162 protein-coding genes, 1 other RNA gene and 3 pseudogenes (1 of these 166 running past the window's edge) are annotated in these 205,906 nt (G+C 73.0%); 72 read left to right on the top strand and 94 right to left on the bottom strand.

Annotated features, from left to right (window positions below):
- Window positions 1–373: 373 nt before the first annotated feature.
- Entirely contained in the window at window positions 374–1,375 is a 1,002-nt protein-coding gene (hpnH, locus tag FRADC12_RS18900) for an adenosyl-hopene transferase HpnH (RefSeq protein WP_045877636.1), read from the bottom strand.
- 436 nt (window positions 1,376–1,811) lie between these two features.
- Here hpnH and FRADC12_RS18895 point away from each other — a divergent pair, with 436 nt between their 5' ends.
- Window positions 1,812–2,378: a winged helix-turn-helix transcriptional regulator gene (locus tag FRADC12_RS18895; protein WP_232303890.1), complete on the top strand. Its 567-nt coding sequence runs from the start codon at window positions 1,812–1,814 to the stop codon at window positions 2,376–2,378.
- 67 nt (window positions 2,379–2,445) lie between these two features.
- Here FRADC12_RS18895 and ispH read toward each other — a convergent pair whose 3' ends face one another.
- From ispH to FRADC12_RS18805, 17 genes are all read right to left on the bottom strand, one after another.
- The gene (gene ispH, locus FRADC12_RS18890; RefSeq protein ID WP_045877635.1) at window positions 2,446–4,161 is read right to left on the bottom strand and encodes a 4-hydroxy-3-methylbut-2-enyl diphosphate reductase; all 1,716 of its coding nucleotides are present in this window, start codon (window positions 4,159–4,161) and stop codon (window positions 2,446–2,448) included.
- Entirely contained in the window at window positions 4,158–6,443 is a 2,286-nt protein-coding gene (gene shc / locus FRADC12_RS18885) for a squalene--hopene cyclase (RefSeq protein ID WP_052711003.1), read from the bottom strand. The genes ispH and shc overlap by 4 nt, the downstream gene beginning before the upstream one ends.
- Before the next feature lie 79 nt (window positions 6,444–6,522).
- Window positions 6,523–7,539 (bottom strand): polyprenyl synthetase family protein, encoded by a 1,017-nt coding sequence (locus tag FRADC12_RS18875; RefSeq protein ID WP_045877633.1) that lies wholly within the window; start codon window positions 7,537–7,539, stop codon window positions 6,523–6,525.
- On the bottom strand, window positions 7,536–9,173 hold the full coding sequence (gene hpnE / locus FRADC12_RS18870; protein WP_045877632.1) for a hydroxysqualene dehydroxylase HpnE: 1,638 nt from the start codon (window positions 9,171–9,173) through the stop codon (window positions 7,536–7,538). Before hpnE ends, FRADC12_RS18875 begins: the two co-directional genes overlap by 4 nt.
- A 14-nt stretch (window positions 9,174–9,187) precedes the next feature.
- Complete coding sequence (hpnD, locus tag FRADC12_RS18865) at window positions 9,188–10,117, bottom strand: presqualene diphosphate synthase HpnD (protein WP_045877631.1); 930 nt, start codon at window positions 10,115–10,117, stop codon at window positions 9,188–9,190.
- Window positions 10,114–11,346, bottom strand: a complete 1,233-nt coding sequence (gene hpnC, locus FRADC12_RS18860; protein ID WP_045877630.1) for a squalene synthase HpnC — start codon at window positions 11,344–11,346, stop codon at window positions 10,114–10,116. Before hpnC ends, hpnD begins: the two co-directional genes overlap by 4 nt.
- Before the next feature lie 175 nt (window positions 11,347–11,521).
- The gene (locus FRADC12_RS18855; protein ID WP_045877629.1) at window positions 11,522–12,352 is read right to left on the bottom strand and encodes an SDR family NAD(P)-dependent oxidoreductase; all 831 of its coding nucleotides are present in this window, start codon (window positions 12,350–12,352) and stop codon (window positions 11,522–11,524) included.
- 990 nt (window positions 12,353–13,342) lie between these two features.
- A complete protein-coding gene (locus FRADC12_RS18850; RefSeq protein ID WP_045877628.1) occupies window positions 13,343–13,807 on the bottom strand; it encodes an SAM-dependent methyltransferase in 465 nt (154 codons plus the stop codon).
- A gap of 90 nt (window positions 13,808–13,897) precedes the next feature.
- A complete protein-coding gene (locus tag FRADC12_RS18845) occupies window positions 13,898–15,232 on the bottom strand; it encodes an aspartate aminotransferase family protein (RefSeq protein WP_045877627.1) in 1,335 nt (444 codons plus the stop codon).
- A gap of 271 nt (window positions 15,233–15,503) precedes the next feature.
- Window positions 15,504–16,649, bottom strand: coding sequence for an ABC transporter substrate-binding protein (locus FRADC12_RS18840; protein WP_045877626.1), 1,146 nt, complete (start codon window positions 16,647–16,649; stop codon window positions 15,504–15,506).
- A 202-nt stretch (window positions 16,650–16,851) separates the two neighbouring features.
- Window positions 16,852–17,856 carry an ABC transporter permease gene (locus FRADC12_RS18835; protein ID WP_232303889.1) on the bottom strand — a complete coding sequence of 335 codons (1,005 nt, stop codon included), beginning with the start codon at window positions 17,854–17,856 and terminating at the stop codon, window positions 16,852–16,854.
- Window positions 17,853–18,827: an ABC transporter ATP-binding protein gene (locus FRADC12_RS18830; RefSeq protein WP_084010982.1), complete on the bottom strand. Its 975-nt coding sequence runs from the start codon at window positions 18,825–18,827 to the stop codon at window positions 17,853–17,855. Before FRADC12_RS18830 ends, FRADC12_RS18835 begins: the two co-directional genes overlap by 4 nt.
- Entirely contained in the window at window positions 18,824–19,846 is a 1,023-nt protein-coding gene (locus FRADC12_RS18825; RefSeq protein WP_084010980.1) for an ABC transporter permease, read from the bottom strand. The genes FRADC12_RS18830 and FRADC12_RS18825 overlap by 4 nt, the downstream gene beginning before the upstream one ends.
- Window positions 19,843–20,895 (bottom strand): TIGR03842 family LLM class F420-dependent oxidoreductase, encoded by a 1,053-nt coding sequence (locus FRADC12_RS18820; RefSeq protein ID WP_045877625.1) that lies wholly within the window; start codon window positions 20,893–20,895, stop codon window positions 19,843–19,845. The genes FRADC12_RS18825 and FRADC12_RS18820 overlap by 4 nt, the downstream gene beginning before the upstream one ends.
- A gap of 575 nt (window positions 20,896–21,470) precedes the next feature.
- On the bottom strand, window positions 21,471–22,961 hold the full coding sequence (locus tag FRADC12_RS18815; protein WP_045877624.1) for a CoA-acylating methylmalonate-semialdehyde dehydrogenase: 1,491 nt from the start codon (window positions 22,959–22,961) through the stop codon (window positions 21,471–21,473).
- Between the two features lie 273 nt (window positions 22,962–23,234).
- Complete coding sequence (gene hydA, locus FRADC12_RS18810; RefSeq protein ID WP_045877623.1) at window positions 23,235–24,656, bottom strand: dihydropyrimidinase; 1,422 nt, start codon at window positions 24,654–24,656, stop codon at window positions 23,235–23,237.
- Window positions 24,657–24,904: 248 nt separating this feature from the next.
- Window positions 24,905–25,744, bottom strand: a complete 840-nt coding sequence (locus tag FRADC12_RS18805) for a nitrilase-related carbon-nitrogen hydrolase (RefSeq protein WP_045877622.1) — start codon at window positions 25,742–25,744, stop codon at window positions 24,905–24,907.
- A gap of 285 nt (window positions 25,745–26,029) precedes the next feature.
- Here FRADC12_RS18805 and FRADC12_RS18800 point away from each other — a divergent pair, with 285 nt between their 5' ends.
- From FRADC12_RS18800 to FRADC12_RS18790, 3 genes are all read left to right on the top strand, one after another.
- Window positions 26,030–27,370 carry an aminotransferase-like domain-containing protein gene (locus FRADC12_RS18800; protein ID WP_045877621.1) on the top strand — a complete coding sequence of 447 codons (1,341 nt, stop codon included), beginning with the start codon at window positions 26,030–26,032 and terminating at the stop codon, window positions 27,368–27,370.
- Between the two features lie 190 nt (window positions 27,371–27,560).
- Window positions 27,561–29,345 (top strand): ATP-binding protein, encoded by a 1,785-nt coding sequence (locus FRADC12_RS18795; RefSeq protein ID WP_045877620.1) that lies wholly within the window; start codon window positions 27,561–27,563, stop codon window positions 29,343–29,345.
- A gap of 82 nt (window positions 29,346–29,427) precedes the next feature.
- Window positions 29,428–29,889 (top strand): nitroreductase family deazaflavin-dependent oxidoreductase, encoded by a 462-nt coding sequence (locus FRADC12_RS18790; protein ID WP_045879844.1) that lies wholly within the window; start codon window positions 29,428–29,430, stop codon window positions 29,887–29,889.
- Between the two features lie 182 nt (window positions 29,890–30,071).
- Here FRADC12_RS18790 and FRADC12_RS18785 read toward each other — a convergent pair whose 3' ends face one another.
- The gene (locus tag FRADC12_RS18785; protein ID WP_232303888.1) at window positions 30,072–31,532 is read right to left on the bottom strand and encodes an ATP-binding protein; all 1,461 of its coding nucleotides are present in this window, start codon (window positions 31,530–31,532) and stop codon (window positions 30,072–30,074) included.
- Window positions 31,533–31,618: 86 nt separating this feature from the next.
- On the bottom strand, window positions 31,619–33,568 hold the full coding sequence (locus FRADC12_RS18780; protein ID WP_084010978.1) for an FAD-dependent oxidoreductase: 1,950 nt from the start codon (window positions 33,566–33,568) through the stop codon (window positions 31,619–31,621).
- Window positions 33,569–34,031: 463 nt separating this feature from the next.
- Here FRADC12_RS18780 and aqpZ point away from each other — a divergent pair, with 463 nt between their 5' ends.
- A complete protein-coding gene (gene aqpZ, locus FRADC12_RS18775) occupies window positions 34,032–35,051 on the top strand; it encodes an aquaporin Z (protein WP_045877619.1) in 1,020 nt (339 codons plus the stop codon).
- 98 nt (window positions 35,052–35,149) lie between these two features.
- Here the strand turns inward: aqpZ and FRADC12_RS18770 are convergent, their stop codons facing one another.
- Window positions 35,150–36,007, bottom strand: a complete 858-nt coding sequence (locus FRADC12_RS18770; protein ID WP_045877618.1) for a metallophosphoesterase — start codon at window positions 36,005–36,007, stop codon at window positions 35,150–35,152.
- Between the two features lie 195 nt (window positions 36,008–36,202).
- On the opposite strand from FRADC12_RS18770, the gene FRADC12_RS18765 reads away from it, so the two are divergent.
- Window positions 36,203–36,976 (top strand): hypothetical protein, encoded by a 774-nt coding sequence (locus FRADC12_RS18765; RefSeq protein WP_045877617.1) that lies wholly within the window; start codon window positions 36,203–36,205, stop codon window positions 36,974–36,976.
- Window positions 36,977–37,015: 39 nt separating this feature from the next.
- Here FRADC12_RS18765 and FRADC12_RS28565 read toward each other — a convergent pair whose 3' ends face one another.
- Window positions 37,016–39,208: a WD40 repeat domain-containing serine/threonine-protein kinase gene (locus FRADC12_RS28565; RefSeq protein ID WP_052711002.1), complete on the bottom strand. Its 2,193-nt coding sequence runs from the start codon at window positions 39,206–39,208 to the stop codon at window positions 37,016–37,018.
- Between the two features lie 352 nt (window positions 39,209–39,560).
- Between FRADC12_RS28565 and FRADC12_RS18755 the strand changes: the two genes are divergently transcribed.
- Window positions 39,561–39,842 carry a DUF397 domain-containing protein gene (locus FRADC12_RS18755; protein WP_084010974.1) on the top strand — a complete coding sequence of 94 codons (282 nt, stop codon included), beginning with the start codon at window positions 39,561–39,563 and terminating at the stop codon, window positions 39,840–39,842.
- A gap of 32 nt (window positions 39,843–39,874) precedes the next feature.
- Here the strand turns inward: FRADC12_RS18755 and FRADC12_RS18750 are convergent, their stop codons facing one another.
- Window positions 39,875–41,065 (bottom strand): protein kinase family protein, encoded by a 1,191-nt coding sequence (locus FRADC12_RS18750; RefSeq protein WP_045877616.1) that lies wholly within the window; start codon window positions 41,063–41,065, stop codon window positions 39,875–39,877.
- Window positions 41,066–41,482: 417 nt separating this feature from the next.
- Here FRADC12_RS18750 and FRADC12_RS18745 point away from each other — a divergent pair, with 417 nt between their 5' ends.
- A complete protein-coding gene (locus FRADC12_RS18745) occupies window positions 41,483–41,770 on the top strand; it encodes a DUF397 domain-containing protein (protein ID WP_084010972.1) in 288 nt (95 codons plus the stop codon).
- Between the two features lie 32 nt (window positions 41,771–41,802).
- Here FRADC12_RS18745 and FRADC12_RS18740 read toward each other — a convergent pair whose 3' ends face one another.
- Window positions 41,803–42,687 carry a helix-turn-helix domain-containing protein gene (locus tag FRADC12_RS18740; protein ID WP_045879838.1) on the bottom strand — a complete coding sequence of 295 codons (885 nt, stop codon included), beginning with the start codon at window positions 42,685–42,687 and terminating at the stop codon, window positions 41,803–41,805.
- A 448-nt stretch (window positions 42,688–43,135) separates the two neighbouring features.
- On the opposite strand from FRADC12_RS18740, the gene FRADC12_RS18735 reads away from it, so the two are divergent.
- Together FRADC12_RS18735 and recQ are read left to right on the top strand one after the other, a co-directional pair.
- Complete coding sequence (locus tag FRADC12_RS18735; RefSeq protein WP_045877615.1) at window positions 43,136–43,900, top strand: hypothetical protein; 765 nt, start codon at window positions 43,136–43,138, stop codon at window positions 43,898–43,900.
- Between the two features lie 280 nt (window positions 43,901–44,180).
- Entirely contained in the window at window positions 44,181–46,076 is a 1,896-nt protein-coding gene (gene recQ / locus FRADC12_RS18730; RefSeq protein WP_084010970.1) for a DNA helicase RecQ, read from the top strand.
- Window positions 46,077–46,268: 192 nt separating this feature from the next.
- On the opposite strand, the gene FRADC12_RS18725 is transcribed toward recQ, so the two are convergent.
- From FRADC12_RS18725 to FRADC12_RS18705, 5 genes are all read right to left on the bottom strand, one after another.
- Window positions 46,269–47,552, bottom strand: a complete 1,284-nt coding sequence (locus FRADC12_RS18725) for an ABC transporter ATP-binding protein (protein ID WP_232303887.1) — start codon at window positions 47,550–47,552, stop codon at window positions 46,269–46,271.
- A gap of 2 nt (window positions 47,553–47,554) precedes the next feature.
- Window positions 47,555–48,430: an ABC transporter permease gene (locus FRADC12_RS18720; RefSeq protein ID WP_052711001.1), complete on the bottom strand. Its 876-nt coding sequence runs from the start codon at window positions 48,428–48,430 to the stop codon at window positions 47,555–47,557.
- Window positions 48,418–49,482, bottom strand: a complete 1,065-nt coding sequence (locus FRADC12_RS18715) for an ABC transporter permease (RefSeq protein ID WP_052711000.1) — start codon at window positions 49,480–49,482, stop codon at window positions 48,418–48,420. The genes FRADC12_RS18720 and FRADC12_RS18715 overlap by 13 nt, the downstream gene beginning before the upstream one ends.
- A gap of 1 nt (window position 49,483) precedes the next feature.
- Window positions 49,484–50,665 carry an ABC transporter substrate-binding protein gene (locus tag FRADC12_RS18710; protein WP_084010968.1) on the bottom strand — a complete coding sequence of 394 codons (1,182 nt, stop codon included), beginning with the start codon at window positions 50,663–50,665 and terminating at the stop codon, window positions 49,484–49,486.
- A gap of 395 nt (window positions 50,666–51,060) precedes the next feature.
- Entirely contained in the window at window positions 51,061–52,200 is a 1,140-nt protein-coding gene (locus FRADC12_RS18705; protein WP_045877613.1) for a TIGR03364 family FAD-dependent oxidoreductase, read from the bottom strand.
- A gap of 167 nt (window positions 52,201–52,367) precedes the next feature.
- On the opposite strand from FRADC12_RS18705, the gene FRADC12_RS18700 reads away from it, so the two are divergent.
- The 7 genes from FRADC12_RS18700 (at window position 52,368) to FRADC12_RS18680 (ending at window position 56,758) form a co-directional block, all read left to right on the top strand.
- Window positions 52,368–53,153 carry a phosphonatase-like hydrolase gene (locus FRADC12_RS18700; RefSeq protein ID WP_084010964.1) on the top strand — a complete coding sequence of 262 codons (786 nt, stop codon included), beginning with the start codon at window positions 52,368–52,370 and terminating at the stop codon, window positions 53,151–53,153.
- Window positions 53,154–53,245: 92 nt separating this feature from the next.
- Window positions 53,246–53,701 (top strand): MFS transporter, encoded by a 456-nt coding sequence (locus FRADC12_RS28560; RefSeq protein WP_052710999.1) that lies wholly within the window; start codon window positions 53,246–53,248, stop codon window positions 53,699–53,701.
- A complete protein-coding gene (locus tag FRADC12_RS32430; protein WP_052710998.1) occupies window positions 53,662–54,033 on the top strand; it encodes an AMP-binding protein in 372 nt (123 codons plus the stop codon). Before FRADC12_RS28560 ends, FRADC12_RS32430 begins: the two co-directional genes overlap by 40 nt.
- Window positions 53,985–54,284, top strand: a complete 300-nt coding sequence (locus tag FRADC12_RS32425; RefSeq protein ID WP_052710997.1) for an AMP-binding protein — start codon at window positions 53,985–53,987, stop codon at window positions 54,282–54,284. Before FRADC12_RS32430 ends, FRADC12_RS32425 begins: the two co-directional genes overlap by 49 nt.
- 158 nt (window positions 54,285–54,442) lie before the next feature.
- On the top strand, window positions 54,443–55,357 hold the full coding sequence (locus FRADC12_RS18690; protein WP_045877612.1) for an SDR family NAD(P)-dependent oxidoreductase: 915 nt from the start codon (window positions 54,443–54,445) through the stop codon (window positions 55,355–55,357).
- A 25-nt stretch (window positions 55,358–55,382) separates the two neighbouring features.
- Window positions 55,383–56,078, top strand: coding sequence for a 2'-5' RNA ligase family protein (locus FRADC12_RS18685; RefSeq protein ID WP_045877611.1), 696 nt, complete (start codon window positions 55,383–55,385; stop codon window positions 56,076–56,078).
- A gap of 191 nt (window positions 56,079–56,269) precedes the next feature.
- The gene (locus tag FRADC12_RS18680) at window positions 56,270–56,758 is read left to right on the top strand and encodes a transposase (protein WP_084010960.1); all 489 of its coding nucleotides are present in this window, start codon (window positions 56,270–56,272) and stop codon (window positions 56,756–56,758) included.
- Between the two features lie 471 nt (window positions 56,759–57,229).
- Here the strand turns inward: FRADC12_RS18680 and FRADC12_RS18675 are convergent, their stop codons facing one another.
- The 6 genes from FRADC12_RS18675 to FRADC12_RS18650 form a co-directional block, all read right to left on the bottom strand.
- Window positions 57,230–57,733, bottom strand: a complete 504-nt coding sequence (locus FRADC12_RS18675; RefSeq protein WP_045877610.1) for a tetratricopeptide repeat protein — start codon at window positions 57,731–57,733, stop codon at window positions 57,230–57,232.
- Window positions 57,734–57,758: 25 nt separating this feature from the next.
- Window positions 57,759–58,349 (bottom strand): AAA family ATPase, encoded by a 591-nt coding sequence (locus tag FRADC12_RS18670; RefSeq protein ID WP_157488922.1) that lies wholly within the window; start codon window positions 58,347–58,349, stop codon window positions 57,759–57,761.
- A 313-nt stretch (window positions 58,350–58,662) separates the two neighbouring features.
- Window positions 58,663–59,439 carry a response regulator gene (locus tag FRADC12_RS18665; protein WP_255355206.1) on the bottom strand — a complete coding sequence of 259 codons (777 nt, stop codon included), beginning with the start codon at window positions 59,437–59,439 and terminating at the stop codon, window positions 58,663–58,665.
- Entirely contained in the window at window positions 59,439–60,899 is a 1,461-nt protein-coding gene (locus FRADC12_RS18660; RefSeq protein ID WP_157488921.1) for a sensor histidine kinase, read from the bottom strand. The genes FRADC12_RS18665 and FRADC12_RS18660 overlap by 1 nt, the downstream gene beginning before the upstream one ends.
- Before the next feature lie 46 nt (window positions 60,900–60,945).
- Window positions 60,946–61,776, bottom strand: a complete 831-nt coding sequence (locus FRADC12_RS18655; protein ID WP_045877608.1) for an ABC-2 transporter permease — start codon at window positions 61,774–61,776, stop codon at window positions 60,946–60,948.
- A complete protein-coding gene (locus FRADC12_RS18650) occupies window positions 61,773–62,735 on the bottom strand; it encodes an ABC transporter ATP-binding protein (protein WP_045877607.1) in 963 nt (320 codons plus the stop codon). Before FRADC12_RS18650 ends, FRADC12_RS18655 begins: the two co-directional genes overlap by 4 nt.
- A 428-nt stretch (window positions 62,736–63,163) precedes the next feature.
- Between FRADC12_RS18650 and FRADC12_RS18645 the strand changes: the two genes are divergently transcribed.
- The 3 genes from FRADC12_RS18645 (at window position 63,164) to FRADC12_RS18635 (ending at window position 66,086) form a co-directional block, all read left to right on the top strand.
- Window positions 63,164–63,874: a TetR/AcrR family transcriptional regulator gene (locus tag FRADC12_RS18645; RefSeq protein WP_084010956.1), complete on the top strand. Its 711-nt coding sequence runs from the start codon at window positions 63,164–63,166 to the stop codon at window positions 63,872–63,874.
- 79 nt (window positions 63,875–63,953) lie between these two features.
- Complete coding sequence (locus FRADC12_RS18640) at window positions 63,954–64,688, top strand: TetR/AcrR family transcriptional regulator (RefSeq protein WP_232303886.1); 735 nt, start codon at window positions 63,954–63,956, stop codon at window positions 64,686–64,688.
- 126 nt (window positions 64,689–64,814) lie between these two features.
- On the top strand, window positions 64,815–66,086 hold the full coding sequence (locus FRADC12_RS18635; RefSeq protein WP_045877606.1) for an FAD-binding protein: 1,272 nt from the start codon (window positions 64,815–64,817) through the stop codon (window positions 66,084–66,086).
- A 163-nt stretch (window positions 66,087–66,249) separates the two neighbouring features.
- On the opposite strand, the gene FRADC12_RS18630 is transcribed toward FRADC12_RS18635, so the two are convergent.
- Together FRADC12_RS18630 and FRADC12_RS18625 are read right to left on the bottom strand one after the other, a co-directional pair.
- On the bottom strand, window positions 66,250–66,912 hold the full coding sequence (locus tag FRADC12_RS18630) for a response regulator transcription factor (RefSeq protein ID WP_198152963.1): 663 nt from the start codon (window positions 66,910–66,912) through the stop codon (window positions 66,250–66,252).
- Window positions 66,909–68,066, bottom strand: coding sequence for a sensor histidine kinase (locus tag FRADC12_RS18625; RefSeq protein ID WP_198152962.1), 1,158 nt, complete (start codon window positions 68,064–68,066; stop codon window positions 66,909–66,911). The genes FRADC12_RS18630 and FRADC12_RS18625 overlap by 4 nt, the downstream gene beginning before the upstream one ends.
- Window positions 68,067–68,215: 149 nt before the next feature.
- Here FRADC12_RS18625 and FRADC12_RS18620 point away from each other — a divergent pair, with 149 nt between their 5' ends.
- Window positions 68,216–69,112 (top strand): ATP-binding cassette domain-containing protein, encoded by an 897-nt coding sequence (locus tag FRADC12_RS18620; RefSeq protein WP_232303885.1) that lies wholly within the window; start codon window positions 68,216–68,218, stop codon window positions 69,110–69,112.
- Between the two features lie 630 nt (window positions 69,113–69,742).
- On the opposite strand, the gene FRADC12_RS18615 is transcribed toward FRADC12_RS18620, so the two are convergent.
- Together FRADC12_RS18615 and FRADC12_RS18610 are read right to left on the bottom strand one after the other, a co-directional pair.
- Window positions 69,743–70,609: a molybdenum cofactor guanylyltransferase gene (locus tag FRADC12_RS18615; protein WP_045879824.1), complete on the bottom strand. Its 867-nt coding sequence runs from the start codon at window positions 70,607–70,609 to the stop codon at window positions 69,743–69,745.
- A gap of 112 nt (window positions 70,610–70,721) precedes the next feature.
- Window positions 70,722–72,629, bottom strand: a complete 1,908-nt coding sequence (locus tag FRADC12_RS18610) for an alkyl/aryl-sulfatase (RefSeq protein ID WP_045877605.1) — start codon at window positions 72,627–72,629, stop codon at window positions 70,722–70,724.
- A gap of 287 nt (window positions 72,630–72,916) precedes the next feature.
- On the opposite strand from FRADC12_RS18610, the gene FRADC12_RS18605 reads away from it, so the two are divergent.
- Window positions 72,917–74,173 carry a sensor domain-containing phosphodiesterase gene (locus FRADC12_RS18605; protein WP_045877604.1) on the top strand — a complete coding sequence of 419 codons (1,257 nt, stop codon included), beginning with the start codon at window positions 72,917–72,919 and terminating at the stop codon, window positions 74,171–74,173.
- 33 nt (window positions 74,174–74,206) lie between these two features.
- On the opposite strand, the gene FRADC12_RS18600 is transcribed toward FRADC12_RS18605, so the two are convergent.
- Entirely contained in the window at window positions 74,207–75,754 is a 1,548-nt protein-coding gene (locus tag FRADC12_RS18600; RefSeq protein ID WP_045877603.1) for a Na+/H+ antiporter, read from the bottom strand.
- A 383-nt stretch (window positions 75,755–76,137) separates the two neighbouring features.
- Here FRADC12_RS18600 and FRADC12_RS35010 point away from each other — a divergent pair, with 383 nt between their 5' ends.
- Together FRADC12_RS35010 and FRADC12_RS35005 are read left to right on the top strand one after the other, a co-directional pair.
- Window positions 76,138–76,227: an alkyl sulfatase dimerization domain-containing protein gene (locus FRADC12_RS35010; protein WP_502685314.1), complete on the top strand. Its 90-nt coding sequence runs from the start codon at window positions 76,138–76,140 to the stop codon at window positions 76,225–76,227.
- Window positions 76,224–76,292, top strand: a pseudogene (locus tag FRADC12_RS35005) (hypothetical protein); the annotation flags it as partial. The gene FRADC12_RS35010 and the pseudogene FRADC12_RS35005, both read left to right, overlap by 4 nt.
- Here the strand turns inward: FRADC12_RS35005 and FRADC12_RS18590 are convergent.
- The 3 genes from FRADC12_RS18590 to FRADC12_RS18580 all read right to left on the bottom strand — a co-directional run bounded on the left by FRADC12_RS18590 (window position 76,291) and on the right by FRADC12_RS18580 (window position 80,330).
- The gene (locus FRADC12_RS18590; protein ID WP_045879823.1) at window positions 76,291–76,923 is read right to left on the bottom strand and encodes a TetR family transcriptional regulator; all 633 of its coding nucleotides are present in this window, start codon (window positions 76,921–76,923) and stop codon (window positions 76,291–76,293) included. The pseudogene FRADC12_RS35005 and the gene FRADC12_RS18590 overlap by 2 nt on opposite strands.
- A 53-nt stretch (window positions 76,924–76,976) precedes the next feature.
- Window positions 76,977–78,395: an MFS transporter gene (locus FRADC12_RS18585; RefSeq protein ID WP_045877601.1), complete on the bottom strand. Its 1,419-nt coding sequence runs from the start codon at window positions 78,393–78,395 to the stop codon at window positions 76,977–76,979.
- A 99-nt stretch (window positions 78,396–78,494) separates the two neighbouring features.
- Window positions 78,495–80,330, bottom strand: coding sequence for a glycoside hydrolase family 15 protein (locus FRADC12_RS18580; RefSeq protein ID WP_045877600.1), 1,836 nt, complete (start codon window positions 80,328–80,330; stop codon window positions 78,495–78,497).
- 303 nt (window positions 80,331–80,633) lie between these two features.
- On the opposite strand from FRADC12_RS18580, the gene FRADC12_RS18575 reads away from it, so the two are divergent.
- The 8 genes from FRADC12_RS18575 (at window position 80,634) to FRADC12_RS18540 (ending at window position 87,324) form a co-directional block, all read left to right on the top strand.
- Window positions 80,634–81,044 (top strand): SHOCT domain-containing protein, encoded by a 411-nt coding sequence (locus FRADC12_RS18575; protein ID WP_198152960.1) that lies wholly within the window; start codon window positions 80,634–80,636, stop codon window positions 81,042–81,044.
- Between the two features lie 438 nt (window positions 81,045–81,482).
- Window positions 81,483–82,751, top strand: a complete 1,269-nt coding sequence (locus tag FRADC12_RS18570; protein WP_283215141.1) for a DUF2252 domain-containing protein — start codon at window positions 81,483–81,485, stop codon at window positions 82,749–82,751.
- 552 nt (window positions 82,752–83,303) lie between these two features.
- Window positions 83,304–83,831: a DUF2231 domain-containing protein gene (locus FRADC12_RS18565; RefSeq protein ID WP_045877599.1), complete on the top strand. Its 528-nt coding sequence runs from the start codon at window positions 83,304–83,306 to the stop codon at window positions 83,829–83,831.
- A gap of 43 nt (window positions 83,832–83,874) precedes the next feature.
- Entirely contained in the window at window positions 83,875–84,630 is a 756-nt protein-coding gene (locus FRADC12_RS18560; protein WP_232303882.1) for a response regulator transcription factor, read from the top strand.
- Window positions 84,631–84,767: 137 nt separating this feature from the next.
- Window positions 84,768–85,631 (top strand): histidine kinase dimerization/phospho-acceptor domain-containing protein, encoded by an 864-nt coding sequence (locus FRADC12_RS18555; RefSeq protein WP_045877598.1) that lies wholly within the window; start codon window positions 84,768–84,770, stop codon window positions 85,629–85,631.
- A gap of 287 nt (window positions 85,632–85,918) precedes the next feature.
- Complete coding sequence (locus FRADC12_RS18550; RefSeq protein ID WP_232303881.1) at window positions 85,919–86,320, top strand: hypothetical protein; 402 nt, start codon at window positions 85,919–85,921, stop codon at window positions 86,318–86,320.
- 39 nt (window positions 86,321–86,359) lie between these two features.
- Window positions 86,360–86,911, top strand: a complete 552-nt coding sequence (locus FRADC12_RS35000; RefSeq protein WP_157488918.1) for a DUF4389 domain-containing protein — start codon at window positions 86,360–86,362, stop codon at window positions 86,909–86,911.
- A 2-nt stretch (window positions 86,912–86,913) separates the two neighbouring features.
- Window positions 86,914–87,324, top strand: coding sequence for an MFS transporter (locus FRADC12_RS18540; RefSeq protein ID WP_045877595.1), 411 nt, complete (start codon window positions 86,914–86,916; stop codon window positions 87,322–87,324).
- Window positions 87,325–87,644: 320 nt separating this feature from the next.
- Here FRADC12_RS18540 and ssrA read toward each other — a convergent pair.
- The 6 genes from ssrA to ftsE all read right to left on the bottom strand — a co-directional run bounded on the left by ssrA (window position 87,645) and on the right by ftsE (window position 92,693).
- Window positions 87,645–88,017: a transfer-messenger RNA gene (gene ssrA / locus FRADC12_RS30080) on the bottom strand.
- Window positions 88,018–88,364: 347 nt separating this feature from the next.
- A complete protein-coding gene (locus tag FRADC12_RS18535) occupies window positions 88,365–88,832 on the bottom strand; it encodes a VOC family protein (RefSeq protein WP_045877594.1) in 468 nt (155 codons plus the stop codon).
- 142 nt (window positions 88,833–88,974) lie between these two features.
- Window positions 88,975–90,162 carry a THUMP-like domain-containing protein gene (locus FRADC12_RS18530; RefSeq protein WP_232303880.1) on the bottom strand — a complete coding sequence of 396 codons (1,188 nt, stop codon included), beginning with the start codon at window positions 90,160–90,162 and terminating at the stop codon, window positions 88,975–88,977.
- Window positions 90,163–90,350: 188 nt separating this feature from the next.
- Complete coding sequence (gene smpB / locus FRADC12_RS18525) at window positions 90,351–90,830, bottom strand: SsrA-binding protein SmpB (RefSeq protein ID WP_045879819.1); 480 nt, start codon at window positions 90,828–90,830, stop codon at window positions 90,351–90,353.
- Between the two features lie 220 nt (window positions 90,831–91,050).
- Window positions 91,051–91,923, bottom strand: coding sequence for a permease-like cell division protein FtsX (gene ftsX / locus FRADC12_RS18520; RefSeq protein WP_045877592.1), 873 nt, complete (start codon window positions 91,921–91,923; stop codon window positions 91,051–91,053).
- Complete coding sequence (gene ftsE / locus FRADC12_RS18515) at window positions 91,923–92,693, bottom strand: cell division ATP-binding protein FtsE (protein WP_045877591.1); 771 nt, start codon at window positions 92,691–92,693, stop codon at window positions 91,923–91,925. Before ftsE ends, ftsX begins: the two co-directional genes overlap by 1 nt.
- A 236-nt stretch (window positions 92,694–92,929) precedes the next feature.
- Here ftsE and FRADC12_RS18510 point away from each other — a divergent pair, with 236 nt between their 5' ends.
- Together FRADC12_RS18510 and FRADC12_RS34995 are read left to right on the top strand one after the other, a co-directional pair.
- On the top strand, window positions 92,930–93,121 hold the full coding sequence (locus FRADC12_RS18510) for a hypothetical protein (protein ID WP_045877590.1): 192 nt from the start codon (window positions 92,930–92,932) through the stop codon (window positions 93,119–93,121).
- A gap of 65 nt (window positions 93,122–93,186) precedes the next feature.
- Window positions 93,187–93,420 (top strand): PQQ-dependent sugar dehydrogenase, encoded by a 234-nt coding sequence (locus FRADC12_RS34995; protein ID WP_232303879.1) that lies wholly within the window; start codon window positions 93,187–93,189, stop codon window positions 93,418–93,420.
- Between the two features lie 39 nt (window positions 93,421–93,459).
- On the opposite strand, the gene cobA is transcribed toward FRADC12_RS34995, so the two are convergent.
- Entirely contained in the window at window positions 93,460–94,242 is a 783-nt protein-coding gene (gene cobA, locus FRADC12_RS18505; protein ID WP_045877589.1) for a uroporphyrinogen-III C-methyltransferase, read from the bottom strand.
- A gap of 282 nt (window positions 94,243–94,524) precedes the next feature.
- Window positions 94,525–95,628 (bottom strand): peptide chain release factor 2, encoded by a 1,104-nt coding sequence (gene prfB, locus FRADC12_RS18500; protein ID WP_045879818.1) that lies wholly within the window; start codon window positions 95,626–95,628, stop codon window positions 94,525–94,527.
- Between the two features lie 607 nt (window positions 95,629–96,235).
- On the opposite strand from prfB, the gene FRADC12_RS18495 reads away from it, so the two are divergent.
- On the top strand, window positions 96,236–97,231 hold the full coding sequence (locus FRADC12_RS18495; protein ID WP_045877588.1) for a hypothetical protein: 996 nt from the start codon (window positions 96,236–96,238) through the stop codon (window positions 97,229–97,231).
- 55 nt (window positions 97,232–97,286) lie between these two features.
- On the opposite strand, the gene FRADC12_RS18490 is transcribed toward FRADC12_RS18495, so the two are convergent.
- Complete coding sequence (locus FRADC12_RS18490) at window positions 97,287–97,682, bottom strand: pilus assembly protein TadG-related protein (RefSeq protein ID WP_232303878.1); 396 nt, start codon at window positions 97,680–97,682, stop codon at window positions 97,287–97,289.
- Between the two features lie 548 nt (window positions 97,683–98,230).
- Between FRADC12_RS18490 and FRADC12_RS18485 the strand changes: the two genes are divergently transcribed.
- Together FRADC12_RS18485 and FRADC12_RS18480 are read left to right on the top strand one after the other, a co-directional pair.
- A complete protein-coding gene (locus FRADC12_RS18485) occupies window positions 98,231–99,052 on the top strand; it encodes a hypothetical protein (protein WP_157488917.1) in 822 nt (273 codons plus the stop codon).
- Between the two features lie 110 nt (window positions 99,053–99,162).
- Window positions 99,163–100,278, top strand: a complete 1,116-nt coding sequence (locus tag FRADC12_RS18480) for a hypothetical protein (RefSeq protein ID WP_045877586.1) — start codon at window positions 99,163–99,165, stop codon at window positions 100,276–100,278.
- A gap of 42 nt (window positions 100,279–100,320) precedes the next feature.
- Here FRADC12_RS18480 and FRADC12_RS18475 read toward each other — a convergent pair whose 3' ends face one another.
- The 6 genes and pseudogenes from FRADC12_RS18475 to FRADC12_RS18450 form a co-directional block, all read right to left on the bottom strand.
- Window positions 100,321–100,803, bottom strand: coding sequence for a hypothetical protein (locus tag FRADC12_RS18475; RefSeq protein WP_045877585.1), 483 nt, complete (start codon window positions 100,801–100,803; stop codon window positions 100,321–100,323).
- A gap of 233 nt (window positions 100,804–101,036) precedes the next feature.
- Window positions 101,037–101,504: a TadE family protein gene (locus FRADC12_RS18470; RefSeq protein WP_502685268.1), complete on the bottom strand. Its 468-nt coding sequence runs from the start codon at window positions 101,502–101,504 to the stop codon at window positions 101,037–101,039.
- Window positions 101,494–101,742: a hypothetical protein gene (locus tag FRADC12_RS18465; RefSeq protein ID WP_045879815.1), complete on the bottom strand. Its 249-nt coding sequence runs from the start codon at window positions 101,740–101,742 to the stop codon at window positions 101,494–101,496. The genes FRADC12_RS18470 and FRADC12_RS18465 overlap by 11 nt, the downstream gene beginning before the upstream one ends.
- Window positions 101,743–101,920: 178 nt before the next feature.
- Entirely contained in the window at window positions 101,921–102,892 is a 972-nt protein-coding gene (locus FRADC12_RS18460; RefSeq protein ID WP_045877584.1) for a type II secretion system F family protein, read from the bottom strand.
- A 7-nt stretch (window positions 102,893–102,899) separates the two neighbouring features.
- Window positions 102,900–103,412, bottom strand: a pseudogene (locus FRADC12_RS18455) (type II secretion system F family protein); the annotation flags it as partial.
- Window positions 103,413–103,460: 48 nt separating this feature from the next.
- Window positions 103,461–104,594 carry an IS630 family transposase gene (locus FRADC12_RS18450; protein WP_045878932.1) on the bottom strand — a complete coding sequence of 378 codons (1,134 nt, stop codon included), beginning with the start codon at window positions 104,592–104,594 and terminating at the stop codon, window positions 103,461–103,463.
- A gap of 146 nt (window positions 104,595–104,740) precedes the next feature.
- On the opposite strand from FRADC12_RS18450, the gene FRADC12_RS18445 reads away from it, so the two are divergent.
- Window positions 104,741–105,076: a hypothetical protein gene (locus tag FRADC12_RS18445; protein ID WP_045875263.1), complete on the top strand. Its 336-nt coding sequence runs from the start codon at window positions 104,741–104,743 to the stop codon at window positions 105,074–105,076.
- A gap of 41 nt (window positions 105,077–105,117) precedes the next feature.
- On the opposite strand, the pseudogene FRADC12_RS18440 reads toward FRADC12_RS18445, so the two are convergent.
- Window positions 105,118–105,471, bottom strand: a pseudogene (locus tag FRADC12_RS18440) (type II secretion system F family protein); the annotation flags it as partial.
- 49 nt (window positions 105,472–105,520) lie between these two features.
- Window positions 105,521–106,759 carry a TadA family conjugal transfer-associated ATPase gene (locus FRADC12_RS18435; RefSeq protein WP_045879812.1) on the bottom strand — a complete coding sequence of 413 codons (1,239 nt, stop codon included), beginning with the start codon at window positions 106,757–106,759 and terminating at the stop codon, window positions 105,521–105,523.
- A 904-nt stretch (window positions 106,760–107,663) separates the two neighbouring features.
- Between FRADC12_RS18435 and FRADC12_RS18425 the strand changes: the two genes are divergently transcribed.
- Entirely contained in the window at window positions 107,664–109,607 is a 1,944-nt protein-coding gene (locus tag FRADC12_RS18425) for a PAS domain-containing protein (protein WP_045877582.1), read from the top strand.
- A gap of 123 nt (window positions 109,608–109,730) precedes the next feature.
- Here FRADC12_RS18425 and FRADC12_RS18420 read toward each other — a convergent pair whose 3' ends face one another.
- On the bottom strand, window positions 109,731–111,560 hold the full coding sequence (locus tag FRADC12_RS18420) for a helix-hairpin-helix domain-containing protein (protein ID WP_045877581.1): 1,830 nt from the start codon (window positions 111,558–111,560) through the stop codon (window positions 109,731–109,733).
- A gap of 596 nt (window positions 111,561–112,156) precedes the next feature.
- On the bottom strand, window positions 112,157–112,639 hold the full coding sequence (locus FRADC12_RS18415) for a DUF6912 family protein (RefSeq protein ID WP_045877580.1): 483 nt from the start codon (window positions 112,637–112,639) through the stop codon (window positions 112,157–112,159).
- Window positions 112,640–113,050: 411 nt separating this feature from the next.
- Here FRADC12_RS18415 and FRADC12_RS18410 point away from each other — a divergent pair, with 411 nt between their 5' ends.
- Complete coding sequence (locus FRADC12_RS18410; protein WP_041259740.1) at window positions 113,051–113,554, top strand: transcriptional regulator; 504 nt, start codon at window positions 113,051–113,053, stop codon at window positions 113,552–113,554.
- Window positions 113,555–113,729: 175 nt separating this feature from the next.
- A complete protein-coding gene (locus tag FRADC12_RS18405; RefSeq protein WP_045879811.1) occupies window positions 113,730–114,935 on the top strand; it encodes a patatin-like phospholipase family protein in 1,206 nt (401 codons plus the stop codon).
- Between the two features lie 84 nt (window positions 114,936–115,019).
- Here FRADC12_RS18405 and FRADC12_RS18400 read toward each other — a convergent pair whose 3' ends face one another.
- Together FRADC12_RS18400 and FRADC12_RS18395 are read right to left on the bottom strand one after the other, a co-directional pair.
- Complete coding sequence (locus tag FRADC12_RS18400; protein WP_045877579.1) at window positions 115,020–116,375, bottom strand: CpaE/TadZ family protein; 1,356 nt, start codon at window positions 116,373–116,375, stop codon at window positions 115,020–115,022.
- Window positions 116,372–117,217, bottom strand: coding sequence for an SAF domain-containing protein (locus tag FRADC12_RS18395; protein ID WP_084010948.1), 846 nt, complete (start codon window positions 117,215–117,217; stop codon window positions 116,372–116,374). The genes FRADC12_RS18400 and FRADC12_RS18395 overlap by 4 nt, the downstream gene beginning before the upstream one ends.
- 556 nt (window positions 117,218–117,773) lie before the next feature.
- Here FRADC12_RS18395 and FRADC12_RS18390 point away from each other — a divergent pair.
- Entirely contained in the window at window positions 117,774–118,010 is a 237-nt protein-coding gene (locus tag FRADC12_RS18390) for a helix-turn-helix domain-containing protein (RefSeq protein WP_045877578.1), read from the top strand.
- 140 nt (window positions 118,011–118,150) lie between these two features.
- On the opposite strand, the gene FRADC12_RS18385 is transcribed toward FRADC12_RS18390, so the two are convergent.
- Entirely contained in the window at window positions 118,151–118,720 is a 570-nt protein-coding gene (locus FRADC12_RS18385; protein WP_045877577.1) for a hypothetical protein, read from the bottom strand.
- A 715-nt stretch (window positions 118,721–119,435) separates the two neighbouring features.
- Here FRADC12_RS18385 and FRADC12_RS18380 point away from each other — a divergent pair.
- Together FRADC12_RS18380 and FRADC12_RS18375 are read left to right on the top strand one after the other, a co-directional pair.
- On the top strand, window positions 119,436–120,980 hold the full coding sequence (locus FRADC12_RS18380) for a LysM peptidoglycan-binding domain-containing protein (RefSeq protein WP_045877576.1): 1,545 nt from the start codon (window positions 119,436–119,438) through the stop codon (window positions 120,978–120,980).
- Window positions 120,981–121,009: 29 nt separating this feature from the next.
- A complete protein-coding gene (locus tag FRADC12_RS18375; protein ID WP_045877575.1) occupies window positions 121,010–121,822 on the top strand; it encodes an Rv3235 family protein in 813 nt (270 codons plus the stop codon).
- A 167-nt stretch (window positions 121,823–121,989) separates the two neighbouring features.
- Here the strand turns inward: FRADC12_RS18375 and secA are convergent, their stop codons facing one another.
- Window positions 121,990–124,947 carry a preprotein translocase subunit SecA gene (secA, locus tag FRADC12_RS18370; protein ID WP_045877574.1) on the bottom strand — a complete coding sequence of 986 codons (2,958 nt, stop codon included), beginning with the start codon at window positions 124,945–124,947 and terminating at the stop codon, window positions 121,990–121,992.
- A 226-nt stretch (window positions 124,948–125,173) separates the two neighbouring features.
- On the opposite strand from secA, the gene FRADC12_RS18365 reads away from it, so the two are divergent.
- A complete protein-coding gene (locus FRADC12_RS18365) occupies window positions 125,174–125,740 on the top strand; it encodes a GNAT family N-acetyltransferase (RefSeq protein WP_045877573.1) in 567 nt (188 codons plus the stop codon).
- Window positions 125,741–125,777: 37 nt separating this feature from the next.
- Here FRADC12_RS18365 and FRADC12_RS18360 read toward each other — a convergent pair whose 3' ends face one another.
- The 3 genes from FRADC12_RS18360 to FRADC12_RS32415 form a co-directional block, all read right to left on the bottom strand.
- Window positions 125,778–126,491, bottom strand: a complete 714-nt coding sequence (locus FRADC12_RS18360; RefSeq protein ID WP_045877572.1) for a response regulator — start codon at window positions 126,489–126,491, stop codon at window positions 125,778–125,780.
- A gap of 474 nt (window positions 126,492–126,965) precedes the next feature.
- Window positions 126,966–127,817: a ribosome hibernation-promoting factor, HPF/YfiA family gene (gene hpf, locus FRADC12_RS18355; protein ID WP_045877571.1), complete on the bottom strand. Its 852-nt coding sequence runs from the start codon at window positions 127,815–127,817 to the stop codon at window positions 126,966–126,968.
- Window positions 127,818–128,215: 398 nt separating this feature from the next.
- Window positions 128,216–129,205, bottom strand: a complete 990-nt coding sequence (locus FRADC12_RS32415; RefSeq protein ID WP_052710992.1) for a ComF family protein — start codon at window positions 129,203–129,205, stop codon at window positions 128,216–128,218.
- 251 nt (window positions 129,206–129,456) lie between these two features.
- On the opposite strand from FRADC12_RS32415, the gene FRADC12_RS18345 reads away from it, so the two are divergent.
- The 5 genes from FRADC12_RS18345 (at window position 129,457) to FRADC12_RS18325 (ending at window position 135,201) form a co-directional block, all read left to right on the top strand.
- Window positions 129,457–130,563, top strand: coding sequence for a hypothetical protein (locus FRADC12_RS18345; protein ID WP_198152958.1), 1,107 nt, complete (start codon window positions 129,457–129,459; stop codon window positions 130,561–130,563).
- The gene (locus FRADC12_RS18340; RefSeq protein ID WP_045879807.1) at window positions 130,563–131,240 is read left to right on the top strand and encodes a DUF4129 domain-containing protein; all 678 of its coding nucleotides are present in this window, start codon (window positions 130,563–130,565) and stop codon (window positions 131,238–131,240) included. The genes FRADC12_RS18345 and FRADC12_RS18340 overlap by 1 nt, the downstream gene beginning before the upstream one ends.
- Complete coding sequence (locus FRADC12_RS18335; protein WP_052710990.1) at window positions 131,237–132,622, top strand: DUF4350 domain-containing protein; 1,386 nt, start codon at window positions 131,237–131,239, stop codon at window positions 132,620–132,622. The genes FRADC12_RS18340 and FRADC12_RS18335 overlap by 4 nt, the downstream gene beginning before the upstream one ends.
- A 194-nt stretch (window positions 132,623–132,816) precedes the next feature.
- Window positions 132,817–133,866: an AAA family ATPase gene (locus FRADC12_RS18330; protein WP_045879805.1), complete on the top strand. Its 1,050-nt coding sequence runs from the start codon at window positions 132,817–132,819 to the stop codon at window positions 133,864–133,866.
- Between the two features lie 6 nt (window positions 133,867–133,872).
- Entirely contained in the window at window positions 133,873–135,201 is a 1,329-nt protein-coding gene (locus tag FRADC12_RS18325; RefSeq protein WP_045877570.1) for a DUF58 domain-containing protein, read from the top strand.
- Window positions 135,202–135,251: 50 nt separating this feature from the next.
- Here the strand turns inward: FRADC12_RS18325 and FRADC12_RS18320 are convergent, their stop codons facing one another.
- Entirely contained in the window at window positions 135,252–135,707 is a 456-nt protein-coding gene (locus FRADC12_RS18320; protein WP_045877569.1) for an SRPBCC family protein, read from the bottom strand.
- 161 nt (window positions 135,708–135,868) lie between these two features.
- On the opposite strand from FRADC12_RS18320, the gene FRADC12_RS18315 reads away from it, so the two are divergent.
- From FRADC12_RS18315 to FRADC12_RS18305, 3 genes are all read left to right on the top strand, one after another.
- Window positions 135,869–138,298, top strand: coding sequence for an alpha-amylase family glycosyl hydrolase (locus FRADC12_RS18315; RefSeq protein WP_045877568.1), 2,430 nt, complete (start codon window positions 135,869–135,871; stop codon window positions 138,296–138,298).
- A 146-nt stretch (window positions 138,299–138,444) separates the two neighbouring features.
- Entirely contained in the window at window positions 138,445–139,467 is a 1,023-nt protein-coding gene (locus tag FRADC12_RS18310) for a stage II sporulation protein M (RefSeq protein WP_045877567.1), read from the top strand.
- On the top strand, window positions 139,464–140,396 hold the full coding sequence (locus FRADC12_RS18305) for an RDD family protein (RefSeq protein ID WP_045877566.1): 933 nt from the start codon (window positions 139,464–139,466) through the stop codon (window positions 140,394–140,396). Before FRADC12_RS18310 ends, FRADC12_RS18305 begins: the two co-directional genes overlap by 4 nt.
- Before the next feature lie 148 nt (window positions 140,397–140,544).
- On the opposite strand, the gene ahcY is transcribed toward FRADC12_RS18305, so the two are convergent.
- Window positions 140,545–141,846 (bottom strand): adenosylhomocysteinase, encoded by a 1,302-nt coding sequence (gene ahcY / locus FRADC12_RS18300; protein WP_084010946.1) that lies wholly within the window; start codon window positions 141,844–141,846, stop codon window positions 140,545–140,547.
- Window positions 141,847–142,015: 169 nt separating this feature from the next.
- On the opposite strand from ahcY, the gene FRADC12_RS18295 reads away from it, so the two are divergent.
- Together FRADC12_RS18295 and FRADC12_RS18290 are read left to right on the top strand one after the other, a co-directional pair.
- Entirely contained in the window at window positions 142,016–142,561 is a 546-nt protein-coding gene (locus tag FRADC12_RS18295; RefSeq protein ID WP_232303877.1) for a MerR family transcriptional regulator, read from the top strand.
- 413 nt (window positions 142,562–142,974) lie between these two features.
- Complete coding sequence (locus FRADC12_RS18290) at window positions 142,975–145,302, top strand: transglycosylase domain-containing protein (protein WP_052711289.1); 2,328 nt, start codon at window positions 142,975–142,977, stop codon at window positions 145,300–145,302.
- Between the two features lie 312 nt (window positions 145,303–145,614).
- Here the strand turns inward: FRADC12_RS18290 and FRADC12_RS18285 are convergent, their stop codons facing one another.
- The 4 genes from FRADC12_RS18285 to FRADC12_RS18270 form a co-directional block, all read right to left on the bottom strand.
- On the bottom strand, window positions 145,615–146,766 hold the full coding sequence (locus FRADC12_RS18285) for an SIS domain-containing protein (protein ID WP_045877565.1): 1,152 nt from the start codon (window positions 146,764–146,766) through the stop codon (window positions 145,615–145,617).
- Window positions 146,767–146,873: 107 nt separating this feature from the next.
- The gene (locus FRADC12_RS18280; protein WP_045877564.1) at window positions 146,874–147,077 is read right to left on the bottom strand and encodes a Trm112 family protein; all 204 of its coding nucleotides are present in this window, start codon (window positions 147,075–147,077) and stop codon (window positions 146,874–146,876) included.
- Between the two features lie 7 nt (window positions 147,078–147,084).
- Window positions 147,085–148,443: a phosphomannomutase/phosphoglucomutase gene (locus FRADC12_RS18275; RefSeq protein ID WP_045877563.1), complete on the bottom strand. Its 1,359-nt coding sequence runs from the start codon at window positions 148,441–148,443 to the stop codon at window positions 147,085–147,087.
- Between the two features lie 230 nt (window positions 148,444–148,673).
- The gene (locus FRADC12_RS18270) at window positions 148,674–149,096 is read right to left on the bottom strand and encodes a DUF3499 domain-containing protein (protein ID WP_045877562.1); all 423 of its coding nucleotides are present in this window, start codon (window positions 149,094–149,096) and stop codon (window positions 148,674–148,676) included.
- Window positions 149,097–149,615: 519 nt separating this feature from the next.
- On the opposite strand from FRADC12_RS18270, the gene FRADC12_RS18265 reads away from it, so the two are divergent.
- A complete protein-coding gene (locus tag FRADC12_RS18265) occupies window positions 149,616–150,008 on the top strand; it encodes a metallopeptidase family protein (RefSeq protein WP_045879801.1) in 393 nt (130 codons plus the stop codon).
- A gap of 92 nt (window positions 150,009–150,100) precedes the next feature.
- The gene (gene manA / locus FRADC12_RS18260) at window positions 150,101–151,486 is read left to right on the top strand and encodes a mannose-6-phosphate isomerase, class I (protein WP_045877561.1); all 1,386 of its coding nucleotides are present in this window, start codon (window positions 150,101–150,103) and stop codon (window positions 151,484–151,486) included.
- A gap of 8 nt (window positions 151,487–151,494) precedes the next feature.
- On the opposite strand, the gene FRADC12_RS18255 is transcribed toward manA, so the two are convergent.
- The 5 genes from FRADC12_RS18255 to FRADC12_RS18235 form a co-directional block, all read right to left on the bottom strand.
- Window positions 151,495–153,312, bottom strand: a complete 1,818-nt coding sequence (locus FRADC12_RS18255; protein ID WP_232303876.1) for a DUF5719 family protein — start codon at window positions 153,310–153,312, stop codon at window positions 151,495–151,497.
- Between the two features lie 47 nt (window positions 153,313–153,359).
- On the bottom strand, window positions 153,360–156,521 hold the full coding sequence (locus FRADC12_RS18250) for a glycosyltransferase family 2 protein (RefSeq protein ID WP_045877559.1): 3,162 nt from the start codon (window positions 156,519–156,521) through the stop codon (window positions 153,360–153,362).
- Window positions 156,522–156,656: 135 nt separating this feature from the next.
- Window positions 156,657–156,923, bottom strand: a complete 267-nt coding sequence (locus FRADC12_RS32410; protein WP_198153144.1) for a WhiB family transcriptional regulator — start codon at window positions 156,921–156,923, stop codon at window positions 156,657–156,659.
- A 989-nt stretch (window positions 156,924–157,912) separates the two neighbouring features.
- On the bottom strand, window positions 157,913–160,654 hold the full coding sequence (locus tag FRADC12_RS18240; protein ID WP_045877558.1) for a bifunctional FO biosynthesis protein CofGH: 2,742 nt from the start codon (window positions 160,652–160,654) through the stop codon (window positions 157,913–157,915).
- Between the two features lie 227 nt (window positions 160,655–160,881).
- A complete protein-coding gene (locus FRADC12_RS18235; RefSeq protein ID WP_198152957.1) occupies window positions 160,882–161,169 on the bottom strand; it encodes a hypothetical protein in 288 nt (95 codons plus the stop codon).
- 769 nt (window positions 161,170–161,938) lie between these two features.
- On the opposite strand from FRADC12_RS18235, the gene FRADC12_RS18230 reads away from it, so the two are divergent.
- The 5 genes from FRADC12_RS18230 to FRADC12_RS18210 all read left to right on the top strand — a co-directional run bounded on the left by FRADC12_RS18230 (window position 161,939) and on the right by FRADC12_RS18210 (window position 167,069).
- Complete coding sequence (locus tag FRADC12_RS18230; RefSeq protein ID WP_045877557.1) at window positions 161,939–162,475, top strand: TetR/AcrR family transcriptional regulator; 537 nt, start codon at window positions 161,939–161,941, stop codon at window positions 162,473–162,475.
- Between the two features lie 756 nt (window positions 162,476–163,231).
- Window positions 163,232–164,191, top strand: coding sequence for a 2-phospho-L-lactate transferase (cofD, locus tag FRADC12_RS18225; protein ID WP_045877556.1), 960 nt, complete (start codon window positions 163,232–163,234; stop codon window positions 164,189–164,191).
- Window positions 164,192–164,243: 52 nt separating this feature from the next.
- Window positions 164,244–165,596 carry a coenzyme F420-0:L-glutamate ligase gene (locus FRADC12_RS18220; RefSeq protein ID WP_045879798.1) on the top strand — a complete coding sequence of 451 codons (1,353 nt, stop codon included), beginning with the start codon at window positions 164,244–164,246 and terminating at the stop codon, window positions 165,594–165,596.
- 43 nt (window positions 165,597–165,639) lie between these two features.
- Window positions 165,640–166,443, top strand: a complete 804-nt coding sequence (locus FRADC12_RS18215; protein WP_045879797.1) for a thioredoxin-like domain-containing protein — start codon at window positions 165,640–165,642, stop codon at window positions 166,441–166,443.
- Between the two features lie 119 nt (window positions 166,444–166,562).
- A complete protein-coding gene (locus FRADC12_RS18210) occupies window positions 166,563–167,069 on the top strand; it encodes a nitroreductase family deazaflavin-dependent oxidoreductase (RefSeq protein ID WP_232303875.1) in 507 nt (168 codons plus the stop codon).
- 103 nt (window positions 167,070–167,172) lie between these two features.
- Here FRADC12_RS18210 and manB read toward each other — a convergent pair whose 3' ends face one another.
- The 9 genes from manB to FRADC12_RS18165 form a co-directional block, all read right to left on the bottom strand.
- Window positions 167,173–168,246: a mannose-1-phosphate guanylyltransferase gene (gene manB, locus FRADC12_RS18205; RefSeq protein WP_045877555.1), complete on the bottom strand. Its 1,074-nt coding sequence runs from the start codon at window positions 168,244–168,246 to the stop codon at window positions 167,173–167,175.
- 372 nt (window positions 168,247–168,618) lie between these two features.
- Window positions 168,619–169,533 (bottom strand): glycosyltransferase, encoded by a 915-nt coding sequence (locus tag FRADC12_RS18200; RefSeq protein WP_045879795.1) that lies wholly within the window; start codon window positions 169,531–169,533, stop codon window positions 168,619–168,621.
- Window positions 169,534–169,966: 433 nt separating this feature from the next.
- A complete protein-coding gene (locus tag FRADC12_RS18195; protein ID WP_045877554.1) occupies window positions 169,967–171,097 on the bottom strand; it encodes a glycosyltransferase family 4 protein in 1,131 nt (376 codons plus the stop codon).
- Window positions 171,098–171,376: 279 nt separating this feature from the next.
- Window positions 171,377–172,615, bottom strand: a complete 1,239-nt coding sequence (locus tag FRADC12_RS18190) for a glycosyltransferase family 4 protein (RefSeq protein WP_045879794.1) — start codon at window positions 172,613–172,615, stop codon at window positions 171,377–171,379.
- Window positions 172,616–172,628: 13 nt separating this feature from the next.
- On the bottom strand, window positions 172,629–172,967 hold the full coding sequence (locus FRADC12_RS18185; protein ID WP_045877553.1) for a hypothetical protein: 339 nt from the start codon (window positions 172,965–172,967) through the stop codon (window positions 172,629–172,631).
- A 1-nt stretch (window position 172,968) separates the two neighbouring features.
- Complete coding sequence (locus tag FRADC12_RS18180; RefSeq protein ID WP_045877552.1) at window positions 172,969–173,679, bottom strand: class I SAM-dependent methyltransferase; 711 nt, start codon at window positions 173,677–173,679, stop codon at window positions 172,969–172,971.
- A gap of 116 nt (window positions 173,680–173,795) precedes the next feature.
- Window positions 173,796–174,779 (bottom strand): class I SAM-dependent methyltransferase, encoded by a 984-nt coding sequence (locus tag FRADC12_RS18175; RefSeq protein WP_084010943.1) that lies wholly within the window; start codon window positions 174,777–174,779, stop codon window positions 173,796–173,798.
- Window positions 174,780–174,815: 36 nt separating this feature from the next.
- Complete coding sequence (locus FRADC12_RS18170; RefSeq protein ID WP_045879792.1) at window positions 174,816–175,946, bottom strand: glycosyltransferase family 4 protein; 1,131 nt, start codon at window positions 175,944–175,946, stop codon at window positions 174,816–174,818.
- Between the two features lie 58 nt (window positions 175,947–176,004).
- Window positions 176,005–176,946, bottom strand: a complete 942-nt coding sequence (locus FRADC12_RS18165; protein ID WP_045877551.1) for a glycosyltransferase family 2 protein — start codon at window positions 176,944–176,946, stop codon at window positions 176,005–176,007.
- 404 nt (window positions 176,947–177,350) lie between these two features.
- Here FRADC12_RS18165 and FRADC12_RS18160 point away from each other — a divergent pair, with 404 nt between their 5' ends.
- The 4 genes from FRADC12_RS18160 to FRADC12_RS34990 all read left to right on the top strand — a co-directional run bounded on the left by FRADC12_RS18160 (window position 177,351) and on the right by FRADC12_RS34990 (window position 184,350).
- On the top strand, window positions 177,351–178,028 hold the full coding sequence (locus FRADC12_RS18160; protein ID WP_045877550.1) for an acyltransferase: 678 nt from the start codon (window positions 177,351–177,353) through the stop codon (window positions 178,026–178,028).
- A 125-nt stretch (window positions 178,029–178,153) separates the two neighbouring features.
- Window positions 178,154–180,232, top strand: coding sequence for an ArnT family glycosyltransferase (locus tag FRADC12_RS18155; protein ID WP_045877549.1), 2,079 nt, complete (start codon window positions 178,154–178,156; stop codon window positions 180,230–180,232).
- Between the two features lie 361 nt (window positions 180,233–180,593).
- Complete coding sequence (locus FRADC12_RS18150; RefSeq protein ID WP_084010941.1) at window positions 180,594–183,431, top strand: WD40 repeat domain-containing serine/threonine protein kinase; 2,838 nt, start codon at window positions 180,594–180,596, stop codon at window positions 183,429–183,431.
- Between the two features lie 154 nt (window positions 183,432–183,585).
- Window positions 183,586–184,350 (top strand): MmcQ/YjbR family DNA-binding protein, encoded by a 765-nt coding sequence (locus FRADC12_RS34990; protein WP_232303874.1) that lies wholly within the window; start codon window positions 183,586–183,588, stop codon window positions 184,348–184,350.
- Window positions 184,351–184,589: 239 nt separating this feature from the next.
- On the opposite strand, the gene FRADC12_RS32400 is transcribed toward FRADC12_RS34990, so the two are convergent.
- A complete protein-coding gene (locus FRADC12_RS32400; RefSeq protein WP_052710988.1) occupies window positions 184,590–187,238 on the bottom strand; it encodes a class I SAM-dependent methyltransferase in 2,649 nt (882 codons plus the stop codon).
- On the bottom strand, window positions 187,235–190,213 hold the full coding sequence (locus tag FRADC12_RS18135) for a hypothetical protein (protein WP_045877548.1): 2,979 nt from the start codon (window positions 190,211–190,213) through the stop codon (window positions 187,235–187,237). The genes FRADC12_RS32400 and FRADC12_RS18135 overlap by 4 nt, the downstream gene beginning before the upstream one ends.
- 848 nt (window positions 190,214–191,061) lie before the next feature.
- On the opposite strand from FRADC12_RS18135, the gene FRADC12_RS18130 reads away from it, so the two are divergent.
- The 5 genes from FRADC12_RS18130 to FRADC12_RS18110 all read left to right on the top strand — a co-directional run bounded on the left by FRADC12_RS18130 (window position 191,062) and on the right by FRADC12_RS18110 (window position 200,377).
- The gene (locus FRADC12_RS18130) at window positions 191,062–192,000 is read left to right on the top strand and encodes an ABC transporter permease (RefSeq protein WP_232303873.1); all 939 of its coding nucleotides are present in this window, start codon (window positions 191,062–191,064) and stop codon (window positions 191,998–192,000) included.
- Window positions 192,000–193,316 (top strand): ABC transporter ATP-binding protein, encoded by a 1,317-nt coding sequence (locus FRADC12_RS18125; protein ID WP_157488914.1) that lies wholly within the window; start codon window positions 192,000–192,002, stop codon window positions 193,314–193,316. The genes FRADC12_RS18130 and FRADC12_RS18125 overlap by 1 nt, the downstream gene beginning before the upstream one ends.
- Window positions 193,313–194,836: a glycosyltransferase family 2 protein gene (locus FRADC12_RS18120; protein WP_045877547.1), complete on the top strand. Its 1,524-nt coding sequence runs from the start codon at window positions 193,313–193,315 to the stop codon at window positions 194,834–194,836. The genes FRADC12_RS18125 and FRADC12_RS18120 overlap by 4 nt, the downstream gene beginning before the upstream one ends.
- A 2,585-nt stretch (window positions 194,837–197,421) precedes the next feature.
- Window positions 197,422–198,990, top strand: coding sequence for a glycosyltransferase (locus FRADC12_RS18115; RefSeq protein ID WP_045879786.1), 1,569 nt, complete (start codon window positions 197,422–197,424; stop codon window positions 198,988–198,990).
- A gap of 4 nt (window positions 198,991–198,994) precedes the next feature.
- Entirely contained in the window at window positions 198,995–200,377 is a 1,383-nt protein-coding gene (locus FRADC12_RS18110; protein ID WP_045877546.1) for a glycosyltransferase family 4 protein, read from the top strand.
- A 6-nt stretch (window positions 200,378–200,383) separates the two neighbouring features.
- Here the strand turns inward: FRADC12_RS18110 and FRADC12_RS18105 are convergent, their stop codons facing one another.
- Window positions 200,384–202,210, bottom strand: a complete 1,827-nt coding sequence (locus FRADC12_RS18105; RefSeq protein WP_045877545.1) for an MFS transporter — start codon at window positions 202,208–202,210, stop codon at window positions 200,384–200,386.
- Window positions 202,211–202,646: 436 nt separating this feature from the next.
- On the opposite strand from FRADC12_RS18105, the gene FRADC12_RS18100 reads away from it, so the two are divergent.
- Entirely contained in the window at window positions 202,647–203,429 is a 783-nt protein-coding gene (locus FRADC12_RS18100) for an SDR family NAD(P)-dependent oxidoreductase (RefSeq protein WP_045877544.1), read from the top strand.
- A 12-nt stretch (window positions 203,430–203,441) separates the two neighbouring features.
- Here FRADC12_RS18100 and FRADC12_RS18095 read toward each other — a convergent pair whose 3' ends face one another.
- Entirely contained in the window at window positions 203,442–205,475 is a 2,034-nt protein-coding gene (locus FRADC12_RS18095) for a hypothetical protein (RefSeq protein WP_045877543.1), read from the bottom strand.
- A 180-nt stretch (window positions 205,476–205,655) separates the two neighbouring features.
- Window positions 205,656–205,906, bottom strand: partial view of an NAD(P)-dependent oxidoreductase gene (locus tag FRADC12_RS18090; RefSeq protein ID WP_045877542.1) — the 3' portion only. Its footprint extends 670 nt past the window's final position; 251 of the gene's 921 nt are visible here — the last part of the coding sequence; its start codon lies beyond the right edge, outside the window — the gene reads right to left on this strand; it ends in the stop codon at window positions 205,656–205,658.

The raw sequence follows: 205,906 nt of genomic DNA, 5'->3' as shown, positions 1-205,906 counted from the left end.
CGGGTTACCCGGGCCGCCACCAGCCGCAGAAACAACAGCAGGCCCGCCCCCACGGGACGGGCCTGCTGTAATTCACACCCCGGGCGCGCCGCAATTCAGCCCGCCCCCGGCAAAAACGCGACCCAGAATCCAACCGGTCGGCGCGCAGCGCCCGACAAGCCCATCCGACCAAAACCGCCAGCCGGCGCGCAGCGCCCGACAGACCCAGCCCAGCCACCGGACGACCCGTCGGGCGCGAAGCGTCCGACAAACGCAACCCAGCCAGGATCCCGACACTGGACAGCGGCCAGCCCCCGATGTCCCGCCCCAGCCGACAACCAAGGCTGGGGCGGGCGCGAAGCGTCCGCACCGGTGAAGCGCTCCGCGCCCCACCTCACATGCGGACGGCGCGGATCTGCTCCTTCAGCGAGCCCATGGTGGCCAGCACGGCGGAGGTCTCGTACCCGCAGTGCGCCATGCAGTTGGCGCAGCGCGGGTCCTTGCCACGGCCGTACTTGTCCCAGTCGGTGGTCTCGGTGAGCTCCTTGTAGGAGCCGACATAGCCGTCACTCATGAGGTAGCACGGCTTCTGCCAGCCGAACAGGGAGTAGCTCGGAATACCCCAGGCGGTGCAGGCCAGCTCACGCTTGCCTTCCAGGAAGTCCAGGAAGACCGGCGAGTGGTTCAGCCGCCACTTCTTGCGCCGGCCCTCGGCGAAGACCTTGGAGAACATCTCCCGCGTCTCCTGGACGCCGAGGAAGTGCTCCTGGTCCGGCGCCTTCTCGTACGCGTAGCCCGGTGAGAGCTGGATCGCGTCGACCTTGAGATCGTCGTTCAGGAAGGTCAGGATGTCGATGACGTCCTGCGGGCTGTCGTTGTTGAAGAACGTCGAGTTGGTGCCGACCCGGAAGCCCGCGGCCTTCGCCTCCTTGAAGGCCTCGACGCACTCGTCGAAGGTGCCTTCCTTCTCGACGATCGCGTCGTGCCGGTCACGCAGTCCGTCCACGTGCAGCATGAACGTGAAGTAAGGGCTCGGAGTGAAGTTCTTCAGCTTCTTGCGCAGCAGCAGGCCGTTCGAGCAGAGAATGACGAACTTCTTGCGCTTGGTGAGCTCATTGACGATCTCGTGGATCTGAGGGTGCATGAGCGGCTCGCCGCCAGCGATCGCGACCACCGGGGCACCGCACTCTTCGACGGCAGCCAGAGCGTCTTCGACGCTCATCCGCTGTTTGAGTACGGATGCGGGATGTTGGATCTTCCCGCATCCGGTGCAGGACAGGTTGCAGGCGAAGAGCGGTTCCAGCTCAAGCACGAGCGGGAAGTACTTCTTTCGCAACAGCTTCTGCTTGACCAGGTAGGACCCGACACGCACCTGGTAGCGCCACTGAACCGCCACGGCGGATGTCCCCCTCTCGTCAGGCCGCCCGGTGGTGACCTGGGGTCGTTGGGGATCACCATACAGCGAGTACGTACAGGCTGTATGTCGACCCCAGGGGCAACATACAAGCTGTATGTCGAACGCGCATGTCGATCAGGTAAATCCACGACGACGATCTCGCCCCGACTGCGGCTGGCTACCGTCCGCGCCCAATTGAGGGATTCGGGGAGCGAGCCATCCGCACAAGACGTACCACTTTCACGGACAGCGATGCAGAAGCAGTCTGCGTCACGGCCGGTAAACCTGCCACCGGACGGGACCACGCTCCTGCCACCCACCGGAGCATCTACTTCCCCACATCGCCCAGCCGGACACCTGCCGGTCGAAGCGACTTGCGCGGGACCTAGGTTCGATCTCTGAACCGAGGCCGCCGGGGCCACTAGGCTGGGGCGTCATGGAGGCACCCGCTACCCCACCGCGCCGCGCGGGCACCCCGCCACTCCTGACGGCGCCACGCCCCTGCTCGATCGCCGGCGCACTGGAGATCGTCGGCGAACGCTGGTCGCTCCTGGTGATCCGAGAGGTAACCCTCGGCGTCCGCCGCTTCGACGCCATCCAGGCCGCCACCGGAGCCCCCCGCGCGGTCCTCACCAACAGGCTGGCGACCCTCGTCCGCGCCGGCATCCTCGACCGGGTCAGCTACCGCGAGGATGGCACCAGGGCCCGCCCGGAGTACCGGCTCACCCAGGCCGGCCGCGAGCTCAGCCCGGTGCTGACCGCGCTGCGCCAGTGGGGCGACCGGCACCTGACCGACGAGGCCGGCCCCCCGGCCACCTTCACCCACGCCGGCTGTGGCGCTCCCGTCCGCGTCCAGCACATCTGCGCGGCCGGCCACCTGATCGACGACTCCCGCGAGGTCATCGGGGCGATCCGCGAGAGCGGCATCGAGACCGGCGCAGAGACGCCACGGCCCGAGCCAGCAAGCCCCGCAGACCTGCCGCCGACGGGCCCAGGGGCCTGAACGGCGAGCCTATCGCGGCCCGCCTGACCCGCGACCGCCTCCGACCGGCGGCCGCGCGACCGCCAGGTCAGCCGCCCTGCGGACGGCGTACCTCCTTGGGCAGCGTGAAGGCGATCGACTCCGTGCCGATCGACCGGGTCGCCACCGTGGTGGCGCCGAGCCCGGCCAGCGCGTCTGCCAGCTCGTGCACCAGGCTCGGCGGCGCCGAGGCGCCGGCCGAGATCCCGATCGTGTCCGCGCCGGCCAGCCACTCCAGCCGCACCTCGTCGACGCTCTCGACCAGGTGTGACGCGACGCCGTCCCGGCGGGCCACCTCGGCGAGCCGGCGCGAGTTGGCGCTGTTCTCCGACCCGACGACCAGCACGAGATCCGCCTCGCTCGCGACCCGCCGTACCGCGTTCTGCCGGTTCGACGTCGCGTAGCAGATGTCCGCCGAACCGGGCCCGACGATCGCCGGGAACCGGGCCTTCAGCGCGTCCACGACCTCCTCGGCCTCGTCCACCGCGAGGGTCGTCTGCATCAGGTACGTGACCCGCTCGGGGTCCTCGACCTGCAGCGACGGCACGTCCTCGGCCGACTCGACCAGGGTGATCCGCCCCGGCGCCTCGCCCAGCGTGCCGTCGACCTCCTCGTGGCCGGCGTGGCCAATCAACAGCACCGTGTCGCCGCGGGCGGTGAACCGGCGCGCCTCGGCATGCACCTTCTCCACCAGCGGGCAGGTCGCGTCGATCACGTCGAGGTTGCGGCCGGCGGCCTCGACGTGCACCGCCGGGGCGACCCCGTGCGCGGAGAAGACGACGGTCGCGCCCGGCGGCACCTCGTCGAGCTCGTCGACGAAGACCGCGCCACGGCTGGCCAGGTCGTTCACCACGTGCGTGTTGTGCACGATCTGCTTGCGGACGTAGACCGGCGCACCGTGCAGCTCCAGCGCCCGCTCGACCACCTCGATGGCCCGTTCGACGCCGGCGCAGAACGCGCGCGGCTCGGCCAGCAGCACTCGGCGCTGCCCGACCGCCGCCGCCCACGCGCCCAGCGGCCCGCCGAGCCGGCGCAGCGTGCGCAGTCCGGAGACGCCACGACGGGCCAGGTCGATCCGGCCGAGCGGTTCCGCCGCGGTGTCGACGATCACCCGGACGACGGCGAACGGCTTGCCGGCCGCGCTGGGCGACAGGTAGGCCGACTCCATGTCCACGGCGATCGCGCCGGTCGCGGCGAGCTCGGCGCGCGCGGTGCCGACGGCGAGCCGCGGCACCGAGACGATCGGCCCGATGTGGACGGTCAGCCCGGCGCGGCGCAGCTCGCCGGCGAGCAGCGGCGCCGACGGACAGCGGCCGGTGACCGTGCCGTCGCCGGTGCGGACCTCGCTCGCGACGATGACGTCACCGGGCCGGACGCCGGGCGCGAGCCCGCCACCGAGCCCGACGACGGCGACCGCGTCCGGCTTCGCCGCGCGGACCGCCTGGTTGGCCCGGCTGGCCCGCTCGGGGCCCATGCCGGTGCGCACGACGACGGCGTCCGTGGGCAGCCCGGACCGGCCGGCGGCGAGCGCCTCCAGGCGCAGCGCGGCGGCCACGGCGAGCCGGGACCGGCGCGGCGGGCGCCCCGGCGTCCAGCTGGGGCCGGTGCCGACCGCCTGTTTCGGGATCCGTGGCACCGCCCGTGCCGGCGCCTGCGCGGCCGCGCCGTCGGGTGAGGTCGACGCGGACGCCTCCCCCGTCGTCGGCGGGCCGCCAGTATGACGCCGATCGCCGGTGTTCTCGGATGCAGAGATGTTGCTGCTCATGCCGCGGACCGCCCGGTGAGGGTCACGTACCGGCCGAGAGCCGTCAACGGGAAGACCAGCCGGTACAGGTGGTAGTTGATGGAGAAGTCCCAGGGGAAGCCGGTGCCGGTGTAGTAGGGCTCGTCCCAGCTGCCGTCGGGCAGCTGGGTGTCACACAGCCAGCGCACGCCGCGGCCGACCGCCTCGTTCATCGGGTCGGCGGCGAGCAGCGCGAGCAGCGCCCAGGCGGTCTGCGAGGCGGTCGGCTCGCCGCGGCCCACCCAGGCGTCGTCCTTGTAGGACCGCAGATCCTCGCCCCACCCGCCGTCGGGGTGCTGGTGGGCGACCAGCCAGCGCACCGCCGAGCGGATCGCCGGATGGTCGGCGGCCACGCCCGCCGAGATCAGCGCGGGCACAGCCGCGCCGGTGCCGTAGACGTGGTTGACACCCCACCGGCCGAACCACGAGCCCCCCGGCTCCTGGTCGTCGAGCAGCCAGCGCACCGCGCGCTGGGTGACCGGGTGGTCTGCCCGGCCCAGGTCGGCGAGCATCTCGACCATGTGCGCGGTGACGTCCGCGCTGGGCGGGTCGATCACCTCGCCGAAGTCGCAGAACGGGATCTTCGTCGCCAGCTCGCGGACGTTGTCCGCGTCGAAGGCACCCCAGGCGCCGTTCGCCGAACGCATCCCGACCGACCAGTTGACCGCCCGTTCGACGGCCGCCCTGGCCTGTTTCGCGAACGCCGGGTCGACGTCGTCCCAGCCGCTCCCCAGCAGCCGGCGGACCGCGAGGACCACCTCGGCCGTGTCGTCGACGTCAGGGTAGATGTCGTTGGCGAACTCGAACGCCCAGCCGCCGGGCTCCAGGTTCGGCCGGCGGACCCGCCAGTCACCGGGAACGGTGACCTCCTCGCGGACCAGCCATTCGCCGGCCTTGCGCATCCCGGGGTGGCGGGCGTCCAGGCCCGCGTCGGCGAGCGCGACGACGGCGAGCGCGGTGTCCCAGACCGGCGACTGGCAGGCCTCCAGCCGGCGGACCGTGACGACCTCGTCGCCGTCGCGGACCTGCTCACGGACCGTGAAGGTTTCCAGGCCGTCGAGAGCGGCGACCAGCACCGGGTGGCCCATCGAGTAGCCCATCAGGTGCAGGGCCATGATCGAGTAGACCCACGGTGGCTGGATTCCGCCCCAGCCACCGTCGGCCTCCTGACGGGCCAGCACCCACTCGGTGGCGCGGCGCAGGGCGAGCTCACGCAGCGTCTTGACGGGGTGGCGCTGGTAGCGGCGCAGCCCGGCGTCCAGCCGCTGGAACACACCCGTCCAGCTGACCAGCGGCGCGCGGTCCGGCCGGACCGCGGCGACCCGCAGCTCGTCGATCGTGAAGCCGAGCGAGCGGACCGGCCGGAAATGACCGACGATCGTCAGCGCCACCACCGTCTGGCGCGCCCAGCAGCCGAAGTCGTAGACGTTCAGCGGCACCCAGCTCGGCAGCAGCACCAGCTCGGGCGGCAGCACCGGGACCTCGTCCCACGGCCACTCGCCGAACAGCGCCATCCAGATCCGGGTGAAGACCCGGGTCGCGGCGAGACCGCCGTGCGCGCGCACGAACGACGCCGCGAGCAGCATGTGCGGCGCGTCCGGCGCGTCCCCGGCCAGGCGCAGGCCGACGTAGGCCTCGAAGGTGGTCGAGAGGTCGGACGGGCCGCCGTGGAACGTCGGCCAGCCGCCGTCGGTCTGCTGCTTCGACCGGATCCAGCGGCCCGTCTCGGCGGCCAGCTCCGGCGACAGGATGCCGAGGAACTGGCGGAGCATGAGGTCCTCGGCGTCCATCGTGACGTTGGTCTCGAGCTCCCCCTTCCACCAGCCGTCCTCGGACTGCAGGCCCAGGAGATGGTCGCGCGCACGGCCCAGCGCGGCGGCGGCCCGCTCGGCGGCCTGGGTTCCGGGCAGCTCGGTGGTGGCGAGCTGCCCGGTCTGCGGCGCGCGCGTCCCCGCGGCGCCGGCCGCGCGGGCCATCGGCCCGGTCGGGTCCGTCAGGTCGGCCGCACGGTCGGGCAGCAGCGCCGGGCCGCCGGGGCGGGCACCTGGCCCGCTCATGGCCACCGACGTCGCAGGCCCGCTCATGGCCACCGACGTCGCAGGCCCGCTCATGGCCACCGGAGTCACTGGACGGGTGGTCACCAGCACGGGCCCGGCAACGGCGGACCTCTCGGATCGGCTTCGCCGATCCGAGAGGGACCCCGGCCGCGCGGACGTCGGCTGCGTCGCCGGCGTCGCCGGGGACGGGTCCGAGGTCAGGCTCATAGCCGAATCTCCTCCGGGCTCGGGTGGGGAGCATCGAAGGCCCCAGTAAGGGCCAAGGTGCGCGCTCGCCGCACCCTCCTCAGCAGTCGCGTTCGGTCACGAATCGGGCGAGGGCGAGCAGCTCTGCCTCGGCCTGCGGGGGCAGGGACAGCGAGCGCAGAACCGCGCCGGCGGTCTTGAGCTGACGGTCCGCCTCGGCCGTGGTCCAGTCGCGGCCACCGGCCCGCTCGACCAGCGCGGCGATCCGCTCCAGGTCCTCGGTCGGCCGGTCGCCCTCGCTCACGAGGAAGGCCCGCAGCTCGTCGGCGTCCGCGCCCCCGGCTTCGAGGGCGACCACGACCGGCACCGACTTCTTGCGCGACTGCAGGTCGGACAGCACCGGCTTGCCGGTGACGGCCGGGTCGCCCCAGATGCCGAGCAGGTCGTCGATCAGCTGGAAGGCGGTGCCAAGGCGTGACCCGAACTCCGCGAGGCCGTCGACGACCTGCTTGGGCGCGCCCGCGAGCACCGCGCCCAGCGAGGCGGCGCAGGCCAGCAGCGCGCCGGTCTTGCCGTCCTCCATGTGCAGCGTCTCGGCGACCGTGACGTCCGAGCGGGTCTCGAACAGCAGGTCCTCCGCCTGGCCGCGGACCAGGTCCTGCACGCCCGCGCCCAGGATCACCGCCGCCTTGCGGCCCGGCTCGCCCTCGACCTCCAACAGGACCTGCGTCGCCAGGCCCAGCAGGGCGTCGCCGGCGAGAATCGCGCCGTCCGCGCCGAACACCGTCCACGCGGTCGGTCGGTGCCGGCGCTCGGTGTCGCCGTCCATCAGGTCGTCGTGCAGCAGCGAGAAGTCGTGCACCAGCTCGACCGCGACGGCCGCGGGCAGGCCGACCTCGACCGGCCGGCCCGCGGCCTCGGCGGACAGCAGCGCGAGCGCCGGGCGGACGAGCTTGCCGCCGCCGCCAGGCTGCGGGTTGCCGTCCGCGTCGACCCAGCCGCGGTGGTACTCGACGACGTGCCGAAGACGCGGGTGCAACCGCGCGACCGTCTGGCGCAACGCGGGAACGGTTAGCGTCCGACCACGCTCGATGGCCTCCGGAACCGTCATGGTCATGCCGGGTTACTCCCTGTCGTGGATGACGAACTGCTACCAGTCGAGGCGCCGAGATCGGCCGCGGGTCCGCTTCCGGTCGCCGTTCCGCGTTCGCTCGCCGGCCTGCTCGCGGCCGGGGTGCTGGCGGGGGCCTTGGCGGCCGAGCTGGGCTGCGCCGGGACGGGCGGGCCCGCGGGCCGGACGAGTGACCTGGTCGGCGCGGTCCGCGGTGGCGGCCACGTGACATCGCCCGACATCGGCGATGGCCCCCCTACGTTCACCCCCACGCTGGCCAGCGTCTCACGGGCAGCAGCGAGCCCGCTACGCACAGCACCCTCCATGGTCGCCGGCCAGCCGGTGTCGGTCCACGCGCCGGCCAGGGCGAACCCGGGCAGACCGGTGGCCGCTCCCGGGCGAAGAGCGAGCGTTCCGGGCGCCTGGCGAAACGTCGCCGTGCGCTCCCTGGTCACGAAGACCTCGACGAGCTCCGCGTCCCGCGCCGCGGGCAGGATGCGGCGCATCTCGGCCACGAACTCGTCACCGAGCTCGCCGGCCGGCCGGTCGACCCACGACTCGGCGGCCGACTGCGACAGCGCCACGTACTGCGAGCCTGGCGGCGCCAGGCCGGTACCGGCCAGACCGGACGGCCCGGTACGGTCGAAGATCCACTGGATCGGCGAGCCGGTCACCGCCAGGAACGGTCCGTCGATCACCTTGCGGTCGAAGATCATGTGAATGTTCACGATCGGGGAGGCGCCCAGCTCCGTGAGGCTCGCCGGGTCCGGATGCGCTCCGGCCGGAAGCAGCGCGGCGGCGGCCGGCGGCGGCACGGCGAGCACCACCGCGTCGGCGGTCAGCACCGCCGGCTCGGCCCGCCCGGCACCTGTCGAGATCGCCAGCTCGTAGCCGGCATCCGTCCGGGTGATCGAGCGGACCTTCACGTTGGTGCGCACGTCAGCGCCGGCGTCCGCGAGCGCCTTGGCCGCGGCCTCGCCATGCAGCTGCTGCAACGGCACGTCGGACCAGCCGATGTCGGCCGCGTCCGCCCGCTCCAGCAGGCCGGACCGCACCACCTTCGCCGCGAGGCCCAGCGACGCCTCGGCCGCCGGCACGTTCAGCGTCGCGACGGTGAGCAGCTCCCAGAGCGTCTCGGTGGCCGTGGGGCCCTGCCGGTGCGCCGTCAGCCAGTCGCCGAACGACCGGCCGTCGACGGCCGCCGAGCGCTGGTCGAGCCGGCCGAGCTGGAACGCGGCCAGCGCGGCGGCGACCCGCTGACCGGGAGCCAGGGCCTTGTAGCCGAGCAGCGCCGGGGCCAGGTGCAGCGGCGCGGGCAGCCTGGCCTTCGTCCGGCGCAGCCGAGCGTGCGTGCCGAGCCGGTCCCCGAGCAGCACCGGCACGTCCAGCCGCTCCTGCAGCGTGGTCTGGTGCTCGACGCCGAGCCGGTTCAGAAGGCCCCGGTAGGCCGTGCAACACCGCATGAACACGTGCTGCCCGGTGTCCACCCACAGGCCCCTGCGGTCGAACGACGCGGTCGCGCCGCCCAGCCGGGGCCGGGCCTCCAGCACCACCACGTCGGCACCGCTGTCGGCGGCCACCAGCGCGGCGGACAGACCAGCCAGGCCGCCACCGACGACGGCTACCCGCGGCCGTGCCACGAGGGTCTCACCGGTTACGGGGCCACACCTCCGGCACCCGGGGCCGCCGCGCGGGCCCGTTCGGGCCGGCCGGCCAGGCTGCGGGCGGCGACCATGGCCTTCTCCCGGGCGGGCAGCGACACCCGCTGGGTCAGCACGGCCGTCGGGTCGGCCTGAATCCGGCGGTTGAGCCGCAGGTAGATCCCGGCGAGGGCACCACAGCAGGCGGCGCTGCGCCGGTCGAGCAGATCCAGCAGCACCAGGCCGCGGGAGTACCACTCCTCGGCGCGTGCCGTGCCCATCCGCAGATAGTCGACGAGCGCGTCCTGCGGGCCGCCGAGGACACCGTCCGCGTCGACGGCCAGCTTCACGCCGGCGGCGGCGAGCTCGGCCTGCGGCAGGTAGGTCCGTCCGCCCAGCAGGTCCTCCCGCACGTCGCGCAGGATGTTCGTCTGCTGCAGCGCGACGCCGAGCGCATCCGCGATCGCGGGGGCGTCGCGGCGCCCGGCGGCCTCGGTCGTGCCGAAGATGCCGAGCGAGAGGCGGCCGATCGTGCCGGCGACCAGCCGGCAGTAGCCGACCATGTCGTCGAACGTGTCGTAGGTGCTCGGGACGATGTCGCTCTCGACGCCGTCCGCGAGCTCGATGAACGCCTCCAGCGGGATCGGGAAGCGCTTCGCGGCATCCGCTAGGGCGACGAGCACCGGGTCGGAGCTGTTCGGGTCCAGGCCGCGGATGTCGGCCCGCGCCTTGGCCAGGCCCTCGGCCTTCTGGTCATCCGGGAGGTCCCCGTCGCCGATGTCGTCGAGGCGGCGGGAGAACGCGTAGACGGCCGACAGCGCGGCGCGGCGGTCCGCCGGCAGCAGCCTGATCCCGTAGGAGAAGTTCTTCGCCGCCTGCTTTGTGATCTCCTCGCAGGCCGCGTAGGCCTCGGCCACGGTAGGACGTGACGCGGCGGCGGTCATGAGGCCTCCCCCTCGTCACCTCGCCGGCTGTGCCGGCTGTCAGCCTGAGTCATCGCAGGCCAGGCGCTGGCCGGCTCGTTCACGGACCCGCTCTCGGTGTTCCCCAGGTCGGCGCCGGTCACGACGCCCGAAAGGGTGGTCGCCGCGACGGCCGGGGCTGGCACCGAGGTGGCCCGCCGGGCCGCCGGGCTTGTCGCGCGAGCCGGTTCCGCCTTGGCTGCAACCGAAACAGCCGGGACTGCCGTGGCTCGCACCGGGTTCGGCGACGGCGGCGGTGACTCGCACAGCGGAGGCAGGCCGCCGGCCGCGGCCGCGCCGGCGCGCATCGACGGCGTATAGGCACGGGCCGCCACCCACAGCGCGGCCCCGGCCAGTCGGGGCTTGCTCGCCTTCGGAGCGCCGCCGAGCACCTCATAGCCGGCCTGGCGGACCGCGTGCAGCGCCGCGCGGCCCCCACCGATGAAGCCGGCGATGGCCAGCCTCATCCGGCCGTCCAGCAGGCTGGCCAGCGGCGCGCCCTGGTCCAGGATCGTCGTCGCCCTGGCGACCTGGAAGGCCATCAGGTTGCGCAGCGCCGGCGACGCGGTCGGCGCGGCGAGGTCGGTCTCGGCGACGCCGAAGGTGTCGAGGTCCTCCAGCGGCAGGTAGATCCGCCCGGCCGCGTAGTCCTCGGCGACGTCCTGCAGGTGCTCGGCCAGCTGCAGCGCGGTGCAGACCCGGTCGGAGAGGATCAGCCGGTCGGGCGTGGCCTTGCCGAGCACCCCGAGCACCATCCGCCCGATCGGGTCGGCCGACAGGGTGCAGTAGCGCAGCAGGTCGTCGAAGGCCGGGTAGCGGGTGACCCGCTGGTCCAGCCGGTTCGCCTCGATCAGCCGCAGGAACGGCTCGGCCGGCAGGTCGCAGGCCGTCACCGTCGTCGCCAGCCGCTGGTGCACCGGCAGCGCCGGTCCCGCGCCGGTCCAGATCCGCTCCAGGTCGGCCGCGAGCTGGTCGAGCAGGGCGAGCCGGTCGCCGGGGGCCTCGTCGCCGATGTCGTCGACCAGGCGGGCGAACCCGTAGATGGCCTTGAAGTGCTCGCGAATGGCGGCGGGCAGCACGACGGGCGACACCGGGAAGTTCTCCCCGTACGCGGCACGCAGCACCTCATCGGTGGAGGTCGCGATATCGGTGATACCGGCCGGCTCTGCCCGCCGGCCGGGGGCGGCGGTCCGGGCGTCGATGGGGGTCATGCGCCTCTCGTTCTCCTGAAGTCTCGGGGGCTCGCGGGCCGCGGCCAGGTTCCTGGTCGGGTTTGGCGCGGGTCCGCCCGCTGCTGAGGGGTCGAGGGGAAGCCGGGCCGATGGGCGCGCGCCGGGTCAGGGCGGCGTGACGTCGCCGACGGCGAGCCGGCGACCGGCGCGCTCGCTATCCGAACACGTTGGCCAGCCTGCGGTAGAGCGGCGGCGCCGCCCCGTGCACGCGCGCGGCCAGCGACATCCACCCTGGCACCCATACCTCGGCGTCGCCGCGCGCGACGCCGGCGAGCATGCGGTCCGCGACCAGGCTCGGGGGGATCGCCTTGGGCCACCGGCGGACGTACGGGGCGCCACGGCGGTGGAAGAACGGTGTGTCCACGGCGCCCGGTAAGCAGAGGGTGACCAGGATGCCGCGTCCTCGGACCTCGGAGCGCAGCGCGTCGGCGAAGCCCACCAGCGCCGCCTTGCTGGCGGAGTAGGCGACCTCGCCGCGCACCCCCAGCGCGCCCGCGACGCTGCCCACCAGCAGGATGCGACCCTCGCCGCGGTCGAGCATCGCCGGCAGGACCGCCCGGACCAACATCATCGGCGCGAGCACGTTGACGGTGACCAGGTCCCGCAGCGCGTTCGGGGACATCACCTCGAACGGCCCGGCGGCACCGATACCCGCCGACAGGACCAGCAGGTCGACGTGACCGAGCAGCTCGGTGGCCCGCGCGGCGACCGCGGTCTCCGCGCCCACCGTGGTCAGGTCCGTGGCGAACCGGTGGCCACCGGTCGCCGCGGCCACCTCGTCGAGGGCCACACCGTTACGGCCGATGAGGAGGGTCTTGGTGTCGTCCTGGGCGAGCCTGAGAGCGGCCGCGCGGCCGATCCCGCTGGAGGCGCCGGTGACGAGTGCCGTCCGTGGTGGCCAGGGAGCGGACGCGGCCGCCCGAGCCCTGCTGATCACCGGGCGGGAGGCCCGATCCTGGACAGCAGGACGAGAGCGGGTGCTCACGCCTCACACACCTCCGGTCGCGTCGGGCGCCAGGCCCACTGTGCGGCCGACCGCGTCGCGGCCGGCGGTCGTGGGGCCACCCACCCAGGGTGACGGGGGGACGCCATGACCCCCCAGAAATCCCAACTGCCCGACAACACCCTTGCGGTCATCCTCGAGCCGCGGGTGCGCGTCGATGCCACGCCCCCGGGCAGCCCCATCATTTCACCGCCCCCCGGCGATCCCGTCCATGGTCAGGTGGATGACATCACGCACCTACGCCGGTGGCGCACGGCCGATACTCGTCCACCGAAGGGTACGGAACGATTACCCAGAGCGCATCTTGCGGCCCCCGGCCAACCATTCATTTGATTTACGGCTGTGAATCGGGCCGGAATGACACAGCGGCGACATGATGCAGACACCGTAGCTGTGATAAGGACATGGCCCGGACATCCGGCGGGACACAACTGTGACACCGTTGTGACAATCGTCGCCCGCCGACAACGGGTCGCTCACGCGGAACCGAGGGCCACCGGGTCACCGGGGCGAACGACCAAAGAGATGCCCCCCACCGAGTCCACCATCCGGAGGCAGGAACCTTTGACACCTTCGGAGTGGCGCGACCACGGATCCCAACACGGGTCACGGTCCGGATGGGGAAACGGCTGCCGCACGGACACAACCCTACCGTCCCGGACAAACAAGATCAAAAGGGGCTCTCGGGGCGCAGCGCGCCTAACCCGGCAGGCCACCGGGTTTTATCGGCGCCAACGGGTGTGTAGGTGAGATCTGTCACGGCGGGATCGATCGGGACCGCTAGAACCGTGCTGTCCGACGGAGCCGGACGAGGCGGCACCATCGACCAGCGCCGCGCCGACGCGCCGGCCAGCTGCCGCCGACCCGGGCCGTCGTGCGAGGTGAGTCATGCCTGGTGGCCGAAGCGGGCCAGCCCCGGAAGCCGCCAGGCATGGCTCGACACCGCGGGACGTCACCGGACGTCACCGGACGTCACCAGTAGGTGGCCATCAGCTCATGGCTCCAGGCGGGCTGGCGGACCTCGGAGCGTGGGGCGAACTCGGCGAAGTAGGGCTTGAGATCGAGGACGGGAGTGCCCTCGACCGCGTCCAGGCCGCACACCGTCACGGTCAGGCCGGTCACCGCGACCAGCTCGCAGGTCGTGACGCCCAGCCGGTTCGGCCGGTCCTTGTTGCGCTGCGCCAGCACGCCGGCCTCCGGCCACGACCGGTTGCCGCGCGGATGACGGGCACCGCGCTCCACCTTCGCCTCGTCGACCAGGTGGAACAGGAATAGCACCTCCAGGTGCGAGAACTCCGCCAGCCCGCGGGTGGCCTCGACCGTCACCGCGGCCGGGTCGAGCTCGATCACGGCCTCAACCGGCGCCCAGTCGTCATCGACCGCCGCCGTGCGGGGTGACCGCACGAACCCCAGCGCCGCTACCTGGAACAGGTCCATCCAACGCCTACCTCTCGGGTTGGGTCATACCTCGTGGCCACGGATCTCGGCCCTCGTCCGGCCACCAGGCATGACTCGGCCTCCTCGGGCTCAGCCCGTGTAGTGGCCGTCGGCGACGGTGAGGGCGTCGTCGAGGATGGCCAGGCCTTCGCGGAGCTCGCCGACGGTGATGGTGCAGGGCGGGACGACGTGGGTCCGGTTGAAGTGGGTGAACGGCCAGAGGCCGCGCTCCTTGCACGCGCCGATGAAGGCCGCCATCGGGGCCGCGTCGGGGCCGGCCGCGTTGAACGGGACAAGCGGCTCCCGGGTCTCCCGGTCACGGACCAGCTCGATCGCCCAGAAGACGCCGAGGCCGCGGACTTCGCCGACGCTCGGGTGGTTGGCGGCGAACTTCGCCAGCTCCGGCCCGATTACCTCGGTTCCGAGCATCCGGGCGTGCTCGACGATGCCCTCCTCCTCGAAGGCCCGGATCGAGCCGACCGCGGCCGCACAGGCCAACGGGTGGCCGGAGTACGTCAGGCCGCCCGGATAGGGGCGGGTCGCGAACGCGTCCGCGACCTTCGGGCCCATGATGACGCCGCCCAGCGGGACGTAGCCCGAGTTGACGCCCTTGGCGAAGCAGATCAGGTCCGGGACGATGTTCCAGTGGTCGGCGGCGAACCACTCACCGCAGCGACCGAACCCGGACATCACCTCGTCCAGGATCAGCAGGATGCCGTACCGGTCGCACAGCTCGCGCACCCCGGCCAGGTAGCCGTCCGGCGGGACGAGGATGCCGTTCGTGCCGACGACGGTCTCCAGCAGCACGGCGGCGACCGTCTGCGCGCCCTCCATGGCGATCACATCGGCGAGGTGCGCGAGCGCGCGCTCGCCCTCCTGCTCGGCGCTGTCGGCGTAGAACGGCGAACGGTACGGGTAGGGCCCGTAGAAGTGGACGACGCCCGACATCCCCGGCTCGCTCGCCCAGCGGCGCGGCTCACCGGTGAGGACGATCGAGCCCCCGGTGGCGCCGTGATACGAGCGGTAGGTCGAGAGAACCTTGTGGCGGCCGGTGACGAGGCGGGCCATCCGCACCGCGTTCTCGGTCGCCTCGGCGCCGCCGTTGGTGAAGAAGACCTTGTCGAGGTCGCCGGGCGCGTGCGACGCGATGAGCCGCGCGGCCTCCGAGCGGGCCTCGTTCGCGTGGAACGGAGCGATCGTGGTCAGCTTGCCGGCCTGCTCGATGATGGCTTCGATGATCTTCGGGTGCTGGTGGCCGATGTTGGCATTCACCAGCTGGGATGAGAAGTCCAGGTAACGGCGACCGGACTCGTCCCAGAAGCAGCTGCCCTCGGCCCGGTTCACCACCAGCGGGGTCAACGCCGCCTGCGCCGACCACGAGTGGAAGACGTGCTTGCGGTCGTCGTCGTAGGTCCTGCTGTTCATGACCCGCTGCCTCCTTGCCGCCCAGGGCCTGCCATCGAGGGGCCCGCTCGAGGGGCCGAGCGCGCACCTGTGCACCGGTCGCCGGGAAGTCCCGCCCCCAAGGAAACCTGAGGTTGGTGCCCGAGACGACCCACTGCGCCAGGATGCCCGACACACCGGACCGGCTCGCTCGGCGGTCGCGGGTGGGGTGCGCGCCGCCGGGCAAGCCGGGTGATCATGGTTCCGGCCGGTCCCGACCGGCGGGGAGCCGTTCGGGACCGGCCGGCGCGGCTCAGGCGCCGTTCGGCGCGAGAGTCACGGTCTGCGGCTTGAAGCCGGTGCCGGCGACGTCGACCCCGCCTGCCTTGAGGTCGGCCAGTGCCTTGTTGACGTAGTCGTTCGTGTAGGCGAGACCTTCAGGGTCCTTGGTGAGGACGGTCTGCCCATCAGCGTTCTTGGTGCCCTTGGCGATCGAGACGGTCTGGTCCCAGGCCGCCTTGTCGATCAGGCCGATGCCGTTGGGCGACGGCCAGATCAGCTTGTTGATCTCGTTCATCTGCCACAGCTGGTGGCTGGCGCCGAGCTTCGACCCGGCGGCGACCACCATGTCACGGCAGTCGGACGCGTTGTCGCGGCAGTAGATCCAGCCCTTCATGGACGCTTCGACGAATTTCGTCGTTGTGTCCTGGTACTTCTTGTCGCTCTGCAGTTTGGACGTATTCGCCCAGATGGCGTCCTGCAGCATCGCGGTGCCGACGTCGTTCCAGTTGATGACGTTGAAGTCGCTCGGCTGGTAGAGCTTGCCGGTGGCCGGGTTCGTCGCCTCCAGCACCTGGGCGTACTCGTTGTAGCTCATCGCCTGGGCGGCGTCGATGTCGCCCGACAGCAGGCCCTTCATGTCGAACTGCTGCTGGACCAGCGTGATGTCCTTGGACGGGTCGACCTTGGCCTTGGTCATCCCGGCGAACAGCTCGTACTCGTTGCCGAACCCCCAGTCACCGACCTTCTTGCCCTTCAGGTCGGCCGGCCCGGTGATGTTCTTGTCCTTGAAGCTGACCTGCAGCGTGCCGGACCGCTGGAAGATCTGCGCGACGTCGGTGATCTGCGCGCCCTGCTCCCGGGACGCCAGCGCCTTGGGCACCCAGGCGATCGCGTAGTCGGCCTTGCCCTGGGCCAGCACGGTCTGCGGGACGATGTCGGTGCCGCCCTCGAGGATCTTCACATCGAGGCCGGCGTCCTTGTAGTAGCCCTTCTTCTCCGCCGCGATGTAGCCGGCGAACTGAGCCTGGGTGAACCACTGCAGCTGCAGCTTCACCGGCGTCAGCCCCGAAGACGTGCCGCCTGCGCTGCCGCCGCCGCTGGAACTCGAGCCACACGCCGCGAGTGCGAGCGCCACGGCGAGTCCCGCGGCGAGCCCCCCGGCCAACCGTCGTTTCATGTACCCCTCCGGTACTCCCTGGCCGCGCCGGGCGCGCCAGTGGCGACGCTTCAGGCCCGACACGGCTCTCCAGCCGATCCCGCGGGCCACGCCGCCCGTACCTCGCGAAGAAGATCCACCGGGCCACGCCGCCCGCCGACGAACCGGATGTCCACGGGCAACGCCGCCCGCCTGGCGGCCCGGTTCGCCGCTTGTCTGCCGCCTATGCCCGTTGGCGCCCGTCCGTCGCCGCTGCCTGTTCGGTCGTGCCGTCGGCCGGGCCGGCCGCCGCCGCCGCGGAGCCGGCCGCCGCCGCCGCGGAGCCGGCCGCCGCCGCGGCGGGACGGCCGCCCGCCGAGCCGCCCCGGCGTGACCAGCCGGCCGAGCCACCCCGCCGCCACGGGGTCGCGAGCCACTCCAGGAGCCCGGCGACGAGGTAGACGGCGAGCCCGAGCACACAGGCCGCGGCCACGAAGGCCCAGGCCCGGGGATAGGCGGTGTTCGACGCCGCCGAGGTGATCCGGGAGCCGAGCCCGTTCTGCCGGCCGCCGAAGTACTCGGACACCACCGCCGCGATCACCGCCAGCGACGACGCCAGCCGGAAGCCGGTGAAGATGTAGGGGACGGCCCCGGGAAGCTGGACCGTCCGGGCGAACCGCCACGGCCCGACGGCCAGCGAGCGCATCAGCTCGCGCTGCACGTCCGGCACCTGGCGCAGCCCCCGCACAGTGTTCACGAACACCGGGAAGAAGACCACGATCGCGACCACCAGGCGGCGTGGCACCGCGGAGGTCGTCGAGAACATCGTGTTGAACAGCGGGGCCAGCGCGATGATCGGAACGGCGTTCATCGCCGCCGCGAGCGGCCCGAGCAGCCCGTCGACGATCTTCGACCTGGCGGCCACCACCGCCCCGAGCAGGCCGGCGACCAGGCCGACCACCAGACCGACGACCGCGTTCGCCCCGGTCGCCCGCGACGTCTGGACGATGACCCGGAAGCTGTGCCGGAACTGCGTCCAGATCTCCGACGGCGCGGGCAGCAGGTAGGGCTGGATGTGGTAGGCCCGCACGTAGCCCTCCCACGCCGTGATCCCGACGACGCCTACCACCACCGGCGGCAGGACGACGGCCAGGCGGCCCTTGGACCATCGGCCGAGACGCGTGGCGTGACGGGTACGCCCGGCCGGCGTGGCGCCGGTGTCCAGCGCCGGCGCGCCCGTCGGGCTCACGTCCCGCCTCCGGCCCGCAGCGCCTCGCGCACCGCGGTCACCGCGGCGAAGAAGGCGGCCTGTTCGCGCACGTCGTCGGCGTCCGCGGCGGTCGGCCCGCCGGTCTCCCCCGGCGGCGCCGGCTCGCCCTCGCCGCCGCGACCGGGCCCGAGCCGGCCGGGCAGGTCGACGTCGATGATGTCCGTGATCCGGCCGGGCCGCGGCGACATCACCGCCACCCGGTCGGAGAGGAACACCGCCTCCGGGATCGAGTGGGTGACCAGGATGACCGTGGTCCCGGTCTCGTGGCGAATCCGGGCCAGCTCACTCTGCATCCGCTCGCGGGTCATCTCGTCCAGCGCGCCGAACGGCTCGTCGAGCAGCAGCAACGGCGGGCGTTCGGCCAGGGCTCGAGCGATCGCCACCCGCTGCTGCATGCCGCCGGAAAGCTGGGCCGGCCAGTGCCCGGCGAAGTCGCTGAGGCCGACCAGGTCGAGCAGTTCGCGGGCGCGGGCCCGGCGGTCCTTCCTGCCCACGCCGTGCACCTGCAGGGGCAGCTCGACGTTGCCGGCGACCGTACGCCACTCCAGCAGCCCCGCCTGCTGGAACGCGATGCCGTACCGCTGGGCGGCCCGGGCGGCCGGGGCCGGCTCGCCGAAGACCCGCACCTCGCCCCGCGTCGGCTCGACGAGGTCGGCGACCAGGCGCAGCAGCGTCGACTTGCCGCAGCCGGACGGGCCGATCAGCGAGACGAACTCGCCGGTGGCCACCGTCAGGTCGATGCCGGCGAGGGCGACGGTCGCCCCACCACCGGCCACCGGGAAGACCTTGTCGACGCCGCGCACCGCGACGGCCGGCACCGCGGTCGCCGGGCTCGCCTCGCTGGCTGGCCGGTCCCGCTCGCGGGGCGGCGGCGGGTCCGTCTCGGGCGGGCCGGGGCTGCCCTGGACCGCGGCCGATCCGGAGGGTCCGCCGGCGGGTCGCGCGGTCATGTCGTCACCTTCTGGGTCTTCGGGGCGTTACCAACGGTCGGCGGCGCCGAGACGGCCGCGCCCCGCCGCGCCTGGCCCGGCCGCCAGGTCAGCGCGATCTCGACCAGCGAGACCAGCCCGGCCACGAGCAGGCCGGTGACCGCCGCGCCGAGCACGGCGTCGTAGAGCTTGGTCGAGTCGCTGGTCGCGGACTGGGAGTAGGCGATGATCAGGCGCCCGACGCCGCCGTCGGTGCCGGTGGAGATCTCCGCCACGATGGCGCCGATCACCGCCGAGGCGGCGGCCAGCCGCAGCGCCGGCAGCAGGAACGGGACCGCCGCGGGCAGCCGCAGCCGCAGCAGCGTCTGCCGCCAGGACGCGGCGTAGCTGCGCATCAGCTCGACCGAGCTGGCCGCGGGCGACTGCAGGCCGCGCAGCATCCCGACCGCGACCGGGAAGAACGCCAGGTAGGCGGCGATCAGGGCCACGGTCATCCAGTCCTGCCAGCGCAGCCCGCCCAGGTGCAGCTGGCCGCTCCAGCCGGCGACGAGCGGCGCCAGCGCGATCAGCGGCACGGTCTGGCTGGCGATGATGTACGGCAGCAGCCCGCGCTCGACGATGCGCAGCCGGGTCATCAGGACCGCGAGCAGCACCCCGACGACGACGCCGGCCAGCAGGCCCGCCAGCGCCACCCGCAGCGTGTACCAGATGCCCTTGAGCACGGCCATCCCGACGGTCTGGCTGCCGTCGAGGGCGACCTCCTGGTGCCCGAGCTGCGCCAGGACCGACCAGACGTGCGGCATGGAGACGTCGTCGTTGCGCGGCAGCACCGGCACACCGAGAACCCGGCCGCCGTGCGGCGAGCCGACGAGCTTGTACAGCTCCCAGACCACGCAGACCAGCACCACCGCCAGGACCGCGAGCCCGGCGCGGCGCAGCCGTTCGCCCCAGCCGCCGGCGGCGGGTCCGGACGGCGCGACGTCCGCGAGGCCGAGCGCCGCGGTGGCGGCCGACTCGTCGACGGAGGCTGTGATCGTCATGGCGCCTCGGGAGCGGCCGGGGCCTTCGCCCGGATGTGCTCGGCGATCGCGGGGATCACCTGCTCGCCGTACGCCTCCAGGGTCGCCACCTTGGCGTCGTGCTGCAGGTAGACGGCGAACTGGTCGACGCCGAGCGCGGCCAGCTCCGTCAGCCGCCGGACGTGCGCCTCGGCCGGCCCGAGCAGGCAGAACCGGTCGACGATCTCGTCCGGGACGAACGTGGTGTGGGTGTTCCCGGCGCGGCCGTGCTCGTTGTAGTCGTAGCCCGTCCGGCCCTCGATGTACGACGTGAGCGCGGCCGGGATGGCCGAGCCGCCTGCGCCGTAGCGCGCGACGAGGTCGGCCACGTGGTTGCCGACCATGCCGCCGAACCAGCGGCACTGGTCGCGCTGGTGGGCCATCGACGCGGCGTCCCCCGGCCCGACGTAGGCGGGCGCGGCGACGCAGATCTTCACGGCGGCCGGGTCGCGGCCGGCGGCGGCCGCCGCGGTGCGCACGGCGTCGATCGTCCAGGCGGTGATGTCCGGGTCGGCGAGCTGCAGGATGAAGCCGTCGCCGATCTCGCCGGTCAGCGCCAGCGCCTTCGGCCCGTAGCCGGCGATCCAGATGTCCAGCCGGGAGTCGAGGCCCCACGGGAAACGCAGCTTCGTGCCGTTGACCTCGGCCTCGCGGCCGTTCGCCAGCTCGCGGACGACGCCGACGCAGTCCCGCAGCGTCGCGAGCGTGGTCGGCTTGCCGTTCAGGACGCGGACGGCGGAGTCACCCCGCCCGATGCCGCAGATCGTCCGGTTGCCGTACATCTCGTTGAGCGTGGCGAACAGCGACGCCGTCACCGTCCAGTCCCGGGTCGCCGGGTTGGTGACCATCGGCCCGACGACGACCTTGCGGGTCGCGGCCAGGATCTGGCTGTAGATGACGAACGGCTCCTCCCACAGCAGGTGGGAGTCGAACGTCCACACGTGCGAGAAGCCGAGCGTCTCGGCCTGGCGGGCGAGCTCCACCACCCGGGAGGCCGGCGGGTTCGTCTGCAGCACAACACCGATGTCCATATCCCGCTGTACCTCCTTGTTCGCGGCGCTGTGACATTGGTTCGCGGCGTCCGGGCACTGTGACTTTCGGTTCGCGGCGTCCGGGCGCCGCCCTCCGCCGCGAACGGGACTTCGCTCCGTCGGGTGGGCCAGTCAGGCCCCTTCGCTTCGCTCGGGGCCTGCTGGACCACCCGACTACGCGAAGTCGCTGGGTACCGGCCTCCCCGTTCCCTCCCTACCTACCTCCGCTTCTACCTACCTCCGCCCCACGGCTTCGCCTAGTCCGGTGGGCCTGCTGGACCACCCGACTACGCGAAGTCGCTGGCCCCCGCTACCTACCTCGATCTCTCCACTCGACCCCAAGGCTTCGCGCGGTCCGGTGGGGCGACAGAGGCGAGCGAAGCGACCTAACCGTTGCCTGTGCCCCAAGGCTTCGCGTAGTCCGGTGGGCCAGCAGGCGCGAGCGAAGCGAAGTGCCTGACTGGCCCACCGGACGGAGCGGAGCTCGTTCGCGGCGGAGACGCGAGCCGGAGGTCCCAACCGCAGCGAAGCAAGGTTGGGGCCGGAGGCTCGCGCCCGGACGCCGCGAACCAAAGTCATCTCGTCCGGGGAAAGCCGAGCTCCACCGAGCTCGTCGCCGGGTCGGGCCAGCGGGTGGTGACGACCTTCGTCTTGGTGTAGAACCTGATCCCGTCCGGCCCGTACATGTGCAGGTCGCCGAACAGCGAGGCCTTCCAGCCGCCGAAGCTGTAGTACGAGACCGGCACCGGGATCGGCACGTTGACGCCGACCATGCCGGCCTGGACGTCGAAGGTGAACCGGCGCGCGGCACCGCCGTCCCGGGTGTAGATCGCGACGCCGTTGCCGTACGGGTTGTCCTCGACGAGCTTCACCGCCTCGGTGTAGGTCTCACAGCGCACCACCGCGAGGACCGGGCCGAAGATCTCGTCGGTGTAGACCGTGCTGGTCGTCGACACGTTGTCGATCAGACTCGGGGCGAGGAAGAAGCCGGGGCCTGACGAGATCGGGTCGTCGCGGCCGTCGATGACGAGGGTGGCGCCGTCGGTCTTGGCGGTTTCCAGGTAGCCGGCGACCCGGTCGCGGGCCTCGCGGGTGATGACCGGGCCCATCTCGCTGTCCGGGTCGATGCCCGGGCCAACCTTGATCTTGCGGACCCGCTCGGCGATCGCCTCGACCAGCGGGTCGGCGCAGTCACCGACCGCGGCGACGACGGAGACCGCCATGCAGCGCTCGCCAGCCGAGCCGTAGCCAGCCGAGACAGCGGCGTCGGCCGCGGCCGCGATGTCCGCGTCCGGCAGCACGATCATGTGGTTCTTCGCGCCGCCGAGGGCCTGCACCCGCTTGCCGGCCGCGGTGCCCGTCTCGTAGACGTAGCGGGCGATCGGGGTCGAGCCGACGAAGCTGAGCGCCTCGACGTCCGGGTGGGTGAGCAGCGTGTCGACGGCGAGCTTGTCGCCCTGGAGCACGGTGAACACACCGTCCGGCACGCCGGCCTGGGCGAGCAGCTCGGCGAGCAGCAGCGACGCCGACGGGTCACGCTCCGACGGCTTGAGGATGAACGCGTTGCCGCAGGCCAGAGCGTTCGACAGCATCCACAGCGGGACCATCGCCGGGAAGTTGAACGGGGTGATGCCCGCGACGACGCCCAGCGGCTGGCGGATCTCGTGGACATCGACGCCGGTCGACACCTGCTCGGAGAAGCCGCCGCGCAGCAGGCTCGGCGCGCCGCAGGCGAACTCGACGTTCTCCAGGCCGCGCGCGATCTCGCCGAGCGCGTCGTCGACGGTCTTGCCGTGCTCGGCGGTGATGAGCTTCGCGAGCTCGGTCCGGTTGGCGTACAGCAGCTCACGGAACCGGAACATCACCTCGGCCCGGCGGCCGAGGCCGGTGCTGCGCCAGCCGGTGAACGCCGTCTTGGCGCTCGCGACCGCCGCGTTGATCTCCTCAAGGCTCGCCAAGGCGACCTGCGCGGCCTGCTCACCGGTCGCCGGGTTCCACACCGGCCCGAACCGGCCGGAGCCACCCGCCGCCGCCTTGCCATCGATCCAGTGCCCGATTTCCCGCATGGTGACCTCTCCCGGTGCCGTTCGTCCTGACACGCCTATCCTGGCCGGCGTCGCCCGCACCACCAAACTGAGTGCTTACTTAGCTAACTTCGTATCCGCTCCTTCGCCGTCACGCAGGGGTTGTGGGGCAGGGCGCCGAGCGCCCTACCTGTCGGGCGCTGCGCGCCCTCCAAACGCTTGTCCCGCCAGAGCCCTGCAGTCCGTGGTCCGCGTTCGACGAGCCCGGTTTCTTGGCTGGCATGGGCTGTGACCTATCTCCCACGGCCGAACGGGTCAACGCAGGTACTGGGAGAGTCCGCGGCGCAGGAACTGGCCGTGGCCGGAGCGGCCGTGGAAGGCGCCGTCCGCGACGACGACGCTGCCCCGGGACAGCACTGTCTCGACCTTCCCGGCGATCTCAAAGCCCTCCCAGGCCGAATGGTCGATGTTCATGTGATGCGTGGCCGCGCTGATCGTGGTCGTCGCCCGAGGGTCGTAGAGCACGATGTCCGCGTCCGAGCCGGGCTGGATCACGCCCTTCTTCGGGTAGAGGCCGAACATCCGGGCTGGCGTCGTCGAACAGGTCTCGACCCAGCGTTCCAGCGGGAGCTTCCCGGTGGCGACGCCCTGGTAGACGAGGTCCATCCGGTGCTCCACCGTCCCGATCCCGTTCGGGATCTTGGTGAAGTTCCCGCGCCCGAGCTCCTTCTGGTCCTTGAAGCAGAACGGGCAGTGGTCGGTGGAGACGACCGCGAGGTCGTCGGTGCGCAGGCCGCGCCACAGGTCGTCACGATGTGTCCTGTCAGAGTGCGGCTCCCCGCGCGGGCGCAGCGGCGGCGAGGCCACCCACTTCGCCCCCTCGAAGCCGGGTGCGCCGAGCTGGTCCTCCAGGGTGAGGTACAGGTACTGCGGGCAGGTCTCGGCGAACACGTTGCGCCCCGCGGACCGGGCCGCCGAGACGTGCGCCAGCGCCTCGGACGCCGACATGTGGACGAAGTACAGCGGAGTGTTCCCGGCGACCTGGGCGAGCACCGCGGCCCGGTGGGTCGCCTCGCCTTCCAGCGCCGAGGGCCGGGTGATGCCGTGGTAGACCGGGCCGGTCTGGCCGCGGGCGACGGCCTGGGCGGCGAGCACGTCGATCGCGATGCCGTTCTCGGCGTGCATCATGATCAGCGCGCCGTTGTCGGTCGCCTTCTGCATCGCCCGCAGGATCTGGCCGTCGTCGCTGTAGAAGACGCCCGGGTAGGCCATGAACAGCTTGAAGCTGGTGATCCCCTCGTGCGCCACGAGGTAGTCCATGGCCTTGAGCGCCTCGTCGTCGACCCCACCCATGATCATGTGGAAGCCGTAGTCGATCGCGCAGTTGCCGTCCGCCAGCTCGTGCCAGACGGCCAGCCCGTCCTGGACGACCTCACCGGTGCGCTGCACGGCGAAGTCGATGATCGTGGTCGTGCCGCCCCAGGCCGCCGCCGCCGTGCCGGACGCGAAGTCGTCCGAGGCGAACGTGCCACCGAACGGCAGCTTCATGTGGGTGTGCACGTCCACCCCACCGGGGACGACGTACTTCCCGGTCGCGTCGAGCACCGTGTCGGCGGTGACACCGGCCGCTGCGCCCGGCGCGTAGAGCGCGGCGATGGTCTCGCCGTCAATGAGCACGTCCTGCGGGGTCGCGCCCAGCGGGCCCACGACGGTCCCACCGGTGATCAGCGTCTTCATCGAGGCTCTTCCTTCTCTGGTTCGCTCCGTCCGGGCGCGGCCCTCCGGCCCCTTGCTCGCTTCGCTCCCAAGGGACCTCCGGGCCGCGTCCTCCTCCGCGAACGTGCCCTCCGGCGACCTCCGCTGCGGCCCGGCCCCTTCGCTTCGCTCGGGGCCGGGCCTCCGCGGAGGCCCGCCTCCGGGCCAGCTCGGTTACGAACACGTGAACGTCGCGGACGGTCCAGGAGGATAGGAACGGGAGCAGTTCGTCAGGGGGCCGTCAGGTCGCCGTACTGGTCGGGGCGGCGGTCACGGTAGAAGGCCCACCGGTTGCGCACGGTCGTCAGCAGCTCCAGGTCCAGGTCGCGGACCATCAGCTCGGGCTCGTACGGGTCGCCGGTCCCGTTGACGAACTGGCCCTCGGGGTCGACGAAGTACGAGGTGCCGTAGAAGTCGTCATCGCCGAGGTCCTCGACGCCGACCCGGTTGATCGCGCCGATGAAGTACTCGTTCGCGACGGCCGCCGCCGGCTGCTCCAGCTTCCAGAGGTAGTTCGAGAGGCCGCGCGAGGTCGCCGACGGGTTGAAGACCAGCTCGGCGCCGTTGAGCCCGAGCGCCCGCCAGCCCTCCGGGAAGTGCCGGTCGTAGCAGATGTAGACGCCGACCCGGCCGACCGCGGTGTTGAACACCGGGTAGCCGAGGTTGCCCGGCCGGAAGTAGTACTTCTCCCAGAACCCGGGCGTGTGCGGGATGTGCGTCTTGCGGTACTTGCCGAGGTACGTCCCGTCGGCGTCGATGACCGCGGCCGTGTTGTAGAGGACGCCCGGCTGCTCCTGCTCGTAGACCGGCAGCACCAGCACGACGCCGAGCTCGGCGCACAGCGCCTGGAACCGCTCGACCGTCGGGCCGGGCACGGACTCGGCGTACTCGTAGTACACCGGGTCCTGCACCTGGCAGAAGTACGGGCCGTAGAACAGCTCCTGGAAGCACATGACCTTGGCGCCCTGCTCGGCGGCCGAGCGCAGGTAGTCCTCGTGCGCCTTGATCATGGATTCCTTGTCGCCCGTCCACTTCGCCTGGACGAGCGCCGCGCGGATCACCCTGCTCATCGCTGCTCTCCCCTCCGCGGACCTGACGCACGACCTAGGACTCGTCGGCGCGCCTGGCGCCCTGAGAGTCCCCACCGAGACTCTCAGCGTCCGGACAGTCGTGCCCACCACGCTGGCGTCCGCCTCGCCGCCAACCTGAACGACCCTGCTCAGCGACCAGGACTGACCAGGTAAGCGGGGTTTGCGTGACCGAAGACTACTGTCACACTGGAGGCCGGACAATCGCCTTTCTGTTTCATTTTGTTACGCGGCGTTGCGAGTTGTTTCAGGCGAGGGAGGGGGGCCATGCTCGACACGATCACCGCGGCGATCGAGGATCGGTCCCCACGCGGCATCGCGGGCAGCGTCAGCCGCCTGGTCATGGCCGGCGTGCTGCCAGCCGGGACCCGGCTGCCGACCGTCCGGGAGCTCGCCACGGAGCTCGGCATCAGCCCGACCACCGTCAGCCAGGCCTGGCGCACGCTGGCCCGGGCCGGCGTGATCTCCCCGCGGGGCCGGTCCGGCACATTCGTGCTAGCAGGCCCGCCCGCCGCGGCCGACCCGCGCCGCTACCGCCGGATCACCCGCAGCCCCGGCCGGCTGCCGCACGACTACTCCACCGGAACGCCCGACGCCGCGTTACTGCCGGATCTCGCGCCCGTGCTCGGCCGCGTCGCCCAGGGCGGCAACCTGACCGCGAGCTACCTGGACGACCCGGTGCTGCCCGCGCTGGAGAAGGCGCTGCGAGTTCGCTGGCCCTTCCCGCCGGCCGCGCTGACCGTCGTGGACGGCGCCATGGACGGGCTCGACCGGGTGACCAGGGAGCTGGTCGGCTTCGGCGGCCGGGTGCTCGTCGAGAATCCCTGCTTCCCGCCGCTGCTGGACCTGCTGGACGTGGTCGGCGCCGAGGTGGTCGCGCTGCCGCTGGACGACGAGGGCGTCCGGCCCGAGGCACTGGGCGCCGCCCTGGGCGCCGCGAACGGCACGCAGCCGGTCGCGCTCTACTTACAACCGCGGGCGCACAACCCGACCGGCGTGAGCATGACCGCGCGCCGCGCCGAGCAGCTGGCGGCCCTGCTCACCGGCCGCGGCGTCACCATCGTGGAGGACGACCACAGCGGCGACGTCGCCACCGCGCGGCCGACCAGCCTCGGCCAGCACCTGCCCGACTCGACCGTCCACATCCGCAGCTTCTCGAAGAGCCACGGCCCGGACCTCCGGCTGGCCGCGGTCGGCGGCGTCGAGCCGGTGGTCACCGGCCTGGCAACCCGCCGGATGCTCGGTCCCGGCTGGTCGAGCCGCCTGCTGCAGGCCGTCCTCGCCGAGCTCCTCGGCGACGAGGAGACCGAGCGCGCCCTGGCCCACGCCCGCGCCGTCTACACCCGCCGCCGCGCGGCCATGACCGCCGCCCTCAGCGCCCGCGGCGTCCGCGCCCAGGCCCCCGACGGGATCAACCTCTGGATGGAGGTGGCCGACGAGCAGGTGGCCCTCGTCTCCCTCGCCGCCCGCGGCATCGGCGCCGCCCCCGGCACCCCCTTCGAGGCAGCCCCGCTCGGCTCCCACCACCTGCGCGTCACGGTCGGCCTCATCCCCGACGACGACCTCGAAGCGGTAGCGGAGCTCCTCGCCGAGGCCGCCCGCGGTTGAGAGCCGCTTGAGCGGTCGGGCGCTATTCACCATCGAAACGGCGTCACGCGGGACCGGCGAGTCCAGCTCAAGGGCGATCGGCCACCGTCGTCATCGGCTACCGAACGCCGTCATGCTGCTCATCATGCTACTCCGAGCCCGTCATGCTATCGAGTAGCATGACGGGTCACCGCAGCATGATGAGGTGTCCATGGATCGCGACACGGTGGGCCGGATCCTCGCCGACCTGGCTCGGCTCGGGCGTGACAACTACCGAGTGGAAGTGAAGAAGGCACGCGGTGGGATGCCCACCACGCTCCACGAGACGATCAGCGCGTTCGCGAACGCGGATGGTGGCACGATCATCCTGGGCATCGACGAGAAGGCGTCCTTCGAGGTCACCGGCTTGCTCGATCCAGACGGGGCGCGGGACCGCTTCGTGGGGCTCTGCCGGTCCATGGAACCGGCGATCGCCGCTCCGGTTGACATCGTGGACATGGGTGGTCCAAAGGTGCTCGTGGCGGAGATCCCGGAACTTCCTCGGGAGCATCGACCGTGTCATCTCGCCACGATGGCGCCGTGGGACAGCTCGTTTGTCCGAATGTCGGACGGTGACCGGAAACTGTCAGCCTACGAGGTGCAGATCCTCCTTGAGAATCGGAAGCCTGTCCGGCACGACACGTCCGTGGTGGCCGAGGCATCGGAAGCCGACCTCGATCGGCCACGGGTAGATGCATACCTGGCACGGGTCCGCGAGCAGCGCGGGGTGTTCACTGGGCGAGCGGACGACGAAATTCTCCGCCTCCTCAACGTCCTGCGTGACACCTCGGACGGACCACGACCCACGCTCGCCGGGCTGCTCGCGTTCGGCCGCTACCCCCAGCAGCACCTCCCGCAACTGAACGTGACAGTCACGGTTTTTCCCACGCCAGATCCGACCAAGCCCGGGCCACGCGGCGAGCGGTTCCTGGACAGTCGATCGATCGATGGATCGATCCCCCTGATCGTTCAGGACACCATCGCCCTGCTGAAGCGGCACATGAAGCAGCGGAGCATCATCGCGGGAATTTTCCGGATCGAGGAGTGGGAGTATCCGGAGGAGGTCCTGCGAGAGGTGCTGGTCAATGCCATCGCCCACCGCGACTACTCGTCTTCCGCGCAGGGTGCGCAGGTCCAGGTCGAGCTCTATCCGGACCGGTTGCTCGTCCGCAACCCGGGAGGGCTGTTCGGCCCGCTGAACATCGCGGAGCTCGGACTCGGCACCATTCCGGCGTCGTCCCGCAACCTGGTGCTGCTCAAGATCCTTGAAGACACGCCACTCGAACCGGGACACACCGTCTGCGAAAATCGGGGCACCGGCATCGCTCAGGTCCGTGCCACGCTGAGCAATGCCGGCATGGAGCCAGCACGCTTCGAGGACAACATCGCGACGTTCGCGGTGACGATCCCGAACCACGCGCTGCTCGACGAGCCAACCATCTCCTGGTTGTCGACGATGAACGTCAATGCACTGACCCGAGGGCAGCTGACCGCGCTGGCGCTCGCCCGACGCGGTGAGATCCTGACCAACGTCAGCTACCGTCAGGCGACCGGCGTCGCCGACAGCCGGACGGCGACGGCTCACCTCCGCGAGTTGTGCGATCGCGGTCTGCTGGTGCGGCAGGGCGAGCGAGGCCAGAGCACCTATCGCCTAGCCTCCGGTCGCCTGGCCTCCAGTCGCCTAGCCTCCAGCGAAGGCAGGAGCAAGCCGCGTCAGGAGATCGTACCGGCCCTCGCGCACGAGAGAACCCCGCGGACGCACCGTGACGTGGTCCTCGCGAGTCTGTCCGCCGAGCCGACCAGCCGCCGCGAGATCGTTGATCAGACTGGGCTGACCGACGTTCAGGTTCGCAACGCGCTCGGAAGTCTGCGGCGTGCCCTGCTCGTCGAAATCGTGGGGCCCGCGACGTCGAAGAACGCTCTCTGGCGGCTAAGCGAAGGTCAGTCGGCTTCTTGATGGGTCCGACGCGAGCGTCTGGGTGGAGCACGAACCGGCCCGCGGGCATGGCCGGCGGCCGGACGCGGACGAGAATAGGCCCATGACCTCCTCGACGACACCGACTGACAGCCCCAATGCCTGGGTAGCCGACCACACCCGGAAATACCTGGAGAGTGGTGGTGAGGAAGGGCATCTCTGGCACGGGCCCGACGGGAAGCTGGCCGAGGGTGTGCCGACGCTGCTTCTCACCACGATCGGGCGCCGGTCCGGGCAGCCCAGGCGCACCGCGCTCATCTACGGCCAGGACGGCGACGACTACCTGGTCATCGCCTCGAAGGGTGGCGCGGCCGCGCATCCGCTGTGGTACGAGAACCTGCTCGCGAACCCGGACGTCACCCTGCAGGTGAGGTCGGACAGCTTCGACGCCACGGCCCACACCGCGACGCCCGAGGAGAAGGCCCGGCTGTGGCCGGTGATGGCCAAGGTGTGGCCACCATACGACGACTACCAGAAGAAGACCGACCGCGAGATCCCCGTCGTCATCCTCACCCGCAAGAGCTGACCCGCGGAAGGCCGACGGCGCGAAACCGGTAGTCGCCGGTTGATTGCCGTTTAGCCCTCGGTGGTCGCGGCACCTGATGGTTCACGACCAACGTGGGGGTGAATCCCACTGCCCACACCGGGTCGTCGTCGGTCACGCCCACGAACGGCTGGCGATTCGCCGCCGGCGCCGAGAAGTGCCGGTTAGTCGGGTGGCGTGCGCGGCAGCCGGACCTCGAAACGGGTGTCGCCCGGCCCGGAGTTGCTTACCCGCAAATCACCGTGATGCTTGTTGACGACGATCCGCCAGGAGATGTCCAGGCCGAGGCCGGTGCCCTCGCCCACCGGCTTCGTGGTGAAGAAAGGCTCGAAGATGCGGCCCAGGATGTCGGCGGGAATCCCGGGACCGGTGTCGCCGATCTCGACGAACACCGAACCGTCGTTCTCCCAGGTCCGCAGCGTCAGGGTCCCAGTACCGGCCATCGCGCCGAGCGCGTTGTCGACGAGGTTCGTCCAGACCTGGTTCAGCTCGGCGGCGTAGACGCCGATCGGCGCGATCGACCGGTCGTAGTCCTTGACGACCCGGATGCTGTCGATCTTGCGGGCGAGCATCACCAGCGTGCTGTCGAGCAGCTCGTGCAGGTCGACGGTCTGGAACGGGCCGCGGTCGAGCTGCGAGTACTGCCGGGCGGCGCCGACCAGTGTGGAGACCCGGGTCGTCGAGTCCTCGATCTCGTTCATCAGCAGCTCGGTCTCGACGGTGTAGCCGAGCCAGCGCACCGCGCTGCCCAGGTGCTCGCCGCCGACCAGCTCCGCGACCTGGTCCAGCCACGGGACGTCCAGGCCGGCCTGGACGAAGACCGGCGCGACGTCCCAGCCGAAGCCGATGCCGTGGTCGTCGAACCAGTCGCCGAGCTCGTCCTCGCGGTCGCTCGCCTCCAGCGGGCTGAGCGCCGTCGCCTTCTTGGCGACCCGTTCGGCCGCCTCCTCCTGCAGCCGGATCAGCGTCTGCAGCACGGCCTTGTCGTAGGGCCCGCCGGCGATGAGCCCCAGCTTGTGCCGCATGCCGGCGACCCGCTCGCGCAGCCCGGCCGTCGCCCGCACGGCGGCGGCCGCCGGGTTGTTGAGCTCGTGCGTGAGGCCAGCCGACAGCGCGCCGAGCGCGAGCAGCCGCTCCCGCTGGCTGACCGCCTCCTGGACGTTGCGCATCCCGAAGAACAGGCCCTCCAGCAGGTGGACGGGCATCGGGAACCAGTCCCGCATGAGGAACGAGAACTGCTCCGCGTCCAGCACGAAGAGCCGGGAGCGTCGGGTAGCCCGCATCGACTGCGGATACGTCTGGGGCACCCGGTCACCCAGGTAGGCGTTCCAGGCACCGCCGTAGACACCGCGGTGGCCGGTGCGATTGACCTCGACATCCACGCCACTGACCCGCTTGACGATGGCGACCTCGCCGTCGAGCAGCACGTAGAGGTACCGCGACGGCTCGCCCTCGACGGTCAGGTCCCCCGGCTCGACCTCGACGACCCGGCCGCGCTCGCACAGCCAGCGCAGCTTGTCCTCGTCGAGCTTCTCGAACAGGAAGAGGGTCCGCAGCTCCTCGATGTCGCAGGGCAGCCCCTCGGACACGAGCGTCGGCTCCGGCGAGCTGGCGGCCGCGCTCACAGCGTCCCGAGGTCGCTCCGTCGCCGCGCTCGCTCCGCGGCCGTCCTCGCCCCTCGGACGACCACTCGGCTCGCTCGCTCCTGCGCTCACGAGAGGTAGCGGTGCACGAGCGCGATGGCCATCGCACCCTCGCCGACCGCTGAGGCGACTCGTTTCACGGACTCCGACCGCGCGTCTCCGGCCACGAACACTCCCGGCAGGCTGGTCTCGAGGTGAAAGGGATCCCGTTCCAGGGTCCAGCCGGACGGGCGGCGCCCGTCGGCGACGAGGTCGGGGCCGGCGACGACGAAGCCGTGGCCGTCCCGCTCGACGACGCCGTCGAGCCAGTCGGTCCGCGGCGCCGCGCCGATGAACACGAACAGCCGGCTGGCCGGCACGGACTCGGTGACGCCCGTCCCGCTGTCACGCAAGGTGAGCGCGCTCAGGTGCTCGTCGCCCTCGCCCGCGACCACCTCGGTACAGGTCCGCACGACGATGTTCGGGACCGCGGCGATCTGCTCGATCAGGTAGTGCGACATCGACGCCGTCAGCGACCGCCCGCGGACGAGCATCGTGACCGTCCTGGCGTGCCGCGACAGGTAGACCGCCGCCTGCCCGGCCGAGTTGGCGCCGCCGACGACGTAGATGTCCTCACCGACGCAGCCGGCGGCCTCGGTGAGCGCCGCGCCGTAGTACACGCCACGGCCGGTCAGCTCGGCGAGCCCAGGCGCCGGCAGCTGGCGGTAGGCCACACCGGTCGCCAGCACGACGGTGTGCGCGCGCAGTTCGCCGCCGTCGGCGAACCGGACCGTGCGTGCCGGCCCGTCGGCCCGCAGCTCGACGATCTCACGGGCGGTGATCACCTCGGCCGAGAACCTCACGGCCTGGCGGCGGGCCCGGTCGGTGAGCTGGGCGCCGGACACCCCGTCGGGGAAGCCGAGGTAGTTCTCGATCCTGGAGCTCTGCCCGGCCTGGCCGCCGGTCGCGGTGCGCTCGATCAGCACGGTCCGCAGGCCTTCCGAGGCCGCGTACACCGCCGAGCCGAGCCCGGCCGGGCCACCGCCGATGATGATGACGTCGTAGAAGTTCTCGTCCGGGATGGTGCGCAGGCCCACCTCGGCGGCGATCTGGGCGTCCGTCGGATCGATGAGGGCGGCACCGGCCGGCGTGATGACCACCGGCAGCGCCGCCGCGGCGAGGCTCGACGGCCACGGCGGCCCGTTCGGCGCAGGCCCGTCCAACGGCTCGGACCCGTCCAACAGTCCGGACGCATCCGACAGCCTGGGCCCGTTCGTCGGCACGGACCCGTTCGTCGACACGGACCCGTTCGTCGACACGGACCCGTTCGTCGACACGGACCCGTTCGTCGACACGGACCCGTTCGATGGTGCGGACCCGTTCGATGGCGCGGACACGGCGGCAGGGGCGGCCGCGGCGAGCAGCCGGTGGCCCTCCGGCTCGTCGGCGAGGTACCAGCGGTAGGGCACCTGGTTGCGGGCCAGGAACTCGCGGACCTCGTACGACCGGGCCGACCAGCGGTCACCTACGACCTTGGTCTCGACCACCGCCCGGCGCTCCGAGCGGCACCAGGCGTCGAGCAGCCCGTCGAGGACCGGGTAGAGCTTCTCCTCCGGCGGGTTCCACGGCTTGAGCAGGTAGTGGTCGAGGTCGACGAGGTTGATCGCGTCGATCGCCGCGCTGGTGTCGGCGTAGGCCGTGAGCAGCACCCGCTTGGCGTCGGGATACAGATCCATCGCCTGTTCGAGGAACTCGATGCCGGTGAGACCCGGCATCCGGTAGTCCGCGATCATCACGGAGACCTGGCCGCCGCGCAGCTTCAGCTCGCGCAGTGTGTCCAGTGCCTGCTGGCCCGACTCGGCCCGCAGGATGCGGTAACGCTCGCCGAACCGCCGGCGCAGGTCACGCGCCACCGCCCGGGAGACGCTCGGGTCGTCGTCGACGGTGAGGATCGCGGGCCGCACGGCACCCGACTGTGCCGGTTGCGTGGCTGTACCTGTGACCAGATCGGTTCCGGCCACGGGATCGGTCTCGGTCACGTCAGTGCCCCTGTCAGAGCTGTCCCCAACCCGTCTGCCGTCTGACCAGACTGGCGGCCCACCCCACGACCAGACGGCGAAACGACCGCGGTGCCGCTCAACCGCAGCACCGGTCTTGTTCGAACGGCGATGTTCCTGAACGGCGATGTTCCCCGAAAACGATGTTCCTCAAAACGATGTTCCTCGAACACGCGTGCTCTCAGGATACGTTTCCCCGCTCCGCCGGTCCGGCCGTCGACGGCAACCTCACTGTTCGCCGGACGGCCGCGCAGACCGACGGACCGTCAGCGCTCCGCATACGTCGCCGCGCATCGCGACCGCGGGCGATTGTCCGGGCCGGGCCGGGTATCCCGGCGCGAGACGGCGAGCGACGGCGCACCGCGGCGTCGCGCCACCGGGCCGGCGGCCAGCGGTCGAGAGCCGTCACCGCCGGCGGCCGTGCGACGCGAAGAGGGGGATGGGTATGGCCGTGAAAGCGGGGACGGCCGCGGAAGCGAGAGCGGACGCCGCGAGCAGCACCGAGGAGACCCGGCTACGGGTCAGAAAGCTGGTGGCCGAGGCGATCGGAACCTTCGTCCTGGTCCTCGGCGGTGTCGGCACCGCCGTGCTCGCCGGGGACTTCATGGGGACGCTCGGCGTCGCCCTGGCCTTCGGCCTGACGCTGGTCGTCCTGATGTACGTGATCGGCCCGGTGTCGGGCTGCCACGTCAACCCGGCGGTGACGACAGGCCTCTGCGCCGCCAAGAAGATCGCGCCCAAGGACGCCGCCGCCTACATCGTCGCGCAGTGCGTCGGTGCGATCGTGGCGGCCGGGGCGATCTACCTCATCGCCGACGCGGGGCCGTTCGGCTACTCCGCGAAGACGCAGGGGCTCGGGGCGAACGGGTACGGTCTGCACTCGCCGGCCGGTTTCGGCATGGGCGGGGCGTTCCTCGCCGAGGTGCTGCTCACCGGGCTGCTGGTCTTCACCTGCCTCGGCGCGACGCACATCCAGTCGCCCGTCGGCTTCGCCGGCATCGCGATCGGCTTCGTGCTGGCGGTGTGCAACCTGGTCTCGATTCCGGTCGACAACACGTCGGTGAACCCGGCCCGCAGCCTGGGGCCGGCGGTGTTCGCCGGCGGCTGGGCGCTGAGCCAGCTCTGGCTGTTCATCGTCGCGCCCATCGTCGGCGCGTTGCTGGCCGCGGCCGTGCACCGGGTGCTGCGGCCCGAGCCGGGCGGCCGGCTGTCGACGGCGGCCCGCGCGCTGCCGAGCGAGTCGGAGGCGCGGATCGCGCAGGAGACCGCCCGGCTGATGAGGATGCCGGTAGGTGCCCCGCGGCACCTGGCCGACGGCCGCCAGGCAACCGCCGAGGCGGACGACCACGCCCAGGCCGGCGCCGACCGGCCGCCGGCCGGCTCGGGTCGCGACCGTGACCGGTTCCGCGACCGCAAATGGAACCGGGACCGGGACTGGCCCGGCGGCGACGCCGACGGGAGCTGATCCCATCGGCCGGGACCCGGGTCTCGTCGGCCACGACCCGGGTCCCGGCCGACGGGACCCCGTTCCACGTCGTCACGGCGGCGGGGCCCCGGAGCGGCCTAGGCGGCGGGCATGTCGTGCAGCGGGCGCGTCGGCTGGTGGTAGACGCGCCGCGCGGGAACCCGCAGCTGCTCGCGCTCCGGGTAGCGGACGGCGGTCAGCGCGCCGCCGAAGCAACAGCCGGTGTCGAGGCAAAGGGTGTTGTTCACCCACCGATGCCCGGTGCCCGGGGTATGGCCGTAGAGCACCATCGCCCGGCCCCGGTACTCGTTCGCCCACGGCCGCCGGACCGGGAAGCCGTACTCGTCGCGCTCGCCGGTGGTGTCGCCGAACAGCGCGAAGGCGCGGACCTGGGCCGAGTCGTGGCCGTGGTAGCTCTCCTTCAGGCCGGCGTGCGCCACGACCAGCCGCCCGTCGTCGAGCACGAGGTGCGACCCGAGCCCCGCGCAGAAGGCGAACGCGGCCTCCTGGAACGCCGCCGGCTCCGCGGCCAGCTGTTCGAGGGTCCGCGCCAGGTTCTGGCCGACCTTGGCTGGCCCGCCGGCGCCGGCACCCCCGCCGCCGAGCGCTCGGACCAGCTTGTGCTCGTGGTTTCCGGCGACGGCCAGTGCGTCACCCGCGGCGACCATGCCCATCGCGAGCCGCAGCACCGCCGCCGGGTGGGGGCCGCGGTCGATGAGGTCACCGACGAAGATCACCCGCCGGCCGGCCGGATGCCGGGCGCCGACCGCCCGGCCCGCCGGGTCGCGTCCCAGCTGGTAGCCGAGCAGGCCGAGCAGCTCCTCCAGCTCGTCCGAGCAGCCGTGCACGTCACCGATCACGTCGAACGGGCCGTGTTCGGCACGCCTGTCGACCGGCGCGGGCCTGACGCGGTCGTTGGCCCCGGCGGCCCCGGCCCCGGTACGCGGTTCGGACACGCCGTCATTCTTCCCGGTCGTGCCTGCGGCTTCCCGGGCGGGCATCGGGCGGCCTTCCCGGGCCAGGGCGACCCCGGGAACAGGCTGGGGTACCCGCCACTTCTGGCTGCGTCTTCTTCGATCCCGGTCATGCGCCGTGCAGGATAGGCGAAAAGCGCATGCGTTCCACGCGGGTCAGGGCGGGAGTTCGACGGGATGGCGACCCAGGGGACCGGGGCCCAGCCGGCGGCGGCCCACGAACGCTGGGTCCTGGCCTACGAGCACGGGCCGGCACGGCGCCGGCCGCCGGTGGGCACCCGCCTGGCCGTCGGCCGCTCGCTGGAGATCGGGCGCGAGCGGGAGCTCTCGCTCGGCGTCGAGGTGACGAGTGAGGGCATCTCCCGGGTCGCCGTCGTCGTGACCGCGACCGAGGCGGGCTGGGACCTCGACCTGCGCAACGCCAACGGCGCGACGCTGCACGCCTGGGGCCAGCCGCCGCAGCAGATCTCCGGCCACCAGAGCATCGCCTGGCCCCGGGTGGCGATCCGGTTCCACAACGGGCAGCGGTTCGACCAGCCGCACACGAGCTACCACTGGGTGCTGTTGGAGGCCGACCTGCTCGTCATCACTCCCGCCGGCCCGCGCCCGAGCAGCCGGACGACCAGCGCGACCGTCACCCCCGCGCCGCCGGGCCCGCTGTCCGGGCCGCAGGAGGACGCCGTCCGGACGGTGTTCGAGCCGCTGCTGGTGTGGCCGCCGCGGGTGCCGGCCGAGCCGCTGCAGCTCAAGCAGGTAGCCAGCCGGCTGGGGATCAGCGAGGCGGGCGTGCGGGACCGGCTCGCCCACGCCCACGACCGCGCGTTGCGGCTCGGCCTGCACCACAACGTCGGCCTCAACAATCCCGAGTACCTCTATGTGCTGGTGAGCAACGGCTATCTCGCGGCGCCCACCGGCGGGAACCACCGGGTGGCACTCCCCTGGCTCGAATGACCCGACGGGTGGCTCACCGGCCGGGCCGGGCCTGGCCGGTCAGCGTGCCTGCCACAGCCGCACCGAGTAGTCCCAGCTGCTGCTGGCGAGCGTCCGCCCGTCGGGCGAGAAGGCCACCCCGGTGACCGTGTTGGTGTGACCGAGCAGCGGGGAGCCGATCGGGGTCGGCTGCGTCGGGTCCTGGACGTCCCACAGCCGGACCGTGTCGTCGGCGCCGCCGGCGGCCAGGGTGCGCCCGTCGCGCGTGAACGCCACCGTCCACGCCTCGTTGGGCAGGATCAGCGGGCTGCCCAGCGGGATCGGTGCTGTCGGGTTGGACACGTCCCACAGCCGGACGAGATGGTCGGGGCTGGCGCTGGCGAGGATGTGGCCGTTGGGCGCGAACACCACGCACAGGACCGGCTTCGTATGGGCCACCGTGCTGGAGACGACGACAGGGTTCCGCGGGTTGGACAGGTCGTAGAACCGCATGATGCCGTCGTGGTTGCCGGTGGCCAGGATCCGGCCGTCGCGGGAGAACGCCACCGACCAGACCTGGTTGGGCTCCGTCATCGGCCCGCCCAGCAAGGTCGGGGCCGCCGGGTTCGAGACGTCCCACAGCCGCACCGTGTGGTCGCCGCTGCCGGTCGCCAGGGTCCGCCGGTCCGGCGAGAACGCGAGCGCCCAGACCGGGCCGGTGTCACCGGTCAGGGCCGTCAGGAAGTGTGCCTGCGACGGATGGGACACGTCCCAGAGGCGCACCGTGTGGTCCTCGCCGCTGCTGGCGAGGGTGCGCCCGTCCGGCGAGAACGCCACCGCGTCGACCTTGTCGGTATGGCCGGTCAGGCGTCCCAGGTCGCGCGGCGCCGACAGCCTCGAGACGTCCCACAGGTGCACCGTGCCGTCGTCGCTGCCGCTGGCCAGGGTGCGCCCGTCCGGCGAGAACGCCACCGTCTGGACCCGGTCGGTGTGGCCGACCAGCGGCGTGCCCAGCGCGTGGAAGGGGACGGGCACGGCGATGGAGGGCTGCGGGCCGCCGGCCGCGTTGGCCCTGGAGCCGGACCGGCCGCCGAACTCGACGATCCCCACGACGGTGCCGAGCAGCAGCAGGACCGCAGCGCCGATCACCGCGGGTATCACCCAGGCCCGGCGGCCACGACGCGGGCGTATGGGAGAGGCGGCCGGCGCGGCGCCGGAGAGCCCGGCGTCGTGGTCCCGCCAGACCCGGGTGGCCGCCTCGTCCGTCTGGCGCACGCCCGGCACCGGCTCGGACGTCACCGCGGCCGGTCGGGCTGTCCACGGGTCCCGGCCGTCAGACGGCGCGGTGCCTGTCGGGGGCGGCGGCACGACGTACACGGGCGTCGGGGTGCCGCCCGAGGTGATGGTCTTCTGCGACAGCGTGTCAAGCGCCGCGTCAAGCCAGAGCGCGAGCGAGCCCGTCCTGACCTGCGGTGGAGCCGCGAGCGTGTCCTGGATGTGCTGGATCAGGGCCGGGCGGCGCGCGGTCAGCGGGTTACGGTGCAGCCGTTCGGCGAGCGCCCGCTCGTCGAGCCAGCCCTCCGGCGTCATCGGCAGCCGGGCGCCCAGCAGGACCTGTGCGGTCGTCGCCGCGAAGGCGTACCAGTCGGCCGACGGGGTCGACATCGCGCCGGGGACGCGCATCTCCGGCGCGGCATAGGGCGCGCTGCGCCCGGACGCCCCGGCCGCGTCGGTGAGCCGGGCCAGCCCGAGATCGACCAGCACGGTGCCGCCGTCCTCGCGCACCACGATGTTGGCCGGCTTCACGTCACCATGGGCGACCGGCACGTTGGTCGCCCGGCCGGAGTGCATCTCGTCGAGCGCGCCCGCGACGTTGCGCAGCTTGCGGATCCGGTCGGAGATCCGGGCGTCCGGGTGCTCGTTGTACCACTCCCGCAGCGTCAGGCCCTCGACGAAGTCCATGACGACGTAGCCGGACCGGGTGGCGGTATCCGCGAGACCAGCCCGGTGCTGGTGCGGACCGGTGAACACGTCGGTGACCCGGACCAGCCCAGGGTGGTGCAGCGTGCTCAGCAGCCGGTCGGTCTGCTCCCACTCGGCCTCGTCACCTGGCCGGGCCGGCATGATCTTGATGGCGACCGTGGTACGGCCGGCGGCCGACAGCGGGAGCACCGCCCGCCATACCTCGCCCTCGCCACCCCTGCCCACCTGCTCGACCAGGCGGTACTTGTCGGGATCCGCGGCAGGACCAACCCAGAAGTCGGCGTCAGACAAGGGGTCCCCCGGATGCATGCCGTCGTGTCACGTCTCGGCCGAGGCGGGGCGCCACCGAGAAGGCGCAGGCCCACCGCGCCAAGACGCCCCAGGTCACGCAAGAAGACGACCTCGGCCTCAAAGGTGCGGAAAGCGACGATAACGCCTGCCCACCGGCTGCCGCCAGCCGCAGCGGGCCAGGTCACCCTGCGCCAGCGCAGGCTAGTGATCTTCGAGCGCATCTCGTTTGATCGAGTCGTCCACAGCCACGGCGGCAGTGGGCATCCAGGGCGGCCACCGTCTGGTCGGGGGGCCGGGCGACCACCGTCCGTCACTGGTTCACGAACAACACCCCCGTGAAGGAGGAAGGGGAATGTTGACCGACCTGTCGATCAGCTCTGGTCGGCGCCGGGAGGACGAGGGCGGCCCCACGGCCGCGGCGCCCTGGGTGTGGCGGCGCACCAGCTTCTGCGGGGAGACCAACGCCTGCGTGGACGTCGCGTTCAGGCCCACCGGCGTAGCCGTCCGGGACTCGAAGGACCCGTCCGGGCCGGTGCTGCTGTTCACCACGGCCGAGTGGGCCGGCTTCCTGAGGGGCGTACACAACGGTGAGTTCGAGCTCCCTCGGGGGGAGCTCGCACTACCTGTCTGTTAGCCGGCGGGCTGGCCGCCCCGGCGACGGGGCGGTCAGCCCGACGTCCAGAGCCGGACCGTCGTGTCCCAGCTGCCGCTGACGATGGTGCGCCCGCCCGGCACCCAGGCCACCGAGGACACCAGGTCGCTGTGACCGTCGAGGGTGGCCACCGAGCTCGGCGACCGTGGGTTGGAGAGGTTCCAGACCTGCACCGTCTTGTCCCGGCAGGCGACGGCCACGGTGCCCCCACCGGGCGCGAACACCACCTCCCAGACCTCGTTGTTGAAGCTCTGGCTGCTCAGCAGGCTCTGGCTGGAGACGCTCCACGTCCGCATCGTGGCGTCCATCCCGCCGCTGGCGAGGGTGCGTCGGCCGCGGCGTCGAGCCAGTGGGTCAGCGTGCTGGGCAGCGGCCCAGCCCGGCTGGCCCGGCCGTTCCTCCGGCCGGGCGGCGAGCGTCCGCAGCACGTGGTGGATCAGGGCCGGTCGCCGGCCGGTCAGCTCGTCGCGGTGCAGCAGCTCGGCGAGCGCGGCCTCGTCCAGCCAGCCCTCCTGGGTGGTCGGCAGCTTCTCGCCGAGCAGGACCTGGGCGGTCGTGGCCGCGAAAGCGTACCAGTCGGCCGACGTCGTCGCCATCGCGCCGTGGAGGCGCAGCTCGGGCGCCGCATAGGGCGCGCTGCGCCCGGACACCCCGGTCGCGTCGGTCAGCCGGGCGAGCCCCAGGTCGACCAGCATGGTGCTGCCGTCCCGGTCGACCACGATGTTCGCGGGCTTCACGTCGCCGTGCGCGACCGGCACGGCCGTCAGCCGCCCCGAATGCATCTCGTCCAGCGCCCCGGCGACGTTGCGCAGCTTCCGGATCCGCTCGGAGACCAGCGCCTCCGGGTTCTCGTCGTACCATTCCCGCAGCGTCATGCCCTCGACGAAGTCCATGACCACGTAGCCGAACCGAGTGCTCGGGTCGGCGCCTTCGGCCGGGTGCATCTTCGGCCCGGTGAACACGGCCGTGACGCGGACGAGGCCAGGGTGACGCAACGTGCTGAGCAGCCGGTCCGTCTTTTCCCAGTCCGCCTCGTCACCCGGCCTCGCGGGCATGATCTTCACAGCGACGGTGCCGCGGCCCGCCATCGACAGCTGAAGATGCGCGCGCCACACCTCACCCTCGCCGCCGCCGCCCACGTTCTCGACCAGGCGATATTTGTCGGGCGCCGTGAACGGCCCGACCCAGAAACCGGCGTCAGACATCAGATCCCCCGTGGAAATGCCGTTGTGCTGCTCGGTCCGGGGGCAGCCGGGCCGAGATGTTACTCGGAACGTCAGGGCGACGGCGCCAGTGGCGCAAGACGCGGTGCTCTTCGCCGGCCTGCGGGAGGTGACGATAGCGACACCCGTGCGGCGGCCGCCGTGCGGGATGTGCGCGTCCGCATTGTGTGTCGCCTGGAACCGCGCCGGGCCGGTATTGCCCACGCCGCCATTACTGAGGAAGGTCACCCTGCTCCAGCGCAGGCTAGTGATCTTGACCCGGCTCCCGTTTGATCGAGATGTACACAGCCATGGGGGCCGTGGACACCCGGGACGGCAGCCGTCTCGCTCGGGGGGAGAGAGACGGCTGCCGTCCGGCTGGCTCACGCGAAGCACCCCGTTCGCAGAGGAGGAAGGGGCATGTTGACCAACCAGACGCCCAGTCGCGGACCGCGCCTGGAGGCCGAGGCCGGAGGTGACAGCAAGACGTCGCCGGCCCTGAACTGGCGGCGCACCAGTTTCTGCGGAATCGAGAACTCGTGCGTCGACCTCGCTTTCGAGCCCACCGGTGTCGCGATGCGGGACTCGAAGGATCCAGCCGGGCCGGTGCTGCTGTTCACCACCACCGAGTGGGCGGCTTTTCTCCGTGGCGTACACAACGGCGAGTTCGAGCTCCCTCGGGGGGAGCTCGAAGTTCCGGAGTGCTAGCCGTTCGGTCGGCCGCCCCGGAAACGGGGCGGTCAGCCCCCTGTTCGCAGCTCCGTCACACGTTTACTCATCATCTCCAGCGATATGTCCGGGGCCTGGGCAACACGCCGCGCACTGACGAGCGCGTCGAGGTAGACCCGGACCGGCTCAGGCTCGTCCACGAATGTCTGCTGGCCGAGAGCCTCCGCGAAAACGACCGGGCTGAGGTCCTGGTCCTCGAAGCTGAACAGGGTGAAGCCGACCCCCTCGGCCGGGTGGACGGGCGCGTCGGACCGGATGATCTGCACCACGACGCCGGCACTCTCGGCGCACCGCAGCACGTGCTCCCACTGGTCCGCCATCAGCGGGCCATCGCCGATCGTCCGGCGCAGCACGGCCTCGTCCATCAGGACGCTGAGCCTCGGCGGGTCGGGCCGGTCGAGCAGCCGCTGCCGGCGCTGGCGCAGCGCGACCCGCCGGGCCAGCAGCTCGGGGGCGACGCCGCTCACGGAGCCCACCAGCGCCCGCGCGTAGCCGGCGGTCTGCAGCAGCCCCGGAATGAGCGAGGTGGCGTGGATCTCGATGGTGACGGCGCCATCCTCCAGGCCGAAGAAGGTCCCCGACCCGGGCGGGACGACGTCGGTGAACTCCTGCCACCACTCCCGACCGCGCGCCCGTCGGACCAGTTCCTCCAGGTCACGGCGTTCCGACTCGTCGAAGTCGATGAGGTGGGTGATCGCGGTGAGGTCCTGGATGCGGATTCCCGAGATCCCGGTCTCCATCCGGCTGACCTTCGCCGCGGAGCACTCCAGCCCCCGGGCCAGGTCCTCGATGGTCAGCCCGGCCCGCTGCCGGTAGCGCCGCAGGCCCTGCGCGAGCCGCCGACGCGCCAGGACCGCGTTCGTCGCCCGATCTGCATCCGACCTCGCGGGAACCATGCCGAGATCCTCCATCCCCCACCACAGCCGCCCATACCCGGTTGACCAATCCAGCCAACGACACCGTAGGCCGGGCGGAAATTTTTTCCTGCAGATCCAGGATGCAAATTGCAATTTGACCATACAATGCGAGTATGCCCCGGTACCAGCACCGCCGTTGCGGGGGCTCGGCGACGGGTCCCGGGGCCCGCCGCGGGGGCGGAGCCGCGCTCTCCCGTGCGCTCCGCCCCCGCCAGGCCCGGCACGTCCGTCGCCGCTTCATACCGGAGGAAGCGCCGGGCGGTCCGCCCACCGGCGCCGCGGCGGCTGCCGGCCGGGGCACCGGGGCCCGCATCACCCTCCCACCCCGCCTGAACAGTGCGTTCCTCGCGTCACCCTCCTCGCCTGGCCGCGTGACGCGCAACCCACGAAACCACGAGACGTACGACGAGACCGACGGGACAGCGCGATGAGGGGCGCAGAGCCGGCGATCAGCCAGGAGCGGTGGGTCCTGGTCTACGAGTACACGCCGCAGCGGGCGCAGAAGCCGGCCGGCACGAGGATCGACACCGGCGGGACCCTGGACATCGGCCGCGAGGGGATGCTCGCCCTCGGGGTGGAGGTGTGGAGCGAGGGCATCTCCCGCAAGGCGGTCATGGTGACGGCGACCGAGTCCGGCTGGGAGGTCTCGGTACCCAACCGGCACGGCGCCGTCCTGCACCCGTGGGGTCAGGCACCCAGGAAGATGGCGCCGACGGAGCACATCTCCTGGCCGCGGGCCGCGATCCGGGTGCTCAACGCCGAGCCGGTCGACAAGCCTGACGGCACGCACCACTGGGTGCTGCTCGAAGCCGACCGGCTGCCGATCACGAAGGCCGGCCCGAGCCCGGCGCGGAACACGACGACCATCACCTTCACGCCCCCACCGCCGACCCCGCTGACCGAGAAGCAGGACGCGGCGCTGCGGCACGTGTTCGCCGAGCTGCTGGCCTGGCCGCCGCGGCTGCCGGCGAAGCCGCGGACCCTCGAGGCCACCGGCCGTCACCTCGGCGGCGTCACCGAGGAGGCCATCCGCGAACGGCTGCGGCCCGTCCGCGACCGCGCGCTGCGGCTGGGGCTCGCCGACCGGGTGGGCCTGACCGATCCCCAGTACCTCTACTGGCTGGTCGAGAACGGCTTCGTCACCCCGCCGCACGGCACCGACCACCGCATCCAGCTCCCCTGGCTGGCGTGACGGGCCCGCCCTGCCTGCCGCGGCCGTGCTCGTCCCGGCGAGGCGCGGGCCGGTCGCCGGCCGGCCACCCGGCCGGCTCGCCGCCGGCGTTGTCCACAGGCTGGCGGCGGGTGGCACCGGTGTCGGACCTGGCTCCTACAGTGGCGGAGTGACCTTGCCGCTGGCAGAGACCACCGCACCCGCCGAAGCCACAGCACCCGCCGAAGCCACAGCGCCCGCCGAAGCCACAGCGCCCGCCGAAGCCACAGCGCCAGTGAGCGCCGCAGTACCAGTAAGCGCTGTGGCCCCGGGTGGCGCCGAGCCCGCGGCCGGTGCCGCGACGCCAGCCGGCACTGCCACGCCGAGCGCGGTCGCTCAGGTGCTGCGGCGGGTGTTCGGGTACGAGACGTTCCGGCCGGGCCAGGGCGACATCATCGAGCACGTCGTCGCCGGCGGGGACGCGCTCGTGCTCATGCCCACCGGAGGCGGGAAGTCGCTGTGCTACCAGATCCCGGCCCTGGTCCGGCCGGGCACCGGGGTCGTCATCTCGCCGCTCATCGCGCTCATGCAGGACCAGGTGGACGCGCTGCGGGCGCTCGGCGTCCGAGCCGACTTCCTGAACTCCACGCAGGACCCGGGCGAGCGCCGGACTGTGGAGGCGCTGTTCGTCGCCGGCGAACTGGACCTGCTGTACCTCGCGCCGGAGCGGCTGCGGCTGCCGTCCACCGGTGACCTGTTCGACCGGGCCAGGATCTCGCTGTTCGCGATCGACGAGGCGCACTGTGTCGCCCAGTGGGGCCACGACTTCCGGCCGGACTACCTGGAGCTGTCCACGCTGCACGAGCGCTGGCCGGACGTGCCCCGCGTCGCGCTGACGGCGACCGCGACCCCGGCCACCCACAAGGAGATCACCCAGCGCCTCGGCCTGACGGACGCCCGCCACTTCGTCGCCGACTTCGACCGGCCGAACATCTCCTACCACATCGTCCCGAAGAAGGAACCGAAGAAGCAGCTGCTCGACCTGCTGCGCACCGAGCACGCCGGCGACGCGGGCATCGTCTACTGCCTGTCACGCTCGTCGGTCGAGCAGACGGCCGACTTCCTGGTCGCCAACGGGATCCGGGCGCTGCCCTACCACGCGGGCCTCGACGCCCGGCTCCGCGCGGGCAACCAGTCCCGGTTCCTGCGCGAGGACGGGCTGGTGATGGTCGCGACGATCGCGTTCGGCATGGGCATCGACAAGCCTGACGTGCGCTTCGTCGCCCACCTCGACCTGCCGAAGTCGGTCGAGGGCTACTACCAGGAGACCGGCCGGGCCGGCCGCGACGGGCTGCCGTCGACCGCCTGGCTCGCCTACGGGCTGCAGGATGTGGTCCAGCTCCGCAAGATGATCGACTCCGGCGAGGGTGACGCCCAGCACCGCCGCCGCCAGGGCGTCCACCTCGACGCGATGCTCGCGCTGTGCGAGACGGTCGAGTGCCGGCGGGCCGGGCTGCTGGCCTACTTCGGCCAGGAGGGCCACGCGGCCTGCGGCAACTGCGACACCTGCCAGCACCCGCCCGAGACGTGGGACGGCACGGTCCCGGCGCAGAAGCTGCTCTCCGCCGTGCTGCGGATGGCCCGGGAGCGGCGGCAGAAGTTCGGCGCCGGGCACCACATCGACATCCTGCTGGGCCGGGCCACCCCGAAGGTGACGCAGCACGAGCACCAGACGCTGTCCGTCTTCGGCGTCGGGACCGAGCTGAACGAGTCGCAGTGGCGCGGGGTCGTCCGGCAGCTGCTCGCCCAGGGACTCCTCACTGTCGAAGGCGAGCACGGCACGCTCGTACTCACCGACGCCAGCACCGAGGTGCTGCGTGGCCAGCGTCAGGTGCCCATGCGGCGCGACCCCGAGCGGGTCGCCAGGGCCGGGTCCGGGGCGAGGTCGGCCAGCGGGTCCGCGGACGGCAAGGCCAAGCGCGCCGTGGTCGACCTGTCGGCCGCGGAGATGGAGGTCTTCGAGCGCCTGCGCGCGTGGCGTGGCGCCACCGCCAGGGAGCAGGGCGTGCCGGCCTACGTGATCTTCCACGACGCAGCCCTGCGCGAGATCGCCAGCCGGGCGCCGTCGACCTTGTCCGAGCTCGCCACCATCAGCGGCGTCGGCGAGAACAAGCTCGCCAAGTACGGCCAACAGGTCCTCGACGCCCTCGCCGGTTAGGCCCGGCGCCTGGAGCCGCTTCCCGCCCCTGACCAGCCAGGGCAGTCCCTGCCGCCCGAGGTAGGTTGATCGCCGTATCGGCCCTCGGATGGTCGTGGTCAGAGCTAGTCCACAACCGCCAGAGGGCCAAGACGGCGATCTGGAACACAAGTCCGGGCGGGCCCGGGGTCGGGTCCGGCGAACGCGGGCCGGTCAGCCGCGCGTCGCCGGCGCGGTCACCAGGACCGGCCGCTCGGCGAGGGCCACCCAGACCACGGCACCGGGGCCGAGCTCGCCGACCTGGATGGTGGCCACGTCCGCGACGACGAGACCGGCCGCGTCCGAGGCGGCGTCAGCGAGCTCGGCGGCGCCCTTGCCACCGACAGCGGCGCGCGCGACGCCGGGCAGCTCGACCTGCACGCGGGTGATCGCGCCCCGGAAGGAGCGCTGCACCACCGTGCCCAGCACGCCGGCCCCCGCGGCCGGCTCGCCGTCGCGCACCGAGGTGACGATGACGGCCTCCGGGCGAACAAGAACGTCGACGTCGCCCGCGAGGCCCCGGGCACCCACCTCCAGCACCGGAAGCCGCTGACCGGTCACCTCGACCGTGTCCCCATCGGCGAGCGTGCCTGGAAGGCGGTTGACGGTGCCGACGAACCCGGCGACGAACGGCGTCGCGGGCCAGGCGTAGACGATCTCGGGAGCGGCGAGCTGCTCGAGCTGCCCGGAGCGCATGACGCCGACCCTGTCGGCCATCGACAGCGCCTCTTCCTGGTCGTGCGTCACGAACAGGGTCGTGATCCCCAGCCGCGTCTGGAGCGACCGGATCTCGTCCCGCAGCTGGGCCCGCACCTGGGCGTCCAGCGCCGAGAGCGGCTCGTCGAGCAGCAGCACTCGCGGCTCGATCGCGAGCGCCCGGGCGAGCGCGACCCGCTGCTGCTGCCCCCCGGACAGCTGGTGCGGGTACTGGCCGGCCTGCGCGGCCAGCCCGACCAGCTCCAGCAGCTCGCCAGCCCGCGCCCTTCGCCTGCGGGCCGGCGCCCGGCGCAGCCGCAGGCCGAAGGCGACGTTGTCCAGCGCGGTCAGGTTCGGGAAGAGGCTGTAGGCCTGGAACACCATGCCCATGCCGCGCTTGTTCGCCGAGATGCCGGTGACGTCGGTGCCGCCGACGAGGATCTCGCCGGAGTCGGGCCGTTCGAAGCCGGCGACCGCCCGCAGCGCCGTCGTCTTGCCGCAGCCGCTGGGACCGAGCAGCGCGACCAGCTCACCGGGTGCGATCGTCAGCGACAGGCCGTCGAGCGCCCGCACGGCGCCGTAGCTACGGCGCAGGTCGCGCATCTCGATACCGACCGCGTCCGCCGCCGGTCCGGCGTCGCCGGAGGTGACAGGCCCGCCCGGATCGGACAGGGCCGCCTCCACCGCCTCGCCGGCCTCGCCCACCGCGTCCGCCCTGCCGGCCTCGCCGGCGGTGTCGTCCGCCATCGCGGTCTCGCCCACGGCTAGAACCCCCCAAGGATGTTCGCGTGGCGGCCACGCCGGCTGCCAAGCGTGATGAGCAGCATCAGCAGTACCCAGGTCAGCAGCAGCGAGATCATCGACACGGCGACCGAGACGCCAGCCTGGGTCTGAGCGACTGAGACGATCCAGGTGGGGAACGTCAACCACAGCAGCACATGCGCCATCGCGAACTCGCCGAGTACCAGCGCGACCGTCATCACGCAGGCACCGAGCACAGCGGTGCGCAGGTTGGGCAGCACCACACGGAACAGCTCGGTGGCCCAGCCGCCGCCGAGGCTTCGGGAGGCTTCGACGAGCGTCCGCAGATCGACCGCGCCGATACCGGCGTCCAGCGACCGGTAGGCGAACGGCAGTGCGAGGATGACGTACTCGAAGCCCAGGCCGTACGGCGTCGACACCATCCACGCGGGCCCGTTCGAGCTGAACGCGCCGAGCACGCCGACGACGAGCACGATCGGCGGGATGACCAGCGGCAGGACGGTGATCGTCTCGATGACCCGGCGCAGCCACGGGAACCGCAGGTGTACCAGCGTCATCGTCGGCACCAGCAGGCCGATGGTGATCCCCACGGCCATGAGCGCCAGCTTGACCGACAGCCACAGCGACGAACCGAAGTCGGCCATCCTGGTGAACTGGCGGTACGAGGCGAGGCCGTAGCCGCCATGCGGGTCACGGAAGCTGAACTCCAGCGACGCGATGAGCGGCAGCAGGAAGAACAGCCCCGCGAGCAGGAAGATCGCCCACCTCCAGGCGCCGGAGCGCACCACGGCCCACGCCCCGCGCGAGTGGGGCCGGCTCGGGGCCGGCGGCGACGCGGCGCCCGCGCCCAGGGGGGCGGTGTCGGTCACCGCAGCCATCGGGAGGCCCTCCGCGTCAGCAGGGTGTAGCCGATCATCACGATCGCGATCACCAGGATCATCTCGAGACCGAGGGCCTTGCCGACGTTCTCGCTGCCGGCGATGACGTTCCCGGAGACCAGGTTGCCGATCTTGATCGGGACCAGGTTCACCGTGCCGGCTGTCAGGGCCTGGGCGGTGGCGTAGGCCGCGAACGAGCTGCCGAACAGCAGCAGGAACGCACCGGCGAGCGACGGGAACAGGACCGGCAGGCCCACGTGCCGCCAGAACGCCCAGGTCGAGGCGCCGAGGCCCTGCGCGGCCTCTCGCCACTGCGGGCGCAGCCCCTCAAGGGCCGGTGTGATCGCGAGAACCATGAGCGGGACCTGGAAGTAGCTGTAGACGACGCAGACCCCGCTGAACGTGTAGAGCGAGAACCCGGTCGCCGAGAGGCTGATACCGACGTCCTTGAGCCACCGGGTGGCGAGGCCCGTCGTGCCGAGGGTGGCGATGAAGGCGAAGGCGAGCGGCACACCGCCGAAGTTCGCGAACACGCCGGACGCGGTGGTGACGATCCGGCGCAGCCAGGTGTTGCGCCGGGTCGTCAGCACCGCCTGCGCGAGCAGGCCGCCGAAGACGACGCCGATGGCTGCGGTGAGCAGTGAGACCTCGATGCTGGTCAGGAACGCCGACCGGTAGAGGCCCTCGGAGGTCGTCCGGATGTTGCCCAGCGTCCACGTGCCGTTGTCGGTCTTGAACGAGTCGAGGATGACCGCCAGGACGGGAAACCCGAGGAAGATCACTGTATAGGCGAAGAACGGCAGCGTGCCGAGCAGCGCGATCCCGTCCCGCCGCACTGCCCCAGGCAGAGCCTGGCCCACCCGCTGACCCAGTCGGCCCAGCGGCCGCGGCCCGCCCCCGCCCACGCCGGCGGGCGGCTCGAGCGAGCCGGCCGGCGCGGTGCCGGTGTCGGATGCCGACGCGGCAGTGCCGGGGCGGTCGCCCGCCCCGGCACCGGTGGACGCCTTGGTGGATTCAGGCCCGGAGCGGGCCTGGGCGTCCGACGAGCTCACGTCACGCGCCCCCGACCATCTTCGCCCAGTTGTCGGCCAGCACCTGCTGAGCCTTGGTCAGCTGGTCGTTGGTCGGGTACTTCGTGTCGGACGGAGCCGTCGGAAGCGCGGCGAGCAGGGCCTTGTCGACCGTGCCGGCCGTGGTCATCGGGCCGAGCCGGATCGGGCGGGCCCGGCCCTTCAGCCAGAGGTTCTGGCCCTCGTCCGAGTAGAGGTACTCCTCCCAGAGGCGCGCGGCGGCCGGGTGCGGCGCGGTCGCGTTGATCGCCTGGTCGTAGTACGAGGCATAGGAGGAGTCGGTCGGGATGTTGATCTTGTACTGGCCACCGGACATCTTGTCGGCGACCGAGCCCGCGTTCAGGTAGTCCCACCAGAGCAGGATCGGGGTCTCACCGCTCTGCACGGTGGCCGGCGTGCCCTTGGTCGGGACGAAGTTGCCGCTCTTGCGCAGGTCGGCGAAGTACTGGATGCCCGGCATGATGTCGTCGAATGACCCGCCGTTGGCCAGCGAGGCGGCCATGACGGCGGCGAACGCCGCGCCGGCCTGGGTCGGGTCACCGTTGATGGCGACCTTCCCCTTGTACTCGGGCTTCTTCAGGTCAGCGAAGCTCGTCGGCGGGTCGGTGATGACCTTCGAGTCGTAGCCGATCGAGACGTAGCCGCCGTAGTCGGCGAACCACTTCCCGTCCGGGTCCTTCAGCGAGCTGTCGATGTCCTTCCAGGTGGCGACCTGGTACGGAGCGAGCAGGTTCTCGGAGGTGGCCTGCAGCGCGAAGGAGTTGCCCACGTCGAGCACGTCCGGCGCCCGGCTCTGCCCCTTCAGCTGCTTGACCGCGGTGATCTCGTCGGCGCTGGAGCCGTCCGGGTTGGCACTGTTGATCTTGATGCCGTACTTCTTGGTGAAGCTGGAGATGATCTCTCCGTAGTTCGCCCAGTCCGGCGGGAGGGTGATGACGTTGAGCTGGCCCTCCTTCTTGGCCGCCGCGACCAGCGCGTCCATGCCACCGAAGTCGGCCGCCGACGTTGCCTTGGAAGCGTCCACCTTGGCGCCAGCCGTGGCACCTCCGCCGTTCGACGAGCCACTGCTCCCGCCGCAGGCCGCGGCGAGCAGGCCCACGACGACCGTTCCGGCGGCAACCAGCTGCAGCTGCCGGCCGACCGGTCGACTCCCTACAAACTTCACGAGCCCCCCAGGGCCAGATCGTTCCCTCCGGCGCGGAGCCACGGCGTTCTCGATGCGGGCGCGCCACATCGGCCAACCGCGTGCTGTCAACGACGGCGCCGGCCGGCCGGGCGGGCGTCCGAGCGGGCACCGTGAGTTCGCTCCGGACTGTCCGCGCAACGTTGACGTGCATGCATGACCATTCGGTATACGGAAGTTGAGCGCCATCCTGTGGATGGGCGAACATCCTGGTCATTGACGCCCACCGCATGCCGAAAAATGAAAGGACACAGAATTGACACAGAACGGATGATGACGCGACGAACGCTCGACACCGATTTGCGGCACATCAGGTGGCCAAGTGGTCTGACGCCGGCCCGGGCGCGGACCGGGTGCCGGATGTGTTCAGCTAACGGTCATGCGAACAGATCAGCGACGACCTGGGCCGCCAGGCCGTGGCAGGTCGTCATGCCGATGCCGGTGGTCACCGCGACGACCCGCACGCCAGGCGTCGGGCTCTCGACCAGGAACTCCCGGTCCGGGGCCGTCGCGTAGCAGCCGCGCCAACGCTCTCGCACCGCGAGCTCGGCGGCCGGCACACCGAGCAGGTCCGCCGTCTCGGCCAGCAACAGGTCATCGACCCGCTCGTCCTGGAACGGGTGATGGGTGACGGCCCGCTCGTGGGTGTCCCCGATGAGCAGGTCCCCGTCGGGAAGCTGCGTGAACATGAGGTTCATGTCGACGGCGAGCAGGTCGGGCCGCTCGGCCTCGAACCGCGCCCGCAGCGCCGGCAGCGACGGGCAGTCCGCGAAGCCTGCGTATCGCAGCAGCGACAGGCCCGTCAGCACCCCCGGCCCGAACCGCTCGACGGCAGCCCCGTCAGCGGTGGCCGGCGCCGCGACCCGGAGCATCTGCAGCACGCACCGCCGTACCCCGGCCCGCTCGGCGATCTCCGGGTGGAGCCGGTCGAGGTCGTGACCGGTCGCCTGCACGATCGCGGGGGCCACGAGCTCGCCGCGGCCGGTGCGCAGGACGCCAGCCGCGGCCTCCAGGGCAGCCGTGCGCCAGAAGAAGGTGACGCCCTCGGCGGCGAGCCAGCGGGCGATCGCGCCGACGGCCTCGCGCGGGTCCACCCTGACGTCCCACGGCAGGAACGCGCCGCCGACCAGCGTCTTCGCCCGCACCGGCACCCGCGCCCGCACGCCATCGGCGTCCAGCATCTCGACCGGGGCCACGCCGGCCGCGGCGAAGTCGCCGAGCACGGCCAGTTCCTCGGCCGACCGGGCGGCGACCACGGTGCCGGTCGGCTCCGCGTAGAAGCCGGCCAGCCGGCCCAGCTCCAGCCAGCGTTCCCGGGCGGCCTTCGCGTAGTCGAGCGCCTGGCCCGCCTGGCCGCTCACGCAGCCGTGGCCGAAATTGCGGACCGAGGCGCCGCGGGCGAACTCGTCGCGCTCGACGACCGCGACCCGCAGCCCGCGGCGCAGCCCCTCCACCGCGTGCGCCAGGCCGATGATTCCCGCACCGGCCACCACCAGATCGAACTCACCCAGCCGCATACGGCCGAGCATGGCCGACGGACCGGCCGAAACGCGCGTCCTCGGCCGGGCGAGACTCGCCTGACACTCGGGGCCGAGAAAATGCTGGTCACCGTCGTGGGAAGGTGTTCGGTGGCTGTTCACATCGTGCCCACCAAGCAGCCAGCCGTTCCAGGAAAGGTGAACACGTGGCCACCGACTCCGTCAGCTCGCTCGTCGCGGACGCCCTGACGCCCGGCCACGGCTCGCCCGAGGATCCCGAACGGATCCGCGTCGACCTGGTGGCCTTCGACATCGCCGGCACGACCGTCGAGGAGCACGGCGCGGTCTACGACGCGCTGCGCGGTGCCGTCGAGGCAGCCGGCGCGTCCACCGGCCTGGTCCTGTCCGACGCGGACGTCCAGCGGTGGATGGGCGCGGACAAGCGGGCCGCGATCCGGGCGCTGCTCGCGCCGGCCTTCGCGGGCACCGACCCGGCCGAGCTGGTCGCCGATGTGGTGGAACGGGTGTTCACCGACTTCCGCGACCGGCTCGACACCGCCTACCGGACCCGGCCGCCGGCGCCGATGCCCGGTGTCGTCGAGGCGTTCGGCACGCTGCGGGCGCACGGCATCAAGATCGCGCTGACCACCGGGTTCGACCGGTCGGTCGTCGGCCCGCTCCTGGCGTCGCTCGGCTGGGACGGCGGCCTGCTCGACGCGGTCGTCTGCGCCGACGACGTCCCGAGCGGCCGCCCGGCCCCGTACCTGATCTTCCGCGCGATGGAGCTGACCGGGGTCACCGCGGTGCGCCGGGTGCTCGTCGCGGGCGACACGGTGCGCGACCTGCGGGCGGGCACGAACGCGGGCGCCGGGGCCGTCGTCGGGGTGCTCTCCGGGCAGGTCGCCGCGACGGCCCTGGGCGCCGTTCCGCACACCCACCTGCTCGCCAGCGTCGCCGACATCCCGGCCCTGGTCACAGGCCCGACGGGCTGAACCGGCCTCGCGGCGTCAGTACATCATCCGCGGGTCGGCGTAGAACTGACCTCGATCAGGTTGTCGGTCGGGTCGCGCAGGACCAGCGTCCGGTGCTCCTCGGCGAGGCCCTCGCCTGGGCCGGGTTCTACTCGATGTTCTTCTTCGTCACCCTGTACATGCAGAACGTCCTGGGCTACTCCCAGCTGCAGTGCGGGCTCTCGTACGTGCCGGTGAGCGTCGGCATCGGGTTCGGCTCCACCATGGCGACGAACATGTTCATCCGGACCGGTACCCGTCCGATCATCGTCACCGGCGCGCTGCTCGCCGCCGGTGGCATCTTCTGGCTGTCCCGCATCCCGGTGGACGGCACCTATCTCGGCAACCTGCTCACCCCGCTTGTGATCATGGGGGCCGGGCTGGGACTGCTGTACGCCGGTGCGGGAGCGACCAGCTCGGCGGGGTGCTGCTTGCCAGCTCCGGCACGACCGGGACGCCCAAGCAGGTGTTTCTGGATGCCCGCCGGCTGTTGCACGTCGCGGCCGCCGTCGCCCGCCACCACCGGATGACCGCCGCCGACGTCGGCTACAACCCGCTTCCGCTGGTCCACGTGAACGCCGAGGTCGTCGGCCTGCTGGCGACGCTGGTCGGCGGCGGCGAGCTCGTGCTCGACGAGCGCTTCCACCGCCGGGGCTTCTGGGACCTGACCCAGTCTCGGGGCGTCACCTGGATCAATGCCGTTCCCGCGGTCCTGGCGATCCTCGCCCGCGAGCCGGCGCCGTCGCCGGCCCAGACATCCACGGTGCGCTTCGTGCGGTCGGCCTCGGCGCCGCTGCCGGGCGCCGTCCTACCGTGTTCGAGGCCGCCACCGGCCTGCCCGTCGTCGAGACCTACGGGATGACGGAGGCCGCGAGCCAGATCACCGCGAACCCGCTGGGCGGCGGGCGCCGGCCCGGCTCGGTGGGACGGCCGGTCGGCGCCGAGGTCAGGGTCGTCGACCCGGCCGGGCGGCTCTGTCGAGCCGGCGAGACCGGGCAGGTCCAGATCCGCGGCCGTGGCGTCATCTCGACGTACGCCACCGAGACCGGCAACGAGCGGTTCCTGGCCGGGGCGAACGAGCTGTTCCGGGCGGCTGACGTCGCCGAGAGCTAGGCTTCCAGGCAGCGGGAACCAGCTTCCACAGCAGCCCCTGTGCGCCGGCGGGCTCCGATCCTGCCCAGGTCGCGGGCCGCTTGGCCCCGGACCGGTGACCACGGCCGCGGGACCTCGAAGCGGGCCGCGAGGCGACCGGAGCATGAGGAGTGGGTACGGTGACGGCGACGTTCGATCTCGGGCTGGCGGGCAGGGCCGCAGTGGTGACCGGCGCCGGCGCCGGCATCGGTCAGGCGATTGCGCGTGGGCTGGCCGCCGCGGGAGTCCGGGTCGGCCTGGTCGAGATCGACCGGGCCCGGGCGGCCGCCACCGTCGAACTGATCGAGAAAGAAGGCGGCCAGGCCCTCGCGCTCCACGCGGATGTGATGGACACCGCCGCCCTCACCGCGGCCATCACCGCCGCCCACGCCGAGTTCGGCCGCCTGGACATCCTCGTCAACAACGCAGGTGGGGTGAAGGCGAGCCGGTTCCTCGACCAGAGCGAACGTAGCTGGCGCCGCCACATCGACATCAACCTCGTCAGCATGCTCGCCGCCACCTCGACCGCGGCTCCCCTGATCGCCCAGACCGTCGCCGCCGAGGGCGAGATCAACGGCCCACGGCGCAGCGGCGGCTCCGTCGTCAACATCACCAGCATTGAGGGCCTGCGCGCCGCCCCGATGTACGCCGTCTACGCCGCCTGCAAGGCCGGAATGATCAACTTCACCCGGACGATGGCACTGGAGCTCGCCGAATCCGGCATCCGGATCAACGCGATCGCCCCCGACCTCACCGCGACCGCCGGCATCCGGGGCATCATGCGCGGCCCCGTCGACCCCGACGCACTGCCCGCTCCCCCGGCCGAGCGCCTCGACGGCATCGAGCGCTACATCCCGCTCGGGCGCGAGGGCGTCGCCGCCGAGATCGCCGACGCCGCCGTGTTCCTGTGCTCGGACCGGGCCGCCTACATCAACGGCAGCACGCTGAGCGTGGACGGCGGCACCGCCGCCTCCGCCGGCTGGCTGCGCGCCGGCTCCGGCTGGACCCTCCACGGCGCCCCTGCCCCCTCCGGCTTCGCCATCGGAAACCAGTAGGAGAACCCCCGCATACGATCCCGCCGTGGACCGGTGGTCGACGGCGGAGCGCCTGTGCGGGCTGCTCGGCGGCGAACTGGCGCAGCACGGCCGGTTCGGTCTCCTGCGCGGCCGGGAGGCCTTGGCGCTGCGGCGCGACGGGGTAGGTGTCTGGCGGGGCGAGGAAGGGCCGCGGGCGTTTCTGACCACGGTCGTGCGGGTGCCGACGGAGCTGGCGGCGCGGGTCCGGGCCGCCGCGCAGCCGGCCGCACCAGCCGGCGCCGACCAGCACTACCTGTATCCCGCTGGTGCCATCCACATCACGCTGGCGAATCTCGACCGGTACGCCGATCTTCCGCTGGAGCGGGTGGCGGCGGTACTCGCACACCGCGTCGGGGCCGCACCACCGATCACCTTCACCCTGCGGGGCCTGGCGGTCGCGCGCCATACCGTCTACGTCCGGGCCTATGCGCGGCCGGCGTCGGCCCCGCTCGCGTTGCGCGCCTCGATCCTGCGCGACCTGGAGACCGGGCCGCCACGGCAGGAGCCGCTGCGGATCGCGGTCAGCAACGTGGTGCGGTTCCGCTGCGCCGACCTCACGGCCGTCCCGCCGGCGGTCCACGCATGCCGGAACGCGTGTTTCGGCTCCTTCCCGCTGCACCGGGTCGAGCTGGTCCGCACCGACAAGGTCCTCTCGGCCGCCGGCACCGAGCTGCTGGCCGCGTTCGACACCACGTCCTGATCAGGCGCGGCTTCGGCGCCCGCGCCGGGCAGCCCCGACCGCCTGCTAGCCGGGCGCGGCTCTCGTGTCGCTGGAAGGCGAACGCGTCAGCGCTGTCGACGGCGACGTTGTCGGAGTCCTGGTCGGTCCAGGTGTCGAGCCAGCCTGAGCGCGGTACGGGGCTGCCCGGTAGGGAAGAGTGACGCCCGTGTTTGGATCGCCAGGTCGACGAGAGGGGTGCGCTGGTCATCGACCTGCTCGACGAGGAGATCGACACCGTCCGCCGCCAGATCAGTACCCGGCTCGCCGGCGATCCGGGCTACCGGGCGGTCCAACAGATCCCTGGAGTCGGGCCGACGCTGGGCGCGGTGTTCGTCGCCGAGATCGGGGACGTGCACCGGTTCCCCACCGCGGGCCACCTGACCAGCTGGGCCGGTCTGACCCCGCGCCACCACGAGTCCGACACGACCGTGCACCGCTGGCACATCACCAAGCAGGGCTCCACCCTGGTCCGCTGGACCGCGATCGAGGCCGTGCAGGTCCTGCCCGCGTCCACCCCGATCCTCGGCACCACCAAAACCAGGATCGGACAGCGGCGTGGCACCAACATCGGGAAAGTCGCCGCGGCCCGCGAACTGCTCACGCTCGTCTACCACGCGTTGCCCGACGGTGAGGCCCGCGCGCTACGCCAGGCGGCGTGACCGGGTCCGGCCCCGGTCGGTGGCGTGGCCGTGCAGGTCATGACCCCCACCCAGTGGCGTGGCCGACCCTCTGACCCCCACCGACCGCGGCCGCAACGCTCCCTGCCCTCGTGGCGAAGGGATGACTGGCAGCCGAACCTGCCACCGACACCGACGCCACCAGCACGTTCGTCGCCGCGGTGCGCCACGCGGCCGAAGAGTTCTCCCACAACGAGGACGCGCACACCGTCCCGCTCGACGGGCCCGTCGTCGGCGCTATCCGGGCAGGTTCGAGGACACCTTCGCCCTACACGATCATCCGGCAGGGCCTGCTGCGCGGGCGGGCCGAGCAGCGCCAGTCGGCCCACGGCGGGTTCGTCACCGCCCTGGTGGCCGGCGCCGCGCTGCTCGCGGACGGCGCGGCGCCCGGGTCATCCTCGCGCAGCCGACCGGACGCGGCAGCCGGCGCCAACGACGGTGGGCGCTCCCCACCTACGGCTGGCGGCCGCGGTCATCGGGCTCGGAAGGCAGCCCGGGGGCGAGTTTGGACAGCTCACTCTCGGTCTGTCGGGTGTTGGGGTGTTGCGGGCCGAGAACGCGACGACGTGCGTCGAGGACCGTGCGCAGCTCGGCGAGCGCGTCGTCACGCCGGCCCTGAGCGGCGAGCGTCTCACCCAGGTTGTGCCTGGTGGTCAGGGTGTCGGGATGCTCGGCACCCAGCACCCTGGTCTCCGCCGCGAGCACCGTCCGGTACTCGGCCTCGGCCTGCTGGTAGCGGCCCCGTTCGGCGAGCACGCAGGCTAGGTTGCCGTTCGTGACCAGGATTTCGATGTCGGCGTCGCCGAGCAGCCGCCGCTCCGCGTCGAGCACGGCGCGGTACTCCTCCTCGGCCTGTTCGAGCAGCCCGGCAACGAAGTACATGGAGGCGACGTTGCTGCGGGTCACCAGCGTGTGGGGGTGATCCTCGCCGAGCTGCGCGCGCTGGGCGGCAAGCACCGCCAGGAACTCCTCCCGTGCCTCGTCATACCGGCCCTGCTCGCGGTGGGCTGGTCGCCCGGACCAGCGGGTGCAGGCTGAGCGTGTAGGCCAGCGGGTCGTCGGGGTCTGGGCCGGGCCGGGCGGCCAGGTCGACGAGGGCAAGGTCGGCCAGGCTCGCGACCCGCGTCCGCGTGGAGGTCAGCAGGTCCAGGTCGTCCGCGTTGTCGACGACCAGCACCCAGGCGTCGCTACGTTCATTCAGCAGCCGCCATACCAGGTCGGACGCGCTCGCCTGGCCCGACCAGGCCAGGCGCAGCTGCTCGGTGTCCGCGCCCAGCTCGACGGCCAGCTGTCGCATTCCGGCGCTCGACGCCGCCGCGCTCGCCGCGGACACCCACCAGGCGGCACGGCCCCCAGTCGGCGCGCCGGCCGGGTCCGCAGGGTCGTCGGCCGAGCGGGCCCGGACCTGGGCGCGCCGGGCCACCTCGAGCGCGACCGTCGTCTTGCCCGATCCCCCCAGTCCGTGCAGGACGAACACCGAACCGTCGTTGCGCTCCATGGCGGCCGTGAGCTCGGTGAGCAGCTCGTCCCGGCCGCGGATGACCGACGGAAGCTGGCCCACAGGGGCGACCACGCTGTTGATAGCTCATGAACCGAGCGGTTACCCTGAAAGCCGCGATCGGTTCTGCTTTCGCTGCCCTCGGTGCCGTCATCGTTGTCAGCGCCCGTTGGAATGTCGCCAGAGGAGAGACCGCCAGACGACGACCGAGGACGGTCTGACGGCCCTCCGCAAGATCCTCACCGACGTGGTGGAACGGATCGAGATCACTGGCGCCAACAGATCGCGATCCAAGCCGAGGAACTCACCGGCTGGCACTTCACCCCCACCCACGACCTACCAGCCGGCTTGGGACGGCCCAGGCTGCCGCCGTCAGCCGGTCACGCCGTCAGCCGTTCGCCCGGTAGCCGGCGCTTGGGGTGATCAGACCGGTCTCGTAAGCGAAGGCGACGGTCTGGACCCGGTCCCGCAGGCCCAGCTTGGCCAGGATCCGGCCGACGTGGACCTTCACAGTGGCCTCGGAGACGTGCAGCCCGTCGGCAATCTCGCGGTTGGTGCGGGCCTGGGCCACCAGGAGCAGGACGTCATGCTCACGGTCGGTGAGGGCGGCCAGCGCGGACGATCGGGCGTCGGCCTGCTCGGGGGTGGGCAGCAGCGGCGTGAACGTCTCCAGCAGCCGGCGCGTGGCGCTCGGCGCGATGACGGCGTCGCCCGCGGCCACCGCGTGGGCGGCCGCGGCGAGCTCGGCCGGGCGCGCGTCCTTGAGCAGGAAGCCACTCGCCCCGGCCCGCAGGCCCGCGTAGACGTACTGGTCGAGGTCGAACGTGGTCAGGATCAGCACCCTGGTCGGCAGCCGGGCCGCGACGATCGCGGCGGTCGCCTCGATGCCGTCCATGCCGGGCATCCGGACGTCCATGAAGACCACGTCCGGGCGCAGCTGACGGGCCAGTCTGACGGCGCTCGCCCCGTCGTCGGCCTCGCCGACGACCTCGATGCCCGGCTCGGCCCGCAGGAACATGCGGAAACCCAGCCTGATCAGCGGCTGGTCGTCGGCGAGCAGCACCCGGATCGACGCCGCGCCCCCGGAGTCGGCGGACAAGGACCCGGCCGGCGCGGACACGGAACCGCCGGCCCCGGCCCGTGCCTGGCCGGCCGGACCCGTCATCACGCCGCACCCGGCAGAACGGTCTCGGCCGGCCGGTCGGTGGCGGCCGAGCGAGGCAGGCAGGCGGTGACGCGCCAGCCGCCGGACCGCAGCGGGCCACAGGTCAGCTCGCCGCCCCAGGCGGCGACTCGTTCCCGCATCCCCGTGACGCCATGGCCCGCGGAGACGGGGCCATCCGAGCCAGGGCTGGGAGGGACCAGATTCTGGGAGACAGCGGACGCAGCGTCGCGGCCTGGGGGGACGGGCTGGCCCACGAAGGCCAACCCGGGCAACCCCGGGTCGTCAGGCTGCCAGCCCGCGGCGCCGTCGTCGACGACGTCGAGCAGCACCCGGTCCGGCCGGTAGTCGACGGTCACCCGGGCGGCGCAGCCCGGGCCGGCGTGCTTGAGGGCGTTCGTCAGCGACTCCTGGATCAGCCGGTAGACGGCCAGCTGGAGCCCACCGGGCAGCGCACGGCCGTCGCCGCGGACCGTCAGCGTCACGGCCAGCCCCGCCGCTCTGACCTGGTCGAGCAACGTTTCGAGGCTCGCGAGCCCGGGCTGGGGCGCGCGGTCCTCCTCAGCCGGCGCGCCGGGTGCCACGGCTGGCAGGGCCGGGTCCGGGGTGTAGCCGCGCAGCACGCCGAGCAGGCGGCGCGTGTCGGCCAGCGCCTCGCGGCCGGTGGCGGAGACCGTGCTCATCGCGTCGCGGGCGGCGTCCGGCGAGCCGCCGACCGTCGCCGCCGCGCCCTCGGACAGCGCGATGATGACGGTCAGGTGGTGGGCGACGATGTCGTGCATCTCGCGGGCGATCCGGCCGCGCTCGCGGGCCGTGGCGAGCTCGGCCTGCTGGTCGCGCTCCCGTTCGAGCCGCTCGGCCCGCTGCCGCAGCTGCGAGAGGTAGGCGGTGCGGGTCCGCGCGAAGATCCCGAGCACCCCGGCAGCCACCGCCATCCCGGACAGCAGGACGAAAACGGTGATCCAGACGCCTACCTCCGCCCACCGGTCGACCGCGAGCCCGATCCCGATCTCCATCACCGCGCCGGCGGCGATGATCGCCCAGACCGACCCGCAGGCCGCGACGGTGTAGAACGCGACGAGCAACGCGATGTCCGCCATCAGCCGGACGTCGAACAGCCACTGGCTGAAGGCGATCGCCGAGACGACGGCGAACGTCGTGAACGGGTGGCGACGGCGGAACAGCAGCGTCGCCGCGAGCGCGACCGTGAGTGAGACGGTCAGGGCGAGCGGGTGGCCCGCCCGCAAGGAGTCACGCACCGCGCTCGGCATACCGAGCGCCAGCACGGCCACCGGCGCGAGCAACGCGAGGGCGCGAGCGTAGTTCCGCGACGGGTCGCCGTCGAACGCCTCGGCCAGACCGCGCACGGCTGCCCACTGCCGAGGCCGCCAGGCGGGCCGGGGGACGGCTCGCCTGGCCCTGGCCTGGACCGCCTGCCACCGCGCCGGCGAGATCACGCTCACTCGTCTCACCTCCCTCCCCGGCCGCGGCCGGCCGGACCTCTCGAGACTAGGCGTCGGCTCGCTTGAGCCGGACCGCCGCGAGGACCACGAAGACGGCCGTCCAGGCCAGGATCACCAGGAAACCCTGGCCCGGCGAGAGAAGGCTCGGGTCCGCGCGCTGCCAGAACGCCGAGCCGGCGTTGGACGGCAGGTACGGGCTGATGTTCGTCGCCCAGGAGGACGGGAGCAGTTCGAACAGCGGCGGGATGACGAAGTAGAGCGCGACGAGGCTGGAGATGCCGGCGGCGGTGTTGCGGAACAGACCGCCGAGCGCCATCCCGGTGAGGCCCACCAGCAGCAGGTAGACCGCCGCGCCAAACACCATCCGGGCCGTGTGCGGGTGCGAGAACGCCACGTTGAGGTGCTTGCTGGCCAGCAGCGACTGGCCGAGGAAGAACGCGACGAGCGTCGAGATGACGGAGGTGACGCCGACGACGGCCGTGAAGACAGCCATCTTGGCCCAGAGGACCGGCAGCCGCCTGGGCACGACCGTGAGCGAGGCACGGATCATGCCGGTCGCGTACTCGCCGGAGACCAGCAGCACGCCGAGCACCCCGACGGCGAGCTGCGCCAGCGTCACACCGCGCAGGCTCGCCTCGGTGGCGTCGAAGGTGAGCTTGCGGGCCGGTTCGAGGTGGTCCCAGTGATTGGCGATCACGGCGCAGAACAGCGCCGCGAGGCCGATGGTCAGCGCCACTGCGGCGGCCAGCGTGATGAGCGTCGAGCGCAGCGAGCGGAACTTCGTCCACTCGGACTTGATCACCCGGGGCTGGCTGACACGCATGCCGGGGAACGGCGGGGCCGTCGCGGTCGGCGGCTCGGCGAGGGTGGTGGTCATCGGGCCTCTCCAGACGCGACGGGCTCACGCCGGGCCGGGATGGACCGGGCCGCGTCCGTGTGCGCGTGGTACTCGACGGAGTCCTCCGTCATCTCCATGAACGCCTGCTCCAGCGACGCCCGCTGGGTGGCCAGCTCGTGCAGCGCCACGCTGTGCGCGCAGGCGATGTCGCCGATCTGCGCGGCGGACAGGCCCCGGACCTCCAGCTCACCGGCGGCGGCGCTGGAGATCGTGACATCCGGCCCGACCAGCAGGTCGCGCAGCTCGCCGGCCCGCGGCGAGCGCACCAGAACGACGGAGCCCGACGCCTGCGCGACGAGTTCGGCCACGGTCGTGTCGGCGAGCAGCCGGCCGCGGCCGATGACGATCAGCCGCTCCGCGGTCAGCGCCATCTCGCTCATCAGGTGGGAGGAGACGAAGATGGTCCGTCCCTCGGCGGCGAGCGACTTCAGCAGCGTGCGGACCCAGCGGATGCCCTCGGGGTCGAGGCCGTTGACCGGCTCGTCCAGCACGACCGTGCGGGGGTCACCGAGCAGCGCGGAGGCTACCCCGAGCCGCTGGCCCATGCCGAGGGAGAACCCACCGACCCGCTTCCTGGCGACCTCGCGCAGGCCGACCAGGTCGATCACCTCGTCGACGCGGCGGCGGGGTATGCCGTTCGTCTGTGCGAGGGCGAGCAGGTGGCTGTAGGCCGAGCGGCTGGTGTGCACCGCGCGGGCCTCCAGCAGGATGCCGAGCTCGGCCATCGGGGCGCTGGCGGACCGGTAGTCCCTGCCGTTCACCCGGACGGTGCCGGCGGTCGGCTCGTCCAGCCCGGCGATCATGCGCATGGTGGTGGACTTACCGGCGCCGTTCGGCCCGAGGAACCCGGTCACGCTTCCGGGCCGCACCGTGAAGGTGAGGTCCGCGACGGCGGTGCGCTCGCCGTAGCGTTTTGTCAGCCCATGAACTTCGATCATCTGTGCTCTCCCGCCACGCCGCGTCGGCCAGCGGGACGGTTCAGGCTGGCCACGCTGCCACGCTAGGGATTCGGCCGTAGGCCGCGCATCAGCCGCAAGACGAGAGTTCGGGCCCGCCTCGTACGTCGCAGGTCGTATGTCGGCCGCCACCGCGACGCAGCGAGCGCCCCCCTTGCGGCTGGACCGGGGCGTTCGCTCCCGCCGACGGGTACGCCCGCGAATGATTCCGAGAAGGCAGACATTTCCGGCCGTATGCCGACCGAGGGTGGCATACGGGTAACGTATAGCCAATAACACTCCGCCGGTTCCCACCTGTGCGCCGACACAGCGTCGACAGTGCGTGCTGACGCTGGAGTTCCGACTCGGTCGCGCGGCGGGTCCGCGGGCTCCACCGGCGGCACCGTCCGCTCGGCTGTAGGGGGCGCTCAATGGGCCAGGTGACCACCTCCACCACGATCGCCGCCGTCTCGGCGCCAGCTACGACAACGACCTCCAAGGCGCCGCCTGCGAGCTTCATGGGGGCGGCGGGCCTGAACGCCAAGGGAACCCGGTTGAACCGACGCGGGCTCGCCACCCGCGGGCGCATCCTGAAGGTCGCCGTGGACCTGCTCGCCGCCGGCGGGCCGGACGTCGTCAGCGCGAATCTGATCGCCCGGGAGGCCGGCGTCACCTGGGGGACGATCCAGCACCAGTTCGGCGAGGCCGACGGCGTCTGGGCGGCCGTCATCGAACACGCGTCCTTCCGGCCGAGCTTCCATCCGACCATGGACCGGCTGGCCGGCCTGCCGCTGGCGGCGCGCCTGGAGGCGATCGTCGATCTGGTCTGGAACTCGCTGGACTCGCCCAGCGCCCGCGCGGTCAACACGCTGCGGTTGTTCCTGCCGCGTGACGCGGCCGTGGTCGAACGGGACCACCCGCGCACCGCCGCCGCGCTGGCCGCCTGGGACAACCGGTGGGCCGAGGTGTGGGACCACGCGTTCGACGGCCTGACCGTCTCCAGGGAGCGCCTGGCCAAGGTCCGGTTCCTCATGCCGGGCGCGATCCTCGGCCTGCACGACATCGGCGGCCTGAGCAGCTACACCGACGTGTCCGCGGCCCGTGCCGGCCTCGTCGAGGCACTGACCCTCTATCTGTCCTGAGGCCGCCCGCTGTCCTGACGCCGCCCGGCTCGCGGGGAATTTCTGGAACCTGTTCTCGTCGGCGTGCGTTGACGCCACCGTGGCTGACCTGGACTTCGCGAACGTGCCCGGGGTGGCGGTCGTCGCCGGTGGGAGCGGCGGGAGCGGCGCCGAGGCCTGCCGGCGGCTCGCCGAGCTCGGCAGCGACGTCGTCCTGGTGACCGGCGGCAGGGGCAGCACCCGGGGACGGCGGGCGGGCAGCCCGGACACCCGCGGACGCGTGCTCGAGATCGCGCGGCGCCGGTTCCTGGCCGACGGCTACCGGGCGGTGACGCTGCGGTCGGTAGCCGCCGAGGCGGGCGTTGACGTCGCCCTGATCAGCTACTTCTTCGGCTCCAAGCGGGGCCTGTTCGGCGCGGCGCTAGGACTGCCCGCGAACCCGGCCGAGCTGCTGCGCGCGGCGCTGCCGGGAGACCGGGCGACCATGCCGGAACGGGTGCTGCGCACGCTGCTGACCACCTGGGACGACCCGGAGCACGGCCCCCGGCTCCGGGTCCTCGCGACCCCGGTCACGCAGGAGCCCGAGTTCACGCGGATGTTCCGCGAGCTCGTCCAGCGCGAGATGACCGAGCAGATGGCCGAGTACGTCGGCGGCGCCGACGCCCCGGCCCGCGCGGCCGTCTTCACCACCCAGCTGGGGGGCGTCATCTTCGCCCGCTACGTCCTCGCGCTGGAACCGATCGCCAGCCTGCCGGCTGATGAATTGGTCCGCCATCTCATTCCCGGGCTGCGGGCCGTGCTGTACGATTCGGCCGCGCCCCCGCGGCGGCGTTGACGCGCCGACGGCTCGCCATGTGGACCCGGTTCGCGCCCGTCGCGGCCACCTCGCGACCGCAGCACAGGCTCACCGCCGGATGCCCGGTGACAGACTCGGCGGCGGGGTGCGGCGGGAGGGACGACGATGGCGAGCGATGCGGCGATGGCGGCGAACTGGGCCGGGAACGTGCGGTTCGGGGCGGAGCGGGTCGTCGCGCCGGAATCGGTTGAAGAACTCCAGGAGGTCGTCGCCGGTACTCGGAAGGCACGGGCTCTGGGCACCGGGCATTCGTTCAGCCGGATCGCCGACACCGACGGAACGCTGATCTCGACCGCGCGGCTGCCACGCCGAATCCGGATCGACGCCGGTGGCACCGTGACAGTGAGCGGTGGCGCCCGATATGGCGACCTCGCCCGTGAGCTGGAGACGGCCGGCTGGGCGCTGCGCAATCTCGGCTCACTGCCACACATCTCGATCGCCGGCGCGTGCGCGACCGGAACGCACGGCTCCGGGAACGGCAACGGCAACCTGGCGACGTCGGTGGCCGGGTTGGAGCTGGTCACCGCGTCGGGCGAACTGGCCTCCGTCCGCCGTGGCGTCGACCCGGACTTCGAGGGCCACGTCATCGCGCTCGGCGCCCTCGGCGTGACCGTCGCGGTGACGCTCGACCTTGTGCCCACGTTCCAGGTCCGTCAGCTCGTCTACGAGGGCCTGACCCAGGCCCGCCTGCTGGCCTCCGTCGACGACATCTTCGCCGCCGCCTACAGCGTAGGTGTCTTCACCGGCTGGGACCCGGCGTCGTCCCAGGTCTGGCTCAAGCAACGGGTCGATGAGCCCGACGGCGACGGTGAACCGCCGGCCGAGCGGTTCGGCGCCCGGCTCGCCACCCGGCCGCTGCATCCGGTGCCGGGCATCGACCCGGCGCACACGACGCGGCAGCTCGGCGTCCCCGGGCCGTGGCACGAGCGGCTGCCGCATTTCCGGCTGGACTTCACGCCGAGCGCCGGGGACGAGCTGCAGACCGAGTACTTCGTGGCCCGGAAGCACGCCGCCGCCGCGATCGAGGCCATCTTCGCGATCGGCGCGACCGTCCGGCCGGCCCTGCAGATCAGCGAGATCCGCACCGTCGCCGCCGACAGCCTCTGGCTGAGCCCGGCCTACCAGCGTGACGTCATGGCCCTGCACTTCACCTGGCTGCCGGACGAGGCCACGGTGCTGCCGGCCGTCGCCGCCGTCGAACGCCAGCTCGCCCCGTTCGCCCCGGCCCCCCATTGGGGAAAGGTCTTCTCGCTACCCCCCGATGCCGTCCGGGCCGGCTATCCCTGTGCGGCACAGTTTCTTGCTCTCGCCGCCCGACGGGACCCGGGAGCGGTCTTCCGCAACCAGTACCTCGACACCTACCTGCCAATGGGCTGACGGCCGGCGCCGTCCACGGCATCGGCCGCCGAACGTTGATCGCTGCTTCGGACCTCGCGTGGTCGTGATCGAAGCTTCCGGCAACCACCCGAAGGCGGAAACGGCGATCACTGGCACGAAGGCGGGACCGGCGTCGCTGGGCCCGGCTCGGCGTCGAGGGGCGTCAGACGGCGGCGATCCGGTAGCCGACCCGGGGAGTCGTGGCGATGACCGGCGGGTCGCCGAGCTTGCGGCGAAGCCGGCCGATGGTGACCAGAACGGTGTTGGTGAACGGGTCGGCGTGCTCGTCCCACACCTGCTCCAGCAGGTCCTCGGCGCTCAGATACGCCGGGCTCGCCCGCAGCAGCGCCTCCAGCACCGAGAACTCCTTGGCGGACAGGTCGAGCGGCCGGCCGTCCCGGGTGACGGTCCGGCGGATCGTGTCGAGCTCGACGCCCACGGCCCGCAGCGTCGCCGGCCGGGCGGCGGGGCTCCGGCGGGCGAGCGCGCGAATCCGCAGTACCAGCTCGGGGAAGTGGAACGGCTTGGTCAGGTAGTCGTCGGCGCCGAGCGAGAGCCCGCTGACCCGGTCGACCGGGGAGTCCGCGGCGGTGAGCATGAGCACCATGACCCGGTCGTCCCGCCCGGCGATCATCTGGCAGAGCGTGTCGCCATGGATGCCGGGCAGGTCGCGATCGAGGACGACGACGTCGTAGCTGTTGGTGGCCAGCTTGGCCGCGGCCTCCAGGCCGTCGTGCGCGACGTCGGCCGCAATCGCCTGGTCCCGCAGCCCCTCGACCAGGACGGCGGCGAGCCGGCGCGCGTCCTCGACCACCAGCACCCTCACGCCACAACCCCCGGCAGTGCGGCGCCCGCCGCGCCCGAGGCCGCGGCCCGCGGCAGGCCGACGGTGACCCGGAGGCCGCCGTCGGCGCGGGCACGCAGGTCGAGTGTGCCGCCGTCGGCCTCGGCGATGGCGGCCACGATCGAGAGGCCCAGCCCGGCGCCGGCCGCGTCCGACCCGGTGCGCTCCACCCCGAGCCGGCGGAAGGGCCGGCCCAGCTCGGCGACCTCCTCCTGTGCCAGCACGTCCCCGCCGTTCTCGACGATCACCCGGGCCGCCGGGCCGGACACGGCCGTGGCGACCCGGATCCAGCCGCCGTCGTGGTTGTGCAGGATCGCGTTGTCGAGCAGGTTGTCGATCATCCGGCTCAGCAGCGGCTGACTGGCCACGATCCAGGTCTCCTCCAGGCTGTACACCCGGTGCAACTGGAGGCCCCGGCCGGCGAGCTGGTCCGCGCGGGGGGCGAGCCGGGACGAGACGGCCTGGTCCAGGGCGATGACCGCCCGGTCGGGCAGGGCGCCGTGCTGGCCGCGGGCGAGGGCGAGCAGGCCGTCGAGCAGCTCGTCCACCCGGTCCAGCTCGACGCGCACCCGGCCGGCCAGGGTGATCGTCTCGACCGGCACCGGGCCCGGCTTGGCCGCGGCGACGTCGACGAGCGCCCGGACGGTGGCCAGCGGGGTGCGCAGCTCGTGCGACGCGTTCGCGACGAAGCGGCGCTGCGCCCCGAACGCCCCGTCCAGGCGTCCCAGCAGGGCGTCAATGGTGTCCGAAAGGTCCTTGAGCTCGTCCTTCGGGCCCTGCATCGCGAGCCGCTCGTGCAGGCTGTCCGCGGAGATCCGGCGGGTGGCCGCGATCATCGCCCGCAGTGGCCGCAGCGCGCGGCCGGCGGCGAGCCAGCCGACCACGACTGACACGACCGCCATCACCCCGAGCGCGATCAGCGACCCGAGCAGGTAGCCGTGGGACACCGACATGCGGACGGCGCCTGACCCGGCGGGCGGGCTGACCGGGTCCGGGCGGGTGGCCACCGCGGTGGAGGAGACCGACGTCGACCCCACCCCGTTGGTGATCCCCAGCAGCACCACGGAGGAGACCACGAACAGCACGCTGTACAGCACCGTCAGCCGCATCCGGACGGTCCGACGCACCTTGATCACAGTCCCCTCCTTCAGCCATCGCGGGCCCTGACCTTCCAGGGTGCCCGGCCGGGCCTAACAACGAGATAACGGCCGCCGTTCGGCCCCTGTCAGCGCCCGGTCCCTAGAAACCGGTGCTGCCACCAATGGCACGCCACAGGAGGGGACCGATGGGAACGAGCATTGAGGTTGACGGTCTGCACAAACGGTTCGGTGGGACCAAGGCCCTGGACGGGATGACCTTCACGGTGTCACCGGGCCGGGTGACGGGGTTTGTCGGGCCGAACGGGGCCGGCAAGTCCACGACGATGCGGGTCGTCCTCGGCCTGGACGCGCCCGACGCAGGCACGGCGCTGGTCGGCGGCCGGCGGTACGCGACGCTGCCGCGCCCGCTCGGCTGGGTCGGCGCGCTTCTCGACGCGACGGCGCAGCAGCCGGGCCGCTCCGCCCGCGACCACCTGCTGTGGCTGGCGCACTCGCAGGGGCTCGGCCGCCGCCGCGTCGACGAGGTGCTCGACATCGTCGGCCTCGCGGGCGCAGCCCGGCGCAAGGCCGGCGGCTACTCGCTCGGGATGCGCCAGCGGCTCGGGATCGCCGCCGCGCTGCTCGGCGACCCACCGGTGCTGATGTTCGACGAGCCGTTCAACGGCATGGACCCGCAGGGCATCGTGTGGATGCGCGGCTTCCTGCGGGCGCTCGCCGACGGCGACCGGACGGTGCTGGTCTCCAGCCACCTGATGAGCGAGCTGCAGGACGCTGTTGGCCGGCGGGTTGGTGCTGCGGTTGCGCGACGCCTGACGGTCCATCGACGGCGTGCCTTGGCCCCGTCGCGCCGGCGGCCAGTGTCGTCCGGCGCGGCGGGCCGCCCCGGGACCGGCCGCGACCGACCTGTGGCTCGGGGCGGACGGCATCGCCGCGCACCTGTCCGCGGCCCAGGGCACGACCGCGTCGGACATCGACGACGCCGCCGCCGCCGCCGCCGCGGGGATGCTCACCCGCTCGGTTCACCCGGCCGGAGGAGGCCGCAGCCGTCCTGCCGCTGGCCAGCGACGTCCGCGCCAACATGACCGGCGCGGACATCCGGATCGACGGAGGCATGATCACCACCTGGTGACCGGCCCACCAGTTTCCCCTGCGCATCTGGGGATCAAGGAGGTCTCGCACCCCGCCGGGAAGCGTTGATCACTCGTTGCGCAGGCAAAGCGGCGTTCGGTGCCCCAGTTTGTCCTCTTTATTCCAGCGCAGTTCTCGATCAAGGCGCGGCAGCTTGGCCAGCTAGCCGGGATGATCGGCGTCTGCGCAGGCGAGTCGGCGCCTCGGAACCAGGCGGGACGGCGCGAGACGGCCAGAGCGTCGGGCGGACCGGTTGTTGCGCTCGATGCCGGGTCCGGACCAGGGCTGCGGCAAGATAACAGTCCGCATTGATCAAACTACGCTTCCAGTCTGGTCGGGCCTGGAGAAGTACTTTGAGTTGATCCGGAAACCCAGTAACCACAGGCGGTTCACATCGCTGCCGGCCTATCCGTGCCGACCGAATCCGACTACCTTGAGTTGCCACACGCTACCGAGAGCGATCTCGCCGCAGCCCTGGGTCCGGGCTGGCCTTGTACCGGGGTCAACCCCGAAGGTGAACGGCTCTGGGCAGTCGCGCGCCGATCTGATCTCGGCCTGCGAGGGTGCGGTGCGCGGTCTCGCGTTCAGCCACGCGGGCCGGCGACCAGGAAGGAGACCGCGTCGCCCGGCACGAGAGGTGTCGCGGCGTCGGTGACCATGGCGCCGTTCAGCGCCGCCGTCACCGCCCGGCCCACCGGCAGGCGGACGGCGTCGGCGGCTTCCTGGATCGTCGCCGCGGGCACCAGCCGCGGCCCGCCGGGCGGGTCCGGCGGGCCGCCCGCGCCGACCAGCCGCACGGCGACGGCGGGTGCCGGACGAGCGCGGGCGGCCGCGTAGTCGGCGGGAGTGTTGACGTTCAGCAGGGAGTCCAGGTCCGGGTCCAGGGCCGCGAGCACCGGATCGGCCCTGAGCGCGGCTTCGTCCAGCCGGAGCACGGCGCAGGCCTCGAAGAGGAAGGCCGGACGCAACCGGTCCTGCTCGACCAGCCGGGCGGCGAGCTCGCCGAGCCCCGTCCGGTAGCCGGCGGCCAACGGCTGCTGGTAACCACGCGCGACCGGCAGAACGACGTCCGGACCGGCCGGGCCGTCAAGCGCCCGGAGCACCGTCGTGACGAAGGCTGGATGCAGGAACGGCAGGTCGGTCGACGCGACGAACGCGCTCTCGGCCCGGCCGAGCAACACGGTCAGCCCGGCCGCCATCCCCTGGACCGGGCCCTTGTCCTCGCGCGGGTCGTCAACCACCAGCGTGCCGAGGGGCAGATCCGGGAGCCGCTGCCCGCTGGCCCGCACGACGACCACCGGCCCGTCGACCGCCCGCCCGACGATGCCCACCGTCCGACGCAGGAACGTCGACCCGTGCCACTCCAGCGCCGCCTTCGCCGTCCCCATCCGGACGGACCGCCCGCCGGCCAGCACGACGCCACCGCGGCGCGCGGCCGGTGATCCAGTCATCGGCTCATATTCGTACGCCAGGAGCCCGGCCACAACGTTCCGCGGAACGTGAAGATCCACGGCCCGCGGAACGTCTCGGGCGATCCACCTGCTGATCAGCTCAGGACTGCCGTCAGCCGGCGACGGGCGTCACGATGGGGAAGGATGGGTCGAAGGAGTCGAGCAGTCCGATCAGCACGCGCAGCGCGCCGGGATCCCCGTCGACGGTGACGTCGCCGGTGTGGATCAGCGAGTCGAGGCGGTCCGGCTGGCCGAGGATCTCCAGCAGGTCGGCCCGGGACAGCCTGACCGTGGCGTCGGCCGCGGGCAGCCAGCGACGCCGGAAGTGCAGGACGCCGTTACGGATCCGCAGCGAGCCCTGCTCCCCGCCAACCTCCAGGTTGAGGCTCAGCGGGTGGTGCGCCGCACGTGGGCCGTCCAACCGGACCGCGACGAAGTCGAACAGCAGGTCCAGCGGCATCTCGATCAGGACCGCGGGCTGCACGGGCGACGTCAGGCCACGCTGTATCCCGTTCCGCAGCTCCAGGGCGGCGGTCAGGTAGATGTTGCGCCACTGCGGTCCTTCGGCTTGAAAACCGAGTTGCTCGTAGGCGTCGGCCAGCAGGCCGCGCGCGTCGGCGTCGTCCGGCCGCGCCGTGACCAGATGATCGAGCAGCTCCGCCGCCCAGCGGTAGTCCCCGTCGTCGACCGCGGCGCGGGCCCGTTCGAGCAGGGCGGCCGGTCCTCCCATCGCCTCGACGTAGCGCGGCGCCGTCACGCTGGCCGGGTGCGGGTGCAGGGCTGCCGGGTTGCCGTCGAACCAGCCGAGCTCCTTGTGGAACACCGCCTTCAGGTCGTGGTTCAGCGTCCCGTGGTAGCCGCGGTTCCACCAGGCCCGGGCCAGCGTGTCGGGGAAGCGCAGCCGTTCGGCGATCTCGGCCGGGCGGTACCCGTGGTTCGCCAGCCGCATGGCCTGGTCGTGGATGAACTTGTACGCGTCGCGCTGGGACTCCAGGAACGCCCGGACCTTCGCGTTCCCCCACACCGGCCAGGTGTGCGGGCCCCAGTGCACCTCCACCAAGTCGCCGTAGCGTTCCAGGGCCTCGTCCAGACAATGCGCGAAACGGGCGGCGTCACGGGTTCGCGCGCCGCGCAGGGTCTGGATGTTGTGCAGGGAGTGGTTGGCATTCTCGGCACAGCTCAGCGCGCTGTATTCCGGAATCCAGACGTGCATCTCCTCGGGCGCCTCGGTGTCAGGCGTGTACTGGAACTCGAAGGTGATTCCGCCGAACACCCGGGTCTGTCCGGTCTCGTCGATGATGTCCGTCGGGGAGAGATAGCCGTTCGTCCCGCCGGCGAGGGCCGCGGTGCCGATGCCACAGCCGACCAGCCCTCGTTCGTTCGCCGGCAGCAGCTCACCGAACGCATAGGCGGCCCGCCGGGCCATCACGTTGCCGGCGGTGATGTTCTCCCCCAGCGCCAGGCGCTCGAAGTCATGGCCGGGCGCGATGATCGCGACTCGGCCGGCCGCGACCTCCTCGTGGGAGGTGACGCCGAGCACCCCGCCGAAATGATCGACGTGGGTATGCGTGTAGATCACCGCCGCCACCGGGCCCGCTTCCGGCCGGTGCGTCCGGTAGAGGCTCATCGCATAGCGCGCGGTCTCCGTCCCGCAGCCGGTGTCGATGACGACGACGGAGTCCGCCGTCTCCACGACCGTGAGGTTGGCCAGGTCGTGGTTGCGGACCTGGTAGATGGCCGGCACGACCTCATAGAGGCCGCCGATTCCCATCAGCTTTGACTGCCGCCACAGGCTTGGGTTCACCGTCGCCGGAGAGCCCGCGTCCTCCGGGTGGGCGAGCGCCGCGAGGTCCCAGACCACCCGTCCGTCCGCGCCGCGGACCACGCCGCCGTCCGGCAGCTCGGCGATGAGGCCGCGATGCACGTCGGCGAAGTCCCGGTCGTCGTCGAAGTCCAGGTAGCGAAGCGTCTCGTCGTGCATCGCGGCCGTCGCCGGCGCGACCTCCCGCACGGATGTCATGCCTCTCCCCTCAACCGCGATCCCAAGAATCTCGACCGTGATGCCCAGAACCCACTGAAAGGGCGGCGACAAATCGGGAGAAATGTCTCGGGCCGCAGGAAGCGCCGTTGCCGGTGGGTTCCCGACCGCCTGCCATCAAAACCCCGGCCACGCCTCCCTCCGGGCACCGAGGCTCGTGCCGGCGAGGGGCGTGACGGCCGGCTTTTCGCTGCTCAGGCCGCTGCTGTCCGCGACCGGTCTGGTGTGCGGTGGAACTGCCGGGGTAGCTCGGACTTGTGGAGCGGTTAATGCGGCGCTGCGCGTCCTGCCTCGGGCCCGAGTCCGAGGTGGCGGAGCCGTGGACCGTCCTGGTCGAACTGCTCGACGTGCTGCGGCGCAGGCTGCACATGGAGCTGGCCTGGCTCGGCCAGCTGAAGGGCGACCTGCTCGTCCTGCAGGTGATGAGCGGCGACGGGGACTGTTTCGGGGTGCGTCCCGGCATGAGTATCCGCCAGGGCAGTTCGCTGTGGGAGAAGTCCCTCTCTGGCGAGATTCCGGCAGTGCTCCCGGACGTCCGAGCGGATCCGCGCGCCGCGCGGGTGACGTCGGCGACGGAGTTCGACATCGGCTCGTACGCCGCTACACCGGTCTTCGACGCCGAGGGCGAGACCTACGGCATGCTCGGTTGCCTCAGCCGCGAGCCGAGCCCCGGCCTCGACGAGAGCGACGCCAGCTTCCTGCGGTTGCTCGCGGGATTCCTGTCCCAGTTCGTGATCGATCTCCGCCAGCAGTGGGACGTGCGCAGCGGAGTCTGGCGGCAGATCCGGACCCTGCTGGACGAGGGCGGCCCGCAGGTCCACTTCCAGCCGGTCGTCGAGCTTTCGACCGGCCGGGTGATCGGCCTCGAGGGGCTCTCCCGGTTCCCGACCGCCCTGCAGGGACCGAAGGACCTGTTCGCCGCGGCGGCCACGGTGGGCCTCGGGCCCGAGCTGGAGATGGCCGCGATCCGCAACGCCCTGCGGGCGCTGCCGGACATTCCCGCCGAGGTGACCCTGACCGTCAACGCCTCGCCGGCCACGGCGACGGGCGGTCTGGTCGACCTGGTGCTCAGCACGGGTACGCCCGAACGGGTGGCCGTCGAGATCACCGAGCATGACTACATCGGCGACGACCGCGGCCTGCTGTTGGTCGCCGACATCCTGCGCGGCCACGGGACCCACATCGCGGTCGATGACGTCGGAAGCTGCTACTCGGGGCTCGAACAGCTCCTCCACCTGCGGCCCGAGGTCATCAAGATGGACTACTTCATCACCCACGGCATCGACCTCGACCCGGCGCGCCAGGCGGTCGCGGCCGGGCTGACCAGGATCGCCCAGGAGATCGGCGGGCGGGTCGTCGCAGAGGGCATCGAGACCGTCGCGGAGCTGGAGGCCGTCGTCGCCACGGGCATCGAGTGCGGCCAGGGCTTCCTGCTCGGTCCCCCCACCCCCAGTACCGCGGCGGCCTGCCGCGGCAACCGCCTCCCCCACCCCGTCGGCGCGGCCCGCACCGGGTGGGTCGCCTGAACGCGGGGCCACCCCGCGTGGGGCGGCAGCCGGTCAATCGTCGCCTAGCGCGATCTCCTCGCGGTCGAGGTCGTGCTGGAGGCGGCGGCGCGTCGTGTCGCTGACGCGGTGTTCGTCGTAAAGGCGGAGCAGCTCCGTGTTCTGGACGGCGAGCACCTCGTGGCGAAGGGCCCGGTAGGCCGCGTCGACGGTGCTGCCGTCCGGGCCGTCGGTGGCGTGGTCGAGGCGGGCGGCCAGGGCGCGACGGGTGCGGTCGATGACCACCTCAGGGAGCGCCTCCAGGTCGGCCAGCTGCTCGACGTGGTTGAGCGCCGCCAGGTTGAGCGCGTCGCGGGCCTCGGCCTCCTCGCGCGCGGTGTGCTCGGGCTCCAGGGCCAGGCCCGAGCGGTTGACCACGCCCGGCAGGGTCAGCCCCTGCCCGACCAGGGTGATCGCCACGACTGCGGTGGTCAGCACCAGCACGAGCGGACGCCCGGCCAGCGCGGAGCCACCCCTCGCGGTGAGGGGGATGGACAGCGCGGCCGCCAGGGGCATCACGCCACGGGTGCCAGCCCAGGTAACCACCCCGGCGACCCGCCACGGCAGCGCGCCCTGGCTGGGCCGAACCGCCCGGGTGAGCGGCAGTGTCCAGACCAGCCGGACCGCGATCAGCACCACCGCGAGGCCCAGCGCCTGCAGCGGCCACCAGCCGCTGCCGCCGGGCAGGTCGCGCACGAGGGCCGGCAGCTCCAGGCCGACGATGCTGAAGACCACGCTCTCCAGCAGGAACACCACAACCGCGTACACGGCCTGCACCTGCAGCCGGATCCGCGCGTCGCTGAGCCGGTGGCCATAGCCGCCGAGCACGACGCCGGCGACGACGACCGCGGTGACTCCTGAAGTGTGCGCGGTCTCCGCCACCACATAGGCCGCATACGGCGTTACCAGCGCGATCACGGTCTCCAGCACCGGATCGGTGGTGCGGCGCCGGATCAGCCCCACCAGGCCCGCGACCGCCACCCCGATCAGGCTCCCGCCCCCGCCGAGGAGCAGGAACTCCCCGGCCGCCGGCACCAGCTCGACCGACCCGCCGGCCGCCACGGCGACACCGACCGCGACCTTGAACAGCACCAGCGAGGTGGCGTCGTTGAACAGGCTCTCCGCCTGCACCAGCACCTGGACCCGGCCGGGCAGGGCCAGCCGCCGGCCGAGCGCGGTCACGGCCACTGGGTCCGTGCTCGCCAGCACCGCGCCGAGCACGAACGCCATCCCGGCGGGGAGGCCGGTCACCGCGACGGCGGTGAAACCGACCGCGGCGGCCGAGGTGAAGACCAGGCCGAAGGCGAGGATCGTGACCGGCCGCCACACCGCCCGCAGGTCGCGCAGCGACAGCTCCTCGGCGGCGGCGTACAACAGCGGCGGCAGCACGACCAGCGCGATCGTCTGCGGCGGGATGCGCAGCGCCGGCACGCCGGGGACCGACGCCACCCCGAGCCCCGCCAGCACGAGCAGTGACGGAGCCGGCACTCGCCAGCGCCGGGCGAAGGTCGCCACGACGGTGGCGAGAACGACCAGGAAGAGAACGATCCCTACAGCGCGCACCGCAAAAGCCCCATCACGACGAGCGGGGTCACCGCCGCCAGCTCGTTACGGTCGTCTCCCGCGTCGACCAGACTTCCCGGCACACCGGTCCCGACTCTACCGGCGTCGGGCGCCCGAATCGCCGCGTCGGAGCGGGCGCCGGCCCCAGTCCGCCGCCGCCGGCCCGCCGAAGGCCAGAATACGAAGAACGCTCGAGCTTTCGCCGACCAGGCAGACGTCGTCTTCGCCTCCCACCACTGGCCGGCCTGGGGCACCGAGAACGTGCTCGATTTCGTTCGGCTCCAGCGTGACCTGTACGCGTACCAACCTGACCAGACCACGCGGCTTCTCAACAAGGGCTACACCGGCATCGAGATCGCCGAGATGTTCGAGCTGCCCCCGCGCTGCAACACGCCTGGCACACCGACGGCTACTACGGCTCGATCAGCCACAACGTCAAGGCGATCTATCAGCGCTACATGGGGCTGGTATGACGGAAAACCCGTCCCGGCTGTGGCAGTATCCGCCAGAAGAGGCCGCCCGCCGCGACGTCGATTTCATGGGCGGCATCGCGGCGGTCGTCGAGAAGGCCCAGCGTTCGGCGCAGGCAGGTCGAGCAGGCGGCACGCGTAGTGGAAGACCCGCTCGCGCAGGATGCTCGGGTCGAGTGCCGCGAGGGCGGGCTGGCCGACGGCGGTGATGGCGGCGGCGAGCATCGCGGCGGGAATGCTCCACTCGGTCTCGCTGTCGTCGTCCACCAACAGGGCGAACATCCGCCTGGTCAGGCCACTGAACGGCTCGTGCCGCGCGAGGACCCGCATCATGGCCGGGTCACCCTGCCTGGCGCGGACCTGGGCGCGGCTGCGGACCGAGAAGTCGACCAGCTGACGCAGCAGGGCCCGGCGCGCCTCCACCCGGCCGGGCGCCGCCTCGGCGTCCTCGGCGGCCGCTTCAAGCGCGACAAGCGCGTGGTCCGCCGTCGCGACGACGATCTCGCCCTTGGTCTTGAACTGGTGGTACACCGCCGCCTTGGTGACCCCCATCGTGTCGGCGATCATCTGCAGCGAGGTTCCGGCCACCCCGTACTCCGCGAACAGCCCGTACGCGGCGGTGATCACCCATACCTGGGCCGGGGTGTGCCGGACGTCGGCCAGCCGCGTACCCGAGCGAGAACGCGTCGCCGAGGCCACGGACACCGCTCGACGAGGTGGGCCCCGTCCGCGTCGTAGGCGACGCGGCGGGGCTAGCGGTCGGTCCGGCTCGGGATGAACAGCGCGATCACGAGGCCGATCAGGGTGATGACCAGCAGCGTCGTGAGCGAGAGGGCGAAGGGCCGGCCGCCCGGGTGCGTGGCCGCGACGAGGATCGAACCGGCCAGTGCCGTTCCGAGTGACGACCCCAGATTGGAGATGCTGCGGGACAGGCCGGAGATGTCGCTCTGGTCGCTGTCCGGGAAGCTCGACTGGACGAGGTTGACCGCGGCGGTGAGCATGACGCCGACGCCCAGCCCGGTCAGCAGGAGCCCGGGAACGAGGCTCAGGTTCCCCGACGTCGCGCGGACCAGCGCGAGCGACACGGCCATGCCCGCCGCGGTCACGACAAAGCCCGCCTGAATGAGCGCCCGTTGTGAATGGCGGCTGGCGAGCCTTTCCGCGGCCGCCGAGGCGATCAGGATCCCGGCGCTGGCGGGAGTGAGCATCAGGCCCGTCTCGATCGCGTCGTACTTCCAGACCTGCTGGAGGAACACGCTGATGACGAAGAAGGTGCCCTGCATCGCGAGCCACTGGACGAGCTGGACGCCAAGGCCCAGGTTGGCCGTGCGGTTGCGCAGCAGACTGCCGCGAAGCAGCGGCTCCTTGCCTTTTAGCTCGCGCGCGTGCAGGTACCAGAAGAACCAGCCGAGGATGGCCACGCCGATGCCGATGGACAGCCAGACCGGCGACATCCCACCCTTGGAGATCAGGACCGTGCCCCCGACCGAGAAGTCCTTGCGGGAGACGAGCCAGCCGTAGGTGTTGGTCTGCAGGATTCCGAGCACCAGGAAGAACAGACCGGCCGCGGACAGCACGGCGCCACCCAGGTCGAAGGGCGGCCGAGGCTCCGGGCGCGGCTGGTCGGCGAGATCGCGGGCCAGATAGATGATCAGCACCACCACCACGACCTGGGTCAGGAACAGTGCCCGCCAGCCGATCAGGCCCGTGATCAGTCCACCGATCAGCGGCCCCGCCGCGGACCCCAGGGCACCGGCGCCGCTGACCACGCCGAAGTACTTCGCCCGGTCCCTGACCTCGGTGAAGGTCACGGTGACCAGGATGTACACCGGCGGAATCATCAGCGCGGAGCCCACGCCCTCGAGAATCGAGTTACCGACGATCATCACTCCCAGGCCGGGCGCGAGCCCCGCCAGGAGTGCGCCGATGCCATAGACGGCCAGGCCGGCGATGAAACACGTCCGCCGGCCCCAGAGGTCCGAGAGCTTGCTGCCGGGGACCATCAGCGCGGCCATGGTGAGCGTGAACAGCGTGATCGTCGTCTGTACGCCGATGACGGTGGTGTGCAGGTCCTTCGCGATCGCGGAGATGGCCACGTTCAGGCTGGACGCCGCGAAGCTGCAGATGAGCTGCGCGAGCGCGAGCGGGAGGACGACCGCGCGCGCGGTGATCTCCGCCGGGCCGCCGGGCGACGGTTTCAGCGTGCTCCTCCTCGAGCCTGCGTCCAGTCGGCTGGTGAACGGTTGGTTGGCCGCCGGCCGCGCGGGCCGTTACCTCGGCGTGTTCTCCGCCGCGTCGAGCTCGTCGTCCAGCGCCATGGCCGCGGCGACGAGCGCGAGGTGCGTGAAGGCCTGCGGGAAGTTGCCGAGCTGCTCCCCGGAGGGGCCGATCTCCTCGGCGAAAAGGCCGACATGGTTGGCGTAGGTCAGCATCTTGTCGAAGGCGTACCGGGCCTGGACCAGCCGGCCGGACCGGGCCAGCGCCTCGACGTACAGGAAGCTGCAGAGGTTGAAGGTGCCCTCGGAACCGCGCAGCCCGTCCGGGGACGCCTCGGGGTCGTACCGGTAGACGAGGCTGTCGCTGACCAGCTCATGGCCCATGGCGTCGAGGGTGCTCAGCCAGGCGGGGTCATGGGGAGACAGGAACCCGACTCGTGGCATGAGCAGCAGCGAGGCGTCCAGAACGTCGGTGTCGTAGTGCTGGACGAACGCCTGACGCTTCTGGCTCCAGCCGCGTTCGATGATCTGGTTGAAGACCGCGTCGCGGGCCCGCGTCCAGCGGGGAATGTCCGCGGGGCGCGAGGCCTGGGTCGCCAGGCGAATGCCGCGGTCGAAGGCGACCCAGGTCATGAGGCGGCTGTAGGTGAAGTCGCGCTGACCGCCGCGGGTCTCCCAGATCCCCTCGTCGGGCCGGTCCCAGTGTTCGGTCAGCCAGTCGAGCATGGCGGCGAAGGCCTGCCAGCCGCGGACGCCGCCGATGTCGCCGGCAAGACCGAGCGCGTCGGCGGCCTCTCCGTAGATGTCGAGCTGGATCTGGTCGGCGGCGGCGTTTCCGACCCGGACCGGCGCCGATCCGCGGTAGCCCTCGAAATGGTCGAGCGTCTCCTCGGTCAGCTGCGGGTCGCCGTCGATCCGGTACATGATCTGCAGCGGCTCGCCGGAGGCGGTGCCACCGTCGGTGAGCCGGTTGCGCAGCCACCGCCGGAAGGCCTGAGCCTCCGCGGTGAACCCAAGGTCGATCAGTGACCGGACCGAGAGGGACGCGTCCCGGATCCAGGTGTACCGGTAGTCCCAGTTGCGCTCTCCGCCGACCTGCTCCGGCAGCCCGGCCGTGGCCGCGGCGATCGGCGCACCCGAGGGCGCGTAGGTCAGCAGCTTGAGGGTGATCGCGGAGCGGTAGACCTCGTTCTTCCACCGGCCGCGGTATGTGCAGGAACGTAGCCAGGTGAGCCAGAAGCGGCGGCAGGACTCCAGATCGTCCCGGATGGCCTTCAGCGACAGCGGTTCTGGCTCGACGCTACCCGGAGCGTCGCTGGTCAGAACGACGGCGGCGACCTCGCCGGCCGAGAGGGTGAAACTCGCCGAGACATCGGTGGAGTCGGCCTCGAAAGCGATGGGCCCGGTGGCCTGGAGCCGCAGATCGGTGTTGGGGCCGTGGAAGAGCGCGGACCGGCGGTCGAGTTGCGTGACGGTGTGCGGCGCACGGCCGTAGTCAAACCTCGGGCGGCAGGTAAAGGTGAACGGAAGCGTTCCTCTCACCACCCGGGCGACTCTCAGCAGGCGGTGCTGGCCGGTCGGCACCGTGGTGTCCAGCGGTTCCATGAAGTCGGCGACCTCGCCGACCCCGCTGGGCGCCATGAAGCGGGTAATCAGCACGGCGGTGTCCGACAGGTACAGCTGGCGGATCGTCAGCCCGTTCCCGGGCAAAAGGTCGGCGGCGAGCCGGCAGTATCCACCGCGTTCGCTGTCCAGCAGCGAAGCGAAAATGCTCGGCGAATCGAACCGCGGCGTGCACCACCAGTCGATGGACCCCTCGGAGGACACCAGCGCCGCGGTCTGAAGATCCCCGATCATTCCGTGGTCGGCGATCGGAGGGTAGCTGCTCACGGTCGCGCTCCTTCGGTCATGCCCCGCTGACTGCGCCGGCTTCCAGCCTCGGCGGCCAGTGCTCTCCGAGTTCTGAGCGTGCGCCCGATCCCGGTTCGGCGCACGCCGACGGCCGACCACTACGCGTGCGTTGCGGCGGATACGCCCGGAATTCCGCAAAGCCGCCGGGTAGAAGTCCCAGAAGTCCAGTTCGCGCGCTGCCGGAGAATTGCTCGCGCGTGACCGTCCGTGACTGATCGAGTCGACAGTCTCGCGCCGCGGCGGGATTGTGCAGATGTTACCGGCTACGGGACGGAGGACGAAGTGCTGGCTACCCAGTACCTTGCGTACGACTATCCGGTTCTAGGCGCCTTCTGGACCATGCTCTGGATCTTTATGTGGGCGGTCTGGCTGGTCCTCGTCATTCGAGTAGTTGTCGACATCTTCCGCGACAGGGAGTCGAGCGGCTGGGTAAAGGCCGGGTGGCTGGCACTCGTCCTCATCCTGCCGTTCTTCGGAATCCTCGCCTACCTCATCGTGAAGGGGCAGGCCATGGCCGACCGGGACTCGCGCCGGGTCGAGGACCAGCGCAGCACGCTCAACGCCTATATCCGCGACGTGGCCGGCGGGAGCAACAAGGACGTCGACGACCTGACCAGGCTTTCCCGGCTCAGGTCAAGTGGCGACATCACCGACGCCGAGTTCCAGCGCGCGAAGGAGAAGATCCTGCACTGACAGTGAACCCATTCCACTGCCGTTGACGAACAGGCCCGGCCTGGGCCTGGAACGCATCGGTGGAAAAGGCTCAGTCGCTGCCGGCACGCCGTTCGCCGCCGGCCTCGTCGGCGGCGGACGGTGCCGGCCCGGCAGCGGCTGACCAGCGACCTGCACGCGAGTCCCGGCGAGGCCCCAGGGAGGCCGAGAATGACCACCGCTGTCACAGCTCCCCCGGCGCGTCGGTCGCGGCGGCGCCCCACCGCCGGCGGCTCGGACCGCACTGGACCGCACGGCACTGGACCGGACCATGCCTGGCTGGACGATGCAGGGCCGGACGGTGCTGGACCGGACGCGGCTCGACGCGCCGCCCGGGGACGAGCCGCCCGGGCCTCGGCCCCACGCCGAGCCCACGCGCAGTATGCAGCGGCCCCCGACCGGGCCGACCCGGTCGAGGTAATCGACCGTCAGTCGCGGTGCCGCCTAGCCGAGCTGGTCCCCCTGCGCTACCAGCGGATGACGGAATCGCCGTTCAGGTTCTACCGGGGCGCCGCGGCAATCATGGCCTCGGATCTCGCCACGACGCCGAACTCGGGCCTCACCGTCCAGCTCTGCGGCGACGCGCACCTGCTGAACTTCCGGCTGCTCGCCTCGCCGGAGCGGCGGCTGGTGTTCGACATCAACGACTTCGACGAGACCCTTCCAGGTCCGTGGGAGTGGGACGTGAAGCGGTTCGCCACCAGCCTGGTCATCGCCGGGCGCGCCAACGGCTTCGGCTCGTCCGAACGACGGGAGATCGCCACCGTGGCGGTCGGGGCCTACCGCTACTGGATGCACCGGTTCGCGGCGATGACCAACCTTGACGTCTGGTACGCCCACGTCGATGTCGAGGAGCTGGCCCCGCGGCTCGCGGATGTGCTGGGCAAGCGGGCTTCCAGACGGGTGTCGCAGGCGACTTCGCGGGCCCGGTCGCGCGACCGGCTGCGGGCGTTCGCCAAGCTGACCGAGGTAGTCAATGGCGAACGGCGCTTCGCCGCCGATCCTCCGCTACTCGTCCCGATCAACGACCTTCACACCGGGCGGGACCGGGATCTGCTGATGCGATGGCTCAGCTCCATCGTCGAGGAGTACTCCGCCACACTGTCGACCGACCGGCGCTCGCTGCTCGCCCGGTACCGCCTCGTCGACTTCGCCCGCAAGGTCGTCGGCGTCGGCAGCGTGGGCACCCGCTGCTGGGTCGCGCTGCTGCTCGGCCGCGACGACGCCGACCCGCTGCTGCTGCAGATCAAGGAGGCCGAGACCTCGGTCCTGGCAGATCACCTGCCCGGGAGCGCGTACGGCAACCAGGGCGAACGGGTGGTCGCCGGGCAACGGCTCATGCAGGCCGCCAGCGACATCTTCCTCGGCTGGCAGCGGGTCGACGGCCTTGATGGACACAAGCGCGACTTCTATGTCCGGCAGTTGCAGGACTGGAAGGGCATCGCGGAGCCGGAGCGCATGGACCCCGACGGCCTGGCGCTGTTCGGGCGGCTGTGCGCCGCCACCCTCGCGCGGGCGCACGCGCGGTCGGGCGACAGCCTCGCGATCGCGGCCTACCTGGGCGGTGGCTCGGCGTTCACCCAGGCGACCGCCGCCTTCGCGGAGGCGTACGCCGACCAGAACGAGGCCGACCACGCCGCGCTTGTCGAAGCCGTCCGAACCGGCCGTGTCATCGCCGCCGCGCCCTGACCACAGCTTCGACGTGTCTCGGGCGACCGAAATCCTGCGGGGCACAGCCGCGCGCGTGCGGGGCCTTCCCCCCGAGCCGCAGCCCCCAGGGAGCGTGGGCGCGGATCACCATTCCGGCGGGAGAGTTGAAGATCTGCAAGCCTTCCTGAGGAGGGCCTGGTCGTGGAGAGGTTCCCCGCAGTGCGAACCGCCAGGTGGTTCGCCGAGCAGCGTGTCCGGGCCGGAAGCAGGGTCGAGCGGCTAGCCGCCCTCCGCCTGCAGAGGATCTCCGGACGGTGACGGCCGATGACGACACCACATCGTCGCCTGGTCTCGCGCCTCGCCGCCGATCTGGAGAGCTCACCGGCCCGGCGCCCGGCCATTGACGTCGTCCTCTAAGAAAACCCTCAGGTATCGGACGGAGCCTGCGGCTTGAGCACGAAGTCGGTCGTCCGTCGCCCCGCCGGGCCGGACCTCGGTCTTCGTGCGCTGTCCTGACCTGCCCTGACCGCCGCGGTGCCCGGCGCGCCAGCACGCTGGCCGCGCTGCCCGCGGCCACAGCCTGGAGACCGCGTGCCCTCGACCATTTTCGGCCTGCCCGTTCACATACTGATCATTCATGCCACGGTGGTGCTCGTACCGCTGGCGGCGTTGCTGCTCCTCGTGGTGGCCTTCTGGCCCCGGCTGCGTCGGGCGCTTGGCCCGCTGCCGGTGCTCGCCGCCCTCGGGGCGCTGATCCTCGTGCCGATCACCTCGCACAGCGGCGAGCAGCTACGGGCCCGGCTGCCAGACAACCCGCTGATCGCCCGGCACGCCGAGCTCGGCGACGGGCTGCTGCCCTGGGTCGCGGGACTGTTCGTCGCGGCGCTGCTGCTGTTGTGGAACGACGGCTGGCGGCCTACGGCATGGGCGTCGCCCGGGCGGGTGACTGGCGGGGCCAGGTCCGCGCACTCGGCGGCGCGGACCACGACATGGGTCACAGCTCTCGCCTTGGCGCTGGTGCTGGCCACCGCCGTCGGTAGCGTCGTGCAGGTCGTCCGGATCGGGCACAGCGGCGCCCAGGCTGCCTGGTCGGGGGTCGGAACGACGTCCGCCGGGTAGCGCCGCACCGCCTCCACGGTCTGGACCACCCGGGAGCGCAGTCGTGAGCACGGAGACCGCCGGCAGCCGCCTGGCCACAGCACCCGCCGCCGAGCCGGCGGCCGAACGGCCCCGGCTGTTGCTCGTCGAGGACGAGCCCTCACTCGCGGACCTGCTTACCGGTGTTCTGAAAGACGCGGGCTACGAGGTCGAGTGCGCCTTCGACGGGCAACGTGCCCTGCACCTCGGGCTGACCCGCCCCTACGACGTGGTCGTCCTCGACCTCGGGCTGCCGGTGGTCGACGGCATGGACGTCCTGCGCGCGTGGCGGACCCGATCCGTCGTCGTGCCGGTTCTCATCCTCACCGCCCGGGGAGCTGTCGCGGACCGGGTGGAGGGGCTCGATGGTGGCGCCGACGACTTCCTGGTCAAGCCGTTCGGCCTCGATGAGCTTTTCGCCCGGTTGCGCGCGGTTCGCCGCCAGCACCTGGACAGAGCCGCCCATCTGCCCCTGCCCGATGGACGGCGCCTCGATCTGGCCAACCGAACCGTCTCTGACCTTCCGGCCAACGCCCCCGGTCACGAAGCCGCCAACGTCAAGGGCTACGTACGGCTGTCCGAGCGGGAAAGCGCCCTGTTGGCGGCGCTGGCGGCTCGGCCCCTGCGAGCCTTCACGCGTGACGAGCTGCGCGAACGGCTGTTCCCGTACGCCGAGCCGGCGGTCGTGGCCGTATACGTCCATTACCTGCGACGCAAGCTGGGCCGATCAGTCATCAGGACGGTACGCGGGGTCGGCTACCAGCTGGGCGGCCAGCGGTGAGCGCCGCAGAGCCACGCCCCACGGCGGGGTCCGCGCTCGGGTCACCCGCATCCCAGGCGCCGGCACCTGTTCAGTCCCGCCTGCCCTGGCCGGGCAGGTCATCGCCGACCGCTCCGGCATGGGCCGAGGCCCGGATCTTGACGGCGAGCCGCCGCCGGCTCGCCGCCGCCGTGGGACTCACCGTCACGGCCGCGATGGTCCTCATCGGCGTCGCCGCCTGGCTGGTCATCCAGCACGAACAGGCGGGCGACGTCGACCGGGCGCTGATCTCCGCTGCCAGGACAGCCGACGATGTCGACGACCCGCCAGTAGACATCGTGATCTTTCTGAGCAGAGCGGGGCGGCCGGTCGAGGCGTCTGACCGCGCGCCAGGCGGTTTGATGGACCCGGCCAAGATCGAAGCCACGCGCAGGGACGGTGTCACTCGCTTCCAGCACCGCAGCCTCGGCGACGACCGCTCCTACCGAATCGTCACCGTCCGACGCGCCGACGCCGCCGGGCCCTTCGTCGTGCAGGCCGCCTACGACCTGCGCCCGCGGGCGCAGGAGGCCGGCCGGCTGCTCAGCGGCCTCCTGCTCTCCGGAGCGTTCGGCCTGTTTCTGGTGGTCGCGGTCAGCCTCGGTATCGCACACCGCGCAGTGCGCCCACTGCGGACGGCCCTCACGGCACAGCGACAGTTCGTCGCCGACGCCGCGCATGAGCTGCGCACGCCGCTCACCGTCCTGCACACCCGTGTACAGGTACTCGAACGCGCGGCGCAACAGGCCGGCCAACCGGACCTGGCAGCCGACGCCGCGCGCATCGTAGACGACACGCGCCGGATGGCTGATCTTGTCGGCGACCTGCTCACCGCCGCGGAGCTTGTCGGCCCAGCGACGACGCCGACGGCAACGGAGCGGGTCGGGCGCAGTCTTCACGCGGCCTGCGCGGCTCAACCAGCTCCGAGTGCCGAGCCCTTCGTGGACGGCGACGAACCTACTGCTCGACAGCGTACAGAGTAACGCATTCCCGTGGCCTTTGGTGGTTCCGTTTGAATACTAGCGGAAAACGCAGCGCTACGCACCGCCAGGACTATCCAGTATTCCCGGCTCCCGGCAGGACACGCTGGTCTTCGGCGGAGAGACAGCTGCGGCCCACGAAATACGATGGAGGTGGCCGCACAGCCGTCCTGGGCAGCCAGCCACCAGGGGCGTAGCACGGCCAGAGGAGACTCGAGATGCCCCTTTTCACCCATTCGCCCGGGGCGCGCGGACGGCGGCCCAGCCCAGGCTTCGCCGCAGCACTGTGCGTGGTGATCGCCGTCATCCATCTCGAGGACCAGAATTGGTTTTCCTTTGAGAAGACGCCCGGCTATGTGCAGGTCGGATATGTTCTTCTTGAAATCGTCGGCCTCGTCACCGCCTGGCTCCTGCTCACTCGGCCGGACCGAACAGCCTGGCTACTAGCGGCCGGCGTCGGCCTCGCTCCCTTCGTCGGGTACGTCCTGTCACGGGGGCCCGGGCTACCCGGGTACACCGATGACAAGGGCGCCTGGAGCGAACCACTCGGCGTGGTCAGTCTCATCGTCGAAGGCCTGCTCTTCCTCACGGCGCTCGTAGCGCTGACGGCGCCCAGCGCCCCCGAGGGCCGCGCCGCCCAGCGCCAGGCCGGCGCGCCCGCGATCACCGAGCGAGATCACGCCATCCGCTGATCCTCGCGGCCTCGATCAGCCAGACAGCCCGACCCGCGGCTGTCGCGTTGGCTCTGGATCGTCAAATGGCTTCTCCTCATCCCCCACTACATCGTCCTCGTCATCCTGTGGGTGGCCTTCGCGGCGCTCACCGTGGTTGACTTCGTCGCGATCCTGTTCACCGGGCGCTATCCGCGAGCGATCTTCACCTTCAACGTGGGAGTACTGCGCTGGACCTGGCGCGGCCTGGCATCCCTCGGGCTGATCGCCGTGGGCGGCGTCGGACTGGCCCTTGACCAGACCGCGCGCCACGATGGCTACCTGACCACCTCGACCCGGACTCTGCAGACCTCGGGCTACGCGCTGGTCAGCGAGAAGGCCGATCTCGGCCCGGCGGACGTCGGGGCTGGACTGCCCGACGTGCTCGGCACCGTCCGCGTGCGGGCCGCGTCGAACGATCCGGCGAAGCCGGTGTTCATCGGCATCGCGCGGACCGCCGACGTGACCGCCTATCTCGACGAGGTCGCGTACGGCGTCATGCGGCCTGATGGGTCGGGAATCTCGCGAGACCACGCCGGCGGCCCGTTGTCGACCACGCCGGGACGCGGCTGATCATGACCTTCGGCCCGGCCACGGCCATCGTGTGCGGATTCGCGATCACAGGTGCCGCGACCGCAGTGCTCGCCGGCCTCCTCACGCTCCAGGGCAGGCAAGTCAGCGTCGGCTGGCTGGTCACCGGCCTGGGCCTCGTCGGACTGGGCAACACCTTCATCCTGCCGAGCTACCTCGGCGCCGCCCTCTCGGACGTACGCCCTCACCAGGCCGGAGCCGCGTCCGGCACCCTCAACACCATCCAGCAGCTCGCCGGATCAGCAGGCCTCGCGGCCATCGGAGCCGTCTTCTTCGCCGCTCGGGGCCCACACCCCACCCACGGCGAGTACGCCCGCACCCAGGGCCGCGGCAAGATAACAGTCCGGATTGATCAAACTACACTTCTAGTCTGGTCGGGCCTGGAGAAGTGCTGAGAGTTGATCAGGAAACCCAGCAACCACAGGCGGTTCACGTCGCTGCCGGCCTATCCGTGCCGGCCGAATCCGACTACCTTGAGTAGTCATGCGCTGCCGAGAGCGATCTCGCCGCAGCCCTGGCCCGCACCGCACACGTCGCCCTCTGGATCGCCGAGCAGACCGAACGAGCTCGTGGATGTGATGGGAATCGAACCCGAAGGGAAAAGGGGGGCTTCGGGGGCGAAGCCCCCGAATACGGGGATTCCAGGGGGTCGCCCCTGGGCAGACATGACGAGGGGACCCGGTTCGCGCTTTCCGCGAACACGGGTCGGCCAAGGTGGTGGAGGTGGCGGGAATCGAACCCGCGTCCTCCGGCGGCGCGTCAGGGCTTCTCCGGGCGCAGCCTGCTACTGATTTCTCGGCCCCACCGGTCCCGCAGGCAGGCCGGTGTGGGCCCAGTCACTGTTTGATTTTCCGCGCTACCCCGTGACCGGGTGGCGAGGTGATCCTCCTAGCGATGCCAGACCCTGGGCCGGAGGCTCTCCCAGGCTGGCAGTTACCTATATCCGTCAGGCCGCGAGGGCGTAAGCGGAGGTAACAGGCTGCTTGTTGTTGGCAGCTATTTTTTTGAGCGGATCGTTTACGAGATAACCGCTCATCCTCGGCCCGCTTCCCCTGGCGTGGCGTCCGAAGTCGAAACCGGTCACCCCCAGGTGAAACATTTTCTTGCAAAGTATGAAATTAGGTGAGGTGCGACGACCCCTGAGGGCCGGTCTCCAAAGGTACTCCCCGGGCCCGCGGGCGGCAAGCTGGTTCACCGTCGCCCGGGACGGACCCGGGGGGTTCGACCTAGACCTGTCTTCCGCACATGGGGTTTCGATGCCCCGACCGATGCCATTTTCGATCATGAAGTGGGGCTCGCATCGACAACCCGCACCCGCTGTGATCGGACGAGTTGAATCCCGTCAGATTTCACTCCCCGGACGCCCAACAGTCGGACGGTGGGCCGACAAGAGATCACTCGTCCTGACCATAGGGTGCACGTGCGGAGAACGGGCCTAGAGGCGCAGCGGCCGGATGGGCGCGGCGAACAGCGACGGGTCGTTGCGCCAGTCGGCCTCGGGGACGTCGACGTACAGCTCGATCTCGTTGCCGTCGGGGTCGTGGATGTACAGGCTGTGCGTCACCGTGTGGTCGGAGGCACCGGAGATCTGGACGCCGGCCGCGGTGATCTGGTCGAGCACGGCGCGCAGCTCGTCATCGGTGTCGCCGACCTTCAGCCCGAAGTGGTACAGACCGAGCCGCCGGCCCGGCGGCAGGCTGGCCGCGCGCTCGCCGACCTCGATGAGCAGCAGCTCGTGATGGGTGCGCCCCGACGAGAAGGCCGCCGCCGGGAACCGGAACGAGTTGCCACCGTTCGGGTCCGGCATGATCTGCCGAAACCCGAGGACGTCCCGGTAGAACGCCGCCGACCGCTCGACGTTGCGCACGTAGAGCACCAAGTGCCCTAGTTCCTTGATCTCCATGTCCTGCGGCCTTCCCGCTCGTCGGCGCTGGCGTCGTCACCGTCGCCGGCCACTTCCCACCAGCATTGTTTCCTGTGCAACGACAGCCAGGCCCGATCTGTTTCGTAACTCTCGTCTCGGCCGACCCGACGACTCGATGAGGTCAGTGGCTGGTGCAGACGAAGGCCCAGGGCTGGTCGTGACGACGAGTCATGATGACGGTCACCGCGGGGCCGCCGGGCACCAGGTCGCGGCGACTGGGGAGCAGTCGTCGGCGCAGCGAGTCGACGTCCCCGGCCAGGCCGCGCCGACGCAGGTCCAGTGCGCTGATCCCCATCGGGCGCAGCAGGGCCGCGAGCTTGCGGACGTCGAACGGCAGGCTCGCCTCGATCCGCAACAGCCGGGCGAACGGCGTCTCGACCGGCTGCTCGGAGGTCAAAAAGGCGATCATCGGGTCGATCTGCCAGGCGCCGAGCCGCCGGCCCAGCGTGCCCACCAGCCCAGCCCGGGTCACCGCCGGGCTGGGGTCGTAGAGGTAGTCGCCGGGGTCGCCGAGCGGGCGGTCAGCCGCCTCGTCCACGTCGGGCTCCCCGGCCAGCGTCGCCAGGTGCCAGGGCAACGACGGTGCCGCACCGGACCCGCCGGGGAGCAGGACGGTGGCGTGGCGGGAGGCACCGGCGGCCAATGCCGGAGAGTAGAGCGCGGCTTCCTTCAGGTCGCGCCCGTCGGCGACGAACTCGATCTCCCACCCCGGGGCCACCAGCTCGGCCGGCAGCCCGGGCGCGGCCTTCACCCCCACCGCCGGCACCCGGTCGGCGAGCGCGAAACACCACTCCAGCGGCGGCTCGCTGGCACCGGTGGCGAACCGGCGGGCGCCGGACCGGCGGGCCGGGTCGACGAACACCGCCTCGACTCCGGCCAGGTCGACCGCGCGGACGTCGGCGCACCGCGCGTCGATCTCCGCGTCCGGTGCGTAGACCCGGGCGTTGTGAACAGCTATCCGTAGATGGGCCGGGTCACGGTCGACGGCGACGAGCGGGTGTCCGGCGGCGGCCAGCGCCAGCAGATCCCCGCCGATTCCGGCACAGAGGTCCGCGACCCGGCCCAGACCCGCGTACCGCGCGGCGCGGTGGCGGGCGAGCGCCTCCGCCGTCGACTGTTCCAGCCCCGCGCGGGTGAAAAGCATCCGCGGCGCATGGGTGAAGGCCCCGGCCGCACGACGGCGCAGCTCCGCCTGGCCGAACGCGGCGGCGACCAGGTCGGCCGGGTGCCCGGCCGCGCGCAGCCGGCTTCCGGCGCCGAGCTCGTCGCCCGTCTCGAGCGCCGCGTCCGCGTCGGCGAGAAGCCGCACACCCGCCGGGGTGCCCAGGGCGTCGAGCTGCCGTGACAGGTCCGGCAGGCCGCTGCCACCCGCCTGCGCGTCACGGCCGTCCTGGCCGTCCTGGCCTCCTGGCGCGAGGCCACCGAAGCCCGGGTCACCGAGTGCCCGCCCACCACTGGCCGGCCGGACGCCGGCCGCGCGGGCGGGCGGGCGCTGGCTCAGCTGAAACGGCCCTTCGCCTGACGGCCCATGATCCGGGACATCTCGCGTTTCGCGTCCTTCTCGGCCAGTGCGTGCCGCTTGTCGTAGGACTTGCGGCCGCGGGCCAACGCGATCTCGATCTTGGCCCGGCCGTCCTTCCAGTAGAGCGCGAGCGGGATGAGCGTCAGGCCGCCTTCCTTCGTCTTGCCGACCAGCTTCTCGATCTCGCCGCGATGCAGCAGCAGCTTGCGCTTGCGCCGCGGGGCGTGGTTCGTCCAGGTGCCCTCGGTGTACTCCGGGATGTGCACGGCGTGCAGCCAGACCTCGCCGTTCTCGACCTGTGCGAACCCGTCGACCAGCGACGCCCGCCCCATCCGCAGTGACTTCACCTCGGTGCCCGTGAGCACGACCCCGGCCTCGTAGGTGTCGAGGATGTCGTACTCGTGCCGCGCCCGCCGGTTCTGCGCGATCGTCTTACGCCCGGTCTCCTTCGCCACCGTCTTTCCCTCTCCCACGTAGTGCCCCGCGCACGCGCCGGCCGCTGCTCAGGCCCGTCGCCGGTCGCGCGCCGGCAGCACCCTCAAGGTCACGAGATTACGCCCCCGGGAACCTCCAGCGCGGGCGCCGGCGGCGGGGCCCGATCAGCAACCCCGCGCGTGGATCTCGGTGTCGCACCCAGGCGTGCGGCCAGTGGGTTGGCCGCCCTGCCGGGCCAGGTCAGGCGTGCAGGTGCCGGCGCAGAGCAAGGCTGCCCATCGCGGCCGCGGCGAGCGCACCGACGGCCATGACCGCCGCCACCGCGAGCCAGACCGCGTCCCAGCCGAAGAGCGGGAACATCGTCTGGTGGGCGAACCGACCGTCGACGAGGAAAGCCTTCGCGGCGACGAGCGCACCAGCGGCCACAGCCCCGCCGATCAGCCCCGACAGCGCACACTCCAGCACGAACGGAGCCCGGATCGTCGCGTTGGTCGCCCCGACCAGGCGCATGATGGCCGTCTCCCGGCGCCGGGAGTGCGCGGACACCCGGATCATCGTGTAGATCAGCAGGCTGGACGCGGTGGCCTGCACGGCGGCGAGCACGAACGCGGCGACGCTGAACCCGTCCAGCATCCGGTACAGCGGGCTGAGCAGCGCGTGCTGGTCGCGGACCGCCTCGACCCCGTCGCGGCCCGTGTACCGCAGCACGATCTGGTCGCCGTCCCGGGGATCGACCAGACGCAGGCGCAGCGCGGCGGGCAGGTCGGCCGCCGTGACGCCGGAGACGACGTCCGGAGACGCCCGGAAGTCACGCTCGAACCGGTCGTAGACCTGTTGCTTGTTCTCGTACTGGACGGCGACCACGGTGGGATCGGCCTTCAGGCCAGAGATCAGGTCAGCGCGCTGAGCAGGGGTGATGCCGTCGGAGAGGTCGATGACGACCTCCAGCTGGTCGAGCAGGTAGCCGTCGATGGTGTGGACCTCGGCCCGCAGTAGCAGGCCCGCGCCGAGCATCGCCAGACAGACCGACGCCGTGATCACCACCGCCGAGGTCACCGCCAGGTTGCGCCGCAGCCCGGCGCCGAGAATCGCGAGCAGGGGGCCGATCCGCACTAGCTCACCCCAGCCGTCCTGCTCGCCCGCGCCGGCAAACCGGCCGTGTCACTCTTGTCCGCCCGCGCCGGCAAACCGGCCGTGTCGTCGCCGTCGTAGGCGCCGCGCTGCTCGTCGCGGACGCAGGCCCCGTCGGCCAGCTCCACGACGCGGCGGCGGCGCGCGTCGACCAGTGCGGCGTTGTGCGTGGCCATCACGACGATCGTCCCGGTCCGGTTGACCGCGTCGAGCAGCCGCATGATCCCCTCGCTGGTCGCCGGGTCGAGGTTCCCGGTCGGCTCGTCGGCGAGCAGCACCCGAGGCCGGCCGACCATCGCGCGAGCGACCGCGACCCGCTGCTGCTCACCCCCGGAAAGCTCGTCGGGGTAACGGTTCTCCTTGCCCGCGAGGCCCACCAGCCCGAGCACCTCGGGAACGACCGTGCGCACCACGTGCCGCGGCCGGCCGACGACGTCGAGCGCGAAGGCGACGTTCCCGGCGACGGTCCGGTCCGGCAGCAGCCGGAAGTCCTGGAAGACGCAGCCGATGGTCCGGCGCAGCAGCGGTACCCGCCGGTCGGGGATCACCGCGAGGTCCGCCCCGTCCAGGGCCACCAGGCCGCTGGTCGCGCGTTCCTCCCGCAACAGCAGGCGCAGCAGGGTCGACTTCCCCGAGCCGGATGGTCCGACGAGGAAGACGAACTCCCCGTCGTCGATGCGCAGGGTGATGTCGCTCAGCGCCGGCCTTGTCCCGGCCGGGTACGTCATCGTCACCGCGTCGAGCCGGATCATTCCGAGCTCCCTCCGCCCAGCCAGGCGGCAGGCCAGCCCGCGCCGCCGCCCCAGCCACCCCGTTCGTCACCGTCCGAGCCACTTCCACAACTGTAGGTGACGGGATGGTCGTGGCCGGTAAGCGGGCGTACGGTAAACGGACGGCGTCCAACGGTGTGGCCCCGCCCGAGACCCGGCCAGTAGATGATCAGCAGGTCGCCAGGCGGCTCGCTGAGCGTGGGAGAGGGGACGACAGCATGTGCTGTGAGGACCTGGTCTGCGCACGCTGCGCCCGGCCGGTGGCCGAAGGCCACTGCTCGACGTGCCGTGCCGCCCGTGCCGAGCTCCACCACGAGTCCAGCGGCTTCAGCCTCACCCCACAGATGGTCGCGCTGATCCTGCTGGTGCTTACGGTCGTCGCGCTCCTCGCCGCCCACCAGGTCCCGTAAAGGGTCCCGCAACGGTTTCGCGTCATCAGGCCCGCTCCTGGCGGTCGCAGGCGAATCATGGGCTCGTGACGCCGAGTTGCGAGCCTGGACGAGCGACCTCGGGTCCACTGCGGGCCGCGGGTGTGCCTACCACCGCCACCCTGGACGTTGGAACCCCGCGAGCGCTGCGCGCCAGCACCTACGGCCGGCTGCGCACCCTGGCCGTCGCCCCCGACGGCACGCTGTGGGTCACCACGAGCAACACCGACAGCAGGGGCCAGCCGAAGCCGGACGACGACCAGATCATCTCCCTGCGCTGAGCCTGGGTCTGACCGCTGCCGGGCCGGGGGCGACCGGGCTCAGTCAGGGATCCGGTAGCTCCCCAGCTCGCCGCGCAGGGCGACGACCTCACCGATCACGATGACGGCGGGTGACGCGACGCCGGCCGCGTCCGCTGCCGCGGCGATGTCCGCGAGGGTGCCGGTCACGACCCGCTGTTGGGGGGTGGCCCCGTCCTGGATCACCGCGACCGGGGTCGCCGCGGGACGGCCGCGCTTGACCAGCTCGCGGCTGATCTCTGGCAGCGCGCCGACTCCCATCAGGACGACGACCGTCCCCGGGCCCGCCGCCAGCGCGTCCCAGTTCGACGTCGATCCCGGGTGCGACGGATCGACGTGGCCGGAGACGACGGCCAGATCCTGTGTGATTCCTCGATGGGTCACCGGGATCCCGGCGAGCGCCGGAACCGCGACCGCGCTGGTCACTCCGGGGACGACCTCGCAGGGCACCCCGGCGGCGGCGCACGCGAGCGCCTCCTCGCCGCCCCGGCCGAACAGGAACGGGTCGCCGCCCTTGAGCCGCGCCACCCGCAGCCCGCGCAGCGCCCGCTCGACCAACAGGTCATTGATCTCGTCCTGCGAGAGGTTGTGGCCGTGCGGCCCCTTGGCCGCGTCGACGATCTCGACCTCTGGCCCCAGGTCGGCGACCAGCTCGCGGGGCGCGAGCCGGTCGACGACGACGACGTCCGCTCGGCGCAGCAGGTCGCGGCCACGCACGGTGATCAGATCCGCCGCGCCCGGTCCGCCACCGACCAACGCCACCCAGCCCACGCCGCCCCTGCGGGCCACGCCGCCGTCCGTCACTCGGCGCTCTCTCTCACTCGGCCAACTCCGTGATCTCGTCCAGGCCGGGTATGTCGGCCGAGCCATCCGCCGTCAGGGCGTCCGGCGTCTCGCCGACCGCGAGAAGCTCGTCCAACAGACGCACCTGGGCTTCCCTGAGATCGACGATGCGCCGGCCGGACGAGCGGCGCGCTGCCGACCAGGTCCAGGTCCACGACCCGCGCCACCGTCCGGAGGGCGGACGACGACGTCCAGGCGATCCGGGCGGGCGGGTGCGCATCGTGGAAATCGAATCCGTGGCCGTCAGCGCGAGCCAGACTCGGCCGACCGGCGCCAGCGCACCTCGGCGTCGATGAAGTCATCTATCTCGCCGTCCAGCACACCGCCGGTGTTGGACGTCTCGACCTCGGTCCGCAGGTCCTTCACCATCTGGTACGGGTGCAGGACGTAGTTGCGGATCTGGGAGCCGAACGAGACGTCCTGCGGGCCGCCGGTCAGCCGCTGTTTCTCGGCCGCCTCCTCGGCGCGTCGTCGTTCCAGCAGCTTGGCCTGGAGCACGACCATCGCCGCCGCCTTGTTCTGCAGCTGGCTGCGCTCGTTCTGGCAGGTCACGACGATGCCGGTCTGCAGGTGGGTGATGCGCACGGCCGAGTCGGTCGTGTTCACGCCCTGGCCGCCCGGGCCGGAGGACCGGAAGATGTCGACCCGCAGATCCTTGTCGTCGATGTCGACATGGTCGGACAGTTCCACGACCGGGGTGATCTCGACGCCGGCGAACGACGTCTGCCGGCGGTTCTGGTTGTCGAACGGACTGATGCGCACCAACCGGTGGACACCGTGCTCGCTGCGCAACGTTCCGTACGCGTACGGCGCCTTGACGAGGAAGGTGGCCGACTTGAGCCCGGCCTCCTCGGCCTCCGAGGAGTCGTAGACCTCGGTGCCGTAGCCATGCCGCTCGGCCCAGCGCAGGTACATCCGCAGCAGCATCGCCGTCCAGTCGGCCGCGTCAACGCCGCCGGCGCCGGCGGACAGCTGCACGATCGCGTCCCGCTCGTCGTACTCGCCGGACAGCAGGGTGCGGACCTCAAGGGTCGAGATGTCCTTGGCCAACGAGGGCAGCTGCCCGGTGGCCTCCGAGATCAGGTCGTCGTCCTCGAGCTCGAACGCGGTCATGATGTTGTCGAGCCGGTCGCGCAGGCCCTCGACCCGGCTGATGTCGCCGCGCACGGACGACAGCCTGCGGGTCACCACCTGGGCCCGGTCCTGGTCGCTCCACAGGTCCGGGTCGGAGGCCTCCTGCTCGAGGTCCGCGGCTCGCCGGCGCAGCCCCTCGACGTCCAACACGGTCTCGATACCGGTCAGGGTCGCGTCGAGGTTCTTGAGCTCCTCGGCGATGTCGGCGGCCATGCCGTCCACCTTACCGAGAGCGCGCGCTCCCCTGCCGCGACCGTGATCGCGAGCCGGCCCCGTCGCCGGGCACAGGCCCGACCGCCGGCCACCCAGCCCGCCCGGAGCGGACACCCGGCCGGCTCCGCGTCTCCGCCCCGCACGCCCGGAGCGGCCATGACCCGACCGTTAACATGCAATTGCATGGCGATACATTTCGGAAACATTAACGGCGCGCCGCCGGTCGACAGGTAACACAATACGAACTACCCCACCGGACGCCAAAGTCCGAACACGGCCGGCAGCGTGGGTTCCGCGACCTGGGCGAAAAAGGCGCACCAGAGACGCAGCCCACACGGATTCCCGCCGACCCGAGCGTCAGCCGGCGGCGTTGAACGCTATCTTGAAATGAAGGTTCCCGCTACGCCGTGAGGTAGTTCTAGATGCGATCACATCGCGGTCCGTCGGTCCTCCCGACCGCCCCGGCGCCCGGGTTCCATGCCTTCGATCGGTCGACTGGCGGCAGCGGTACCGACCTGTCCGGGGACGGCGCGGCGACGGCGACGCCCCGCGCGGCCAGCAGGCCGTCGGCTGGCCCGGCCGAAAGCAGAACACGGAGGCTGTCGCCGTGTCGGATGCCGTCGGCAGGCGTTTCCTGCTTCGTACCCTCGGGGCCTCGGCGGTCGCGGTGAGCCTCGAACACCCCAATCTCGAGAACCTGCGCAGCACGACTGACCTGCACCAGGCCTGCTCGGCGGCGCTCGCCGCGGCGATCAGCGGTTACGAGACCTCCGACCTGACCAGCACGGCGAGCTCGATGCGGCCGCTGGAGAACACCACCCGCACGATCCCGCGCCAGCGCCGGCTTCGCGGCCGGGACGCGATCGACTGGATGCGCCTGCACGCCGCCGTCACCGTCGTCTCCGCTGGCACCGACTACGACCGCGGCCTGCACACCGACGCCGCGACCCGGTCGGACCGGGCGGCGAGTCTCGCCCGCGCCGCCGGCGACGGCCCGCTCGCGGCCCGCGCGCTGGCGTTGCGGGCCCGGATGGTCCGCCAGTACAGTCCGGCCGTCTCGCTGCAGATCGCCGGCGCGGCCGCGCGGATCGCGGGCCACAGCCCGTCCCGCGCGATGATCGCCGGCAAGGTCGTCGCGGGCGCCTACGCCGCGACGGGTGACACCGCCGGCGTGCGCGACGCGGTCGCCCGGGCCTGGCGCACGATGGAGGCGCTGGACGCGAACGCCCACGGCCGGCCCGGCTTCGCGATCGAGACCTACTCCCCCGCCGACCTCGCCCTCGCCTCGGCCGAGGCGCTGACGACCGTCGGCGCGCCGGAGGAGGCCCGGCCGTACCTGGAGAAGGCCTACACCCTGATCAAGGACAGCGGGCAGACCGGAATGATCGTCTCGGTGCGGATGGCGCAGGCGCGGGCCGCCATCAGCGGTGACCAGCCGGACCACTACGAGGCGGCCGAGCACGCCGCGGCCGCGGTCGCGCTGGCCGCCGACCGGCCGGCCGAGTGGGTCGCCCGGCTGGTCCGAGACGTCTCGAACCTGGCCGAGGAGCGGACAGGCCACGCGCTCGACGACCTGGTCACCGCCACCGCCGGCTGGGTCTGAGCCTGCTGCTGGGTCCGGGCCGGTACCGGCTCCAGGCGGGCGTCTCGGGGGGCGCTCAGGGCTGGGCGCGCACGACCGTCTGGGCGTCCGCCGTGGCGTGCACGGTGACCGGGCCGATCCCCAGGAAGCCGATGAGCGGCAGGTCCACAACCCGGCTGCCCTGTACCTCGACCGTGTCCGCGTCGACCAGGGACCCGGACAGCTGGGTCGAGCCGCTGGGGTCGGCGCTTTCCTGGTAGTCCGCGACGGTGGTCATGACGTCGGCGAGCGGCAGCTCGGCGAGCGGGCCGGCCGCGGTGTAGACGGCCTCCTCGTCGACCCGCTGGGCGGCCGCGAGCGCCGCCCCGTCGGCCGCGGAGGCGACCGAGCGGCGGGCGAGGAACACCGCTGACACGTCGGTGACGACGACGGCGAGCATCGCCGTGACCAGCAGGAAGCCGAGCGTCAGCATCAGGATGGTTCCGCCGTCGCGCGCCGGCCGCGGCCCAGGGCCATTCCGGCGCCGCCGCGCCACTGAGCACACAACGCGCCAGACCGGGATCACCGGTCCATTGTCGCGCAGCGCGCCCGAACCCGCATGGGCCACACTTACCGCAGACCGGCACCGAGCCATTGTTTGTGACGCACAACTCCAGCCCAGGGCGTAGGCCGCCCACTTGCACCCAAACCTGCCGGGAACACCGCCAAAGGCGCACGGAACGCAGGGCTACCGGCGTAACCAGCGCCAGCGGGTCCCAGCCACGCCCGCATTCGCCGACGCGACGACGGACATCCCCGCGGACACGCTGTGACCGAGGTAAATCTTCAGTTACGTAAAGCTGGGACCTGCGCGGCACGCGGTTTGATCGACACGTTAGTGGCACTTCAGCGGGAACCGCCAGCAACGGGCGCGGCCGGCCGGCATTCCGGGCCTGAACACCCCGGAGATCACGCATCCAGCCGCAGCCTCGACAACCAGCGCCAGGCCCGCCTTCGGGACGGCGCGAGGAAAGGGGCAGGGTGCTCCCGCACGAGACCGCAATGCTGCTGCGCTTCGTCCAGGCCGGCCAGCCTGTGGCCGCCGCGGCGGCCGCCGCGGCCGCCGCCGCCGTCGCCGAGACCGCCGGCGGCGACCGGACGGAGCAGGCCGACCGCGTCGTGCGCCACTGGCGCCACGAGCTGGTCGCGCTCGCCGCGAGTCCCGTTCTCGACGGCCGGGCGGCCCGGCCGGTGCGCGCGTCGCTCGGCGGCGCCGTGCAGGGCCTGCTGGTGCTGTCCCTCGCCGACCTGCGAGACGTGACCGACGAGACCGAGCTGGTCCGGCTGGTGGCCTGCCTCGTGGTGCGCCGCGACCTGCCCGCCGGCTGGCGCGCGGCCCGGACACCTTACGCGGACGACGACGGTCCAGACCTGCTGGACGCCGCGGCGTCGCCCGGTGAGGTCGAGGCCTGGAGTCTCGTCGCCGGCCGCATCCCGGCCACGGTCCTGAGCCCCGCGCGCGAGCTGTGGTCCGCCGACCGGGTCGGCGGCCAGCGGACTGGCGGCCGGCCACTGCCACGCGCCCTCGGTGACCTTCCCGCTGTCGGCCTTGGTCTCGCCGTGCTGCGCGAATACCGCGCGCTCGCCGGCGTCGCCGCGGCCGCCTACGCCGAGTTTCGGCTGGCACCGGCGCCGCCCCCCGCGGCCAGGGCGGCCGCCGCGGCACGCACCGCCGGCCGGGGGGTGGCCTCGTACCTTCCGCCGCGCCTCGCCGACGCACGGCCACTCGTCCCAGTTCCGCGCAGCCAGGCGGGGAGCAGACCGGCGCCGAGCCGGACGCCTCGTCCTGACGGCGTTCGCTGACCGTCTTGGCCGCGAGCTCGCGCTAAAGGCTACGAACAGCCGGTTATGGTTCCCTTGACGCCGTTGCCGGAGCTCAGGCTCCCGGTCGGGAGTAGCTGAAGGGAGAGCCGGTGCGCCAGCGGGAGGCCGACACGCTGCTGCGGTTCGTCCGGGCGGGCCGGCCGGTCGCGGCCACGGCCGTCACGGTCACCGAGGGGCCGGACTGCGACCGGCGAGACCAGGCCGACCGGCTGGTCCGGCACTGGCGCAACGAACTGGTCCCGCTGGCGGCGCTTCCCGGTGTCGGCGGCCGGTTCGCGCAGCCGATCCGCGAGGTGCTCGCCGGGACCGTGCAGGGCCTGCTGGTGCTGTCACTCGCCCAGCTGTGCGGGGTGACCGACGAGGACGAGCAGGTCCGGCTGGTCGCCCGCCTCGTCCTGCGCGATGACCCGCCGGCCGGCTGGTCGTCGTCCAGAGCGGCCGAGCCGCCCGGCGCGGCGTGGCCGGACCCGTTCGCCAAGCGAGACCCGGCGGCGAAGCGCGACATCTTCGCCACTCCCGTCGCAGCCACAACCCCCGCTACGTCGGCCACCCCCGATGCTCCGGCCACCCCCGATGCTTCGGCCGCCCCCGATGCTTCGGCCGCCCCAGTCACATCCACTACCGCAGTCACACCGCCCGCTCCGGTGGTATCGGCTCCCATGGCCGAAGTCAGCCAGGGCCACGTGGGACCGGCCGGCGCGAGCCCGACGATCCCGAGCCAGGCGGACACCGACCTGGAGGACGGTGGCCTGGAGGACGGTGGCCTCGCGGGCACGGTGCCGGGCCAGGGCGGCGAGCCTGACCTGGCTGCCTCCCCCGAGGAGACCGAGACCTGGAAGCTGGTCGCGCAGCGCGTCCCGGTGACGATCCTGCGCGCGGCCCGCGAGCTGTGGACGATTCACCGCCTGGCCGGGAAGCGCGCCGAGGGCCGCCTCTGGCACCGCGCGCTCGGCAGCCTCCCCGCGGTCGGCATCGTCGGGGCGACCCTCGGCGAGCGCCATGCCCTTTCCGACATCGCCACGGCCGCCTACGCCGAGCTGGGCCTCGGCCCGGCCGAGCCGGGCAGCGCGCCGTCGGTCACGGCCCGGGCGGCGGCCGCCGCGGCCCTGGCGAAATCAAGGGTCACGACGACCGCGAAGGGCGCGGCGTCCTATCTGCCGCCGCTGCCCGACGTCAGAAAACGCCCGCCATTCCGCCGGCCCTAATGGCGTCCTGGTGTTCTTCCGCAGTACCGTCCGGAAAGACCATTAGTTCCGAACAGCGCTTCCGGGCCGTTTCCGACTACGATATGCGGCGGGAGCCGTCCGGTCGGCCCTGTACTGGTCAATGACGACGACGAACTGGCCATTTACGGTTACGTTCGCCACGTGGCTGCCGAGAATGCCGGCCCCGGGCAGCGGAATGGTCGTGCGAACACAGGCGACGAACTGGGCGCCCGGCTCCAGCGTCTCGGCGCCGTCGCCGGGGTCGGCCGCGCCGCAGTTCGTGCCCGGTGGCGCGAAGCGCAGCTGCGGGGCGCCCGGCAGGCCCTGATCCTGGAAGGCGAGCTGGGCGGCCAGTTGGGCACGGGCCAGGCCGTCCTCCTCGTCATCCGCGGTCGCGTAGGCACGGCCAGCCTCACGGGCCGCCTGCGTCACCGCGAACGCCGAGCGCTGCACGTCGAACAGTGCCAGGAAAAAGTACACGAACGGGATCAGCAGAACCACGGACAGCCCGATGAACTCGATCATCGCCGAGCCGGCGTCCGGCCGCCGTCCCGGCTCTCGCCGGTCTCGTCTTCCTCGAGGCCGTTCCCATCGCCCTATTGCCGGAACCGCCAGGGCCGGCCCGTCAGCGTGATCGCCGATTTCACCCTCAAGCAGTCGTCGAACGGCCGTGGCCGCGACCATCCTGGGGCCGAAATCGCGGTCAGGCCGGTGGCGAACTAGGGACAAACCCGGCAAGGGCGGCGCTGATCCTCGCGTCACGGGGTCTCCTTGACGGCGTGGCCGGTGACGTGGATCGTGACGCCGCCACCGAACGGGAGCAGGCTGAGCGGGACCCGGACCTCGCAGGTCACCTGCACCAGCGGGATGTCGTCCGGGCCGCCGACCTGGCTGCCCACGCAGGTGGCATCGGCGCGGCCGGGGATCGACTCGGCGATCAGGCGCTGCGCGTACGGTCCGCCATCGGCCGGGTCGACGTTCAGGTTCGCCCCGTGCCGCGCGCCCTCGGCCGCGTTCGCGACGAGGGTGTTGCGGACGTGCAGCACCAGACCGAGCTGGATGATCCCGAGAAACAGGAACAGCAGCAGGGTGCTGACCAGCACGAACTCGACGATCGCCGAGCCCCGGTCCGGCCGCCGGGCCGCCGCCGCGGCCCGGGCGCGGCGGCGGGTCCGCGGTCCCGCGCGCCACAGTGGCCGGCCGCGCCCCGCTCGCTCAGCCGCCACCACCGCTGCCGCCGATGCCGGTGACCTTGTTGATCGCGGTGGTGAACATGTTCTGCAGCGCCGGGGTCGCGATCGTGGCGATCGCGACAACCAGAGCGGCGGTCATGACCGTCACCATCACCCAGCCGGGCACGTCGCCGCGGTCGCCGCGGCCCGCTGCCCGGCCGGTGCTGGCCGTCCGGAGCCGGTCCCACCACGCGAGGTACCCGACGACCAGTGCCGTCGTGATGCGTGCCATCTCGTCCTCCCAGTACGGCGAAACCCGGTCGCGGACGGCGGTGCCGCCCGCGGCCGCGGGCCGCCAGCCGATCCCGATCCCCCTGGCCCCCTCGAACACGCGGGTCCCCACCCGCGGCGGCGCCCCCTCGCCACCGCTACCCCGACCGCTGCCACGCACCGGCGCGGCCGGGGAGCCTCTACTGCGCGAAGAACGTGAAGCTCACCAGGGCCGGATAGAAGGCGAAGATCACCGTCGTCGGCAGTACCAGGAAGACGACGGGCACCATCATCGCGATCTCCTTGCGGCCGCCGGACTCCAGCAACTGGCGCCGGCCGGCCTCCCGGACGTCGACGGCCTGGGCGCGCAGCACGTCGGCCAGCGGCGTTCCGCGCTCGATCGCGACGGCCATACCGTCGACGAACCGGGCCAGCGAGCCGAGCGTCGTCCGGTTCGCGATCCCCTCCAGCGCCTGCACCAGGCTGGCGCCGGAGCGGGCGTCCGCGAGCGCGAGCCGCAGCTCGTAGCCGAGCTCGCCGTGGGTCAGCCGGGCGACCCGTTCCAGCGCCCCGACCGGCGACTCCCCGGCCGTGACGGCGAGCGCGAGCAGCTCGGCGATTGTCGGGAACTCCATGAGCATCCGGTCCTCGCGGGCCCGGATCGCGCGGGTCAGCCACCATTCCCGGCCGACGACCCCACCGGCGACACCCGCGACGACCAGCGCGACGCCGACGACCGGCGGCGGACCGACCCCGACGACCGCCCGCGGCACCAGCAGCACCGCCCCGACCAGCCCACCGGCGGCGGCGAGGATCACCTGCTGTGCCCGGAACTCCTCGACCGACGTGCGCCCGCCCGCCTGAGTCAGCCGCCGCACCAGGCCGGCGCGCCCGCCCAGGAAGCGGTCGAGGCGACGGGCCGCGTCTGCCAGGAACGGCCGCACGAGCGCCTCGACGGCGGCCAGCGCTGTCGGCGCGGCCCGGGCCGAGCGAGGGGCCGCGTGGGCCGCGCTGTCGTCGAGCAGCCGGGACGGCGGCGGGGTGTCCCGCAGGTAGGGCTCGATCCGGTCCGCGTAACGGATTCGGCGGGCCCGCGGCGACCGGACCGCGACGATCACCAGCCCGATGCCGGCCACCAGCCCGAGCAGCGCCCCGGTAGCGGCGAGGCTCATGAACGTCTCATGGGCGAAGCACCCGCCCTTCTTCAGGAAGCCGGCCGATCCGCTTCATCACGACGTAGGCGAACACTGAGACGGCGCCGCCACTGACGAGCACCCCGACCCCGGTCGAGCTGTCGTAGGCGGAGACGTTCTGGCCCCGGGTGGCCAGCAGGAGCAGCACCACCCAGGGCGCGGCGAGCGCGAGACGGGCCGCGTTGACGGTCCAGCTCTGCCGGGTCTCCAGCTCGGCGCGGGTGCGGGCGTCCTCGCGCAGGAAGGTCGACAGGGTGCGCAGCAGCCGGCCGAGATCGGTGCCGCCGACCTCCCTGGCCAGGCGCAGCGACTCGATGATCCGGTCGGCCACCGGGTCGGCCAGCTCGTCCGCGAGCTTGTCCAGGCAGGCGCTGAACGAGCCGGTGGCCCGGTACTCCTCGCCGAACCGGGTGAACGCCCCGCGAAGCGGCGCCGGGCCGCGCTGGCCCACGGCGGCGAGACCTTCCGGGAGCGACATGCCCGCACGCACGGCACTAGTGCAGCGCCTCAGTAGTTCCTTTCCGGCGTCTGGTGACGATAAGTGATGTCAGGCGGCGGTCGGCAGGGCGTCGGTGGCGGGCTGCGGTTGCGGGGCGGGGTGGCGGTCGAGGTAGCGGGCGTGCTCGGCTTCGGCGTCGTAGCGCCACTGGTAGGGCGTGGCGGTCGTGTTGTGGTCGAGGGTGAAGTCGATGATCTGCTGTTCGAGGTCCTCGCGGCTCGTGAAGTCGCCGCGGCGTAGCAGCCTGCGGGTCAGTGCCCCGAACCACTGCTCCACCATGTTCAACCAGCTCGCGTGCTTGGGCGTGTAGGTCACCGTGAACCGGGGGTGCGCGGCGAACCAGGCCCGGGTCGCGGCCGAGGTGTGACTGGACCCGTTGTCGAGGATCAGGTGGATCCGCAGATCAGGGGCGGTGCACTGGTCGAGGGTGACCAGGATGTCGAGAAACGTCCGCGAGTCGTTGCGCCCGATGCGGTGCGCGAGGACCTGTCCGGTGAACACGTCCATCGCCGCGAGGATCGAGACGGTGCCGTGGCGGACGTACTCGAACTCGCGGCGCGCGTCGCGGCCCAGCCTGGCCGGGATCTCGGGATGCCTGCGGCTTTTGGCCTGGATCCCGGTCTTCTCGTCGACCGAGAGCAGCAGCGTGCCCTCGGCGGGCCCGTCGAGGTAGAGCCGACAGACCTCGCCGGCCTGCCGCCAGAAGTCGAGGTTGTCGGCCCGGTGCAGCCAGCCGCGGACCCGGTGCGGGCGGACCTCGGCCTCGGCCAGGACCCGCCCGACGGTCGCCGGCGAGACCCGCAGGCCGCGGCCGGCCAGATGGCCGGCCAGCGTCCGGTGCGTCCAGACGCTCGCCCCGGACGGCGGGAACGAGGTCGCGGTCGCCACGACCGCGAGCCTGGCCGACGGGCCATGCACCGGCGGGCGGCCCGGCCGTGGCCGGTCGAACAGGCCCGGGATCCCGCGCGCGGCGAACCGTGCCGGCCACACCCGGGCCGTCGGCAGCGAACAGCCCGACACCCGCGCGATCTCTGCGGGGCCCGCCCCACCGGCGGCGAGCAGCACGATCCGCGCCCGCCGCACGAGGCGCGCCTCGCTGCTACCCGCCGCGAGGATCTGGTCGATCTTCCTGCGCCGTTTGACGGTCATCGCCTCGGCGACCGTCCGCCGACCAGGGCCCATCAGCTGCTCACCGCTCCACAAGCCCCAGATCACAGGCCCGCGGGCCGCTCACCGGGGGCAGGCGGTGAGCCGCGGGCAGCGGCCCCTGGCAAACCGGCCACGGACGTGATCCCATCACGGCATCGGAGGCAGCCCACACTGGTGGCATGCCCGTACCGGCCAAACGCCTCAAGGACCTCGTCGAGGGGACTGTCGACCACCACGCCTCCCAGACCCACCCAACCCTGCAGGAGATCACGATCCGCTGGCGCGGCGGGTCCGGGTACCTGAGCGCCTGGGCCGGCGAGGGCGACGAACACGACGAACAGATCCGGCTCTGCCGGATCGAGTACCTCGGCGGCGACGCCTGGGCGTTCGCCCTCTACGACCCGGCCACCGAGAGCTACACCCCGGCCGTACTCGTCACCGGCAGCCGGATCGGATCGCCCACCGAGGCGTACGACACCGCCGCCCTCGTCCACCTCACCGACTACCAGAAGTAACGATCAATCCGGACGCTCACAGCAAGGAACTATTGAGGTGCTGCACTAGCGAGGTTGTCGACGACGTCGGGCCACATCCCGCGCAGGTCCGCGACCCGGGCCCGACGCCGGCGGGCGACCAGGGTCCGCGGCAGGAACGCGGCGAACACGAAGAAGGCGAGACCGAGCGACCACGTCGCCGTGACGGCGAAGATGACGAACCCCACGACGAGGCCGGCCGCGAGGCTTATCGCGACGAACTGGCCCGGGCCCAGGCCCCGCACCCCCGCCTGCGCGAGCAGCTCGGCCGTGGACCGCCGCCAGCCGGGCTCCGCGTCGCCCCGCCGCCGTGTCGTCTTCGGCCCGACGATCAGGAACATCCCGAGCCCGAACAGCAGCCCCACGAAGATCCCCATCAGGCCTCCCCCGCGTCCAGGGCACCGAGGCTCACCGCGCCGACGTGCGTCACCGCTCCACCGCGATCTCGGGCCAGCCTCGGTCCGCCGGGGCGAGCAGCGCCGCGAGGTCATAGCCTGCCCGGGCGAACCGGTCCGGGTGCGGCGGGTAGCCCTCGGCGCGGACCAGCGTGTCGCCGTAGGACCGGAAGATCTGGGCGACCTCGACGACGTCGCCCTCGGCCCGGCCAGGCAACGCGACGATCTCCGTCACCCTCCGCCGGCCGTGCGCGTCCTTGATCAGGTGAACGACCAGGTCCACGCTCGCGGCGACCGTCGGCACGACGAAGTTGTGGCTCACGTTCTCGCCGGCGAGCAGGGGCAGCGTGCACAGCTTGGTGACGGCCTCGCGCGCCGAGTTGGCGTGCAGGCTGCACATGCCCGGCAAACCCGAGTTCAGCGCGATGAGCAGGTCAAGGGCCTCCTCCTGGCGGACCTCGCCGACGAGCAGCCGGTCCGGGCGCATCCGCAGCGCCTCCTTGATCAGTCGACGCAGCCGGATCTCCCCGCTGCCCTCGAGGTTCGCCTGCCTGGTCTGCATCGCCACCCAGTCGGGAGCACGCAGCCGCAGCTCGAAGACCTCCTCGCAGCTGATCACCCGTTCGCGGGCCGGGATCGCCGAGCCGAGGCAGTTGAGCATCGTGGTCTTCCCGGCCTGGGTACCGCCGGCAATGATGATGTTCAGCCCAGCGACGACCGACGCTTCCAGGAAGGCCGCAGCCCCCGGCGGGAGCGTCCCCGTGGCGACCAGCTCGTCAAGGCTCGACGCCGAGAGGATGAACTTGCGGATGTTGACGGACCAGTGCAGGCGGGTGACGTCCGGGATGACGACGTGCAGCCGGGAGCCGTCCGGCAGCATCGCGTCCACGAACGGGGTCGAGAGGTCCACCCGCCGCCCCGAGGTCTTCAGCATCCGCTCGACCAGGTCCTGCACCTGGTCGCCGGTGAGGATCGTGGTGGTGAGCTCGCTGCGGCCATGGCGGGCGATGAACACCCGGCCCGGCTCGTTGATCCAGATCTCCTCGACCGCCGGGTCGTCGAGGTGGCGCTGCAGCGGCCCGAAGCCGGCGACCGCGTCGTAGACGAGCCGGGCGACGAGCTCCCGGTCGGCGACCGGCGGCAGGTCGCTGGTGAGCACCCGCTCCTCGTAGTCGACGATCACGTCGTCGACCAGCCGGCGCACGACGACCGACTCCCGCGCGGGGTCGAGCGCGCGGCGCCGGACCAGCTCCCGGACCTCGTTCTCCACCAGGGCCGCCGCGTCCGGCCAGCCAGCCGGCGCGCCGGCACCCGGGCCGCCAGCCGCGCCCTGGCCGGCGCCCAGCCCGACCGTGTAAGGGCCACCCCGTACCGCCGCCACGAGAGTCCGCCGCTCCTCGTCCAGGCGCACGCAACCGCCCCCGCGCGACCGTGGCCGGAACCTGCCAACCCGGTATCGACACGAAGGGTAGAAAGCACGCCACATTCCGGCAACCCCGAAGGAAGGGGATGCACCGAACAACGTTCGCACAACCTCATCGGGGGCATGGTGGCGGGGTACGGTTATCCGGACACTCGACGTGATATGCGTGTCGCTCCAGCAACCCTTCCGATGGCCTCCCGTGGCATAGAGCGGTCACGGCGATGAAGCAAGCAGACCGTCGCCTGGGCCGGTCGCCGCTGGCCAGCCGTGCGACCGGTGCCCGGCGAGCCAGCCAGGCGGCCGGCCTGACCATCCGCGACGGCAGGCTCAAAGACCTGGGCCCACCGGCCCGCACGCGGCGATTCCGGGACCATCCGCGCAGCTGGGGCCTCCAGGCTCTCCCCGCCGATAGGCGGGGATGGCGGCCGGGTCCACGAAAGGCGCCGGCGGCTACATACCGCCCCAGATGCACCGGGAGCTGGCCGGCACGCGTGCGCCACATCCACGCACCTCACGAGTCCGCCACTCGGTCCGCGCTAACCTGCTAACGCTTCGCAACCTTCCACGTTCGGTCAGTCACGAACCGGTTCGGCGACGGACCTTCCCCCCACGTCCCCGCCCTGTCCGGGCCGCCGTGGCGTGCCTCCCGGGGGTCTCGAATGTTTTCCCATGTCCATCCGCGGTCGCTTGCCGGCGGCCTGCCGGCAAGCCTGGCTTCGACGGCTACCCACGGCGTCCCGGCGGTGTCCGCGTGAACGCGGCGCCGGACGGCCATCCCGGCGACGAGGGCGGCGGGCGAGCACACGGCGTCGAACCGGCTCGCGAGGCCGTGCTCGGCGAAGCGGTCCTCGGCGCGGCGCCGACCGCCGACGGGGCCGGCGACAGCCCCGGCTGGCCCGGTGGCGGGCGACCAGCCGAGGTCGACGAGCCGGACGCGGACGCCGCGGCCGGGTGGGAGATCTTCCGCCGGGTAGCGATGAGCTGCCCGGTACCGGTCTTCGCGGCGGACGCCGTCGGCCGGCACGTCTTCGTCAACCCACGCTGGAGTGAGCTGACCGGCGTCGACCCGGACGAGGCGCTCGGCTGGGGCTGGGAGCGCGCGGTCCACCCGCACGACCTGCTGACAGTCACGGACCAGTGGGGGCGCGCCCGCGCCGGCGGCGACGGCGTGTGGGTCCGGCTGCGGCTGCTGCGGCCCGACGGGCTGCACCGGGCCGCCGTCCTGCAGGCCGTGGCGACCACGGCGGGCGCCGGCGGTACCCGGTTCGTCGGGACCCTGACGCCGCTGCCGCCGGTGCCGGCCTGGCCGCCCGGCCCGACGGCGGCCCGCCTCGGCGTCAAACCTGGCGGCCCCGGCGGCCCGACGTGGGGGGCCGAGTGGACGGACCTGCCGACCCGCGCCGCGGGCCCGGAACGATCGGCGTTGCGGCAACAGTCGAGGGAGCCCTCCGGCGAGCAGGGGCCGACGGTCCCGGTGACGCTCCCCCGGCCGCGCACCGGCCAGGAGCCGGCGCTGCCTCCGGCCGACCGCCTCGGCGGGGCCGACCACGACGACACCCACGGCTGGGGCGCCGGGCCTGGCTGGGACGCCGTGCGCGCCTGGCCCGGCGCGGACAGCCAGGATCGCGCCGATCGCGCGAGCCCGGGCCGCGGCGACGAGCCGGGCGACGGTGGCCCGGCCTGGTGGGACGACACCGCCGCCGACGGGCCACCGGACCCACGCCGAGCCGGCGGGGTACCCGGCGACGACGGTCCTTCCGCCGGCCCGCGGGCGGCGGATCCGCACAGCCCGGATCACACCGGCGGCCTCGGCCCGGTGAGCCTCCCACCCGGGCCGAGCGGCCGGGAACGGCCGCGACGCGACCACCTCGCCTGGGACGGTGACCGGCGGCGGGCGGCTGCTCCCGACGGCGGCGACAGCTGGCCCGGCCGCGTCGACCCACAGGCACCGCCGACGATGGGCGGCGAATGGAGGTCAGCGATCGCGCTGCACGGTCGCGCCGCCGACGGCCACCGCGTCGGCGAGCCCGACCCGCGACGGGGGCGCCTCGGCGGCGGTCACGACAACGGCCACGGGGGTCATGCCCGGTGGGCCCACGGCGGCGGCCAGGGCGCGAGCCACGGCACGGGCGGCACCGGTGACGGTGCGGGGAACGGGACCGGTGGCGAGGGGCACGACGGCGGACACGGGCCCGGCGACGGCGGACCCGGCCGGTTCGGCCGGATACCGCCCGCGGAGTGCGGCTGCCTCTACGGCGAGCTGGCCCGGGCCGAGGCCGCCTGCCGCGACCGGGAGCGCTGGCTGACCAGCCTGCTCGCCGAGCTGCCGGCCGCGGTACTCCTCGCCGACGCGCAGAGCCAGGTGGTCGGCGTGAACCAGGCGTACTGCGACCTGTTCGACCTGGCCGAGGCGCCCGTCGACCTGGTCGGCACCGACTGCCGCCTCCTGCTGCGGCCACGCGCCGGGCTGGTGGACGACCCGGCCGGGTTCGCCAACCGCCTCGACATCCTGCTGCGTCGGCGACGGACGCTGCGGCGGGAGGCCGTGATGTTCGCCGACGGCCGCGTCTTCGAGCGCAGCCACCTGCCGCTGGTCAGCCCCGACGGCTACCGCGGCCACCTCTGGCTGTACATCGACGTCACCGACCGGCGGATCCTCGACGCCGAGATCGAAGGCCTGATCTCGGAGCTCTGACCCCGCTCGATCAGCCCGGTATCGAGTCCGGCGTCGTGGTCGCCGCCCTGGGCGAACGCACCACCACAGGGCATGACTTCGAGAGTTCCGCGAGCTTCTGAGGCGCGGCGATCCCGCACCGGGTCAGTAGCCGAGGTCCTCGAGGCCGCGGGTCTGCAGCTCGCGGGCCTGGCCGACCCAGTCGTCGGAGAGGATGCGGCTGCCGAACCCGTCGAGGCTGGCCGAGAGCCGGTCGACGTCGGTGTCCCCCATCGCCGCCAGTTGGCGGAACGAGGTGATGCCGAGGGTGCGCAGCCGGGCCTCGATTACCGGGCCGATGCCGACGATCTCCTTGAGGTTGTCGGTGGACGGCACCGGCTCCGCGGGACCGCCCCACGACGGCAGGACCAGCTCGTCAGCGTCGGACTTGTCCCGCTGCCCGGGGTGGTCGAGGCGCCGCGGATCGTCGAACCCGATCAGCGCGGCCTCGGACCCGGCCGGCCCCGGCGCGGCCGGCCCCGGCGCGGCCGGCCCCGGCGCGGCCGGCTCCGGTCCTACGGCCGCAGGCACTACAGCCGGAGGCACTACGGGCGCTGACGCGACCACCTCAGCAACGGCCGGCGCAGCCACGACGGCCTCGGGCCCGACAGGCTCGGGCCCGACAGGCTCCGCCGCGGCCACCTCGGCGGCGGGCTCAGGCACCACAGCCTCAGACACGACGGGCTCAGACACGGCTCCCTGCGCGGTGCCGGGCTCAGGCTCAGGCTCAACAGCCTCGGGCTCGAGGGGCGCCGACGCTGCCGCCTCGGCCGCGGCCGGCTCGAGGCCGGCCGGCCCAGAAGCGGACAGCCCCGACGCGGACGGCCCCGCCTGCGGGACGGCGCGGGCATCGGCGTCGGCGTCCAGGATCTCCAGGACGACCGCGTCCAGCGCCGCCGTGTCCACGGCGGCCGGCTCGGTCCCGTCCGGGCCGCCGTCGCCCGGTCCGGTGGCCCCGCCGGCTGGCACGAGGGCGGCGACCGGAGTGCGCTGCCTGGCTGACACCGGCCGCGTGGCGCGGGGCTGGACCCGGGCGCCGCCGAGGGCCACCACCCGCCCGGTGGTCGGGGCCAACAGATCAGCACCGTCCACCAGGTCGGCACGATCCGCCAGATCAACGCTGTCCACCGCCGCGACGTCGGCCACCTCGGTCCGGAGGTCGAGGTCGTCGCCCGGGCTGGCCGCGGGCTCGGCGACGACGTCAGTCGGCGCCGCGCTGGTCCGGGCGTAGGCGCTGACAGCACCGTTCCCGCTGGGCTCACGGCTCTCGTCCCATGTCCGCGCGAGCGTCTCGGCCTCGGCGATCCGGACCAGCAGCCCGGCGCGCTCGGCCGCCCACTCGGCCTGCCGGCGATCCAGCCGCTCGGTGGCGGCCGCGGCCTGGAGCGCGGCCTCTTCCACCTGGGTGCGCACGTGCGCGAGCCGAGCCGAGAACCGCGCGGCACGCGCTTCCGCCTCCACCAGGGCGGTCCGCAGCCGGCGGGTCTCCCGGCTTTGCCCGTCAGCGGTCTCCCCGCGCAGCTCGGCCTCGATCTGGGCGATCCTGGCCTGCGCCGCGCCGACCTGCTCGACCGCCGTCGCGACCTGTCGCTCGGCCGCGCTCACCCGGTTCTCCGACTCCCCGACCTGCTGTTCGGCCGCCGCGAGCCGGGCCACCAGCTCCGCGTTCTCGACCGTGCTGCGCTCCTCCTGCCGGCGCAGCCAGTCCGTCAACGCGCCGAGGCGATCCTCGTCCAGCTCCGCCAGCCGGCCGCGGGCCGGCCGATCGCCTCCCGCGGCGGGGGTGACGTGCGCGCCCTCGGCGCCCGGCGCGGCAGCGGCGGACGACGCGCGCTGCCGGCGCATCGGGCCGATCAGGAAGACCCAGGCGAGCGCGGCGCCAAGCACCAGCGCGATCAGCACGAACACCAGGATCTGCCCGAAGAGGTACAGCACAGGGAACCAGCCTCCCTCCCGCGCCGGGCTCCCAGGCGTGGGCGGACGAACGCGGACAGCGGTCAGATGGGACTAGAAGGCGACCGAGCAGCGGAAAAGCGGCACGCACACCGCCAGACGCGCGGTTGGACTGCCGTAGCGACCTGTTGGTGATTGGGGGTGGGCGACGCACGCCGGCCGCGGCCCGAGACGACCTGCCCCGAGCTCACGGCGAGGCGGGTCCGCGTTGTCCGGCTAGATGTACGTCTGGCACGGGACAATAGCGCGCCGCGCCAGACACAGCGGACAGCGACTCGCCGAACGACACACACCGGACACCGCCACCCCGCCCGGTCGTCGCGGGCTCGTCCGACGGGCCGGCAGCGGCAGTTTGGAGCAGGTCACAGGCACCTGCGGGCAGCGGAGCACGGCGCCCCGCGAACCCCGCCAATGAAGCCAAAACCACGGATCACTGATGGCGCACCGCGGTCACGGCATACCGCTGGACGAAGGCCGAAATCCCCCGCGAAACCCAGCATGTCGCGGAGCCGCCCAACACGAAGGGGTCGACGGGGCGGGAAGGCGAAGTCTCCGTTGACGGGCGCGAGGCACCCGGGTCAGAGGAGGTCGGCCAGTTCCTGGGTGGCGAACCAGAGCAGTTCGTACCCCTCGGCACTGTCGACGACGAAGGACGCGTCCTCGCCGCCGAGGTCCGACTCGATCACGGCGTCCGCGGCGGCGGCCACCGCCGCCTCGGCCGCTTCGTCGTCGATGTGTATTGCCTGCACCGCGGCCAGGGGCACCGGCGCCGTCACCTCGACGACGCCGCGGTCGAGGTCGTCGCGGACCCGGATGGCCGCGCCGTCGACGTCGGCGGCGAAGACGACCCGGCGCCTGGGCGCGGTGGCGTCTGCGTCCAGTAGCCGCAGGCAGGCACGCGCGGCGGCGAGCAGCGCGGCGTACTCCATCTCGTCGGTGTCCGACTGGGCGTACCACTCCCGGACCGCCGGGGTGACCCCGAACGCGAGCCCGGCGGGTACCACGCGGGCGGAGAGCACCGTCCGCACGGCCGTCAACGTTGACGGAAGGTAGACGCGCACCTGGTCAGTGTGCTCCCGGCACCGGCCGCCGCCGATCGGGGCCCCCTCGATTGATAGCTCACTGTGACGGACACGGTTACGCGGAGCGATTCGCGGGCATCGACACCAACAGTGACGGCGGCAGATCTGGTCGCCAGCCCGATCGCACATCGCGGAGGGGGTCAGCGCGATGACAGTACGTAGCGACCGACGCCTCTCCTCGAACGACAGGCCCGGCGTCGGGCCAACCTTGAGTGTCGGGCGGACGTCACCATCCATAGTTCGGTAAACGGACTCTTTCTACGGTGTTAATCCGTTGTCACGGATGGCGACCCAGAGTTGGGTTCCACGCCGTCGCGGCGGGGCGCCACCGCGGGCCCGGACGTCGAGGCATGACCTTCGGGAGCTCGTTCGAGGCTGGGGGTGAGTCGGGTGAGCCGGGAGTACGCGAAGGCCGTGGGGTCTCGCCTACGGGCGATCCGGATTCAGCAAGGACTTTCGCTGCAGGGTGTCGAGCAGAAGTCCCGCGGACGGTGGAAGACCGCCGCGGTTGGCTCGTACGAGCGCGGCGACCGCATGATCAGCGTTCATCAGCTCTCCGAGCTGGCTGGCTTCTACGGCGTCCCCGTGTCGGCGCTGCTGCCGAACGAGGACCAGATGCCGCCGCGCGAGCGCCGCCCGCGCACGGTACTGAACCTGGAGAAGCTCGCGCAGGCTCCGCCCGACACCTCGGCGCTGGTTCGCCGGTGGGTGGCACAGATCCAGCGACAGCGCGACGACTACGCCGGCCACGTGCTCTCGATCCGAGACGGTGACCTGCGGGCGCTGGCCCTGCTCCACGACACCACACCGCAGGAGTTCGCGGACCGGCTCCGCGCCTGGGGAGTGCTGGAGACCAGCCTGCCGGAGCCGGAAGAGCCCGAGGACCTGGACTAGCCGGCCCGGGAGGCGCGGAACCCAGGCCGCCGGGTGCGCTCGACGCTCACCGCGTCGAGCGGGCCCGGCCGCCGACGGCTTGACGGCGGTCAGTGCGGACCGTGAGACCGGACCCGCGCGGCCCACCGCGCCTCAACGCAGGCGCGGTGGGCCGCGCTGGGAGGTGGTGGCGACGATGACACGCAAACAAACCCCGGCCCGCCGACGGACGCCGCGCCGGGGCCTGGTCCTCGGCGCCGGCGGGATCCTGGGCTCAGCCTGGATGATCGGCGCGCTGCGGGCCTACCAGGAGCGGACCGGCGACGACGTCCGGTCGTTCGACCTGATCGTCGGCACCTCGGCCGGTTCGGTGGTCTCGGCACTGCTCAGCGTCGGTGTCGAGATCGACACCATGGCCGACTCAGAACGCGGCCAGTACGCCCCGGGCGCGCCGGTGCTGGACTACCGCGAGCTGGGGCCGTCGCTGCCGCCGCCGCCCCGGATGCGGATGGGCTCACCGCGGCTGCTGACGGCCGGCATGCTGCACCCGCACCGGCTGACGCCGATGGTGGCGCTCGCCGCCCTGCTGCCGCAGGGTCGGGGCACCCTCGCGGCGGTCGGTGACCTGGTCGGGCAGGCCGCGTCCGCGCGTCCGGTCGGCCCTGACCTCTGGCCGGCCCGGCTGCGGATCGTCGCCATGGACTTCGACTCCGGCCGCCGGGTTCTCTTCGGCGCCCACGACGCACCGACGGCGCCGCTCGCGCAGGCCGTGATGGCCTCCTGCGCGATCCCGGGCTGGTACGCGCCCGTCCTGGTGGACGGGCGCCGGTTCGTCGACGGCGGCACCCGTTCGCCGACCTCGCTCGACCTGTGCGTGGACGCCGGGCTCGACGAGATCCTCGTGCTGGCGCCGGCCTGTGCGTTCGACTACGACCATCCGCACCGGCCGGTCGCCGTGGTCGAGCGGCAGCTGCGCCGGGCGGCGACCCGTCGGCTGGCCGCGGAGATCGCGCTCGCGGAGGCCACCGGCGCCCGGGTCCGCGTGCTGTGCCCCGGGCACGCCGACCTGGTCGCGATGGGCGGCAACGTGATGGACCTGGCCCGGCGGACCGCCGTCTTCGAGACGTCGCTGCGCACCTCGGCCGCGGCCCTCGCCGACCTGCCCGGCTGGGCGAGGCAGCCTGCCAGACCGACCGCCCCGACGGCGACGCGGACCACGGCACCGACACTGCCGCGGACGCCTCGCCCGGTCGCCGGCACCGGCCGCACGGCGCCGCAGACCAGGACGCGGCCCGTGCCGACGTCCCCGACGACCATCCCGGCCAGCCCGGTCACCGGCCCGAGCGGGGTCTCGCCGGCTCGCGGCCCGGTCGTCCGCGAGGAACCAGACCTGGCCGGCTAGGCAGACGTCGATCCGCCGGGAACCTGGCGCGGGGACCTTCCTCTCACTCGGCCGGTCAGCCGGCCCGGAGTCTCGCGCGGCGCCTCAGCGGCGGGCGTTGAGACGCCGCCGTTGGCGCTGGCCGCGCGGGACGCGGCCGGTGAGCCGCGTCGCCAGGTCACGGATCGCGGCCCGCGCCGGCGACGCGGGTGCGATGTCGCGCAGCAGCTGGCCAGCGGCCTGGGCCGCGTCGAAGGCGGCCAAGTCGTAGGGCACAAGGGCGACCGGCTCGGTGCCGGTATGCCGGTTGAGCGCCCGGCTGATCTCGCGGCGCGGGTCACCACCGGCTACTGAGGCACGCAGCCGGTTGACGACCACCAGCGGCTCGACCCCCGGCACCAGCTCGCGCAGGTCGGCGAGCCCGCGCACGAAGCGGACGAGCGCGACCGGCTCGGCCGAGCTGACCGCGATCACGGTGTCGGCCGCGGCGAGCACGGCGTGGGTCGCGCCGTTGCGCCGGGGCGCGGAGGTGTCGTAGCTCAGCTCCTCGTCCGCCTCCAGGCAGAAGCCGCAGTCGACGATGACGAACTGGGCCAGCCGTTTGGCGAGGTCGAGCACGTTCTCGAGCGCGCTCGGCCGCAGCTCCGGCCAGCGCGACGGCCGGGCGATCCCCGGCAGCACCCGCAGCCCGCCGCCCAGGTCCCGGCACAGCACGGCCAGCCGGGGCAGGTCGAGCATGCCCTGGTTGGCGGCGCGGGTGGCGGCGGCGAGCCCCGGCGCCTCCTCCAGCAGGCCGACGAGCTGGCCGATCGAACCACCGTAGGAGTCTGCGTCGACGAGCAGGGTGGCGGCGCCGAGGTCGGCGAGCTCGGCGGCCAGGCCGAGCGCGAGGGTGGTGCGCCCGGGCGCACCGGTCGGCCCCCAGACCGCGACGACCCGGCCCGCCTCGACGGGCGCCTGGTCGGACTCGTCGCGACCGGCCACCGTGTCGCCGAGCGCCGGGTCGCCGAGCAGCGGCGGCAGCCTGGTGCCGTAGCCGGCTATCGGGTCGCTGAGCCCGCGGCCGAACGAGACCGGGCCGATCGCCGGCCGGCCGGTCAGCGCCTTCGCCGCCTCGACGACCGCGCCGGCGACCTCGTCCGCCATGGCGTCCGTCGTGATGACCGCGACGACACCGAGCTGGCGCAGCCGGCGGTCCGCAGCCTCGTCTCCCGGCGCGATCAGCCCCACGACCGCCACGTTCGCCAGTGCGAGGCGGGCCAGCGCCTCGCGGTCGAGCCGGCGCAGGTCGGCGGACAGCAGTGCCGCCCTCGCCGCGCCTGTGGTCGCGGCGGCGAGCAGGTCTGGCAGGTCGACGCAGCGGCGCACGACGGTGACGCCGAGATCGGTGCGGTCGAACGCCGAGACCAACCCGGCCTCGACGACGGCATCGGTGACGGCGGTCAGGATCGGCAGGCTCACCGGCCGTACCCCGGCGCGGCCGTCGGCCCGGTGGCTCCTACCTGGCCCTGCCCGTCGCGGACCAGCTTCACCACGTCGACCCGCCCGCTCTGTGACGCGGCGACCGCTCGGATCGCCGCGTCGACCGGCACCCGCAGTGTCAGCGACCGGTCGCCGCTGGCGATCCGCTGCGCGCCGAGGAACTCGACGTCGTGCAACACCAGCACCTCAGCGCCGGCACCGCCGACGGCCGGAGTACCCACGCCGTTCGACTGGCCTGTTCCATTGCCGGTGCCAGTGGAGCTGCCGGTGCCGGTGCTCGCGTCGCCGGCGCCGACGGCCCCGGAGGCCTGGAAGACGTAGACGTCGACGTGGTCACCCGGGGCCAGGTCAGGCAGGCGACCGGCCTGGACTACGACCGGGACGAGCCGGGTCGCCGCGGTGTCAGGTCCCGCGAAGTCGGAGCCGCTGATCAGGTCGCCGGCGCCGACCGGCCGGGCGAGCGTGCCGCCGACGACCTCCTTCAGGCGCCGGCCCGGGTAGTAGCGTGCCCCGGTCGCCTCGCTTAGCTGGGCACTCACGGTGATCAGGTCGCCGGCGCCGACGACGTGCCCGGCGGGCAGATCGGATCTCGCCGCCACCCAGGCCGACGTCTGGTCCGCGGTCGCGAACAGCCGGGCGCCCAGCACGACGGAGACCAGCACGATCAGGACCCCGAAGATCAGTCGGCCGTCCCGCCAGCCGCGGCGGCCGAGCCGGCGCGCCGGCGGGGATGGCGGGACGATCGGGTCCGCTGACCTCCCGGATGGGTTTCGCCCACCCGGCAGGGACCCTGGGCCAAGCGCGGGCGCCAGGTCGGTCACCGACAGACCTCCTCATCCTGCTCGATCGATCCGGGCGGCGGCTCCGGGGACTCGGGAACCTCCCCAGCCGCTTCGCTGGGCCGATCTATGGGCAGCCCATCCGGGTTTCGTCACGCTGTGCACCCTTTATGTGTCGCAAACGCGAATACACCATCGCACAACGTACGTAACCCGAGACAACATCGTGCCACCGGGTCAATTGCCGCCACACGCGACCCATGGGAGTCCGCGCCCTGCCTGGTTGGACGCCTCAAGCGGCCCTGACGTTGGCTAAGCCGGGCGAGGAGCTTCTTCGCCGTCAAATCACGTGGCATCGAAAGGTCCACGCCGATAGACGCTCTGCGGCCAAGGGGGCGCTTTCACAGCACGATCGGCGGCCACCAGTGGCAGTTATCCACAACCGCAAGCATCCGGATGCATCCTCGGGCGAGAAACTGGTACACACTCCGTAGGCCATCCGCCCACCTCCGGGGCTCGAGGAGCAGCCCAGCCGGTCGCGGGGACAATCCCGAACCGGGTCGCGACCGGAGGCCGACCGGCGCCAGGGGGCAGCCAGATGAACGACCGATTTCTGCAGCTCAGCGACGTGGCGGAGATTCTGAACATCTCGGCGTCCCAGACCTATGCGCTGGTCCGCAGCGGCGAGCTCCCGGCCATCAAGATCGGCGGGCGCGGCCAGTGGCGGGTGGAGCGGTCCGAGTTGGAGGCGTACATCCAGCGCGCCTACGAGCAGACGCGGGCGTTCGTCCTGGCCAACCCACTCAGCCGCCACGAGGCCGTCCCCGAGGACTAGTGACGCCTCCGACAGGTTTCGCCCGCTCCCGGCCCATGATCGCTGTTTCAGCCCTCTGGCGGTCGTAGCCGGAGCTGTTTCATAGCCACCACAGGTCCGAAACAGCGATCAAGGAGGACTGCCGATCTGGTTGGGCGGCCTCAGGCGATGCGGCGTAGGAAGGCGATCGCGGCGAGCGGGACCAGGCAGGCCTCGACGTCCCGTGGCCGGCGGAACTCGCCGGGTGCGTGTTCGGCGACGTCAAGGAAGTCGGCGCCAACCCGGTCGACGGTGCCGTTGACCGTCCGGCCGCCGGTGAGCGTGATCCGGCATTCCGACCGGTCCCGCGCCACCTGGCGCAGCACGTAACGGAGGTCCAGCCGGGCGCCCACCCGGCCCTCATGGCCGGGATGCGCCGCCTCCCCGCGCAGCCCGCGGACCGCCAGCACCGACCGCAGCGGGACCAGCGTCTCGCCTCCCAGCTGGTCCTCGACGAGCAGCCAGTCGACCCCCAGCGCCGCCAGCCGACCGACGAGAACGCCGCGCTCGGCCGACGGAAGGCCGCCGACATCGATACGCATCCGGTGGCCGACCGTCGGGCGCAGCCGGTCGATCAGCCGGAGGAACCCGGCCTCCCGCCGACCGCGGTCCGCGACCTCGACGGCAAGCTCCGCGGCCTCGACCGCCTCCCACTGCGCGTCGAGATCCGCGAACAACGCCTCCCAACGCACGCCGCCTCCCCGCTCCCTCCGGCATCCCCGGTTGCCCTACCGTCTCCGATGGCCGGGCCGCCCCGGTTCCCCTGCCGCCCCGGTTGCCCTGCGCCCTTCGGCGGCCCTGCGCCCTTCCGCGGCCCTGCGCCCTTCCGCGGCCCTGCCCCCGATTGCCCTGCCGCCTCCGGCCATCCCCGGCTTGCCGGGCACCCGCGTCGCGGCCTGGTACCGGTGCCCGTCCCAGCCCGCGTCCGCTCCGGGGGCACAACCTCCTGGCCCCCTCGGCCGTCCCGACTCTGGACCGGTTGCGTACCAAGGGTTCCAGTAGCTCGACGGCACGCGAGCACCAGTGCACCGGCCGGGCGCCAACACGGGCGCCAGACCACCCCGAGCAAGCCCTGTGGCGGCACCACCTTGCCACCCCGGCCACCCATGAGCTGAAGCACCGGTCAAATACCAGCACAGACGACCAGGATTGACACATAGCCGTCGTGGAGTTACACAAGCAAACCAAGGCAAACGCACGTTTCCGGAGAGGTCCGGCCGTAGGAGGCTCGGTGATGATCTGTCGGCCTGGCCGCCACGGCCAGATGGCGTCCGCACGGCCGCCGAGGCGCGGCCACGGGATGACGCCCTCGATGCCGTCAGCGCCGAGGCCATCGGCTGGGTGGCCCCGGCGCCGTCTGGTCGCAGGGCGCCCCGGACCGGGCACCTGCGCAGGAAGCGAGGCGATATGAGATCGATCCGGCGGGTGCTGCGGCCCGTCCTCGGGATCGCGCTGGCCGGCGGCGTGGCGGCCGCGCTGCTGCTGGCCGGTCCCGGGCTCGCGGACCTGCCCGCCAGTGTCTCGGACGTGCCGGACTGGTTCCTGTCGGCGCCTGAGAACGCGCTGGTCACGGTCGTGGCCGCGGCCGCCTGGGGCTGCCTGCTGTGGCTGTGTCTGGGCGTCGCCATCGGCTCACTCGCGGCGCTGCCCGGGGCGGCCGGGCGAACGGCCGGCCGGCTGGCCCGCTGGATGCTGCCGCGTGCGCTGCGGCGCGCACTCGAGGTCGGCCTCGGTCTCACGCTGGTCGCGGGCAGCGCGAGCGGGCTGATCTCGGCGACTCCCGCTTTGGCCGGCGTGCCTGCCAACGGGCCTGTCGCCGCCGCGAACGCCTGGCCCGACCTGTCCGCACCGGGCAGCGGCTCAGGCACCGCCTGGCCGAACCTGGCGCCGCCTCCCGGCAGTTCTTCCACCCCGGCCGGCGCGTGGCCGGACCTCTCGGTGCCGACAGGCGCCGCACCGCCGGCTCCCGCGCCACCCCCGGCCAGCCAGGCCCCCCGCCCGCAACCGTCGGTCAGCCCCAGGCCAGCAGCCCCAGCACCCCCGCCGTCCCCGGCCCAAGCAGCCCCACCCGCCCAGCCGGCCCCCCCAGCCCAGGCAGCACCTCCGGCCCAGCCATCGACTCCGGCTCCTTCCGCCCAGCCGGCATCGCCCACGCAGCCCGCGCAGCCCGCATCAGCCGCGCCCTACGCGCAGCCCACAGCGCCCACGCGGGTGGCCCCGCCGACGTCCTCGTCTACGGCACCAGTCACGTCCGCACCGGCGGCGACAGTCACGGCGACGCCGGCGCCGGGTGCGAACGCTCCGTCCGGCACGCCTGCCGCGGCCACACCCGACGACCCCGCGGCCACCAGCGCCTCCTCGGGCACCAGCGACCCCTCAGCCGACGGGCGGGACGAGATCCCGACTGTCGTGTTCACCCTCACCAGCCGGGCGTCGCCAGGCCCGGCCCCCTCGACCACTCTCCAGACGGGCGCCCCTGACCCCGGCGTCCCGTCGCCCGCGTCGGCCAGCCCGACGCCCTGGACACCCAGCGTCGCCAGGTCACCGGCCGACACCGCCCTGCCCACCGACGGAACGCCGGCCTCGGCCACCACCTCGCCAGCCCCCACCTCCAGCACGCCCGCGCCAAAAGCGGAGCCGGTTTCAGGGCCGGCCACCGGCTGGCCGGACCTCGCGGCGCCGAGTGCGACTCCCGGATCGGAACCGACCGTGCCCTCGGCGCCGCGCGGCATCGGTGTCCCGGCCGGCAGTGGCCCGGACGCGGCCGAGGTTGTCGTCCTGCGCGGCGACTCACTATGGGAGATCGCGGCCCGCCGCCTCGGCCCGGCCGCCACCGACGCCCAGATCGCCGCGGACTGGCCGCGGTGGTGGGCGGCAAACCGGGATGTGATCGGCCCTGACCCGAACCTGATCCTTCCCGGACAGCGGCTTCGGCCGCCTCCCGGGCCCTGACCCCGCCCAGCCGAGGAGATCCACACGCCATGACGACGTCCACCGGCTCCGGCTGGCCGGCCCGGTCCACCGAGCCTCGCCGTGCGCTGCGGGGCCTGGCGGCGTTCAGCACCGATCCGCCCTACGACGACGAGTTGCCAGACACCGCGGGGCCCCAGGCTGCTGTCCCGGACCAGGCGCGAGTCGACGACGGTCCCCGGCCCGCCAGCCAGACCGGACGGCGCACGGTCGTGCCCGGAGTTCGTCGCGGCGCCGGCACCACGGGCTCGTCGCGCGGCCGCGGTGCTCGGCCAGGCACCGGGCCGAGCCATGGCCTCCCCGACAACCGGGGCTTCACCGACAACCGGGGGGCCGCCGAGAGCCGGGGCCCAACCGACAGCCGAGGGCCGACGCCGACGGCAACCGCGGACGCCGGCTCTCCGCGCGACCGTCCCCGGCCGACGGGCGACGCCCCGCTCCTGACCTCCCCCGGCCGCACGATGACGTCCACCCGGCGCGCCCCGACGCGCATCCCCCCGCAGGCCCGCGACAGCCGGTTCCGGGAGAGCCCGGGCCCGGCAGCGACGATCGTCGTGCGGGCAATCGTCGAGGTGCTTGCCGGCGTACGGCCGGTCTCCCACCTGTCGGGCTGGGCTACCCCGTCGCTACAGACCGCGTTGGAACGGTTCGGCGGGCAGTACCCCGGCCGGACCATGGTGCGCAGCATCCGGATCAGCGAGCCCAGGCCGGGGGTGGCGGAGGTCGTCGCAGTGATCAGCCGCACCGACCGGGTCGCGGCCCTCGCCCTGCGCATGGAGACGACCGACGGCCGCTGGCAGGTAACCGCCCTCCAGATCGGCTAAGGCCCCGCCAGCCTCCATCGCCCGCCCACAGCCACGCCAAGTACTGCGCCCTGGTTGCCATCCGCAGGAACTCGCCGCCACGGCGTAGGTCTGGAGAGTCACGGACACAAGTCAGGCTGGCACGCGGCCGTCCGCGCGCCAGCCTCACACTGGGGTCGAGCAGCTGGTCAGGGCCGCCGGGCCGGGTCGCCGTGGCAGCGCTTGTACTTGCGGCCGGAGCCGCAGGGGCAGGGCGCGTTGCGGGCCGGGCCGCCACCTCGCTCGACTCCGCCGCCCCCGACGCCACCACCCACGCCGCCGGAACGGTCGTAGGACGTCGTCGACTCCTGTCCGCCGTCGACGGAAGGCGCCGAGTACCGCAGGCCGCCGTTCGTGCGGTGCGGCTCGAGCCCCTTGACGAACACCGGCGGGGGCGCAGGGGCCTCGGGCTGCTCCGGGGGCGCCGGCGGCGCGGTCCGCGCGGCGGCCGGCGACGAGCCCGCCGGACGGCGGGCGCCGCCCCGGCCCGAAGCCCGCGACCCGTTCACGCCATTCGGCGCGGATGCCTGCGGGGCCGGCGGGTTCAGCGGGGCGAGCGGCGCCGGCGCCTGCAGCGTCGGAGCAGCGCTCGCGGCGGCGTCCTCCCGACCGGCGACCTGGACCTCGACGTTGAACAGCAACCGGACGGACTCTTCCTTGATCCCATCCATCATGGTCTGGAACATCGTGTAGCCCTCGCGCTGGTACTCGACCAGCGGGTCACGCTGCCCCATCGCCCGCAGGCCGATGCCCTCCTGCAGGTAGTCCATCTCGTAGAGGTGCTCGCGCCACTTCTTGTCGAGGACGGCGAGCACGACCCGCCGCTCCAGCTCGCGCATCACCGCCTCGCCGTCCGGCCCCTCGCCGAGCTCGGCCTCGCGGCGGTCATAGGCGTCCTGCGCGTCGGTCTGGATGTCCTCGGTGAGCATCTCGGCGGTCAGACCGTCGCGGTCGTCGGTCGCGGGCGCCTCCACCCCGACGGGGTAGAGCTGGCCGAGACCGGTCCAGAGGGTCTCGAGGTCCCAGTCCTCGGCGAAGCCCTCCGCGGTGGCGCCCTCGACATAGGCGGTGACGGTGTCGTCGACGAAGTGGCGGACCTGCTCGTGCAGGTCGGCGCCCTCCAGGACCTTGCGGCGCTCCTCGTAGATGACGGTGCGCTGCTTGTTCATGACCTCGTCGTACTTGAGGACGTTCTTGCGGATCTCGAAGTTCTGGCTCTCGACCTGGGTCTGCGCCGACCGGATCGCGCGAGTGACGATCTTGGACTCTATCGGCACGTCCTCGGGGATCTGGAGCCGATCCATGATCCCTTCGACCGCGGACGCGTTGAACAGCCGCATCAGGTCGTCACCGAGGGACAGGTAGAACCGGGACTCACCGACGTCACCCTGCCGGCCGGCGCGGCCGCGCAGCTGGTTGTCGATCCGGCGGGACTCGTGGCGCTCGGTGCCCAGCACGTACAGGCCGCCGGCCTCCAGCACCTCGTCGTGCTCGGCCGCGACCGACGCCTTCGCCTTCTCCAGCGCCTCCGGCCAAGCGGACTCGTAGTCCTCCGGAGTCTCCAGCGGGGAGAGACCACGTCCACGCAACTCCGCCTGGGCGATGAACTCGGGGTTGCCGCCGAGCATGATGTCGGTACCGCGCCCGGCCATGTTCGTCGCGACCGTGACGGCGGCCCGCCGGCCGGCCTCAGCGACGATCAGCGCCTCACGCTCGTGGTTCTTGGCGTTGAGCACCTCATGGCGCACGCCGCGCTTGGTCAGCTGCTTGGACAGGTACTCGGACTTCTCGACGCTGGTGGTGCCGACGAGAACGGGCTGGCCCTTCTCGTGGCGCTCGGCGATGTCGTCGACGACCGCGTCGAACTTCGCGACCTCGGTCTTGTAGACGACGTCCGGCTGGTCGTCTCGGATCATCGGCTTGTTCGTCGGGATCGGCACCACGCCGAGCTTGTAGATCTGGTGGAACTCGGCGGCCTCGGTCATGGCCGTACCGGTCATCCCGGACAGCTTCTCGTAGAGCCGGAAATAGTTCTGCAGCGTGATCGTGGCGAGGGTCTGGTTCTCCTGCTTGATCTCGACGTTTTCCTTCGCCTCGATCGCCTGGTGCATGCCCTCGCTGTACCGCCGGCCGTGCAGCACCCGGCCGGTGAACTCGTCGACGATCAGGACCTCGCCGTCGACGACGATGTAGTCCTTGTCCCGCTTGTACAGCTCCTTCGCCTTCAGGGCGTTGTTCAGGTAGCCGACGAGCGGGGTGTTCACCGACTCGTAGAGGTTCTCAATGCCGAGCTGGTCCTCGACCTTCTCGACACCCGTCTCGGTGATGGCGACGGTGCGCTTGCCCTCTTCGACCTCGTAGTCGACGTCGCGCTTCAGCGTCGGCGAGATCCGGGCGAACTCCGTGTACCAGCGGGTCGGCTGGTCGGACGGGCCGGAGATGATGAGCGGAGTCCTGGCCTCGTCGACGAGGATCGAGTCGACCTCGTCGACGACGGCGAAGAAATGGCCGCGCTGGACGAGCTCGTCGCCGCTCCAGGCCATGTTGTCGCGCAGGTAGTCGAAGCCGAACTCGTTGTTCGTGCCGTAGGTGATGTCGCAGGCGTACTGCTGGCGGCGGGCCGCCGGCGGCATCTGGGGGTGGATCACCCCGACCGTGAGCCCCAGGAACCGGTGTACGCGGCCCATGTTCTCGGCGTCGCGCTGGGCCAGGTAGTCGTTCACGGTGACGATGTGGACGCCCTCGCCCGCGAGCGCGTTGAGGTAGGCCGGCAGCGTGGAGACCAGGGTCTTTCCTTCACCGGTCTTCATCTCGGCGATGTTGCCGAGATGAAGCGCGGCGCCGCCCATCACCTGCACGTCGTAGTGCCGCTGGCCGAGCGTGCGCCGGGCCGCCTCTCGCACGGTGGCGAACGCCTCCGGCAGCAGCGAGTCGAGCGTCTCCTCACCGTCGGCGAGGCGCTGGCGGAACTCGTCGGTCATGCCGCGCAGCTCAGCGTCGGAGAGGCCCGTGAAGTCGTCCTCGATGAGGTTCACCTGGTCGGCGATCGCGGCGAGCTTGCGCAGGATCCGTCCTTCGCCGGCGCGCAGGACCTTGTCAAGTAGCACGAGCGGGGCTCCTCCGGCTGGCATGTCGGCGAACTGGCCAACACCACGATGCTAGCCCTTCTCAGTAGTCCAGCTTGGTCCCGCGCGCCGACCCGACGGGACCACGCGGGCACGGCCCCGCCACGCAGCGCCTTCGGCCCGGCTTCACCGTGCCCGGACCGCCCCGGCGCGGGTTGTCCCGGACCTGGCACCATCACGCGTAAGCGTCGCGAGATCGGGAGACGTCATGCCTGCGCTGGAGCCGGTCGAGATCACCGCGGGCTCGCTACACCTGCGGCCCTGGCGGCCCCAGGACGCGGACGACGTGTTCGCCGTCTGCCAGGACCCGGACATCCAGCGCTGGACGATGGTCCCGTCGCCCTACACCCACGCCGACGCGGTCACGTTCGTCGAGCGGGTCGCCCCGATCGGCTGGGCCACCGGCACCGCCGCGCACCTGGCCGTGGTCGACGCGACCACGGCGGGCCTGCTCGCGTCCGTCAGCCTGCAGGACATGCGCGACACCGACGGGATCCTCGGCGTCGCCCCTGGCGGTACCGCCGAGGTGGGCTACTGGTGCGCGGCCGAGGCGCGCGGGCGCGGCGTCACGACCAGCGCGGTCAGGGCGCTGTGCCGCTGGGGATTCGGGGCGCTCGGGCTGAGCACGATCCGGTGGCTGGCGCTGGTCGGGAACGAGCCGTCGCGCACGGTCGCGCACCGGGCCGGGTTCACCATCGCGCCTGAGCCGCGCCCGCTGCTGAACGCCCGCGAGGGCGACATCGCCGAGTTCTGGACCGGCACCCTGCGGCCTTGACGGTTCGCGAGCGCGGTCCCGCGCGCGCCCGCCGGGATCAGGTGATTTCGAGCAGCTTCTCGCGGACCGCGTAGACGACGGCCTCCATCCGGGAGTGCAGCTGGAGCTTCTCCAGGATGTTGCGGATGTGGTTCTTGACCGTGTTCTCGCTGATGAAGAGCTGCTTGGCGATGTCGCGGTTGTTCAGCCCCTTCGCGACGAGCCGGAGCACCTCCATCTCCCGGTCGGTCAGGCGTGGGGTCGGGAGCTGGGGACGATCATCCTTGTTTTTGATCATCGAGGCGAACTCGCTGAGCAGCTTGGACGCCATCGAGGGGCTGATCAGGCTCTGACCGTTGTAGACCGCGCGAATGTCGGCGGCGACCTCGTCGATCGAGATCTCCTTGAGCAGGTAACCCATCGCGCCGGCCTTGATGGCGTCGTAGAGGTCGGCCTCCTCGTCGCTGATCGTCAACATGACGATCTTCGCGCTCGGCACCGCCTGCTTGATCGCGCTGGTGGCGTCGATCCCCCCGCGCCGCGGCATCCGCACGTCCATCAGGACGATGTCCGGTGCCATCTCGCCGGCCATCGTCACCGCTTCCGAGCCGTCCGCGGCCTCCCCGACGACCTCGATGTCCGGCTCCTGTGCGAGGACCATCTCCAGTCCTCGACGGAACAGCGCGTGGTCATCGACGATCAACACTCGGATCGGGTTCTCCTCCGATGGCGCCCGCGGCGCCTCGGCCGAGCGCTGCTCGTCCACCGTCATCTGGCCTCCCTAGGACCCCTGCCGGCAAGGCGGGCAGTGGCACGGACGACGGATCCGCCCCGAAATATCCGGGCCCCACGGAATCCCCGGCGCGTGGACGCAGTCCGCCCATGCGCCGGCACGACGGTCAGAGCCGGATCCATCCGGCCGGACCACCGCTGCCGCCAGCAGCATCACCCAACGCCGATGATCCCACGTCGACCGGGCGAACCTGCCGTCAGACGGCGGAAAACCCCACCGAAGCCCCTCATCCATAGGCCTCGTTCGCCCCGGTTGCCGCGGACACGCTCGTCGTAGGCCAGACCAGCAGGTCGCGCGGACCACCGGACCCCACCGACCGGCCGACGCGTGGCACGACTCCTCGAAGCCCCACCCGCGTCGACCGGCCAGGTCCGGCCGGACCGAAAGGCCGCCCGAGCACCAGGCCCGCAGCGACAGATCAGTCGTCCGAGAGCCGGAAAGGCGCTGGCGAGGTCAGGCCTGCAGCGCCGCCCGCTCACGGTCCTCATCGGCGGGCAGCGCCGGATCATCGGGACCCATCAGGTGGATGACGCCGTAGTCGTAGCCGCGCCGGCGGTAGACGACGCTGGCACGCCCAGAGGTGACGTCCTGGAACAGGTAGAAGTCATGGCCGACGAGCTCCATGTTCGACAGCGCGTCGTCCAGCGTCATCGGCTCAGCCCGGTGGGTCTTCGTCCGCACCAGCATGGGCGACCGGTCCGGCAGGTCGTAACGGTCCTCGAAGCCCTCGGGCGCGGGATCGTCCTCGTCCCACGCGTCCGACCGGCCCGCGCCGCTCTCCCTCACTCCGGACGACTGCCGCGCACTGCCGGCGTGGCTCGGTGCGCCGCCGCCGGCCTGGCCAGCCCCAGCGCCGGATGACGCGGCCGCTGCGGTCTGGGCTGGCGGCGGAGCCCCTCCGTTGGCGTCTACCCGCGCCGTGGACGGGGCGGGCAGTAGATCATCGCGAGCGATCGACGGAGGCCCGACGTAGGCGCGACCATGGCCGTTGTTGCCATGCTTGTGGTCGGTGCGCCGCTCGGAGGCCCGGCGCAGCCGTTCGGCCAGCTTGCCGGCAGCCCCGTCCAGCGCCGAGTACGGATCAGCTGCGGCAGCCTCGGCGCGGATCACCGGCCCCCGGGTGTAGACCGTCAGCTCGACGCGCTCCCGGACGTCCGCCATGCGCTTGTTGGACTCCCGGGACAGTTCGACATCGACCCGGATGACCTTGCCGTCGTACCGCTCGAGCTTCGCGAGCTTGGTCTCGACGTGACTGCGGAACCGTTCCGGAACCGCCGTGTGCCGGCCCTTGACCACAATGTCCACGCGATCCACCTCCCGTTCACCGGCCGGGTGATCGGCGGCGCGACGCGAGCGTTCGCCCACGCCGGCCCGACACCCGGCGGCCCGGTGCTGGCACGGGCCCGGGGCGGGCCCGTCCGAGCCGGGTCATCTGTCCTGCTGGCCGTCCCCCGCTCCGTTGCCCGTCGCCACGGTGGCAGCCCACCTCGGCCGGGCGTTCTCCCTGGTTGGCCGTACGGCCAGCCTGCCTGCCACGCCGAGACCGAGAGAAGGCATTCGCCCGTCGTCCCGCGTGGTCTCGGCGCTTCCTACCCTGACTTTCACTCCCGTATGTCGCAATGTGTCCCCTTCCGTCGTGGCAACCGACCAGGACGCCTCGACGGTCGTTTGGTCCACCCCGGACCCCGGTAGGCCATCTAGTGTCACCCTTCCGGTACCCCTCTGTTGGGCAATCGGACACGTGGGCGCGCCGCAGTTGCGCCGGATGGCCCGAGCACGGCGGCGACGGTCGCCACCGCGCAGACAGGCACCCCTGCCAGGCGCAATGCCCGGATCGAGTCCGCGGCCGTCGCGCCGGTCGTCAGCACGTCGTCCACCACGACGACGTCGACGCCGCCGAAGTCCGGACCGCCGCCAGGACCACCCACAAGAATGCCGCCCAGCCCTTCACTCCGACCGCCCCCGGGGCCCGGCCCGGCCCGCGCCGCGGGTGTGCTGGCTGGGGCGTGCGACGGATCTCGCTCCACCAGCGCCGCGGCGACGCGGGCGGCCGCCGGCCGGGCCGCGAACGCCCCGGCGACGTTCGCGGCCCGGCCGACCGCGTCGAGCCCGGCCTGGTCGGCCGTCCGGCGGGCTGGCCGCAGCAGCGGCGCGACCCACGCCGACGTGCCCGCCGCACGGAGCAGGCCGGCCGCCACCACGGCCAGCCTGCTCACATGGTCGAAGCCGCGTCGCCGCACCGCCGCCGCGCTCGCCGGCACCGGGACCAGCAGGAGCACTCGCGCCCCCAGCCCGGCAGAGCCGCCAGACAGGGCCTCGGCCGCCACGGCGACCCGTACAGCGGCCACGGCCCTGGCCAGGGCGCCACCGAGCACGCGAGCGACGTCGAGCCGGCCGCGCTCCTTGTACGCGATCACGAGCGAGCCGGCCGGGCCGGCGTAACGGGCCGCCGCGGCGCGGTGCGGCAGGCCCCGCCGCCCCGGGGTGGCCTCGGGGCCCGGGGCGACGAGGATCGCAGGACCGGCCAGCGCCGCGAGGCACCGCACGCACACCGCGGCAGCGCCACGCCCGCAGGCCGCGCAGGCTCGTGGCAGCACCAGGTCGCCGAGCACCGCCAGCGCACCGCGCGCCTGCCGGCCCAGCGATGTGGCCTGGAACGCCGTAGGAACCCCGGCGGCCAGCGGCCGGGGCACGCACTCGCCAGGCACGGCCGACGGCGGGCCCGGCCGTAGCTGGCGCGGCAGGTGAGGCGTCCGCGTGGTGGATGATCCGGTCACTCGGGCAGGATGAGCCCGAACCGGACGACGCCGCCAGCGGGAGCGCCGACCTGTGGACAGACGCGAGCCTGTGGACAAAGGTGGCGAGTCGGCCATCCGACGGCAGACGGGCCCGCCGACGCCGGCTCTGCGAGGATGTAGCGGATCTTCCGGACGAAGGAGTGCGCATGGCCGTTGGAGGGCCGGTCACCAGCCCGTCTCCATGGTCATCCACACCCCAGCCCGCAGCCGCCGCGCCCGGGCCGGGCGCGGGGCCGGCCAGCTGGGCGGCACCAGGCGCCGACGAGGCCCCGAGGCCGGTGGCCGATCTCGCGCCGCCGGCTGCCCGGCTGGCCACGCCGACGGCCGCGGTGGCGCTGCGCCCGCTGAGCGTCAGCGAGATCCTCGACGGCGCGTTCGGGACGTTGCGGACGAACCCGGGTGCGACGCTCGGCCTCGCGTTCGCGACCAGCGCCGTCCTGGAGCTCGTCTTCTCGGTCGTCGCGATCGCCGCGCGCGACCAGTCCTTCTGGTTCTACCTACTGTTGCAGGCCGTGCTCGGCGGGCTGCGGCTGATGCTGGTCGTGCTGCTGGCCGGAGTGCTCGCGATCGTCGTCGCCGAGGCGAGCCTGGGACGGCGGATAACAGTGGGCGCCGCGGCCCGGCAGGTCGCGCCCCGACTGCCCGGGCTCCTCGTGCTCACCGTGGCGATGACCGCCATCGCGCTGGTCGGCCTGGTCACGCTGGGTGCGCTGTCCCTCTGGCTCGGGGTCACGTACTGCCTCGCGACGCCGGTGTACGCCCTGGAAGGCGGAACGGTCGTCCAGGCACTGCGTCGCTCGCGCTCGCTGATGCGCGGCGCCTGGTGGCACACGCTCGGCGTGCTGGGGCTCGCCGCGTTGGTCGCCGGGACGCTGATGCTGGTGATCGCCGTGCTTGTCAGCCTGTTCACGTCGTTCGGGTCGCTGACGAACGCCGACGGGGTACCGAACACCGGCGGGCTGGTCGTCCAGGCATTCGCCGGACTGCTGATCACCATGGTCGTCACGCCGGTGCTCTCCGGCGTGATCGCGATCCTCTACCTGGACCGGCGAATCCGTCGCGAGGCCCTCGACGTGACCCTGGCCAGGGCCGCGGCCACCGGCGGCCCGACAGGCGCACCGGCGACCGTCCTGCTGGCGGCCCCCGCCTTCGCCCTGGCAGCCACCTCGCCGCCGGGACCACGCCCGCCCACGGCGCCCGGCGGACCGGCCGCGGGCTGGGCGCCCGGGCAGCCGCCAGGACGGTGGTCCTGATGGCCGCGCCGTACGGCGGACCGGTCACCCGCCCGGGAGCCCAGGACGAGGCGCGCCGGGAGCTGTCCCGCAGCATCTACGGCCGGCACCACTATCACCGGCCCGGCTGGCTGCACCGAGTGGTCGACTGGATCGACCATCTCCTCGGCAAGATCATCGGCAAGATCATCGGCCACGGACCGGGCGGCGGCGACTACACCGGCCTCGGAGTGCTCGCCGGCGTCCTCGTCCTCGTCGCGCTGGCCGTCGTGCTGCGGCTGTGGCTGGGGCCGGTCCGGCGGTCGGCTCGGTCGAAGCAGCATGAAGAGACCGACCTCGCGAGCCTCCTCTCGGCGAAGACGCTGCGTGCCGAGGCGGAGCGCTTCGCCCAGGCCGGCCGGTACGCGGAAGCGGTCCGCTCCCGGCTCCGCGCGATCGTGCGGATGCTCGAAGAGAGAGGCGTCCTCGACCCCAGGCCCAGCCGCACCGCCGGTGAGCTCCACATGGAGGTGGCCGCCGTCGGCGCGAGTGGGCAGGACGAGCTGCGCGTCGCCGTGACCGTGTTCAACGACGTCTGGTACGGCGGCCGGCCGGCCGACGCCACCGGGTACCAGGCGGTGGTCCGCGCCGACGAGGCGCTCGCGTCGATGCGCGGCGGCGACCGGCGGCCGGATCCGACCCAGGCGGTGCCGGCATGACGGCGCCGACCGATCTCGCCCCGGAGCCGGGGCTCGCCCCGTCCGGGAGCCCGAGTTTCCAGCCCAGCGGGCCGCGCCCCGCGGCACGGCGGCGGCTGGTCCGCGTGCTGGCCGTGTTCGCCGCGTTGGCCGTCGTCTACGGCGTGATCGCGGCCCTCGTCGGCGGCTCCACTGCCTCCGACACGTCGTTGGACAGCACCTCGCCGACGCCGGACGGCACGATGGCGCTGGCCCAGATCCTCGGCCACCGGGGGGTCACGGTGCGGGCCGGCGACGACGTGGCGACCGCGCTGGCCGAGTCGACCGGCGCGGCTGGCGTGTCGGACTCCGACCGGACCTTCGTGATCGTGCACCCAGGCCGGCTCAGCGACGTGACCCTCGACCGCCTCTACAGCCGGGTCTCCGCCGGGGCCGACGTCGTCCTGGTCGAGCCGGACACGGCGGTGCTCGACGCGCTGCACCTGCCGGTACACACGGTCGACGTGAGTACCCCGGGCGGAACGCTGCCCCCCGGCTGCCCGCTGGCCGAGGCGACCGCCGCCGGTACCGCGACCATCTCGCCGTCGACCTACTACGACCGCCTCAGCGGCGACACGGCCGCGACGGGCACGTTCTGCTATCGACCGACGGACCGGTCCGCCGCGCTGGTCGTCGCGCGGCCGGCGGGGGCCGACGGGCGCTTCGTCCTGCTCGGCGGCTCCGCGTTCCTCACGAACCGGGAGCTCGACCAGGACGGCAACGCGGCCCTCGCGCTCGGCCTGCTCGTCCGCCACCCCGGCCTCGACTGGGTGATCCAGCAGCGGGCCAGCTCGGGCTCGGTCGACGGCAGGGGCGCGGCCCATCTCCTGGGCCGTGGGTTCTGGCTGACCTGTCTGCAGCTGTTGGTCGGGCTCGTCCTGTTGGCCCTGTGGCGCGGGCGTCGGCTGGGACCGCCGGTCCCGGAGCCCCTGCCGGTGGTGGTGCGGGCCGCGGAGACCACCGAGGGCCGCGGCCGGCTGTACGCGGCGGCGCGGGCCCGGGATCTGGCCGCCGAGGCGCTGCGTGCCGGTCTTCGCGCCCGGCTGGCCGACCGGATGGGCGTGGCACCGCACGGCGAGCCGGGCGCCGTCGGCACGGTCCGGGCCGGCGGAGTGGTCACCGAGATCACCGGGCCGGATCCGGGGACGCTCGTCGCCTCTGTCGCCGAACGGACCGGCCGACCGGCGGTGGACATCTGGGCGCTCCTGTACGGTTCGGGCGGTCCGGCCGTCCCGTTCCCCGGCAGCGGTGCCCCCGGTGGGCCGCCAGCCGTGGCCCCGCCACCGCCGGAGCTGGACGACGCCGCGCTGCTCCGGCTCGCGGAGGCACTCGACGACCTCGAACGACAGGTTGGTGGAAGGTGACAACTCCGTACCCCGGCGCCCCCGTTCCCGGCGCGCCGCCCGCTCCCGAGGACGCCGGATCGGAGACGCTGCGCGCGCCGTTCGGCTCGGTCCCCCCGGCCGTCGCGTCGCATCCGACCGGTCCGCAGGCCGTCGCCCCCGCGCCGTGGCCGCCGCTGCCGAGCGCGCGGCCCTCGACCTCGCCGCCCCCGGCCATGCCTGCGCCGCCTCCCGCGTCCTTCCAGGCCCCCGCGTACTACCAGTCCCCCGCGGCCCCGCCGCCCCCGCCACCGGGGACACCCCCGACGGCCGACCAGGACGCGGCCCGCGCCGCGCTCATCCGGCTGCGCTCGGAGGTCGGCAAGGCCGTCATCGGCCAGGACGCCGCGGTCAGCGGCCTCGTCGTGGCGCTGCTCTGCCGCGGCCACGCGCTGCTGGAAGGCGTGCCCGGCGTCGCCAAGACGCTGCTGGTCCGCACCCTGGCCCGGGCGCTCACCCTGGACACGAAGCGGCTGCAGTTCACGCCCGACCTGATGCCGGGCGACGTCACCGGCTCGCTGTTCTACGACACCAAGACCGGTGAGTTCGGGTTCCGCCCGGGCCCGGTCTTCACGAACCTGCTGCTCGCCGACGAGATCAACCGCACGCCGCCGAAAACCCAGGCCGCGCTGCTGGAGGTGATGGAGGAGCGCCAGGTCAGCATCGACGGGACCCCCCGCCTGCTGCCCAGCCCGTTCGCGGTGCTCGCCACCCAGAACCCGGTGGAGCACGAGGGCACCTATCCGCTTCCCGAGGCCCAGCTCGACCGTTTCCTGGTGAAGGTGACGCTGCCGCTGCCGCCCCGGGACGACGAGATCAAGGTGCTCGCCCACCACGCGGCCGGCTTCGACCCGTCCGACCTGGACGCCGCCGGGGTCACGGCCGTCGCGGGCCCCGCGGAGCTCGCGATCGCCCGCGCCGGCGCGCGGGCCGTGCAGGTCCGGCCGGAGGTGCTCGCCTACATCGTCGACGTCGCCCGCGCGACGCGCAGCCAGCCGTCGGTGCTGCTCGGCGTCTCGCCGCGTGGCGCGACGGCACTGCTGGCGACGTCCAAGGCCTGGGCCTGGCTGTCCGGCCGCGGCTACGCGACCCCGGACGACGTGAAGGCGCTCGCCCGTGCGACCCTGCGGCACCGGATCAGCCTGCGCCCCGAGGCCGAGCTCGACGGCGTGACCGGCGACCGGGTGCTCGAGCAGGTACTCGCGACCGTGCCCGTCCCCCGCTGACGCCGGATGGCGATCACCGGACGGGCGGTTGGCTGCGCGTTCCTGGGCGCGTTGGCGGTGGCGCTCGCGCCGTCTCCCTGGATCGTGCTGCTGGGGGTCAACCTGCTGGTCATCGCGCTGGTGGCGCTGGACGTGGCGCTCGCCGGCCAGGTCCGGCCGTTGGAGCTGACCCGCTCCGGGCCGCGCGGCGCGCGGCTCGGCCAGCCGGTTCCACTCGTACTGGCGGTCCGTAACAACGGCGCCCGGACCGCGCGGCTGCGGATCCGGGACGGCTGGCCGCCGTCGGCCGGCGCCCGGCCGGCCGTCCACACGGTCACCGTGCCCGCCGGCGAACGGCGGTTCCTGGAGTCCACGCTGTACCCGACCCGGCGGGGTGACCGGGAACCGTACCGGGTCACCATCCGGTCGCTCGGCCCGTTGGGCCTGGCCGGGCGGCAGGGCCGCCATCACGCGCCGTGGCGGGTCCGGGTGCTGCCGCCGTTCCACTCCCGGCGACATCTGCCGGCCGCGCTGGCGCGGCTGCGCGAGGTCGAGGGCCAGGTGGCGATCCGGGGCGGCGGTGCCGGCTCCGAGTTCGACAGCCTGCGCGACTACGTGATCGGCGACGACGTCCGCGCGATCGACTGGCGCGGCACCGCCCGGCGGGGCGCCGTCGTCGTGCGGACCTTCCGCCCGGAGCGGGACCGCCGGGTGATCTGCGTCCTGGACACGGCCCGCACCTCGGCCGGCCGGGTCGGGGTCCTGTCGGGGGACGGCCAGCCCGGCCTGGGCGCCGTCCCCAGGCTCGACCACGCGCTGGACGCGGCGCTGCTGCTCGCCGCGGTCGCGCTGCGCGCCGGCGACCGGGTCGGGCTCGTCGCGCACGACAGCGAGGCCCGGCTGGTGCTGCCCGACTCGGCCGAGACGAACGTGCTGACGCGGATGAGCAAGGCGATGGCGACGCTTGAGCCCGCGCTGGTCGAGACCGACCACGAGGGCCTCGTCTCGACGGTACTGCGCACCGCTCGGCGGCGCTCACTGGTAGTGATCTTCACCGAGCTGGTGCCGGCGGTCGTCGAGGAGTCGCTGCTGCCGGCGCTGCCGGCGCTGACCAGCCGGCACACCGTCCTGGTCGCCGCGCTGCGCGACCCGCGGCTGGCCGAGCTGGCCGCCGGCCGCGGCGACGTCCGCGCGGTGTACGCGGCCGCCGCGGCCGAGCAGACCCTGCTGCGCCGCCGCCAGCTCACCGAGGAACTGCGCGGTCGCGGCGTCGAGGTCGTCGACGCGGCCCCGGCCAGCTACGCCCCGGCCGTCACCGACACCTACCTGACATTGAAGGCCCTCGGCCGCCTCTAGCCAAGGCCGCGCGAACTGCCCGACCCGCGGCGCCAGCCAGGGGCGCCGGCTCAGCGCTCGCAGCGGCGCTTGAGCCCCTCGGCCTCGGTATCGACGTACCGGCGGGTCTGCCGGCCGGTGAGGAGCCCGACCACCGGGGCAAGCGGGCCGGACTGGCGGACGCTGAGCGTCACCGTCACGCCGAGGTCGTCGGTCCGGTCGATGCGGTGCTCGGCGACCGTCGTGACGCCACCGCTGCTCGCCGACCAGGAGAAGAAGCCGGCCGGGGACCAGTCGAGCACGGTCCAGCTCAGCGTCGGCATCCTCGGCTGCTTGATGCTGACGACATCGCCCTTGGTGAGCTCGCCGGCCGGTCCGTCCGCGCCGGGCACGTACTCCGGCGCGGACTCGACCCGGTCCACCCGGCTGACGGTCGGCGTCCATTCCGGCCAGCGTTCGACGTCCCGCAGCACGGCCCAAACCTGGTCCGCGGAGGCGGCGACCCGCACCGAGGTCTCGTAGTACACGGCGTCCTCCCGACGTTCCCTTCCACCGCGAGCCGGCCCCTAAAGGCCGGCAGAGCGCGACTATCTACATTGAATTCCATGAGCCACAAATCCGACGCGGACCGCGACCGGACACCGGCCGGTTCTGGGATGGCCGCCCAGCCGGTGACCGTGGCCGGCGGATGACCGAGGTCGTCTTCGAGTACCGGACCGGCGTGGCGCGGCGGATCGCGACCGGCGCGCTGCTCACCGGTAGCTGGGACGCGAGCGGGCACCCGAGCGCGACGTGGACGTCCGTACCGATGACCGAGACCACCGGCCCGGACGGCACTCCCGCCTTCCGCGCGACCGTGTCCCTCGACGCGTCCAAGCCTTTCACCTTCCGCTGGGGCGTATGGCTGCTGGGCGAAGACGGGTCGCAGTTCTGGGGAATCCCCGGTGAAGTCGCCGACCCCACCGACACCGACCAGGTGCGGCTGCTGGCGCTCGACCCGGCCGGGCCGGCGGCGCTCGACGTGACGTTCACTCTCACCAGCCACCATTTCCTCGGCGCCGTTCCCGACGGCGCCGGCGGAGTCCTGTTCCGGGTCTGGGCGCCGAACGCCCGCGCGGTCGAGGTGGCGTTCGGCGGGCCGAGCGGCTACATCGCCGACGACGGCTTCGGCGCGGCCTCGGCGCAGCCCCGGCTCCCGCTCAGCCCAGGCCCAGACGGAGTCTGGGCAGCCCGCGCCGACGGCTTCGCCGACCACGTCGGCGGCTACTACCTCTACCGGGTCACCCGCGAGGACGGCTCGGTCGCCTGGCGAACGGACCCCTACTCCCGCCAGCAGAGCGGAGGCGGGGACGTCAACCCGGACGGCGCCCACTACGACGGCGACGCCGCGGGCCTGGACGGATCGGTCAGCTGCTCGGTCGTCGTCGACACCAGTCCGGCGGCGTTCGGGACCGGCGCCGAGGACTTCTGGGCCGACGAGCTCGACCCGGCCCAGCCGCTGCCACGCCAGGTCGAGGACCTGGTCATCTACGAGCTGCACGTCGGCGCGCTCGGGTTCGGCGAACCCGCGGAGACGGACGACCCGTCGGGCGATCCCAGGGCAGGCACCTTCGCCGACGCGGCCGCGTTCGTCGACTACCTCGCCGACCTGGGCGTGAACGCGGTCGAGCTGCTGCCGATCCTGGAGTTCTCGGGGTCGCGGTCGTGGGGCTATGGCACGTCGCATTTCCTCGCCGTGGAGAAGAGCGCCGGCGGCCGGGCCGGGCTGGCCATGTTCGTCCGCGCCTGCCACCGGCGCGGCATCGCCGTCCTCGTCGACCTGGTCTTCAACCACTTCACCCAGGACGCCGAGCGGGCCGAATGGATGTACGACACGACGACGCCCAGCCACAACTCCTACTACTGGTACGAGGGCAGCGACGCCGACCATGCCGCGTTCCCGGAAGGCGGCTACGTCGACAACCTCTCGTCCGGCTGGGCACCCCGCTACCGCGAGGAGCAGGTGCGAGCGCTGTTCGTCGCGAGCGCCGCCGCGCTGGTCGAGGAGTTCCACGTCGACGGCTTCCGGCTGGACCAGACGACGTCCATCCACCTGTACAACGCGCTGCACGCGGACGGCAGCCCGGTGGGCGCGGCGAACGTAGCCGGCCGCAAGTTCCTGCGGGAGCTGTGCCAGACGCTGCGCACGATCGCTCCGGACATCATCCTGATCGCCGAGGACCATTCCGGCTGGGACGAGGTGACCGAGCCGGTGCAGACCGGTGGCCTCGGATTCGACGCCCGCTGGTACGTCGACTTCTACCATCACCTGATCGGCGACAAGGATGAGGGACCCGAATACGCCCGGCTGCTCGACACCGCCGGCAAGGAGCTGACCGGGCCGCTGGCGATGGGCCTTTTCGCCGGCGCGCTCGCCGGTTCGGCGAACCGGACCGTCGTCTATCCGGAAAGCCACGACGAGGCCGGCAACGCCGAGCATTCCGAGCGCAACATCCTGGTCGCGGTGGACAACGCCCCGCTGGTCGGCGAGACCCGGTGGTACGCCGAGGCGCGGATTCGCTGCGTGACCGCGCTCAGCCTGCTCGCGGCCGGGACCCCGATGTTCTTGATGGGCGACGAGGTCGGTGCCCAGAAGGCGTACACGTACAACCATTTCACCGAGAACAAGGAGGACCTCTACGGGCTGCGGGCCGGGTCGGGCGCCGGCCTGTTCGCGGCCCACCGCGACCTGGTCGGCCTGCGTCTCGCCATGCCCGCCGCCAGGAGCCGCGGCCTCGAAGTCCTGCACACCAACGACGCCGGCCGGGTGATCGCGTTTCGTCGCTGGTCGGACCCGGCCACCACCGGCCCGGCTGGCGAGGGCGACGCGGAGCTGCTGGTCGTCAGCAGCCTGAACAACTCGCCGTTCCCGAGCTACCTGCTACGGCACCCGTCGCTGGCCGGCGGGCCGTGGCGGCTGCGGCTCAGCACCGACGATCCCGCCTACAACGGCCGCGGGGACGTCCCGACCGCCGGCGCCGCCCCCGTCAGCCCGGCCGGGGACGCCACGCTCGACCTCAGGCTCCCCGCCGTCACGACGCTCGTCTTCACCCGGGCGCCGGGCACCGGGTCCGGCTGAGACGGGCATCCGGCCGCGGCCCGCGCCTCCAGGGCCGGTCGGTTGGCCGACGGCACCTCCCACCGCGCCGGGCGGTCTGACAGTATTTCCGCGACGGCCGCGGTTGGCCCTGGACACAGGTTGGCCCTGGACATTCGGACGGTGCGATGGATCTGGACGCGTATGTGGCCGTCCATCGGCCGGAGTGGTTCCGGCTGAGCCACCTCGTCGACAGGGCGAACCGGCCGCGCAGGATGACGCGTTCGGAGCTCGACGAGCTGGTCGAGCTCTACCAGCGGGTCGCCACCCAGCTTTCGGTGGTCCGCGGCCGGTCGCATGACCAGGCCCTGGTCGACGACCTCTCGTCGCTGGTGATCCGGGCCCGGGCCGCCGTGACCGGTGGCGCCGAATCGAGCTGGCGGACTGTCGGCAGGTACTTCGTCGCCACCTTCCCTTCGGCGGTCTACCACCGCCGGTGGTGGGTGATCGGGACGACGGTCGGATCTCTGCTGCTGGCGCTGGCCTGCGCGCTGTGGATCACGCATGACGCCAACGCCCGGGAGAACCTGATCCCGCCGAGCGACGTGACCGCGCTGTGCCAGCACGATTTCAAGAACTACTACAGCGAGAACCCGGCGAGCTCGTTCGCCGGCCAGGTCTGGACGAACAACGCGTGGGTCTCGGCGGAGGCGATCGCGCTCGGCGTGCTGCTGGGCCTGCCTACACTGTTCGTCCTGGTCAACAACGCGCTCAACGTCGGTGTCGACGGCGGCTACATGGCCAGCTGCGGCCACGGCGGCGAGTTCTTCTCGCTGATCCTGCCGCACGGCATGCTGGAGCTGACCGTGGTCTTCACCGCCGGAGCCGTCGGGCTGAAGCTTGGCTGGTCGATCATCTCCCCCGGCGGCCGACGGCGCGTCGAGGCCCTGGCCGCCGAGGGCCGGGCCGCGGTGTCGATCGCGTTCGGGCTCGCGGCCGCGCTCGCGGTCTCCGGCCTGATCGAGGCCTTCGTGACCCCGTCGGGCCTGCCGACCGCGGTCCGGATCGGGATCGGCGCCCTCGCCTGGTCGCTGTTCGTCGGCTACGTCTGGGTCTACGGCTCCCGCGCCGCGGCGGCCGGTGAGACCGGCGATCTCGACGCTGAGCTGGCCGCCGATCTGGTCCCCGTCACCGAGGCGGTGTCCGGGTGAGCCGGGTCGTCACCGGGGAAGCCGTCGCGATCGATCTGCGGCCGGCCCGGCTCGGCTCCCGGATGGTGGCCGGACTGATCGACCTGGTCATTCAGATCGCCGTGCTCTACGGCACGCTGGTGACCGCCATTCTCGCGGTGAACCCCCAGGACGACGCCCTCGCCGCCGCGACCGTGCTGGTCGTGTACGTGACGACGATGCTCGGTTATCCGGTCATCTGCGAGACCTTCCTGCGCGGCCGGACCATCGGGAAGATGGTGATGAAGCTGCGCGTGGTCCGCGACGACGGCGGCCCGGTCCGGTTCCGGCACGCGTTCACCCGCGGGCTGATCGGCGCCGTCGCGGAGCGGCCCGGCGTGCTGTTCGGGCTGCCGGCCGTGCTGGCGATGCTCTTCTCCAGCCGGGCCAAGCGGCTGGGTGACCTGTTCGCGGGCACCGTCGTGGTGCACGAGTCCGTGCCGGCGCTGATCGGCGCGGTGCCGACCGTGGCGGTGCCGCTCGCCGGCTGGGTGACCCGACTCGATCTCACCGGGCTCGACGACGAGCTCACCGGCACCGTGCGCGGGTTCCTCGGCCGGGTGCACGAGCTGTCTCCGGAGGCCAAGGAGCGGATCGGCGCCGACCTGGTCGCCCAGGTCAGCGCCGTCGTCACCCCGCCGGCACCGCCGGGCACGCCGGGCTGGGCATATCTGTCGGCCGTGCTGGCCGAGCGGACGCGGCGGTCCTACCAGCGGCTGCGCGCGGTCTCCCGGGCGCACTACGGGCCGGGCGAGATCCCGGGCATCCCGCTGGAGTACTACCCGGCGCACCTGGTGGCGCAGCGGCCCGCGGCACCCCTGCCGATACCCGGCTACGGCCCCGGCGGCCCGTTCCCGGTCGGCCCGTTCCCGGTCGGCACGGTCACGATGCCGCCCGGCCCGTCCCGCTGACCGGCCCGTCCCGCTGACCGGCCCGTCCCGCTGACCGGCCCGACACCTTCCAGGCGTCAACCCATCCTGACAGGATGATGTCAGAGTGGACCTGTACCCCCCGGTTGACTGGACCGGAAGCTGACAGGGCAACGTCAGGAATCGGGTGTCAGGACCCGTGCCGCCAGGAGTTCAGGTAGTCCTGCTGGGTCGAGGTGAGCGTGTCGATCTCGAGGCCCATTGTCTCGATCTTGAGGCCAGCCACCTGCTTGTCGATCTCCGCCGGCACCTCGTGGACGCCCGGCTCCAGCGACCGGGCCGTCTGCACCAGCCACTCCGCGGTCAGCGCCTGGTCGGCGAACGACATGTCCATCACCGCCGCCGGGTGTCCCTCCGCGGCACCGAGGTTGACCAGCCGGCCCTCGGCGAGCAGCAGTACCCGCCGCCCGTCGGCCAGGACGTACTCGTCGGTGCTCGGCCGCACCCGCCGCGGCCCCTCGACCGCGAGCGCCGCGAGCCCCAGCACGTCGATCTCCACGTCGAAGTGCCCGGAGTTCGCGAGGATCGCGCCGTCCCGCATCAGCTCGATGTGCTCGGGCCGGATCACGTCCCTGTTGCCGGTGACGGTGATGAAGACGTCCCCGACCGCCGCGGCCTTCGCCATCGGCAGCACCCGGAACCCGTCCATCGCCGCGTCCAGCGCCTTCGTCGGGTCGATCTCGGTGACGACGACGTTCGCGCCCATCCCCTTGGACCGCGACGCCACCCCGCGGCCGCAGTAGCCGTAGCCGGCGACGACGACGGTCTTGCCCGCGAGCAGCGTGTTGGTCGCCCGGAAGATCGCGTCCAGGGTCGACTGACCGGTGCCGTAGCGGTTGTCGAACATGTGCTTGGTGTCGGTGTCGTTCACGGCGACCACCGGGAAGCGCAGCGCGTCCTCGGCGGCCATCCGCCGCAGCCGGATCACCCCGGTGGTCGTCTCCTCGCAGCCGGCGAGCACGCCGGCGAGCACGTCGGTGCGGGCCGTGTGCAGCGTGTTCACCAGGTCGCAGCCGTCGTCGAAGACGTAGTGCGGGGCCGTGTCGAGCGCGGCGTCGATGTGGGCGTAGTACCCGTCCCGGTCGATGCCGTTGCGGGCGAACGTCGAGACCCCGTACTCCGCGACCAGCGCGGCGGCCGTGTCGTCCTGGGTGGACAACGGGTTCGACGCGCACAGCACGACCTCGGCGCCGCCGGCCACCAGGGCGCGCATCAGGTTCGCCGTCTCGGTGGTCACGTGCATGCACGCGGCGATCCGGCTGCCGGCGAACGGCCGCTCCCGGGCGAACCGGGCCCGCACCTGGCGCAGCACCGGCATCGCCCGGTCGGCCCACTCGATCCGGGCCCGGCCCTGCTCGGCCAGCGACAGGTCGGCGACGTCGTGCTTCGGCAGGGCGTTCTGGGGCAGCGGTACGGACCCGGCGATCGTCACGTTCAGTTCCTCCTTGCGAGCGCGGCAGCAGCGGCCGCCGGAGCGAACCGAGAGACTGTCAGGTCCACCGTCTCGACCATCGGCGGGCGGACGCCAGGAGTCAACGAAGCTGACAGCTGGATGTAAGATTACGTGCCAACGAAGGCCACTCCCGGCTACGCTTCGCCTCGTGATCGCTCGCAGGCCGGGCCCCTCGACCGCCGGCAACCACGCCGCCGGCGTCGGCAGCAGCGGCCGGGAGGTTCCGGGCCGGGCCGCGGCCTGGCTGCCGACCGCGCGGCGCGCGTACGCCGAGGCCCAGGTGCGGGAGGAACGGTTCGTGCGCGAGGTGCTGGAGCGGCTACGGGCGAAGGTCCGGCTGCGTCCGGAGCAGCGGCTGCCGATCGCGCGGGCCGCCGCCGTCCTGGAGACGACGCCGCGGATGCTGCGCTACCGGGAGTCGCTCGGACTGGTGACGCCGGCTCGCTCCGCCGGCGGCCATCGGGAGTACGGCGAGCGCGAGCTGGTCGCGGCCGCCTACGCGGACGAGCTGGAGCGCCGCTACCAGATCAGCCCGAGCGACCTGGCCTTCGCGGTACGGGTGCTCGCCGAGCCCGCGGTCGCCGCCGACGTGCGCAGGCTGGGCGAGCTGACCCGCCGGATCGCCCCGCACCCGCCGGTCGCCGCGCTGGACTTCGAGGCGCAGAAGGCCCGGCGCCTGCTCGACCTGCCCTGACACCGTCCCGTCCGCCCATAGGTGCATCCGGTACGGTTGTCCATGCCCGCGACGACCGAGCGCGCGGGCAGAACCGGGGCGGCGACTCCCAGACCGGATGCCGCCGGGCGACCTTTCGGCAGCTCACGCATGCTTGACAGGTCCACCGGACACGTCCCCCGTCCCGACCGGCCGGGCCGACGTCATGGACTCTCGTGCTGGGGGTGACGGCCACGGCTGCCGGACGGGACACGCAGACACCGGTGGCGGGATCCGGTCGCTCGGCACGCCGCGCCGACGGCCCGATCCCCGCTGGTGGACACGCGGGCGGCCATACCGGCCGGCTCAGTCGAGCCGGCCGCGGCGGGACCGCGGTCAAGGACCGCGACACCGCTGGCGGACGGCACGGCGGCGACGGAGGGGGCAGACGCCCCGTGCTCGACCTGCCCCTGGCGCCGGCGCCGCCACCACCCCCGAGCAGCGCCGTGCGCGCGTTCGGCGGCCGGGCCGCGATCATCTCGCTGGCTATCGCGCTGGTCGTGGCGCTCCTCGCCCTGCCACTCGTCTCCGGGCTCGGCCTGTTCGCCAAGGCCTCCGCCGACCACTACCTGGATCTGCCCTCGGTGCTGGCGACCCCGCCGCTGCCGCAGAACTCGCAGATCCTCGCGGCCAACGGCACCGTCGTCGCCACCCTGCACGGCGCCGAGAACCGGGTCGTCGTGGACGGCGACCAGATCCCCACGGTGATGCGCCACGCGATCGTCGCAATCGAGGACGCCCGGTTCTACGAACACGGCGGCTTCGACCCGAAGGGCGTGCTGCGCGCCGCTCTGCGCAACAGCCAGGCCGGCGACGTCCAGCAGGGCGGCTCGACCCTGACCCAGCAGTACGTGAAGAACGTGCTGCTACAGAACGCGACCACCCCGGCCGAGCGGAAGGCCGCGACCGACCCGTCGGTCAGCCGCAAGATCCAGGAGCTGCGCTACGCGTCGGCCCTCGAGAAGATCCTCCCGAAGGACGAGATCCTCACCCGCTACCTCAACATCGCCTACTTCGGCGACGGCGCCTACGGCGTCGGCACCGCGGCGGAGCACTACTTCAACGTCAACGTCAAGGACCTGACCCTCGGCCAGGCCGCGCTGCTCGCCGGCCTGGTGCAGAGCCCGTCGCGCTACGACCCGACCACCAACAAGGCGGCGGCCACCACGCGGCGCAACGAGGTGCTCGACCACATGGTGACGTCGAAGTACATCTCGGCGACCCAGGCGGCCGGGGCCAAGCAGCTGCCGATCATGCTGAACACGACCGAAGGCAGCGCGCTCGACTCCTGCAGCAATTCCATCGCGCCCTTCTTCTGTGACTACGTCCGGGCCGAGCTGTCCAACGACCCGGCGCTCGGTTCCACCACAGAGGAGCGGCAACGGCGGCTGTACGAGGGTGGCCTGCAGATCCACACGACCCTTGACCTGAGGACGCAGGAGGCGGCGCAGAACGCCGTCGACACGACCATCGGGCGGGACAGCCGAGCCGTCGCGCCCATCGCGGTCGTCCAGCCCGGGACCGGCAACATTCTGGCCATGGCCGAGAACCGGAACTTCGGCGACGACACCGCCCAGAACCAGACCAAGATCAACCTCGTCACTGACGCGGTCAAGGGCGGGGGGTTCGAGCCCGGTTCCGCCTTCAAAGCGTTCACCATGGCCGCGGCGCTCGAGCAGGGCTACGGCCTGTCGACGCAGTTCTATTCGCCGAGCTGCCTCAACCCCGATACCTGGCCTGAGATCACGAGCATCTTCCCCAAAGGCAGGTCCGACGACCCCCAGGACACGTGCCAGCAGGGCTACTCCAACTCCAGCGAGTCGGAGTCCGGCCTCTACGACATGCGTAACGGCACCTGGGACTCGGTCAACACGTACTACATCCAGCTAGAGGCAAAAGTCGGCGTCATGAACGTCGCCGCCATGGCCGAGCGCCTCGGCATCCCGAAGACGGACATGTCCAGCATCCTCGGCCCGACCTTCGGCGGCCTGACGCTCAGCCAGGACACCCGGATCGCGCCGCTCGACATGGCCAACGCCTACGCGGTCTTCGCCGACGGCGGAAAGTACTGCACACCGCGGTTCGTGACCTCGGCGATCGACTCCTCCAAGGAGAACGTCGACATCGCCCCGAAGCCCGACTGCAAGCAGGTCATCTCCGAGGGCATCGCGGACACGGTCGCGAGCGTGCTGGCCGGAGTCATCACCAACGGCACCGGCTCCCCGAACGCGAACATCGGGCGCCCCGCCGCAGGCAAGACCGGGACCAACGACAACTACTCCAGCGCCTGGTTCGTCGGCTTCACCCCGCAGATGGCCGCCGCGGTCGCGCTCGGCGACCCTCGCGGCTCGAAGTACAACCTCGCCGGCCTCAAGGCGGACGGGAAAACCTGGCCCGAGGTCTTCGGCGGCGGCCTGCCGGCTCTGATCTTCAGTCGGACGTTGAAGACGGCGCTACAGGGCACACCGGTGGAGCCGTTGCCCAAGGCCGACCCGACGGTCGCTCAGGGCACGAAGGGCGGCTTCCAGACCGACGGCGCGGCGGCACCGCCGGCGTCCCCTGACGTGCTGATCGACCCGCTGACCGGCCAGCCGATTACCGGCCCGTCAGGCCAGCCAGGCACCGTCACCGTCACCCCGCTGTCCCCCGGCCAGGGGGGCGACACCACGGGCCCGCGCTTCCCGGGCCAGGACAACGGCAACGGCAACGGCAACGGCCACTAGCTGCGGCCGGTCCGGCGTCCCCTGGCGGCTGTTGATCGCTGTTTTGGCCCTCGGCTGGACCCTGCTGGCTAATTCGGGAGAGCCTCGGGTGATCTAGAAGAGGCGCCCAGACATACGCCACATAACGGACGCCGGAACGACCGCTCGCCCCTGATCGGCGGCCAGTCCCGGCCGAGTCGTAGCTGCGTGTAATTGGCCAGCAGGATCCGGCTGGTCGTGACCAGAAAGTATTTACGACCACCGGAGGGCCAAACAGCGATCACTGCACGAAGGTGATGGTGTGCGCGGCGGAGGGGAGGTACCCGCGCCGCGTCAGCGGACGCGGTCGAGGTCGTGGATGGCTGGTTCGAGGCTCGGGTCGATGCCGATCAGCATCGCCAGGTAGACCGACGCGTAGTCCAGCAGGCCTACCAGGGAGGCCATTCGCTCCACCGGGTGGCTGCCCGTCGCGGAGAGCTCGGTGACGCCGACCCCGCGTTCGGCGGCGACGCGGACGACCGCCTCGGCGCGGCGGGTCACGTCCGGATGCTCGTGCCCCGGGTCGCGCAGCAGGATCAGCCGCAGCCGCGTGGTCATCTCGTTGTCGACCCGGTCCCGGAAGAACTCGTCGAGCTCGTCGTTCCCGGCGTCGGCCGCCGCGGCGCGGGCGCCGAAGACGCCGTCGAAGGCGGCGATCTGGTAGATCCCCGGGTGCGGCAGGCCACCGTGCAGCACCGGGTACTTCGCGGTGACGGCGAGCTGGGTCGCCGCCCGGCTGGCCGCCGCCGAGGTCGCCTGCGAGGTGCCCCAGATGATCGGGAGGGTGCCGGCCAGCTCCAGGGCGAGCAGCTTCGCCGGGTTGACGAAGGACTCGCTGGACGGCCGGCTTCGCCCGGCGATCTCCTCCAGCCGGGCCGCGGCCGCCTCAATGCCGGCGGCGGCGTCCCGGCAGACCCCGAGGGCCGCTCCGACGGCCAGCAGCGGGGTGGCCAGCGCCCACAGGCTGGCCCGCTCCGGCCTGGTGCCGTCGATCTTGACGAAGGGTGCCCTGGCCCGGTCGGCCAGGTAGTGCAGCGGGGTGTCGGCCGGGCCGACCGCGAGGATGCGGCAGCCGCGCCGGTCGGCGTCCTCGACCGCGTTCAGCGTGAGCGGCGAGCGTCCGGAGCCGGAGACGGCGAGAACGACGTCGGCCACGCCGACCCAGCCGGGCAGTCCGTGGTCGTGATGGCCGATGACCGGGACCGGGCTGACCGAACCGGCGGCGGCGACGAGCACATCGGCCGCGCCAGCCGCGGCCCCGGTGCCGACGACCAGCACGGCTCGCGGCCGGCCATCGGCACCCAGCCTGGCGGCACCGGCCTCCTCGGCAAGGCGCCAGGTCTCCCGGATCTGCCGACCGCCGGTCGCGAGCTCCCGCAGTAGCTCCCCGGGGTCGGCCACGGCGAGGCGCGCCGGGTCGTCCAGGACGCTTTCGTCGACGTACACCGTGCTAGTCAACCGCCCTCACACCTGCCCTGCCCCGGTGAACCGGCTGGAAGGGCACGTATCGGCCCGGCTCCGGAGTGGGGCCGCCAGCCAGGCCCCAGCACCGATCAGGACTTCGCCGGGGCGGCTGCCTCCGGGAACGGGCTTGCCTCGTCGAGCAGCATCACCGGAATGTCGTCACGCACCGGGAATGCCAGGTTACAGGCGGTGCACACGAGGACCGGGGCGCCGGCCAGCATGTCCTGCCGCAGCGGAGCGTGCTGCGGGCAGGGGCAGGCGAGGATCTCCAGAAGCAGTGGATCGAGGCTCATGTCCGGTTCAGTTCCTTCCACCGCGGATGCTGGCCAGGACCTCGTCCCGCAGCCGGCTCATCGTGTCATCATCCCCCGCCTCGACGTTGAGGCGCAGCAGCGGTTCGGTGTTGGACGGCCGCAGGTTGAACCAGGACCCGTCCGCGAGCGAGATGGTCAGGCCGTCCAGGTGGTCGATCTCGGTGGCCCGGCCTGCGTACTCGCCCTCGATGGCCTTCATCGACGCGGCCGCGTCGGCGACCTCGGAGTTGATCTCCCCGGACACGGCGTACGGGGCGTAGCCGTCGAGCAGCGTCGAGAGCGGGCCGCTCTGGCCGCCGAGCGCGGCGAGCACGTGCAGGGCCGCGAGCATCCCCGAGTCGGCCCGCCAGAAGTCGCGGAAGTAGAAGTGGCCGGAGTGCTCGCCGCCGAAGATGGCGCCCGTCCGGGCCATCTCGCCCTTGATGAACGAGTGCCCGACCCGGGTGCGCACCGGGACCGCGCCGAGCTTGCGAACCAGCTCCGGGACCGCCTTGCTGACGATCACGTTGTGGATGATGGTGCCGCCCGGCTCGCGGGCGAGCTCCCGCTCCGCGACCAGCGCGGTGATCGTGGACGGCGTGACCAGCTCGCCACGCTCGTCGACGACGAAGCAGCGGTCGGCGTCGCCGTCGAAGGCGAGGCCGATGTCGGCGCCGTTGTCCCGGACGGCCTTCTGCAGGTCGCGCAGGTTCTCCGGCTCGATCGGGTTCGCCTCGTGGTTCGGGAAGCTGCCGTCCAGCTCGAAGTAGAGCGGCACGACGTCGAGCGGCAGGCCGGCGAAGGCGGCCGGCACGGTGTAGCCGCCCATGCCGTTGCCCGCGTCGACCACGACCTTCAGCGGCCGGTTTCCGGACAGGTCGACCAGGGTGCGCAGGTGGGCGACGTAGGCCTCGAGCAGGTCCACCTCGCGGACCGAGCCGGGCGTGCCGGTGTACGCGGGGACGCCGGTCGCGACCATGTCGCGGATCTCGGCCAGGCCGGTCTCCTGCCCGATCGGCGCGGCCCCGGCGCGGCACATCTTGATGCCGTTGTACTTGGCCGGGTTGTGCGACGCGGTGAACATCGCGCCCGGCAGGTTCAGCGAGCCGGCGGCGAAGTACAGCAGGTCCGTCGAGCCGAGCCCGGCGAGCACGACGTCGGCGCCCTGGCTCGTGGCGCCCTGCGCGAATGCCGCCGACAGCGGACCAGACGACTCGCGCATGTCGTGCGCGATCACGATCTCCTTGGCTTCGAGCAGCCGGACGAACGCCGCGCCGGTGGCGCGGGCGATGTCGGCGTCGAACTCGGACGGCACGACCCCGCGCACGTCATACGCCTTGAAGATCCGGGCGAGGTCAAGCCCCATTGCCCTCCACCTTCCGCACCCGTCTCGTCGGCGGCTGTCGCCGCCCGGCTCGTCTCCACAGTCCCATGGACGCAGATCCGGTCGACGCCCGCCAGCCGACGTGTCAGTGCGTGTCGCGCGGGCTCGGCGTCGCAGTGACCCTATCCATCACCCCGGGCGGGAGGATCTCCGAGGGCCTGTCGGGCAGCCACACCTCGGCCGCTCGACCGCCGGAGGTCAGGACCCGGGGGTCAGGACGTGGGGACGGCGCGCAGGTGGCCCCGGCGCCCGCCGCCGGGATCGTCGCGCGGCGGCTCCTGGCCGGCGCCGGCGACCGGGCCGTGGCCCGGGACGGGACCGTAGCCCTGGGCCGGCCCGTAGCCGGGCGCGTCACCGGGCAGCGGCGCGGGCCGCGCGACCTCCCGGACGACGTCGGCCAGTGCCTCCAGGTCGTCGGTGGCCGGGTTGCGCGGGGGCTCCGGGTCGAGGCGCACGACCGCCCAGCCGCGCGGGACGGTCAGCCGGTCGGCGTGCGGGCCGCACAGGTCGTACGAGTGAGGCTCGACGTACGGCGACAGCGGCCCGAGCACCGCGGTGGACTCCGCGTAGGCATAGGTGAGCGTGGCGACCGCGACCGCGGAACAGGCCGAGCGGGAGCAGCGCCGGGGCTTCACGTTCCGGACGGTAGACCCCGGAACGGGCGGCGGCCACCACCGCCCGCCGTGTCGCGCCGGACAAGCCACCATCGTGACGTAAACTGCCTCATCCAATCACCGTGCGCTTCCAATTGCGCGGATTTCAGCCTTCTCGCACGCCCGCGCCGCGACCGGCCGCGCTCCTCGGCGCCGCCTCCGGCCCGGCCGGCCCGGTCCGTGCCACGCGGGTCGCCGCCGAGCCGTGGCGCGGGCGGCTACGCTGGCCCGGTGGTGGACGAAACCGCGGCCTCCGAGCCTGAAGCGGGCTCAGAACCTGCGGCCGGCTCAGAACCTGCGGCCGGCGCGGATCCGGCGGCGGGCGCGGAACCCGCGGCCGGCGCGGAACCCGCGGCGGGCCCGGAGTCGGCGACGGGCTCAGTTCCAGCGGCTGGCTCCGCCCAGACCGCCGCGCCCGAGCGGCCGGCGCCCGTACGGCTACCGACGGCCACCCGGCGGCCGATCCCGCCGCGCCGCAGGCGGGACCGCCGCGGCCGTGGAATGCGCGGAACCCTCTTCCCGCCGGATGTCCCGGCGTACTCGACCCGCGGCGAGCGCTTCGACGACCTCGTCCTGGACGCCGTCGAGCACCTCGACCTGCGCTGGTCGGACCAGCTGGCCGGCGTCGAGTTCGCGGTGGAGGACGTGCCACCGGTCGGCGTCTCGGACGACGTCGTCCCGCTGGCGCTGTACCAGCCCGCCACCGGCCGGGGCCGGTCCGCGACGCCCAGGCGCATCGTCGTCTACCGGCGCCCGCTGGAGGCCCGCGCCGTCGACACCGAGGACCTCGCCGAGCTCGTCCTCGACGCGATCATTCACGAGGTCGCCGACATGCTCGGGGTCGACCCGGCGGTCATCGACCCCGAGGGCCACGGCTGGGGCGACGAGGAGTAGTCGGCCCGCGGGTGTGGTGGGCCCGGCCCGTACTCTGTGGACGATCGGCGAAGCCCCGGCCAGCTGGAGAGCGACACCATGAGCGCGACACCATGAGCGCGGACACCCAGATCGCCGGTGCTCCGGTGCCCCGGCCCGCCGCGGCGGTGCCCCCGGCCGCCGCCGTCCTGAGCCCCCGGGTGCTGCCGCTGTTCGGCCAGGTCCAGCACTACGCCTGGGGCTCGCCTGACGCGATCTACGACCTGCTCGGCGAGGCGCCGACCGGTGAGCCCGCCGCCGAGCTGTGGCTGGGCACCCACCCGGTCGCCCCGTCTGACTGCGACGACGCCGGCCGCCGCCGCCCGGCCGCCGAGCTGGTCGGCGAACTGCCCTTCCTGCTGAAGGTGCTGGCCGCCGAGAAGGCGCTTTCGCTGCAGGTACACCCCGACCGGGCCCAGGCCCGGGCCGGCTTCGACGCGGAGGAGCGGGCCGGTGTGCCGCTCAGCGCGCCCGAGCGCCGCTACCGCGACCCGAACCACAAGCCCGAGCTGATCGTCGCGCTCACCCCGTTCCGGGCGCTGGCCGGCGTCCGGGAGCCGGCTCGCACGCTCGCGGTCATCGAGGCGTTCGGCGTCGCCGATCTGTCCGCCGCATTCCGCCCACTGGCCGCGGACCCGGACGGCGGCGCCGCCACGGTCCTGCGCACCCTGCTGACGCTGCCGCGCGAACGCGGCCGGGCGCTGGCCGGCGGCCTCACCCGGACGGCGGCCACGGTCGCGGCCGGTTCGCCGGCTCCGTCCGGTGCCAGCCGGTCCGGTGCCGCCGACCTGGCCCGGGCGGCCGACCTGGTCGGCCGGCTCGCCGCGGCCCATCCCGGCGACGTCGGCATCGCCGCGGCGCTGCTGCTCAACGACGTCACGCTCAGCCCCGGCGAGGCGCTGTTCCAGCCCGCGCGGCTGCTGCACGCCTACGTGCACGGCGTCGGCATAGAGATCATGGCGACGTCGGACAACGTGCTGCGCGGTGGCCTGACCCCCAAGCACATCGACGTCGACGAACTGCTGCGGCTGGTCGACCCGGCCCCGTCGGACGCACCAGTGCTGCGGGCGAGCACGCTGCGGGCCGGCGCCGGCGGGCTGGTGCGGTACTGGCCTGTCCCGGTCGACGACTTCGTGCTCGCCGAGGCGATCTGCGCCGGCGGCGAGGTCACCCTGAACCGCCCGGCCGTCCTGCTGGCGGTCGACGGCACCGTCGACGTCCAGGTGGCCACCGCCGGCTCGGGCCCCACCGCCGAGGCCGCTTCCCAGCCAGACGCCGGTCACGCCAGCCCTGATCGGGCCGAGGCCGGGCAGGACGACGGCCCACCGGCCGAGACGGCTACCTCCGGCTCCTCGCTGCGGCTGGCCCGCGGTCAGGCCGCGGTGCTCACCGGCCCGGCGACCGTCACGCTGCGCGGGGCCGGCCGCGTCTTCGCCGCCCGCCCCGGCGCCCCCGCCTAGCTCGGCCGCTACCCGGCGGCGGGGTCCTCGACCAGGACGGCCGGACCGGTCGGGTCGGCCGGCGCCAGCGGGAGCACCGAGCTGACGGTCGTCGGTGTCGGGTTGCCGAGCGCCGCCGGGTCCGCCTTCGGGTCAGGCGCCACCGTGGGCTGGCCGGCCGCTCCCAGCAGCTCGGTGACGCCGACCGGGCCGGCGAGGACGGCCAGGCTGCCACCAGCGTAACGGGCCGGCAGCGGAATGCTGACCGCGCGCCCGGCCGGAACGGTGACGGTGTAGCCGTCGACCCGGATCGTCGCCGCGCCCGCCGGCGCGGCCAGCAGCAGCGCGCCCGCGCCGCCGGCCGGGACGGGTGGCACGCCGACGTAGGGCACCGGCGGGTGGTCCGCCGCGCGGCCCGGTCCGCCGGCGGCCGGCGCTGCCGCCAGCAGCGGCGTGCCGGCTGCCCAGGTGGGGTAGCCGCCGGCGGGAGCGCCGGCCGCCGGTGCGGACGTGTCCGAGACGCCCGACGCGAGACCGAGGCCCGCGACGACCGGCGCCGGGCCGAGCGCGTCGACGAGCAGGGCCGCCGCCTCGCCCCGGGGAAGCGTCACCGCGATCGCCACCGCCTCGCCCCCGGGAACCGCGACGTCCTCCAGCCCGGCCGGGCTGGCGGGGCGGCCGCTGGTCGTCACCACCCGCACCCGCACCCGGGCGTCGGCCCCCGGCGCGGCCACGACCAGCTCCGTCGTCGCCCCGCCGGCTCCGGGCGGCGCGACGACGGGGCCGAGCAGTGCGCGCGCGCCCGGCGCCGCCGTGGCCGGCACGGGGGCCAGATCCCAGGCCGCGGCGCCGCTGGGCCGGTCGACGAGCCAGGACCGGACGCGGCCGGCCCGAGTCTCGACCCCGACGACGGTGGCCGCAGCCTCCGGCGCGACGGCCGCGATCCGCTTGCTCACGGTCGCTCCAGGCGCGACCGCGACCTCGGTCGCGGCCGGCGCCTGGCCGGGCGTGTACACCCGAACGGTGATCCGAGCCGGCTCGGAACCCAGGTTGGTCGCGAACAGCAGCGGGTCGTGGCCCGCCCCGGTCGCCGGGCCGGCGAACCAGGCCGTGCCGTCAGTGGGGGCGCAGGCCGCTCGCACCGGGCCGGCGCCCCCACCGGGCGCGGTCACCGTCGCCGACAGCTGCGTGACGGCGCTCCCCCGCACGACCACCGGCCGTCCAGCGGACACCGCGAGCCGGCTCAGCCCGGCCCGGTCCGCCGCCGAGAGCCCCGCCAGCGACGAGAGGTCGGTCGGTGCGACGCGTGCGGCGAGCCCGGCCCGGTCGGCCGGCGACAGCGCCGCCAGGGCTTCGAGAGCGGACTGGTCGGACCGCGCCTTGAGGGCCGCCAGCTCGCTGAGCTGGTCGGCCGGCAGCCCCGCCAGCGTCGAAAGGTCGGGCTCGGCCGGGCGCGGAAGCGGCGGCTCCTGCCTGCCCGGGACCGCCAGCGCACCGCGGGTCTCGTCCGGCCCGAGCAGGGACCCGGCCGGGGGCCGCCATGCCGCGTCGTCCCTGGACTGGTCTGCACCCCCGCCAGCGGCCTGGCCGCCGTCAGGCCCGGCCCCGACGAGCGACGCGGTCACTCGGCCGGCGGTACCGAGGCGAGCCAGGTCGACGCTGCTCGGCACCCGGCCGGCGGCGCCGAGGTCCGGACAGACCAGGGCGCGGCTGGTCGGCGGGAGCCCGGTCCGATAGGCCGTCTGCGCGGTAACCGGCTGCCCTGCCGGCACCGGGTTCGGGCGCCCTCCTGGTATCAGCACCGCGGCGGCCGCGATCGCCGCCGTACCCACGACGGCGACGCCCATACCGCCGGATATCACTCCCCATCCCCGGGCCGAGCCGCGGGCCGGCCTCATCGAGCCGCTCCGGGTCCGGTGGCCTCCCGGCGACCGCGGCCCGCCAGGGCGAGGACCGGCGCCGAAAGGAGGAACGCGGCGGCGACGGCCGCCTCGGCGAGCACCCACGCCCGGTGCTCGGTGTGGTCGTAGCGGACCCGCACCTCACCTGCCGACCCGGCTGGCACGACGAACGCCTGTGCCCAGCCCCAGGCGGTCACCGGGACGAGCCCGCGCCCGGCCAGGGTCGCTCGCCAGCCGGGGTCGGCCGGCTCGGCGAGCACCAGCAGGCGGCCGGCCGGGCCGCGTGGCACCCGCGCGTCCACCGACATCCCGTCTGGCGCCCGGGTGAGCCCGGCGAGGGCCGTGCCGGGGCCTGTCGCCGCGCGATGGGCGACGGCGGTTCGCGCGGTGCCCGCCCGGGCCTCCCGGCCGGCGACGACCTCCGCTCCCGCCGCTGGACCGGGCGCGAGCAGCCGCAGTTCGGCCACCGGACCGGCCATCGGGCCGAGACGCCAGTAGTAGCCATCTGGCCTCGGCTGGTCGCGTTCCAGCCCGTCGGTCGCGTCCAGAGCAGCGACGAGCCCGCCCGCTGTGAACGTCGTCCTTCCGCCGACCTCCTGGGCGAACCCGGCAGCGTCCCGCGGGGCGGCGCCGGCCGTGGCCCCGTTCGCCGGTGGCTGGTCGGCCCCGGTGCCGGTCGGGAGCCAGATCTCGTCGACGCCGAGCGCCGGCAGCGCCGAGGCGGCCCAGCCGCCCCCGACGGAGAGGTCGGCCACGACCGAGGCGAGGAACGCACGCGCCGGCCGGGACGGGTCGCCGGCGCTGTCGATCAGCGTCGGCCCCGGCCCGGAGGTCAGCGTGTAGGTCACCCCACCGGCCGACGGACGCAGTACGAGGGTGCGGGCCGCAGCGGACGGATCGGCCGCGGCGGTGGACCCGTCGCCGGCCGCCCCGCCGGAGGTCGGGGCACCGAGGCCGTCCGAGCCGCCCCAGCTCACCGGTTCGGGGGTGCGGCCGAGCCAGCCCGACGCCCGGACGAAGAGCAGGATGGGGCCCGCGGCGAGCACCGTGGAAAGCAACAGGGCCACGGCCCCGCGCGGCCACGCCCGGCGGCCCCGCGGGCCGGGAGCCGGGCGGGGGCGTGCCCTGTCCAGGCGGGCGGACCAGGCAAGGCCGACCCCGGCGAGCATCCCGGCGGCGGCGAGCGCGTCCTGGCCGGTGACCCAGCCGGCGGCCGCCACCAGCCAGCAGACAACGACACCAGCCCGCACGGCCCGTCCGCCGAGCGCCGCCGCGAACGCGCAGACAGCCGCGAAGACCCCCACAGCGGGCGCATCGACTCCGGCCCGGCTCGGCTCGTCGAGGAGGACCGAGAGCACTCCCAGCGGTCCGCCACGCGCGGCCGTCGCCAGAGCTGGCAGCAGCGGTGCGCATCCGACCAGCAGTACGACGCCGACCCGGCCCATGAGCCCCCGCGTCCCGAGCCTGGGGCGGCCCGGCTCGCCGGTCGAGGACCGGTCTCGCCAAGGTCCGGCGGGCTCGGCGCGGCGACGGACCGCGATCACAGCGGCGACCAGCCCGACGGCGGCCACCGGCAGCAGCCCGGGCGTGCACGCGTCCCCGAGCAGCAGTGCCCCGGCCAACGCCCACCAACTCCGCCATCCGGTCCCCGCCGGGCCAGGCTCGGTCCCAGCTGAAACCGGCAGCCCCAGCCGGGACTCGGCCGGGGCCAGCGCCCGGACGGCGGCGGCGAGCAGGACCGGGGCCGCGACGCACGCGCCGACGGCGGCCAGGCTTCCGGCCCGGGCGGCCGCGGTGACCGGGGGCGCCAGGGCATAGCAGGCGGCAAGCCCGGCCCGGGCCCAGGGACGGGCCGCGAGCCCGCCGAGCGTCTGGGCCGCGCGACAGGCGACGAGCCCGGCCAAGACCGTTGTCGCGGCGACCAGCACCCGGGCGGCGAGCTCGGGACGCCCACCCAGCGCGGACGACATCAGCGCGAGCATCGGGGCCCACGGTGGCGCCGGCCCGGGACCGCCGAGCAGCCCGCCAGCCGGCCCGAGCCAGCCGGACCAGACGGCCGACCACAGCTGGGCCGCTGCCCGCGGCAACGGCGCCGGACGCCCGCCGTCACGCCCCAGGTCGGTCAGGACACAGCCCGCCGCCGTCAACAGCACCGCGAGCAGCACCGGCGGCTGGACCGATGGGAACGCATGGCGGGCTCGGTCCGTGGCCGGCGCGGCAGCGCGGGCCGGACGCGGGGCGAGCCCGGGTCGGGCGAGGCGGGGCAGCAGCCCGCGCAGCGCGCGGGCCGGCACCCGCCGCAGCGGTGCCGAGCGCCGCCGCAGCCCCCACAGCCGGGCCGGATCCGCGAGCGCGCCGGCCAGCACCAACGCCTCGACGGCGGCGGCGCGGAGCCGGCCGCGGCCCAATGCCAGCGCGGTGCGGGCCAGCCCGGCCAGCACAACGCTGCCGACGACGGCCGGCGTGTCCCAGAAGCCGGACTGCGCGACCCGGACACGAAGGGCGTCGGTCCGCGCGACCCGGCCGGCAGTTCCGGCGTCGGGCTCGCCCACCTGGGCCGGTAGCATCCGCGCGGACGGAACGGCGACGACGCGTAGCCCCGCGCGCCAGGCCCGCCAGCACAGGTCGAGGTCGTCGGCCCGGCCGGCCAACGGGTTCGGGCCGTCCAGCAGGCGCCAGGCCGAGGCCCGCACCAGGGCACCGACCCGGTTGACGGCCAGCACGTCACGGACCGCCAGCGGCTCGCCCGGAGCTGAGCGGCGGCGCCCGGAGCGGTCGACGGTGACGCCGGTCGGACCCAGAACGGCGGCGCCCGGATCGAGCGCGGCACAGGCCAGCAGGCGGTCGAGCGCGTCCGGCGCGGGCCGGCTGGACTCGTCGAGCAGCCAGACGAACCCCCTGTCCGGCAGCGTCTGCGACCGCAGCGCCTGGACGATCGCGGCGGCCGGCGACGGCCCGGCCACAGGGACCACCACGACCCGTTCGAGCGGGTGGCGCTGCCCCACGACGGCGACCGGAAGATCAACGGCCTGGCCGCCGGCGGACGGCGGCCGCTGGGCCGGAACCCAGGCCGAGCGGCCGGGCCCAGGGCCGGTCACGGCGGACGTGACCACGGCGACGACCCGGGCCGCAGGCGGCTCCAGGGACGCTCCCACGTCCCCGCCGCGCAAGCCGGTCGGATCGGCTGTTTGCCGCGAGGGTGACGAATCGCCCCCGGCGCCCGCGCCCGGCGGAGGATCGGCTGGGCCCAGCTGGCCCACCGCGGTCTCCACCGGGTGCCCGCGGCCGGGCTATCCGGCCCGGCGGCGCTGCTTGCGCCGTTCGCGTTCGGACATGCCGCCCCAGATGCCGAACCGCTCGTCGTTGGCGAGCGCGTACTCGAGGCACTCGGTGCGGACCTCGCAGCCCGAGCAGATGCGCTTGGCCTCCCGGGTCGAGCCGCCCTTCTCCGGGAAGAAGGCCTCCGGGTCGGTCTGCGCGCACAGTGCGCGCTCCTGCCACTCCATGACCTCACCGAGCAGGTCACCCAGCCCGATGTCGATCACCTCGGCCAGCATCGGCCGGTTCGCGCCGCAAGCCGGGACGCCGCCGGGCTGGCCGGCCCCGGGAAGCTCCGCGTCGAGGTCGTCGCCCTCGACCTCGTCGTCGACGTCGTCCGCGCTGTCGTCGTCGGTGTCGAGCTCGCCTTCCTCGGCCGTCACGTCCTGCGCCGTCGCCTCCTCGGCCCTCGCTTCGGACTCCGCAAGCACGGCGACGGCCTCGTCACGACGGGTGGTGGCGTAGGCGATCGGCTGCGCGGTGCTGGGCGCGGGGCGGGCGAGGTCGTAGCCTGCGTCGGACGTGGCCCGCCCGGCGTAGGACGTGGGGGTCGGCACCCGCAGCTCCGCGGCCGCGTGCGCGTCCACGGGCGTACGGGGTGCGGGCGGGCGCGTCCTTCCCAGGACGCCAGGACGCGAGCCCAGCGCCGTGGCCGGGAGGCCCACGGTCGTGCGGTCGTGCTCCTCCTCGCGCGTCCGTAGGCCCACTGGCGGCGTTCGGACGCCCGCGTCGGTGTGCTCCATCAAAGGACCCCTCCAGACCCGTCGCGGTGCGGTCGGTCACCCCCCGGGCGCCGGCGCGCAGGTAACTGGTGTCCACACCGGGGGGTCGCATTACCAGAAGTCTCCCCCCCGGCGGGGGGAATGACACGCCGGTAATTACACGTGCCGAAGACGGCCCACGTCAACCCTACCGGCGCAACATCTTCTACAACCAGCGACATGACCATAGCTCACAGTCACCGGGCGCCGTGACGGAGGGTCCGCTCCCAGGAGCCACCCGTTACACGCGGCTGTGGAGACCACACCGCGGCGACCACGTCGAGACGCGACGCAGTCCGGCGCACACCCTGCGGAATCGCGCCGTGTCCGACAAGGGACAACGGCCGCGTACCCTCCCGGACCACCTTGCAACGCTCCGGCGCCATCCACAGCCAGTTACGGGATGTAGTGACTCCAGTGGGCCTACGGCGGCCTCCCGTGGCCGGCGGCCCGGTCCTCAGGGCCGGTCAGAAGATGAGCGGGAGCGCGGTGCGGTTGGGGGTGACTCTCGCGGCGTCGAAGCGCTCCTGGGGGACTTCCCCGTAGGTGGTGGTGCGTTGGCGGGCTGGGCGGCCGGCGCGGGTGGCCACGTCCTCCAGCTCCTCGATCGAGCGGCGGGAGCCGTGCTGGGAGCCGGCCATCCGGCTGATGGTCTCCTCCATCAGCGTGCCGCCGATGTCGTTGACGCCGCCAGCGAGCACGGCGCGGCAGCCCTCGGTGCCGAGCTTCACCCACGAGCACTGGATGTTCGAGATCGCGCCGTGCAGAAGGATGCGCGCCATCGCGTGCACCGCTCGGTTCTCCTGGACGGTGGGGCCGGGGCGGGCCACGCCGGCCAGGTAGATCGGCGCGCTGTGGTGCACGAACGGCAGCGCGACGAACTCGGTGAAGCCGCCGGTGTCCTCCTGGATCGACCGCAGCAGCCGCAGGTGGGCCAGCCAGTGCGCCGGGGTGTCGACGTGGCCGTACATCATCGTCGCCGATGAGCGCAGGCCAACCCGATGAGCGGTCGTGATGACCTCGACCCACGCGGCGGCCGGCAGCTTGCCCTTGGTGAGCACCCAGCGCACCTCGTCGTCGAGGATCTCCGCGGCGGTGCCCGGGACCGTGTCGACGCCGGCCTCCTTCGCGGCCGTCAGCCAGTCGGCGACGGACAGCCCGGTGCGGCTGACGCCGTTCATGACCTCCATCGGCGAGAACGCGTGCAGGTGGAGGTCCGGCGCGGCCTTCTTGATCTCGCGGGCCAGGTCGAAGTAGGCCGTGCCCGGCAGGTCCGGGTGGATACCGCCCTGCACGCACACCTCGGTGGCACCGATCTCCCACGCCTCGGTGGATCGGGAGCCGACTTCGCCGAACGACAGCGTGTAGGCGTCGGCGTCTCCGCGCCGCTGGGCGAACGCGCAGAACCGGCAGCCGGTGTAACAGACGTTGGTGAAGTTGATGTTGCGGTTGACCACGTACGTGACATCGTCGCCGACGGCGTCGCGGCGCAGGTCGTCGGCGAGGCGGCACAGCGCCTCCAGTTCCGGACCGGTCGCGCCGAACAGCGCGAGCGCCTCGGCATCGGAGAGCCCGGCCGGCTCTTCGGCCGCGTGCCGCAGCGCGGCCAGCACCTCGGGGTCGCCTCCGCGCCGGGTCGCCGGGCCGGCCGGCGACCCGGCGCCGACTCGATCCCCAGTCCCGACCGGAGCCCCGAAGGCGCCGGGGACCGCCGCGACGTCCGCGTCTCCAGCGATGGCACCCCCGACGGCGGCGGCGCGGGAGCCGGTGCCGATGACGCCGTCCGCGCCGGTCCCGGCGGCGCTCACCTGGGCGCGCAGCTCGGCCCAGTCGCCGTAGACGGTGTCGAAGTCGACCCGCGCCGCGGTGTTGCGGCCGTCGGTGTCGATCGCGGTGTGCAGGTCGGTGCGCCCGGTGCTGTCGGTGAAGCCGCCATCGGGTTCCTGCCAGGGCAGACCGACCGGCACAGCCCCCGGCCGCAGCAGCCCGTCCGGGCCGGCCAGGGCACCCACGTGCGCCGCCAGCCGGGGGTCCAGCCAGGGCTCGGTCCGGTACGGCGGGTAGACGGTCAGCCTAGGCCGCAGCTCGAAGCCCGCCGCGGCCGTCGCCTCGCCCAGCACGTCCAGCGCCGGCCAGGGCCGCTCCGGGTTCACGTGGTCGGGGGTGACCGGCGAGACGCCGCCCCAGTCGTCGATGCCGGCGGCGATCAGCAGCGCGCACTCGTCCCGGTCGACCATGTTCGGCGGGGCCTGCACCCGCGCCGTCGGCCCCAGCACCAGCCGGGTGACGGCGACGGCGGCGGCCAGTTCCTCGGCGCCGACGTCCGGCTCGCCGCGCATCGCGGTGTCGTCCTTGGCCCGGAAGTTCTGGACGATCACTTCCTGGATCGACCCGTACGCCTTCGAGATCCGGCGCAGCTCGAAGATCGTCTCAGCCCGCTCCTGCCGGTTCTCGCCAATGCCCAGCAGAAGGCCTGTGGTGAACGGGATGTTGAGACGCCCGGCGTCCTCCAGCATGCGCAGCCGGACGTCGGGGTCCTTGTCCGGGGAGCCGTAGTGCGCCCCGCCTGGCTCGGTGAACAGCCGCCGGCCCGTGGTCTCCAGCATCATCCCCATCGACGGGGCGACCGCCTTGAGCCGGGCGAGCTCGGCCCAGCTCAGCACCCCCGGGTTCAGGTGCGGCAGCAGGCCGGTCTCCTCCAGCACCGCGATCGCCGCGGCGCGCAGGTAGCCCAGCGTCGAGTCGTAGCCGTGCGCGTCCAGCCACTCCCGCGCCGCCGGCCACCGGTCCTCCGGCCGGTCACCGAGGGTGAACAGGGCCTCGGCGCAGCCCGCCGCCGCACCGGCGCGCGCGATCTCGAGGACCTCGTCGATCTCCAGGTAGGCCGCGGGCAGCCGGTGCGGGACGGTCGCGAAGGTGCAGTAGTGGCAGCGGTCCCGACACAGCCGGGTCAGCGGGATGAACACCTTCGGCGAGTAGGTGACGACGCCAGCCCGCCCGCCCGACACCAGACCGGCGTCCCGCACCCGAGCCGCCGACGCGGACAGGTCGCGCAGGTCATCGCCGCGGGCCGCCAGCAGTACGGCCGCCTCGGCGACGTCCAGCGTCGCCCCATCCCTGGCCCGGCGCAGCGCCCGGCGCAACGCGCTGGGCGACGGCCCGTCGGGGCGAGGCTCGGTGCCGGAGCTGGTCAAGGCGTCCACCTGCATTCGGTAAGGCCACGCGGTTCGGCTGGACCGCGTCGGACCGGCGGCCGCCGTTCCGACGGGGAACGGTCTGGACTGTGCATCAGGCGCGGGCGCCCGCGCCAGAGAACAGCCCCACCGTCGGAACTCCGGCACCGCGCCCGCACTTCCCGCCAGCCTCGTGCCCTTCCGTCGCCAGCCCCGGCACACCGGTGCGCCGGGGCTGGCGACGGGCCGCGACGTGGGCCGGCCTATCCCGTCGACTCGCCTGGTACGCGGCGCCCGCCGGCCCCGCGTCGCAGGCCGTCGAGGGTGCCCAGCAGGAAGTTGGTCCGGCGCCGGGCGGCCACCAGAGCGCTCATGGCGGCCCGGCGCCGACCCGCGACGGACACGTCACGATGCAGCTGGACGCGTTGCGCGGCGGCGACCTGCGGAGCCCTGGCGCCGGCCAGCGCCCGGTTGAGTGAGGCGGACCGGACGTCGGTTCGCCTCGGCCGCCCGCTGGAACCGGCAGTTGACGACTTTCTGATCTCGGGCATGACTTTCCCTCCCACGAACCCGGTGGCTCCCCGGTCGGCGCGAGGGAGAGTCATGATCGGCGCCGGCGGGACCACTAGGCGACGGTCGAACAACTCGGATTCCACTGTCGCTGGTCTCTCGGGGCGAAATCAAGAGAATTGCGCTAGCTATACCGCGGCGATCCGCCCACGGACAGTCCTGCCCCCACGCGACCCGATCTATCACTACTCGTCACTCATGTCCGATAACTCACAGCTGCGGCAACGCGGGCTCCCGGCGGCGGGAGTGGCCACCGAGCGCAGGCGGAAGCGACCGTCATGATCGTCCTGGCCGGCCAGAGTCGGAGCGCCACCTCGACCGGGCCGAGGAACGCCGTCTCAGCCCCGGCGGTCAAGATCCGGCCGGGTCACGGCGACGGCGGACGGCAAGATCCACCAAATAGCCGACCCGTCGCCCCCGGCTGGCGCGCGCCACGCCGATTCGGCGACGCAGACGGAGATCTTCAGCCATTGCCAGGCGGCTGGCTGACCATGATCACCGGTTGCGCAGCGACAAAAGGCGCAAATTAGGGTATCGAGCGCCCACTTTCCCTGCACAGTCCGCGATCATGGGCCCGATCGGCGGGGACAGCCCCTGATGATCACTAGTTGCGCAGGGGGAACGGTGTTGAGGCCACGACGTCGGGCACCGCAGTGCCCGACGGCCCTCGAAGTGGCCGCAGCGTCCGGTCGCCTCGAGGAAGTGCCGTGAAACACAACTCCTCGGGACCGGTCTCGCTACGCTGATCAGGTGCCGCGCAACCGCCAGGAGGTTCCCCGCGAGGAGCGGGTGGACGCCCTGCTCGCCGTCGCCGAGGAGCAGTTCCTCGCCCACGGCTTCGCCGGGACGTCCGTGGCCGAGATCGCCCGCGCGGCCGGCATCGAGCCAGGTTCGGTGTACTGGTACTTCCGGACCAAGGACCACGCGTTCGCCGCCGTGCTCAACCGGCTGCTGGACGGCGAGGTCGACCGGATCGGCGGCTTGGCCGGTGAGCCGGCGGACCGGCTGTTCGCCGCCCTCGACTCGGTCGAGCGCCGCCGCACCCTGCATCCCTGCGTCGCGGAGCGGGCTCCGCACGCGCCGCCGGTGATGGCCTACCACGCGCGGCTGCACGAATGGCTGCACGGCCTCGCGCTCGCCGCGGTCACCGACCTGGTCCCCGAGCCGGACCGCGAGGTCGCCGCCGAGGCGGTCGTCGCCACCATCGAGGGCGGCCTGGCCAACCCAGCGCCCACCCGCCCCACCAGCACCCTCGTCCGCTACCTCCTGGCCGCCCTCGCCGCCTAGGCACCGGCGGCATCGGCCAGAGACGGTGCTTCGCGCCTCTGCAGACCTCCCAGATCGGCTTCGCCGATCCGGCAGGAACCCCGGATCTGCCTGCCACGGGCGCTGAGCGCCCTCGCCTAGGTGGTTCTGGGTTGAGGACGAGTGCGGAGGTGCGCGCTATCCAGGGTCGGGTCCTGGGTTGCATTTCGCTCCCGGGGAGCTTGGGTGCGTGCGTGCGCGAGGGTTGCCGTGGCCGCGTCCGGCCGGCTCCGCCGCACCACGCCCTTGATCGCTGTTTTGGCCCTCAGGCGGATCCTGCTGGCCTCTTCAACAAGGTCTAGCTGATCCAGAAGCAGCGATCGGCCACAAGCCGCATAACGGACTAAACGACGTGCACCGACCTCCCGATCATCGACTCGGCTCAGTCTCGAACCGTAGCTGCGTGTAATTGGCCAGCAAGGTCCCGGCGGACCCTGCTGGCCTATTCGGGAGAGCCTCAGTGATCTAGAACAGGCGCCCAGACATACGCCCCATAACGGACGCAGGAGCGACCGCTCGCCCCCCCTGGTCGCCGGCCCGGCCTGGCCGAATCGCAGTTGCGTGCGATTAGCCAGCAGGATCCCGGCGGTTGTCAGAAAGCCCCGACCACGACCACCCGAAGGCCAGAACGGCGATCAAGGGCCGGACGCGAGGCCGCGGCGAGACGCTCTCCCGGACCGTGGTCGCCACGATGCCAGGCCCGACCCGTTGTCGGCTTGGCGCAATAACCTCAGGACTGTGAAGGTGACGGCCCTGGCTGGGGGTATTGGCGGCGCGCGGTTTCTGCGTGGGGTGAAGGCTGCCCTGCCGGAGGCAGACGTGACCGTGATCGGCAACACCGGTGACGACATCGTCCTGCACCGGCTCAACATCAGCCCAGACCTCGACACGGTCATGTACACCCTGGGCGGCGGGATCTCCGCCGAACGGGGCTGGGGCCGCGAGGACGAGACGTTCACGGTGGCCGCCGAGCTCAAGGAGTACGGGGTCGGCCCGGACTGGTTCGGCCTCGGCGACCGGGACCTGGCGACCCACCTGGTCCGCACCCAGATGCTCGCGGCCGGCTATCCCCTCTCCGAGGTGACCGCGGCGCTCTGCCAGCGCTGGCGGCCCGGCGTCCGGCTGCTGCCGATGAGCGACGACCGGGTCGAGACCCACGTCGTCATCACCGACGAGCAGGGCAGGCGCGCGATCCACTTCCAGGAGTGGTGGCTGCGGCTGCGCGCCGCGGTGGCGGCGGAGGCGATCGTCTCGGTCGGCGCGGCGGACGCCAAGCCCGCGCCCGGAGTGGTCGACGCGATCGCCGAGGCGGACGTGGTGCTGCTGCCGCCGTCGAACCCGGTCGTCTCGGTCGGCTCGATCCTCGCGGTGCCGGGCATCCGGGACGCCGTCCGCGACACGAGCGCCCCGGTCGTCGGCGTCTCGCCGATCATCGGGGGCAGCCCGGTGCGTGGCATGGCCGATGCGTGTCTGCAGGCGATCGGCGTCGAGACGTCCGCCGAGGCGGTCGGGCGGCACTACGGGTCCCGAGCGGCGGCTGGCGTGCAGAGGGGCCTGCTGGACGGCTGGCTGGTCGACACCGTCGACGAGGGCGTCACGGTGCCGGGGGCACGAGTCGTCGCCCGCCCGCTGCTGATGACCGACCTCGACGCGACCGTGGCGATCGTCCGCGCCGCCCTGGAGCTGTCCGGTGTCTGAGCCGACGGCGACCAGCCCGCGCGCGGGCGAGCCCGGCCGGGCTGGCGGCCAGGTGGCCGGCACGGACCGGGCCGGAGCGGTCGACCCGGTCCGTGCCGGCCTCCAGATCCACCCGGTGCCCGGTCTCGGTGAGATCCGGCCCGGCGACGACCTGGCCGCGGCGATCGCCACCGCGTTGGCGGCCGCGGGCCTGGCGCCGCGGGACGGTGACGTGCTGGTCGTGACCTCGAAGATCGTCTCCAAGGCCGAGGGGCGGATCGTGCGCGTCGCCGGCGACCGGGAGACCGCCCGGCTCGCCGCGATCGAGGCCGAGACCGTCCGCGACGTCGCCAGCCGTGGCCCGACCCGGATCGTCGAGACCCGCCACGGCTTCGTGCTCGCGGCGGCCGGCGTGGACGCGTCGAACATCGCCAAGGACAGCCTGGCGCTGCTGCCGGTGGATTCCGACGAGTCGGCCCGCCGGCTGCGCGCCGGGCTCGCCCAGCACTGTGGCGGCGTCGACGTCGCGGTGGTCGTGTCCGACACCGCTGGCCGGCCCTGGCGGCGCGGCGTCGTCGACCAGGCGATCGGCCTGGCCGGGATGGCCGCGCTGCGCAGCCACATCGGCGACGTCGACGGCTACGGCAACGAGCTGGGAATGACCGAGGTCGCCGAGGCGGACCAGCTGGCGGCCGCGGCCGAGCTGGTGAAGGGCAAGCTCACCGCAACCCCGGTGGCCCTCATCCGCGGGTTCGCGGTGGTGGCGGACGACGGGCGCGGGGTGCGCTCGGTGGTCCGCCCGCCGGCCGAGGACATGTTCCGCCTCGGCACCCTGGAGGCCCGTCGGGCCGCGCTCACCGAGCGGCGCACGGTCCGGGCGTTCAGCGACGCCGCCGTCGACCCTGCGGCGATCGAGCGCGCGGTAGCCGCGGCGGTGACCGCGCCCGCGCCGCACCACACGACCCCGTGGCGGTTCGTCGTCGTCGACGAGCGGCGCGCCGAACTGCTGGCCGCGATGACCGCCGCCTGGACCCGGGACCTGCGCAGCGACGGCTTCCCCGAGGACGCGATCGCCCGACGGCTGCGCCGCGGCGAGGTGCTCGCGAATGCCCCGGTGCTGGTCGTGCCGCTGGTCACCGACGACGGCGCGCACGCCTACCCGGACGCGCGCCGGGCCGGCGCCGAGGAGCGGATGTTCACCGTCGCGGGCGGCGCCGGCGTGCAGAACTTCCTGGTGGCGTTGGCCACCGAGGGCCTCAGCTCGGCCTGGGTGTCGAGCACGCTGTTCTGCGCCGACGTCGTGCGCGAGGCCCTGGACCTGCCGGCCGGCTGGGCGCCGCTGGGTGCCGTCGCGGTGGGCCACCCGGCCGCCCCGGCACCGCTCCGGCCGCCGCGCGATCCCGGCGCGTTCATCCTCCACCGCTGAGCGGACGAAGGTCAGGGACGGACGGCCCGTAGGATGCGACACCGTGGCTAAGAAGACCGCCGAACGAAACGCCCGCCTCGAGGCGCTGCGCCGGGAGCAGGCCCGCAAGGAGCGCCGGCGCGCGTTCCTGATCTACGGGACCGCGGGTGTTCTCGCGGTCGTGGTGCTGGCGGTCGTCGTCACGCTCAGCGTCGGGAGCAGCAGGAGCAAGTCGGCGAGCCACAAGGTCGGCTACGTGGCGGCCCCGACGGCGGCGGCCCAGGCGGCCAACTGTGCCGGCACCGTCAACGACCGCCAGGTCGGCCAGACGCACGTCACCGCCGATCAGACGGTCAACTACCCGCAGTCCCCGCCGTCCTCGGGCAACCACGACGGTGACCCGCTGCCGGACGCGGTCCACTTCTACACGCCGGCCTCGGGCATCAGGATCGAGCGGGCGGTGCACAACCTGGAGCACGGCTTCGTGATCGGCTGGTACGACTCGAAGCTGCCGACCGTTCAGATCACCGAGCTGCAGAAGGTCGCGGGCGAGGCCGGCAGCCGGTTCATCGCGGTCCCGTGGACCCGCTCGGTCTTCCCGGACAACCGCCACTTCGTCCTCACGGCCTGGGACCGCACCCAGCGCTGCGGCGCGGTCTCCCAGGACGCCGTGTTCGAGTTCGTCCAGCAGCACGCGAACCCGAGCCTGGAGGGCGCGACGTGGGACTCGCCCACCGCGCCCGAGTCCGGCGCCTCCGGCGGCACGCTCAACGTCACGGAGAACAGCCCGATCCCCGACATGAACGGCGCCGGCACCCAGGTCCCGACGGCGGCCCCGACGATGAACGGCGCGACGACCGCTCCCTAACCCCGCGGTAAGCGCCGGAGCGGCCTTCGACCGGTGCGGTCGAAGGCCGCTTCGGCGTTCGCCGTCGGGCGCCCGACGGCTGCCGGTCCTGATCACCCGGCCCGGCTATCATCCGGCGCATGAAGATCGGTCCAGGGACTCGGTTCGGCCGGATGGCGCAGGGGCTTTCGCTGCACCCGGCATTCCAGCGGGTCGGGCCGGCGATCGTGCCGAAGCTCGACAAGACGCTGCACAAGGTCAGCGGCGGCCGCGTGATGATCGGGCAGATGATGCTGCCGATGGTCATGCTGGAGCACACCGGGGCGAAGTCCGGGCTCGCCCGCAAGACCCCGCTCGCCACCATGCCTGACGGGGACGGCTTCTGGCTGGTCGGCAGCAACTACGGCCGGCCTGATCATCCAGCCTGGACGGCGAACCTGCTGGCGAACCCGGACGTCGCCGTCGTCCACCACGGCAGGCGGCAGGAACTGCGCGCCCGGCTCGTCGACGGCGCCGAGCGTGATGCCATCTGGCCGAGGCTCACCGCCTTCTGGCCCGGCTACGCCGAGTACCAGAAGATGAACGACCCCAGCACCGACCAGGGCCGCGTCCTGCGTATCTTCCGCCTCGACCCGCGCCCGTCCTGAACGCCGCCGCCCAGGCCTGATCGCCGTTTCGGCCCCGGGACGAGTTGCCCACGGCCCCCGGCGGCCGGGGCGGCGATCATCAACCTGGCGGCCGGAACGTGGCTCAGGCCTTGTCGGAGCTGAACCGGACGCAGCCGGCGAGCAGCGTCGCACCCGGGAAGACCCGCATCCCGGCCCGCAGCTCGTTGCCGGGCTCGATGCGCGCGCCGTCGCCGACGACGACCCCTTCCAGCAGGACGCCGTCGCAGATCACCGCGTCCCGGCCGACCACCGAGTCGCGGACCACGGCGCCGTCGCCGATCGAGGAGCCGTCGAAGAGCACTGCACCGTCGATGGTCGCGCCGGCACCGACCGTCGCGCCGGCGCCGACCGTCGCGCCGCCGCACAGCTTGGCGTCGGCGGCGATCGTGGCCCCGCCGAGGACCAGCGCCTCCCCCACCGGCCCGGGCAGCGCGGACGACGCGATCCGTCCCTGCACCAGGTCACAGGAGCCGCGCACGAACGCGGCCGGGGTGCCCAGGTCCAGCCAGTAGGTGCTGTCCGCGTAGGCGGTGATAGCCACGCCGGCCGCCAGCAGTCCCGGGAACGTCTCCCGCTCCACCGAGACCGGCCGGCCAGCCGGGATCTCGTCGATCACCGAGCGGCTGAAGACATAGCAGCCGGCGTTGATCAGGTTCGACGGCGGGTCCGGGGTCTTCTCCAGGAACGCGGTCACCCGGCCGGCCTCGTCCGTCGGGACGACGCCGAAGGCGCGCGGGTCCTCGACCTGGGTCAGGTGCAGCGTCACCGCGGCACCGCCGGTCTGGTGGCGGTCGATGAGCGCCGCGATGTCCAGGCCGGACAGGATGTCACCGTTGAAGATGACCACCGGGCCGTCTGGCTTGGAGCGCAGGAAACCGGCGACGTTGCGGATCGCGCCGCCGGTACCCAACGGCTCGGTCTCGGTCACGTAGGCCAGCTCCAGGCCGAACGCGGAGCCGTCGCCGAAGTACTCCTCGAACACCTCGGCCTTGTACGAGGTGGCGAGCACGACGCGGTCGATGCCGGCGTCGCGGGCGCGCGCGAGCATGTGGGCGGTGACGGGCACCCCGGCGACCGGGAGCATCGGCTTGGGGGCTGACATCGTCAGGGGCCGAAGCCGGGTCCCCTTGCCCCCCACCAGCATCACTGCGTCCATGCCGGCAAGTTTCCCAGACCAGGAACCGGGGTATGCCGGCGCCTTCCCAAGTCGAGGCGATCGCCCCGCAAGCGCAACCTCATAGCCGTATGCGGTTCATCGGCCACAACCTGAACCCGTCAGATGCATCATTGTCTCGCTACGAAACCCTTCGACCACAGATAGCCAGCAACTATTTGAGGATCGCACTCATCGACCGGGCATGTCCACCGGAACACCAACGAACCGGATGAACACCGGCCGTTCCCCTGTGCCACCAGCCAGTTGCCGGGATCCGGATCCGGTCGGCCTTCTCATGCCTGGCGGTTCCACCAACGGGCGGCATCCACAGCCTCGCCACCAGGTCGGGCTCGCCGCGGCGATGCCAACCTGTCAGGGGCGGCGGGACGCCGGCAGCACGTCCGCCGCCGCGCGGGTGGTGCGGGCGCCGGCGCTGTCCTTGGCGGCGGCAAGCGCGACCAGCAGCCGGGCGGCCAGGCCCACCGTCAGCGCGACCCGCAGTGGCAGACAGGCCGGGCCCGAGTACTGCCGGCACAGGTAGCGCGCCATGCTGCGGTGATGGGCCACGACCATGCGCCGCGACGTCCGCTTGGTCGAGTGCCCACCTAGATGCTCGACTACGGCGCCGGGCACGTAGACGCTGCTCCACCCCTCGAGGCCGAGGCGACGGTCGAGGTCGACGTCCTCCATGAACATGAAGTACGACTCGTCGAACCCGGCGACCGACTCGAACGCCTCCCGCCGCAGCAGCTGGATCGAGCCGGACAGCCACCCGGCCGTCGCTTCGGCCGGCGTGCCGCGTTCCCGCCGGTAGGAGGCCGTCCACGGGTTCGTCGGCCAGAACCAGCCGAACAGCGCGTGCCCGGCGCCGCGGCCCAGCGACGGCAGGTCGCGGGCCGACGGGTAGAGAGCGCCGTCCGGGTTGATGATCCCCGGCCCGAAGGCGCCACCGCTCGGCCAGCGCTCACCGGCCTCGATCAGCTCGTCGAGCGAGCCGGGGCTGAACGAGATGTCGGCGTTCGAGACGACGACCCACCCACCGCGGGCACCGGCGGCACCACGGTTCGCGGCGGCACCGTAGCCGAGGTTGCGGCCCGGCCGGACCAGCCGGACCTCCGGGCGCTCGGCCGCGGCCGCCGTCCGGGCGTCCAGCTCGGGCGAGTTGTCGACGATGACGACCTCGTAGCGGCGCGAGGTGGCCTTGGCCAGGGTGTCCAGGAAGTTCCCGATGATGTCGCCAGACCGGAAGGTCACCACGACAACCCGGATCTCCGGCTCAACACTCACCACAAGCGCCTCTTCCCGACGACCCCGCGAACCCCCGAACGAAGGTAACCCGCGCCCAGACCCACCCATCTCGCGGTCCGCCTCATCCTAAATTCCCCGAGCGAAACGCAACCAAGATCCGAGCGCCACGCGACCAGGATCCTGAGCGATAGGCGACCAAGATCCCGACCCTGGACAGCGGCCGACCCCGTACGTCCGCATCCACCTCGATACAGGGTTGGGGAGGGCGCTCAGCGCCCGACCCAGGCAGAGCGGCCGGAGGCGCGAAGCGCCGTCTCCGGCCGATCGCCGCATCCACCTCGATACAGGGTTGGGGAGGGCGCTCAGCGCCCGACCCAGGCAGAGCGGCCGGAGGCGCGAAGCGCCGTCTCCGGCCGATCGCCGCATCCGACCCCGGCCTGACGGTCGGCGGGCGCTCCGCGCCCGCCGACCGTCAGGCCTCTGCGACCGCGCGGGCGTAGCTGGCCAGGTGGGCGTCGGCGCTGGCGGCCCAGGTGAACTCGCCGGCGCGGGCCAGGCCCGCGGCGGACAGCTGCGTGCGCCGCTCGGTGTCGTCGAGCAGCGAGCCGAGCTCGCGGCCGATCGAGTCGACGTCCGGCTGGGTGTAGGCAACGGCGTCGCCACCGACCTCCGGCAGCGACAGCCGGGGCGTCGTCAGCACCGGAGCGCCGCAGGCCATCGCCTCGAGAACGGGCAGGCCGAAGCCCTCGCCGTGCGACGGGTAGGCCACCAGCTCGGCACCCCCCAGGTAGCCGGGGAGGTCAGCGAAGCGCAGGTAGCCGGGCCGCAACACCCGCAGATGGCTGGGCACGGCGGCGACCGCCGCGTCCACCTCGTCGTCCCAGCCGGATCCGCCAGCGAGCACCAGCGCCGGGGGCTCGTCGCGCCAGTGCACCGCCTCGGCCCAGGCCCGGATGAGGTTCGGGACGTTCTTGCGCGGCTCCAGCATGCCGAGGAAGGCCACGTACCGGCGGTCGCCGAGGCCGAGGCGCATGCGCACGCGGCGCTTGTCCTCCTCCGTCGGTGGGTGGAAGGTCGCCGTGTCGACGCCGTGGTAGGCGACGTCGGTGGTGGTCGACTCGCCGTCCAGCACCCGGACGAGCTCGTCGCGCGTCGCCTTGGACGGGACGATGATCCGGTCGGCCTTGCGGACGGCCGTGCGCATCGCCGAGCGGAAGAAGGTTCCCTTGACGGCGGTGTGCATCTCCGGCTCGGTGAAGAACGTGACGTCGTGGATCGTCACGCACACCGGACGCTGCGCGCGCAGCGGCATCGTGTAGTGCGGCGAGTGGATCACGTCGGCGGCAACCTGCTCGGCCACCAGGGGGAGACCGGTCTGTTCCCAGGCCAGACGCGCCGGACGGTGCGCGATCGCCGACGGACCTGACAGAACGGTGGCATCCGGAGCCATCCGGCTGTAGCGCTCTTCGTCCGACCTTTGGCACACGAGCGCCAGATCGGCGCCGGCCGCGCCCAAAGCGGCGACCAGTCCATCGACATACCGCCCGACACCGCCGCGATCCGCCGGAACCGCGGTGGCGTCGACGAGCACCCGGGGTCCCACGGCGCTCCTTCCCACCCAGAGACGTCTGCCTGTTCGAAATCTGTATCCGGGTCAGTAGCCCAGCTTGGTCCTGCGCGCCGGACCGCCGCAACCACGCGGGCGGGCCATGCGCGAGAGGTCAGGCCGCCGAGGAGCGCGCGTCAGCCGACCGCACCTCGACAACCCACTTCTATGGCCGTACCCGCCACGGGCTCGGGGACCACAGCCGCCTGCCCATCCGTGTCAGCGGACGAGCGAGGCAGGTGACCTCCCGGCCCGGCGTATACAACCGGGGCAACACTACGCCCGCCCGTCACCGGCGACGGACACGGCTGGGAAACCGCTGACTCGACGGTAGAGCGCCCAGCACGCGCGCGCCGCCTCAATCCAGCTATAGCCTTCCGCCCGCTCGCGTCCGGTCCGCGACAGCCGTGCGCGCAGGGCCTGATTGGTGAGGATGTGGCTGACAGCGTCGGCCAGCGCGGTCGGATTGTCGGTCGGCACCACCAGCGCGGCCGGGCCGGCGACCTCGACGAGCGCTGGCACGTCGGAGACCACGACCGGCACACCGTGCGCCATCGCCTCGACCGCCGGCAGGCCGAAGCCCTCGGACCGCGACGGCATGACGAGCACGCTGGCCCGTGACAGCACGACCGCCAGGTCCGCGTCGTCGATCCGGCCGAGCGAGCGGAACCGGCCCTCTCCGACGCCCAGCTTGGCGGCCTCCGCGGCGGCGTCCAGCACGCCCCAGCCGGGCTGCCCGACGTGCAGCAGCGGCAGGTCGACGGCGCCGCCGGTCAGCATCCCGAGCGCGGCGAGCGCGACCTCCAGGCCCTTGCGCGGCTCCAGCGTCGCGAGCGTCAGCAGATAGCCGCCGGCTGGCAGGCCCAGCCGCCTGGCCCGCTCGTCGGCGTCCGGGCCGACCCGCAGCACCGCGTCGCTCGCGCCCTCGCCGATGACGTGGACCCGGCTGTCGGGCACCCGCAGGAAGCCGCGCAGGTCCGCGGCGACGGCCTGGGTCGGCACGACGATCGCGTCGGCGGTGCGGGCGGCCCGCTGGCCCATCTCCTGGTGCCAGCGGGCGCCGTGCGGCGTCAGCGTGCGCGGATGGGTCCAGGGGACGGCGTCGTGGATCGTCACCACGAGGGCCGTGCCACGGCGCCGGGGCGGCACCAGCAGCGTCGGGGCGTGCACCACGTCGACGCCGGTCGGCGCCGGGCCGAGGCCGCGGGCCCAGGCCGTCGCCAGCGCCCGGCGGGCCAGCGGCAGCCGCAGCGGGCCGAGCACACCGGGGATCACCGCGTCCTGCGCCACTGGCCCCTGGCTGCCCGGGCGCCGGTCCAGCACCTGGCGGCCGAGCCTGGCCACCGGGCCGTTCGGCGGCGCGGCGCGGCGTTCCGGGCGCCAGGCGCACCAGCCGGTGACCCCGTCACCAGGGGCAGCGGTCCGGGCCAGCGCGGCGGCCAGCTCCGCCGAGTACCGCCCCGTCCCGCCCGGCACTGGCGCCAGTACCTGTTCGACTAGGAAACCCACCCGCACCGGTCGACCCTCCTCAGCGTCGCCTGGCCCGGCCGGGCCGGCCGGAACCAGCACCAGGGGAGTTCTTCGGGCGGTCACCAGCAGCGGTCCTGCGCCCCGCGCCACCCTTGCCAACGGGCTTGCCACCCCCGGCGCCGTTCGCTGTGCTGCCGGGACCCGACCGCTGGCCGGGGGCGTCGGACCCACGCAGCGAGCTGATCCCGGCGTAGACCATCACGGCGCAGGCGAGCGCGCCGACGACGTAGCCCCAGACCCGGTGATGGAAGATCGCAAACAGCGCGCCCAGCCCGAAGATGACCAGCGCGAAGAACAGCACGGTCAGCAGGATGGCGAGCGCTCGCTGGGCGCGCACCTCAGGCCCGCCGACGGGCGTGGGTGAGCACCACGCTGCCGCCGTCGTCGGGGGTCCGCCGGTCGGCGAGCGCGACGAGCGGGGACAGCGGCGCGGCCGCGTTCCAGCCCGCCTTGCCGCCCTTGGCGGACAGCGTCATGTACAGCCACTCGGCCCGCTGGGACCGGAACATGTGCGTCTGGCGCTCCACGTCCAGGCCGGCGGCGTCGAGCAGCTTGGTCAGCGCCTCGGCCGGGTAGGCGTGCTTCACGTGGTAGCGCTCGCGGTGGTGGGCCAGCTTGTCGGGCCAGCGCTCGGCCCGGGTGAGCGCGTCGGCGGACATCACCAGATCACCGCCCGGGCGCAGCACCCGGGCCATCTCGGCGAGCGCGGCGGCTCCGTCGTCGAAGTGTTCGATGGCGCACACCGACATGACGACGTCGAAGGAGCCGTCGGCGAAGGGCAGCGCCAGCGCGTCGCCCTCGACCAGGCCCGGGTGCCCGCGCAGCTTCTGGCCGAACTCGAGCTTGTAGCGGGCCAGGTCGAGGCAGACGGCGCGGGCACCGCGGCGGATCGCCTGGCCGGCCCAGTACCCATCACCGCCGGCGACGTCCAGCAGGGTGCGCCCGGCCAGGTCGCCGGCCCAGCCCAGCAGGGTCCCGACCTCGCGGCGGCGCATCACGTGCACCTGGTGACCGAAGTACGCCAGGGTGTCGTCACGCAGCGAACTCATGGCTCCAGTCTGCCCGCCGCCCCGATCAGCGGCCGTGGCGGGTCGGGTCGCCGCGCCGGGCGGGGCGCACGGCGGCGCGGACCAGGTCGGTAGCGGCGCGGACCAGGACGAGAGCGTCAGGTGACCGGCTGGGGACCGCCAGGCAGGGGGTGGCCCGCGGGGCCCCGGGAGCCCGGTGTGGCGATCCACAGGTAGGTCGGGGCCAGCGACAGGACCGCGCGGACCAGCCTGGCCCGGGCCGGCGCCGGCAGCCGGCCGGGCGCTGTCACCGCGCGCAGGAACCCGCGGGCCGGTCCGCCCGGCGGCAGGTCGGCCTCGGCGTGGAAGGCCTCTGGCGCCAGCAGCACCGGGACGGTGTAGTCCCAGGCTCGCAGCCCGGCCCGGGCGAGCATCCGGCGCAGGCCCGGCCGGGCGCGGTAGCGCTCGTAGTAGTGCTCGCCGCGGCCGGCCACCCGCAGGTACCGGTCGGCCAGGCCCGGCGGCAGCCAGGACAGCAGCGGCAGCCCGTGGTGTGGCTCCATGATCCCGAGGCGGTTGCCCAGCCCGAGGTAGGCGACCCCGTCCTCGGCCAGCACCCGGCGCACCTCGGCGAACAGCATGTCCGCGTCGACCACGTGCTCGTAGATGTGGTTCAGCACGACGACGTCCACGCTGCCGTCGGCCAGTGGCAGCGCCAGGCCGTCGGCCTGGATGAACCTGGCCCGGCGGGCGAACCGGGCCCTGGCCCGGCGCAGCCCGGCCGAGTCGATGTCGACGCCGGTCACCTCGGCTCCGGCCGCGGCGAGCTCGTCGCAGATGAACCCGGCGGAGCAGCCAATGTCCAGCACGCGCAGCCCGGCCAGCGCCGGCGCCCCCTCGACGTCGCGCCCGAGGAAGTGCGCGAGCACGGCGATGAGCTTGCGGGCCTTGCGCCGCCGGGTGAACTCGTCCAGCGACCGCGGCTCCAGCTCGGAGTAGGCCAGCTGGCGCCCGCGCTTCGGGGCGTCCCGTCCCTGCGACGCCCGCGCCTCTCGCCCGCGCGGGACCCAGGCGCCCGTCCGTGTCCTGGCTCGACGGGTTCGCGCCCGCCCCGCCGACGCACTACGTGTCGATGCTCTCACAATCGGTGAGAGTACGAAGCGCTCTCAAACGCTTACCTATTGCACTCGAACGGCACCCATCAGGACGTCGAGATACCGATCCCAGCCGCCGGCCGTGTCCGGAGGCCGGACCTTCGCCGCCAGCGCGGCCAGCACGCCCGGCTCGTAGAGCCGGCGCAGGGCGGCGGCCAGCGCGGCCGGGTCGTCCGGTGCCACCAACAGGCCATCGACGCCGTCGGCGACCGCCGCCGGGAGGGTGCCGACGGTCGTCGCGACAACCGGCAGGCCGTGCAGGTGCGCGAGGTCGACGTTCTGCGACGCGGTCCCGGCCCGGTACGGCAGCACCAGCGCGTCGGCTGCGGCGAACAGGCCCGGAACCTCGGCCGCGTCGACGTAGCCGGGCCGCAGCTCGACCCGGTCGGCCAGGCCCAGCTCGACGACCAGTGCCCGGGTCCGCTCCGCGCCGCCCCAGAACTCGCCGGCGACGGTCAGCGCGACACCGTCGGGCCCGTCCGCCAGCGCCCGCAGCAGCACGTCCAGGCCCTTGTAGGGCCGGACCAGACCGAAGAACAGCAACCGGCGCCTCGGCTCAACCGGGCGGGCGCCGGGACTGGACTCGGCCGGGTGGACCCGACGGGTCTCCGCTGCCCACAGGTGCGGCGCCATCGCGGCGACCCGGACGGGTGCGGTGGTCAGCGTCGCGGCACGGGAGGCCTCGGCCTCGGTGTGGACCAGGACGGCGTCGGCGCGGCGCAGCACGGCCCGGGTCAGCGGCTCGTCGACGGCCCGGCGCTCGTGCGGCAGCACGTTGTGGCAGAGCGCGACCACCGCGGGCGAGCCGGCCCGGCCGCCCCGCGCGCCGAGGCCGGTCAGGATGCCCAGGTATGCCGGTGCCTGGATCGGGGTGACCACCACGAGGACGACGACGTCGGCCTCGGCCCGCAGCCGGCGGCCCAGCCGGACCCAGCCGTCGGGCCGCCGCCACGACAGCGGGTACCGGGTCGGCGCGAACGGCTCCATCTCGGGCGCCTCGACCCGCTGCTGGCCCGGGTAGAGCCGCGCCGGGTACTGCGCCGACCAGGACGCGACCCGTACGTCATGGCCCCGGGCCGCCAGCCGGTGGGCCAGCTCGGTGGTGTGCTGGGCGATCCCGCCCTTGTACGGGTGGGTCGGCCCGATGATCGTGATCCGCCGCCGGGCCGGGCCGGGCCGGGCGGCCGGGCCGCTCCCGGCCGGGCCCGTCCCGTCAGTTGCTGCCACGGGAGCGGGCGACCAGGTCGCCGATCAGCGCGAGTACCGCGATCTGGAAGCCGACCAGGATCGCCAGCACCGTCGACGTGGTGACGTGGAAGTTGTAGCGGATGACGTCATAGATGAGCTTCACGAAGCCGAGGCCCATGATCCACAACGCGACCGGCATCAGCACCTTGATCGGGTCAAAGTACATCACCATCCGCAGGACCTGCAGGATGTAGCGACGCGCGTCCTTGAACGGGTGGAACTTCGACTTCCCGGCCCGCTTCGCGTAGTCGACCGGGATGTAGTCGACCGGGTGCTGGTTGGACAGGAACGCCATTGTGATCGTCGTGACGCAGGAGAACCCGGGTGGCAGCAGCCGCAGGTAGGGCAGCGAGACCTCGCGCCGGAACGCCCGCAGGCCCGAGTTCAGGTCCGGGATCCTCATCCCGGCCAGCCGGGAGGCGACCATGCGGATGAACCACTTCGCCGGCACCCGGGCCCATTTGTGGGTGCCCTCCTCGGTCTTGCGGGCGCCCACGACCTGGTCGACGTCCGGGTTGTCGTCGAGGTACTTGACGAACTCCGGGATGCGCTCGTTCGGATAGGTCATGTCCGCGTCGGTCCAGACGACGATCTGGCCGCGCGCCTCCTGGGTGCCGATCCGCCGGGCCGTACCCGAGCCACCGTTGCGGCGGAACGGCATCAGCCGCATCTTCGGGAACCTGGGCACGACCTCGTGCAGTACCGCCAGCGTGCCGTCGGTGGACTTGTCGTCGATCACCAGCAGCTCGTAGCTGTACCGGCTCGCGTCCATCGCCGCGGTGATCCGCTCGAGCTCCAGGACGACGTGGTCCTGCTCGTTGTAGCAGGGCAGCACGACCGTGACGTACGGCGCGTCGCGCTGGATCGAGAACTGCTCGTCGCCGCCGGGCTTGGTGATCAGAGACATGTCCGATGGCTGCGGCTGGCGGATTGCGCTGACACTCACGTCGGTCTGACTCCCGGTCGCATGTGGAACTGTGCCGCCTGCGCCCTGCGAGGCCTGGTGCGGCGCCCTGCCCGCAGCGGGCCCCGGACGGCCGAACCCCGGCCCCGGCTTCAGCCGGCCCGGCCGGCAGGTGGCCCCGGGTGGCCCAAGCGAACTTGTGGCACAGACGAACTCTGGCACGCGCGTGGCGGTGGCCCCTGCAGCGTGACACGGTGTGAGGCGACTCAGGACGTTGGGCGGTCCGTGAACACGCTATGGCCTAGTTAGCGCAACGCAGTGTAGTCGACGTGTGGCCGTCTCGCGGTCGCGCCAGGTCACCCGGCCCCGGTGAGCCGGGCCGCCATCCCGGCGCCTACTGTGGAAAGGTGGGTGCGTTCAGGAGTGATCTACGCGAGTACGTCCAGCACGTCCGGTCCCTGTACGGGGGCCGCGAGACCTCGGCGACCGCGTTCGTCACGGGGCTGCGCTACCCGCTGGCCTACGGCAAGCCGATCTGGACCGGCTCACGCACCATCATCGAGGGCCACGAGCGGTTCGAGTTCAGGCCCGGCGACGGGGTGCTGCGCGTCGGCCTCGGGTCGTTCGGCCTGTCCAGCAAGCACGACGCCTCGGTGGTGCGGGTGCACCCGGAGGGCCGGCTGCGCTGCGAGGGCGTCGTGTCGATGCAGCGCGGCGTGCGGGTCGTCGTCGACTCGGGCCTGCTGCAGATCGGGCACGGCACGAACATCAACGGCTTCGCCAAGATCCTGGTCCGGGACCGGGTGTCGATCGGCGAGCACTGCACGATCTCGTGGAACACCCAGCTCATGGACAACGACTTCCACCCGATCGTCGTCGACGGGGTGCCGCAGCCGCAGAGCGCGCCGATCGTCATCGAGGACCATGTCTGGATCGGGGCCGGCGCGATCGTGCTGAAGGGCGTGACGATCGGCGAGGGCGCCATCGTCGCCGCCGGCGCGATCGTGACCAGGGACGTCCCGGCCAAGACCATCGTCGCCGGCTCGCCCGCGAAGGGAGTCGGCACCGCCGACGCCTGGAACTGAGCCCAGCTGACGCGGCACCCCGGGACGTTGCGTGCTCATAGGGCGGATCGGGTGACAACAGGCGAGGTCAACGGGCTGCCGCGCCCCTACGATGGCAAGCGTCCGTCGTCTCGGGGGTCTTCAGCGTGTCCGCAGTCGTGACAGTCCGCCGGCAGGAGATCACGGTCGCCCGCGCGCTGCTGCGGCCCGAGATCCGGCTGCGCCCGTGGCGGGTGCTGCGCCGGGTGCCGACGCCCATCTGGCTGATCACGGTGCTGTTCACGCTGCTGCTGAGCAGCTGGTCGGTACTGGTCCCGCATTACCACGCGCCCGACGAGCCGCATCACGTCGACGCCGTGATGCGGCTGGCCGAGGGCAAGGGCTGGCCACCCGTCGGGCACGCCACGGTCTCCCCGGAGACGACCGGCTCGCTCGCCGCGGCCCCTGTCGGCACCCGGGCCAAGCCCTACCTACTGATCCCCGGTCCGTTCAGCAAGGCCGAAGCCACCCCGCGCGCCGACCGGCCCGAATGGCGCGAGCTGCCCAAGGCCGGCCAGCCGCAGCCCGACGTGCAGCAGATGATGCAGCACCCGCCGCTTTACTACCTGGTCGGCGCCGGCCTGCTCAAGGCGCTGCCCGGCGCCCCGCAGGACCTCCGCTTCGACCTGGTCATCGGGCTGCTGCGGCTGATGAGCGTGCTCATGGTGGCCCCGCTTCCGCTCCTGGCCTGGGCCTGCGCCGACCGGCTGACCGAGAGCCGGGCGGGCAGCCGGGTCGCCGCGCTGGTGCCACTGGGCATCCCGATGCTCACCCACGTCGGGTCGAGCGTGAACAACGACGCCCTGCTGGTCCTGACCGGATCACTCGCGACGCTCGCGATCTGCTTCGTGCTACGCGGCGACACATCCAACCGCACCGGCCTGTGGACCGGGCTGTTCATCGGCCTGGCGATGTTCTCGAAGTCGCTCGGGGTGGTGTTCGTCCCGCTGGCGGTGGCCGCCTACCTGCTGGCCTGGCGGCGCGCCCGGCAGGCGACCGCCCGCACTCAGGAGCTCGCGCCCGGCTCGGACGCCGCCGCGGCACCGGCGGCCGGGCGGGCCGCCGCGGTGGCTGACACGCCGTTCCTGCTCGCCGATGCCGCGACCGACCCGACTGTGCCCGCCAGGACCGCTCGGTTCCCCTGGTGGCCACTGGTGCTCGGCTCACTCGCCGCGCTCGCGGCCGGTGCCTGGTGGTTCGTCGTCAACCTGGTGCGCTACCACACGTTCCAGCCGTCGACGCCGGGCTTCGTCCCCGGCACGAAGCTGTCCGGCTGGGCCGAGTTCACCGACGTGCTCGTCAACGGGACGATCCTGCGGTGGTGGGGCGACTTCGGCTGGTTCGAGGTCAACGTCCCCGAGCTCGCGGCGCGGGTCGGCACCGCGCTCGTCGCCGTCCTGGTAGCCGTGGCCGTCGTCCAGGCACGCCGGCCGGACCGCCGGACCGACCTGCTCTGCATGCTGTGGCCGACGGTGGGGCTGTTCGCCCTGATGACGCTGCAGTCCGCGCTGCACTTCCACCAGACGTTCTACGTCTCAGGCGTCTCCGGTCGCTACCTGTTCGCCGGGCTCGCCGCGCTCAGCGTCGTCATCGGCGCGGGCGCCGCGTCCCTGGGGCGGTTCACCCGGTTCACCCCGCCGCTGGTGCTCGCCGCGGCCATCGTCATGCAGGCGCTGGCGGTTCGGGCCGTCTTCCCACGCTGGTGGGAGGGCCCGAAGGGCAGCCTACGGACCGGGCTGGACGGAATGCTCACCTGGTCGCCGTGGCCGGTGGCCGCGGTCGAGATCGTCTTCGGGCTGCTGGCGCTGGGCATCGTCGTCACCGTCGGCTGGGCCGTCGTCTTCGCGGCCCGCCCCGACCCGCGCGACCCCGGCGAGCCGGCCGCCGCGGGCGGAGTCCCGCTCGGCGACCTGATCGCCGGCCACGCCGGCGACCCGAGCGGTTACGACTGGTTCAGCGCGGGTCACCACCACCCGTCCGGCAACGGCACCGACCCGGCCGCCACCCGGAAAGCCGGTTCCACGCCGACCGCCGGGGCCGCGCCAACAGCCGGTTCCACGCCGTCGGTCGGGGCCACGCCATCAGTCGGGGCAACCCCGACGACGGGCACCGGGACGGGACCGGTGCCGCCCGGCGAGCCAGCCGCACCCCGTACACCTGGCGCGCACCGGCACCGACGCGGCTGAGCCGCCCGCTGCCCCTCGAGCGGCGACGCACCGGACGGGGAACCAGCGCGCGCCAGGGCACCCGGGCCAGGTCGCGCAGAGCCCGCCCGTCGAGTCATCCCTGCCGGTCGTCGCCCCTGGCCTTTCTCAGCCACCCGGCAGGACTCGGCGCCTGGCCCGCCCCCAGGTGGGTCGTGAGGCCACCGACTCCTGCCTGATGGTCACGGATCCGCCCAGGGCGCGCGGGGTAGCCGGCCAACTCCAGCTGGAGCGCAAACTGGAACTACTTTCAGCAACTGACCGGTGGCGGTACGACGTCAGGAGCCGGGTCGCAGACTGAGGACCTGTCGGGAGAGGTCTGCCGGCTCGGTCGGGGGGGTCCGTGCGCCGCAACCAGCGCCAGGCGCTCGCCGTCCCGGCGGCACCCGCCCAGCCGCCGTCCCACGGCACGGCCGCGACCGCCGGGAACGCTTCGACCGAGCGGGGCTCGACCGAGCACGCCCGGGCCGGGAACGGCACGCCTGGGAGCGTCGCGGTCGAGAAGGTCACCGCCGGGGCGAAGGTCGACGCCACCGCGGCCAAGGCTCAACTCGCTCGCACGGCCGAGCCTCCCGCCAAGCCCACCGCGGCCGCGCCCGGCGAGGTGGCGGCGCCGCAGACCGCCGCGCACGCCGCCCTCGGGCTCACCGCGCCGCGCCGCGCGCCCATCCTGGCCCAGCCGGCGCCGGCTCTGCCGCAACAGCTCACGCTCCCGACGAATCCGACGTACCCACTCGGAGCCGTCGCCGCCGAGCCACTGGCCCCGGACGACCCGGAGCAGCTCGGCGACTACCAGCTGGTCGGCCGGCTCGGTGAGGGCGGCATGGGCACCGTCTACCTGGGCGTCGCGGGGGCGGGCACGGCGATCGGGCCGCACGGCCTCGAAGGCGAGCTGCGGCTGGTCGCGATCAAGATGATCAGGGCCGACCTGGCGCGGCTGCCCGAGTTCCGGGCCCGGTTCCTGCGCGAGGCTGACGTGGCCCGGCGGGTCTCCCGGTTCTGCACCGCCGAGGTGCTGGAGGTCGTCGACCCGCCGAACGGCCCGCCCTACCTGGTGACCGAGTACATCGACGGCCTGACGCTGACCCGGGCCGTGCTGGCCGGCGGCCCGCTGCGCACCGGCGACCTGGAGCGGCTGGCGGTCAGCGTCGCCGCCGCGCTGACCGCGATCCACGGAGCCGGGCTCGTCCACCGCGACCTCAAGCCGTCGAACGTGATCCTTTCCGCGCTCGGCCCGCGGGTCATCGACTTCGGCATCGCCCAGGCGACCGACGCGCACGGGGTGCTCAGCCACGACATCCAGCGCATCGGCACCCCGGCGTTCATGGCGCCCGAGCAGGCGAACGGCCAGCCGGTCACGGCCGCGGCGGACATCTTCGCCTGGGGTGGGCTGATGACCTACGCGGGCACCGGGGTGCTGCCCTTCGGTGACGGGCCGACGCCGGTGCAGCTGTACCGGGTGGTGCACACCGAGCCGAACCTGGACGGGCTCGGACCGGCGCTGCGACCGATCGTCACGCACGCGATGCGCAAGGACCCGGCCGACCGGCCCACCGCCCAGGAGCTGTTCCTCCAGCTCGTCGGCATGGGCCCGCAGACCCATCTCGATCCGGTGGTCAGCCACGCGATCCGCTCCGGGGCGCTGCCCGGGGCCGCCACGGCCCTGGTGGACACCGACCCACATCCGCATTCCGACTCCGGGGACGCCTCGGCCGGACCGGCCGTCGCCACCGGCGCCGCCGAGCCGGCCGCGGCGAGGCCCGAGTCGGCCAGCAGCCAGGCCGCGCACCTCGCGGCCGCCCTGCGGGCCCTGATCCGCCCACGCGTCGACGGCGAGCCGGTCCCGCCCGCCGCCGCGACCGCCGCCGCCAAGGCACGCCGCACCTGGCGCGACGGGCTGCGGCACGCGTCGCTGCTGGTGACACCGCTGCTCGCGGTGCTGCTGATCGGGGTGATGATCCCGATCGTCCTGCTGCGCGGGCCCGCGCAGAGCCCCACTCCCGCGTCGGTCGCGACCGACGTCGCCGCCGCCGCCGACCGGGTCCGCTCGACCGACGCCACGCTCGCCGACGCGCTGAGCCTCGCCGCGTTCCGGATCAGCCCGGCCCCGGCGGCCCGCGCCGGCCTGCGCACCTCGTTCGCGGCCCTTGCCGCGACCTCGCTGACCGGGCACACGGGCGCCGTACTCGGGGTGGCCGTCAGCCCCGATGGCAGGCTTGCCGCGACGACGTCGGCCGACGGCAGCATCCGTCTCTGGAACGTCCGCGACCCCGCGGCCTCCCGCCCGCTCGGGGTGATCGACGAGGATGACGGCTGGGTCACCGCCGCCACGTTCAGCCCGGACGGGAACCTGCTGGCCACCGCCGGCTACAACCGGCTCGCGACGCTGTGGGACGTCAGCGACCCGGCCCAGCCCAGCAAGGTCGCCAGTCTGGCCGGCCACGACGGCTACGTCACCTCGGTGGCGTTCAGCCCGGACGGGAACCTGCTGGCCACCGCCGGCTACGACGACACCGCGCGGATCTGGAACGTCGTCGACCCCACCAACCCGGTTCAGCTCGCCGTGCTCACCGGCCACACCGGCTGGGTCCGGCAGGTGGCGTTCAGCCCCGACGGCCGGCTGCTCGCCACGGCGAGCACCGACCACACGGCCAGGCTCTGGGACCTCGGCGACCCGAGCGGCCCGGCACTCCTGGCCACCCTGACCGGTCACACCGACTACGTCTGGGCGCTCGCGTTCAGCCCCGACAGCCGCGAGCTCGCCACCGCCGGCTATGACGGCACGGCACGGCTCTGGGACGTCACCGAACCGGCCCATCCGCGGGCCGTCGCGACCATCCCGGCCGGCCCGCGCTGGGTGCTGGCGGTCGCGTTCAGCCCCGACGGCCGCAGCCTCGCGACCGCCGGCCGCGACGACACCGTCCATCTCTGGGACCTCACGGCTCCCGGCCAGCCCACCGCCGCCGGCGTCCTGGGCGGCCACACCGACTGGGTCGAGTCGGTCGTGTTCACCCCGGACGGCCAGTCGCTGCTCACCGGCTCCGCCGACCGCACGGCCCGGCTGACCCCGCTGTCCGACGACGCGCTGACCGCCGTCGCCTGCCGCGACCGGTCCCACCAGCTCAACTCGACCCAGTGGCAGCGATACGTCCCCGAGATCCCCTACCGGCCCGCCTGCTGACGGGCCCGTCACGGCCCTCGGCCGGCGAGCTGCCTACGCTCGGCGCATGACGCGACGTTCGTCTGAAGCGGCCCTTGCACCTGGCCCAGCCCGTTCGTCCGACGCGGCCCGTTCGCCGGACCCCGCACGCGTCGAGGACGTGCACGAGCTGGCGATGGGCATGCCCCACGTCAAGGTCGAGCACGGCGGCGGCGAGAACCCGGTCTACCAGGTCGGCGGCAAGTCGTTCGTCTTCTTCCGCGCCCCGCGGCCGGACGCTGTCGACCCGTCCACCGGCGAGCGGTACCAAGACGTGATCATCTTCTGGGTCGGCTCCGAGGCGGACAAGCAGGCCCTGGTGGGCGACACGGCGTCACCGTTCTTCACGACCCCGCACTTCGACGGGCATCTCTCGGTGCTCGTCCAGGCCTCGCGACTGGCCGAGCTGCCCTACGCGGAGCTCGCCGAGGTGGTCCAGGACGCCTGGCTCGCCCGCGCGTCCCCGCGCCGCGCCGCCGCCTGGCTGGCCACCGCCACCGCACCGCCCACGACGCCGCCGTCCGCCCCGTCGGCGCCGGTCATCAGCGCCGAGATCGTGGCCGAGGTGGAGGCGGAGGTCGCGCGGGCGCACGCCAAGCATGGGGCGAGGTCGATCCTGAACCCGGCGATGCCGGACGCCGTGCGACTGCCGGTGCTCGTCGAGGAGGTCGGCGAGGTCGCCAAGGCGATGCTCGAGAACGCCGACCCAGCCGAACTGCGGGCTGAGCTGATCCAGGTCGCCGCCGTCGCCCTCACCTGGTTGGAGGCGCTGCGCACCTCCGACGGAGCCGGGCGCCTGCGCTACCGCCCCGCCAACAAGCCTCCGTACCAGGAGACCGGCCCGCCTCGCGACCAGCTCACCCAGCCGCGCCCCAGGCGGAGGTCTCGCCCCGCTCTGTGATGTCCCCGCGAGCGCGCCCCAGAGGAGCGTGCGTGCCGAGCCGCCCAGAACGTCCCAGTCCTGCCCAGTGGTCGTCGATTCTGGCCGTCTCCCAGTCATCAGGCATGACTCGACGCCCAGTTACCCCACGCCCTCTTGGTGATCACGCTGGTTCCAGCGACCAGCAGCCGCCGAAGATCCGCGCTCGGGCAATGGAGACCTGGCGTGGCCGACGCGCCTGAAGATCCGGGGATTGTGGCTCAGGACGGCCGGTCCGGGTTGTGGTTGCGGCCGGCGGCGCGGTGGCGGGGCTCGTGGCGCTCCTGGTTCGACGCGGCGGGCATCCGGCGGCGGCGTGGGACGCCGGAGCGGTCGAAAAGCTGAGGCTGGCCGGCAGCCCCCGGCTCGGCTGGCTTGCCGGGCTGGACAGCTGAACCGGGCGGGATCGACTGGCCCGCCGCGATGGGCTGGCCCGACTGGATCGGCGCCGCGGGCGCCTGGGCCGGCCCGGTGCCGGCCGTCGCCGGCGGCGCGCCAGCCGGTGCCGGGCCTGCCGGGGCCGCTCCTGCCGCCGACGGGCCTGACCTCGACCCGCCCGGCGATGGGGCGGACGGCGCCGGAGGGGCTGCCTTCGTCGAGACCGTCGGCGGGACCGACGCAGCGGCCGCCACTACTTCAAAAGGGGGCAGCATCGCCGGCGCCGGCGGCAGCAGGACCGCGCCCGTTCCCGGCCCGGGAAGGCCGGACGCCGAGTTGGACGCAGCCGCGGGCGGCGTTGGATGGCCCGAGTCCGGGGCCGGTGCGGCCGCGTCTCGCGCCGTGGGCCGGCGCGACCGCCGCGCCGGCTCCGGCATCTCAGGCGCCTTCCGCGATGGCGCCGCCGACGTACGAGTGGGCGTCCACAGGCGGCCGGCCTGTTCGCCCCGGCCGCCGCTGAGCAGATCGGGCTGTGCGGTGGGCTGGTGAAGGCGGTGGCGGCCGCGCAACCGCTCGACGGCCTCGCGACCGGCCTGAGCGCTCCGCGCCGCCGCGTCCGGCCCGGCTGCCAGCGCGGCGGCCGCGCCGTCGCCGGCGGCGGTCTGGCTGACACCTCGCTGGCCGGCACCGCTGCGGCCAGCGTCGTACTGACCCGCGTCGCCCAGCCCGCCCGGCTCCTGCGCGGGCCCGGCGCCCCAGCTCGCGATCGGCCCAGCGGCCTCGGCTGGCTCGCGCGGCGCCGGCCCGGCCGGAAGCGCGCGGGGGCCACCGCGGCCCTCCAGCACCCCGGAGACGCCACCACCGCCGCCAGCCGTCAGCGCGAGCCGGCCAGCCCCGCCCGCGGACCCGGGCTCGTCCAGGCCGTCGCGGCGGCGCCGTTCCTCCTCGGCCAGCCGGGCCCTCGCCAGCTCCAGCTTGCTCGGGCCGCGGCGGAACCGGGCCCGCAGCCGGGAGTCGGCCGACCGGGCGGCGGCGACCAGGCGCGGTTCCTCCAGCCGGGCGTTCAGGGCGTCGGCCGTCGTCGCCCGTTCGTCGGCCAGGGCCCGTTCCAGCTCGGCGATCCGGTCGGACTTCTCGATGTCGATCGCGATCAGCCGCAGCCGTTCGGCGTCGAGCCGCGAGACGTCCCGGTGGTGCGACTGCGCGGCGGCGATCGCATCGTCGCGCTGTGCGACGACCCGCAGGTACAGGTCGAGCCGGTTACGTTCCAGCCGGGCCAGCAGCGGGTTCGACACCCAGGGCGCGAGCAGATCGGCGATCCGGGCCGCGTAAGGCGCCCGCCGGTCGACGATGATCCCCAGGCCGAAGATCGGCGCGACGGTGAAGAACCGCAGCTCCGGGTGGCCGGCGACGAACTGCTCGACGGCCGAGCGCACCCCGTTGCGCGGGCCGCCCTCGGCGAGCGCCCAGGCGTAGGCGCCGTCGCCGCGCAGGCCCCGGCCGGGAACGGCGTCGTCCCGGTCAAGGGTGACGCCCCCGTCCCAGGTGAAGGGCTGCCGGTCGGCGGCGGTGAGCCGGTCCGGTGACGTGTAACGGTCGCGCCAGCCGGTGGGCCAGCCGACGTCGTGCAGCAGGATCAACGGGAAGCTGGCCCGGCCGAACTCGTGGACCGCGTCGGCCACGGCCGCGAGCGTCCGGGTCACGGTGGCGAAGTTGGCGTCGCCGTCGATCAGGTAAGCGTCGGTCGGAGTGTGCCCGTCGAGGCCGGCGGCCCCGTACTCACGGACCACCTCGATGTCGAGACCTCGCCCGGCGGCCGGGACCCGGCCGGGCTCCGGGTCGACGACCAGCAGCCGGCCACCACCGCCGGCCCGCAGCAGCTCGACGAGCAGCGCCGTCGTCTGGCCGTGCTCGGTGCCGAGGAGCGCGACGCTGCGGGCGCCGGCCGCGGCCAGCAGCGGCACCCACACCTCGCGCAGGTCGACGACGGAACGCAGCAGCAGCACGGGTCCGTCCGGTCCGACCGCGGGGTCGTGCCGCTCGGGCTGGCCCTGCTGGCCGAAGACGGCGAGCTCCCCGGCACCGTCCTCGGCGGCCCTGGCCGCCAGGTCGGCGAAGCTCGCCCGCAGCGCGCCCTCCCCCCGGCCGTCGCTCTTGGCGGCGAGCCCGGCCACCGCGCGCTGGGCCGCGGGGGCCACTGGGGCCTCGGTCGCGAGGACACCGTTTCCCCCGGTCTGGGCGGCGGACGCCGAGCGGACGTAGGGCCGGGCCGACAGCGCGGCCGACGAGATCGGCAGCCGGTCGGGGTCGGCCGCCCGGGCCGTGCCATCGCCGGCGGCTTGGGCCGCGGCATCGCCGGCCGGCGGCGGCTGCTTGGTGCCGGCGGCGTGGGCCGCGCCGTCGCCGGGCGGCGCCTGCGTGGCGCCGGCCGCTTCGGACGGGCGATCCGGGGGCACAGGCCCGGCCGGTCCGCCGGTCGCCGTGTCGCTCACCGCAGGCCTCCCAGCTGTCGCATCACCCGGCGGGCGGCCCGGCGGGGAAGTTGCGGTCCGGCGGCCGGACCCGCGGCGGCGGGTACCGGGGCGGCCACAGGGTCCCCCCGGATCCCCATCCACCCAAATGCGAACTCGACGTCAATCGCGTACGTGCCACCCAGCTCGGGCATGCCCGGCAGATCCAGGTTGTAGACGAGTTGAGGGTCAGCGTCGAGGACTTCGACAAGGTTGGGCTGGAGTATTCGCAGCCCAACCAGCCCCAGGACAACGCCTCGACCACGGCTGGCCAATCCGGCCGATCCGGTCGCGGAGCCGGTGATACTGCGGCCGTTCTGGTTGGATTCGTCCGCCTCCAGCGAGCCGGGGCCCTCGAACGCGGTGATCGTGAACTGGCGCGGCTCGCCGGCACCGACGACGTGGAAGCCGAGGGTCAGCCAGTCCAGCCGCAGCAGGCCGCGCCGGCCGGCCGGGTCGATCCGGACCCGGCGGGCGCCCACGGCGTCGACCCGAAGCCGGACGAGAGACAGCCCGTCCCGCCCGGCGTACGGAGTCGCGGTCGCCTTCGGGCCGCGGGCGAAGTCGCCGCCGATGTCGACGTATACCTCCACGGGACCGGCGGCGGCCGGCGCGGACAGCTCCCTCGGGTCGATGCCCGCCGCCGCGGCGAGTTCGGTGACGAGCGCCAGCGGCCGGTTCGCGATCGCGGCGACGGCGGCCGGCCAGGTCGCCTCGCGCAGCGGCAGCTCGGCCAGGCCGGCGGGGCTCAGGTAGGGCATCCGTCTGATCAGCTCGGCCGGCACGAGGCCCTGGCCGGCCCTGGCCGGCCCTGCCGCCCCGGCCAGCCTCGCTGAACCAGCCAGTCCCGCCGGCCCGGGGGCACCAGCCAACCCCGTGACACCGCCCGCCGCCGAGTCGGCACCCGCCTCGGGGCCACCCAGCCGCTGCTCGTCGCCCGCCGGCCTGCCGGCCGGCTCGTCGCCATCGTGCCGCCAGGCGCCGAAGGCGGCGGCCTCCGCCGTGGTAGGCCGGGCGACGAGCCGGGTGAGCGTGCGCAGCAACGCCAGCCGCGCGCCGTCGCCGCACAGCGACGGAAGCGCGCTGTCCGCGTTGTCCGGGGTCTCCGCCTCCCGGTAGCGCAGCCACTCCCGCTGGAAGGCGCGGGCGCCGTCCTGGACGGAGCCGCGCTGCGCAAGCTGGGTGCGGCTGGCCCGGCCCAGGCCGAGCAGCGGGGTGGACCCCTCGTCGAACGAGATCAGCGCACCGGCGTCGGCCATCGCGACCTGCTCGACGACGGCCGGCGCGCGCAGTAGCTGGCCGGCAAGCCGGGCCGGCTGGCCGGCGGAGGCGAGATACCCCTCCATCCGGTGCCCGGCGAGCCGGTGCGCGTGGACGGCCGGTCCGGTCGCGAGGTAAAGGCCTACCGGGGTGACGTCACGGCCGGTGGCGGCCAGCAGGCGGGCGAGCAGCACCTGGGTGGTGCCGTCCCAGCCGAGGTCGACCAGCACGGCCGGCCCGCGGTCGGGCAGCCGCTCGTCGAGGTAGCGCAGGAACCGCTCGCGCAGCCGCTCGGCGGCCAGCACGATCTCGCCGCGGATCCGGTCGTCGTGACTGAGCGTCTCCAGCAGCTCCTCGAGGATCTCGTCGAGCAGGCCGGCGGGGACGTCCAGCCGGCGGCCGGCCAGCGCCGAGATGCCGGGCACCGTGACGAGGTCCACCCGAAGCCGGCGCAGCAGCGCGCCGACCGTGCCCACGGCACCGCCGCCCGCCGCCGAGGCTCCGGACGCGCTGGGCGGTGGCCCGGTGCCGGCATGGGCGAGGAACGCCCGCAGCTCGGGCGCGGATGCCTCGAAGACGTTGGCCAGCGCGCAGACCTCACGCGAGGCCCACAGCGGGCGAGCGGTCACGCCGGCGTCCCGGCCGGGCCCGGCGAGCAGGCCGGCGACGAACTCCCCCGAGCGCATCAGGCAGAACGCCTCCTCGGCGCCCTGCTCCTGGGTCCGTTCCACGACCCACTCCGCGAACCCGGTGAACACCGGGCCGAACACGGTCGCCCCGGTGTCCCAGAACCGCCGCAGCGCCCGTGGCACCCCGGCCCCCTCGGCCCGGTGCAGCACCCGGGCGCGCAGCGCCGTCAGCCCGAAGTCGCCGTATTCCGGGTCGACCGGGGTGGCGTCGTCCGGATCGCCGAGCAGCCCTTCGGCCGCTAGGGTCGCCCGCAGCCCGGCCGTCGCCTCGCCCCGGTGGATCACCGTGACGTTCGGCGCGGCCGCGGGCCCGACGGCCGGCGGTGTGGCACCGGTGGGGTCGCCCGCCAGGTGCAGCAGCCGGGACGCCGGAGCGCCGGTGGTGGCGGCGACATGCGCGAGCAGGCCGTCGGCCGGTCCGACGCCCACGTCGGCCGAGGTGAACAGCCCGGCGAACGGGATGCCCGCCAGATCCGCCCGGGCGAGCAACCGGTCGAGCTGCGCGGCGGAAAGGCAGGTGTCGGCGACCAGGAAGACCGGGAGGCCCAGCTTGAGCGCGGCCAGCTCGACGATCTCGGCCACGTCGAGGTCGACCCGGTAGACCGCCCGCAGGACGGACAGCTCCACCTCGATCAGGTAGTCGAGCTCGCCCGAGCCCGGCAGCGCGGGACGCAGCAGCGCCCAGATCTCGTCCAGCCGGGGATGTCCGGAGCCCCCCGAGCGGTCGCCACCGCCAGATCCCCCAGGGCCTGTGCCCCCGCGATTCGCCAGGACCTGCTGACGGGCGTGGGCCTCGGCGAGCACCCGCAGGTGCGCGAACTGACCGGCTGTGAGGTCGGGTGGCAGCCGGCCCGCCGCCGCCAGCCGTTCACCCAGTAGCAAGAACGCGTGGGCAGGCTCGGGAACCAGCCGCCATAGCAGGGTCTCGAAGACGTCGACGGACAGTGCGTCCGCGCCGCCGGAGTCCAGGTGCGACCAGGCGTGCCCGAGCCGCGCGTCCCCGAACACCTCGCACCACCCCCGGTCACACGTCACAAAGCCGCGCGACAGCGGGTATCGCCACATCTCGGCAGGCCGGGGCCGGCTCGGCCGAAGCCGGCCGACTCCGGAGGCGCGAAGGTAGCAGGCGCCGGGCCGAACGCGTGGCGGGGCGCGCTGTCGCGCCTCCTCCGGCCAGGGCGGGTCAAGGCGTCGACCGGTGCCGGAGCAGGCGGCCCAGATACTATGAACCGCCTCGCGGAACCCGACGACCGGCGTCAACGGCGACGCGAACAGTTGGGCGCCCATGCGCGGCAGTAGTGCCAGAACAGGAGTGCCAGGCGGGCGCACGGTGCGCCGCCGGGGCACGGCGCGAGGCGGGGTACCGCGATGCGGGTACACGGTGCGAGGCGGGTGCTCGGCGGTGTTCCCCACGAGGTAGCCGAGCTGGTCCCCGGTGCGGTCCGAGCGCGGCGCGTGGGCACGCGACTATCGTCGCCAATTCCGGACGTCACCCGCCTCGGCGGGCACACCCGGGACCATGGCACGATCTGGACAACAACAGGGGCCGTCCGCGCTACGAATGGCGGTCCCAAGGCGACACAGGCCCGGCGACCCCCGGACCGGCGACCGGCCAGGGCCCGATGATCGCCGGTCGGTCCGCGTCGTTCAGGGTCCGACGTCGTACAGGGTCGAGAAGGAGCCGAGCAGTGCAGGTCGCAGGGGCTGGCCCCGCCGCTGGCCAGGGCGGCGCTGCCGGAGCGTCCCCGGCGCCGTCGCCGACCGCGACGATGCCCGAGGCGGACCAGGCAGCGCGTGGCCCATTTGCGCAGCCCGTCCCATCAGCGCCCCAGCCGGGGCCGTCCGAGCCGCCGCGGATGCCGCCGGCGCGCCGGTCCGGCTCCGGGCCGCGGCACGCCGCCCGGACGGCACCCGTAGGCGCCGAGGCGGGCCGCAACCAGGGGGTGCTGGCCCGCAGGTCGCGCGCGCAGAGCCGGGTCCGCTGGGAGCTGCTGCGCAACCTCATCCGCAAGGACCTCAAGGTCAAGTACAAGGGCTCGACCCTCGGCTTCGCCTGGTCGCTGGCCAACCCCTTGCTCCTGCTGGTCGTCTATACGTTCGTGTTCCAGGTTGTGTTCAAGTCGGGCGTGCCGCGGTTCGGCATCTACTTCCTCGCCGGGATGCTGGTCTGGAACGCGTTCGCGGGCAGCGTCGCGTCGGCCTGCGGCAGCGTCATCGGCAACGCGAACCTGGTGAAGAAGGTCCGGTTCCCGCTACCGGTCCTGCCGCTGAGCGCGGTCGGCTTCGCCGCGGTGCACTTCGTGCTGCAGCTGCTGGTGCTGTTCGTGGTGGTGCTGGCGCTCGGCTACCCGCTGCTCGGCGGCGGCCTGGTGCTGCTCATCCCGGCCGGCGCGGTCGCGCTGGTCTTCACGACCGGCATGTCGATGCTCGTCTCCGCGCTGTCGGTCCGGTTCAAGGACACGCCGCACCTCATCGAGGTGGCGCTGATGGCCTGGGTCTGGGCGAACCCGATGGTCTACGCGTTCGGGCTGATCCAGAACCGGCTGCACGAGTACACCTGGGTGTACCTGCTCAACCCGATGGCCGTCGTCGTCGCCACCTTCCAACGGGCGATCTACGTCAACGACATCTCCATCACGCGTGCGGACGGTACGACGTCGAATGTCCTCGCTGACCCGGGCTACCTCTACTACCTCAAGCACCTGGGCATCGCCGGGCTGATCTCGCTGGCTGTGCTGGCGCTCGGGATCTGGGTTTTCCGCAAGCTGCAGGCCGACTTCGCCGAGGATCTCTAGTGCCCCAGACCTCCCCCACGCACGCGCCCCCCGGCCACGGGCCCACCCCGGCCGGCCGGGCGGCCGGTGCCGGCACCGCGAGCGTCAGTGCCGGCGTGCTGCCGGCCGGCGGCCCGGCCGCTCGCGGCGGCATCGCCGCGGGCGGCCCGGTGGTGATCCGCGCGACCGGCGTCAGCAAGAAGTTCGTCTCCTACCACAAGCGGGCGACGAGCCTGAAGGAGATGTTCGTCCGCCGGGGCGGCCTGTCCGGCGAGGACTTCTGGGCCCTGCGCGACATCAACATCGAGATCCCCCGCGGCCAGACGGTGGGGCTGGCCGGCGCGAACGGCTCGGGCAAGTCGACGACGCTCAAGGTGCTCGCCGGCATCCTGCGCCCGACCGGCGGCAAGGTCGAGGTCAACGGGCGGATCGCCTCGCTGCTGGAGCTCGGCGCCGGCTTCAACGGCGAGCTGACCGGCCGGGAGAACGTCTACCTGAACGCGGCCCTGCTCGGCCTGACCAAGCGGGAGACCGACAAGCTGTTCGACGCGATCGTCGACTTCGCCGAGCTGCGCCACAAGATCGACGACGAGGTGAAGCACTACTCGTCCGGCCAGTACGTCCGGCTCGGCTTCGCCGTCGCGGTGCACGTCGACCCGGACATCCTGCTCGTCGACGAGGTCCTCGCCGTCGGGGACGAGGCCTTCCAGCGCAAGTGCCTCGCCAAGATCGAGGAGTTCCGCCAGCAGGGCCGCACGATCCTGTTCGTGACGCACTCGCTCGACCTGATCGAGAACATGTGCGACCGGGTGATCGTGCTGGAGTCGGGCAAGATCATCCACGACGGTGCGCCGGCCGTCGGCACCAAGCTGCTGCGCCAGCGGCTGGGCAGCTCGCCGACCGAGGGCGAGGGCGCCTTCAGCCAGGCGACCGTCCGGCCGGAGACGATCGGCTACAGCGACGCGCCGGGCGGCCCGCCGAAGATGTCCTTCGAGCCGGGCGAGTCGCTCACGATCACCGTCGGGCTCGAGATCGACGAGAGCCACCCCGAGCGGGTCGCCGTGCGCTGCGTCGCGGTCGGCCCCCAGGAACTGCCGATCTGGGTGATGCAGACCCCGCCGGGTGGCGTCCAGATCAGCCCGGGCTTCTCGCTGCTGGACTTCACCATCGACGCGCTGCCGACCCTGCTCGGTGCCTTCGCCGTCCGGGTGGAGGTGGCCGACGCGGCGACCGGTAAGCCGATCACCGAACGCCGTTTCCACGACCTGTTCGGGGTCCACGGCTCCCACGGCGAAGGCCTTGTGAAGGTCGACTACGAGGCGAGGCTCCGCGCATGACCGTGCAACCTGTTGGGGTGCACCCGCTCGAGGTCGCATCCCTGTCCAAGGACGCGCCCGAGGGACCGGCGCCCGCGCTCGGCGGCACGGACGGCGGCGGTCCCGCCGGTGGCTGGGGCGACCGGCCGCTGGCGACGATCGTCATCGTCAACTGGAACGGCGCCCACCTGCTGCCGCCGTGCCTGGACGCGGTAGCCAAGCAGAACACCGCCTTCGGGTTCCAGACCTGGGTGGTGGACAACGCCTCGTCCGATCACTCCCGGGCGCTGCTCGCCGAGCACTACCCGTGGGTACGGGTGATCGAGTCGCCGAAGAACCTCGGCTTCGCCGGCGGCAACAACCTGGCGCTGCGCCAGGTCAACACCACCTTCGCGGTGCTGCTGAACAACGACGCGGTACCCGAGGTGGACTGGCTGGCCAACCTGCTCGACCCGTTCGAGCAGCCCGGCGGTGAGAAGCTCGGCGCGGTCACCGGGAAGGTCGTCTTCCTGCCCCGCTTCCTGCGGCTGCGCCTGGAGACGCCGACCTTCTCCCCGGGCCCGCACGACTCGCGATCGCTCGGCGTCCGGATCTCCTCGGTCACCGTCAACGGTCGGGACGTGCTGCGGGAGGTGCTCTGGGAGCGGCTCACGTTCGGCGCCGAGGGCCCGCCGAACGCGCCGTTCTTCTGGACCCGCGGGTCCGGTGAGCTGCTGGTTCCGGTCCCCGACGACGGCCCGGTGACGCTCGGCCTGACCTGGGCCGCCGAGGCCGCGAAGACCGTCGTCGTCAGCTGGGACGGCCACGCCGGCCCGGCCGACGGCGGCCCCGGCTGGGCGGCGGCCGACGGCGGCGCCGCCCGCTTCGCCGCGCTGCCCGTCGCGGGCACCGAGCCGAACACCGTCTCGGTGACCATCGACGCCACGTCGCCGCGCGTCGACGTCATCAACAACGTCGGCGGGATCGTGCTGCGCGACGGCTACGGCGCCGACCGGGGCTACCAGGAGGTCGACGCCGGCCAGTTCGCCAACCCGGAGGAGGTCTTCACCGCCTGCGGGAACGGGATGGCGATGCGCGCCGCGCTCGGCCATGACCTCGGCTGGTTCGACGACGACTTCTTCCTCTACTACGAGGACACCGACCTGTCCTGGCGGATCCGGTCCCGTGGGTACAGCATCCGGTACGTTCCCGGCGCCGTGTTGCGCCACGTCCACTCCGCGTCGAGCGTCGAGTGGTCGCCGCTGTTCGTGTTCCACACCGACCGCAACCGGCTGCTCATGCTGACCAAGGACGCGACCCTGCCCCTCGCGGTTTCCGCGGTGGCCCGCTACCCGCTGACCACGGCGTCGATCGCGCTCCGCACGGCGCGCCAGGGCTGGGCGGCCCGCAGCCGTCCGGCCGTCCGGCCGACGCTGCTGCGGCTGAAGGTGATCGGCTCCTATCTACGGCTGTTCCCGGCGATGGTCACGCGGCGGCGGGAGATCGGCCGCACCGCGAGCGAACGGCGTCGCTCGCTGCAGGACTGGCTGGTGTCACGATGACCGACCGTCCCGACGACCGCGACCGGCCCGAGACGCCCGGCTCGGGCTCCGACGGCGCCACCGGTGACCCGCGCGGCTACAGCCCGGACCGGTTCGGCGCCGCCTCGTTCGACCGGGACCCGCTTCCCCCGGTAACCGACGACTCGATCACTTTCGACCCGCTCGACCCACTGGGACTGAGCCGGCTCGGCCCGCTGGGCCAGTTCGGCCGGCCCGACCCGCTGGACCAGCCCACCCGGCTCGACCCGCTGGACCAGCCCACCCAGCTCGACCCGTTCGCCCGGCCTGAGCAGCTCAACGGGACCGCCTTCGGCCGGCCGGGCCCCGAGGATTTCGGCGTCGAGCTGCCCGGGGCTGCCGGCCTGGACCGCTTCCTGCGCCCAGAGGAGCCTTCGGACCGTCCGGGCCGGCTCAGCCCGCTGGCATCGCTGGAACCGCTGCCACCCCTGTACCCCCGGGAACCCGCGGTCCCGAGTGAGCCGTTCGCCGCCTTCGACGCCACGCCCACGCCACCCGCCGCCACGCCGTCGCCGCTCGCCGACAGCGGGCTCGGCGCGCATCTCCCGCCTTCCCGCCCCGCCCGTGAGCCCGTCGAGGGGTTGGTCATCGACCGCGCCACCGGCCTGCCCGTCGAGCTGCCCGACCGCGCGGCCGAGCCATGGCTCAGCGAAGCGACCTCGGCCGTCGAGGAAGAGCCCGCGCCGGCTGTTGACGCGGCCGACCTCAGGGACACCGACGCCGACCAGGTACTCGACGTCGACCTCAGGGAGCCACCGGACGACCTGCCGCGCTGGGACCCGCTTTCGGACGACCTGCCCGACGAGCTGGCCGCCGGCCTGGCCACCGAGCCGGTGGCGGCCGATCAGCCGCTGCCCCGCCGGCGGCCCGCGTGGTCCGACGGCCGTGGCGCCGACCCGGCCGGAGTCGGCTGGTTCGACGCCAGCCACCCCGGCGCAGGCCCGGTGGGCGCTGGTCGGGTCGAGGCCGACCGGCCCGACGCCGGCGGGCCCGCTGACGCGGTGACGCCCACGTTCACCGAACCGGACACGACCACGGTCTCCCGATCCAGCCTCGCCAGTTTCCGGGCCGGGGTCAGCGCGGCCAGCTCAGGCGGCGCCCGACCCACCGAGAACACTCCGGCAACGCCCAGCCCGGCTAGGCGCACCCCGGTCGAACGCATCCCGGTCGAGCGCGGGCGGCCAGGCGGTGCGAACCCCGCGAACCGCGCCGGCCTGGCAGACAACGAGATCCCGGTGGACGGCGCCGGGCACGCGGGCGTCGCTGACTCCACCGAGAACGACCTCGCCGAGAGTGGCCCCATCGGCGGCGCGGACCCGGTCGACAGCGCGAACCGCACGGCCAGCGCGGGCCAGCCGGACCGGGCCGGTCACTCGCGCAACGCGATGCCGACGGACCCGGCCGCGCCGGTCGACCCCTTTGACGACCTGGTGTTCGAGCCGTTCCCCGCCGAGCCGAGCACGACGTTCCCGGTCGACGACGTCGACCTGCTGGCCGAGCGTTTCCCGGCTCCGGACGCGCTGCCCTCGGCCTCGTACCCCACCTTTGGCCCCCTCGGGGCCAGCCGGGCCTCGGTTGGCCCCGAGGGGCTCCCGTTCGCCGACGACCGCGTGATCGACGCGGACGGCTTCCCCGGCGTGGACCGCGGTTTCCAGCCAGGCACGGCGGCCGAGGCGGAACCGACGCGGGCCGACGCGGGCCGTTCCGCCACCTCCGACACGGATGCGCTCAGCTCGGACGAGGACCAGACGGCACCCGCAGCCGACAACGTCTCGACCGGCTTCGGCGTCCAGACCGTCATGAGCCAAGGCGTCTTCGTCGACCCGGCCGGGGCAGCACCGCCTGTTGAGACCGCCGAGCCCACGGCGGTGCCGCCGGCCGGCAGTGTCACGAACCAGCCCGAGGCCGACGAGCCGGTCGAACCGGCGGCGCCGGCCGCCGAGGAGCCCGTGGCCGAGGCGCCCGCGGCGACCGGCGCGCCCGTGACCGCAGCGCCCGCAGCCGACGTGCAGGTGGCCGAGGCTCCCACGGCCGAGGCGCAGGCCGCCCCAGCGGATCAGACCGGCCACGACGAGGCCGATCCCGAGGACGAGAGCCAGGAGGCGGCCAACCCACGTGGCCCCGTACATCCAGACCGCCCGTCCGACCTGGCCTTCATGACCTACTCGGGCTTCGCGGGGTCCCGGCGTCATGTCGGCTTCCAGGCCGGTTCGCTGCCTGACCCGGCCATCCCCGACCGCGGCGTGCCGAGCCTAGTCACCCCGGAGCCGGCCGCCCCCGAGCTCCCCGACGACGGGCCGCAGGCACCCGAGGAACCGGCGCGACCACTGGCCGCCGCGCCCGAGCCGCGCGTCGAGCCCGCGCCGCCAGTCCAGGCCAAGCCGCCTGTCCAGGCCGCCTCACCGGCGCTGGACGAGCCGCTCGTCGAGGCCAGCTCACTCCCCCAGACCGAGCCGACCGTGCCGGAAGAGTCGGCATCCCAGCCGGACCCGCGGCCCCGGCCCGATGTCGCCGCGCGGCCCGCGGCCTACCGCGAGCCGGAGCCCACCGGGCAGCCGGGGCTGTCCATGGTGCCGTCGGGCCGCCAGGTGCGTGCCGCCGTCTACAACCGGTTCTGGCACTCGATGGGCGGCGGCGAGCGGCACAACGGCATGATCGCCCAGGTCATGGCCGGCGACGGCGCTGACGTCGACATCCTGGGCCATTCCGATGTCGACCTCGCCGAGCTGGGCGCGCACCTTGGCCTGGACCTCTCTGGTTGCCGCTACGTGCGGATCCCGGACCGCGGCGAGGACGACATCTCGGTCCTGTCGGGCGAGTACGACCTGTTCATCAACGGCTCCTACATGAGCCGGATACCGACGCGGTCGCGCAAGGCCGCCTACCTCTGCTTCTTCCCGACGCCGTTCGACCACGACATGGCGGCGTGGCGCAAGGCGGCGGTCCGGTCGGCCGGGCCGCTGCTGCGCGGCGTTCGCCCGGCGGTCGACTTCGGCCTCGGCTGGTACCCGCCGGAAGGCGGACGGGTCCGGCAGTGGCGCTGGTCGTCCGGCAAGGCGATTCTCTCGATCTCCGCCGGCAGCCGCCGGGCGCTGCGGGCCGAGTTCGGCCGGCCCGGCGCGCCCACCGGCACCCCGCTGCGGATCCTCGCCCCGAACGGCGACACGATCGCCAAGATCGACGTCGGCGCGGAGTTCGTCGGGCATGACATCCCGCTGCCGGAGTCCGAGGTGGGTACCGAGATCACCCTGGTCAGCGAGCCGTTCACCCCCGGCCCGGCGGACGTCCGTGAGCTGGGCATCGCGATCAGCCGGCCGCGGCTGGTGGACGCCCAGGAGAGCCTGCCCGCGAAGGTCGCGCTGCGATTCCCCTGGCTGCTGCGTGACCCGAACGACCTCGCCTGGCTGGACCGCTACGACGTCGTGATGGCGAACTCCGACTTCACCCGCACCTGGATTCGCCGGATGTGGCGCAACGAGGCCGACGTCCTCTACCCGCCGATCCAGGTCGAACGGCTGCGTCCGGCGCCGGTGCGCGAGAAGTCCATCATCACGGTGGGCCGCTTCTTCGCGCCGGGCCTCGGGCATGCCAAGCGCCAGCTGGAGATGGTGCAGTGGTTCGCCGAGCTTCACAACGCGGGCGCACTGCCCGGCTGGACGCTGCACGTCGTCGGCGGCATGGAGGACTCGCAGAAGAACTACGTCGAGCAGGTCCGCGCGGCCGGCGCCGGGCTGCCGATCGAGGTGCACCCGAACGCGCCGCGGCCCGAGGTCGAGCGGCTGCTTTCGACGGCCTCGGTGTTCTGGTCGGCCACCGGCTGGGGCGAGGACGAGCGGCGCAAGCCGTGGACGGCCGAGCACTTCGGGATGACCACGGTCGAGGCGATGGCCGGCGGCTGCGTCCCGGTAGTCATCGACCGGGCCGGCCAGCGGGAGATCGTCCGGCACGGCATCGACGGCTTCCGCTGGACCGAGCCGGAGCAGCTGATGTCGTTCACCCGCCGGCTCGCGGCCGAGGAGGGGCTGCGGTCCCGGCTGGCCGAGGAGGCGGTGGAACGGGCGCAGCTGTTCTCCGACGCCGCGTTCGCCGACCGCTGGCGGACCATCGCCAGCCGTCACCACCTGTACGAAGGCTGACCCGGTGAGCGGCGCGGCCGAGGCGCCACTGCGGGTCGTGCTCGACGGCACCCCGCTGCTGGGCCAGCGGACCGGGGTCGGCCGGTATGTCGAGAACCTGCTCGCGGCACTCGCGGACCTGGTCGGCGACGAGCACCTCGGCCTGGCCTCGGGCACCGGCGCCCTGGCCCACGGTCCGGGCCAGGCGGCCGCCAGCGGCTCGACGACGGCCCGGCCCGACTCGTCCGGCGGCGCCGAGCCGGTAGCCGGGGGGGCGGGCCCGACGCTCGCGGCGCGGGCGGCCAACGGCCGGGCCCCCGGGACGGCCCGGCTCGCCGAGCCGGGCCGTCCCCTGGAGCTCGCCGCCACCGCGTTCACCTGGCGCGGCCTCGCCGGGCTCGCCCAGGCGCTGCCGCCCGGGGTCGCCCCGGCCGCCCGGCGCGCGCCGGCCCGGCTGCTGCAGGACTCCTGGGCCCGCGGCGAACGGCTGCCGGTCGAGCTGTTCACCGGCCGGGCCGACATCGTGCACGCCACCAACTTCGTGCTCCCGCCACTGCGCGGGGCCCGCGGCGTGCTCACCATCCATGACCTGTCCTACCTGCTGACCCCCGACGCGGTCAGCACGGTGTCCGCCCGGTACACCACGCTGGTCCCGCGCGGCCTGCGCCGAGCCGCCGCCGTGATCACCCCGAGTCAGGCGGTCGCCGACGAGGCCATCGCCGCCTACCGGCTGCACCCCGATCTCGTGACGGTGACCCCGCTGGGCGTGGACGGCGCCTGGTTCGACGCTCGGACGCCGTCGCGGGACTGGCTGCGCGCGCACGGGATCCCCGAGCGCTACCTGCTGTTCGTCGGCACCGCCGAGCCGCGCAAGAACCTGACAGCGCTGCTGTCCGCGCTGCGCGGCCTGCACGGCAGCTACCGGGACATCCCACCGCTGCTGCTCGTCGGCCCCGCTGGCTGGGGCCCGGCGCTGGACACCGCCGGTCTGCCCAAAGGGGCTGTGATCACCGCCGGCTACCTGGACCCGGCGGACCTGCGCGCCGTCGTGGCGGGCGCGGCCGCGCTCTGCTTCCCGTCCCGGTACGAAGGGTTCGGCCTGCCGCCGCTGGAGGCCCTGGCCGCCGGCACCCCGGTCGTGGCCGCCGACATCCCAGCGGTGCGTGAGGTGACTGCTCCGGTCGTCGGCCAGGCCGTGCGGCTGGTGCCGCCAGCCGACGTCGACCGCCTCGCCGACGCGCTGCTGGACGTCATCGACCACGGCTACGGCGGCCTCGCGGCCGGCCCGAACGGCCCGGGCGGCTTGGCCGGCCCGCGCGAGGCCGGCCGTGCCCACGCCCGCACGTTCACCTGGCGGCGCACCGCCCGCCTGCACGCCGAGGTGTACCGCCGCGCCGCGCAGTCCTGACCGGGCTCAGTCCGCCGGGACGGCCACCCCGTCGGCGCCCGACGCGGTCAGCGTCGCGGCGACCGAGGGCGGGGCCGGCAGCGAGCCCGCGGCGGTGCCCTGCGTCGGCGCCTCGTCGGCGTGGACGTAGCGGCCGCCGCGCAGCAGCGACGCCGCGGCCGCGATCAGGGTGATGACGATCGCCATCGTGAAGACGACCAGCAGGCCGTGGTGGAACGGCGAGGCGATGAGTGACGGGAAGAACTCCCGGCCGGTCAGGGTGTGCGCGTCGGTCGACGGGATCTTCGCAAGGGTGTCCGAGCCGACCAGGTGCTCGACCGGGTTGTAGCCGAGGAACGCCGCGAACAGGCTCCCCACCGGAGGAAGCGAGCCGACCCGGGCAGCGACGTCCGTGGGCACACCGTGCGACGCGAGGCCGTCGGTGAGCGTCCGCGGCAGCACCTCCGCGAGCCCAGCGATCATCAGCGAGAAGAAGACGCCGATGGACAGCACGTTGCCCGAGCTCATGAACGTCGAGCGCATCCCGGAGGCCGAGCCGCGCATCCCCGCCGGCACCGAGTTCATGATCGCGGTGCTGTTCGGCGCGGCGAACAGCCCGGAGCCGATGCCAATGAGCAGGAGCAGCAGCGCGAACTGCAGATAGTGGAAGTCGGTCGGGATCAGCAGCAGGCCCAGGAAGCCGGCCGCCGACGCGACCAGGCCGCCGGTGGAGAACACCTTCGCGCCGAACCGGTCCGACAGGGCACCCGACACCGGGCCGGCGGCGAGGAAGCCGATCGTCAGCGGCAGCATGTAGATGCCGGCCCACAGCGGGGTCTGCTCGTAGTCGTAGCCGTGCAGCGGCAGCCAGATCCCCTGCAGCCAGATGATCAGCATGAACTGCAGCCCGCCGCGGGCGATCGCCGACAGCAGCAGCGCGATGTTGCCGGCGGCGAACGAGCGGATGCGGAACAGCCGGAGCTGGAACATCGGCTGCTCAGCCCTGTGCTCGATCACCGCGAAGATGCCGAGCACGACGACGCCACCGATCAGCGCGGTGAGCACCTTGGGGTTGGTCCAGCCCATCAGGTGCCCGCCATAGGGCTGGATGCCGTAGGTGACGGCGGCCAGCAGCGCGGTCAGGCCGACGGCGAAGGTCAGGTTGCCCAGCCAGTCGATCTTCGCGGCGGATCGCCGGCCGTTGTCCCGCAGGCTGAGGTAGGCCCAGATGGTGCCGGCGATGCCGATAGGCACGTTCACCCAGAAGATCGCCCGCCAGTTCCACTCGGACAGCACGCCGCCGAGCACCAGGCCGATGAACGAGCCGGCCATGGCGGCGACCTGGTTGATGCCGAGCGCCATGCCGCGCCGGTTCGCCGGAAACGCGTCGGTGATGATCGCGGTCGCGTTGGCGGTCAGCATCGCGCCGCCGACCCCCTGGACGACTCGCATGATGATCAGCCAGAGGGCCGCCTTCGCGCCCGTCCACGGGGTGAGCGCCAGGGCCGCCGAGGCGACGGTGAAGACGGCGAAGCCAGCGTTGTAGATCCGCACCCGGCCGTACATGTCGCCGAGCCGGCCGAGCGAGACGACCAGGACGGCGACCACCACCATGTAGCCCATCAGCATCCACAGCAGGTAGCTGATGTTGCCCGGCTGCAGCGGGTCCAGCCCGATGCCGCGGAAGATCGCCGGTAGCGAGATGATCACGATGGAGGAGTCGATGGTCGCCATCAGAACGCCGACCGTCGTGTTCGACAGCGTGATCATGGCATAGCGCCGGCTCCGGGCGTCGTCCGGGCCGTCGGACGTGGTGGGAACCGGCCTGTCCGGTGAGGCGGGCCTCGCGGTCATCGTGGGTGCGGCTCCCCTCCGGGCCAGTGTCATGGCGTCACGGTGCGCAGGGACCAGCCGTCCCGTCCGAGACTCGACGCCGCCCGCGAGTCCCGGCCGCCCACGGCCGCGCGGGGTTCTCCCCGCCGCGGCCGGCACCTGCCGGCCAGACAGCCGGGCGCCGGCGGACGTCGGTCCGCGGCACCCGGGCTGGTCCCGCGCGCGCAGCCACCGGCGGGCCCGACCGGCCGGTGGCACATGCTTGCTTAACCAAGCTAACAATCCGAGGCGGCCGGCGCTATCCCCGCCAAGCAGGCAACCTGGGCAAACACTCCCAAACAGCGCCCGGCGACTGACGACCAGCTCTTGCCCGGCCGGGCCATGACGCCGCACGCTTCGGTTTCGCCGTCCCCGCGATCGCCGGGAGGGCCAGGCGAGCGGCGGAGGTGACCACGGCATGGCGACGCGGGCCGCGGGCGGGCAGGCGCAGGTGTTATCCGGCAAGGCCGCGATCGTGACCGGGGCCGGGCAGGGAGTAGGGCAGGGAATCGCGCTGGCCCTCGCCGGTGCGGGCGCACGGGTCGCGATCTGCGGGCGCACCGAGGCGACGATCGACGTCACCCGGGCCGAGATCGAGGCCCGGGGCGGCAGCGCGATCGCGGTCCGCTGCGATGTGATGGTTCCCGACGACCTGGGCCGCCTCGTGTCCGAGACCGTCGAGGCGTTCGGAACGGTCGACATCCTGGTCAACTCGGCGATGGCCGTGCCGTCGGGCCCGCTCCTGGAGATCAGCGAGGAGGCCGTCGCGGCGGGCTGGGAGTCCGGCCCGCTCGCCGCCTTGCGGTTGATGCGGCTGTGTCATCCCCACCTGCGCGGCGGGGGCACCATCATCAACGTCTCGTCCAGCGCCTCGGTGAACCCGTCGACGCACAGCCGCGGTGTCTACGCCGCGACGAAGGCGGCGCTGAACGCGCTTTCCCGCGCCGCCGCGAACGAGTGGGGCCCCGACGACATCCGGGTCAACACGATCTTCCCGCTCGCGAGCTCGCCCGCGCTGCGGCGCTTCGCCGAGGAGGAGCCCGACGCGATGGCCGACGTCATCGCCGGTATCCCGCTGCGCCGGCTCGGTGACCAGGAGACCGACATCGGCGCCGCCGCCGTCTTCCTCGCGAGCCCCGCCGCCGGCTACGTCACCGGCGCCATCCTGCCGGTGGACGGCGGTGCGGCCTACGTCCGTTAGGCGGTCGGACGATCACGAGGCGGCGGACGGGGCCAGCGGCTGACGAGGACGGGACCAACGGCGCGGCAGCCACCGGACGACCGGCCGGCCGCCGGCCCGGCGAGGCAGCGGCCAGCGTGGGACGGCGCTGCCCGCGAGGGTCCACAGCGAGCAGGCGAGGCAGCCGAGCCCGAGCGCCGCGCAGAGGGCGAGCAGCCACAGGACGGCGGCCGGCGCGTGGACTCCCGACATCACGAGGGCGGCCACCAGCCGGCGCGCCGGCCGGTGGTGCGCCAGGCTCGGGTACTTGAACGCGAGCTCGCGGGTGAACATCAGTGCCGAGGTGACACCGAGCCCCGCGACGACCAGCACCGTCGGCAGGCCGTGGCGGGCGAACGGCAGCGCGGCCAGGGCGGTGGCGAGCAGGAGCGCGACGATCGGGATCGCCGGGAGCAGGTAACGGGCGAACCACATGCCACCGGCGGCGACGTAGCCGACGAGGGTGGCCGTCACCATCAGGAGGTGCAGCGCGATCAGGATCCAGGCGACCGCGGCCAGCGTCCGGGTCCGCCAGCCGCTGCCCAGGCCCGGCAATGACCAGTGCGCCAGCCGGCGCGCGCCGGCCAGCAGGAGACCGGCGGCGAACACCCAGAGCAGCAGCTCCGGTACGGGCCGCAGGACCGGCCCTTGGCCGATCAGCGCGATCCGTCCGAAGCTGCCCCGATAGATCGCCCACCAGAACGCGTGCGACCGCAGGATCTGCGGGATCGTCATCGGCGTGGAGCTGGTCGGGAACATCTGGGCGATCAGGCCGGAACCGGTGATGTCGCCGTAGAGCGACAGGTTGCGTCGGTAGAACCAGCCGATGCCGACGGCAAGGACCGCGGCGCCGGCCACCGTCGTCGCGGCCCCGCGTCCGACCTGCCGCCAGACCGGCAGCCGCAGAGGACGTCCTGACGACGTTCGCCAGGACTGGGTTCCGCCGTCCAGCGGCGCGGCCCGGGACAGGCCGGCGTGCAGCGCGACGGCGACCCCGGCGGTCGGCACGATCAGGCCGGCGGCCAGCAGCCCGCTCGCCCGGGTAGCCGCGGCCGCCAGCACGGCGGCACCGAGGACGGCGAGCCTTGCCGTCGACGGCCCGCGGCGCAGCACCACCACGACCGCCGCCAGGGCCAGGGTGATGGTCAGCACGGCCAGCGCATCGTTGTAGACCTGGCCGGCCGTGTTCACGAACATGCCGACGACGCCGGTGATGGCCGCGGCGCCGACGGCCAGGTCGGGACGGCTCGGCAGCAGCTCGCGAACCAGCCAGGCGACAGCTCCCAACGCGAGGATGCCGAACCCGATGTTGACGAGCCGCGCCGCGCGGAACCCGGCGAGCGGATGGCCGGTCACCAGGCCGATCTTCAGGGGCAGCGCCTCGATCGCGTAGAACAGCGGCGGGTGGTTGGCGGTGTAGGTCACCTGGGTGTTGCCACGGATGCCGCGCGCACCCCGGGCGCACGCGGGCATACCGCCGTCGACGGACATCTGCACGGCCAGTGAGGTCGGGTGGGAGGCCGCGCTGGCCGCGGCCGCCGTCGTTGGGGCGCCCTGAGAGCCCGCACCCGTGGCGGGGCCCGCGGCAGCGGGGACCAGCGCCGAGACGGGCTTCGCGGTCCGGCCGCGGGCCTTGGCCGCACCGGGCGGTGCGGGCGGGCCGGCGCGTCTGCTGGCCTGGGACCGGCGGTTCAGGTCTAGCCGGGCGATCTCGATCCCGGCCCTGGCCTGTTCGGGCGTCACCCGGCAGTCGGCCGGGATGCCGGGCATGCCGGGCAGCACGGCATGAACGGGGGTGCCGATGACGGGGAGGGTCCCGCTGGCGACGTCCAGGGCGTAGGACGTGTGCTGGGCCTCGTCCCCGCTGGTGAACGGCGGCATCGCTAGCGCGGTCAGCGCGGCGAGCGCCACGAAGACCAGGCTCGCGCCGACGACACCGAGCGCGACCCACCGCCGGGTCGCCGCCGCACCGCCGTCGGCCTCGTCCTGGGTCTCGCCGTGCTCGTTCCCCGACAGCCCCGCCGCCACGTGATTTCCCGATCGCCCACGGGCGGCCGGCCACGCCGACCAATTCGCCCAAAGGAGACCGTAGCCGCAGCCGCTGCCGGGCCGTCACGCACCCTACGGAGCCGGCTGATCACCGCAGACCGTCCCAGCGTTGGACGGGCCGGCGCCGCAGGAGACGGCTGGCCAGGCCCCCAGGACCGGTCAGGCCCCGGCGGAATGTGCCGAGTAGGGGCGACGGGACGGGTTGGCCGCGCCGGGCGGCGCGGCGTCGCTGTCCAGTGCCGGAAGGTCCGCGATGGCGGCGAAGTCGTGCTCGCCCTGGCCGCGGCGGGCGGCCTCGGCCGTCAGCTGGAGCACGGCCTGCGCGACGCCGAGCTGGCGTGGCGTCGCGCGGCAGGCGAGACGGACGTCCTTGGCCAACGCCTCGACCGTGAACGTCGGCGGTGTGAAGT

Origin of the sequence: Pseudofrankia sp. DC12 (assembly GCF_000966285.1) — a bacterium.
Classification (GTDB): domain Bacteria; phylum Actinomycetota; class Actinomycetes; order Frankiales; family Frankiaceae; genus Pseudofrankia.
Note: the sequence above shows the minus strand (reverse complement) of the source record. Positions and strands in the feature narration are given on the sequence as shown.

What these genes read in the sequence shown, in the direction of transcription:
- FRADC12_RS18895 (WP_232303890.1), top strand. Translation starts at nt 1,812, where the DNA reads ATGGAGGCACCCGCTACCCCACCGCGCCGCGCGGGCACCCCGCCACTC.
- ispH (WP_045877635.1), bottom strand. Translation starts at nt 4,161, where the DNA reads ATGAGCAGCAACATCTCTGCATCCGAGAACACCGGCGATCGGCGTCAT.
- shc (WP_052711003.1), bottom strand. Translation starts at nt 6,443, where the DNA reads ATGAGCCTGACCTCGGACCCGTCCCCGGCGACGCCGGCGACGCAGCCG.
- FRADC12_RS18875 (WP_045877633.1), bottom strand. Translation starts at nt 7,539, where the DNA reads ATGACCATGACGGTTCCGGAGGCCATCGAGCGTGGTCGGACGCTAACC.
- hpnD (WP_045877631.1), bottom strand. Translation starts at nt 10,117, where the DNA reads ATGACCGCCGCCGCGTCACGTCCTACCGTGGCCGAGGCCTACGCGGCC.
- hpnC (WP_045877630.1), bottom strand. Translation starts at nt 11,346, where the DNA reads ATGACCCCCATCGACGCCCGGACCGCCGCCCCCGGCCGGCGGGCAGAG.
- FRADC12_RS18850 (WP_045877628.1), bottom strand. Translation starts at nt 13,807, where the DNA reads ATGGACCTGTTCCAGGTAGCGGCGCTGGGGTTCGTGCGGTCACCCCGC.
- FRADC12_RS18845 (WP_045877627.1), bottom strand. Translation starts at nt 15,232, where the DNA reads ATGAACAGCAGGACCTACGACGACGACCGCAAGCACGTCTTCCACTCG.
- FRADC12_RS18840 (WP_045877626.1), bottom strand. Translation starts at nt 16,649, where the DNA reads ATGAAACGACGGTTGGCCGGGGGGCTCGCCGCGGGACTCGCCGTGGCG.
- FRADC12_RS18830 (WP_084010982.1), bottom strand. Translation starts at nt 18,827, where the DNA reads ATGACCGCGCGACCCGCCGGCGGACCCTCCGGATCGGCCGCGGTCCAG.
- FRADC12_RS18825 (WP_084010980.1), bottom strand. Translation starts at nt 19,846, where the DNA reads ATGACGATCACAGCCTCCGTCGACGAGTCGGCCGCCACCGCGGCGCTC.
- FRADC12_RS18820 (WP_045877625.1), bottom strand. Translation starts at nt 20,895, where the DNA reads ATGGACATCGGTGTTGTGCTGCAGACGAACCCGCCGGCCTCCCGGGTG.
- FRADC12_RS18815 (WP_045877624.1), bottom strand. Translation starts at nt 22,961, where the DNA reads ATGCGGGAAATCGGGCACTGGATCGATGGCAAGGCGGCGGCGGGTGGC.
- hydA (WP_045877623.1), bottom strand. Translation starts at nt 24,656, where the DNA reads ATGAAGACGCTGATCACCGGTGGGACCGTCGTGGGCCCGCTGGGCGCG.
- FRADC12_RS18805 (WP_045877622.1), bottom strand. Translation starts at nt 25,744, where the DNA reads ATGAGCAGGGTGATCCGCGCGGCGCTCGTCCAGGCGAAGTGGACGGGC.
- FRADC12_RS18800 (WP_045877621.1), top strand. Translation starts at nt 26,030, where the DNA reads ATGCTCGACACGATCACCGCGGCGATCGAGGATCGGTCCCCACGCGGC.
- FRADC12_RS18795 (WP_045877620.1), top strand. Translation starts at nt 27,561, where the DNA reads ATGGATCGCGACACGGTGGGCCGGATCCTCGCCGACCTGGCTCGGCTC.
- FRADC12_RS18790 (WP_045879844.1), top strand. Translation starts at nt 29,428, where the DNA reads ATGACCTCCTCGACGACACCGACTGACAGCCCCAATGCCTGGGTAGCC.
- aqpZ (WP_045877619.1), top strand. Translation starts at nt 34,032, where the DNA reads ATGGCCGTGAAAGCGGGGACGGCCGCGGAAGCGAGAGCGGACGCCGCG.
- FRADC12_RS18765 (WP_045877617.1), top strand. Translation starts at nt 36,203, where the DNA reads ATGGCGACCCAGGGGACCGGGGCCCAGCCGGCGGCGGCCCACGAACGC.
- FRADC12_RS18755 (WP_084010974.1), top strand. Translation starts at nt 39,561, where the DNA reads ATGTTGACCGACCTGTCGATCAGCTCTGGTCGGCGCCGGGAGGACGAG.
- FRADC12_RS18750 (WP_045877616.1), bottom strand. Translation starts at nt 41,065, where the DNA reads ATGTCTGACGCCGGTTTCTGGGTCGGGCCGTTCACGGCGCCCGACAAA.
- FRADC12_RS18745 (WP_084010972.1), top strand. Translation starts at nt 41,483, where the DNA reads ATGTTGACCAACCAGACGCCCAGTCGCGGACCGCGCCTGGAGGCCGAG.
- FRADC12_RS18740 (WP_045879838.1), bottom strand. Translation starts at nt 42,687, where the DNA reads ATGGTTCCCGCGAGGTCGGATGCAGATCGGGCGACGAACGCGGTCCTG.
- FRADC12_RS18735 (WP_045877615.1), top strand. Translation starts at nt 43,136, where the DNA reads ATGAGGGGCGCAGAGCCGGCGATCAGCCAGGAGCGGTGGGTCCTGGTC.
- FRADC12_RS18720 (WP_052711001.1), bottom strand. Translation starts at nt 48,430, where the DNA reads ATGGCTGCGGTGACCGACACCGCCCCCCTGGGCGCGGGCGCCGCGTCG.
- FRADC12_RS18705 (WP_045877613.1), bottom strand. Translation starts at nt 52,200, where the DNA reads ATGCGGCTGGGTGAGTTCGATCTGGTGGTGGCCGGTGCGGGAATCATC.
- FRADC12_RS18665 (WP_255355206.1), bottom strand. Translation starts at nt 59,439, where the DNA reads ATGACGGGTCCGGCCGGCCAGGCACGGGCCGGGGCCGGCGGTTCCGTG.
- FRADC12_RS18655 (WP_045877608.1), bottom strand. Translation starts at nt 61,776, where the DNA reads ATGACCACCACCCTCGCCGAGCCGCCGACCGCGACGGCCCCGCCGTTC.
- FRADC12_RS18650 (WP_045877607.1), bottom strand. Translation starts at nt 62,735, where the DNA reads ATGATCGAAGTTCATGGGCTGACAAAACGCTACGGCGAGCGCACCGCC.
- FRADC12_RS18645 (WP_084010956.1), top strand. Translation starts at nt 63,164, where the DNA reads ATGGGCCAGGTGACCACCTCCACCACGATCGCCGCCGTCTCGGCGCCA.
- FRADC12_RS18635 (WP_045877606.1), top strand. Translation starts at nt 64,815, where the DNA reads ATGGCGAGCGATGCGGCGATGGCGGCGAACTGGGCCGGGAACGTGCGG.
- FRADC12_RS18620 (WP_232303885.1), top strand. Translation starts at nt 68,216, where the DNA reads ATGGGAACGAGCATTGAGGTTGACGGTCTGCACAAACGGTTCGGTGGG.
- FRADC12_RS18615 (WP_045879824.1), bottom strand. Translation starts at nt 70,609, where the DNA reads ATGACTGGATCACCGGCCGCGCGCCGCGGTGGCGTCGTGCTGGCCGGC.
- FRADC12_RS18610 (WP_045877605.1), bottom strand. Translation starts at nt 72,629, where the DNA reads ATGACATCCGTGCGGGAGGTCGCGCCGGCGACGGCCGCGATGCACGAC.
- FRADC12_RS18605 (WP_045877604.1), top strand. Translation starts at nt 72,917, where the DNA reads ATGCGGCGCTGCGCGTCCTGCCTCGGGCCCGAGTCCGAGGTGGCGGAG.
- FRADC12_RS18540 (WP_045877595.1), top strand. Translation starts at nt 86,914, where the DNA reads ATGACCTTCGGCCCGGCCACGGCCATCGTGTGCGGATTCGCGATCACA.
- FRADC12_RS18535 (WP_045877594.1), bottom strand. Translation starts at nt 88,832, where the DNA reads ATGGAGATCAAGGAACTAGGGCACTTGGTGCTCTACGTGCGCAACGTC.
- ftsE (WP_045877591.1), bottom strand. Translation starts at nt 92,693, where the DNA reads ATGATCCGGCTCGACGCGGTGACGATGACGTACCCGGCCGGGACAAGG.
- FRADC12_RS18510 (WP_045877590.1), top strand. Translation starts at nt 92,930, where the DNA reads ATGTGCTGTGAGGACCTGGTCTGCGCACGCTGCGCCCGGCCGGTGGCC.
- prfB (WP_045879818.1), bottom strand. Translation starts at nt 95,628, where the DNA reads ATGGCCGCCGACATCGCCGAGGAGCTCAAGAACCTCGACGCGACCCTG.
- FRADC12_RS18490 (WP_232303878.1), bottom strand. Translation starts at nt 97,682, where the DNA reads ATGCTGACGCTCGGCTTCCTGCTGGTCACGGCGATGCTCGCCGTCGTC.
- FRADC12_RS18475 (WP_045877585.1), bottom strand. Translation starts at nt 100,803, where the DNA reads ATGATCGAGTTCATCGGGCTGTCCGTGGTTCTGCTGATCCCGTTCGTG.
- FRADC12_RS18465 (WP_045879815.1), bottom strand. Translation starts at nt 101,742, where the DNA reads ATGGCACGCATCACGACGGCACTGGTCGTCGGGTACCTCGCGTGGTGG.
- FRADC12_RS18460 (WP_045877584.1), bottom strand. Translation starts at nt 102,892, where the DNA reads ATGAGCCTCGCCGCTACCGGGGCGCTGCTCGGGCTGGTGGCCGGCATC.
- FRADC12_RS18450 (WP_045878932.1), bottom strand. Translation starts at nt 104,594, where the DNA reads ATGGGCCCTGGTCGGCGGACGGTCGCCGAGGCGATGACCGTCAAACGG.
- FRADC12_RS18445 (WP_045875263.1), top strand. Translation starts at nt 104,741, where the DNA reads ATGCCCGTACCGGCCAAACGCCTCAAGGACCTCGTCGAGGGGACTGTC.
- FRADC12_RS18405 (WP_045879811.1), top strand. Translation starts at nt 113,730, where the DNA reads ATGACACGCAAACAAACCCCGGCCCGCCGACGGACGCCGCGCCGGGGC.
- FRADC12_RS18390 (WP_045877578.1), top strand. Translation starts at nt 117,774, where the DNA reads ATGAACGACCGATTTCTGCAGCTCAGCGACGTGGCGGAGATTCTGAAC.
- FRADC12_RS18380 (WP_045877576.1), top strand. Translation starts at nt 119,436, where the DNA reads ATGAGATCGATCCGGCGGGTGCTGCGGCCCGTCCTCGGGATCGCGCTG.
- FRADC12_RS18375 (WP_045877575.1), top strand. Translation starts at nt 121,010, where the DNA reads ATGACGACGTCCACCGGCTCCGGCTGGCCGGCCCGGTCCACCGAGCCT.
- FRADC12_RS18365 (WP_045877573.1), top strand. Translation starts at nt 125,174, where the DNA reads ATGCCTGCGCTGGAGCCGGTCGAGATCACCGCGGGCTCGCTACACCTG.
- FRADC12_RS18360 (WP_045877572.1), bottom strand. Translation starts at nt 126,491, where the DNA reads ATGACGGTGGACGAGCAGCGCTCGGCCGAGGCGCCGCGGGCGCCATCG.
- FRADC12_RS18345 (WP_198152958.1), top strand. Translation starts at nt 129,457, where the DNA reads ATGGCCGTTGGAGGGCCGGTCACCAGCCCGTCTCCATGGTCATCCACA.
- FRADC12_RS18340 (WP_045879807.1), top strand. Translation starts at nt 130,563, where the DNA reads ATGGCCGCGCCGTACGGCGGACCGGTCACCCGCCCGGGAGCCCAGGAC.
- FRADC12_RS18335 (WP_052710990.1), top strand. Translation starts at nt 131,237, where the DNA reads ATGACGGCGCCGACCGATCTCGCCCCGGAGCCGGGGCTCGCCCCGTCC.
- FRADC12_RS18330 (WP_045879805.1), top strand. Translation starts at nt 132,817, where the DNA reads ATGCCTGCGCCGCCTCCCGCGTCCTTCCAGGCCCCCGCGTACTACCAG.
- FRADC12_RS18325 (WP_045877570.1), top strand. Translation starts at nt 133,873, where the DNA reads ATGGCGATCACCGGACGGGCGGTTGGCTGCGCGTTCCTGGGCGCGTTG.
- FRADC12_RS18315 (WP_045877568.1), top strand. Translation starts at nt 135,869, where the DNA reads ATGACCGAGGTCGTCTTCGAGTACCGGACCGGCGTGGCGCGGCGGATC.
- FRADC12_RS18310 (WP_045877567.1), top strand. Translation starts at nt 138,445, where the DNA reads ATGGATCTGGACGCGTATGTGGCCGTCCATCGGCCGGAGTGGTTCCGG.
- FRADC12_RS18280 (WP_045877564.1), bottom strand. Translation starts at nt 147,077, where the DNA reads ATGAGCCTCGATCCACTGCTTCTGGAGATCCTCGCCTGCCCCTGCCCG.
- FRADC12_RS18275 (WP_045877563.1), bottom strand. Translation starts at nt 148,443, where the DNA reads ATGGGGCTTGACCTCGCCCGGATCTTCAAGGCGTATGACGTGCGCGGG.
- FRADC12_RS18265 (WP_045879801.1), top strand. Translation starts at nt 149,616, where the DNA reads ATGCGCGGAACCCTCTTCCCGCCGGATGTCCCGGCGTACTCGACCCGC.
- manA (WP_045877561.1), top strand. Translation starts at nt 150,101, where the DNA reads ATGAGCGCGGACACCCAGATCGCCGGTGCTCCGGTGCCCCGGCCCGCC.
- FRADC12_RS18255 (WP_232303876.1), bottom strand. Translation starts at nt 153,312, where the DNA reads ATGGGCGTCGCCGTCGTGGGTACGGCGGCGATCGCGGCCGCCGCGGTG.
- FRADC12_RS32410 (WP_198153144.1), bottom strand. Translation starts at nt 156,923, where the DNA reads ATGCTGGCCGAGGTGATCGACATCGGGCTGGGTGACCTGCTCGGTGAG.
- FRADC12_RS18240 (WP_045877558.1), bottom strand. Translation starts at nt 160,654, where the DNA reads ATGCAGGTGGACGCCTTGACCAGCTCCGGCACCGAGCCTCGCCCCGAC.
- FRADC12_RS18235 (WP_198152957.1), bottom strand. Translation starts at nt 161,169, where the DNA reads ATGCCCGAGATCAGAAAGTCGTCAACTGCCGGTTCCAGCGGGCGGCCG.
- FRADC12_RS18210 (WP_232303875.1), top strand. Translation starts at nt 166,563, where the DNA reads ATGAAGATCGGTCCAGGGACTCGGTTCGGCCGGATGGCGCAGGGGCTT.
- manB (WP_045877555.1), bottom strand. Translation starts at nt 168,246, where the DNA reads ATGGACGCAGTGATGCTGGTGGGGGGCAAGGGGACCCGGCTTCGGCCC.
- FRADC12_RS18180 (WP_045877552.1), bottom strand. Translation starts at nt 173,679, where the DNA reads ATGAGTTCGCTGCGTGACGACACCCTGGCGTACTTCGGTCACCAGGTG.
- FRADC12_RS18165 (WP_045877551.1), bottom strand. Translation starts at nt 176,946, where the DNA reads ATGTCTCTGATCACCAAGCCCGGCGGCGACGAGCAGTTCTCGATCCAG.
- FRADC12_RS34990 (WP_232303874.1), top strand. Translation starts at nt 183,586, where the DNA reads ATGGGCATGCCCCACGTCAAGGTCGAGCACGGCGGCGGCGAGAACCCG.
- FRADC12_RS18130 (WP_232303873.1), top strand. Translation starts at nt 191,062, where the DNA reads ATGCCGCCGGCGCGCCGGTCCGGCTCCGGGCCGCGGCACGCCGCCCGG.
- FRADC12_RS18120 (WP_045877547.1), top strand. Translation starts at nt 193,313, where the DNA reads ATGACCGTGCAACCTGTTGGGGTGCACCCGCTCGAGGTCGCATCCCTG.
- FRADC12_RS18115 (WP_045879786.1), top strand. Translation starts at nt 197,422, where the DNA reads ATGGTGCCGTCGGGCCGCCAGGTGCGTGCCGCCGTCTACAACCGGTTC.
- FRADC12_RS18105 (WP_045877545.1), bottom strand. Translation starts at nt 202,210, where the DNA reads ATGACCGCGAGGCCCGCCTCACCGGACAGGCCGGTTCCCACCACGTCC.
- FRADC12_RS18100 (WP_045877544.1), top strand. Translation starts at nt 202,647, where the DNA reads ATGGCGACGCGGGCCGCGGGCGGGCAGGCGCAGGTGTTATCCGGCAAG.